214 protein-coding genes and 2 pseudogenes (1 of these 216 running past the window's edge) are annotated in these 227,306 nt (G+C 71.1%); 99 read left to right on the top strand and 117 right to left on the bottom strand.

From position 1 onward, the window contains the following. From fxsT to M1L60_RS02935, 16 genes are all read right to left on the bottom strand, one after another. On the bottom strand, positions 1-3,230 hold the 5' portion of the coding sequence (gene fxsT, locus M1L60_RS03010; RefSeq protein WP_253235696.1) for an FxSxx-COOH system tetratricopeptide repeat protein. The gene continues 640 nt to the left of window position 1, outside the view; the window shows 3,230 of its 3,870 coding nt (coding positions 1-3,230); the start codon lies at positions 3,228-3,230; its stop codon lies off the left edge, out of view. Continuing rightward, a complete protein-coding gene (gene fsxC / locus M1L60_RS03005; protein WP_253235695.1) occupies positions 3,227-4,405 on the bottom strand; it encodes an FxsC protein in 1,179 nt (392 codons plus the stop codon). The genes fxsT and fsxC overlap by 4 nt, the downstream gene beginning before the upstream one ends. Then, entirely contained in the window at positions 4,402-5,076 is a 675-nt protein-coding gene (locus M1L60_RS03000; RefSeq protein ID WP_253235694.1) for a TIR-like protein FxsC, read from the bottom strand. The genes fsxC and M1L60_RS03000 overlap by 4 nt, the downstream gene beginning before the upstream one ends. Before the next feature lie 64 nt (positions 5,077-5,140). Beyond that, the gene (locus tag M1L60_RS02995) at positions 5,141-7,366 is read right to left on the bottom strand and encodes an FxsB family cyclophane-forming radical SAM/SPASM peptide maturase (protein ID WP_253235693.1); all 2,226 of its coding nucleotides are present in this window, start codon (positions 7,364-7,366) and stop codon (positions 5,141-5,143) included. A gap of 252 nt (positions 7,367-7,618) precedes the next feature. Then, complete coding sequence (locus M1L60_RS02990) at positions 7,619-7,828, bottom strand: hypothetical protein (RefSeq protein WP_253235692.1); 210 nt, start codon at positions 7,826-7,828, stop codon at positions 7,619-7,621. Positions 7,829-7,839: 11 nt separating this feature from the next. Then, entirely contained in the window at positions 7,840-8,607 is a 768-nt protein-coding gene (locus M1L60_RS02985; protein WP_253235691.1) for a transglutaminase-like domain-containing protein, read from the bottom strand. 58 nt (positions 8,608-8,665) lie between these two features. Continuing rightward, positions 8,666-9,220, bottom strand: a complete 555-nt coding sequence (locus tag M1L60_RS02980) for a MerR family transcriptional regulator (protein ID WP_253235690.1) — start codon at positions 9,218-9,220, stop codon at positions 8,666-8,668. A gap of 165 nt (positions 9,221-9,385) precedes the next feature. Beyond that, positions 9,386-9,850 (bottom strand): bifunctional nuclease family protein, encoded by a 465-nt coding sequence (locus M1L60_RS02975; protein WP_221377409.1) that lies wholly within the window; start codon positions 9,848-9,850, stop codon positions 9,386-9,388. 105 nt (positions 9,851-9,955) lie between these two features. Beyond that, entirely contained in the window at positions 9,956-10,624 is a 669-nt protein-coding gene (gene ftsR, locus M1L60_RS02970) for a transcriptional regulator FtsR (RefSeq protein WP_253235689.1), read from the bottom strand. Between the two features lie 74 nt (positions 10,625-10,698). Then, complete coding sequence (gene odhI / locus M1L60_RS02965; protein ID WP_203813631.1) at positions 10,699-11,145, bottom strand: oxoglutarate dehydrogenase inhibitor Odhl; 447 nt, start codon at positions 11,143-11,145, stop codon at positions 10,699-10,701. A gap of 169 nt (positions 11,146-11,314) precedes the next feature. Beyond that, on the bottom strand, positions 11,315-11,695 hold the full coding sequence (gene gcvH, locus M1L60_RS02960; protein ID WP_253235688.1) for a glycine cleavage system protein GcvH: 381 nt from the start codon (positions 11,693-11,695) through the stop codon (positions 11,315-11,317). A 39-nt stretch (positions 11,696-11,734) separates the two neighbouring features. Then, positions 11,735-12,787: a DUF881 domain-containing protein gene (locus tag M1L60_RS02955; RefSeq protein ID WP_253235687.1), complete on the bottom strand. Its 1,053-nt coding sequence runs from the start codon at positions 12,785-12,787 to the stop codon at positions 11,735-11,737. 4 nt (positions 12,788-12,791) lie between these two features. Beyond that, complete coding sequence (locus M1L60_RS02950) at positions 12,792-13,124, bottom strand: small basic family protein (protein ID WP_221377406.1); 333 nt, start codon at positions 13,122-13,124, stop codon at positions 12,792-12,794. After that, positions 13,121-14,062, bottom strand: a complete 942-nt coding sequence (locus M1L60_RS02945; RefSeq protein WP_253235686.1) for a DUF881 domain-containing protein — start codon at positions 14,060-14,062, stop codon at positions 13,121-13,123. Before M1L60_RS02945 ends, M1L60_RS02950 begins: the two co-directional genes overlap by 4 nt. Then, positions 14,062-14,667, bottom strand: coding sequence for a cardiolipin synthase ClsA (gene clsA / locus M1L60_RS02940; protein WP_253235685.1), 606 nt, complete (start codon positions 14,665-14,667; stop codon positions 14,062-14,064). The genes M1L60_RS02945 and clsA overlap by 1 nt, the downstream gene beginning before the upstream one ends. A gap of 200 nt (positions 14,668-14,867) precedes the next feature. Next, positions 14,868-15,533 (bottom strand): nucleoside/nucleotide kinase family protein, encoded by a 666-nt coding sequence (locus M1L60_RS02935; RefSeq protein WP_253235684.1) that lies wholly within the window; start codon positions 15,531-15,533, stop codon positions 14,868-14,870. A 50-nt stretch (positions 15,534-15,583) separates the two neighbouring features. Between M1L60_RS02935 and M1L60_RS02930 the strand changes: the two genes are divergently transcribed. Next, positions 15,584-16,501: an SDR family oxidoreductase gene (locus M1L60_RS02930; RefSeq protein ID WP_253235683.1), complete on the top strand. Its 918-nt coding sequence runs from the start codon at positions 15,584-15,586 to the stop codon at positions 16,499-16,501. On the opposite strand, the gene M1L60_RS02925 is transcribed toward M1L60_RS02930, so the two are convergent. The 4 genes from M1L60_RS02925 to M1L60_RS02910 are packed head-to-tail and all read right to left on the bottom strand — an operon-like array spanning position 16,492 to position 21,420. Next, positions 16,492-17,421, bottom strand: coding sequence for a helix-turn-helix transcriptional regulator (locus M1L60_RS02925; RefSeq protein ID WP_498370521.1), 930 nt, complete (start codon positions 17,419-17,421; stop codon positions 16,492-16,494). The two genes, M1L60_RS02930 and M1L60_RS02925, sit on opposite strands and share 10 nt — an antisense overlap. Positions 17,422-17,454: 33 nt before the next feature. Further along, on the bottom strand, positions 17,455-19,410 hold the full coding sequence (locus M1L60_RS02920) for a vWA domain-containing protein (protein ID WP_253235682.1): 1,956 nt from the start codon (positions 19,408-19,410) through the stop codon (positions 17,455-17,457). Positions 19,411-19,412: 2 nt separating this feature from the next. After that, on the bottom strand, positions 19,413-20,831 hold the full coding sequence (locus tag M1L60_RS02915) for a sigma 54-interacting transcriptional regulator (RefSeq protein ID WP_253235681.1): 1,419 nt from the start codon (positions 20,829-20,831) through the stop codon (positions 19,413-19,415). Positions 20,832-20,841: 10 nt separating this feature from the next. Continuing rightward, positions 20,842-21,420, bottom strand: coding sequence for a TetR/AcrR family transcriptional regulator (locus tag M1L60_RS02910; protein ID WP_253235680.1), 579 nt, complete (start codon positions 21,418-21,420; stop codon positions 20,842-20,844). An 88-nt stretch (positions 21,421-21,508) separates the two neighbouring features. On the opposite strand from M1L60_RS02910, the gene M1L60_RS02905 reads away from it, so the two are divergent. Continuing rightward, on the top strand, positions 21,509-22,471 hold the full coding sequence (locus M1L60_RS02905; protein ID WP_253235679.1) for an aldo/keto reductase: 963 nt from the start codon (positions 21,509-21,511) through the stop codon (positions 22,469-22,471). Between the two features lie 10 nt (positions 22,472-22,481). Next, complete coding sequence (locus M1L60_RS02900) at positions 22,482-23,297, top strand: PhzF family phenazine biosynthesis protein (RefSeq protein WP_253235678.1); 816 nt, start codon at positions 22,482-22,484, stop codon at positions 23,295-23,297. Between the two features lie 1,670 nt (positions 23,298-24,967). On the opposite strand, the gene M1L60_RS02895 is transcribed toward M1L60_RS02900, so the two are convergent. Continuing rightward, a complete protein-coding gene (locus M1L60_RS02895; protein ID WP_253235677.1) occupies positions 24,968-25,219 on the bottom strand; it encodes a hypothetical protein in 252 nt (83 codons plus the stop codon). 233 nt (positions 25,220-25,452) lie between these two features. On the opposite strand from M1L60_RS02895, the gene M1L60_RS02890 reads away from it, so the two are divergent. Genes M1L60_RS02890 through M1L60_RS02880 form a run of 3 tightly spaced genes read left to right on the top strand, consistent with a single transcriptional unit; the run spans position 25,453 to position 28,859 of the window. Next, on the top strand, positions 25,453-27,069 hold the full coding sequence (locus M1L60_RS02890) for an ABC-F family ATP-binding cassette domain-containing protein (protein ID WP_253235676.1): 1,617 nt from the start codon (positions 25,453-25,455) through the stop codon (positions 27,067-27,069). A gap of 33 nt (positions 27,070-27,102) precedes the next feature. Then, positions 27,103-28,398: a neutral zinc metallopeptidase gene (locus tag M1L60_RS02885; protein WP_253235675.1), complete on the top strand. Its 1,296-nt coding sequence runs from the start codon at positions 27,103-27,105 to the stop codon at positions 28,396-28,398. Then, positions 28,398-28,859 (top strand): molybdenum cofactor biosysynthesis protein, encoded by a 462-nt coding sequence (locus tag M1L60_RS02880; RefSeq protein ID WP_253235950.1) that lies wholly within the window; start codon positions 28,398-28,400, stop codon positions 28,857-28,859. The genes M1L60_RS02885 and M1L60_RS02880 overlap by 1 nt, the downstream gene beginning before the upstream one ends. Here M1L60_RS02880 and M1L60_RS02875 read toward each other — a convergent pair. After that, complete coding sequence (locus M1L60_RS02875; protein ID WP_253235674.1) at positions 28,852-29,604, bottom strand: N-formylglutamate amidohydrolase; 753 nt, start codon at positions 29,602-29,604, stop codon at positions 28,852-28,854. The two genes, M1L60_RS02880 and M1L60_RS02875, sit on opposite strands and share 8 nt — an antisense overlap. Positions 29,605-29,664: 60 nt before the next feature. Between M1L60_RS02875 and M1L60_RS02870 the strand changes: the two genes are divergently transcribed. Genes M1L60_RS02870 through M1L60_RS02860 form a run of 3 tightly spaced genes read left to right on the top strand, consistent with a single transcriptional unit; the run spans position 29,665 to position 34,772 of the window. Further along, positions 29,665-31,299 (top strand): methyl-accepting chemotaxis protein, encoded by a 1,635-nt coding sequence (locus tag M1L60_RS02870; protein WP_253235673.1) that lies wholly within the window; start codon positions 29,665-29,667, stop codon positions 31,297-31,299. A 38-nt stretch (positions 31,300-31,337) separates the two neighbouring features. Next, entirely contained in the window at positions 31,338-32,357 is a 1,020-nt protein-coding gene (locus M1L60_RS02865) for an LLM class flavin-dependent oxidoreductase (protein WP_253235672.1), read from the top strand. A 45-nt stretch (positions 32,358-32,402) separates the two neighbouring features. After that, complete coding sequence (locus M1L60_RS02860; protein ID WP_253235671.1) at positions 32,403-34,772, top strand: Hsp70 family protein; 2,370 nt, start codon at positions 32,403-32,405, stop codon at positions 34,770-34,772. A gap of 11 nt (positions 34,773-34,783) precedes the next feature. On the opposite strand, the gene M1L60_RS02855 is transcribed toward M1L60_RS02860, so the two are convergent. Continuing rightward, entirely contained in the window at positions 34,784-35,518 is a 735-nt protein-coding gene (locus tag M1L60_RS02855; RefSeq protein ID WP_253235670.1) for an SMI1/KNR4 family protein, read from the bottom strand. A 48-nt stretch (positions 35,519-35,566) separates the two neighbouring features. Here M1L60_RS02855 and M1L60_RS02850 point away from each other — a divergent pair, with 48 nt between their 5' ends. Further along, on the top strand, positions 35,567-36,598 hold the full coding sequence (locus M1L60_RS02850; protein ID WP_253235669.1) for a sialidase family protein: 1,032 nt from the start codon (positions 35,567-35,569) through the stop codon (positions 36,596-36,598). Here the strand turns inward: M1L60_RS02850 and M1L60_RS02845 are convergent. The 6 genes from M1L60_RS02845 to M1L60_RS02820 all read right to left on the bottom strand — a co-directional run bounded on the left by M1L60_RS02845 (position 36,586) and on the right by M1L60_RS02820 (position 41,144). Continuing rightward, positions 36,586-37,107 carry a CHAT domain-containing protein gene (locus M1L60_RS02845; protein ID WP_308208421.1) on the bottom strand — a complete coding sequence of 174 codons (522 nt, stop codon included), beginning with the start codon at positions 37,105-37,107 and terminating at the stop codon, positions 36,586-36,588. The genes M1L60_RS02850 and M1L60_RS02845 overlap by 13 nt on opposite strands. A gap of 771 nt (positions 37,108-37,878) precedes the next feature. Further along, a complete protein-coding gene (locus M1L60_RS02840; protein WP_253235667.1) occupies positions 37,879-38,358 on the bottom strand; it encodes a tetratricopeptide repeat protein in 480 nt (159 codons plus the stop codon). Beyond that, entirely contained in the window at positions 38,355-38,792 is a 438-nt protein-coding gene (locus tag M1L60_RS02835) for a hypothetical protein (RefSeq protein ID WP_253235666.1), read from the bottom strand. Before M1L60_RS02835 ends, M1L60_RS02840 begins: the two co-directional genes overlap by 4 nt. Next, a complete protein-coding gene (locus M1L60_RS02830; RefSeq protein WP_253235665.1) occupies positions 38,792-39,352 on the bottom strand; it encodes an RNA polymerase sigma factor in 561 nt (186 codons plus the stop codon). The genes M1L60_RS02835 and M1L60_RS02830 overlap by 1 nt, the downstream gene beginning before the upstream one ends. Beyond that, entirely contained in the window at positions 39,345-40,424 is a 1,080-nt protein-coding gene (locus M1L60_RS02825) for a S8 family peptidase (RefSeq protein WP_253235664.1), read from the bottom strand. Before M1L60_RS02825 ends, M1L60_RS02830 begins: the two co-directional genes overlap by 8 nt. A 120-nt stretch (positions 40,425-40,544) precedes the next feature. Then, a complete protein-coding gene (locus M1L60_RS02820; RefSeq protein ID WP_253235663.1) occupies positions 40,545-41,144 on the bottom strand; it encodes a TetR/AcrR family transcriptional regulator in 600 nt (199 codons plus the stop codon). Positions 41,145-41,205: 61 nt separating this feature from the next. On the opposite strand from M1L60_RS02820, the gene M1L60_RS02815 reads away from it, so the two are divergent. Genes M1L60_RS02815 through M1L60_RS02800 form a run of 4 tightly spaced genes read left to right on the top strand, consistent with a single transcriptional unit; the run spans position 41,206 to position 46,649 of the window. Further along, positions 41,206-42,369, top strand: coding sequence for an acyl-CoA dehydrogenase family protein (locus M1L60_RS02815; protein ID WP_253235662.1), 1,164 nt, complete (start codon positions 41,206-41,208; stop codon positions 42,367-42,369). Next, positions 42,359-43,564, top strand: coding sequence for an acetyl-CoA C-acetyltransferase (locus M1L60_RS02810; RefSeq protein WP_253235661.1), 1,206 nt, complete (start codon positions 42,359-42,361; stop codon positions 43,562-43,564). The genes M1L60_RS02815 and M1L60_RS02810 overlap by 11 nt, the downstream gene beginning before the upstream one ends. Next, complete coding sequence (locus M1L60_RS02805) at positions 43,564-45,579, top strand: 3-hydroxyacyl-CoA dehydrogenase NAD-binding domain-containing protein (protein ID WP_253235660.1); 2,016 nt, start codon at positions 43,564-43,566, stop codon at positions 45,577-45,579. Before M1L60_RS02810 ends, M1L60_RS02805 begins: the two co-directional genes overlap by 1 nt. Continuing rightward, positions 45,576-46,649: a CaiB/BaiF CoA transferase family protein gene (locus tag M1L60_RS02800; RefSeq protein ID WP_253235659.1), complete on the top strand. Its 1,074-nt coding sequence runs from the start codon at positions 45,576-45,578 to the stop codon at positions 46,647-46,649. The genes M1L60_RS02805 and M1L60_RS02800 overlap by 4 nt, the downstream gene beginning before the upstream one ends. On the opposite strand, the gene M1L60_RS02795 is transcribed toward M1L60_RS02800, so the two are convergent. Further along, positions 46,646-47,347 carry an alpha/beta fold hydrolase gene (locus M1L60_RS02795; protein WP_253235658.1) on the bottom strand — a complete coding sequence of 234 codons (702 nt, stop codon included), beginning with the start codon at positions 47,345-47,347 and terminating at the stop codon, positions 46,646-46,648. The genes M1L60_RS02800 and M1L60_RS02795 overlap by 4 nt on opposite strands. Before the next feature lie 62 nt (positions 47,348-47,409). Here M1L60_RS02795 and M1L60_RS02790 point away from each other — a divergent pair, with 62 nt between their 5' ends. After that, positions 47,410-48,363, top strand: coding sequence for a helix-turn-helix transcriptional regulator (locus M1L60_RS02790; RefSeq protein ID WP_253235657.1), 954 nt, complete (start codon positions 47,410-47,412; stop codon positions 48,361-48,363). On the opposite strand, the gene M1L60_RS02785 is transcribed toward M1L60_RS02790, so the two are convergent. After that, a complete protein-coding gene (locus M1L60_RS02785) occupies positions 48,332-48,919 on the bottom strand; it encodes an NAD(P)H-dependent oxidoreductase (protein ID WP_253235656.1) in 588 nt (195 codons plus the stop codon). The two genes, M1L60_RS02790 and M1L60_RS02785, sit on opposite strands and share 32 nt — an antisense overlap. 27 nt (positions 48,920-48,946) lie before the next feature. Between M1L60_RS02785 and M1L60_RS02780 the strand changes: the two genes are divergently transcribed. Further along, a complete protein-coding gene (locus tag M1L60_RS02780; protein ID WP_253235655.1) occupies positions 48,947-49,705 on the top strand; it encodes a maleylpyruvate isomerase family mycothiol-dependent enzyme in 759 nt (252 codons plus the stop codon). Here M1L60_RS02780 and M1L60_RS02775 read toward each other — a convergent pair. The 3 genes and pseudogenes from M1L60_RS02775 to M1L60_RS02765 all read right to left on the bottom strand — a co-directional run bounded on the left by M1L60_RS02775 (position 49,702) and on the right by M1L60_RS02765 (position 51,160). Continuing rightward, positions 49,702-49,851, bottom strand: a complete 150-nt coding sequence (locus M1L60_RS02775; protein ID WP_253235654.1) for a hypothetical protein — start codon at positions 49,849-49,851, stop codon at positions 49,702-49,704. The genes M1L60_RS02780 and M1L60_RS02775 overlap by 4 nt on opposite strands. A gap of 256 nt (positions 49,852-50,107) precedes the next feature. After that, positions 50,108-50,317: pseudogene (locus tag M1L60_RS02770) on the bottom strand (SIP domain-containing protein); the annotation flags it as partial. A 102-nt stretch (positions 50,318-50,419) separates the two neighbouring features. Beyond that, positions 50,420-51,160 carry an aminoglycoside phosphotransferase family protein gene (locus M1L60_RS02765; RefSeq protein WP_308208415.1) on the bottom strand — a complete coding sequence of 247 codons (741 nt, stop codon included), beginning with the start codon at positions 51,158-51,160 and terminating at the stop codon, positions 50,420-50,422. Between the two features lie 15 nt (positions 51,161-51,175). Here M1L60_RS02765 and M1L60_RS02760 point away from each other — a divergent pair, with 15 nt between their 5' ends. Then, a complete protein-coding gene (locus M1L60_RS02760; protein WP_253235965.1) occupies positions 51,176-51,421 on the top strand; it encodes a hypothetical protein in 246 nt (81 codons plus the stop codon). On the opposite strand, the gene M1L60_RS02755 is transcribed toward M1L60_RS02760, so the two are convergent. The 4 genes from M1L60_RS02755 to M1L60_RS02740 are packed head-to-tail and all read right to left on the bottom strand — an operon-like array spanning position 51,415 to position 55,717. After that, positions 51,415-53,697 (bottom strand): LamG domain-containing protein, encoded by a 2,283-nt coding sequence (locus tag M1L60_RS02755; RefSeq protein WP_253235652.1) that lies wholly within the window; start codon positions 53,695-53,697, stop codon positions 51,415-51,417. The genes M1L60_RS02760 and M1L60_RS02755 overlap by 7 nt on opposite strands. 40 nt (positions 53,698-53,737) lie before the next feature. Next, complete coding sequence (locus M1L60_RS02750) at positions 53,738-54,268, bottom strand: hypothetical protein (protein WP_253235651.1); 531 nt, start codon at positions 54,266-54,268, stop codon at positions 53,738-53,740. An 11-nt stretch (positions 54,269-54,279) separates the two neighbouring features. Next, entirely contained in the window at positions 54,280-55,188 is a 909-nt protein-coding gene (locus M1L60_RS02745; RefSeq protein ID WP_253235650.1) for a hypothetical protein, read from the bottom strand. Then, a complete protein-coding gene (locus M1L60_RS02740; RefSeq protein ID WP_253235649.1) occupies positions 55,175-55,717 on the bottom strand; it encodes a hypothetical protein in 543 nt (180 codons plus the stop codon). The genes M1L60_RS02745 and M1L60_RS02740 overlap by 14 nt, the downstream gene beginning before the upstream one ends. 315 nt (positions 55,718-56,032) lie before the next feature. Here M1L60_RS02740 and M1L60_RS02735 point away from each other — a divergent pair, with 315 nt between their 5' ends. From M1L60_RS02735 to M1L60_RS02725, 3 genes are all read left to right on the top strand, one after another. Continuing rightward, positions 56,033-56,854, top strand: coding sequence for a signal peptidase I (locus M1L60_RS02735; protein ID WP_253235648.1), 822 nt, complete (start codon positions 56,033-56,035; stop codon positions 56,852-56,854). Positions 56,855-56,865: 11 nt separating this feature from the next. After that, positions 56,866-57,579 carry a hypothetical protein gene (locus tag M1L60_RS02730; protein ID WP_253235647.1) on the top strand — a complete coding sequence of 238 codons (714 nt, stop codon included), beginning with the start codon at positions 56,866-56,868 and terminating at the stop codon, positions 57,577-57,579. Positions 57,580-57,684: 105 nt separating this feature from the next. Beyond that, entirely contained in the window at positions 57,685-58,287 is a 603-nt protein-coding gene (locus M1L60_RS02725) for a hypothetical protein (RefSeq protein WP_253235646.1), read from the top strand. Between the two features lie 113 nt (positions 58,288-58,400). Here M1L60_RS02725 and M1L60_RS02720 read toward each other — a convergent pair whose 3' ends face one another. The 12 genes from M1L60_RS02720 to M1L60_RS02665 form a co-directional block, all read right to left on the bottom strand. Further along, positions 58,401-59,453: a PDDEXK family nuclease gene (locus M1L60_RS02720; RefSeq protein ID WP_253235645.1), complete on the bottom strand. Its 1,053-nt coding sequence runs from the start codon at positions 59,451-59,453 to the stop codon at positions 58,401-58,403. 87 nt (positions 59,454-59,540) lie between these two features. After that, complete coding sequence (locus M1L60_RS02715; RefSeq protein WP_253235644.1) at positions 59,541-60,350, bottom strand: M15 family metallopeptidase; 810 nt, start codon at positions 60,348-60,350, stop codon at positions 59,541-59,543. A gap of 261 nt (positions 60,351-60,611) precedes the next feature. Then, complete coding sequence (locus M1L60_RS02710) at positions 60,612-61,631, bottom strand: ABC transporter ATP-binding protein (RefSeq protein WP_253235643.1); 1,020 nt, start codon at positions 61,629-61,631, stop codon at positions 60,612-60,614. 127 nt (positions 61,632-61,758) lie between these two features. After that, positions 61,759-62,604 (bottom strand): ABC transporter permease, encoded by an 846-nt coding sequence (locus M1L60_RS02705; RefSeq protein WP_253235642.1) that lies wholly within the window; start codon positions 62,602-62,604, stop codon positions 61,759-61,761. A 73-nt stretch (positions 62,605-62,677) separates the two neighbouring features. After that, complete coding sequence (locus M1L60_RS02700) at positions 62,678-63,574, bottom strand: ABC transporter permease (protein WP_253235641.1); 897 nt, start codon at positions 63,572-63,574, stop codon at positions 62,678-62,680. Next, the gene (locus M1L60_RS02695) at positions 63,567-64,685 is read right to left on the bottom strand and encodes an ABC transporter substrate-binding protein (RefSeq protein ID WP_253235640.1); all 1,119 of its coding nucleotides are present in this window, start codon (positions 64,683-64,685) and stop codon (positions 63,567-63,569) included. The genes M1L60_RS02700 and M1L60_RS02695 overlap by 8 nt, the downstream gene beginning before the upstream one ends. Positions 64,686-64,863: 178 nt before the next feature. After that, positions 64,864-66,012, bottom strand: a complete 1,149-nt coding sequence (locus M1L60_RS02690) for an RNA polymerase sigma factor (protein ID WP_253235639.1) — start codon at positions 66,010-66,012, stop codon at positions 64,864-64,866. Beyond that, complete coding sequence (locus M1L60_RS02685) at positions 66,009-66,419, bottom strand: YciI family protein (protein WP_253235638.1); 411 nt, start codon at positions 66,417-66,419, stop codon at positions 66,009-66,011. The genes M1L60_RS02690 and M1L60_RS02685 overlap by 4 nt, the downstream gene beginning before the upstream one ends. 13 nt (positions 66,420-66,432) lie before the next feature. Next, complete coding sequence (locus M1L60_RS02680; RefSeq protein WP_253235637.1) at positions 66,433-66,930, bottom strand: pyridoxamine 5'-phosphate oxidase family protein; 498 nt, start codon at positions 66,928-66,930, stop codon at positions 66,433-66,435. A 19-nt stretch (positions 66,931-66,949) separates the two neighbouring features. Then, positions 66,950-67,414: a VOC family protein gene (locus M1L60_RS02675; RefSeq protein WP_253235636.1), complete on the bottom strand. Its 465-nt coding sequence runs from the start codon at positions 67,412-67,414 to the stop codon at positions 66,950-66,952. A gap of 57 nt (positions 67,415-67,471) precedes the next feature. After that, positions 67,472-67,660: a hypothetical protein gene (locus M1L60_RS02670; RefSeq protein ID WP_253235635.1), complete on the bottom strand. Its 189-nt coding sequence runs from the start codon at positions 67,658-67,660 to the stop codon at positions 67,472-67,474. Between the two features lie 9 nt (positions 67,661-67,669). Next, positions 67,670-68,482: an alpha/beta hydrolase family protein gene (locus M1L60_RS02665; protein ID WP_253235634.1), complete on the bottom strand. Its 813-nt coding sequence runs from the start codon at positions 68,480-68,482 to the stop codon at positions 67,670-67,672. A gap of 52 nt (positions 68,483-68,534) precedes the next feature. Between M1L60_RS02665 and M1L60_RS02660 the strand changes: the two genes are divergently transcribed. Next, a complete protein-coding gene (locus M1L60_RS02660) occupies positions 68,535-68,885 on the top strand; it encodes a winged helix-turn-helix transcriptional regulator (protein WP_253235633.1) in 351 nt (116 codons plus the stop codon). Here M1L60_RS02660 and M1L60_RS02655 read toward each other — a convergent pair. The 3 genes from M1L60_RS02655 to M1L60_RS02645 form a co-directional block, all read right to left on the bottom strand. Next, positions 68,873-69,178, bottom strand: coding sequence for a putative quinol monooxygenase (locus M1L60_RS02655; protein WP_253235632.1), 306 nt, complete (start codon positions 69,176-69,178; stop codon positions 68,873-68,875). The genes M1L60_RS02660 and M1L60_RS02655 overlap by 13 nt on opposite strands. Before the next feature lie 401 nt (positions 69,179-69,579). Continuing rightward, entirely contained in the window at positions 69,580-70,197 is a 618-nt protein-coding gene (locus M1L60_RS02650) for a hypothetical protein (RefSeq protein WP_253235631.1), read from the bottom strand. 241 nt (positions 70,198-70,438) lie between these two features. After that, positions 70,439-71,032, bottom strand: a complete 594-nt coding sequence (locus M1L60_RS02645) for a TetR/AcrR family transcriptional regulator (protein ID WP_253235630.1) — start codon at positions 71,030-71,032, stop codon at positions 70,439-70,441. 90 nt (positions 71,033-71,122) lie between these two features. Here M1L60_RS02645 and M1L60_RS02640 point away from each other — a divergent pair, with 90 nt between their 5' ends. Beyond that, complete coding sequence (locus tag M1L60_RS02640; RefSeq protein WP_253235629.1) at positions 71,123-71,872, top strand: SDR family NAD(P)-dependent oxidoreductase; 750 nt, start codon at positions 71,123-71,125, stop codon at positions 71,870-71,872. Here the strand turns inward: M1L60_RS02640 and M1L60_RS02635 are convergent. From M1L60_RS02635 to M1L60_RS02625, 3 genes are read right to left on the bottom strand one after another with little or no spacing between them, the layout of a single operon-like run. Then, on the bottom strand, positions 71,863-72,579 hold the full coding sequence (locus M1L60_RS02635) for a hypothetical protein (RefSeq protein WP_253235628.1): 717 nt from the start codon (positions 72,577-72,579) through the stop codon (positions 71,863-71,865). The genes M1L60_RS02640 and M1L60_RS02635 overlap by 10 nt on opposite strands. Positions 72,580-72,583: 4 nt before the next feature. Beyond that, a complete protein-coding gene (locus M1L60_RS02630) occupies positions 72,584-73,144 on the bottom strand; it encodes a DUF2087 domain-containing protein (RefSeq protein WP_253235627.1) in 561 nt (186 codons plus the stop codon). A 41-nt stretch (positions 73,145-73,185) separates the two neighbouring features. Further along, positions 73,186-75,405, bottom strand: a complete 2,220-nt coding sequence (locus tag M1L60_RS02625) for a glycoside hydrolase family 9 protein (RefSeq protein ID WP_253235626.1) — start codon at positions 75,403-75,405, stop codon at positions 73,186-73,188. Between the two features lie 131 nt (positions 75,406-75,536). Here M1L60_RS02625 and M1L60_RS02620 point away from each other — a divergent pair, with 131 nt between their 5' ends. Further along, positions 75,537-75,854 (top strand): SRPBCC domain-containing protein, encoded by a 318-nt coding sequence (locus M1L60_RS02620; RefSeq protein WP_253235625.1) that lies wholly within the window; start codon positions 75,537-75,539, stop codon positions 75,852-75,854. 477 nt (positions 75,855-76,331) lie between these two features. Further along, positions 76,332-78,734 carry a glycogen/starch/alpha-glucan phosphorylase gene (locus M1L60_RS02615; protein WP_253235624.1) on the top strand — a complete coding sequence of 801 codons (2,403 nt, stop codon included), beginning with the start codon at positions 76,332-76,334 and terminating at the stop codon, positions 78,732-78,734. A 1-nt stretch (position 78,735) separates the two neighbouring features. On the opposite strand, the gene M1L60_RS02610 is transcribed toward M1L60_RS02615, so the two are convergent. Then, positions 78,736-78,987, bottom strand: coding sequence for a three-helix bundle dimerization domain-containing protein (locus M1L60_RS02610; protein ID WP_253235623.1), 252 nt, complete (start codon positions 78,985-78,987; stop codon positions 78,736-78,738). On the opposite strand from M1L60_RS02610, the gene M1L60_RS02605 reads away from it, so the two are divergent. Further along, positions 78,976-80,151, top strand: coding sequence for an ROK family transcriptional regulator (locus M1L60_RS02605; protein WP_253235622.1), 1,176 nt, complete (start codon positions 78,976-78,978; stop codon positions 80,149-80,151). The two genes, M1L60_RS02610 and M1L60_RS02605, sit on opposite strands and share 12 nt — an antisense overlap. Here the strand turns inward: M1L60_RS02605 and M1L60_RS02600 are convergent. The 9 genes from M1L60_RS02600 to M1L60_RS02560 form a co-directional block, all read right to left on the bottom strand. Continuing rightward, complete coding sequence (locus tag M1L60_RS02600; protein WP_253235621.1) at positions 80,141-80,608, bottom strand: hypothetical protein; 468 nt, start codon at positions 80,606-80,608, stop codon at positions 80,141-80,143. The genes M1L60_RS02605 and M1L60_RS02600 overlap by 11 nt on opposite strands. A 56-nt stretch (positions 80,609-80,664) precedes the next feature. Then, positions 80,665-81,279 (bottom strand): alpha/beta fold hydrolase, encoded by a 615-nt coding sequence (locus M1L60_RS02595; RefSeq protein WP_253235620.1) that lies wholly within the window; start codon positions 81,277-81,279, stop codon positions 80,665-80,667. 204 nt (positions 81,280-81,483) lie between these two features. Continuing rightward, complete coding sequence (locus tag M1L60_RS02590) at positions 81,484-81,768, bottom strand: hypothetical protein (protein ID WP_253235619.1); 285 nt, start codon at positions 81,766-81,768, stop codon at positions 81,484-81,486. A 115-nt stretch (positions 81,769-81,883) separates the two neighbouring features. After that, complete coding sequence (locus M1L60_RS02585; protein ID WP_253235618.1) at positions 81,884-82,591, bottom strand: class I SAM-dependent methyltransferase; 708 nt, start codon at positions 82,589-82,591, stop codon at positions 81,884-81,886. After that, positions 82,584-82,925, bottom strand: coding sequence for a winged helix-turn-helix domain-containing protein (locus M1L60_RS02580; RefSeq protein ID WP_253235617.1), 342 nt, complete (start codon positions 82,923-82,925; stop codon positions 82,584-82,586). The genes M1L60_RS02585 and M1L60_RS02580 overlap by 8 nt, the downstream gene beginning before the upstream one ends. Then, complete coding sequence (locus M1L60_RS02575) at positions 82,907-83,311, bottom strand: hypothetical protein (protein ID WP_253235616.1); 405 nt, start codon at positions 83,309-83,311, stop codon at positions 82,907-82,909. The genes M1L60_RS02580 and M1L60_RS02575 overlap by 19 nt, the downstream gene beginning before the upstream one ends. Before the next feature lie 35 nt (positions 83,312-83,346). Continuing rightward, positions 83,347-84,783, bottom strand: coding sequence for an NB-ARC domain-containing protein (locus M1L60_RS02570; protein WP_253235615.1), 1,437 nt, complete (start codon positions 84,781-84,783; stop codon positions 83,347-83,349). A 197-nt stretch (positions 84,784-84,980) separates the two neighbouring features. Then, complete coding sequence (locus M1L60_RS02565; RefSeq protein WP_253235614.1) at positions 84,981-85,586, bottom strand: TetR/AcrR family transcriptional regulator; 606 nt, start codon at positions 85,584-85,586, stop codon at positions 84,981-84,983. A 22-nt stretch (positions 85,587-85,608) separates the two neighbouring features. After that, on the bottom strand, positions 85,609-87,198 hold the full coding sequence (locus M1L60_RS02560; protein ID WP_253235613.1) for an MFS transporter: 1,590 nt from the start codon (positions 87,196-87,198) through the stop codon (positions 85,609-85,611). 176 nt (positions 87,199-87,374) lie between these two features. Between M1L60_RS02560 and M1L60_RS02555 the strand changes: the two genes are divergently transcribed. Beyond that, a complete protein-coding gene (locus M1L60_RS02555) occupies positions 87,375-89,639 on the top strand; it encodes a putative bifunctional diguanylate cyclase/phosphodiesterase (RefSeq protein ID WP_253235612.1) in 2,265 nt (754 codons plus the stop codon). 41 nt (positions 89,640-89,680) lie between these two features. On the opposite strand, the gene M1L60_RS02550 is transcribed toward M1L60_RS02555, so the two are convergent. Next, entirely contained in the window at positions 89,681-90,949 is a 1,269-nt protein-coding gene (locus M1L60_RS02550) for an acetyl-CoA C-acetyltransferase (protein WP_253235611.1), read from the bottom strand. 69 nt (positions 90,950-91,018) lie between these two features. Here M1L60_RS02550 and M1L60_RS02545 point away from each other — a divergent pair, with 69 nt between their 5' ends. From M1L60_RS02545 to M1L60_RS02530, 5 genes are all read left to right on the top strand, one after another. Further along, positions 91,019-92,347, top strand: a complete 1,329-nt coding sequence (locus M1L60_RS02545; protein WP_253235610.1) for a 3-oxoacyl-ACP reductase — start codon at positions 91,019-91,021, stop codon at positions 92,345-92,347. 1 nt (position 92,348) lies between these two features. Beyond that, on the top strand, positions 92,349-93,152 hold the full coding sequence (locus M1L60_RS02540) for a MaoC/PaaZ C-terminal domain-containing protein (RefSeq protein WP_253235609.1): 804 nt from the start codon (positions 92,349-92,351) through the stop codon (positions 93,150-93,152). Between the two features lie 81 nt (positions 93,153-93,233). Then, complete coding sequence (locus M1L60_RS02535) at positions 93,234-94,445, top strand: acyl-CoA dehydrogenase family protein (RefSeq protein WP_253235608.1); 1,212 nt, start codon at positions 93,234-93,236, stop codon at positions 94,443-94,445. After that, positions 94,445-94,915, top strand: coding sequence for an AMP-binding protein (locus M1L60_RS47690; protein WP_308208414.1), 471 nt, complete (start codon positions 94,445-94,447; stop codon positions 94,913-94,915). Before M1L60_RS02535 ends, M1L60_RS47690 begins: the two co-directional genes overlap by 1 nt. Next, positions 94,882-95,976: an AMP-binding protein gene (locus tag M1L60_RS02530; RefSeq protein ID WP_308208413.1), complete on the top strand. Its 1,095-nt coding sequence runs from the start codon at positions 94,882-94,884 to the stop codon at positions 95,974-95,976. Before M1L60_RS47690 ends, M1L60_RS02530 begins: the two co-directional genes overlap by 34 nt. Positions 95,977-96,041: 65 nt before the next feature. Here M1L60_RS02530 and M1L60_RS02525 read toward each other — a convergent pair whose 3' ends face one another. Further along, complete coding sequence (locus tag M1L60_RS02525; protein ID WP_253235607.1) at positions 96,042-96,272, bottom strand: CDGSH iron-sulfur domain-containing protein; 231 nt, start codon at positions 96,270-96,272, stop codon at positions 96,042-96,044. Positions 96,273-96,346: 74 nt separating this feature from the next. Between M1L60_RS02525 and M1L60_RS02520 the strand changes: the two genes are divergently transcribed. Both M1L60_RS02520 and M1L60_RS02515 read left to right on the top strand, forming a co-directional pair. Then, positions 96,347-97,342 carry an iron-containing redox enzyme family protein gene (locus M1L60_RS02520; RefSeq protein ID WP_253235606.1) on the top strand — a complete coding sequence of 332 codons (996 nt, stop codon included), beginning with the start codon at positions 96,347-96,349 and terminating at the stop codon, positions 97,340-97,342. 32 nt (positions 97,343-97,374) lie between these two features. Continuing rightward, the gene (locus tag M1L60_RS02515; RefSeq protein WP_253235605.1) at positions 97,375-98,220 is read left to right on the top strand and encodes an MBL fold metallo-hydrolase; all 846 of its coding nucleotides are present in this window, start codon (positions 97,375-97,377) and stop codon (positions 98,218-98,220) included. Here the strand turns inward: M1L60_RS02515 and M1L60_RS02510 are convergent. Next, positions 98,194-99,561, bottom strand: a complete 1,368-nt coding sequence (locus tag M1L60_RS02510; protein WP_253235604.1) for a hypothetical protein — start codon at positions 99,559-99,561, stop codon at positions 98,194-98,196. The genes M1L60_RS02515 and M1L60_RS02510 overlap by 27 nt on opposite strands. A gap of 107 nt (positions 99,562-99,668) precedes the next feature. Here M1L60_RS02510 and M1L60_RS02505 point away from each other — a divergent pair, with 107 nt between their 5' ends. After that, the gene (locus M1L60_RS02505) at positions 99,669-100,124 is read left to right on the top strand and encodes a GNAT family N-acetyltransferase (protein ID WP_253235603.1); all 456 of its coding nucleotides are present in this window, start codon (positions 99,669-99,671) and stop codon (positions 100,122-100,124) included. 117 nt (positions 100,125-100,241) lie between these two features. On the opposite strand, the gene M1L60_RS02500 is transcribed toward M1L60_RS02505, so the two are convergent. Both M1L60_RS02500 and M1L60_RS02495 read right to left on the bottom strand, forming a co-directional pair. Continuing rightward, positions 100,242-101,798, bottom strand: coding sequence for an MDR family MFS transporter (locus M1L60_RS02500; RefSeq protein ID WP_253235602.1), 1,557 nt, complete (start codon positions 101,796-101,798; stop codon positions 100,242-100,244). Next, positions 101,795-102,292, bottom strand: coding sequence for a MarR family winged helix-turn-helix transcriptional regulator (locus M1L60_RS02495; RefSeq protein ID WP_253235601.1), 498 nt, complete (start codon positions 102,290-102,292; stop codon positions 101,795-101,797). Before M1L60_RS02495 ends, M1L60_RS02500 begins: the two co-directional genes overlap by 4 nt. Positions 102,293-102,361: 69 nt before the next feature. On the opposite strand from M1L60_RS02495, the gene M1L60_RS02490 reads away from it, so the two are divergent. From M1L60_RS02490 to M1L60_RS02470, 5 genes are all read left to right on the top strand, one after another. Beyond that, the gene (locus tag M1L60_RS02490) at positions 102,362-103,303 is read left to right on the top strand and encodes a DUF2332 domain-containing protein (protein ID WP_253235600.1); all 942 of its coding nucleotides are present in this window, start codon (positions 102,362-102,364) and stop codon (positions 103,301-103,303) included. Positions 103,304-103,491: 188 nt separating this feature from the next. Continuing rightward, the gene (locus tag M1L60_RS02485; RefSeq protein WP_253235599.1) at positions 103,492-103,911 is read left to right on the top strand and encodes an MmcQ/YjbR family DNA-binding protein; all 420 of its coding nucleotides are present in this window, start codon (positions 103,492-103,494) and stop codon (positions 103,909-103,911) included. Further along, positions 103,887-104,573, top strand: a complete 687-nt coding sequence (locus M1L60_RS02480; RefSeq protein WP_253235598.1) for a hypothetical protein — start codon at positions 103,887-103,889, stop codon at positions 104,571-104,573. Before M1L60_RS02485 ends, M1L60_RS02480 begins: the two co-directional genes overlap by 25 nt. 16 nt (positions 104,574-104,589) lie before the next feature. Beyond that, positions 104,590-105,057: a GvpU-like protein gene (locus M1L60_RS02475; protein WP_253235597.1), complete on the top strand. Its 468-nt coding sequence runs from the start codon at positions 104,590-104,592 to the stop codon at positions 105,055-105,057. A 285-nt stretch (positions 105,058-105,342) separates the two neighbouring features. After that, a complete protein-coding gene (locus M1L60_RS02470) occupies positions 105,343-106,554 on the top strand; it encodes a cytochrome P450 (protein WP_253235596.1) in 1,212 nt (403 codons plus the stop codon). Here the strand turns inward: M1L60_RS02470 and M1L60_RS02465 are convergent. Then, the gene (locus tag M1L60_RS02465; protein WP_253235595.1) at positions 106,541-107,596 is read right to left on the bottom strand and encodes a glycosyl hydrolase; all 1,056 of its coding nucleotides are present in this window, start codon (positions 107,594-107,596) and stop codon (positions 106,541-106,543) included. The two genes, M1L60_RS02470 and M1L60_RS02465, sit on opposite strands and share 14 nt — an antisense overlap. 624 nt (positions 107,597-108,220) lie before the next feature. Between M1L60_RS02465 and M1L60_RS02460 the strand changes: the two genes are divergently transcribed. Genes M1L60_RS02460 through M1L60_RS47685 form a run of 4 tightly spaced genes read left to right on the top strand, consistent with a single transcriptional unit; the run spans position 108,221 to position 111,500 of the window. Continuing rightward, complete coding sequence (locus M1L60_RS02460; protein ID WP_253235594.1) at positions 108,221-109,024, top strand: TetR/AcrR family transcriptional regulator; 804 nt, start codon at positions 108,221-108,223, stop codon at positions 109,022-109,024. After that, on the top strand, positions 109,021-110,064 hold the full coding sequence (locus tag M1L60_RS02455) for an aminoglycoside adenylyltransferase domain-containing protein (protein WP_253235593.1): 1,044 nt from the start codon (positions 109,021-109,023) through the stop codon (positions 110,062-110,064). Before M1L60_RS02460 ends, M1L60_RS02455 begins: the two co-directional genes overlap by 4 nt. A 9-nt stretch (positions 110,065-110,073) precedes the next feature. Further along, a complete protein-coding gene (locus tag M1L60_RS02450; RefSeq protein WP_253235592.1) occupies positions 110,074-110,646 on the top strand; it encodes a hypothetical protein in 573 nt (190 codons plus the stop codon). Then, entirely contained in the window at positions 110,643-111,500 is an 858-nt protein-coding gene (locus tag M1L60_RS47685; RefSeq protein WP_253235591.1) for a class I SAM-dependent methyltransferase, read from the top strand. Before M1L60_RS02450 ends, M1L60_RS47685 begins: the two co-directional genes overlap by 4 nt. Here M1L60_RS47685 and M1L60_RS02440 read toward each other — a convergent pair. From M1L60_RS02440 to M1L60_RS02425, 4 genes are all read right to left on the bottom strand, one after another. After that, the gene (locus tag M1L60_RS02440) at positions 111,443-112,441 is read right to left on the bottom strand and encodes a suppressor of fused domain protein (protein WP_253235590.1); all 999 of its coding nucleotides are present in this window, start codon (positions 112,439-112,441) and stop codon (positions 111,443-111,445) included. The genes M1L60_RS47685 and M1L60_RS02440 overlap by 58 nt on opposite strands. An 18-nt stretch (positions 112,442-112,459) precedes the next feature. Further along, positions 112,460-113,269 carry a vanadium-dependent haloperoxidase gene (locus tag M1L60_RS02435; protein WP_253235589.1) on the bottom strand — a complete coding sequence of 270 codons (810 nt, stop codon included), beginning with the start codon at positions 113,267-113,269 and terminating at the stop codon, positions 112,460-112,462. Between the two features lie 97 nt (positions 113,270-113,366). Next, positions 113,367-115,022: a sulfatase-like hydrolase/transferase gene (locus M1L60_RS02430; protein WP_253235588.1), complete on the bottom strand. Its 1,656-nt coding sequence runs from the start codon at positions 115,020-115,022 to the stop codon at positions 113,367-113,369. A 62-nt stretch (positions 115,023-115,084) separates the two neighbouring features. Next, the gene (locus M1L60_RS02425) at positions 115,085-116,197 is read right to left on the bottom strand and encodes a hypothetical protein (protein WP_253235587.1); all 1,113 of its coding nucleotides are present in this window, start codon (positions 116,195-116,197) and stop codon (positions 115,085-115,087) included. A 238-nt stretch (positions 116,198-116,435) separates the two neighbouring features. Between M1L60_RS02425 and M1L60_RS02420 the strand changes: the two genes are divergently transcribed. After that, complete coding sequence (locus tag M1L60_RS02420) at positions 116,436-116,978, top strand: RICIN domain-containing protein (RefSeq protein WP_253235586.1); 543 nt, start codon at positions 116,436-116,438, stop codon at positions 116,976-116,978. A gap of 118 nt (positions 116,979-117,096) precedes the next feature. Here the strand turns inward: M1L60_RS02420 and M1L60_RS02415 are convergent, their stop codons facing one another. The 7 genes from M1L60_RS02415 to M1L60_RS02385 form a co-directional block, all read right to left on the bottom strand. After that, positions 117,097-117,750, bottom strand: coding sequence for a hypothetical protein (locus M1L60_RS02415; RefSeq protein WP_253235585.1), 654 nt, complete (start codon positions 117,748-117,750; stop codon positions 117,097-117,099). Between the two features lie 1,975 nt (positions 117,751-119,725). Continuing rightward, positions 119,726-120,376, bottom strand: a complete 651-nt coding sequence (locus M1L60_RS02410) for an endonuclease V (protein WP_253235584.1) — start codon at positions 120,374-120,376, stop codon at positions 119,726-119,728. A 9-nt stretch (positions 120,377-120,385) separates the two neighbouring features. Next, entirely contained in the window at positions 120,386-125,104 is a 4,719-nt protein-coding gene (locus M1L60_RS02405) for a diguanylate cyclase (protein WP_253235583.1), read from the bottom strand. Positions 125,105-125,189: 85 nt separating this feature from the next. Then, positions 125,190-127,166 (bottom strand): beta-galactosidase, encoded by a 1,977-nt coding sequence (locus M1L60_RS02400; RefSeq protein ID WP_253235582.1) that lies wholly within the window; start codon positions 127,164-127,166, stop codon positions 125,190-125,192. A 29-nt stretch (positions 127,167-127,195) separates the two neighbouring features. After that, positions 127,196-128,536, bottom strand: coding sequence for an ABC transporter substrate-binding protein (locus tag M1L60_RS02395; protein ID WP_253235581.1), 1,341 nt, complete (start codon positions 128,534-128,536; stop codon positions 127,196-127,198). A gap of 24 nt (positions 128,537-128,560) precedes the next feature. Beyond that, a complete protein-coding gene (locus tag M1L60_RS02390) occupies positions 128,561-129,475 on the bottom strand; it encodes a carbohydrate ABC transporter permease (RefSeq protein WP_369077203.1) in 915 nt (304 codons plus the stop codon). Further along, positions 129,475-130,377 (bottom strand): carbohydrate ABC transporter permease, encoded by a 903-nt coding sequence (locus tag M1L60_RS02385; protein WP_253235580.1) that lies wholly within the window; start codon positions 130,375-130,377, stop codon positions 129,475-129,477. Before M1L60_RS02385 ends, M1L60_RS02390 begins: the two co-directional genes overlap by 1 nt. A gap of 171 nt (positions 130,378-130,548) precedes the next feature. On the opposite strand from M1L60_RS02385, the gene M1L60_RS02380 reads away from it, so the two are divergent. The 10 genes from M1L60_RS02380 (at position 130,549) to M1L60_RS47680 (ending at position 142,486) form a co-directional block, all read left to right on the top strand. Beyond that, complete coding sequence (locus tag M1L60_RS02380) at positions 130,549-131,535, top strand: LacI family DNA-binding transcriptional regulator (RefSeq protein ID WP_253235948.1); 987 nt, start codon at positions 130,549-130,551, stop codon at positions 131,533-131,535. A 9-nt stretch (positions 131,536-131,544) separates the two neighbouring features. Next, positions 131,545-132,231, top strand: a complete 687-nt coding sequence (locus tag M1L60_RS02375) for a hypothetical protein (protein WP_253235579.1) — start codon at positions 131,545-131,547, stop codon at positions 132,229-132,231. A 77-nt stretch (positions 132,232-132,308) separates the two neighbouring features. Next, a complete protein-coding gene (locus M1L60_RS02370) occupies positions 132,309-133,856 on the top strand; it encodes a long-chain-fatty-acid--CoA ligase (RefSeq protein ID WP_256515924.1) in 1,548 nt (515 codons plus the stop codon). Positions 133,857-133,949: 93 nt separating this feature from the next. Then, positions 133,950-135,251, top strand: coding sequence for a GlnX family signal transduction membrane protein (locus M1L60_RS02365; RefSeq protein WP_253235577.1), 1,302 nt, complete (start codon positions 133,950-133,952; stop codon positions 135,249-135,251). Further along, positions 135,251-136,219 (top strand): glutamate ABC transporter substrate-binding protein, encoded by a 969-nt coding sequence (locus tag M1L60_RS02360; protein WP_253235576.1) that lies wholly within the window; start codon positions 135,251-135,253, stop codon positions 136,217-136,219. Before M1L60_RS02365 ends, M1L60_RS02360 begins: the two co-directional genes overlap by 1 nt. Then, positions 136,216-137,394 carry a hypothetical protein gene (locus M1L60_RS02355; RefSeq protein ID WP_253235575.1) on the top strand — a complete coding sequence of 393 codons (1,179 nt, stop codon included), beginning with the start codon at positions 136,216-136,218 and terminating at the stop codon, positions 137,392-137,394. Before M1L60_RS02360 ends, M1L60_RS02355 begins: the two co-directional genes overlap by 4 nt. Next, a complete protein-coding gene (locus M1L60_RS02350) occupies positions 137,391-139,577 on the top strand; it encodes a serine/threonine-protein kinase (RefSeq protein WP_253235574.1) in 2,187 nt (728 codons plus the stop codon). The genes M1L60_RS02355 and M1L60_RS02350 overlap by 4 nt, the downstream gene beginning before the upstream one ends. A gap of 145 nt (positions 139,578-139,722) precedes the next feature. Then, positions 139,723-140,538, top strand: coding sequence for a PP2C family protein-serine/threonine phosphatase (locus M1L60_RS02345; protein ID WP_253235573.1), 816 nt, complete (start codon positions 139,723-139,725; stop codon positions 140,536-140,538). 2 nt (positions 140,539-140,540) lie between these two features. After that, complete coding sequence (locus M1L60_RS02340; protein ID WP_253235572.1) at positions 140,541-141,806, top strand: vWA domain-containing protein; 1,266 nt, start codon at positions 140,541-140,543, stop codon at positions 141,804-141,806. Further along, complete coding sequence (locus M1L60_RS47680; protein WP_253235571.1) at positions 141,803-142,486, top strand: double zinc ribbon and FHA domain-containing protein; 684 nt, start codon at positions 141,803-141,805, stop codon at positions 142,484-142,486. The genes M1L60_RS02340 and M1L60_RS47680 overlap by 4 nt, the downstream gene beginning before the upstream one ends. Before the next feature lie 496 nt (positions 142,487-142,982). Here the strand turns inward: M1L60_RS47680 and M1L60_RS02330 are convergent, their stop codons facing one another. Next, on the bottom strand, positions 142,983-144,590 hold the full coding sequence (locus tag M1L60_RS02330; RefSeq protein ID WP_253235570.1) for a serine/threonine-protein kinase: 1,608 nt from the start codon (positions 144,588-144,590) through the stop codon (positions 142,983-142,985). A 261-nt stretch (positions 144,591-144,851) separates the two neighbouring features. On the opposite strand from M1L60_RS02330, the gene M1L60_RS02325 reads away from it, so the two are divergent. Then, the gene (locus M1L60_RS02325) at positions 144,852-145,646 is read left to right on the top strand and encodes a universal stress protein (protein ID WP_253235569.1); all 795 of its coding nucleotides are present in this window, start codon (positions 144,852-144,854) and stop codon (positions 145,644-145,646) included. Between the two features lie 540 nt (positions 145,647-146,186). Here the strand turns inward: M1L60_RS02325 and M1L60_RS02320 are convergent. Continuing rightward, positions 146,187-147,023, bottom strand: coding sequence for an alpha/beta fold hydrolase (locus M1L60_RS02320; protein ID WP_253235568.1), 837 nt, complete (start codon positions 147,021-147,023; stop codon positions 146,187-146,189). 49 nt (positions 147,024-147,072) lie between these two features. Here M1L60_RS02320 and M1L60_RS02315 point away from each other — a divergent pair, with 49 nt between their 5' ends. Together M1L60_RS02315 and M1L60_RS02310 are read left to right on the top strand one after the other, a co-directional pair. Beyond that, positions 147,073-147,546 (top strand): MarR family winged helix-turn-helix transcriptional regulator, encoded by a 474-nt coding sequence (locus tag M1L60_RS02315; protein WP_253235567.1) that lies wholly within the window; start codon positions 147,073-147,075, stop codon positions 147,544-147,546. 355 nt (positions 147,547-147,901) lie between these two features. Next, positions 147,902-148,705, top strand: a complete 804-nt coding sequence (locus M1L60_RS02310) for an inositol monophosphatase family protein (protein ID WP_253235566.1) — start codon at positions 147,902-147,904, stop codon at positions 148,703-148,705. Between the two features lie 122 nt (positions 148,706-148,827). On the opposite strand, the gene M1L60_RS02305 is transcribed toward M1L60_RS02310, so the two are convergent. After that, entirely contained in the window at positions 148,828-149,520 is a 693-nt protein-coding gene (locus tag M1L60_RS02305; RefSeq protein ID WP_253235565.1) for a carbon-nitrogen hydrolase family protein, read from the bottom strand. 151 nt (positions 149,521-149,671) lie between these two features. Between M1L60_RS02305 and M1L60_RS02300 the strand changes: the two genes are divergently transcribed. Both M1L60_RS02300 and M1L60_RS02295 read left to right on the top strand, forming a co-directional pair. Continuing rightward, complete coding sequence (locus tag M1L60_RS02300) at positions 149,672-149,866, top strand: hypothetical protein (protein ID WP_253235564.1); 195 nt, start codon at positions 149,672-149,674, stop codon at positions 149,864-149,866. Positions 149,867-150,045: 179 nt separating this feature from the next. Continuing rightward, positions 150,046-151,287, top strand: coding sequence for a L,D-transpeptidase (locus M1L60_RS02295; RefSeq protein ID WP_253235563.1), 1,242 nt, complete (start codon positions 150,046-150,048; stop codon positions 151,285-151,287). A gap of 10 nt (positions 151,288-151,297) precedes the next feature. On the opposite strand, the gene M1L60_RS02290 is transcribed toward M1L60_RS02295, so the two are convergent. The 3 genes from M1L60_RS02290 to M1L60_RS02280 form a co-directional block, all read right to left on the bottom strand. Continuing rightward, positions 151,298-151,564, bottom strand: a complete 267-nt coding sequence (locus M1L60_RS02290) for a peptidase associated/transthyretin-like domain-containing protein (protein WP_253235562.1) — start codon at positions 151,562-151,564, stop codon at positions 151,298-151,300. Between the two features lie 288 nt (positions 151,565-151,852). Next, positions 151,853-152,698: an alpha/beta fold hydrolase gene (locus M1L60_RS02285; protein WP_253235561.1), complete on the bottom strand. Its 846-nt coding sequence runs from the start codon at positions 152,696-152,698 to the stop codon at positions 151,853-151,855. A 17-nt stretch (positions 152,699-152,715) separates the two neighbouring features. Further along, positions 152,716-154,434, bottom strand: coding sequence for a dihydroxy-acid dehydratase (locus M1L60_RS02280; protein ID WP_253235560.1), 1,719 nt, complete (start codon positions 154,432-154,434; stop codon positions 152,716-152,718). 77 nt (positions 154,435-154,511) lie between these two features. On the opposite strand from M1L60_RS02280, the gene M1L60_RS02275 reads away from it, so the two are divergent. The 6 genes from M1L60_RS02275 to M1L60_RS02250 all read left to right on the top strand — a co-directional run bounded on the left by M1L60_RS02275 (position 154,512) and on the right by M1L60_RS02250 (position 160,957). Next, positions 154,512-155,369, top strand: coding sequence for an SMP-30/gluconolactonase/LRE family protein (locus M1L60_RS02275; RefSeq protein WP_253235559.1), 858 nt, complete (start codon positions 154,512-154,514; stop codon positions 155,367-155,369). Positions 155,370-155,385: 16 nt separating this feature from the next. After that, positions 155,386-156,243, top strand: a complete 858-nt coding sequence (locus M1L60_RS02270; protein ID WP_253235558.1) for a fumarylacetoacetate hydrolase family protein — start codon at positions 155,386-155,388, stop codon at positions 156,241-156,243. Next, positions 156,240-156,974 carry an SDR family NAD(P)-dependent oxidoreductase gene (locus M1L60_RS02265; RefSeq protein WP_253235557.1) on the top strand — a complete coding sequence of 245 codons (735 nt, stop codon included), beginning with the start codon at positions 156,240-156,242 and terminating at the stop codon, positions 156,972-156,974. Before M1L60_RS02270 ends, M1L60_RS02265 begins: the two co-directional genes overlap by 4 nt. Positions 156,975-157,041: 67 nt before the next feature. Further along, positions 157,042-159,117 (top strand): molybdopterin oxidoreductase family protein, encoded by a 2,076-nt coding sequence (locus M1L60_RS47675; RefSeq protein ID WP_253235556.1) that lies wholly within the window; start codon positions 157,042-157,044, stop codon positions 159,115-159,117. Positions 159,118-159,239: 122 nt separating this feature from the next. After that, positions 159,240-160,277 carry an ATP-grasp domain-containing protein gene (locus tag M1L60_RS02255; RefSeq protein WP_253235555.1) on the top strand — a complete coding sequence of 346 codons (1,038 nt, stop codon included), beginning with the start codon at positions 159,240-159,242 and terminating at the stop codon, positions 160,275-160,277. Positions 160,278-160,399: 122 nt separating this feature from the next. Beyond that, positions 160,400-160,957 carry a hypothetical protein gene (locus tag M1L60_RS02250; protein ID WP_253235554.1) on the top strand — a complete coding sequence of 186 codons (558 nt, stop codon included), beginning with the start codon at positions 160,400-160,402 and terminating at the stop codon, positions 160,955-160,957. Positions 160,958-161,126: 169 nt separating this feature from the next. Here M1L60_RS02250 and M1L60_RS02245 read toward each other — a convergent pair whose 3' ends face one another. Further along, a complete protein-coding gene (locus M1L60_RS02245) occupies positions 161,127-162,284 on the bottom strand; it encodes a GAF domain-containing protein (RefSeq protein ID WP_253235553.1) in 1,158 nt (385 codons plus the stop codon). Between the two features lie 75 nt (positions 162,285-162,359). On the opposite strand from M1L60_RS02245, the gene M1L60_RS02240 reads away from it, so the two are divergent. The 7 genes from M1L60_RS02240 (at position 162,360) to M1L60_RS02210 (ending at position 170,181) form a co-directional block, all read left to right on the top strand. Then, complete coding sequence (locus tag M1L60_RS02240) at positions 162,360-164,162, top strand: NAD(P)/FAD-dependent oxidoreductase (RefSeq protein WP_253235552.1); 1,803 nt, start codon at positions 162,360-162,362, stop codon at positions 164,160-164,162. A 65-nt stretch (positions 164,163-164,227) separates the two neighbouring features. Then, positions 164,228-164,764, top strand: coding sequence for an RNA polymerase sigma factor (locus M1L60_RS02235; RefSeq protein ID WP_253235551.1), 537 nt, complete (start codon positions 164,228-164,230; stop codon positions 164,762-164,764). Beyond that, positions 164,761-165,552, top strand: a complete 792-nt coding sequence (locus M1L60_RS02230; protein WP_253235550.1) for a cupin domain-containing protein — start codon at positions 164,761-164,763, stop codon at positions 165,550-165,552. The genes M1L60_RS02235 and M1L60_RS02230 overlap by 4 nt, the downstream gene beginning before the upstream one ends. Positions 165,553-165,572: 20 nt before the next feature. After that, entirely contained in the window at positions 165,573-166,361 is a 789-nt protein-coding gene (locus M1L60_RS02225) for an ABC transporter ATP-binding protein (protein ID WP_438862067.1), read from the top strand. Then, on the top strand, positions 166,358-167,710 hold the full coding sequence (locus M1L60_RS02220; protein WP_253235548.1) for a hypothetical protein: 1,353 nt from the start codon (positions 166,358-166,360) through the stop codon (positions 167,708-167,710). The genes M1L60_RS02225 and M1L60_RS02220 overlap by 4 nt, the downstream gene beginning before the upstream one ends. Continuing rightward, entirely contained in the window at positions 167,710-168,324 is a 615-nt protein-coding gene (locus tag M1L60_RS02215; RefSeq protein WP_253235947.1) for a hypothetical protein, read from the top strand. Before M1L60_RS02220 ends, M1L60_RS02215 begins: the two co-directional genes overlap by 1 nt. 129 nt (positions 168,325-168,453) lie before the next feature. Further along, positions 168,454-170,181, top strand: coding sequence for a CocE/NonD family hydrolase (locus M1L60_RS02210; RefSeq protein WP_253235547.1), 1,728 nt, complete (start codon positions 168,454-168,456; stop codon positions 170,179-170,181). A 123-nt stretch (positions 170,182-170,304) separates the two neighbouring features. Here M1L60_RS02210 and M1L60_RS02205 read toward each other — a convergent pair whose 3' ends face one another. After that, complete coding sequence (locus M1L60_RS02205) at positions 170,305-170,880, bottom strand: NADPH-dependent F420 reductase (RefSeq protein WP_253235546.1); 576 nt, start codon at positions 170,878-170,880, stop codon at positions 170,305-170,307. A gap of 92 nt (positions 170,881-170,972) precedes the next feature. Between M1L60_RS02205 and M1L60_RS02200 the strand changes: the two genes are divergently transcribed. Both M1L60_RS02200 and M1L60_RS47670 read left to right on the top strand, forming a co-directional pair. Next, positions 170,973-171,461 carry a MarR family winged helix-turn-helix transcriptional regulator gene (locus tag M1L60_RS02200; protein ID WP_308208412.1) on the top strand — a complete coding sequence of 163 codons (489 nt, stop codon included), beginning with the start codon at positions 170,973-170,975 and terminating at the stop codon, positions 171,459-171,461. An 82-nt stretch (positions 171,462-171,543) separates the two neighbouring features. After that, complete coding sequence (locus M1L60_RS47670; RefSeq protein WP_253235544.1) at positions 171,544-172,623, top strand: diguanylate cyclase domain-containing protein; 1,080 nt, start codon at positions 171,544-171,546, stop codon at positions 172,621-172,623. Between the two features lie 82 nt (positions 172,624-172,705). Here M1L60_RS47670 and M1L60_RS02190 read toward each other — a convergent pair whose 3' ends face one another. Beyond that, positions 172,706-173,935 carry a cellulose-binding domain-containing protein gene (locus M1L60_RS02190; RefSeq protein WP_253235543.1) on the bottom strand — a complete coding sequence of 410 codons (1,230 nt, stop codon included), beginning with the start codon at positions 173,933-173,935 and terminating at the stop codon, positions 172,706-172,708. A 109-nt stretch (positions 173,936-174,044) separates the two neighbouring features. On the opposite strand from M1L60_RS02190, the gene M1L60_RS02185 reads away from it, so the two are divergent. Continuing rightward, the gene (locus M1L60_RS02185; RefSeq protein WP_253235542.1) at positions 174,045-174,962 is read left to right on the top strand and encodes a DMT family transporter; all 918 of its coding nucleotides are present in this window, start codon (positions 174,045-174,047) and stop codon (positions 174,960-174,962) included. Here M1L60_RS02185 and M1L60_RS02180 read toward each other — a convergent pair. From M1L60_RS02180 to M1L60_RS02165, 4 genes are all read right to left on the bottom strand, one after another. Continuing rightward, complete coding sequence (locus M1L60_RS02180) at positions 174,943-176,997, bottom strand: cellulase family glycosylhydrolase (protein ID WP_253235541.1); 2,055 nt, start codon at positions 176,995-176,997, stop codon at positions 174,943-174,945. The two genes, M1L60_RS02185 and M1L60_RS02180, sit on opposite strands and share 20 nt — an antisense overlap. A gap of 233 nt (positions 176,998-177,230) precedes the next feature. Then, positions 177,231-177,368, bottom strand: a complete 138-nt coding sequence (locus tag M1L60_RS02175) for a hypothetical protein (RefSeq protein ID WP_253235540.1) — start codon at positions 177,366-177,368, stop codon at positions 177,231-177,233. Positions 177,369-177,388: 20 nt separating this feature from the next. After that, positions 177,389-177,658 (bottom strand): hypothetical protein, encoded by a 270-nt coding sequence (locus tag M1L60_RS02170; protein ID WP_253235539.1) that lies wholly within the window; start codon positions 177,656-177,658, stop codon positions 177,389-177,391. A gap of 35 nt (positions 177,659-177,693) precedes the next feature. Further along, positions 177,694-178,095, bottom strand: coding sequence for a MarR family winged helix-turn-helix transcriptional regulator (locus M1L60_RS02165; protein WP_253235538.1), 402 nt, complete (start codon positions 178,093-178,095; stop codon positions 177,694-177,696). Positions 178,096-178,174: 79 nt separating this feature from the next. Here M1L60_RS02165 and M1L60_RS02160 point away from each other — a divergent pair, with 79 nt between their 5' ends. Then, positions 178,175-178,669, top strand: coding sequence for a MarR family winged helix-turn-helix transcriptional regulator (locus tag M1L60_RS02160; protein ID WP_253235537.1), 495 nt, complete (start codon positions 178,175-178,177; stop codon positions 178,667-178,669). 192 nt (positions 178,670-178,861) lie between these two features. Continuing rightward, the gene (locus M1L60_RS02155) at positions 178,862-179,803 is read left to right on the top strand and encodes a hypothetical protein (protein WP_253235536.1); all 942 of its coding nucleotides are present in this window, start codon (positions 178,862-178,864) and stop codon (positions 179,801-179,803) included. A gap of 80 nt (positions 179,804-179,883) precedes the next feature. Here M1L60_RS02155 and M1L60_RS02150 read toward each other — a convergent pair whose 3' ends face one another. The 3 genes from M1L60_RS02150 to M1L60_RS02140 are packed head-to-tail and all read right to left on the bottom strand — an operon-like array spanning position 179,884 to position 186,644. Next, positions 179,884-182,655 carry a glycoside hydrolase family 2 TIM barrel-domain containing protein gene (locus M1L60_RS02150; RefSeq protein ID WP_253235535.1) on the bottom strand — a complete coding sequence of 924 codons (2,772 nt, stop codon included), beginning with the start codon at positions 182,653-182,655 and terminating at the stop codon, positions 179,884-179,886. Beyond that, entirely contained in the window at positions 182,652-184,757 is a 2,106-nt protein-coding gene (locus M1L60_RS02145; RefSeq protein WP_253235534.1) for a glycoside hydrolase family 95 protein, read from the bottom strand. The genes M1L60_RS02150 and M1L60_RS02145 overlap by 4 nt, the downstream gene beginning before the upstream one ends. 9 nt (positions 184,758-184,766) lie before the next feature. Then, on the bottom strand, positions 184,767-186,644 hold the full coding sequence (locus tag M1L60_RS02140; RefSeq protein WP_253235533.1) for an ABC transporter ATP-binding protein: 1,878 nt from the start codon (positions 186,642-186,644) through the stop codon (positions 184,767-184,769). Positions 186,645-186,822: 178 nt separating this feature from the next. Between M1L60_RS02140 and M1L60_RS02135 the strand changes: the two genes are divergently transcribed. From M1L60_RS02135 to M1L60_RS02120, 4 genes are all read left to right on the top strand, one after another. Continuing rightward, positions 186,823-187,605, top strand: coding sequence for a GNAT family N-acetyltransferase (locus M1L60_RS02135; RefSeq protein ID WP_253235532.1), 783 nt, complete (start codon positions 186,823-186,825; stop codon positions 187,603-187,605). Between the two features lie 75 nt (positions 187,606-187,680). Beyond that, positions 187,681-187,941, top strand: coding sequence for a hypothetical protein (locus tag M1L60_RS02130; protein ID WP_253235531.1), 261 nt, complete (start codon positions 187,681-187,683; stop codon positions 187,939-187,941). 199 nt (positions 187,942-188,140) lie between these two features. Further along, positions 188,141-188,740 (top strand): RNA polymerase sigma factor, encoded by a 600-nt coding sequence (locus M1L60_RS02125; RefSeq protein ID WP_253235530.1) that lies wholly within the window; start codon positions 188,141-188,143, stop codon positions 188,738-188,740. Then, positions 188,737-190,254 (top strand): CHASE domain-containing protein, encoded by a 1,518-nt coding sequence (locus M1L60_RS02120; protein ID WP_253235529.1) that lies wholly within the window; start codon positions 188,737-188,739, stop codon positions 190,252-190,254. Before M1L60_RS02125 ends, M1L60_RS02120 begins: the two co-directional genes overlap by 4 nt. A 111-nt stretch (positions 190,255-190,365) precedes the next feature. On the opposite strand, the gene M1L60_RS02115 is transcribed toward M1L60_RS02120, so the two are convergent. The 4 genes from M1L60_RS02115 to M1L60_RS02100 all read right to left on the bottom strand — a co-directional run bounded on the left by M1L60_RS02115 (position 190,366) and on the right by M1L60_RS02100 (position 197,480). Further along, complete coding sequence (locus M1L60_RS02115) at positions 190,366-190,689, bottom strand: hypothetical protein (RefSeq protein WP_253235528.1); 324 nt, start codon at positions 190,687-190,689, stop codon at positions 190,366-190,368. Positions 190,690-190,793: 104 nt separating this feature from the next. Continuing rightward, positions 190,794-191,708, bottom strand: coding sequence for a DUF4277 domain-containing protein (locus tag M1L60_RS02110; RefSeq protein ID WP_253235527.1), 915 nt, complete (start codon positions 191,706-191,708; stop codon positions 190,794-190,796). A 126-nt stretch (positions 191,709-191,834) separates the two neighbouring features. Then, entirely contained in the window at positions 191,835-196,787 is a 4,953-nt protein-coding gene (locus M1L60_RS02105; protein ID WP_253235526.1) for a diguanylate cyclase, read from the bottom strand. Between the two features lie 90 nt (positions 196,788-196,877). Continuing rightward, the gene (locus M1L60_RS02100; protein WP_253235525.1) at positions 196,878-197,480 is read right to left on the bottom strand and encodes a GNAT family N-acetyltransferase; all 603 of its coding nucleotides are present in this window, start codon (positions 197,478-197,480) and stop codon (positions 196,878-196,880) included. Between the two features lie 190 nt (positions 197,481-197,670). Between M1L60_RS02100 and M1L60_RS02095 the strand changes: the two genes are divergently transcribed. Continuing rightward, on the top strand, positions 197,671-198,579 hold the full coding sequence (locus M1L60_RS02095) for an alpha/beta fold hydrolase (RefSeq protein ID WP_253235524.1): 909 nt from the start codon (positions 197,671-197,673) through the stop codon (positions 198,577-198,579). A gap of 1,848 nt (positions 198,580-200,427) precedes the next feature. Here M1L60_RS02095 and M1L60_RS02090 read toward each other — a convergent pair. Both M1L60_RS02090 and M1L60_RS02085 read right to left on the bottom strand, forming a co-directional pair. Next, positions 200,428-201,603, bottom strand: a complete 1,176-nt coding sequence (locus M1L60_RS02090; RefSeq protein WP_253235523.1) for a dienelactone hydrolase family protein — start codon at positions 201,601-201,603, stop codon at positions 200,428-200,430. Further along, a complete protein-coding gene (locus tag M1L60_RS02085) occupies positions 201,603-202,118 on the bottom strand; it encodes a GNAT family N-acetyltransferase (protein WP_253235522.1) in 516 nt (171 codons plus the stop codon). The genes M1L60_RS02090 and M1L60_RS02085 overlap by 1 nt, the downstream gene beginning before the upstream one ends. A 414-nt stretch (positions 202,119-202,532) precedes the next feature. Between M1L60_RS02085 and M1L60_RS02080 the strand changes: the two genes are divergently transcribed. After that, entirely contained in the window at positions 202,533-203,990 is a 1,458-nt protein-coding gene (locus M1L60_RS02080) for an ATP-binding cassette domain-containing protein (RefSeq protein WP_253235521.1), read from the top strand. A gap of 30 nt (positions 203,991-204,020) precedes the next feature. After that, complete coding sequence (locus tag M1L60_RS02075) at positions 204,021-204,782, top strand: DUF3152 domain-containing protein (RefSeq protein WP_253235520.1); 762 nt, start codon at positions 204,021-204,023, stop codon at positions 204,780-204,782. Here the strand turns inward: M1L60_RS02075 and M1L60_RS02070 are convergent. Continuing rightward, complete coding sequence (locus tag M1L60_RS02070; RefSeq protein ID WP_253235519.1) at positions 204,779-206,140, bottom strand: dihydrolipoyl dehydrogenase family protein; 1,362 nt, start codon at positions 206,138-206,140, stop codon at positions 204,779-204,781. The genes M1L60_RS02075 and M1L60_RS02070 overlap by 4 nt on opposite strands. A 664-nt stretch (positions 206,141-206,804) precedes the next feature. Between M1L60_RS02070 and M1L60_RS02065 the strand changes: the two genes are divergently transcribed. The 4 genes from M1L60_RS02065 (at position 206,805) to def (ending at position 209,676) form a co-directional block, all read left to right on the top strand. Beyond that, on the top strand, positions 206,805-206,987 hold the full coding sequence (locus tag M1L60_RS02065; RefSeq protein WP_253235518.1) for a hypothetical protein: 183 nt from the start codon (positions 206,805-206,807) through the stop codon (positions 206,985-206,987). A 263-nt stretch (positions 206,988-207,250) separates the two neighbouring features. Next, positions 207,251-207,991, top strand: coding sequence for a hypothetical protein (locus tag M1L60_RS02060; protein ID WP_253235517.1), 741 nt, complete (start codon positions 207,251-207,253; stop codon positions 207,989-207,991). Beyond that, on the top strand, positions 207,988-208,827 hold the full coding sequence (locus M1L60_RS02055; protein ID WP_253235516.1) for a DNA-3-methyladenine glycosylase family protein: 840 nt from the start codon (positions 207,988-207,990) through the stop codon (positions 208,825-208,827). The genes M1L60_RS02060 and M1L60_RS02055 overlap by 4 nt, the downstream gene beginning before the upstream one ends. Positions 208,828-209,142: 315 nt before the next feature. Next, the gene (gene def, locus M1L60_RS02050; protein ID WP_253235515.1) at positions 209,143-209,676 is read left to right on the top strand and encodes a peptide deformylase; all 534 of its coding nucleotides are present in this window, start codon (positions 209,143-209,145) and stop codon (positions 209,674-209,676) included. 22 nt (positions 209,677-209,698) lie between these two features. Here the strand turns inward: def and M1L60_RS02045 are convergent, their stop codons facing one another. Continuing rightward, on the bottom strand, positions 209,699-210,304 hold the full coding sequence (locus M1L60_RS02045) for a TetR/AcrR family transcriptional regulator (RefSeq protein WP_253235514.1): 606 nt from the start codon (positions 210,302-210,304) through the stop codon (positions 209,699-209,701). A 27-nt stretch (positions 210,305-210,331) separates the two neighbouring features. Next, positions 210,332-211,423 (bottom strand): aldo/keto reductase, encoded by a 1,092-nt coding sequence (locus tag M1L60_RS02040; protein ID WP_253235513.1) that lies wholly within the window; start codon positions 211,421-211,423, stop codon positions 210,332-210,334. Between the two features lie 128 nt (positions 211,424-211,551). Here M1L60_RS02040 and M1L60_RS02035 point away from each other — a divergent pair, with 128 nt between their 5' ends. Both M1L60_RS02035 and M1L60_RS02030 read left to right on the top strand, forming a co-directional pair. Continuing rightward, complete coding sequence (locus tag M1L60_RS02035; RefSeq protein WP_253235512.1) at positions 211,552-212,031, top strand: hypothetical protein; 480 nt, start codon at positions 211,552-211,554, stop codon at positions 212,029-212,031. Then, positions 212,028-212,342, top strand: a complete 315-nt coding sequence (locus M1L60_RS02030) for a winged helix-turn-helix domain-containing protein (protein WP_253235511.1) — start codon at positions 212,028-212,030, stop codon at positions 212,340-212,342. Before M1L60_RS02035 ends, M1L60_RS02030 begins: the two co-directional genes overlap by 4 nt. Here the strand turns inward: M1L60_RS02030 and M1L60_RS02025 are convergent. The 4 genes from M1L60_RS02025 to M1L60_RS02010 are packed head-to-tail and all read right to left on the bottom strand — an operon-like array spanning position 212,339 to position 215,803. Beyond that, positions 212,339-213,601: an alpha/beta fold hydrolase gene (locus M1L60_RS02025; RefSeq protein WP_253235510.1), complete on the bottom strand. Its 1,263-nt coding sequence runs from the start codon at positions 213,599-213,601 to the stop codon at positions 212,339-212,341. The genes M1L60_RS02030 and M1L60_RS02025 overlap by 4 nt on opposite strands. 9 nt (positions 213,602-213,610) lie before the next feature. Then, entirely contained in the window at positions 213,611-214,333 is a 723-nt protein-coding gene (locus tag M1L60_RS02020; RefSeq protein WP_253235509.1) for a GNAT family N-acetyltransferase, read from the bottom strand. Positions 214,334-214,370: 37 nt separating this feature from the next. Beyond that, positions 214,371-215,393 carry an alanine racemase gene (locus M1L60_RS02015; protein WP_438862064.1) on the bottom strand — a complete coding sequence of 341 codons (1,023 nt, stop codon included), beginning with the start codon at positions 215,391-215,393 and terminating at the stop codon, positions 214,371-214,373. A gap of 20 nt (positions 215,394-215,413) precedes the next feature. Further along, positions 215,414-215,803 carry a YbaB/EbfC family nucleoid-associated protein gene (locus M1L60_RS02010; RefSeq protein WP_253235507.1) on the bottom strand — a complete coding sequence of 130 codons (390 nt, stop codon included), beginning with the start codon at positions 215,801-215,803 and terminating at the stop codon, positions 215,414-215,416. Between the two features lie 34 nt (positions 215,804-215,837). Here M1L60_RS02010 and M1L60_RS02005 point away from each other — a divergent pair, with 34 nt between their 5' ends. Genes M1L60_RS02005 through M1L60_RS01995 form a run of 3 tightly spaced genes read left to right on the top strand, consistent with a single transcriptional unit; the run spans position 215,838 to position 217,517 of the window. After that, positions 215,838-216,413, top strand: a complete 576-nt coding sequence (locus tag M1L60_RS02005) for a hypothetical protein (protein ID WP_253235506.1) — start codon at positions 215,838-215,840, stop codon at positions 216,411-216,413. 4 nt (positions 216,414-216,417) lie between these two features. Next, the gene (locus M1L60_RS02000) at positions 216,418-216,729 is read left to right on the top strand and encodes a hypothetical protein (protein WP_253235505.1); all 312 of its coding nucleotides are present in this window, start codon (positions 216,418-216,420) and stop codon (positions 216,727-216,729) included. Further along, a complete protein-coding gene (locus M1L60_RS01995; RefSeq protein WP_253235504.1) occupies positions 216,726-217,517 on the top strand; it encodes a WXG100 family type VII secretion target in 792 nt (263 codons plus the stop codon). The genes M1L60_RS02000 and M1L60_RS01995 overlap by 4 nt, the downstream gene beginning before the upstream one ends. A gap of 2 nt (positions 217,518-217,519) precedes the next feature. Here M1L60_RS01995 and M1L60_RS01990 read toward each other — a convergent pair whose 3' ends face one another. The 3 genes from M1L60_RS01990 to M1L60_RS01980 form a co-directional block, all read right to left on the bottom strand. After that, positions 217,520-218,071, bottom strand: a complete 552-nt coding sequence (locus M1L60_RS01990; protein WP_253235503.1) for a PepSY domain-containing protein — start codon at positions 218,069-218,071, stop codon at positions 217,520-217,522. A gap of 87 nt (positions 218,072-218,158) precedes the next feature. Continuing rightward, positions 218,159-219,424 carry a HAMP domain-containing sensor histidine kinase gene (locus M1L60_RS01985; RefSeq protein ID WP_253235502.1) on the bottom strand — a complete coding sequence of 422 codons (1,266 nt, stop codon included), beginning with the start codon at positions 219,422-219,424 and terminating at the stop codon, positions 218,159-218,161. Beyond that, the gene (locus M1L60_RS01980; RefSeq protein ID WP_253235501.1) at positions 219,421-220,098 is read right to left on the bottom strand and encodes a response regulator transcription factor; all 678 of its coding nucleotides are present in this window, start codon (positions 220,096-220,098) and stop codon (positions 219,421-219,423) included. The genes M1L60_RS01985 and M1L60_RS01980 overlap by 4 nt, the downstream gene beginning before the upstream one ends. Before the next feature lie 103 nt (positions 220,099-220,201). On the opposite strand from M1L60_RS01980, the gene M1L60_RS01975 reads away from it, so the two are divergent. Further along, the gene (locus tag M1L60_RS01975; protein ID WP_253235500.1) at positions 220,202-220,672 is read left to right on the top strand and encodes a septum formation initiator; all 471 of its coding nucleotides are present in this window, start codon (positions 220,202-220,204) and stop codon (positions 220,670-220,672) included. Positions 220,673-220,785: 113 nt separating this feature from the next. Further along, positions 220,786-221,466, top strand: a pseudogene (locus tag M1L60_RS01970) (alkaline phosphatase PhoX); the annotation flags it as partial. A gap of 17 nt (positions 221,467-221,483) precedes the next feature. Here M1L60_RS01970 and M1L60_RS01965 read toward each other — a convergent pair. Next, positions 221,484-221,738, bottom strand: a complete 255-nt coding sequence (locus M1L60_RS01965) for a hypothetical protein (protein WP_253235499.1) — start codon at positions 221,736-221,738, stop codon at positions 221,484-221,486. 85 nt (positions 221,739-221,823) lie between these two features. Then, positions 221,824-222,609 (bottom strand): cyclase family protein, encoded by a 786-nt coding sequence (locus M1L60_RS01960; protein WP_253235498.1) that lies wholly within the window; start codon positions 222,607-222,609, stop codon positions 221,824-221,826. A 103-nt stretch (positions 222,610-222,712) separates the two neighbouring features. Between M1L60_RS01960 and M1L60_RS01955 the strand changes: the two genes are divergently transcribed. The 4 genes from M1L60_RS01955 (at position 222,713) to M1L60_RS01940 (ending at position 227,131) form a co-directional block, all read left to right on the top strand. Next, the gene (locus M1L60_RS01955) at positions 222,713-223,681 is read left to right on the top strand and encodes an ATP-binding cassette domain-containing protein (RefSeq protein WP_253235497.1); all 969 of its coding nucleotides are present in this window, start codon (positions 222,713-222,715) and stop codon (positions 223,679-223,681) included. Next, on the top strand, positions 223,678-224,523 hold the full coding sequence (locus M1L60_RS01950; protein ID WP_253235496.1) for an ABC transporter permease: 846 nt from the start codon (positions 223,678-223,680) through the stop codon (positions 224,521-224,523). The genes M1L60_RS01955 and M1L60_RS01950 overlap by 4 nt, the downstream gene beginning before the upstream one ends. A 450-nt stretch (positions 224,524-224,973) precedes the next feature. Continuing rightward, a complete protein-coding gene (locus M1L60_RS01945) occupies positions 224,974-225,564 on the top strand; it encodes a hypothetical protein (RefSeq protein WP_253235495.1) in 591 nt (196 codons plus the stop codon). A 112-nt stretch (positions 225,565-225,676) separates the two neighbouring features. Continuing rightward, positions 225,677-227,131: an FAD-binding protein gene (locus M1L60_RS01940; protein WP_253235494.1), complete on the top strand. Its 1,455-nt coding sequence runs from the start codon at positions 225,677-225,679 to the stop codon at positions 227,129-227,131. The last annotated feature ends 175 nt before the right edge of the window (positions 227,132-227,306 follow it).

The raw sequence follows: 227,306 nt of genomic DNA, 5'->3' as shown, positions 1-227,306 counted from the left end.
GCGCTGCGCTCCGACACCGCCAGGTTCGTCATGGTGCTGTACGTCTTCGGCGCGTTGTCACCGAACGCGCGGCGATGGCGGGCCAGCACGTCCTGCAGCAGGGTGATCGATTCGACGTACTCCCCGGCCTCGCGCAGGTCACGGCCGAAGTTGTTGCCGACCTGCAGGGTCAGGATGTGGTTCTCGCCCAGCACCAGGTTGCACCGCTCGTAGAGGTGCCGCTCGCGGTCCCGCGCCTCGCGCACCCGCCCCGACAACCGGAGCGAGCTGGCCAGGTTGTTCATGGCCATCATGGTGCGCAACTGGTCCTCGCCGAAGTTCTCGATCCAGGCCGCGGTGGTCCGCTCGTCCAGGCGCAGCGCGTCGGCGTACAGACCGAGAGCGCGCAGCGAGGCTCCCAGCCCGCCCGCCGTGGTCAGGGTGTGCGGGTGGTTCTCGCCCAGCAGGTCGCGCTGCTCGGTCAGCACCTGCTCGTCCAGGGCCCGGGCCTCGGCGAAGTCGGCCCGGTCGCGGACGATGTTGCTCAGGTTGAAGCGCAGATAGAGCAGCTGACGGCTCAGCGAGTCGCGCTCGGCCGGGTCGGTCAGCCGGTCGCGCAGCTCGGTCCAGCGGCGCACGTACTCCTCGGCCAGGCGGCGGCCGTCGTTGTACCCGCCGGACTGCCACACGTAGCGGACCCGGTCGATGATCAGCCGCCGGACCGGTTCCTCACGGGACAGGTGGGCCTGCGAGACCTCGAGGTGGGTCCACAGCTGGCGGAACCGGGGCCAGTTCTTGGGGTCGTCGACCTCGCCGGTGGGCCGGGCCGCGGCCAGCACGAGGTGCACCTGGCGGCGGGCCTCCTCGACCTGTTCGGGGGTCATCCGCTGGCGCACCACGTGCTGCACGATCCGGTGCACGTGGATCTGGCCGCCGCCGACGTCGACCTTGAGCAGGGCGAGCCGGTTGATCTGCTGGATCAGCGAGCCGCGGTACATGGCGTCGGTGACCATGGGGTCGAGCGGGCGCAGCAGTTCGGCCATCCGGTCGCTGTAGACCAGGTCGAGGGCGATCTGCGGGGCCAGCACCGAGCACAGGGTGAGCAGCCGGTAGGCCGCGGCCGAGCGCTCCTCGAGCCGTTTCAGCGACAGGTCCCACACCGATTCGAGGTTGGCCGGGCCGTACTGCTCGATGTGGCGCAGGTAGTCGGAGACCGGGGCGCCCGTGTCGGCCAGCCAGGCGCCGGCCGCGGCGACCGCGATGGGCAGGTCGCCGAGCAGCTCGGCCAGTCGGGAGGCGTCGTCGGCGCGCAGGCTGGGGACCCGCCGCCGCAGGTGGCTGATGCTCTCGCGGCGGTCGAACACGTCGACCTGGACGGTCTGGGCGTGCTCGCCCCAGGCCGCGTCGCGCGAGGTGACGATGACGTGGCCGCCGGGCCCGGCCGGCAGGAAGCGGCTGACCACGGCGATGTCCTCGGCGTTGTCGAAGACGACCAGCCAGCGGCCCAGGGCCCGGCCGCGGCGCAGCGCGCTCAGCACGGCCTGGGCCTGTTCGGCGATGCCGCCGTCGGAGGCCAGACCGAGCTCACGGGCCAGGTCGGACAGTTGCGTGTCGACGAAGGTGACCGGGTCGGCGTCGATCCACCAGACGAAGTCGTAGGCGTTGCGGAAGCGGTGGGCGTACTCCATGGCGACCTGGGTCTTGCCGATGCCGCCCATGCCCTGCAACGCGACCGGCGACGCCCCGGACAGCACGACCGGGCTGCTGCTGGTCTGCAGCTTGCCCCGCAGATCCTGCAGGTCTTTCTCGCGGCCGGTGAACTGCACGTTGCGGATGGGCGCGTTGAACAGCAGCGTCGACCGGCCGGGGTAGCGCAGGCCGATGCGGGTGCGGTCGAAGTCGTCGACCGGGTGCCCGACGAGTCGCAGCAGCCGGGTCACGGCCAGCTCCTCGGGCTGGCCGCTGAGGAAGGCCGAGTCGCTCTCGGACTGCCCGCGCAACGCGCTCACGTCGGTGACGTAGACGACCAGGGGCGTACGCGGGTCGGTCCGGTCGCGGGGCACCCGGGCCTGCTCGGCGAGCGCGTTGGCCGCCGAGACCACGGTCAGGATGCGCCCGGCCGGGGTGGGCACGTTGTCGGCGTCCGGGTCGACCGCGACCGGGTGGACGGTGACGCCCGCGGTCTCGAGCACCTTGCCGATCCACTCGGCCCAGACCCGGTCGTCGGGGGCGAAGCGCAGCGCGATCGTCGACTCGGGCCGGACCGTCGGGCGGACGAACCGGGCCGCGGTCCGCTCGCGCAGCGACTCCTCCATGGGCGGCAGCGCGGTGATCTCGCCGTCGGTGATGTATTTCGTCAGCGTCTCGTAGGCGGCCAGCATCGAACTGCGCGAGCCCGGCCGGTCGCCGAAGGTGGCCAGGGTCTCCTCGTACGCGTAGAAGGGAACGTAGGGCACCTCGACCGTCGACCAGTAGGCATCGCGCTCGGCCGTGGTCATGTTGCCGGGCAGCCCGCCGAACCGCTGGCGGGCGGCGATCCGCCCCGCGTCGGCCCGCTTGAGCTCGGCCAGGTCGACCCGCATGGGCACGGGCAGGATGCGGATCTGGCGGCGGCCCTGCTGCGACGACACGTTGGCGGCGACCGTGGCCGCGCCGTCGATGCCCTGCTCGCTGAACGTGAAGCAGTCGATCAGCACGTCGGGCATGTGCACCGTGCAGATGCCGGCCACGTCGCTCCACCCCGTCCGCGAGTCGATCAGGGCGTAGTCGTAGTGCTGCTTCATGTCCTCGCGCAGCGCGTCGAACAGTTGCCCGCCGCCCAGCCGCTCGTAGAACTCGTCCCAGTCGCGCTCGTAGACGCTGCGCGCGTAGTCCTGGTTCTGGCTGCCCGCGCCCAGGAAGTCGAGCGTGCCGCCGTTCGGGAACCGGTCCCAGTTGATCGTGAAGGCGTGCCGGCTGACCCGGGCGTAGTCGCGGTGCCAGTCGTCGTCGCGTTCCACGTCCTGCAGGGTGGCCTGCTCGTAGCCGCGGACCAGCTCGATCACGCCGCCCGAGTCGGCCAGCGCCTCGGGCTCGACGAACGGCCGGAAGAAGCGGTGCAGGCCGGGCGACTCGAGGTCCCAGTCGGCCACCAGCACCCGTTTGCCGTTGGCGGCCAGGATCCAGGCCACGTTGGCCAGCGCCATCGTGCGGCCGGTGCCTCCCTTGTACGAATAGAACGTGACGACCTTGCCGCCGCGGCCGTCGGTCATGCTGGTTCCCCCGTGATCCTGGGCAGGGTCGAGTCGGCGCCCTTGGGCAGGAACACCGGGGCGGTCTTGCGGTACGCGGTGCACGCCTGGTCGATGATGGACGGCATCCGTTCGGCCAGGCGGTCGGCGTCGCGCAGCAGCGTGATCCGGCTGCGCGCCACCCCGGCGGTGACGAGGGTATCGGCCACCGTGGCGTGCAGGGTGGCGCCGCGCGCGGCGTACTCCGGATCGGAGCGGTCGGCCACCAGCAGCACGGTCGCCCAGTCGGGGATCCGCCCGGCCAGCCCCGAGAGCCGCTCCAGGCCGTCGGGGGTGGCCGCCGCCCACGGGTCGATCAGCACCAGCGCCGCGCCCTGCCCGAGCGCGGCCAGGTCGTCCGGCCGGTCGACGATGCGGGTGGGCTGGCCCAGGCGTTCGGCCACATTGGCCACGTACTCGGCCAGCGGGAAGTGCTGCAGGTCCCGGTACGGAGTCCAGGCCCGGGCCGTCGTGCCGTACGACCCGGCCGTACGGCCCGGGGGCAGCTCGGATCGGGCCGGGGCCAGCACGGCCACGGTCAGCACGATCTCGCTGGCCGCGGTCGGTTCGGCGCTCACCTCGTCGATGGCCACGGCCAGCGGGGCCGGGCGCGGGGCGTCGGCGGCCAGCGTGACGATCTGGTAGGCCAGCCGGCGGACGACCGTGCGGTACTGGCGGCGGTAGAGGCTGAGCCTGGACATCGCCTGCAGGCCCTCCTCGGCGTACTCGGGAATGCCGGCGCCGAGCCGCAGCGCCGCACCCCGCTCGGCCTCGTGCTCCCAGGGTGACCAGGGCACCCACAGCACCGGCAGCAGGAAGCCCTCGGCCATGGCCGGGTCGGCGTAGCGGCTGATGAACGAGGCCCGTTCGCGCAGCGGCCACGACTTGTTGAAGTAGCCCGGCGAGTAGAGCGCGACGAACACGTCGGTGCTGCTCAGCACGTCGGCCAGCGCCGTCTTCCAGTCGGCCAGCGGCTGCACCAGATCGTCGTAGTAGCCGACCGGGGTGCGGCGGTCGGCCCCGACCAGCTTGGCCACCTCACCCGACAGCTCGGTGAACAGCTGCCCGGCCCAGTGATCGGTGTCGGGCCGGTCGTCGGCCCGCAGCCGCACCGAGTGCCCGTAGCTGAGGTAGAAGTAGTAGCGCGGCTGCGTCATCGGCCACCCCTCTCGAAGGTGGTGCGCAGGTCGCCGGGCCCGTCCAGGTGCAACGGCTCGACCCGGTAGTGCCGGCGGACCCGTTCCACGTGCTGCGCGATCCGCCACACGATGGCCTGGTAGATCGGCTCCTTGCCGGTGCGCAGCAGCCCCAGCAAACCCTCGGCCTGATAGTCGGCGCGGAAGTCGTCACGCAGCCGGGTCGGCATGAACAGGTTGACGTCGGCCACGGCCGGCGGCAGCGGGTCGCTCAGCGGCGTCCACAGCACCGGGACGACGGCACTCTCGTCGTGCGCCACGGGCCCCTGGCGGGCCACCACCGCCCGCCGCGAGAACAGGTCCCACTCCCGGGCGCACCACTCGCTGCCGGTCAGGTAGGGGCCGGACAGCAGGCAGATGAAGACCTGGCAGGTGCCGGCCGCGTGCAGCAGCCGCTTCTCCCACAACTCGCCGCCGCCGCGGGTGACGTCGAGGAAACCGGGGTCACGCCCGGGGACCGAGCCGATCAGGTTGTTGACGTCCTCGGTCAGGTCGTCGAAGAACCGCATGACGAACCGGTTGGCCTCGCGCGGCGGGCCGGCCCCGAACGCGGGCGGGTCGGGCCGCCAGTAGCTCAGGAAGAAGACCGGCGCCGCCGGATCCTCCCGCTCGGCCGCCGCTGCCACGCTCACGTCCTGTGCCACAAGACGCTCAGTCAACCATGGGATCGCAACCTCCACGAGGGACGGTGGTCGATCAGCCGGGCCAGCTGTGGACGGTGTCGGCCATCCGGCGCACGAAGCGGGCGCCGGCCGGGGTCAGCCGGTCGCCGGTGAGCAGCGCGTCGATGGCTTCGGCGGTCCAGTCGCGATACATCCGGAACAGCTCCGGGTTGTCGCGCCGCCGCCAGACGTCGGCCACGGCCAGGTGGGCGTACGCCCCCTGCAGGGCCGCCTCGACCGGGCGCGGGTCGGGTCGCCAGCCCACCCGCAGCCGCTCGGTCACCGCGTCGTCGGGCACGAGGTCGATCAGGTCGAGCACCGCGCCCAGCTTGGTGTGCTGGAACTCGTGCACGAGCAGCACGGCCAGCGCGGCCGGGTCGTCGGCCCGGGCCAGGCCGAGGGCGCCGAACGCGTGCCGGGAGGTGGCGCTGCGCAGGGTTCCGTCGGGCGCGGGGGCCAGCGGCACGATCGCCCGCAGACCCTGGCGCAGGCCGTCGAGCTGCTCGGGGGCGTCGGCCGCGAGGTGGTCCCAGGCCTGGGCCAGCACGGCCGACCAGCCCCCGGCGGCCGCGGCGTCGAGGTGCCCGGCCGCGGCGTGCTCGAGCCGGTCGCGGTAGGGGTCCGCGTCCTCGAGCAGGATGCGGACCCCGTCCACGGTGACCCAGCGGGCCTCGTGCCAGCCGTTGCGGGCCCCCGGCACCTGGGTGCGGCCGCCGGGCCAGCGCAGCGTGAAACCGCCCGGCTCGGGGATCACCGTGACCTCGGCCGCGGGCGCCGCGAAGAACCCGACCGTGGGCAGGTGGATGCGCCCGCCGTGGGCCCGCACCGGGATCTCGGCCTCGATCCCGGCCCGCACCGCGACCGCGGCCGCGATGGCCGCGGTCCAGTCCGGGTCGCAGTCCGAGCCGCCGCCGTCGAGGCAGCTGACCGCCCACGACCGCACGAACGGGTGCCGCAGCACCTCGTCGAACACCTCGGGCGCGCGCCGTTCCAGGTCGGCCAGCAGCCGCCCGCCGGCCGCGGTCTCCCCCACCACCTCGCCCACCAGGGCCCGGTTGACGGCCAGCTCGGCGTCGGCCAGCAGCGCGACCGCCGCCGCGTCGCCGTAGCCGTAGGCCAGCCCGTCGAAGGCGTCCGCCGGGAGTGCGCCGAGGTCGCCCGCGACCGGACCGGGGTGCTCGTTGATCGCGATGATGAGCTCCTTCAGGTCGTCGCAGTACACCGAGGGGTTGTCGAAGCCGCGGGCGGCGCTCCAGCGGTGCGCGGTCAGGCCGCCGCCGCACTGGCGCACGAGGTCGCAGGACCGGCACGTGTCCGACAGCGCTGACAACCCGGACCGCCGGCGGCGCATCGCGGGCAGGTCGGTCACGTCGTCGGCCGAGGCGTCGAACACGGTCAGACCGGTGGCGGCGCCGCCGTCCACGGTGGTCTTCATCGAGTCCGGCTCCTCCCACGCGCCGTCGGTCTCGATCACCACCACGTCGCCGTCGTCGAGGCCGACCGCCTCGGTCTGGCTCGGCCCGCCCAGCCCCAGCGAGCGGATCGAGTCGAACAGGCGGACCGGGACCGGGCAGCCGGCGGCCGCCCAGCGCTCGTGGAAGGCGCGCAGCCACGGACCGACCGGCGCCGGCGGCTCGTCCCAGGTGGCGTGGGGCAGCAGCAGGTCGATCCGCGGCGGGTCCTCGGCCAGCAACGCCTCGTAGACCGACTGCGGGTCGTTGGCCGGGTCGACCGTGCACAGCAGACCGGCATAGAGCGGGCGGTAGCGGGGGCGCCGCAGCAGCTCGAGGGCGGCCCGCACCTTCGCGTGGCTGGACGCGCCGTTGCGGTAGCGCCGGTGCCGGTCGTTGTCGGCCCGGCCGCCGTCGAGCGACACCCCGACCCGCACCCGATGGTCGAGCAGCAGCTCACAGGTCGGGGCGTCCAGGCGTACGGCATTGGTCTGCATCCGCAGGTCGAGCTCGCACACCGCGGTGATGGTGCCGCGCAACTCCTCGAGGACGGCGCGCAGCCGCCCGGCGCCGAGCAGCAGGGGCTCGCCGCCGTGCAGGATCACGCCCACCCGGGCCAGGCCGTGCCGCGCGGCGTGCTGGGCGATGCGCCCGGCCGCGGCCCGCACGGTCGCGGGGGCCATCGTGACGGGCCGCCCGCGCCAGGACTGGTCGGCGTGCTCGTAGATGTAGCAGTGGTCGCACGCGAGGTCGCAGCGGCTGTGGACCTTCAGCACGAAGTGGCGCAGCGGGCGCCACGGGCCGTCCACCTGAGGATCAGATCCCCGACGAGAAGGGGGTCACCTCGGAGCGGTCCCTGGTTCGCTCCAGCCGGACGATGCGCCGCACGATGCTCGCGGAGGCGGCGCGTCCGATCTGGTCGATGGGGCTCCGGCGGGCCTCGTCGAGCGGGCGCGGAGCGGGTGGTTTCGCAGCAGGCAGCGGCACGTCACGTCCCCCAGATCCCGGGTCTCAGGCACCTGGAAGCATAGACAACACCTGAGGTCATGTCACGGGCACGCTCAGTGGCGGCTGGGCCCCAGCACGCGATAGACGGTCGTCTTCTCCAGCACCCGCGGCTCCTCGACGTCGCCGTCGCACAGCAGGGCCACCGGCTGACGGGGCAGACCGGAGACGGTGTCGGGCATCCAGCCGACGACGAGCCAGACCTTGTCGTCGGCCGGAGCGGCGCCGAGTTCGCGCAGATAGAGCGGAAAATGCTGCGGGATCACGTCTACCGACGCTACAGCTTCTCCCGGGTCCCGCGGCGCGTGTTCAGCACTTCGGCCGGAACGACAACCGGTTCCTCACCAGCGGCGATGCGGTCGAACCGGGCCACGTCGACCTCCTCGCCGGGGCCGGGCATCGGGTCCCAGGCGTCCCACGGCAGCGCCTCGCCGCCGGCCCGGTCGAGGATCACCGAGCCCGCGACGAACCACTGCCCCCGGAAATCGGGGATGCCGCTGAAGCCGAACGTGTCCGCGTCGGCCTGCCCGGCCCGGATCCGGCGCCACGCCTCCGAGCCCGTCAGGAACCGGCCGTCCGGCAGATCCAGCGGGTCGAAGTCCATCTTGAGGGCCTCGCGCTGCAGGTCGTCGATCTGCGGGTCGGCCCGCCGCCACCGCTCGCCGTCGCGGAACTCGACGACCCAGTGGTCCTCCCAGAAATCGGGCAGGAAGTAGGACGCGAAACCGGCCCGGGCCCGGGCGTCCACGCCGTGGGCACGCAGCATCGCCGCCGTGACCACGGAGAAGCTGCGGCACATGGTCGACACCCGGTCGGCCGGCGGCCGGGCCTGTCCGAGCGGGCGGTCGCCGGCCGCGTCCAGCAGGTCCTCCGTGCGGCGCAGGTTCGCGGTCTCCGGGTCGGCCACCTTCACCCCGTACGCGTCGGCCCAGGCCTCATGGATGAACAGGCCCTGCACGGTGCGGACGATCGAGGCCAGGTCGCCCGGCAGCGCCGCCACCGCGTCGGCGTGACGTCCGAGATCGGTCATCGTTGATGTCGTCATGCCTTCAGCGTGACGGCTCACACAGTGTGAGGGTCAAGCCCGGCCTCGGGACAGCGGATCAGCCGGCGCGGCGGCGGGCCCGTCGTGCGGCCAGCTCGTCGCCGGCGGCGGGCTCCGGGTCGCCGACCAGCGGCACCGGGCCGCCCGCGGGCTCCGCGGGCAGGTGGGACAGCGAACCCTGGATCTCTTTGAAGGCGCCGCCGATGGCGATGCCGAACACGCCCTGACCGCCCTGCAGCAGATCGACGACCTCTTCCGGCGAGCGGCACTCGTACACCGTCGTGCCGTCGGAGATCAGCGTGATGCCGGCCAGATCCTCCACGCCGCGCGAGCGCAGCGCCTCGATCGCCCGGCGGATGTTCTGCAGCGACACCCCGGCGTCGAGCAGGCGCTTGACCACCTTGAGGACCACGAGGTCGCGGAACGAGTAGAGCCGCTGGGTGCCCGACCCCGACGCGTCCCGGATGCTCGGGACGACGAGCGTCGTGCGCGCCCAGTAGTCGAGCTGGCGGTAGCTGATGCCCACCGCCTGGCACGCCGTCACCCCGCGATAACCGACCGAGCCGTCCTCGCCGACGAGGGGACCATCTTGTTCAAGAGGCTGCTCGTGCACGCGACCACCTCCCCGCTGCGCGGTGCCGCCGCTTCACCTGGACTTCACGAGCGTATATCTCAGCGGTCGCGGAAACAGAGAAGTAACGCGGCGACACGCCGCGCGGGAGCGAGGCAGTTGTCGATCAACCAGCCCCGTGTGGCTGGTTTCGATCAGTGATGAGGATCAGCCCGCGAAGTCTTCGGGACGGACCTGGTCGAGGAACTCGCGGAACTTCTCGACCTCGTCCTCCTGCTCGTCCGGAATGACGATGCCGGCCTCGGTCAGCACCTGCTCGGCGCAGCGGATCGGCGCGCCCACCCGCAACGCCAGGGCGATCGAGTCGCTCGGCCGGGCCGAGACCCGCACGTCCTCACCGATCAGCAGGTCGGCGTAGAAGACGTTGTCCTTGAGCTCGGTGATCTCGACCGCGGTCAGCGGCGCCTCGAGCGCGGTCAGGATGTCGCGGAGCAGATCGTGGGTCAACGGCCGGGCCGGCTTGACCCCCTGCTGCTCGTACGCGATGGCGGTCGCCTCGACCGCACCGATCCAGATGGGCAGATAGCGATCGCCATCCACCTCTCGCAGCAGGACGATCGGCTGGTTGCTCGGCAGCTCCACCCGAACTCCGACCACGCTCAGCTCGCGCACAGCCCCGCCTCCGTGTCGTCCTCGCCCGCCTTGAACCCTCACCTGCACGTTACACGCACGGAGTGAGGTTCCCACCGCTGCGGCACACCCGGCGAAACAGGCCCGTCAACGCCCGAGTTCGCCGCGCAGCCCGGCCCGGACCAGAGCGGCGTGCAGACGCTGCGAGAGCGCCTGCAACTCACGGGCGGTCTCGTTGGCCCGGGCCCGCGCGGCCGGGTCGCTCTGGCGCACCAGGGGCGCCAGCAGCTGGGTGAACAGGCCGACCTCACGGTCCGAGGCGGCCCGGAAGCCGCGCAGATGGCGCAGCTCCAACCCGTACTTGGTCAGGCCGACCACGGCCTCCACGATGACCACGGCGTCGCCGTCGTACCACCCCGGAGGACGGGCCGTGACCAGGCCCATCCGCTCGAGCTCGTCGAGCAGCTCGCCCGTCGCGCCCGTGCGTTCCATCACATCCTCCCGGGGGACCCGGGTGTCGGACGGATCAGCCGCCTTCTCGGCGCCCACGGCGACCAAGGCCGGGCGGCTGGGCGCCACCGGCTCGGACTCCATCTGTTCCAACTGCTCGCGGATCACCCGCAGCGGAAGGTATTGATCGCGCTGCGCGGTCAGTACGAAACGCAGGCGCGCGATGTCGTTCCACGAGTACTTGCGGTACCCGGAGGCGGTGCGCTGGGGATCGACCAGCCCCTCCGCCTCCAGGAACCGCAACTTCGAGATCGTCGTGTCGGGGAACTCGGTGCGCAGATGGGCCAGCACCTCCCCGATGCTCATCAGGGCAGCCTCACGCTGACCCTGGGGACGCGAGGCCCCCGGGTCGCGTGCTGCCGCCCCCGACGAATTCACTGCTAGTTGCCCTCGCCCTCGGGCCGCGGGCCGGCGATGAAGACCAGCCGGAACTTGCCGATCTGGACCTCGTCGCCGTTGCTGAGCGTGGCCGCCTCGACCCGCTCGCGGTTGACGTACGTGCCGTTCAGCGAGCCCACGTCGCGCACCGTGAAGGTGCCGCCGTCGCGGTGGAACTCGGCGTGGCGGCGGGACACCGTCACGTCGTCGAGGAAGATGTCACTGTCGGGGTGCCGTCCACTGGTCGTCACGTCGTGGTCGAGCAGGAAGCGGGCGCCCGCGTTGGGACCCCGGCGCACCACCAGCAGCGCCATCCCGGGCGGGAGCGAGCCGGACATGCGGCTCGGCACCACGTCGGTGTCGGGACCCTCGAGCACCTCGTCGAGGGCTCCGAGGTTCAGCGTGGACGTGACGTCGAGTGGGGGGAACTCGTCGTCTGGGCGCGTCATGGACCACCTCGCGGATCAGTTGGTCGTCGCCTCGCGGCACGGGTCTCCCCCGCCGCAGCCGGAAGGCTTGGACGCACGACTATCGGTTTTTCTTCAGACATAACAATGTTGTGCCCCGCGAGCCTAGTCAGCGCCAATATCGCGGGGCAACCGGACACACTGACTTGCGTCAGCTCTCCGTCAAAGCTTTGTATGCGTTCGCGTCCAGCAGCTGCGCCACCGCGGCCGGATCGGCCGGCGCGATCTCGACCAGCCACCCGGCCGCATAGGGCTCGGCGTTGATCAGTTCCGGCTCGTCGCCCAGCGACGCGTTCTTGGCCACGATCGTGCCGGTGATCGGCGCGTACAGCTCGGAGACGCTCTTGGTCGACTCGACCTCGCCGAACGTCTCGCCCGCCGTCACCTCGGCGCCCTCGGAGGGCAGGTCGACGAAGACGATGTCGCCGAGCGCGTCCTGCGCGAAGTGGGTGATGCCCACGCGCACGGGACCGCTGCCGTCACCGGCCACCCACTCGTGTTCAGCCGTGTACCGCAGGTCCTCAGGAATCACGCGTTCTCTCCCGTTTAATGGCTATCACCGGCGCGCCTTTCAGGACGCCGGCCGTGCGTATTGCAATGTCGTGGCGTCGCGTACCGCGGTCACTTCGACCAAGGTCCGTTGTTCCAATGTCACGCTACCGCCGCCGGAGTTCACCGACGCCACCACCCCGCCCGGGATCTGCAACGCGGTCTGCATGACCTGAGGCACCCCGATCACGGTCAGCGTGTACGGTCCGGTCATCCGGTCGCCGTCGACGATGACGCCGCCGCCCTCGGCGTCCACGAAGTAGCTGGACGCCACGATCCGGACGGCCTTGCCCTCGGCCCCGGCGATCTGCATGACCTCGCCGCCGGCCCCGCGCAGCTCCTGCACGGTGTTGAGGATCGCCGAGGCCTTGACCCCGTCGATCACGATCCGCAGGCCCGGTCCCCGCCCCGGCACCGTGCCGGCCAGCAGACCCAGCTCGTCGGCCCGCTTCTCGGCCTCGGCCAGCGCCGCCTGCCGCCCCGCCACGCCGCTGGTGAGCTGGCGCTGGCTGGTCTCCAGGGCGCTGATCTCGCTCTGCAGCCGGCTGTCGCGCGCCTCGAGCTCGCTCAGGATCCGGACCAGGTCCTCCTGCCGCGCGGTGGCCAGCCCGTCGCCGCCGTCGTTGCTCCGCAGCTGCACCACCAGCGTGAACCCGAACAACGCGAGCAGAGCCAGGATCAGCAGGCCCGCCGGCGACGACGACGGCCGCTTCTTGAGCGTGCTGAAAAAACCAGGCTTATTTTGTACGACTTCCGGCCGCTCAGCCGGAGGCGGTGCGGCCGCCGCCACGTCGTCCCCCGCTGCCGCCTTCACCCGCTCTGTGTCATCGACAGGTTCGGGCGCCTCGGTCACCGGTTCGGGTGACGGCACGGACAGCCGCCTCGTCGGCCCGTCGAGATCAACAGTCTTCGGCTCGAGCAGCGCCTTCCGGGGCGTCTCCACCGTCGGTCCCTCACCGCTCAGCAGCTGCGTGACCTCGTCGGCCTCGTTCTCGACGGGCACGGGCGGACGGCCGGCCGTCGGCATGCCGGGCTCGGCGTCGTACTCGGGCCGGGGTTCGCTCTTGTCGGTCATCGCATCACGCCCGGAACAGGTGCCGGCGGATCGCCGCCACATTGCCGAAGATCCGCACGCCGAGCACCACGACCACGCCCGTGGACAGCTGCGTGCCCACCCCGAGCTGGTCGCCGAGATAGACGATCAGCGCCGCCACCAGCACGTTCGAGATGAACGAGACGACGAACTGCTTGTCGTCGAAGATGCCGTCGAGCTTGGCCCGCACCCCGCCGAACACCGCGTCCAGCGCCGCCACCACCGCGATCGGCAGGTACGGCGCCAGCTCCGGCGGCACGGTCGGATGGAACACGATGCCCAGGGCGACACCGGCGATCAGGGCGAGAACGGCGATCATCGGCCGCCTTCCGACGATGAGCGGGACGGCTCGGCCGGGGTCGACGGCGAGCCGGAGAGGAATGTGGAGGGCGCGGGCGGCGGCAGCGACGGTTCGGCCACCCGCAGCTTGAGCTCGGTCGCCGCCTCGAGCCGCAGGTCATCGGCCTTACGCGAGTCGAACGACATCCCGTACTTGGCCGCGAGCTGCTCGAAGAACCGGCCCGCGTACCCGTCGTGGAAGTCCCTCGCGAGGTCGTCGGGGCCGATCGCCGTCACCTCGTACGGCGTGGTGACCGGGCTGAGGTCGACCAGGATCGCCTCGCCGGCCTGCCGGATCGTCGACGTCGCGGTCAGCCGCTGCCCGTTGACCGCGATCGCCTCGGCCCCCAGCGACCACAACGCGTTGGCGGCCAGCTGCAGGTCGGAGTCCTTGACCCGGGCCGCCGTGTTGCGCTCACCGGTGACCGGGTTGATCGGGGTCGGCCCGTCGGCCACGGTGATCTTCGCGCCCGAGCCGCGGACGGGGGCCAGCCCGGTGGCCGCCTCGGTGTCCTGCAGCTTGCGCGCGGCCTCGCCGCCGAGTTCCCGGTCGCGCAGCGCGGACACCTCGTCGGCCAGCCGATCGGCCCGTTGCTGCAGCTCTTTGGTGGTCTCGCGCCGGTTCTGGACCTGATCGATCAGCTCGGCCCGGGCCGTCGTGCGGGCCGGCTCGTCCGCGATCGTCTGCTGATAGGCCACGACCAGCAGGAAGCCGAGCACGACCAGGGCGACCGCCAGCGACGCGCTGCGCAGCGCCTTGGGGGTGCCGGTGGGCTCCCCCTCGCGCTGCTTACGGGCGGCGGCGTCGGCGTAACCGGGTTCGAGCGGATTGCGGAACAGCTCGGTGAGGAAGTCCGGCGCGTACACCCGCTTCGCCGGCTGCGCCTCCTCGCCGGGCGGGTCGGGCGCGACAGTCATCAGGCCGCCGCCCGCGAGGCCCGCAACAGCCGGGCGGTCTGCAGCAGATAGAGCACGCCCGCGGCCCAGTACAGCCCGAGCGCCCACCACGCGAGCCCCCAGCCCAGCGGCCCGGCCCACGAGTCGATCGACGGCACGGCCGCGGCCAGCAGGATCACCGGGAACGCGGCCAGCAGCACGAACGTGCCGGTCTTGCCCACGTAGTGCACGGGCGGCGGACCGTAGCCGTGCCGGCGCAGCACCAGCAGCGCGATGCCCAGCACCAGCTCGCGCAGCAACAAGGCTCCGGTCAGCCAGTACGGGACCACGTCGCGCAGGGTGAAGCCGATCAGCGTGGCCAGGATGTAGAGGCGGTCGGCGAACGGGTCGAGCAGCTCCCCGAGCCGGCTGACCGAGTTCATCCGCCGCGCCACGTAGCCGTCGACCCAGTCGGTCGTACCGCCGACGGCCAGCACGATCACCGCAGCCACGTCGTGCTGCGGCCCGAGCAGCAGATAAAGAAAAAGAGGAACGCCGAGCAGCCGGATGAAGCTGATGACGTTCGGAATCGTCCAGATCCGGTTGGAGGGAGCGGAAACGGTGGACGACGCAGGCTGCTGCGACATCGACTTCCTCTCCCCCTCGAGCACCGGGCGTCCCGGCGACACCCCCGGCGAGAGGCACGGCACTGCCCGGATGCATGCGTCCCCCGACGCCCGGACCCCCGACCGGCCACTCGCCGAGCAACTATAACGAGCTTCAGAATCTCCGTCGCGGACCCGTCACGTGTCGCACAACGTGTCCGCCGTCCTAGGAACCTAGCTCATTACAACCGGACATCCCAGGAGGGTCGCGCGGGCGTGTCGTTGTGCACGACCACGTCAGCCCGCTCGGCGGGACGGACAGTGTCCGCGTAGTACTGCTGTGTGGGGCGGTAGCGCTGCTCGAACCGCCGCTCGACGATCTCCGCCGAGCCGTACTCGGCCTCGTCGCGGACCCGGGCCCGGTCGAGGGTGACCCCGAACGACGTCGCGACGAGCACGCGCAGGTCCCAGTGGTCGTCCAGCTCCGGGCGCATCAGGAACACGCCGTCGAACAGCAGGACGGCGTCAGGTCGGGCCGTTTCCCAGGGCGGGGTCAGCGCGACATCGGTGACCCGGTCGCGGACCGCCCCGCGATACCGCCGGTTCCCGCCGGGGCCGAGCGGGCCGAGCAACTGCTGGTGCAAGGCGTCGAAGTCGAACGAGTCGTGATAGTTGCTCTCGATCGAGAACTCGCCGCGCCGGTACCGGTCGGCCCGGGGCCGCAGGAAGTTGTCGATCGACGTCCGGATCACCTCGCGGCCGCGGGCGCGGAGCACCGCGCCCAGCTCGTCGGCCAGCGTGGTCTTGCCCGCCGCGGGCCGGCCGTCGATCGCGACCCGCACCGGGTGAGGCCGGGTCACCGAGCCGATCAGATCGGACAGGTCGCTGAGCATCTCGTCGCGGATCATGCCGGAAAGAGTGCCATCGGTTGTCAGGTTTTGCCGGGAGCATGACTCCCATGGCAGAACAACCACTGACAGGCAAGGTCGCGCTCGTGGCCGGAGCGACCCGGGGCGCCGGACGACAGATCGCCGTGCAGCTCGGCGCAGCCGGGGCCACCGTGTACGCGACCGGGCGCAGCACCCGGGGCCGGCGCTCCGAGATGGACCGGCCCGAGACGATCGAGGAGACGGCCGAGCTGATCACCGCGGCCGGCGGGCGGGGCATCGGGGTGGTCGTCGACCACCTGGTGCCCGAGCAGGTGGAGCAGCTCGTGCAGCGCATCGACGGCGAGCAGGGCCGGCTGGACGTGCTGGTCAACGACATCTGGGGCGGCGATCCGCTGGCCACCTGGCACAAACCGGTGTGGGAACAGCCGCTCGACAAGGGGTTCCGGTTGCTGCGGCTGGCCATCGACACGCACATCATTACTTCCCACTACGCGCTGCCGCTGCTCAACCGGGAGCCGGGCGGGCTCGTCGTCGAGATGGGCGACGGCACCACCGCGTACAACGAGAAGAACTACCGCCTCTCGGTCTTCTACGACCTGGCCAAGGTGAGCGTCAACCGGCTGGCGTTCGCGTGGTCGCAGGACGTGGCGGCAACCGGCGGCACCGCGGTCGCGCTGACACCGGGGTGGCTGCGGTCCGAGATGATGCTCGACGGGTTCGGGGTCACCGAGGACAACTGGCGCGACGCCTGCGCGAAGGAACCGCATTTCGCGATCTCCGAATCCCCGGCGTACGTCGGAAGGGCCGTGGCCGCCCTGGCCGGTGACCCCGACCGGGCCCGCTGGAACGGCCGGTCGGTCTCGAGCGGCGAACTGGCCCAGGTGTACGGCTTCACCGACCTCGACGGCAGCCGGCCCGACGCCTGGCGCTACCTGGTCGAGGTGCAGGACCCGGGTAAGCCGGCCGACGTGACCGGTTATCGGTAGAGAGCTCTCATGCTTTCGGCCGCTTTCCTGAGACGCTGCCGCAGCGCCGGCGGGGCCAGCACCTCGACCTCGGGCCCGAGGCGCAGCATGTACGTGTAACCGACGTCGAGCGACTCGACGGGAAGCCGGGTCCGGACCCAACCGTCCGGGTCCGGCTCGTCCGTCACCGCCTCGCGCAGAGCCACGTCCTCCACGACGAATCGCAGCAGGCGCTGCCCGTCGGGACTCAGCCGGATCTCGATGGTCTCGCGCAGCATCTGCCGGACGAACTCGACCGCCCGCTCGGCCCAGAACGACGGCAGGTCGAACCCGGGCCCGCGGTCGAAGGTGCGCCCGGTCGGCGCCACCTCGGTGATCCGGTCGACGCGGTAGGAGCGCAGCGACTCCCCCACCCGCCCGACCAGGTACCAGACCCCGTTCTTAAGCACGAGACCGTACGGCTCGACGACCCGTTCGACCTCGTCGGGGCGCCGGTACCGCATGGTCAGTTCCAGGTCTTGCCACACCGCCTGGGCCAGCTCGCCCAGCACCGGCGGCGTTTCCGGGTCGTGGAACCAGCCCGGCGCGTCCAGGTGGAACCGCTGCCCGGCGATCGACGACGCGTCCCGCAACCCCGGCGGCAGGGCCGCGAGCACTTTCAGCTGTGCAGTTCTCGCCGATTCGCCCAGGCCCAGCTCACGGGCCGGACCGGGCAACCCGGCCAGGAACAACGCCTCGGCCTCGGCCCGCGACAGCCCGGTCAGCCGGGTGCGGTAGCCGTCGACCAGCTGATAGCCGCCCGCCCGGCCCTGCAGGGCGTACACCGGCACCCCGGCCGCCGACAGCTCGACGACGTCGCGATAGACGGTGCGTTCGGAGACCTCGAGCTCTTTGCTCAGCTCGGCCGCCGTCATCGAGCCGCGCGACTGCAGCAGCAACACGAGATTGATCAGTCGCGCGGCCCGGATGACGGATCAGCGCCTTCCGCGCCGGGCCCGCACGTAGTCGTCGACCACGTACCGCCCCAGCTCGTCAGCGTCCGGGCTGAACACCCGGCCGCCGTTGCGTTCGGCCACCGCGGCCACGAACCGCTGCAGCCCGTCGTCCTCGCCCAGCATGAAGAAGTTGAGCGTGGCCCCGAACCGGGTCAGGTGGTCGACCTCGTGGATAGTGGCCCGGATCGTCTCGGGCAGCGGCGGCCACCAGAACATGGCCTCGCCGTCCGGCTCGAGGTGGGCCGTCGGCTCGCCGTCGGTCACCACCAGCACCACCGGCTCGGCCCCCGGGTGACGGCGCAGGTGGCGGCCGGCCAGTTTGAGCGCGTGCTGCAGGTTGGTGCCCTTCTCGGCCGTCGGGTCGATCGCGGCCAGCTGCCCCTGCGACAGCGCGCCGGCGTACTTGCCGAACCCGATGATCTGCAGCGAGTCCTGCGGGAACTGGGTCGCGACCAGGTGCGACAGGGCCAGCGCGGTCTGCTTCATCGGGCCCCAGCGCCCGTCGGCGTACATCGAGTAGGACAGGTCGACGCAGAGCGCGACCGCCGCCGAGGCCCGCCGCTCGGTCTCGGCCACCTCGAAGTCGTCCGGTTCCAGGCGTACGGGCAGAACCCCCACCCCACCGCGGGACGCCTGCCGCCGCACCGCGTTGCCGATCGTGCGCACCACGTCGAGCGGTTGCTCGTCGCCGAACTCCCAGCGCCGCGACGACCCGATCAGGTCGCCCGCCGCGCCGGCGTCGCGCAGGTCGTGCTGCCCCTGCTTGCGCCCCGACAGATCGTCGAAGACCTGGGCCAATGCCGTACGCCCGAGCCGCCGCAACGCCTTGGGCGAGAGCGTCAGCCCCTCGCTGTCGCGGGTGACCCACCCCTGCCGGCTGAGTTCCCGTTCGAGTTCCCGCAGGCGGCGGACGTCGTCGGCCGCGCCCCGGCCGAGCTGGCGTTCCACCATCTCGACGTCCACGTCGTCGAGCGTGGCTCCCGGATGCTCCTGGCCGAGCTGGTCGAGCAGCTCGTCGAGCTCCCCGATCTCGCCCAGGGCGGCCGCGGCGTCGCCGTAGCCCAGGTCTTGCGGCCCGCGCATCCGCTCGCCGCGCCCCCAGTTGAGGTTGGGCCGCAGCGCCCGCAGGTTGTCGGTGAGCTCGCCGAGCTGACCGCGCAGCGGCCCGTCGCCCAGCGCCTGGTCCATCAGCCGCGACAGCTCTTCCTGCTGCTGCGGCGACAGCGAGCGCATCAGCCGCTCGGCCGCCGCGGCCTGCCGGGCCAGCGAGTCGATCAGCTCGTCCACGTTCTTGGGGTTCTCGGGGAAGAACTGGCCGTGCTTGGCCATGAACTGCTGGAACGCGTCGTCGGTGTCCTCGCCGCGGGCGTGCTTGGCCAGCAGGTCGTTGAGGTCGGACACCATCTCGCTGACGCCCTGCATGTCGCCCGACTGCAGCGCCTGCTTCATGCCGGCGAACCGCTGCTCGACCACCTCGCGCCGCAGCCCGTCGAGGATCTGCTGGTAGAGCTGCTGGGCCTCGGACGACGCCCACTGGTAGTCGGACAGCTCCTCGACCGCGCGCGACGTCGAGCGCGGCAGGTTGTCGAGCACGGCCTCGCTGAACCGGGCCGCGTCGTCGTCGCGCCGGGTCAGCTCGTCGCGCTCGGTGGCGACGGCCTGGTCGAGCAGCTGCTGAGCCCGGGTCACCGCGCCGTCGAGGTTGCCCCGGCGCAACGCCTCGCGACGGAGCCGGCGGGCCCGGTCGCGCAGCGCGTCGAGCCCGCGGCCCTCCTGCGGGCCCCGCCGCACCAGGTCACGCAGCACGTCGCGCAGACTGTCGCCGGCCAGGACGCGCTCGCCGACCTCGTCGACGGCCGCCCGCACGTCGTACGGCGGGGCGAGCGGGTCGGGCCCGTCGCGCCACGCCCCATACCTGAACCTGCCGGAAGCCATGGTCAGCTCCCGTACAGGGTGCGGCCGTCGTCGGTGAGTTCCTTGGCCAGCCGTCTCGTCAGGTGGAGCCCCTCGAGCACGAACTCGATGGCCGACGCCGCCTGCCCCGGCGAGGGCGCGTCGCCCAGGCCGAGCCGGTCGAGCACCTTGGCCAGCCCTGGCACGGTGCCGATCTGGCCCAGCAGCTCGTCGGCGCTGACCAGGTCGCCCGTCTCGATGATGGCGCCCTCGGCCACCAGGTCGGTGAACCCGGACAGGTCGAGACCGGACAGCCGGTCGCGGAACGTCTCGGCCGTCGCCACCCGCAGCAAGTGGGCCAGGACCTCGGTCTCGCGCCCCTCCTCGCCGCTCTCGAACTCGACCTTGCCGCGCAGCGTCGACGTCACCGAGACGGTGTCGCAGACGCGGGCCACGGCCTCCCGCTCCTGCCGCAGACCGCTGCGCCGCAACGCCGAGGCCGCCGTGGTCTCGGCCGCGGCGATCGCGAACCGGGCCGAGATGCCCGACCGCGCGTCCACCGCCGGCGACTCGCGCACCGCGCGCGTGTAGCGGGCCAGCACGTCGATCAGGTGGTCGGGCACGGACGCGACCAGCGCCGCCTCTTGCCGGATGAGCTCGGTCTCGAGCGACAGGTCGACCGGGTAGTGCGTACGGATCTCGGCCCCGAACCGGTCTTTGAGCGGGGTGATGATGCGGCCGCGGTTGGTGTAGTCCTCGGGGTTGGCCGAGGCCACCAGCAGCAGGTCGAGCGGCAGCCGCAGCTGGTAGCCGCGGACCTGGATGTCGCGTTCCTCGAGCACGTTGAGCAGCGACACCTGGATGCGCTCGGCCAGGTCGGGCAGCTCGTTGACGGCGAAGATGCCCCGGTTGGTCCGCGGCACCAGCCCGAAGTGGATCGTGTCGGGGTCGCCCAGGGCCCGGCCCTCGGCCACCTTGATCGGGTCGACGTCGCCGATCAGGTCGCCGACGCTGGTGTCGGGGGTGGCCAGCTTCTCGCCGTACCGCTCGGAGCGGTGCAGCCAGCCGATCGGCAGCAGGTCGCCCGTCTCGGCGACCAGCCGCCGTGAGGCCGGAGTGAGCGGATGGTAGGGGTGTTCGTGCAGCTCGGAGCCGCCGATGACCGGGGTCCACTCGTCGAGCAGGTCGATCAGCCCGCGGATGAGCCGGGTCTTGCCCTGGCCGCGCTCGCCCAGCAGCACCATGTCGTGCCCGGCCAGCAGGGCCCGCTCGACCTCGGGCAGAACGGTGTCGTCGTAGCCGACGATGCCGGGGAAACGCGGCGCGCCCGAGCGCAGCCGGGACAGCAGGTTGTCGCGCAGTTCTTCCTTGACGGTGCGGAACTCGTGGCCGGAGGCCCGCAGCTCGCCCAGGGTGCGCGGAAGGTCGGACGGGGGTGTGATCGCGGTTGGTGCATCTGTCACCGCACGAACGCTACTCCGGCCCTGTGACAATCCGCCGCAGCTCGCTTTCCGGAAACAGCCGGCGCACCGCCGCCACCACCGCGGCGCGGCGGCGGGCCGGCTCGTCGTGGCCCGGTGTGACCACGGACTGACCGGCCCAGGCCATGGCGATCTGGTTGACGAACATCAGGATGTCGACCGCTTCCCAGGTTTTGTCGAGCTCGCCGTCGGCTTGCGCCTGCTTGAGCGTCTCGATCTTGCGGCCCATCGATGTCCGGAGCGGGTTGTCGGCCGGATCCTCGGGGGCCAGTTCGAGCTGGCCCCACATCATCAGGCGGTAGCGCTCCGGGTGCGTCGTGAAGTAGTCGTAGACGCGGCCGGCGTACTCGGGAAGGTTTTTCGGGTCGAGCCGGGTGGCCTCGGCGATGGCCGTGAGCTCCTGCGCGGCGACGTGGCGGTAGAGCGCCTCCTTGCCGCGGTAGTACGCGTAGATGCGCTCCTTGCTGGTGCGGGCCTCTTTGGCGATCCGCTCGATGCGCGCGCCGGCGATGCCGTACCGGGCGAACTCGGCCGTGGCGGCGGCGACGATGCGCTCCTCGGTCGAGTCCATGGTCACAAGATTACGGCCGGGTTGGCGTTCACCCGGTCTCGGGCTAGGGTCAAACCAAACAGTTTGGTTTGGCTTTTGGGAGATCAACATGCAGCAACGCACTCTCGGGATGCAGGGCCTGAGCGTCTCGGCCCTCGGCTACGGGGCGATGGGCATCAACCTGGCCTACGGTCCCGGCGACGAGCAGGAAGGGGTCGCCGCCATCCAGCGCGCCCACGACCTGGGCGTCACGTTCTTCGACACCGCCGAGCTGTACGGGTGGGGCGAGAACGAGAAGGTCGTCGGTCGGGCCGTGAAGGGCTTCCGCGACGAGATCGTCATCGCCACCAAGTTCGGCTTCACCCACGACTTCGGCTTCGACAGCCGCCCCGGCCACATCCGCGAGGTGGTCGAGAACAGCCTGCGCTACCTGGGCGTGGACACGATCGACGTGCTCTACCAGCACCGGGTCGACCCGACCGTCCCGATCGAGGACGTGGCGGGCACGGTCAAGGAGTTCATCGACGCCGGCAAGGTGAAGTATTTCGGACTCAGCGAAGCGGGCCCGGCGACGATCCGCAAGGCCCACGCCGTGCAGCCGGTGTCGGTGCTGCAGACGGAGTACTCGCTGTTCGAGCGGGACGTCGAGCAGCTGTTCCCGACCTTGCGCGAGCTGGGCATCGGCTTTGTGGCGTACTCGCCGCTGGGCCGTGGCTTCCTCACCGGCGCCGCCAAACCGGCCGCCGAGTACGACGAGAGCGACATGCGCCGCCACGACCCGCGGTGGCAACCCGGCAACTACGAGAAGAACCTTGAGGCCGTACGTCGTTTGGGCGCGCTGGCCTCCACGCGGGGCGCGACGGTTTCGCAGCTGGCCCTGGCCTGGCTGCTGGCCCAGGGCGAGGACATCGTCCCGATCCCCGGCACCCGCAGCGTGCAGCGCGTCGAGGAGAACTTCGCGGCCGCGTCGTTGCAGTTGTCGGCCGAAGACCTGGCTGCCATCGCCGAAATCCTGCCGTCGGGCGGCGTCGGCGCCCGATATGCGGGTGGCATGACGCCGACCTGGGTCTAGTTTTGGCGGCATGACTGTGGTGCAGCGATACGTGGCCTTCAGCACCGACCCCGCCGGCGGCAACCTCGCCGGCGTGGTCCTGGACGCGGCCGGCCTGGACGACGCGACCATGCTGAAGATGGCCGCGGACGTGGGCTACTCGGAGACGGCCTTCGTGACCCGGACGCTGGGCGAGGACCACTACGGCGTGCGGTATTTCAGCCCGCTGGCCGAGGTCCCGTTCTGCGGCCACGCCACGATCGCCACCGCGGTCGCCCTGGGCCCCGGCTCTTACATCTTCACCACGAGAGCTGGCGAGGTGCCGGTTACGGTCGAGGACGGCCAGGCCACCCTGACCAGCGTCGCCCCGACGATCGACGAACTGCCGCCGTCGACGCTGGCCGCACTGTTGACGGCGCTGCGCTGGTCTTTGTCGGACCTGGACCCGGAACTGCCACCCCAGATCGCGTACGCCGGGGCCTACCACCCGATCATCGCCGCGCGTTCTCGTGCCCGGCTGGCCGACCTCGACTACAACTTCGACGCCCTGAAAAGCCTGATGGAGGCTCGAGGCTGGACCACGATCCAGCTGGTCCACCGCACCGGCCCCACCACGTTCGACGTGCGCGACCCGTTCCCCGTCGGCGGCGTCGTGGAAGACCCCGCCACCGGCGCCGCGGCGGCCGCCCTGGGCGGCTACTTGCGGGCGCTGCGCCTGGTGAGCCCCGACGCCACCCTGCACCTCCGCCAAGGCGACGACCTCGGCCGCCCCAGCCGGCTCACCGTAAAACTGGAACCCGGAGACCCCGGAGTCCGAGTCAGCGGAGCCGCAGTGCCGCTCGTCTAGAACGAGGTTTGCCAGGCGTAGTTCACCGCGTGCCCTTATCGCTGGTCGATGGCCGATCGGCTGCCCCAGTCTTGGGCATCGCGGTCAGGCACGGCTGGCCAGGCATCGAGCGCCATACCCACCCTCGCTGATGCCCCCACGCGATATCGATTCTCGATCAGCCGCCTCCGCACCGCACGCCGTGGGCGAGGTGTTTGCGGCCTGTCGCGGGTTGTCGGGTCGCTTCCCAGGCACTCGGCGTCGTGGCCAAGGCAACTGCCGCCCCTCGCGGACGGCGGGTGGTCGAGCACTTCCCAGCACCCCGCGTCGTGGCCGAGGCAACTGCCGCCCCTCGCGGACGGCGGGTGGTCGAGCACTTCCCAGCACCCCGCGTCGTGGCCGAGGCAAGTGCCGCCCCTCGCGGGTAATCGGGCCGCCTCCCAGGCACTCGGCGTCGTGACCGAGGCAACTGCCGCCCCTCGCGGACAGCCAGTGGTCGAGCACTTCCCAGCCGCTCGGCGTCGTGGATGAGGTAAGTGCCGCCCGTCGCGGTCGGCGGGTGGTCGAGCGTTCTCCAGGCGCGGGACTCTGCGCTCGCCCTTGTTGCCGCCGGTTGCGGTAATCGATGGTCGATTGGCCGGCCAGGCCTCGGCCTTCTGAGCGAGGCGGCGGCCGTCGCCATCCGCGGCTGGTTGGTGGTCGCGGTGAATCCAGTCGGTTCGGTGCGCCGTCGACGGCGTAGTTGACGCGGCTGTGGCCGGGCATGGTCGCGGCCGGGCGGGTGAGCTTGAGGGTGGTGGGCCGCGGTCGTCTTGGAAGTTTCGGTTCGGGGGCTGCGGGGTGGTGGGAGTCTTCGAGGAAGGCGCGGCAACTGGTCGCCTGAGACGTCGCTGGGCTGGTCAAGTGGATCAGAACCAGGCTGGGCGCGCGGATCGGGCTCGGGGGCAGGGCGCCGCTCGGGCTCAGGGCGCGGCGTCACGGAGACAGGGCGCGACTCAGGGACAGGACGCGACTCAGGGACCAGGTGCGAATCGGGGTTACTGCGCGGCTCGGGAGCGGAGCGCGGCTCGGGAGCGGAGCGCGGCTCGGGAGCGGAGCGCGGCTCGGGAGCGGAGCGCGGCTCGGGATTAGAGGCGCGGGCGGCACGTTGCTCGGCCTTGAGAATGTTGCGGGCGTCGGCTTCCCACTGGGTGCGGGGGTCTGGGATGGGCCAGCTGGGCCAGTCAGGTGAGTCGGGTTGGGCGTTGCGTTGGCGGCGTATGTAAGCGAGCTTGGCGGCGTGCCTTTGTTGGAGGCCCCATGCGCGGCGACGTTCGTGTTCGCGGCGGAAGTCTTCGCCTGAGGGAGAATAGTTTCTGGCTTTGGTCCGGTCCCGCATTGTGGCTAGCTCGGACGAGGTGAAAAGCTGCAATTGCCGCATGCATATATTCTCTCGCTTCCGCTCACGACACGCCCGGTCGGATAACTAGTCGATCATGCCAACTTCTTATTCTGACAGCAGCAACCGGGGCAATTTCTTTGGGCTTTCGCTAGACTTGCTTCAGCCACACCGGCATCCCTTCTAGGCCTGATCAACAGGGGCAGGCGTTTGCATTGAGGCGAATCTGGACAGCCATGATGATCGAGCTTATCAACGGAACGGACATGGCAGCACAGGGTAAAGACTCCGCCACTCGCGATGTTTAAAGCGGCTAACAGTTCACCTGCAATAACGGGCCAAATGCTGGTTTGAGCCTGCAAGGATCCGATGAAGGAAAATCGAATAGCAACATACAGAAAATAGCATGAACCATCGCTTTATCAGCCGCCGATAAACCGACAAAAATGAAGCGGCAGCACCCAGCCCAAGCACGACGCCGATCGCCTGGGAAGCCAACAGCCACCCACAATGCGACACCGGCGGCAGCCACCCCGACCGCGACGCCGATCGCCTGGAAAGCCACCCGGCCACCCCACCAATGCAACAGGCGGCAGCCACCCCGACCACCACCCCGATCGCCTGGAAAGCCACCCAGCCACCCAGCCACCCCACCAACGCAACAGGCAGCAACCACCCCGACCACCGACAGGAAAGCCAACAGCCACCCACAAAGAGGCACAGGCGGCAGCCACAAGCTGCCCGACCGCTGAGCGGGAAAGCCGCCCCACCCCCGCCTCCCATAGGATGAGCAGCGCGATGAGTGCCACATTGATAGCCCGTGACCTGGCCGCAGGCCACGGCGACCGCGTCCTCTTCTCCGGCCTCGACCTGGTGATTGCCCCGGGCGACGTCATAGGCCTGGTCGGCGTGAACGGCGCCGGTAAGACCACCCTCCTGCGCACCCTGGCCGGCCTTCTGCCCCTCGAGAGCGGCTCAGTCACCCTGAGTCCGCCGACCGCGAACGTCGGCTACCTCCCCCAGGAGCGCGAGCGCCGCGACGGCGAGACAGTCCGCGACTTCCTGGCCCGCCGCACCGGTGTCGGCCCGGCCCAGCAGGCCCTCGACCGGGCCACCGAAGCCCTCACCGAGGGCCGCCCCGGCGCCGACGACGAGTACTCCGTCGCCCTGGAGCGCTGGCTCGACCTCGGTGGCGCCGACCTCGAGGAGCGGGCCGAGCAGGTGACCGAGAACCTGGATCGCCCCATGACTGCCCTCTCCGGTGGCCAGGCAGCCCGCGCGGGCATGGCGTCACTCCTACTCAGCCGGTACGACATCTTCCTGCTCGATGAGCCGACGAACGACCTTGATCTCGATGGCCTCCAAGCGCTGGAGAAGTTCGTCAGCAGTCAGACCAAAGGGACGCTGCTGGTCAGCCACGACCGGGAGTTCCTCACCCGTACGGTGACCAAGGTTCTGGAGCTTGATCTGGCCCAGCAGCAGGTCAACCTGTACGGCGGCGGCTACGCCAGCTACCTCGAGGAGCGGGAGCGGGGCCGCCGGCACGCGCGGGAGCAGTTCGAGGAGTACGCCGACAAGAAGGACGAACTCCTCGAGCGGGCTCGGACGCAGCGGGCCTGGATGGACAAAGGGGTGCGGAACGCGCGCCGGAAGGCCCCGGACAACGACAAGATCGCCAAGCATCAGCGGGGCGAGACCAGTGAGAAGCAGGCGGCCAAGGCTCGGCAGACCGAGAAGATGATCGAGCGGCTGGAAGTCGTCGAGGAGCCGCGCAAGGAGTGGGAGCTGCGGATGGAGATCGCCGCCGCGCCGCGCTCGGGGTCGGTGGTGGCCACGCTGCGCGACGCCGTGGTGCAGCTCGGCGATTTCCGGCTGGGGCCGGTGACCCTGCAGATCGACTGGGCCGACCGGGTGGCGATCACGGGGGCCAATGGGTCCGGAAAGTCCACTTTACTGGCAGCGCTCCTGCAAAGAAGAGAACTCACGGAGGGCAGCTCGCACCTCGGCTCCGGCGTCGTCGTCGGGGAGATCGATCAGGCGCGGGGGCTCTTCCTGGGCGAGAAGTCCCTGATGGTGGCGTTCGGGGAGGCCGTGCCCGAGCTCAGTGACGCCGACGTGCGCACGCTGCTGGCCAAGTTCGGGCTGCGGGCGGCGCACGTGCCCCGCCCGGCCTCGAGTCTGTCGCCGGGTGAGCGGACGCGGGCCGCGCTGGCGCTGCTGCAGGCGCGGGGGGTGAACCTGCTGGTGCTGGACGAGCCGACCAACCACCTCGATCTGGCCGCGATCGAGCAGCTCGAATCGGCCCTGGCGTCGTACTCGGGAACGCTTCTGCTCGTCACCCACGACCGGCGGATGTTGGAGGCGGTCACGATCACCCGGCACCTGGAAGTGATGAACGGCAAAGTTTCGAGTTGAGCGGCCATCGACGCCAGGAACTACCGTTGTCCCATGCGTCTCGTCCCCCTCGCGTTGCTGACGACATTGAGCCTGCTCGGCGGGTGCTCGATCGTGGACGTTCAGCAGGACCGGCAGCCGAGCCGGGCCGGTGGCGACGTCGTCACGCCGGCGTTGAAGGACGTCGAGCGGTTCTGGTTGGCGAACTTCGGGTCGGTGGCCGACGGCGCCAAGTTCGTGCCGGTGCAGGGGGGCAAGTTCCCGTACTCCGAGAGTGATCCGCCGCCGGCCTGTGGCGGGCAGCAGTCGTCGTACGAGCCGAACGCGTTCTACTGCCCGCCGGACGACTTCATCGCCTGGGACGCGCAGCAGCTCATCCCGGAACTGCAAGAGACGTACGGCGAACTGCTTGTCGGTTTTGTCATGGCGCACGAGTACGGGCACGCCATCCAGGCCCGGATCGGCCCCGAGAACCAGCCGACAGTGGTGCTGGAACAGCAGGCCGACTGTTATGCCGGTGCGTGGCTGGCCGACGTGCTGGCCGGGAAGTCGTCGGCGTTCAAGAACGTCACCCCGGCCCAGCTCGACGACACCGTGGCCGGCATGTTGTCGCTGCGGGACCAGCCGGGCACGTCGGCTCAGGCCGAGGGCGCGCACGGCAACGCGTTCGACCGCATCCGGGCCTTGCAGGACGGGGTGGACGAGGGCGTGACCACCTGCGCCGGCTACCGGGCGCGGAACCTGCCGGTGACCGAGGTGCCGTTCACGACCCGCGAGGACGCGGAGAGCGGCGGCAACCTCGCCTACGACGAGGCGGTCAGCGCGCTGGCCGACGACGCCCAGAAGTACTGGCAGCGGACGTTCCCGCGGCTGGCCGGCCAGGACTGGGCCGACCTGCCGATCCAGCCGTTCCGGTCCGGGGAGCCGCCGGACTGCCCGCAGCCGGACGCGTCGGCCGAGGGCGCCGCGTTCTACTGCCCCGACGGCGACTTCGTGGCCTTCGACACCACCCGGCTGGGCCCGGCGCTGCACGAACGGATCGGCGACTTCGCGATCGGCATGCTGCTGGGCGACCTGTTCGCGCGGGCCGCGCAGACCCGCCGGGGCGAGCCCACCCGCACCGAGCAGGGCCAGCTCGTGGTCGACTGCCTGGCCGGCTCGTGGACCAACGACCTGCTGACCCGCGACTCCAAGGAGGGCCTGACCCTCTCCCCCGGCGACCTCGACGAGGCCGTGCAGGCGCTGCTGGCGTTCGGCCGCAACGCCGACGGCGACGGGCCGACCGCGTTCGACCGGATCGGCGCGTTCCGCGAGGGCACCCTGAAGGGTCTGCGGGCTTGCACCAACTGATCGTGGAGTTGCTGGCGTCGCCGCTGCACCGGTTCGAGGGGCGCCCGTCCGACGGTCCGGTCCCGGCCCCGCCCGGTGAGCTGGTCGATCACGTGCGGGTGCGGGCCGGGCTGGGCATCGTCGGCGACCGCTACTTCGGAAAACCGGCTCATCGGGACGCCAGTGTGACGGTCATCAGCCAGGAGTCGCTGCCGCCGGGGGTCGGCCTGGTCGCCGTACGCCGGAACGTCCTGATCGCGGGTGTGCCGGTCGACGATCTGATCGGCTCGGTGCTGACCCTCGACACGGGTGACGGGCCGGTGCGGCTGCAGGTCAACCGCAAGGCCCACCCGTGCGCGTGGATGGACGTGACCGTCGGGCCGGGCGCGTGGAAGGCGCTGCGCGGTAAGGGCGGCATCCGCTGCACCCCGCTCGACGACGGCATCCTGCGGGTCGGCCCGGTGCGGGTGACGGTCAGCTGACCGCGTCGACCAGCGCGGTCAGGGCCTCGGCGACCGCGTCGAGGCCGTCGTGCGGCGGGCCAGCGGGTTCGATCATGTACGTGTCCCGCCGGATCTCGATCATCACCGCGCTCACGGCCCGCTCCCGCCCGTAATAGCGCAGCGGCACGTAACAGCCCGCGAACGGCGTATTGACCGCGGTGGCGAACGAACCGAACGGCGCCAGCAGCTCGGGCGGGGTATGGAAATCGTCGGCCCCGAGACAGATCGGCGGGCGCGGCCCGTCCCCGTGCAACTCGTACGGCAGGGCCACGGCCGGATACGAATGGACGTCGATGATCACCGCTCGGCCCGTGGCTTCGAGGCGCTCGGCCACCAGGTCGGTCATGGCCTCGGCGTACGGATGGAAATGCTCCTCGATCAGGCCGGGCTCGACGGCCTCGCGCAATCGGCGGCCCGCGTACCCGTGCGTGTAAACCGCCCCCATCCCGGCCGCGAGCATCTCTTCCCGCTCGTCCGGAAAGCGCTCGGGATCGACCACCAGCCGCGACAACCCATTGACGAAAATCCACGGCTCTATCGATGAAGCCACCCGGTAGGCGATCTGATCGGTATGGGCGTCGGTCAGATGGTCGAGCTCGTCGGCCAGTTCCCCGTCGTCGAGCACAATCGATCCGCGGGCCGCGGCCGTCAGCTCACGCGACGCGTGCGGCACGTGCAGGATCACCGGTGAACGGGCGTCCCCCGGCCGCACGTCAAAAACCACCCGGCCAGGATAGATCGCGAATCCCGCTCAAAATAAACGGCGAGACCTTAGCGTGAAGCGATGGCGACGCTCACGCGCTACATCAGCAACATCCGGATCGGTATGCGCCTGGGTGGCGCGTTCACCGGCGTCTGCCTGTGCATGATCGTCGCGCTCGGGATCGGGCTCTGGGGGCAGAACAAGGCGTCCGACGCCTCCTCCCGGCTCGCCGCCGCAGCCGACCTGCGCGCCGACTCGCAGAACGCGATGTACCGCACGGCCGACCTCAACGGCTGGCAGAACGGGTACGCGTTCGACGTGCTGCGCGGCGTGGCCGGGGCCGCCGACGACACCGTCGGGCAGCGCAAGAGCTTCCTGGCCGCGGCCGACACGTTCCGGCAGGCGCTGGCCACCCTGCGGGGCGACCAGCTGGACGCCGACGGAGTCACGTACGTCAACGCCGCCGAGAGCGCGTTCACCGAGTACATGACGATCGACCAGCAGGTCGTCGAGTCGTACCGGGCCGGCACGGACAGCGCACGCGCACGAGGCAACAACCTGGTCGCCACCGCGGCCAACGAGCAGATGTCCAAGATCATCGCGGCCATCGAGACGCTGCTGGAATCGGCCACCAAGCAGGCCACGGCGGCCGAGGCCGAGGCCCAGTCGGCCGCGTCCACAGCCGCCACCTTCATGATCGTGGCCGGTCTGCTCGCGCTCGGCCTGGCCGCGCTGCTGGCCGTGCTGGTCACCCGCAGCATCACCGGCCCGCTGAGCCGGACCGTGGCCACGCTGCGCGAGGTGGCCGACAAGAACCTGACCGTGCGGGCCCCGGACAGCAGCTCCGACGAGCTCGGCATGATGGGCCGGGCGGTCAACAGCACGCTCGAGGTGCTGCTGAACGCGTTCGGCCGGATCGCCGACAACAGCCGGACGCTGTCCGGCGCCTCGCGCGAGCTGAGCACCGCCTCGGCCCGGATCGCCGACGCCGCGGCCAGCGCGTCCGGCCAGTCCGACCAGGTCGCCTCGTCGGCCGAGGAGGTGTCGCGCAGCGTGCAGACCGTGGCCGCCGGCACCGAGGAGATGAACGCGGCCATCCGCGAGATCTCGGGCAGCGCCAGCCAGGCCGCCGCCGTGGCCGCCAGCGGGGTCGACAGCGCCCGCCGGGCCGGCGAGACCATCGGCCAGCTGGGCCGGTCCAGCGCCGAGATCGGCGAGGTGGTCAAGCTGATCACCGCCATCGCCGAGCAGACCAACCTGCTCGCGCTCAACGCGACGATCGAGGCGGCCCGGGCCGGGGAGGCCGGCAAGGGCTTCGCCGTCGTCGCGAGCGAGGTCAAGGACCTGGCCCAGGAGACGGCCAAGGCGACCGACGACATCGCGGCCCGGGTCCAGGCCATCCAGCACGACACGACCGAGGCCGTGGCGGCCATCGACCAGATCAGCCACATCATCGAGGCCGTCAACGAGCACTCGACGACGATCGCCGCCGCCGTCGAGGAGCAGACCGCGACGACGGCCGAGATGAGCCGCAACATCGTCGAGGCGGCCACCGGGTCCGGGGACATCGCCAACAGCGTGACCGGCGTGGCCACGGCCGCGCAGGTCACCTCGGCCGGGGTCGACGAGGCCCAGCAGACCGCCCAGCGCCTCGAGGACATGTCCCGCGAGCTGCACGAGATCGTCGACCAGTTCCAGATCAGCGCCCGCCGCTGACGGGGAATCGGCGGGCCGCGGCCGGGGTTGGGCCAGGCGTGAAGAAGAAGATCGGGTTCCTGTCGTTCGGGCACTGGCGCAACGCGGCCGGGTCGCAGACACGCACCGCCGGCGACTCGCTGCTGCAGACCATCGAGCTGGCCGAGGCGGCCGAGGAGCTCGGCGTCGACGGCGCGTTCGTGCGGGTGCACCACTTCGAGCGCCAGCTGGCGTCGCCGTTCCCGCTGCTGGCCGCGATCGGCGCCCGCACCTCGCGGATCGAGATCGGCACCGGCGTGATCGACATGCGCTACGAGAACCCGCTCTACATGGCCGAGGAGGCGGCCGCGGCCGACCTGATCAGCGGCGGGCGCCTGCAGCTGGGCGTGAGCCGGGGATCGCCCGAGTCGGCGCTGCGGGGGTCCGAGGTGTTCGGCTACGTGCCGCCCGAGGGCGTCAGCGCGGCCGACCTGGCCCGGTCCAAGACCGAGATCTTCCTGGACGCGATCTCGGGCGCCGCCGTAGCGCAGACCGACCCGGCCCGTACGGGGGTCAGCGGCGGGCTGGCCGTCCAGCCTCAGGCCCCCGGGCTGCGCGAGCGGATCTGGTGGGGCGCCGGCACCCGGGCCACCGCTCAGTGGGCGGCGGGCATCGGCGTCAACCTGCAGAGTTCGACGCTGCTGACCGAGGACACGGGTGTGCCGTTCGACGAGCTGCAGGCCGAGCAGATCGAGTTGTACCGGTCGGCGTGGGCCGAGGCCGGCCACGACCGCGAGCCGCGGGTGTCGGTCTCGCGCAGCGTCCTGCCGATCACCGAGGAGATCGACCGGATCTACTTCGGCGGCCAGGAGAACGAGGACCAGGTGGGCCTGCTCGAGGGGGTCCGGTCGCGCTTCGGGCGTACGTACGCCGGGGAGCCGGACCGGATCGCGGCCGAGCTCGCGGCCGACGCCGCCGTCCGGGCGTCCGACACGATCCTGTTCACCGTCCCCAATCAGCTCGGCGTGGCCTACAACGCCCGCATCCTCGAGACGATCACGAAGCACATCGCCCCGGCCATCGGCTGGTCCCCGGCATAGTTTCGACGCAGCGCCATCGCATGATCACATGGCACTATGCCTGGCATGACCATGTCGGCACGGGCATGGCGGGCCGGGATCAGCATCGGCACCGCGCACACGGTGGCGATGCTGCGCGCGCCGGGCACGCTCCCCCGGCCGATCCTGGCCGCCGGGTCGCCGCTCACGCCGTCCTCGGCCGACCCGGTCTATCCCGGACACCGCGACCCGCTGCGGTCCGGTTCCCTGCTGCCGCAACACCTCGCCCGCATCGCCGCCGAGGTGCGCCGCGCGGCCGGATCGGAGCCGGTCGAGACGACAGTGGCCTGCCCGCCCGAGTGGCCGGACGAGCGGCGCGCGGCCCTGGCCGAGGCGGCGACCCGGGCCGGGCTCGACGGGGTGCAGGTGGTCGGCGAGACGGTGGCCGCGGCCGCGTATCTCGGTGACCGGCTGCCCGTCGGCGGGACGCTGCTGGTGGTCGACGCGGGCGCCAGCAGCTGCGACGCCGGGCTGGTGCGGCGCACAGCGGGCGGCTACGAGCAGCTCGCCTTCACGACGCTCGACGGCACCGGCGGCATCCGCTTCGACACCGACCTGGTCACGCTGGCCGGGGCGTGGATCGCCGAGCACGACCGCACGGTCTGGCACCGCCTCGACGACCCGCTGACCCCGGTCGACCGGGCGGCCCGGCTGCTGCTGTGGCAAGAGGTGCGGGCCTTGAAGGAGCGGCTCTCGGCCGAGGAGTCGGCGACGCTGACCGTGCCCCTGGCCGACATCGAGTACACGGTGTCCCGTACCGAATTCGAGGCTCTGGCCCGGCCCGTGCTGACCCGGGTCGTCGCCGCGGCGACCGCGCTCGGCCCGGCCACGGCCCTGCTGCTCATCGGCGGTGGCAGCCGGATCCCGCTGCTGCGCGCGCTGCTCGCGGAGGCCACCGGGCTCGCACCGGTCACCGTCCGCGAGCCCGAACTGGCGGTGGCCGAGGGCTGCGCTCTGCTGGTCCGGCCCGAGCCGCCCCTGCTCGACCAGGACGTGCAGTTCACCGTCTACCGGCCCGAGCGCCTGCCGCTCGACCGGTGGCAGTCGCTGCTGGTCTTCGCGCACAAGACCGACCCGGTGGTCGATCCGGTGGCCGGTCCGATCGACCCGGTGGCCGAGGTGCGCGCACGGGCGGCCCGGCACTTCGACGAAGATCAAGTTCCTTCCCGTACGGTCGACGCGCGCCAACCGCTGGCCCGGGGCACCGAGATCCGGGTCGTGCCCGACCTGCCCGGGATCGACTGCAACCCGCGCGAGGCCGTCCTCGAGTGGCACGAGCCGGTGCACGAGCTCGCCTTCCGGGTGCGGGCCACCGTGGCCTCGCCCGACATCGTGCGGGGCGCGGTGCGGGTCTGGTGCGGGCCGCTGGTGATCGCCGAGGTGTCGCTCGCGCTGGCCGTCACCGCAGGCGAGGCGGCCGTCGAGCGGCGGCCCGAGCCGATCCGCCGCTACCGCAAGATCTTCCCGTCGTACTCGAGCCGCGACCGGGCCGTCGTCGACGAGTTCGCGACCGTGGCCCGGGCCCTGGGCGACGACTACCTGCAGGACGTGGTGACCCTGCGCTCGGGTGAGCAGTGGCACCCGCGGCTGCTCGAACTGATCGCCGAGGCCGACGTGTTCCAGCTGTTCTGGTCGAGCAACTCGATGGTCTCGCCGCACTGCCGGGCCGAGTGGGAGTGCGCGCTGGGGCTGGCCCGTCCGTCGTTCGTCCGCCCGCTGTACTGGGAGGATCCATTGCCCGCGGCCCCGCACCTGGGCCTGCCCCCGGACGCGCTGCGACGGTTGCACTTCGCCCGGGTGACGCCGGCCGCGGCCCCGGCGGCCGCCGCCCCTCCGCTGTCCGCGCCCCGGTCGCCGGTGCCGTTCCCGCCGGCCTCGTCGGCGGGAACGTCGAGGACCTGCCTGCTGGTGCCCGGCGCGGCCCCGTTCACCCTGTCCGGGGAGCGCGCGGTGCTGATCGGCACGGCCGTCAACGCGGATCTGCGGCTCACCGACTCGTACGCCAGCCGGCGGCACGCCGAGATCGTCCCGTCCGGCGGCCAGTTCCGGGTGAACGACCTGGGCAGCACGAACGGCACCACCCTCAACGGCCGCCGGGTCACCGGCCCCGGACTGCTGCGGCCCGGCGACGTCATCGGCGTCGGCAAGACCCGGCTGACCTTCACGACCTCCGGAACTTGGAATCCACCCGGGTACGGACATGTCGTCGGGGGCGACGATGTCACTTCCAGCGGGGCCGGAGCCACGGCCGTTCTCGCCGCCGGGGCCGGCCTGGCGGTGGGCGGCATCGGGTGGTGGCTCCTCTCGCCGTACGCCGCAATGGTGGTGGGTCTGAGCGCGCTCGTCCTGGGTCTGGTGATGCTGGCGGTCGGCGTGATCCGGCTCGGGAGGGGATGAGAGCCGTCCGGCTAGTCCTTGCCGAAGTCGAACTCGAACGTGCCCGCCTCGACGCGGGCGATCAGCTCGGTGACGTCGGCCGCCTGACCGAACGTGGTGTCCCAGCCCTCGCTGACCAGGCCGGCCAGGCGCACCGGGGCGGGATCGCGGCGCAGGTCGAGCACCAACTGCTCGCGCGAGCCGTCGCCGCCGATGATGGCGATGCCCGGGTGGGCGGCCACGGAATCCTGCCAGGCCTGGTGGATCTCGAGCATCTCGCGCGGGGTGTGCAGCCAGACGTAGGCGCCGCTCCGGGCCAGCCACCCGCGGCGGAACCAGGACGGCGACTGCAGGTGCTCGCGCCACGCGGCCGGCAGCGGCGTCCCCAGGGCGGCCTCGGCCTCGGCGAACTCGTCGTCGCCGACCGGGCCGCGGTAGTCCGCCTCTTCGACGATGGCCCCGGTGATGTGCTTGTTGAACTCGTCCATCTCGTCGGCGGCGATGCGCAGCTCGGGCCCGCGCCCGTCGACGAAGGCCCGGTCGACCTGGAACCGCGTCACGTAACCGCCGCCCTGGCCACGGGCGATCTGCGTGGCCCGCTGCCGGTCGGGGACCGCCACGATCTCGGCGCCGACCGGCCACGCGCGCCAGCCCGACCCGGCGACCGCGTCGAGTTCGGCCTGCCCGGTGGTGTGCCAGAGCGTGACTGTGTTGTCGATACCGCCGAGCTTACTCCCGGACCGGGGGCGGGGCCCGGCGCGAAGCACACGAACGGTTAGATGGGGTGCGGACTCGCCAACCTTGGAGGTTTGCACATGCCGACGCCGTTCACTGTGGCCCGGGCCCAAGACGGTCTGCTGGCGCATTTCCCCGACATCGTCAAGCTGGCCGACGGCCGCCTGCTGGCCGGTTACCGCGAGGGCACCGCCCACGTCCGGTCGGACGGGCGGCTCACCCTGGTCGAGAGCGCCGACGACGGTAAGACCTGGTCGGAGCCGCGAGTGGTGGTCGACGGGCAGTGGGACGACCGCGACCCGAAGCTGGGGGTGCTGGCCGACGGCACCGTCCTGCTCAGCTACTTCGTCATCAACTGGAGCACGAACCCGCCGCTGCACTCGACGTACGGCACCTTCGTGCACCGCAGCACCGACGGCGGCCGCACCTGGAGCGACGCCATCGAGGTCGGCACGAACATGATCCACGAGAACGGCCGCTACCACCCGGCCGTGCCGACGTTCGCCTGCTCGCACGGCGCGGCCACCCAGCTGCCCAACGGCGACGTGCTGCTGCCGCTCTACGGCCGCCTGCCCGGCCGAAAGTGGATGCAGGCCACGGTCGTCCGCAGCACCGACGGCGGCCTCACCTGGCCCGCCGAGAGCGAGGTGCTGCTGGCCGAGGACGAGGCCGGCGGCATCCACTACCAGGAGCCGACGCTGACCCTGCTCGACGACGGCGAGCTGGTCGCGCTGATCCGCACCACCGACAACCGGGCCTACATCACCCGCTCGTCCGACAACGGTCACACGTGGACCGAGAAGCAGCCGACCGACATGCCGGCCCAGTCGCATCACGCGCTGGCCCTGAGCACGGGCGAGGTGCTGGTGACCTACGGCGACCTGTCCTCGCGCTGGGTCGAGCACCGCGAGACGGTGGGCCGGCTCGTCCGCGACCCCCGCAAGACCTGGGACGGGTACGGCGACGTCCAGCTGTACGACTCGGGCCACCCCGACCAGGCCAACCCGTCCAGTGTGGAACTCTCCCCGGGCCGGTTCCTGACCCTGGGCTTCGACGTCACCGAGGCCACGGTGATCGGCTTCTACTCGACGCCGGACGACTACCCGGCCTGACCCGCCCCGAGACACACGAAGCCGGTGCCCGCGGCCACGCCCGCCAGGGCCGCCGCGGGCGACCGGCCCGCCACCAGCGCCCGATGGAAGCCGACCATGACGTCCCGGGCCGCGTCGTCGGCGACCCGGGCCACGCTGGCCACGACGGTCGCGGTGCCGGCCGCGAGCAGGGCCGAGGCCAGGCCGAAGGTCTCGTCACCGGGCCGCACCTCGGACAGGCCGAGCTCACAGCTCGACAGCACGACCAGGCCCGGCGGCCGGGTCAGCCGCTGCAGGTCGTAGCCGAGCAGCGGGCCGCCGGCCAGGTCGAGCTCGGAGAACAACGCGTTCTCGGCCTCGTGCCGCCCGTGCGCGGCGATGTGAGCCGTGGGTGCACCATCGAGCGCGGCCAGCGCAGCGGCCGGCCCCGCGCGCCGCCCGGTCAAAACAGTCGATGCGCCGTACATACCGGATATCTCGGCTAACTCCGCAGGAGGAGCGTCTGCGCGCGGGCCGTTCCGCCCACCGATGTACGGCGGCCGGTGAGCCGCTGGCGAGCGCCGCGGCCAGTCCCGCGGCAGCCAGATCGCGCCCGTGGGCAGACGCGCCGGTCTGCAGGTCGAGGCAGCCGAAGCGGGCCCGGTGCCGTTGGAGGGTCGCCATGCCCGCGGCCAGCTCCCGGTCGGCCTGAGCGGGTCGGCCGGCCGCGCGGGCCAGTTCGGCCCGGGTGAGCCGCCGTAGCAGCCGCGTGTCCAGCCGATCGAGTCGTCGGCCGGGCGCTACCACGGGGATCCGCTCGCGCGCGGTCGCGACAATCACATCGCCTCGCGCGGCGACCAGCTCCGCGACCCGGGCATCCTCGTCCAGACCGAGCCGCCGTAGCGAGGCCGCCAGCCGCCGAGCCACCCGGACATCCGGCACCCCGGCCCGCAACACCAGCAACGAAGCCAGCGCCGCCCGCCGCCGATTCCCCCGCCGCACGAACAGCTCCCGGCACTCCCCCGCCCACTCGCCCGCCGCCCGCAATCGCCCCGCCAGCAACGCCGCCTCGGCCCGCACCTGCAGCGCATCGGCCACCGTGTGCTCCTGCCCCTGCGCGCGGGCCTGCTCCACCGCCCCCGCCAGCGACCGGTCAGCCTCGCGGAACAGCCCGGCCGCCACCAACGCCCGCGCCCGCTCCACAGCCAGCGCCGGCAACCGCCCCGGCGCCGTCCGCTCGTACGTCGACCGCGCCGCCGCGAACGCCCCGAGCGCCGACGGCAGATCCCCCGCCACCACGTCCAGATAACCGAGGTTCACCGTCAGCAGGGCGACCGCGAACTCCATCTCGGACGAGCGGGCCAGCCGCACCGCCTGGCCGAGGTCGGCCGGGCGGCCGCGACCCGCCCCGCGTCCAGGTGAACCAGGCTCCGGTTGTTGAGGGCCTTGATCCGGTCGAGCGGCTCGAGCGGCCCCGCGATGGCCCGGTCGAACTCGGGCAGCGCGCGGGCCGCCCGTCCGTTGCGGTGCAGCAGCACCGCCCGCTGCGCGTGCAGCACCGCCCGGGCCGGCGCCGGCAGCAGCGGTTCGGCCTCGTCGAGCAGGCGGAAGCCGAGGTCGACCCGGCCCCGTTCGCTCTCGGCCCAGGCCAGGGTGACCAGCACCCGGCCCCGTACGGGATCGGCCGTGACCAGCCGCAGCGCCGCCCGCAGCCGGCGCACCGCGAGGGCGGGCCGGCCGTCCTCGCTGGCCTGCACCCCGGCCGCGTAGAGGCGCCCGGCCCGGCCGTCGAGCGGCGTCACAGCACCAGCGATGGCGTCACCACCCTCGGGTCGCCGTGCACGAGCAGCTGGGCCAGCCCGTGCGGGACCTCGTCGATGACGAACCGGCCGGTCGCGTCGGCCGTCGCCGTGCGTACGGGAGCCGGTTCGGGCTGCCGCAGGTCGACCCGCAGGGCGGCGCCGGGGGCGAGCCAACCGTCGATGCGGACCAGGTTGTCGGGGCGTTCGACCACGGTGATCATCACCGAGCGGCTGTCGGCGTCGAACGTGATCGTGCGGGTGCGCTCGCCGGTGGACCGGGCGCCCGAGCCGGCCATACTCTGTTCGGCCAAGTGAGCCACTTCGGCCTCCAGCGAGCCGAGGGCGAGGGCGAACAGCACGCGCTCGTCGAGGTCGGGCGGGGGCGGGTCGAAGCCGGCGATCCGCTCGAGGATCTCGGCGTCGAGGGGGTCCATCAGGCGCCCCAGGCCGGGTCGGCCAGCAGCATCTCGCGCAGCTTGGCCAGGCATCGGCCGCGGGTCGGCCCGATGCTGCCGTGGGGCATCCCGTACGCCTCGGCGATGGCCGAGTAGTCGGGCCGGGTCACCTGGGCCACGATGCCGAGCAGGTCGCGGCAGCGTTGGGAGAGCCGGGCGAAGTGGGTCCACAGCACCCGGTCCCGCTCGTCGGTGAGCAGCCGCTGGTCCACCGGCGGGCCGGGGTCGGCCACGCCGTCGAGCGCGAGGGCGCCCGCGGGCCCGTCGCGCCGGGTGCGGTGCCGGCGCTGCCACGCCTCGCGGCGGGTGGCGGTGATGAGCCAGCCGGTGACGGCCCGGGGCGTACGGATCTCGTGCAGCCGGCGCAGTAGTTCGAGCCAGGACGTCTGCACCACGTCGGCCGCGTCCTCGGCGTTGAGGCCCTGCCCGCGGGCGACCCGCCACAGCACCGGGTTCAGTTCGCGCACGAGTTCCTGAAGCGACTCGCGGTCGCCGTCGCGGGCCCGTTCGAGCAGCGTCCCCAGGCGTACGTCAGACATGGCCGTGGTCGACCTGGGGCCGGGCCAGGTCGGCGGCGAAGTTGGCCGCCGCGAACGACGTGCCGCTCCACTTGACCCAGCGCCCGTCGGAGCCGTCGGCGGCCGTCCCGGGCAGGATGCCGAGGATGTCGACCCCGTCGCGGTAGCGGTTGACCCACGGGCCGAAGTTGCTGAAGTCGGCGTGGTAGCGGCCGAACCCGGCGCCGACCGCGATGACCGACCGGGACGAGGCCGGTCGCACCTCGTCGGCCTGGTGGTCGTTGCCGGCCGAGGCGACCAGCGGGATGCCGGCCGCGACGAACGGCTTCATCGCCGCCTCGACCTCGTCGAACGGGTCGGGGTCGTCCGGTTCGCGGCCGAACGCCATGCACACGACGTCGACCGGGCGGCCCGCCCCGGCGTAGGGCCCGGTCAGCCCGGCGTAGTCGGAGAGCCAGGTCAGCGCCTCGAGCACCCGCGACTCCTGCACCTTGCCCTGGTCGTTCATGACCCGCAGGGACAGGATGCGGGCGCTGGGCGCGGCGCCGCGGATCAGCCCGGCGATGAAGGTGGCGTGCCCGGCGTCGCGGCCCGGCCCCTGGCCCGGGGCGAAGGGGGTGAAGATCGGCGGGAACGGCCGGGGCCAGTCGAGCTCCTCGGCGGGCAGGACGAACGGGTCGTCGTCGTTGCCGACCCGGATCCACGGGTGGTGTTCGACGCCGGTGTCGAGCAGGGCGATCACCGGGCGGCGCAGGCCGTCGGGCAGCTTCTCCCACGGCGGCTGGACCGGCTTGTCCTTCTCGAGCATGGTGACCTCGGACCAGGTGAAGCCGTGGCCCCAGTGTTTGCCCATGAATCCGGTGCCACCGACGTAGTCGTGGTCGATCCGCACGTCGATTCCGGACGCGGTCAGCAGGTCACAGGCCTCGAGGGCCTGGCCCTTGTCGACGGTGACGATCTGCCGGGTGCCGGTGCTGCGGTCGTGCGCCGCGAGGGAAAGGCCGGCGCTGTTCAGGTCCTCGGCCGTGACGCCGGGACCGGCCGTCAGGGTGTCCGCACTCAGGTGGTCAGGGTCGAGCTTCGTGGCAACCATGTCAGGCTCCGGGAACGAGAGGTTGGGGTACCTGTGACGGGTGTTGGCGGAGCACGCAGATACCCATCGTTCCCACCCCGGGTGTCCAGCACAGTCAGTCGATCGGCTGGACGAGACCGCCTAAGCGTCCGGGAACACTTGCTCCACCATGGTCAGCAGAGTGGCGGCAAGCAGCCGGTGCACCTGGACCCGGGTGAGCACGCCGCGCTGCAGCCATTCGCGGGCGGTCGAGACGGCCAGGCCCACATAGGACCGGGCCATCGCGTGCGGCGCCGGGCCCGGCGCCGGGTGGCCGACGGCGTGCAACACGGCGTCGGCCGCGTCGTCGATGGCCTCGGCGATCACCCGGTCCACATCGGTGTCGCCGGCCATGCCGCCGGCGGTGATCGCGGCCAGCCACGAGCGGCTGTGCCGGGAGACGACGTCGAGGAACCAGTCGACGATGGCGTCGACCCGGCGCGGCAGGTCGCCCTCGGGCAGCCCGGTGATGGCCACCTCGGGCACGGTCAGCATGACCCGGATGACCTCGAGGTAGAGGTCTTTCTTGGTGCCGAAGTAGTGGTTGACCAGCCCGCGAGCCACCCCGGCGCCGCGTGCGACGTCGGTCGTGGAGACATCCGCGTAGCCGCGCTCGCCGAACAGCCGCACGGCCACCGACAGGATCTGCGCCCGCCGCGCGTCGGGTTCCAGCCGCCGGCGCGGTCCCGCCTGCACACTCACGGCGATGACCTTACGGCAAGTCGTTGTTGACACTGTGCCAACAAGCCGAAAAGGTAGGACCATGCCCACCCCAGGACTGGACGGGTACGCCCCGGCGTGGCTCGAGCCCGAGCACGAGGACCTCGCCGAACTGGCCCGCGGCTTCTTCAGCAAAGAGGTGCTGCCCCACGCGGCGCGCCACGAGCAGCAGGGACACCCCGACCGTGAGCACTACCGGGCGGCGGGCGAGCTGGGCCTGCTCGGTCTCAGTGTGCCCGAGGAGTACGGCGGCGGGGGCGGCGACTTCACCCACGAGGCGGTGCTGCTGCACGAGCAGATGGCCGTCGGCGAGGGCAGCCTCGGCCTGGCGGTGCACAGCGGCATCGTGACCGGCTACCTGGTCGCGTACGGGAACGAGGAGCAGAAACGGCGGTGGCTGCCCGGCCTGTGCTCGGGCGAGCTGGTCGGCGCCATCGGCATGACCGAACCCGGTGGCGGCTCCGACCTGCAAGAGATCAAGACCCGGGCCGTACGGGATGGGGACGACTACCTGGTCAGCGGCTCCAAGACGTTCATCACCAACGGCGGGCTGGCCGATCTGCTGATCCTGGCCGTCAAGACCGACCCGGGGCAGCGCGCGGCCGGCATCAGCCTGCTGGTCTGCGAGCTCGGCGACGACGTTCCCGGGTTCCGCCGCGGCCGCCTGCTCGACAAGATCGGGCTGCACTCGAACGACACCGCCGAGCTGTTCTTCGACGACTTCCGGGTGCCCGCGGCCAACCTGCTCGAGTCCGAAGGATCGGGCTTCCTCCAGATGATGCGCCAGCTGCCCCAGGAGCGTCTGGTCATCGGCGTGGGCGCGGTGGCGGCGATGCAGCGCGCGGTCGAGCTGGCCACGGCGTACGCGAAAGAACGAACCGCCTTCGGCAAGCCGTTGATCGGCCATCAGAACACCCGGATGGTGCTGGCCGACTGCGCGACCCGCACGCGGGTGTCGCGCGTGTTCCTCGACGACTGCATCACCCGGCACACCCGGGGCGAGCTCGACGTCGCGACCGCCGCCATGGCCAAGGCCTGGCTCACCGAGGGCCAGTGCGAGGTGGTCGACCGCTGCCTGCAGATCTTCGGCGGCTACGGGTACACCACGGAGTACCCGATCGCCCGCATGTACGCCGACGCCCGCGTGCAGAAGATCTACGGCGGCACGAACGAGATCATGAAGGAGCTGATCGCCCGTGCCCTCTGAAGCCTTTGTGTACGACGCCTTGCGCACCCCGCGAGGCCGGGGCAAACCGGACGGCGCGCTGCACGGCGTGAAGCCGATCTCACTGGTCACCGGTCTGCTCGACGCGTTGCGGGCCCGCCAGCCCCAACTCGACCCGGCCCGCGTCGACGACCTGGTGCTCGGCATCGTGACCCCGGTCGGCGAGCAGGGCGGCGACCTCTCGCGCGCCGCCGCGCTGCTGGCCGGCCTGCCCGACACGGTGGCCGGCGTGCAGCTCGACCGGTTCTGCGGCTCCGGCCTCGAGGCGGTCAACCAGGCCGCGGCCCGCATCCGCTCGGGCTGGGAACACCTGATCGTGGCCGGCGGCGTCGAGTCGATGTCGCGCAACCCGATGGGCTCCGACGGCGGCGCCTGGTTCCTCGACCCCGAGACCGCGTTGGCCACCGACTTCGTCCCGCAGGGGATCAGCGCCGACCTGATCGCCACGCTCGAGGGCTTCACCCGCGAGGACGTCGACACGTACGCCGTGCAGTCGCAGGACAGGGCGGCCAAGGCCCAGGCCGGCGGTCACTTCGCCCGCTCGGTCGTGCCCGTGCGCGACGCCAACGGCCTCGACATCCTCGTGGCCGACGAGCATCCCCGGCCCGGCACCACGGTCGAGGGCCTGGGCCGGCTGCGGGCGTCGTTCGCGCGTACCGAGTTCTTCGACGCCGTCGCCCTGCGCAAGTTCCCGCAGCTGGAGAGGCTCGACCACGTCCACCACGCGGGCAACTCGTCGGGCATCGTCGACGGGGCCGGCCTGGTGCTGATCGGCAGCGCCGAGGCGGGCGAGCAGCTCGGCCTGACCCCGCGGGCCCGCATCGCCGGGGCCGCGGTCACCGGGGCCGACCCGACGCTGATGCTCACCGGGCCCGCCCCGGCCACCCTCAAGGCGCTGGCCGTAGCCGGTCTGACCCCGGCCGACATCGACCTGTACGAGATCAACGAGGCCTTCGCCGCGGTGGTCCTCAAATACGTCCGCGACCTCCATCTCGATCCGGAGCGGGTCAACGTCAACGGCGGCGCGATCGCCCTCGGGCACCCGCTCGGCGCGACCGGGGCCATGCTGCTCGGCACCGCGCTCGACGAACTGGAACGGCGCGACCAGCGCCGGGCCGTGGTCACCCTGTGCATCGGCGGCGGCATGGGCGTCGCGACCGTCCTCGAGAGGCTCTGATGATCAAGTACGAGCGCGACGGCGGCGGGGTCGTCACCCTCACCCTGGACGACCCCGGCCAGTCGGCCAACACGATGAACGCCACCTACGTGGCCGCCATGACCGCGGCCGTCGACCGTCTCGAGGCCGAGCGCGAGCAGGTCACCGGCGTGATCGTGACCAGCGCCAAGAAGACCTTCTTCGCCGGCGGCGACCTGCCCACGATGGCCCGCGCGACCAAAGAGGACGCTCCGGCGCTGTTCGAGCTGCTGAGCACGATCAAACGCGACTTCCGGCGGCTCGAGACGTACGGGCGGCCGGTCGTGGCCGCCATCAACGGGGCCGCGCTCGGTGGCGGGCTCGAGGTGGCGCTGGCCTGCCACCACCGCATCGCACTCGACGCGCCGGGCACCCGGCTCGGCTTCCCCGAGGTCACGCTGGGGCTGCTGCCGGGGGCGGGCGGCGTCACCCGGACGGTCCGGATGCTCGGCCTGGCCCCGGCCCTGACGGTGTGGCTGCTCAGCGGCCGGCGTCTGCGCCCGGCCGAGGCCCGCGACCACGGCCTGGTCGACGAGATCGTGTCCACCCCGGCCGCGCTGATCCAGCGGGCCCGGGCCTGGATCGTGGCCAACCCGTCGGCAGCCCAGCCGTGGGACCGCGAGGGCTACCGGATGCCCGGCGGCACCCCCTCCTCCCCCCAGCTGGCCGCGCAATTGCCCGCGTTCCCGGCCACCCTGCGCCAGCAGCTCAAGGGCGCCTCGCTGCCCGCGCCCGAGAAGATCCTGGCCACCGCGGTCGAGGGGGCCCAGGTCGACTTCGCGACGGCCCAGGTCATCGAGACCCGCAACCTGATCACGCTGCTCACCGGCCGGATCGCCAAGAACCTGATCGGCGCGCTGTTCTTCGACATGCGCGCGGTCAACGGCGGCCTGGCCCGGCCCGAGGCCGAGGTGGCCCCGGCCCGCAAGGTCGCGGTGCTGGGCGCGGGCATGATGGGCGCCGGCATCGCCCTGGCCTGCGCCAAGGCCGGTCTCGAGGTCGTCGTCAAGGACGTCACCGGTGAACTGGCAGCGCGGGCCGCCCAGCACGAGCGGATCACCACGACGGCCGACGTGGCCGATCTGGCCGGCTGCGACGTGGTGATCGAGGCCGTGTTCGAGGACCCGGCGCTCAAGCAGGCCGTGTTCGCCGAGGTCGCACCGGTGCTCGCGCCCGGCGCCCTGCTGGCCTCGAACACGTCGACCCTGCCCATCACCGGGCTGGCCACCGGCGTCGAGCGTCCGGAGTCGTTCGTCGGCATGCACTTCTTCTCGCCGGTGGGCAAGATGCCGCTGCTCGAGATCGTGGTCGGCGAGCGGACCGGCGACGAGGCGGTGGCCCGCGCGTTCGACCTGGGCCGGCGGATCGGCAAGACACCGATCGTGGTCAACGACGGCCGCGGCTTCTTCACCAGCCGGGTCATCGGCACGTTCATCGACGAGGCGATCGGCATGCTGGCCGAGGGCGTGCCGGCCGCGGCGATCGAGCACGCGGCGCTGCAGGCCGGCTATCCGACCGGGCCGCTGGCCCTGGCCGACGAGGTCAGCCTGTCGCTGGTGCAGCGGATCCGCCGCCAGACCGCGGCCGCCACCGGGCCGGCCTTCGTGGCGACACCCTCGCACGGACTGGTCGACGCGATGGTCGACGAGCACGACCGGCCGGGCCGGGCGGCCGGGCGCGGCTTCTATGTGTACGAGGACGGAAAGCGCACCACGCTCTGGCCGGAGCTGGCGGCGCTGGTGACCGCCGAGGGCCGGGCCGTCCCGTTCCCCGACCTCAAGGACAGGTTCCTGTTCGCCGAGGCGGTCGACGCGCGCCGCTGCCTCGACGAGGGGGTGTTGCGCACGGCCGAGGACGGCAACGTCGGCTCGATCCTCGGCATCGGCTACCCGGCCTGGACGGGCGGAGTGCTGCGCTTCGCCGAGCAGCACGCCGACTTCCGCGGGCGGGCCCTGGCCCTCGCGGCCCGCTACGGCTCCCGCTTCGAGCCCGCATGACGGCCCTGCACGGCGTACGGGTCGTCGAGCTGGCCGGTCTGGCCCCGGGCCCGTTCGGCTGCATGATCCTGGCCGACCTGGGGGCCGACGTCGTCCGCGTCGACCGGCCGGACGGGCCGCTGCTGCCCGAGGGCCCGCTCGACCGGGGCCGGCGCACGGTCGCGCTCGACCTGAAGACCGAGGCCGGCCGGACCGACCTGCTGCGGCTCGTCACCCGGGCCGACGTGCTGGTCGAGGGCTACCGCCCCGGCGTGGCCGAACGCCTCGGCTTCGGCCCGGCCGAGTGCGAGAAGCTCAACCCGGGGCTCGTGTACGCGCGGATGACCGGCTGGGGGCAGGCCGGGCCGCTGGCCGAGCGGGCCGGGCACGACATCGACTACATCGCCGTGGCCGGGGCCCTCGAGCCGCTGGGCCGGGCCGGTCAGCGGCCGCACGCCCCGATCAACCTGCTGGGCGACTTCGCCGGCGGCGGGATGCTGCTGGCCGTCGGGGTGCTGGCCGCGCTGGTGGAACGGTCCCGGTCCGGGCTGGGCCAGGTCGTCGACGCGGCCATGGTCGACGGGTCGGCCCTGCTGACCACGTTCCTGCACGGCATGATCGGTGGCGGCTCGTGGCCGGGCGGGCGTGGGGCCAACCTGCTCGACGGCGGGGCGCCGTTCTACGACACGTACGAGACGGCCGACGGCGCCTTCGTGGCCGTGGGCGCCATCGAGCCCCCGTTCTACCAGGCGTTACTGGCCGGCCTCGGCCTCGACGACGAAGTTCTTCCCGACCAGTACGACCGGTCGGGCTGGCCGGAGCTGCGCGCCCGCTTCACGTCACGCTTCGCCTCCCGCTCCCGCGACGAGTGGACGCGGGTGTTCGCCGAAGCGGACGCGTGTGTCGCCCCCGTGCTCACCCCGGCCGAGGCGCCGGCCCATCCGCACAACCGGGCCCGGCGTACGTTCGTCGACGTCGACGGGGTGACGCAGCCCGCCCCGGCCCCGCGCCTCAGCCGTACGCCGGCTTCCGAACCGCAACCACCTACGGCCGCGACCGTGGCCGAAGTCCTCGAAGACTGGGGTGCCTAGATCCCGGCCAGAATGTCGGCCAGCGTCTTGGGCTCGCTCAGCATCGGCCAGTGGCCGGTCACGAGCGGGATGATCTCGGCCTCGGACAGGGCGGCGAAGAACGGGTGGCCGGCCGCCATCATCTCGCGGATCCGGTCGAGCGGGAACGTGCTGGCGACGAGCACGGTCGGCAGGTCGGCCGAGGTGGCGCGGGCGCCGAGCGGCCGGCGGACGGACGCGAGCGGGTGACCTGTGCTCCGCGTACGCAAAAGGTCGAGAGCGGTCTCGTCCAGGCCGGCCAGCAGCACCGGGTCGGCGGCCGCGTCCCACGGCCGGGGCGGCACGGCGTCGCCTTCGTACTCCGTCGTGTCCTCGGCCAGGTCGAGCTGCGACATGCCCTCGGGCAGCGGGCCGCTGTCGACGTAGACGACGGCGCGGATCCGGTCGCGCAGCCGCAGCGCCGCCGCGCTGACCGGCATCCCGCCGTAGCTGTGCCCGACGAGCACGATGTCGCGCAGGTCCTCGGCCTCGGCCAGCTGCACGATGTCCTCGATGTGCGTGTCGAGGTCGACCTCCGGGCCGAGCAGGTGCGACCGGTCGGCGACGCCGGTGAGGGTCAGCGGGTACACGTCGTGGCCGCCCGCCCGCAGCTCCGAGGTGACCTGCCGCCACGCCCACGCGCCGATCCACATGCCAGGTACCAGGATGTATGTGCTCATGAGACGAGCCTAGGAGCAATACCGGACAGGTTCCGCCCGGTATTCATGGAAAACTTCGGCCCATGGCTCATCCCGCGTCCCGCGTGCTCGCGATGCTCGAACTGCTGCAGGCCCACCGCCGCCTGACCGTGGGCGACCTGGCCCGCCGGCTCGGCGTCGACGAGCGGACCGTCCGGCGCTACGCGACCACCCTGACCGACCTGGGCATCCCGGTCACCGCCGAGCGGGGCCGGTACGGCGGTTATCGCCTCTCCCCCGGCTTCCGGCTGCCGCCGCTGATGCTGACCGGCGACGAGGCAGTGGCCGTCGTCCTGGGCCTGATCGCAGCCCGCCAGATCGGGCTGTCGGCCGAGACCCCGGCGGCCGAGGCGGCCGAAGCGAAGATCAATCGCGTGCTCCCGGCGGATCTGGCCGACCGGCTGGCCGGGCTGCGGTCGGCGCTCGGCTTCACCCGGGCCGCGGCCGGCGGCCAGGACAACCCGGAGTCGCGGATCCTGCTCGCCCTGGGCGCGGCGACCCGGTCGCACCAACGCCTGACGATCACGTACGGCGACTCGGGCGACCGCGACCTCGACCCGTACGGCCTCGTCTTCCACTCGAGCCGGTGGTACGCCGTGGGCCTGGACCACCGCAGCGGCGAGATCCGCTCGTTCCGGGCCGACCGGATCACCGCCACCCGCCCGACGAGCGTGACTTTCGAACCGCCGCCCGGCTTCGACGCGGTGGCCCACCTCAACCAGCAGTGGGCCCGCCGCGACTACCGATGGCCGGTCGAAGTGCTGCTGCAGGCCTCGATCTCCGAGGTACGCCGGCGCGTGCCGGCCAGTGTGGCCGAGCTGACCGAGACCGACCGCGGCCTGCTGCTCACCTGCCGCGCCGAACGCCTCGAAGGCATGGCCCAGATGCTGGCCGGCCTCGGCCACCCGTTCACCGTCCTGACCCCACCCGAACTACGAACCGAGATCGAGCAGTACGCCGCCCGCCTCACCGACTGGGCCGGGAACCGCCCGGATTGAGGCCGGCCTCGAACGCCGTACGCAGATGGGTCTCCCGGATCTCCGGTGCCGTGCCGCCCAGCACCAGCAGCTCGGCCGTCTCGGCCCGGTCGCCGATACGGTCGGTGAGCATCGTCGTGCGCATGGCGGCCAGGACACCGCTGCGTTCGAGCTCGCCGGCCTCGTAGCCGGCGGTGCAGCAGACCAGCGCCCGGCGCACCCGGACCGGCGGGTCGGCCCGGTGGGCGAAACCGGCCGTCCACACCCGGTCGAACCATCCCTTGAGGATGGCCGGGCAGTCGGCCCACCACATCGGGTAGAAGAACGCCCAGACGTCGGCCGCGAGCAGCTTCTGCTGCTCGGCCCGCACGTCCGGGGCCACGGGCCGGTCGGCCGCATAGGCCGACTCGCGCTCGTACTCCTCGAGGCTCATCTCGGCCCGGAAGCCCATCGCGCAGAGGTCGGAGACGGTGGCGGTGTGCCCGGCCTCGCTCAGCCCGCGGCGGAAGGCGTCGAAGACGTCGCGGGTGAAGCTCAGCGGGGCCGGATGCGCGTAGACGATGTGTACGAGAGTCACCGGGCCCACTGTGCCAGGATGGCGATCATGACATCTCTGGCTGACCGCGGCATCGCGGCTCTGCGGGCCGAGCACGACGGCCTCGTCGCCTTCTCGTCCGACCGGCTGGGTTCGCCGTCGGGCGCATCGGACTGGACCGTGGCCCAGGTCTTCTCGCACCTGGGCAGCGGGGCCGAGATCGCCCGGGCCGGCCTGGGCGGCGAATCCGGACCGGACTTCAACCGGAGCGTCTGGGACCGCTGGGACGCCATGTCGCCCGAGGAGCAGGCGGCCGGCTGGCGCGAGTCGGACGAGAAGCTCGTGGCCGCGTTCGAGGCCCTGACCCCGGAGCAGCGCGAGACGCTCACACTCAACCCGGGTTTCCTGCCCGAGCCGATCCCGCTGGCCTCGATCGCCGGGCTGCGCCTCAACGAGGTGGCCTTCCACAGCTGGGACATCCGGGTCGGCACCGACCCGGCGGCCGGGCTCACCGACTCCTCGGCGCCGCTGCTGGCCGAGCACCTCAGCGGCGGGCTGGGCTTCCTGCTCGGGTTCATCGCCAAGCCCGACCTGGCCGGCGAGCCGGCCGTCATCGACCTCGCCGGCACCCCGTACCGGGTCGTGCTGGGCGACAACTCCCGGCTGACCACCGACGCCGTCCCGGCCACGGCCACCTTCGAGGGCCCGCTCGAGGCAGGCCTGCGCCTGCTGGTCGGCCGGCTCGGCCCCGAGCACACCCCGGCCACGGTGCGGGTGACCGGCAACGTCACCCTCGACCAGCTGCGGGCGGCCTTCCCGGGGTTCTAGTAGCGGAACGCTCCGACGAGGGCCGTCAGGTCGTCGGCCAGCTTCAGCAGGCCGGCTGCGGCCTGCTGGGTCGTGCCGGCGACGCCGGTGATCGTGGTGGCCACCTGGCCGCGTTTGGCGGCGGCCTCGGTCACCGTGCGGCTCATCCATCAGCACCTGACGCAGCAGGCCCACCGCGGCGGCGTCGGCGTGCAGGGCCAGCCTCTCGACGAGCAGCACGGCGTCGGCGTCCTCGCCGTCCCCGGCCACCGTGACCCGTTCGCGCCGGCCCGGATCCACGAGCGTCCGGGCCAGGTCGTCGGCCAGCCAGGCGGCCTGAGCCGGCCGCGCCACGATCGTCACGCACCCTCGGGTCGGCCTCGGTCAGGGCGCCGGCCACCGCCCCGGCCACGTCGCTGTGGATCACGACGTGGCAGCAGCCGTCGAAGGCGCCCCCGTCCACGAGTCCAGTGCCACTCTTTCGGTGTGCTTCCAGTAGCCGACGAAGTCGATGTGAGCCTTGGGGAAGCCACGCTCCTCGACGAGGTGACGCCGCAGGTCGCGGACCACCGACTGCTCCCCGGCGACCCAGGCGTAGGTCGTCGCGTCGCCCCAGTCCGCGGCCTGGACCGCCGCGGGCGGATGCGACGGGGCACGGCGGTCCTTCGGCTGGTCGGCTACGACGCCAGGCTAGGTGCGCCGCCGCGGCCGGGGTTGCTCCTGCGCGCCGTCTAGTTACGCCCGCAAGATCTCGGCCAGGACTGGCTCGTCCTCCGTGGCCAGCGCCTTCCAGAGAGCCCAGCCGCGGCCGCGCGCCCACATGGCGTCATCCACGGATAGCCGCTCACGGAAGGCTTCGCGCCCGTCCCCGGTCAGCAACGTCCAGGCGATCGCGAGATCGCAGGCCGGGTCGCCGACCCCGCAGGTGCCGAAGTCGATGACCGCGGTCAGGCGGCCGCCGGTCAGCAGCAGGTTGCCCTGGGCGATGTCGCCGTGGAACCAGCGGTCCGGGCCGTCCCAGCGGGCGTCGAGCGCAGCGGCCCAGATCTCGCGGATCGGCCCGGCATCGACGCGGCCCGGGAGCTCCTCCTCGAGCAGCTTCTCGTAGGTGCGCAGGGTGCCGCCCCGGAACCAGTTGTGCAGCCCGGGCCCCGGGCCGTCGGTGGCGTCGACACGCTGCAGAGCCAGCAGGAAATCGGCCAGGTCTTCCGCGAAACGCACCGGGTCGCCGACGCGCTCACGAGTGGCCGTCTCGCCGTCGAGCCACCGGTAGACGGACCACGGGTAGGGGTAGCCGGCGTCGGGCTCCCCTCTGCCCAGCGGAACCGGAATCGGCAGGGGCAGCTGGTCGGCGAGGATCGGGAGCCACCGGTGCTCCTTGTCGACGGCCAGCGCGTACTCGGCCGCGCTGGGCAGCCGCACCAGCATGTCGGGGCCGAGGTGAAAGGTCCGGTTGTCCCAGCCCCCTTGGGCCACCGGCTCAATCGGACGGTGAGCCCACTGCGGGAACTGCTCGCCGACAAGCCGCCGCACCAACTCCACATCGACCTCGATGCGCTGCGGCACGGGTCCCAGATCCGGAATCTCACTCACCGCGCCATCTTCCCCGACGAGGCCAACGCACGCCGCTATCACCGGGCCATGCTCGATCAGGGCGCGGTCGAGCGGCCCGGCGTGCGGTCGGTGGTGTGGGACGTGGCCGAGGTCGGCGCCGAATCAGCCACACCCGGTCAGTAGTTGCCGTAGACGCGCCAGAGGTCGTCCTGGTCGGTCAGTTGTTTGTCGTAGACGGCGAACTCGTCGATCGTGCCGGTCAGATACGGGTTCGAGGGGGCGGCCGTCCAGACGGTGGAGAGGGGCAGGAACGGGGCTCCGCCCCACCGCCAGACGCCGTTCGCGGCGGCGGCCCCGGTCACCGCGTTGTTCGAGCTGACGGTGCCGTCCAGGGAGAGCCGGAGGCCGCCGGCGGCGAGCGCGGTGCCGGCGCCGGTGACCGGGCCCAAGCCGGCCGTGATGTGGTGCCAGGCGCCGTCGTCGACGCTGGCAGTGCTCGCGACGGTGACGGCGTTGCCGGCCTGCAGCACGCCGAAACGTACTTTGCCCGCGGTGTCGACGTAGAGCAGCCGGTCGCTGCTGGTGCCGCCGAGACCGGTGGTGGCCGTGGAGGTGAAGCCCGCGATGACGCCGCTCTGGCCGGGGGCGACCTTGATCAGGCACTCGACGGTGAAGGCGGCCGTGGCCGACGTCCCCGCGTACTTGTTGTTGTAGCCGTTGCTGGTGCCGCCGAACGCCACCGCTGTTGTTCCGGCATGACCGGTCTTGGTGCTGCCCTGCAGCCCGCCCGGTGTCTGGGCCGAGAGGCTGGGATTCAGCTGGTTGACGAAGGTCTGCATCGCGCCGGCGGTGACAGCGGGCGTCCCGTTGAGCGGATAGCCGTTGTAGATGCGCAGGTCGTCGACCTGCCCCGGCCAGGGCTCGGTGATGATCCCCAACGCCCTCTTCCCGCCGACCACAACGACGTCGTCGGAATTCCAGGGCGAATAGATGCCGAGGGACACCGTGGATTGGGCAACCCCATCGACGAACAGACGGAGAAGGTTGTTGTTCTTGTCGTATGCGGCGACAAGATGCACCCATTGATTCAGCACAGCCGCAGTCACGTCGGCCGTCGCGGTCACGGTAGGCAGACCGGTCAGGACACCCATCACCCACCTTTTGCTGAATTGGCTGTAGCCGACGCTGAAGACGGTGCCTGCTCCATAGTTCGCCGAGAAGAAGGTCCGGTCGATCCCGCCGTCGGTGAGTTTCACCCACGCCGAGACGGTGAAACTGTTGGTGGAAACGAGCTGCGCGCCCGGGCCGGTCAGGTAACCCCCAGCAGAGACGGAGTTGAAGGCGTTCCCCTCGCGCCCGGCCGAAAGTACCGCGCCATTGCTGGTGGTGAGGGGCGCCGACCGGCTGACCGCGCCCGGAGCCCCGGTGCTGTTGACCGCCGTCGTATAGGTCGTGCTGGTGCCGGCGGCCTCGTTGAACGCGTACCGGGCGGTGGGTCGCACCGCGAGCTCGGTGACCTCGGTCGCGGACAGGTTCCGGCGCCAGGTCCGGGTCTCGCCGATCTGGGCCGTCCCGTTCGTCCCGCCCAGCCACGAGACGTCCCGGTAGCGGCCCACACTCAGAGCAGCATTGGTGGAGGCGCTCGCGGGAATCGTGTGCGCCTTGGTGCCGCCTTCCGGCGACCCGTTGACGTACAGGCTCATGACCGTCCCGTCGAAGACGGCCGTGAGGTGAACCCAGGTGCTGGCTGCCACCGGGGTGGTGCTGCGAACGCTGTCGAAGGCGACCGCCGTGTTCTGCGGGTTCCCGGCCATGACGAAAGCCCAGCAGGGACTCGCGGACCCGCAGTTGGCCGGCGTCTCGGCGATGATCATGGCGTCGCTGCGGTCGTTGGGCGTACTGATGGATCCCCCGGTCATGCTGACCACAGCCAGGCGGGTGCTCGTCGGCACCGCGGTTCCGATATTGACCCAGACCGACATCGTGAAGCTGCGGTCGGCCCGGAACGGTGACCCGGCCGACGTGAGGTAACTTCCGTTGCCCAAGGTGACGGCGCCGCCCATCGGTCCGGCGCCGCCCGTAGTCACCGTGCCGCCGGCCGAGGCGGTGTCGGCCGCCCCGGAGACATCGCTGAACGAGGTCGCCCCGGCCGCCTCGTCGAACCGCCACCACGTCGAGGGCCCGGTCGGCGCCGAACTGTAGGCGCCCGTGCTCGAGGACATCGCATCGACCACCGTCGTCGACGGCGGAGCTTGCGGCTCCTCCATCCGGTGATAGAACACCGGACCCTTGTCGCTGATCAGTTTGGGCCGGCCGGGAAAGGTGGCCGAGGCCGCGACCGTCGGCGACGCGTTCACCGCGGAGGTGAAGGTGGCCGACGACTCCGGCAACAGGAACACCGCGGCGATCAGGCTGACGACCGCCGCCGACAGGGCGATCCCCCATCGCTTCGCCCGCATAGTTCTCACTTCGGCGCAACCAGCATGAAACTGAGCGGCCTCAGCGGCTGCGGGCCTCCCACACGAAGTCGGCCGAGACCCGGTCGCCCTGCACGGCATTGTCGGCCGCAATGGCCGGCGTGAACCGATAAGGATGCGTCTCTTTCGCCGAACCATCGGGTGCCCACAGCCCCAGACCGGATGCCCAATCGCCCGGCATGGCCCGCAGAGTGGTGTTGAAAATCGGTGTCCACGTGCCGGGTGACGCGCACGACGAGCCCGACCCCAGCTCGACTTTCATCGTCAGCAACGTGTCCAATTCCTGGCCGTAGTCGTCGAGCCGGGCCAGATAGAGCCGGACGTCGGCCGTCACATCACCCCCGTACGTGACCTCGATGCATCTCGACGGCGCGGTCCCCGGCGGCAAATTCGTGCCGTAGCCGGCGAACAGCGCCGCGCCATTCGCATTGTCGGTCAGTGTCACCGCACCGGTTTCCCAACTGTTGCCCGGATTGGTGATGCTGTCGTCGAACGTCGCATAACTGGCCTGCCACACCATTCCGGCGCTCATCACCAGCCCGGCGGCGGCCACGATCTTGCGCCTCATCGCGCCGCTCCCACGGTTTGCGCGGCCCGCGTGACGTTCTCGACCGCGCGGCGCTCGACCCGGTCGCCGCCGACCTCGACGACCAGCGCACCCAGCATGCGTCCGGGGGCGAGCGGCACGACCACCACATTTCGTGCGCCCGGCAGGGCCGAGGCGAACCATTCGTCCGTACGGTCGTCAAGCTCTCGCAATAGCAGATAGCCCGACTCCCGGGCGCGACGGACGGCTGACTGCGGCCCCGGCTCGCTTTCCGGGCCCGTACGGTCGAAATGCCTTTTGCCGTTGGCGTCGATCAGCGCCGTCAGTCCGGATCCATTTCCGTACGCGAGAACCGCCGCCCGCCGGCCCGAGAGCTCGCCCATTCCGAATTCGGCCAGCGCCGCCACCGCCGCGGCCGGCTCATTCGGCATCACCGTTCCCGGCATGCGCATGGCCGCGCAACAGGCCGCACTGAGCACCGCGACCCAGAGCACCACGAAGAACGGCCAGGCACCCGACCACGTCCACGACCCGTTGTCCGCGAGCAGACCGAGCGTGACCGCGTTGATGAGCAGCATGGCGACGAGGCCGTGCCAGAACGCGAGGCGTACGCCGGTGCGGTACGACACGAACAGCGTGACCGCGACGGCGTGCAGAATGATCAGGAAGCCCGTCGCGCTCAGCAGGCCGCCCATGGCCCAGGCCGCCGCGCCGAGCAGCAGCCCGTCGCCGAGCAGCGCGAATGTTCCGGCGCGAGGGATGACGAGCGTCAGCGCGGTGATCACCGGCCAGGCCAGGGCCCAGCCGAGCCAGGTCGAGGTGCTGCCGTACGGCGGGTCGCTGTGCCACCACAGGCCGAGCACCACCAAGGTCAGGATCACCCGGCCGCCCAGCGCGCGCCGGATCGGGTCGTTAATCCAGGGCACGCTCGCCGTCCTCGTCGTCGGGGGGAAACCGCAGGTAGGGGCCGCGCTTCTTCTCAGACCGGTCCGCGGCGAACAGGAAGAGCCACATGAAGCCCACGGAGGCCACGAGGTACCCGGGGTGCTTGGCGGTCGCGCCGACCAGGTCGAGGGCGATGCCAACCACCTTCCGGGCCATCGCGGCCCAGCTGTCGGCCGGCATCGCTCCGCTCGAGCTTCCGCCGGGGCGCCCCGGGTTCAGCTCCGGCGAATCGCCCGACGACTGCGCGTCGAAAAAGCCAGGTGCTTGCGTACGCTGCCCGGCCGGCTGGTCCAGCCTCCGTCCGTCCGCGTCGAGGGGCGGCTCGGGCGTCACCGGGCCCGAGCCGCGCACCCAGGTGAGGGTGCCGCTGCCGCGGGTGTGCTGCAATGCGTTGTTGTCGGCGACCTCGACGGTGAGCCGGTAGGTGCGGGTCTCGCCCGCGGCCGGCGCCCAGCCGGTGGAGATCCCGGTGCCGCTCGCGGCCAGGCCGGTCAGGGGCCCGTCGAACACGCTGGTCGGCGGTGTTGCCGTTGACAATGGGAAGGCAGTTGCTGACGGCATGTCCCGGGACGAGTTGGCGCGCGGTGAAAAGCGCGGAACCGCTGTCAGCGCCGGCCAACGACATGCGGGCCAACTCGGGCGCGGAATCGTCGTCGCCCAGCGCCGTGAACAGAAGGACTCCGGATGCCGCGACGGTGGCCGAAAGGGCGGCCGGAAAGCGTCTGGCTCCCATGTCTCCCCTCCCCCGATCGGTGACCGCCGCCTAATCGGTTCCGCCGAGGGCGAGGATGAGAAGTCGCGCTCAGTCGTCTCAGCGGAAGGCCGATGGGACACGTGGAGGGCGCCGTGGGCAAGCATTCACAACCCGCCGACGACCGGCCGCTGACGCACCGCGCCCGGTCGCGGGCCCGCTGGCTCGTGCTCGACTTCCGCGACGCGTTCATCGTCTGCGTCCTGGGCCTGCTGGCGGTGTCGGTAGCACCGGTTCTGGTGGGGTGGAAATCCACTGTCGTGGTCTCCGGCTCGATGATGCCCAAGATCCATCCGGGCGACGTGGTCTCGGCCGCCCCACCCCCCGACAAGATCGCGCCCGGCACGGTGGTGCTGGTCAACGACCCCGCCCGCCCTGACGAACTCCTCATGCACCGCGTGCTCCGCCTCGACGACGCAGGCCGGATGATCACCAAGGGCGACGCCAACCAGACGGCCGACACGACCCCGGTCCCGATGGCGAACCTGGTCGGCGTTCCCCGCATGCGCATTCCGTGGATCGGGCTGCCCTATCTGTGGATCCGGCAGGGGCACTATCTGCCCGTGGGCGCGGCCGGCGTCCTCTTGATGGCTCTTCTGCTCTGGCGCCCCACGCCCGGCGATTCGGGCGACAAACCGATTCCACTTACGGATCCCGCGAAGGTGTTGAACCGCCCCGTGGACGCCGACGTCTACCGCGTCCGGCACGCGGCCCCGACCGACCCGGCCCGCATCCTGAACAGCCCCGTCGACGCCGATTGGTACCGATTCAGCCGCCTCCCGACCAGCGAACTTGTTAGCAACTCAAGTGCACTGCTCCGCTACTCGAACCCTTCAACCGTTCCGCCGAACTGGACCTGTGAAGCCGCCGCAGCGGTTTCCACGGGGGAACGATGAAGGGGAAACACATGCGGGGGATCATCAACAAGGCAGTGTCCACGGCCGGCACGAAGCGCCGCCTGGGCCGCGGAGTAGCCACGGCCGCGGGCCTGGTCGCCTGCGCCGGCATCGTGTGGTCGTCCTCGCACGCAGCCTTCACCGACACCACCACCAACAACGGCAACACCATCGGCGCCGGCACACTCGACATCACCGACAACCGCCTGAACGCCACCGCGATGTTCGACCCGGCGGTGAACACGGCGGTCGCCCCGGGCTTTGTCTCCACCCCGGTCTGCATCAGCATCTCGAACGTCGGAACGATGACGCCCACCACGACCAAGATGTACCTGCCGACCGCCGTGGCGCAGGAGCGCGAGGGCGCCGGCGGCAGCTACGTGCCCTGGGTCACCACGGTCGGCGCGTACCCGGCGATGGACGACAACAGCACGCTGTATGTCGAGGAGGGTCCCGAGCAGGGCACCGATCCCGGTAGCACCTGTTTGGGCGCCGGCTACACCGACAAGGTGGGCGTAGCGGCGGCGGGGCCGGTAGCGGCGGGCACCAACTTGAAGTCTCTGCTCGACTCCAACAACGCCTGGGGCAACGGAATCAGCGTGGCCAACATTCCGCCGGGCAAGTGGCGTTCCTACCGGTTCACCTACACGTTCCTGAGCTCGGCGCCCAACGCCGCTCAGGGTGACGGCATCAAGTTCGGCGTCACCTGGGAGGCGCAGCAGTAATCGACGACTAGCTAATCGGCTCCGGTGACTCACGTCGCCGGAGCCGATTGGCGTTCAGCGCATCCCGCCTGCCTGCCGAACAGAGCAGGGAGGAGGCCGGGAGCCGTGGGCAGACATTCCCGCCGGCCGCAGCACCGCCTCTGGCGACGCCTGCGCTGGTACGCCGCCGCTACGGCGCTTGCAGCAGCGGCGGCTCACCTGTACCCGGCGAACGCCCGCTTCACCGACACGACGTCGAACACCGGCAACACCGTGTCCAGCGGCACGGTCGTACTTTCCGGAACTGTGCCCTTGGGTGGCCAGTTGTTCACGGTGCCGAATGCGATTCCCGGGAGCACAGCCATCGCCTGCGTCATCACGACATACACAGGAACGCTTCCCGCAACCGTCCAGATGTATGTCCCGTCGGTGACCGGAACGCTGGGCTCGTACATGGTCTTCCGCCTCCAGATCGGCACCGGAAGCAACACCGACTGCAGCGACTTCAACCCCACCAGCACCCTCTACAACACCAGCGGCATGCGAGCAGCGTCGCAGACCTTGGACGCCTTCATCGGCGCCCACAACACCTGGGCCACCGGCGTAGGAAACTGGTCAGCCACCACCAATACAACCCGAACCTGGAAACTGGAGTGGATAGTCCAGAGCAACGACGCCGCCCAATCCCAATCCACCTCGTTCACAGCCCGCTGGGAAGCCCAACGCTGACCCGCTCAGACCTGATCTCGCTCCCTAACGTACCCGGAACCGCTCGGTGACGTCCGCCCCGCCCCTGCGTAGCCGGTGCTCATGACGTCGACACGTGTGCGGCGTGGCCCGAGTCAGTTGTCGGATACGGGTTCGTAGCCGTAGCCGTCCGCTGGGGCCAGGGTCAAGAGCCGTTCGAGTACGGGTTCGGTGTTGGTGCCCCACATCTTCGACACCACCCACGTCTTGTCGTTGTCGTGCAGGGGCGCGTCGATGAACCATCGACCGAGCCGTTTGCGGGATCCGGGGTAGGCGCTCATGAAGGCTTCCGCCAGTGCCTCGCCGGTCAGTGTCCCGTTGACGGGCAAGAACCGGGACCGTGGAATTGCTGTAGCCAGGTCTGCGGCCGGCACGCCTGCTTGGTGCAGGGCAGTGACCATGGCCAGCACCGCTCGGCGTTTGCGTAGAGGCTCGCTGCGTCCGGCCGGTGTGATGATCTCGTACGGAGTCCAGTCCCGGTTGTCGGAACCAGCTGCTCGTGCTTGGGTCTGGCGGCGCCGCAGCTGGACGGTGAGTTGACTCGCCTCCGGCAGGGGGATGACCTGTTGAACATCGAGCAAGAGCCGGCCGTCGACCTTGTACGGGGTCAGCCGAACGCATCGCACGTCGAGTCCGTAGACGTCGTCGAGCCATAGCACTGTCGTGGTGATTTCCCGATCGAAGCCGGCCGCGACGAGCACGACCCGAACCTCCCGGCTCAGGATCGCTTCCTCACCGCCGACGTCCTCGAGGAACTCGGCCAGGCGGATGCGCGCGTCTTCGACCGCGTCAGGCTCCACCCTCGCCAGGAACAGCTCGTAATGTTCGACCAAGTCGTCGAAGGTCATGACCGAGACCATCGCGGCGTACCGCAACGCTTGCAGTTCGAGGTGGCCGCCGTCGGTGGTGCGCTTCAACTCGATGACCACGATGTGTCCCGTGCGGTCCACCCCGAGCAGGTCGACACGGCGACGGGCGTCGGCGAAGGCCCCGAACTCCTCGGAAACGACCAAAACGTCATCAACGATCATGTCGAGCTTCGCCCGGAGCAGCCGTTGGAGATCAGCGCGCTCGAGGATCTGCTCGGCAGCGAACGTGGTCGACGGAACCTCGACCAACTGATCAGTAGTCATTTCGAACAACGGCATCCGTACATCCTGCCGACCCGGAAGCTCCGACGGAAGCCGGCCCCACTGCAGGCTGAGCGATGAAGCAAGAGCGCTGCCCGGGTCCCCTCAGCGGTTGGTCAGGCTGAAGTGCATGTAGTCCTTCAGGCTGGTCCAGCGGCCGCCCCAGTGGAAGCCGTTCCAGAGGAAGGCTCGGGCGGCGCCCTCTCGGTGGATCATGCCGATCAGGTACTGGCTGCGGTTCAGGTAGAAGGCGCTGTTGGCTGGGGAGAGGGAACTGCCGCGCAGCATCGGGTTTTGGAACGGGTTGATGTCTATGGCTGTGCCGGTGGCATGTTCGGACCAGGTTTTGGTTCCGCCTACTGGGCGGCACACGTAGCCGGCGGTCACCACGGCCATGTTGCGTTGTTGGGGCATGTTTACACGCATGGGGGCCATTGCCATGATGCGGAAGCGCCAGTTGTAGAGGATGCGGAAGATCTGCTGGGCTCGTCTTGCCACGTCGTAGCGGACGACCACGCTGCCCACGTGGTAGGTGCCGTTGAAGTCTATGTAGGACACCCAGAGTTTGCGCAGGTTGCCGGGGATGACCGGGCATCCTGGCTTCCAGTTCACCTCGCCCGCGGTCACCGGGAGGATCTTGGACTGGAACGGGGGTAGCAACGTGGGCGGCTCGTTCAGGCGTAGGACGGCGTCGGGCTGGATCGGGTTGTTCAGGGGGAGCTGGTTCCAGGCGGCCAGGTTGCGGGCGCTGATGCCGTAGCGGGCGCCGATGTAGCTCAGCGTCTCGTCGGGGCGGACCACGTGCCACACCGCCGCTGCCCGGCCTGCGGGTCGGGCCGACGCGGCCTGGGTGGGGACCAGGAACAGCGCGGTCAGCAGGGCGGACAGGGCGGCGGCAGGGAGTCTCTTCGGCACGGGTACAGACCGTACGAACCGTCCCGGGCGTGTCGCAGGAAAACGTGAAACTTGCCCGCAATTGCCCCGCGCGAGCCCGTCCGACGCCACGACGCCGGCCTGCGTCATGACGTGGGCCGGGAGTAAAGCGGTGGCCCCGGGCTCCACGTGCCTGGCGCCGGGCTCCAAGTCGCGGCGCCAGGCACCAAGTGGCGGCGCTGGGCTTCAAGCGGTGGTGCCGGGCTCAACGGCTGTGCCGGGCTCAAGCGGCGGCGCTGGGCTTCAAGCGATGGCGACGGGTACAGGTTGCAGGGTCACGCGGACGGCCGTGCCGGGGGCCAGGGATGCCAGCCGGTCGGTGGCGACCTGGGCCACCACCAGCACCTCGCCGACCGTGATGGTGACCTTGCTGATCGGGCCCAGGAAGCTGGTCGTCAGCACCTTGCCGTTGCCGTCCGTCTCCGGCGTGACCTGCACGGACTCCGGGCGTACGAGGGCCGTGACCGTGGTCGACGTGGCCGGTGCGAGCAGCGGCAGCCGCGTACCCAGTACTTCTACCTCTTGCCCTACTACTCGGCCGGGCAGGCGGTTGCTCAACCCGACGAACTCGGCCACGAACGGCGTGGCCGGCGTCAGGTAGATGTCGGCCGGGGCGGCCAGCTGCTCGAGCTTCCCGGCCCGCATGACCCCGACCCGGTCGGCCACCGCGAGCGCCTCCTCCTGGTCGTGCGTGACGAACAGCGTCGTCGTGCCGACCTCGGTCTGGATGCGGCGGATCTCGTCGCGCAGCTGCACGCGCACCTTGGCGTCGAGGGCCGACAGTGGCTCGTCCAGCAGCAGCACGCTCGGTTCGATGGCCAGGGCGCGGGCCAGTGCGACCCGCTGCTGCTGTCCGCCGCTCAGCTGATGTGGATAACGTTCGGCGAACTGAGCGATACCGACAAGTTCGAGCATCTCTTTTGCGCGGTTGAGCGACTTGGACCGGCCGCGCAGCGACAAACCGAACGTCACGTTGGCCAGGGCGGTCAGATGCGGGAACAAGCTGTACGCCTGGAAGACCATGCCCATGTCGCGCCGGTTCGCCGGCAGGGCGGTCACGTCCTGGCCGCCTACGAGCACCTGCCCGCTGTCGGCATCCTCGAGCCCGGCCAGCACCCGCAGCGCCGTCGTCTTGCCGCACCCGGATGGCCCGAGCAGCGCGACGAACTCGCCCGGCTCGATCGCGAGGTCCAGGTTGTCGAGGGCGTGCACGGTGCCGAACGTCCGGCGCAGCCCGTTGAGTTGTACGGCGACGCCGGTCATGCGACGAGCTCCTTCGAGGCGACGGGAAAAGCGACGCGTAAAGCGACAGGCAAAGAGACGTGTAAAGCGACAGGCAAAGAGACGCGTAAAGCAACGGAGAGAACGAACGAGAAAACGACGGCGCCGGTCATGCGGCCGGCTCCTTGGTGGCGACCGGTGCAGCAGTAGCGACTGTGTCGACGGTCGAGCCGGAACGGCGGCGGCCGCCCAGCAGGGACAGCAGAAGCAGCAGGACGAAGGCCAGCAGCAACGCCGTGAGCGACACCGCCACCGACATGGTGGCGCTGCTCTTGCCCAGGAAGTTGATCGCGACCTGCAGGTTCGTGCGGTTGAGGAGCGACGCGATGGTGAACTCGCCCAGCACCAGGGCCACGCTCAGGAACGCCGCCGACAGCACGGCCGAGCGGATGTTCGGCAGCACGACCCGCCACATCACCGTCGCCCAGCTCGCGCCGAGCGAACGCGCAGCTTCGGCCAGCGTCTTGACGTCGATGGCCGACAAGCCGGCGTCGATCGCGCGATAGGCATAGGGCAGAACCAGAATGGTGTACGCGAAGACGAGCGTCAGCGACGAGCCGCCCAGGAAGTACGTGACCCAGGCGTAGACCGGCGCCAGCCCCACCACCAGCACGATGGCCGGGATCGTCAACGGCAGCAGACACAGGAATTCGATCAGCCGACGCAACCGGGGCAGGCGCAAACGAACCCAAACGGCCGTCGGTACGAGCAGTACGAGCATCAGCAGGGCGGTCAGCGCCGCCTGCAACAACGACGCGGTGATGCCCTCGGCCAGCGCCGGATACCGCTCGCTCAGCTCCGGCCAGTTGAACAACGCCGGCCATGTCGTCGAGTCGCGCGTCGAGAACTCGATCATCGCGATGAACGGCAGCACGAAGAAAACGCCGAGAACGATCAGAACCGTCCAGCGGAACGCGCGTTGCCTGCGCGCGCGACGAGCGATCACTCCGGCCATGTGCGGGTCCATCTCGGCTGAACGATCGGAAACGTGCAGTTACATGCGCGCCGCGTGCATGTGCGGCGAGCGATCACCCCAGCCATTTGGACGTCCGTTTCTGCAGCAGGGTGTACAGCGCCATCACGACCGACACGACCACGACCATGCCGAGCGCCATGGCCTTGCCGACGTTCTGCTGGCCGAGCAGCACCTCACTGGTGAGCGCGCCCCGGATCTGCAACGGGATCAGCGGGGAACCCTGGCTGACCAGGGCGGCCGCGGTGGCGTACGCGGAAAAGCTGTTGGCGAACAACAGCAGGAACGAGCCGAGGAAAGCCGGCGCGAGCAGCGGCCCGGCCACGCGGGTCCAGTACTGCCAGGTCGTGCCGCCCAGGCTCTCGGTCGCCTCGCGCCACTGGGGACGGATGCCGTCCAGCGCGGGCAGGAACACGATCACCATGAGCGGGATCTGGAAGTACGTGTAGACGAGCGTGAGCCCCGGCAGCTCGAACAGCCAGACTCCGCCACTGAAAATGTCCACATCGAAGGTGTCGCGCAACCAAACGGTCAAGAAACCGGACAGGCCGATCGTCGCCAGGAAAGCGAACGCGAGCGTGACCCCGCCGAACTGAGCGAGCACGCCGGCCGCCGCGGTCACCACCCGGCGCAGGATGCCGTCGGGTTTCGCGGTCACCAAGGCGTACGCCAGCAGGGCTCCGAGCACCGCGCCGATCAGCGCGCTCAGGAGCGAGAGCGCGATGCTTCGGCCGAAAGCTTCCAAGATGTACGAGCTACCGAGTGCCTTGACGTTCTCCAGAGTCACCCCGCCCGAGCCCGCGAACGCGCCGATCACCACGACCAGCGTCGGGATGACCAGGAAGATCGTCACGTAGGCGAAGAACGGCACCGTGCCGAGCAGGGCGGTGACGCCCCGCAGGCGCGACCGGGTGGTCGCACGCTGCGGGACGTCCGCGACGATCTCAGCCAATGGCCTTGGCCCAGTCCGACGCCAGGATCTCCTTGGCCTTGGTGTTCTGGGCCTCGGTCGGGATCACCGGGCTGCCCTCGATCTTCGGCAGCGCGTCGAACGCGGTCTTGTCGATCGTGCCCGCCTTGGCCATGGCGTCGGCCCGCACCGGACGGGCGCCACCCTTCAGCCACAGGTTCTGGCCCTCGTCGGAGTACAGGAACTCCTGCCACAGCCGCGCGGCGGCCGGGTGCGGGGCGTCCTTGTTGATGGCCTGCACGTAGTACGAGCCGAGGACCGCGCCGTTGGGCACGAAGGTCTTCCAGGTCTTGAGCTTGGTCGCCTCGGCCGCGTTCAGGTAGTCCCAGTCGAACACGACCGGGGTCTGACCGGACTGGATGGTGGCCGAGTCGGGGTCGACCGGCAGCAGGTTGCCGGCCTTCTTGAGCTGGCCGAAGAAGTCGACGCCGGGCTTGATGTCCTCGACCGTGCCGCCCTTGGCCAGCGAGGCCGCCTGCACGGCGCCGAACGCGGAACCGGCCTGGGTCGGGTCGCCGTTGAGCGCGACCTTGCCCTTGTACTCGGGCTTGAGCAGGTCGTCGAGGCTGGTCGGGGCGGGCACCTTGGCGCTGTCGTAGCCGACCGACATGTAGCCGCCGTAGTCGTTCGTCCAGGCGCCGTTGGCGTCCTTGAGGTTGTCCGGGATCTCGCTGTGTTTCTCGACCTTGTACGGCGCGAACATGGCCACATTGGCCGTCGCGACCGTGGCGCCCAGGTCGAACACGTCGGGCGCGCCGTCCTGGCCCTTGAGCTGGTTGGCCGCGTTGATCTCGTCCTGGCTCGAGCCGTCGGGCTGAGCCGAGTTGACCTTGATCCCGTACTTGTCACCGAAGGTCTTGATGATCTCGCCGTAGTTCGCCCAGTTCGGCGGCAGGGCGATGACGTTGAGCTGGCCCTCGGCCTTGGCCGCCTCGACCAGCTTGTCGAGCCCGCCCAGGTCGGCCGCGCTGGTCGCACCGGCCGCGCTGGAACCCGAGGACTCGGACTCCTTCTCGGGCGGCGAGCAGGCCGTGATCGCGGCTATGGTGGTGGCCGCCACAGTGACGGCGATCGTGCGGGTGAATGGACGCACCGTTGTTCCTCCCTCTGCGCGCACCGGGCCGATACGCGCTGGGTGATCATGAAAGTGCTCCCTGGACAGCAGGCGTCGGCAAAGCAACCGCCCGGCAACACTTTTCCGCTGATCAGGCGGACTTTCCGGTCCCGCTCCCAGCCGTTGCCGTGATCGTAAACCCGATGCCGATCGATGCCTATAGCTCGTTGATCCGGACTCGTACCCGGGCCGCCTCGCGGGTGAGGTGGTCGCGTTCGGCCGCACTGGCCGCGGCGTGGGCGGCCTCGGCGTACAGGTCGGCCGCCCGGCCCAGGTCGCCGGCGCGTTCCAGCAGGTAGGCGTGGACGGCGGTGTGCCGGGGCAACCCGGGGTCCACCGTGCTCAGTGCGGCCAGGCCGGCCTGCGGACCGTCGGCCTCGCCCACCGCGACGGCCCGGTTCAGCCGTACGACGGGGCTGTCGTTGATTTTCAGCAGTTCGTCGTACCATTCGACAATCTGCACCCAGTCGGTCTCGCCCGTGCTCGGGGCGTCGGCGTGCAGGGCGGCGATGGCGGCCTGGGCCTGATACTCGCCGAGCCGATCGCGGGCCAGCGCGCCCTGCAGGATGCCGACGCCCTCGGCGATGAGCCCGGTGTCCCAGCGGGAACGGTCCTGTTCGGCCAGCGGCACGAGCCGGCCCGCCGCCCCCGTCCGCGAGGCCCGGCGCGCATGATGCAACAGCATCAGCGCCAGCAGCCCCGCGACCTCGGGATCGTCGGTGACCGCGGCCAGCTGACGGGTGAGCCGCAGCGCCTCGGCCGCCAGGTCGACGTCACCGCCGTACCCCTCGTTGAAGACCAGGTAGAGCACACGCAGCACGGTGGCGGGATCGCCCGGCCGGTCGAGCGGCAGCCCGGCCAGCTGCCGCTTGGCCCGGCTGATGCGCTGGGCCATGGTCGCCTCGGGAACCAGGTGGGCGGCCGCGATCTGGCGCGTGGTCAGGCCCCCGACCGCGCGCAACGTCAGCGCCACGGCCGACCCGGGCGGCAACGACGGATGCGCGCACAGGAAGTACAGCCACAACGAGTCGTCGGCGGTCGTGGCCGGACCGGGCGGCGGTTCCCGATCGACCGCCAGCTCACGCCCGCGCCGCGACGTCTCGGCCCGGGTGGCGTCCAGAAACTTGCGCCACGCCGCCGCGACCAGCCAACCCTTCGGATCGCGGGGCGGATCGTCGGGCCACGCGCCGAGAGCCCGGATCAGGGCCTCCTGCACGGCGTCCTCGGCCGCGGCGAAGTCGGCCCCGCGCCGGACGAGGACGCCGATCACCGCGGGCACCAGCTCCCGGAGCAGGGACTCGTTCACTCGGTCGTCGTCGGTGCGCGCTCGGCCAGCAACGGCCGCAGCTCGAGCCACTCCCGGATCGGCTTCCCGCCCGCGCCCGGCGCCTCGGAGAGCTCGGCCGCCAGGTCCAGAGCCCGCTCGTACGTCTCGACGTCGATGATCATCCAGCCGGCGATCAGGTCTTTGGTCTCGAGGAACGGGCCGTCGGTCACCGGCGGCCGGCCCACGCCGTCGGACCGCACGAAGGTGCCCTGCGGCGTGAGGCCCCGGCTGTCGACGAACTCCCCGGTGTCCCGCAGCCGGTCGGCGAAGTCGTCCATGTACTGGATGTGCGCGGTCAACTCGTCCGGCGTCCACCGGTCCATCGGCACGTCGTTCTGCGGGGCGGGGGCGCCTCGATAGTGCTTGAGCAGCAAATACTTGGCCATGTCGGTGATCCTCTCAGGCGTTCTGACGCTCGGCGCGCTGCCGCACGAGTTCCTCGACCGCGCTGGGCAGCGTGGTCTCGAAGTCGATCAGCTTGACCCAGGTCGGCGTGATCACGATGCGGACCATGCCGTCGTACAGCGACCGCACCTCGGCCTCCCACTCGACCCGCTGCTCGGCGCTCATCCGGTAGCTGCCGTTCATCTGCAGGTACTCCTCGGGAATGCCGTCGACGTCGTCGAGCTCGGCCCGCCCCCGGATCAGCAGGATCTTGGGCGGGTGCACCTCGGTGTCGATGGTCAGCGCGACCTGCGGATTCCGCCGCAGCGAGGGCAGCTTCGGCGAGTTCCGCGTGGTGCACAGGACGATCTGCGCCCCGTTCCACGTGAACGCGATCGGCACGGCGCGCGGCGTCCCGTCCGCGGCCACATAGGCCAGGCGCGTCAGGTCGCGGCCGAGCAGTTCCCGGGCGTACGGCCGGTTGAGGATCTCGGTGATCTCCGTCTGTTCCATGAACCGGGGACGGAGCCGCTCACCCGTTCTCGACAGCATCGGCGGAAATTTCCTGCGCGAGCCCGACGATGATCCCTTCCGGCCCGCGCAGGTAGCAGAGTCGGTACGTGTCCTCGAAGTTCACCAGCTCGCCGACCAGTTCGGCGCCGTGCCGGTCGCGCAGCCGGACGATCACGTCCTCGACGTCGTCGACCGCGAACATCACCCGCCGGATGCCCAGCGTGTTGGCCGGCGCGATCCGCGGCTCGGGCGCGACCGGCTTCGGCTGGTGGAACTGCGCCAGCTCCACACCTCCCGGCTGGCCCGGGATCCGCAACATCGCGATGTCCTGCTTGACGTCGTCGACCGCGATGACCCGCTCGACCCACCGCCCCTCGGCCGGGCCGCGCCCTTCCAGCTCCAGGCCGAGCTCGACGAAGAACGCGATGACGGCGTCCAGGTCCTCGACCACGATGAGGACGTTGTCCATCCGCTTGATCGCCATGTCAGATCTCCTCACTCTGTGACCCGGGGACGGAGCCGTCGTCCGCTTCTCGACAGCTCAGAAGCCCAAACCGTCGAGAATCCGCAGGACGACATTGCCCTTGCTCTCACCCGCCTGCGGCTGCGCCCCCGCCAGCAGCAGGATCACCTCGTCGACCTGGGCCACGACGTCGGTGCGCCCGGCGGCCGCCGCGGCCTCGCGCAGTTGCCGGGCCAGCAGCAGCAGCCGTTCCTGCTCGATGTCCATCGGGTCAGGCTAGCGGGATTCCAGACGCCCCAGGTCGTCGGTCACGAGCGGCTCGCCGCGCAAGTAGGCCGTGGTCACACGCTGGATCAGGGCGACCCGGGGCGGGCTCTCGTCGGTGGTCTCGCGCGCCTCGTAGCCGGGGATGCCGCCCAGCGAATGCTCGGCGCCGAACACGGTGAGCAGGGTCTTCGGGGGCGGGCTGAGGTGGTACGCGTCGGTCAGCCAGTCGGGGCCGCGCACCGACAACGGCGAGTCGTCCTGGTCGCCCGCGACGACCAGGGCCGGCGTGGTCAGGTCGGTGAAGTCCGGCTGCATCCAGGGGAACTGCGATTGCGCGTACGCAGTGAGGTCGTCCCCACCCAGGCCGGCGGTCGCCAGCAGGACGCCCCGGCTGATCCGCGGATCGGGCTGGCTCGCGCCCCCGAGCACCCGCAGGCCGAGCAGCACGCCGGCCGTCTGCCCGCCGAACGAGTGCCCGGCCACGGCGACCCGTCCCCGATCGAGGCTGCGCCCGAGGACTTCCTCGACCAGGTCGAGGTGATCGAGGATCCGGCGAAGGTCGTCGACCCGCGTACGCCATGTGTCCGGGGTCAGCGGCAGGCCGAGCGTGCGCGAGTCGAGGTGCGTCGGCTGCACGACGACGAAGCCATGATCGGACCAGTGGTCGGCCAGGGGACCGTAGCCGTCCAAGGACGAGCCGAAGCCGTGCGAGAAAAGGACAACCGGCAGGTCACGGCCTTCGGCGGGGCCGGAGATCCGTACGCGCAAAGGGGTGGCCCGGCCGGGAGCCGGAACCACCACGGGCTTGATCGAGATGAGCATGCCCGCACGCTACTATCGTGAAGTTAGTAGGTACCTAGAGGAAAGTATTGCCGTGGACGAGCGAGGCCCCGAGGCGTGCCCGATCGCCGACGTGATCGACGTGTTGTTCAGCCGCTGGACCACGCCGATCCTGTGGGCGCTGCACGAACGCGGCCGGCAACGCTTCGGCGACCTGGAACGGCACGTCCCCGGCATCAGTCCCAAGGTGCTCACCCAGCGCCTGCGCCAACTCGAACGCGACGGCCTGGTCGCCCGGACGTACCACGCCGAGGTGCCACCCCGCGTCGAATACGAGATCACCGCACTCGGCGCGAGCCTGGAACCGCTGTTCACGACGCTGTCGACGTGGGGCGCCACCAACATGCCGGCGGTCGAACAGTCCCGCCGCGCCTACGACGCCTGAAGCAACCCACCCACCACGGACGTCTCGTGGCTGCTGAACTCCCCGGTCAGCAGGGGCATGGCCCGCCCGATCGCAGCCCGCGTCTCCGGCAATTGCAGGGAGGCGTCGTGGTGCTCCTTCGACTCCCAGACCTCACTGACCCAGATCGTGACGTCGTCGGAGGCGTCCAGCCCCACCACGTACAGATGGCAGCCGGCCGCCCGCAGCCCGTCCGCCCCACCGGTCAGAATGGCGGCGACCTCGTCGCGGTGGCCGGGCTTGGTCTTCATCGCGTTGACATATCCATAAGGCACCGGATCATCCTGGCACGCCACTGACACATTGAACGCATGGCGCTGCGATGGGTGGTGGTGTGTCTGGCCGTAGTGGGTGCTGCGGCGTAAGTCTGGCTGATCGTCCGTTTCCTGCGAGCGACCCGCCTGCCGGGCAGCGACGCACTGCGGCGGACCCATTCCCTGCACTGGGCCGCTCCGTCAATCTTCGGGTTGGGCGGTCTACTCGTGGTCTCCTACGCCGGGCTGACCGCCTTCACCCAGAGCCCAGGTCCCACCCGAAGCCGACCGCACCCGGCTAGACAAAGCGACGACCGTCTTCGAACGCATTCGAGCCGTTCCACCCAGAGGCCCGTATGCCGGCGACGAAGCTCATCGACCACCCATCCAGCGACCCACCAGAGCGATCGGCAGGCAACCACTCATGAAAAAGGCACCCTTTTCCCAAGCCAATCAACTGTTCTCACTCCGGAAATCAGTTCAGCCGCATCGAGTTTCCATGGATGTGAACCCAGTAAGGTGACCACATCCTCCTGTTCGACATGCGGCTTGAACCGACTACTCATGACGACGTCGAGATCCAAGTCCATCGCAGCGGCGATTCCCAAGTCCTCAAGAAACAGGTCGCCGTCACCCGCGTTGCCCATACCGAAGTGCCCACCACCCCGAGAATGATTATCAAAAGCAAGCTCGAACGGCACAGCTTCGACGAGCCTAGCCACTTTCTCACCATAATTGTCCGCGGCCAGCAGGGCAGGCTCCTCATCCCTCGCCATCTCCCTGAACTGCTCTTGAGCCACCTGGGCCCTGTCACGTAGAACCAGATCATCGCTGATAAATTTCACATAGGGTAGATCATGCATGTCAAACGGGCAGAACTCTCGCTCCGGAAACCAAATCTCGTCATAGCAGAGAAGAAGTCCAGTGGTATTCTCGAGTACCGGGTTGGGAATATCGCGCCGAGTTTCCGACCTGGGCTGGATTGGATTTTGGTAGTCATATCCAAGCGGCGTCGAAAGCCCAACAAATGCTCTTTTCATACACCTGGCCCCTTCACACTCTTCGGGCCCACGAAATTACCACCGTTCCGGTGCTGCAGACATGCGGTTGGCGCCATGAGCTCAGATCTATGCGGCCCGCACAGCGGTGAAGGCGTGCGCCGACAGGCAGCCCTCAGCGCCAGGATAGGTACGCGAGCAGACCCACCGGACGCGGTCCCGAATGCCACTCTGACCACGGCGAGGACGTAGAGCACATGTGCCCATGGAGCGGTTGGCTGTGCTACGCGGGGGGCCAGTTTTGCAGGGCGGCGGCGGCTACTCGTTGGAGGTCTTTGCGGGTGGCGCCGCCGGAGGCCTGGACGGCCAGGCCGTTGGCGAGGGTCATGATGTAGCGGGCGATCAAATCCGGGTCGGCGTCGGCGGGCAGGTCGCCCTCGCGGACAGCGCGGCGGAAGCGGTCGCGCAAGTGCATCTGGCCCAGGGCACGCCACTCGGCCAGCACGTCGTGGGCAACCTGGCCGGTTTCGCCCACGGCCAGGGCGCCCTGCACGCCCAGGCAGCCCGCGGGCCAGCCCGGCGTGGTGTTGGCCCGCACCGAGCCGGCCAGGAAAGCCGTGGCCGCCTCGCGCGCCGTCGGGGCGTTCAGCGCGTCGACGACGTAGGAGGCCGGGCCGTCGGTGTAGCGCTGCAGCACCTTGCGGAAAAGGTCCTCTTTGTTGCCGTACGCCGCGTACATGCTCTTGCGGGAGATGCCCATGGCCTCGGTCAGGTCGGTCAGGCTGGCGCCCTCGTAGCCCTGCTGCCAGAAGACGGCCATCGCCTTGTCGAGCGCCTCGTCAGCATCGAAGGCGCGCGGCCGGCCCAGTTGAGTCACTTCTGCATCGTACCTGTTGTGCACCGATCGGTGCGGAAGTGCTACGGTCACATTCTGCACCGATCGGTGCGGAAGGCTGAGGAGGGAACCATGCGCAGGTTGGAAGGCAAGACGGCAGTCGTCACCGGGGGCGGCACGCGCGGGATCGGGCGGGCCACCGCGGCCCGGCTGGTGGCCGAGGGCGCGCACGTGTTCATCACCGGCCGGCGCGAGGCCGAGCTGAACGAGGCGGTCGCGGCGATCGGCGACGGGGTGACCGCGGTACCTGGCGATGTCACGAGCCCCGGCGACCTGGAGCGGCTCTATGCGACGGTCGAAGACCGCGGGCAGGGGCTGGACGTGCTGTTCGCCAACGCGGCCACGGCCTCGTTCGCGACCATCGAGACGATCACCGTGGACGACATCGACCAGGTGTTCGGGGTCAACGTCAAGGGCACCATGCTCACGATCCAGAAGGCGCTGCCGGTGCTGAATCAGGGCGCCTCGGTGATCATCAACGCGTCCACCGCCGCCGACCGGGGTACGCCGGGTTTCGGGGCCTACGCCGCGTCCAAGGCGGCCCTGCGCACCTTCACCCGGTCGTGGGCCAACGAGCTCAAGGGCCGCGACATCCGGGTCAATGCCATCTCCCCCGGCCCGACCGACACGTCCGGCATCACTGAACTCGTCGGCGAACAGAACGCGGCGCCGTTCAAGGCCGGCGAGGCCGCCCGCATCGCGATCGGCCGCATGGCCCACACCGACGAGATCGCGGCCGCGGTGGCCTTCCTGGCCTCACCCGACAGCAGCTTCATGCTCGGCGCCAACCTCTACGTCGACGGCGGCGAGAATCAGATCTGAGCCAGGATCCGCGTGACATCCGAATCGGAAAGCCGGCCTGTTGCCACCAGGCGCCTCGCGAAGGTGTGGGCCTGTTGCCGGCCCTGGTCGCGCAGGATCCCCTGGACAGCCTGGCGGTAACGGTCACGTTGCCAGCCGGCCGGGTCGGCATCGAATCGTGTTCCGTGGGTGAGCCACTGCTCGAACGCCGTTCGGGACTCCGTGGCGGTCAGGGCGAAGCCGTGCAGCTGCTGGAGTCCCATCAGGGTGATGGGATCGCCGACGGCATCGGGCTGGTCCTCGACCCACGGACGGACACGGTCGAAGATCTCCTCATGGCTGCACCGGTCGTCGAGCAGGTCGCGCCACCACGCCGTGACCTGCGCGCGGGAAGGTGCAGTCACCGGCTTGTGGGCCGTTCCGTCCTGCGGGTCCCAGAGGGTCAGGCCGTACTCGGCGGCCAACTCCGTGATGAGCGCCAGCGCGGGATCACTGCGTTCGCCGAAGCTCAGGCTCATGAACACGTGGTCGATGCCCACGTCCAACGGTATCGACATCCACGGATTGCCGTCCGGGAACCGGGCCCGCAACCGCTCGTAGAAGCCGGCGATCCGTTGGTCGAGCTCACCTTCGACATGGACCGAGGACTGGCACCGGCCGACCATCGCAACGACCTCGGAGACGTCGGTCCACCCGTCGATCGCCAGAACAGCAAGGTCGAAACTCAACGAATCACACCGTCGGGAGGGGGCGGCCGGCCCCGTACGTCGAGCCGGCCTGGTCGCGTTCGAGCCAGCCGGTCTCGACGAGCATGCGGCGTACCGCGGCCACGTCGTCGGCCACCTCGGACAGCCGCCGGTTGATCGAACCCTCGTCGTGCAGTCCTTCGAGGGCCAGGAAGCGGGCCAGCAGCTCCCCCAGCAACGCGTAACGCTCGCTCAGCGTAGGCGGCATAGTCGTCAGCCGACCGTGCGTGAAGTTGCCCCGCAGCTGGGGATAGTCGCCGAGATAGGCCGCGACCGGTTGCTCGCGGTCGAGCGCCAGCGAAGTCTCCCGCAGGATCCCCGGCGACGCTCGATAGATGCCATTGCCCGTCCCTGTGGCCAACCCCGCACCGACCAGCCGGGCCAACGTCTCGCCGGCCGTCTGCACCGGCACGTCGATCGTGTACGCCAGCTCGGCGATCGACGCGCCCTCGGCGCCCCGGTGCACGAGTTCGGCGAACGCCCGCAACCGCAGCGGCGTGGCGAGCTGGCTCAGGATCTCGGCGGCGCGGGCGGCTTCGGCGGACATGCCGCCCAACCTAGACTCGCCCGCGCCGACAAGCGACCCCTTTACAGCTCGGCCACGTACGCCGCGATCCGGGCCAGCGGCGCGTTCCAGTTGATGGTCAGCTCGTTCGTGGACCAGGACTGGATGTCGTCGATGTAGCAGAACTGGCCGACGCACCCGGTGAGCTTGCTCTGGGCGTACGGGTCCTGGATCGACGAATTGGCCCCGCCGGCCAGCGTGCCCTTCGGCGGGTTGGGCAGCGCCGGGTCGAGCTGCCTGGCGTACCAGCGGCTGTGCTGGTTCTGCGAGCTGACCGTGCCGTACCCGGTGACGTACGAGATGTTGAGCGCGTTGCGGCCGAAGATGTAGTCGAGCCCGGTCAGCACGCCGTCGCGGTACTTGTCGCGGCCGGTCAGCTCGTGCGCGGCGGCCAGCACGACCATGTTGTTGAGGATGATGCTGTTCGAGCCCCAGTCCCAGTTGTTGTTGGTGGGCGCGTAGGGCACGCCGTACGGGTGGTTGCGCTGGATGGCCAGGTACTTCTCAGCCCCGGCGATCACCGACGCCTTCACCGCGGCCAGTCCGGGCAGCCGGTTCGGCACCAGCGCCAGGTCCAGGCGACCCGCGGCCGCGGTGTTCCCCCAGTCGAAGGCGCCGGCGCCGAACACGTCGGCGGTGTGCTCGGGCGACGAGAGCACATCCGCCTGGTACTTCTTCTCCCCCGTGGTCAGGAACAACTCGGCCGCGGCCCAGTAGAAGTCGTCGCTCACCTTGGTGTCGTTGTAGGCGCCGCCGCCGATGCCGTCCGACTCGGGGGCGAGCCGGTCCGGGTTGGCCTTCGCAGCCGTGTATGCGGTCTTGGCCGCCGTCAGAGCTTTCAGAGCAAAGGCTTTGTCGTACGGCGCGTAGATGCGAGCGGCCTGGGCGGCGGTCGCGGCGAGGTTGAGCGTGGCCGCGGTCGACACCGGGTGCAGCTCGCGCGGCTGCGGGTCGAGGTGGGGCAGCAGCGGCAGCCCGGTCCACGCCTGGTCGTGGATCTTGTGATGGGCCATGCCCGCGAACGGCTGACCGGCCGGCACCTGCATGCGCAGCAGGAAGTCGAGCTCCCAGCGCACCTCGTCGAGCAGATCGGGCGTACGGGTCCGGCTCTCCGGGATGTTGAGGCCGACCTTCTTGAGGCCGGGGCTTCTCTCGTACGCGTTGAGCAGCTCCCACACCGAGATGCCGCCGTTGACGACGTACTTGCCGTGGTCGCCCGCGTCGTACCAGCCGCCGCGCACGTCGAGCCGGTAGTCGCACACGCCGGCCTGGCAGGGCACGTTCCCGTCACCCTGGTTGGGGGCGACGTCGACGTGCCCGGCCGGGCGTCCGTAGCCGGGCCGCAGGGCGTCGTCGATCGCGATGCCGCTGCGCTGCGTGTAATAGAACTTCAGGGAGTCGGACCGCAGTTTCTCGTACGCCTCGGCGCCGATAGCGAAGGGGCGGCTGGTCTCGCCGTCGGCCGTCAGCGTGTAGCCGCTGCCCTTCTTCACGTACCGCCCGAAGTCGATCGTGTGCACGTTCTGCCCCGACGACGCGTCGACGCCTCGCGGCTTGCTCTGGCCGCGCGCCACGATCTTGCCCGCCTTGTCGGCCAGTTGCCACGGCAGCGCGGTGGTCACGGTAGTCACCAGGGTCGCGGCCTTGGGCCCCTTCGGCAGGTACGCGACCTGGTTGACCCGCACGCGGGGCCCGGTGTCGGGCTCGTACACCTCGGGCGGCACGCCCCCGACCAGCGACACGTTGTCGACGCAGAACCGCCAGGGGTCCGGGCTGCCGCCGAGCTGGAACGCGACCTGGGCCTGGGCGGTGGTGGCGCTCGCGGTGAACGTCCACTCGTAGTGCTGGGTGTCCCCCAAAACCGGCGACTGCTCAAAGTACGTGTCGTAGGGGTCCACAGCGAGGCCGACCACCGCTCGCACGCTCTTCCCGGCAGGCGCGCCACTGGCATCGAACGAGAACCGGTAGTTCTCCCCCGCTACGAGATCGATGTCGTTCTGCCCGAGGATCGCATCCCACTTGTTGACCGTGCCGCCCGGTACGTCGACGCAGGCGCGCCCGTCCTCGACGGCCAGGGTCATCCCGGCGTTGGCCCAGAACGGGGCCGTTCCACTGTCGAACCCACCGTTGACCACCTGCTCGACCTCGGCGGCGTGGGCGGCCGGCGCGGCGGCCCCGGCCGCCAGCAATACAGCCGACCCGACCACGGCCACCGTTCGGGAGCGCTCCCAGATACGCGACATGTAGTCATCCTGATCGATTCCGTCACACCCTGTCAACGACTGCGTAACGCCGTCGCGGTAACCGGTCCTCGCCGCATCCAGGCGCCAGCGGCACGCGGGTCCTCCCGGCCACCGCCTGACGCCGGCGCCGAGTGCTCGTACTCGGCCGCCTCGAGACCGGCGCCCGGGTGCACTGGAAGTTCAAGATCGCCGGTGCCGAAACCGACGTCGAAGTAGTCGCCGCCGACCCGAACCGCCGCCTGGACCTGCGCTGGGACGACACCCGAACCCTGACGATCACCTTCGACGACCGCGGCGACACCACCCTGGTCGGAGTCCGGATCGCCGACTTCACCGGCGACGACGCGGCCGCCGAGGCCATCGGGACCATGTCCGGCTTCACCCTCGTCCTCGCCTCCCTGAAGATGCTGCTCGAACACAACATCGAAGGCGACCTCATGTACGACTAGTTCCCCGACGCCGAGTACGCCGACCGCCCCTGACCCCCCACCCCAGTCACGGGCGCCGTCAGCCTGGCGCCGCGCAACCACTCGTTTGCACCTCGCTGCCACCTTCACTCTGAGGGCAGTCGCCGGCGAAGCGCTCCGGGGTTGCTCTTGGGCGCAACCACTCACTCACGTCGCCCGGTCGCGCCGGGCGTCCTGGGCGCGCCGGCGCCCTGCCCGGCACGGCCGGGCCCTCGGCGCGAGCAGCGATCTGTACCCACCACCCCGCCACGACATCCTGCTCTTGACCTGGGGAACTGTGAACCTGCCTCTCGTGCACAAGCGGACACCGGACGACGAGCAGCAAAAGCCAAACCCGCCGCCCTATCACCTGCCGGACGCCGCTCAATTCGCGTTCTGGAGCGGGCGGCGCTGTGAGCTTCGTCGGGAAGTAGTGCCTACGACTGTTGCCGGACACCTCGGTGGGGCAGGGTGCGAAACATGGACCTTCGTAACGGGCTGCGGCCGCTCGGGAGCACGCCGGCAGAGTTCGAGCAGGACCTGCTGAGCAACCTGTACTACCGGCGCGGCACGACGGTGGAGTCGGCCAGCGCGCAGGACGCGTACGAGACGCTCGCCCTCACCGTGCGCGACCGGTTGGCGGCCCGGCGGGCCCGGACGGCGGCGGCGCACTACGAGAGCAACCCGCGCTGGGTCTACTACCTGTCCGCCGAATACCTGCTGGGGCCGCAGCTGGAGCAGAACCTGCTCTACAGCGGCACGACCGATTTCGCCCCGGCCGCGCTCAAGGCGCTCGGCTTCGACCCGGCCGAGGTGGCCGCGCTCGACGTCGAGCCGGGCCTGGGCAACGGCGGCCTGGGCCGGCTGGCCGCGTGCCTGCTCGACTCGCTGGCCACCCTGGACATTCCCGCCGTGGGTTATGGCATCCGGTACGACCTGGGCATCTTCAAGCAGTCGTTCGTGAACGGCGAGCAGGTCGAGGAGCCCGACGACTGGGCCTTCCAGGGTGACCCGTGGGAGTTCCCGGCCCCGGACGACCGGCACCGGGTCGGCTTCTACGGGCATGTCGGGCCGGACGGGTGGGTGCCGGGCGAGCAGATCGACGGGGAGCCCAGCCACCTGCTGGTGCCGGGCTACGGCACCGAGACCGTCAACATCGTGCGGCTGTGGCGGGCCCGGGCCTGCGAGGACTCGTTCGACTTGCGCCGCTTCTCGGCCGGGCAGTACGCCGAGGCGGTCGAGCAGGCCGTCAAGGCCGAGAACATCAGCAAGGTGCTCTACCCGGACGACAGCACCGAGTCGGGCCGCGAGCTACGGCTGAAGCAGCAGTACTTCCTGGTGTCGTGTTCCCTGCGCGACATCATCCGGCGGTTCCGATTCCGCAATCACGACTGGGCCGACTTCCCGGCCAAGACGGTCATCCAGCTCAACGACACGCATCCGACGCTGGCCATCCCGGAGCTGATGCGGCTGCTGGTCGACGAGGAGAAGCTGGACTGGGACCAGGCGTGGTCGATCGTCCGGCAAACGTTCGCGTACACGTGCCACACGCTGCTGCCGGAGGCGCTCGAGACCTGGCCGGTGGCCGTGCTGGGCCGCCTGCTCCCCCGGCACCTCGAGATCATCTACCGGATCAACGACGGACTGCTCGGCGAGGTCCGGTCCCGCTTCCCCGGCGACATCGATCGCGTACGCCGGATGTCGCTGATCCAGGAGGAGCCGGAGCGCCGCGTCCGCATGGCCAACCTGGCCGTCACCGGCACGTTCGCGGTCAACGGCGTGGCCGAACTGCACTCGCAGCTGCTCACGTCGACCACGTTCGACGACTTCGCGACGCTGTGGCCAGACCGGTTCCGCAACGTGACCAACGGCGTCTCCCCACGGCGGTTCGTGCGATTGGCCAACCCGGGCCTGTCCTCGCTGATCACCTCGGGGCTGGGTTCGGACGCCTGGCTGCGCGACCTGTCGCAACTGGAAGGTCTGGCCCCGCTGGCCGAGGACAGCTCGTTCCGCTCGCAGTGGCGATCGGAGAAGCGCCGGGCCAAGGCCGCACTGGGCCTGGGCGACCCGGGCGCGCTGCTCGACGTGATGGTCAAGCGGTTCCACGAGTACAAGCGTCAGCAGTTGAAGCTGTTGCACATCATCACGCTGTATCAACGGCTGCGAAACGAACCGGGTCGTTTCGGCGTGCCGCGCACGGTCCTGTTCGGGGGCAAGGCGGCGCCGGCCTACACCGCGGCCAAGTCGATCATCCGGCTGATCAACGCCGTGGCGGCGACCATCGCGGCCGACCCCAAGGCGTCCGGGCTGCTGCGCGTGGTCTTCCCGCCCAACTACAACGTGACGCTGGCCGAGAAGATCATCCCGGCCGCCGACCTGAGCGAGCAGATCTCGATGGCCGGCAAAGAGGCTTCCGGTACGGGCAACATGAAGCTCGCCCTGAACGGCGCGCTCACGATCGGCACGCTCGACGGCGCCAACGTCGAGATCCGCGACCGGGTCGGCGCCGAGAACTTCTTCCTGTTCGGGCTGGACGCCACCGAGGCCGCCGCGCTGCGCCGCTCGGACTACCAGCCGCGCAGCTACTACGACGGGGACGCCGAACTCAAGCACGCCCTGGACGCCATCCTGTCCGGCACGTTCGGCGGGGTCGGTCAGGAGGTCGCGCATTCGTTGCTCGACCGGGACGAGTACCTGACGCTGGCCGACTACCGGGCGTACGTCGACGCACAGGACGAGGTATCGGCGGCCTGGACGGATCAGGAGCGGTGGACGCGCATGTCGATCCTGAACGCGGCCAACAGCGGCTTCTTCTCCTCCGACCGTACGGTCGCCGACTACCTCGACCGCGTCTGGCGGGCCACCCCCGTGCGGCCCGCGTAGCTCAGTCATCGCTGCGCACGTGCACCGTCTCGCCGCGCCGGCGCAGCTCGTCGGTCACCTGGCCCTCGGTCATCGCGACCAGGTGACTCCCGACGGCGGCCTCGTCCTTGAGCCGGTCGTACGTGTCGTGGACGAGACGCTCGAGCTCGGCCCGGTCCACGTCCGGGAAGCGGAGGGTCAGGGCGTCGACCTGCGTGGGCCCTTGGCAACCGGGGTTCCGGCGCGTTTGATGACCGGTGAGATGCACCGACACAGTTCGAGCCTGAGCACCCTGCTGCACCACGTGCATGTGAGCGGGCCGCTCTCGCGCGCCGCCTTGGCCGAACGCATGGGCGTCAACCGCAGCACGATCCTCGCGCTCACGGCCGAACTGGTGGCAGCCGGCCTGGTCAGCGAGCAACCCCCTTCCGGTACGACCGGCGCCGGCCGCCCGTCGCTGGTCGTGCGCCCGTCCGAGCGCGTGTACGTGCTGGCTTTCGACGTCGCGGTCGACCGGCTCACCGCGGCCCGGGTCAGCCTGGGCGGCACGATCCTCGACCGGCGCTCGGCCCCCCGCAGCCGCATCGGCGTCGACCTCGACCAGGTCGTGCGCAAACTGGTGTCGCTGGGCCGCTCCCTGATCGACGCCGCGCCCGCTGCGACGGTCTGCGCCGGCGTGGGCGCCTCCTACTGCGGCATGGTCCGCCCCGGCGACGGCACGGTCCGCTACGGCCCCGAGATGGGCTGGGTCGACCAGGCCTTCGGCACCGAACTGGCCAAGGCCCTCGATCTGGGCCACCCGGTCGCCGTGGGCAACGAGGCCCACCTGGGCGCCATGGCCGAGTACGAACGGGGAGCCGGCGTAGGCGTCCCCGACCTCATCTACCTGCACGGCGACGTCGGCGTGGGCGGCGGCATCCTGGTCGGCGGCAAACTGCTGGGCGGCGACGCCGGCTACGGCGCCGAGGTCGGCCACATGCTGGTCAACCCGGTCGACGGCCGCCCCTGCCTGTGCGGCTCCCAGGGCTGCCTCGAGGCCGAGACCGGCGAATACGCCCTGCTCGCGGCGGCCGGCCGCACCCCCGCCCGCTCCGGCGCCGAAGCCGTCCGGGCCGTGACCCGAGACGCCCGGACCGGCGACCCCGCAGCCACCCGAGCCGTAGCCGAGATCGGCGACTGGCTCGGCATCGGCGTGGCCAACCTGATCAACCTCTTCAACCCTGGCCTGGTCATCTTCGGCGGCATGCTCCGCGACGTCTACGAGGCCGCCGCCCCGCAGGTAGCGGCCCGCATCGCCCGCCACGCCATGCCCGTCTCGCGCGAACGCGCCACCCTGCGCCTCTCCGCCCTGGCCGACGACGCCACGCTTCTCGGCGCAGCCGACCTGGGCTTCGCCGCGCTGCTGGCCGACCCCCTCGACGGCCGTTTCACGCCGTGAGGGTCCCCGCATGCGCGGCCGTCGCCAACGCGCCCGCTTGGTCTTCGGCCGTGCCACACGCCGCTGTCCACGCCTGCAGGTCCGCCGACCGCGACACGACCAGCTGATCCAGGAATCCATCCGGATTGGCCGACGCGCCGGCCCCGGCGGCCTCCAGATCCTGCAGCATGACTTTCTGGTTGCCCTGCAGGAAGCCGGTGTAACCCAGCTTGCGCAGGCTCGGAAGAAGAGCCTTGATCAACGTACCGACACATCCCTTGACCCTCGGGTCGGCGTCCCGGCACCAGATCCCGTAGAGCCGGACAGCCACGGATCGCAGCGCGTTCTCGTTGTGCGGGCTCGCCACCGCCATCCGGGTGAGTGCGTCGACGACAAGCAGCTTGGTCTTCGGCCCGAAACCCGGATCCCAGCAGCCGTCGACCGCGCTCGGCCAGTGCAGCGACTGACACGTGTTCAACCGCCCGGCGTTACGGCACTGATCGCGAGCCCCGGCAAAGACGGCGCTCAGCAGCCTCACAGACGGAAGGACAGCGTCCATTCGAGGACCGTCCGGTGGAACAGGTCGGGGTACTCCTTGTTCCACACATGCCCCGCATCGGGAACCATTCGCAGCACTGCCCCCGGAATCCCCTCGGCAGCGGCACGAGAAGCGGACAGGTTGAATCTGTCCTTGGACCCGCACAGCACCAACGTCCGGGCGCGAACATCAGTGAGATCCGCGCGCAGGTCGGCCCGCCGCAGTGCCGTCATCGCCTCCAGCACAGTTCTCTTGGCCACGCCGTCGAAGGAACGCGCCGGAACCAGCCGCAGCACCGCGCTCTGCAACCCCAGCAGCACCCGGGACGGATACACCTGAACCCCGGAGATGATCAGGCTGGCGACATCCTCCGGATGGCGGGCCGCCCACCGAAGCGCAACCATCGCGCCCGCCGACAGCCCGTACAGGTGAACGGGCCCACCCCGGTGCGATGCGTGCAAGGACTCAACCGCCGCATCGAGGCTGAACGGCCCCGGCGATCGCCCGTACCCGGGAAGGTCGGGCACGAGAAGCCGGAACCGCTCGCTCTCGACTTCACGCTGACCGTCCCACATCCGGCTGTCCTCGCCGACCCCATGCAGGAGCACCACTGTGGAGCCTCCGGCGACTGCTTCACCGACAACGCCTTCGCCCGCCGAGAACGCCGACCTCGCCGTCCCCAGAACCCCCGGGCCGATCCGTCAGGCCACCCCACGGCACTTCCCGCGCGGCCGCGCTCAGATCGAAAGGGCGTAACCCCCGCCCGGCCTCGCCGAGGGCGCGGATGCGTTCCTGGAACTCCTTCAGGTCACAGATCACCACGTCGAAGCTGTCGTCGCGGAACGGCCGAGCGGTGATGTTCGCCGTCCACGCTCGACCACTCCGGCCGCGGCGGCGTCGCACAAGGTGGCCTCGCTGCCGCTGCCGGACTGGTCGGCCCGCCACAGGCCGACGCCGGTCGCGCTACCTCCGGGCTCACGCATGGCGGCCGCCATAACCAGCGTCGCCAGCCGAAGCGCGGCGCCGAGAACAAGGATCTGGTCCCAGTCGAGATCAGCCAGCGAGTCCCGGCCCAAGCCCGGATCCCCCAGAACGACCATGCAAGGTTTCGGGGGATGGGATTGGCCAAAGTCGATATCAAGCCTGACGGTCGGCTTTGGTCAATCCCATCCCCCGAAACCGTCCACCGCAACCGACAGTCCGACCCGTGCAGCCTCAAAGACGGATGCCAGAGACGAGGTGGGTGGGCAGCCAGGGACCGGACCACCACTGGCGCCAGCCCAGGTCGCGGCGGGAGACCTCGGTCAGGCCACGGGCGGCGAGATGCCGCTGGTAGGCGTCGGTGTGGTTAAGGTCCGCCAGCAGCAGGCGGCCACCCGGGCGCAGAACGCGAACAGCCTCGTCGAGGGCTCGCGCGCGGTCGTCAAAGGACTTCAGGTTGTGAATCACCAGGTTGGAGATCACCAGGTCGAACGAATCGTCCGGGAACGGCAGGGCCGTGATGTTCGCGGTCTGCACCTCGACGCGGTCGGCCACTCCGGCCGCGGCCGCGTTGCGCCATGTGGCCGCAGGGCCGTTGCCGGACTGGTCGGCCCGCCACAGGTCGACCCCGGTCGCACGGCCGTGCGGGACGCGCAGCGCGGCGGTGATCAGCAGCGCGCCCCGGCCGCAGCCGAGGTCGAGAATTCGTTCGTCGCCCCGTAGACGAAGGTCGTCGAGCAGGCGGGCCCACACCACGAACTTGCCGCGGCGCGAGGCGTAGAGGCCGAGCCCGCAGCACACCGCGATCAGCACCACGCCGAGGATCGGCCACGGCCGCCCGGTGAGCACGGTCTGCACAAAGCCCGCCACCATCAGCACGGCCGGCACGATCAGAAGGCGCGGGGCATCGATCCCGTACGTGCCGGGCGGCCTGTCAGACATCGGCCTTTCCTTCTACCCGCGCGGGCGTGGCGGCGATTGCGGTCAGCGCGGCCAGATGCTTCGTATAAGCCTCTCGCCCCGCCGCCGTCAGCGAGAGCCAGGTGCGCGGGCGCTTGCCCACATAACCCTTGCGCGCCTGCACGTAGCCGGCCTCGGTCAGCAGCGTGACCTGCCGCGAGAGCACCGAGTCGCTGACTTCCACGGTGTCCCGTACGAAAGCGAACTCGGCCTTGTCGGCCGCCGCCAGACAAGCCACGATCGACAGCCGGATCGGCGAATGGATGACGGCGTCCAGCTGATGCCGCGGATGCGTGCTCACGACCGCGCCCGCCACGCCGCGACAGCCATCGGCCCCGCGACCACCACGCCCGCCACCAGCCAATAGCCGGCCTTCCCGGCGAACGCCGCGTGCCCCAGCACGGCCAGCCCGACCCACAGCACCGTCCACACCACAGCCGCCACGACGTACAGCCGCCGCACCCCCCGCCCCACAACCCGGCGCGGCCACACATGGGCCAGCACGCTCACCAGAAACAAGCCCCAGGCCACGCTCACCACCGGGCCCTCCAGCAGCCCACCGGCCGGGAAGAAGATCAAGGTCCCGATTGCGTACGCGGTGAGAGCGCGCACGGCCCACCGCGAGTGCCGCCGTACGGCCGCCGACGCCTGGTCGATGTCCGCGAGCGCCGCCGCCGCGAGCCCCGGGCTCAGATCCGTCATGGGGCCACCGTACGACTTACTTTCCGTTTTGGAAACTACTTAGCAGATTGACGACTCGGGAACGGCCAGCCCTCGGCCGCGGCGTAGTCGGCCGCCGCGGCCAAGTCGGCCTCGTCAGCACCGGTGGTCAGCAGGTGGTCGAACAGGCGGGTCAGAGCGGCCCGCCGGTCGCTGCGCCGATCCTCGTCGGCCGAGCGACCCGCCGCGTACACCCGCACCAGGTCGTGCATCGCCCACCGGGCGCCCCCGGCCGGCACCAGCAGATGATGGGCGGCCAGGTCGCGCAGCGCCTCGTCGGCCGCCGCGCCGGCCAGGGCCGCGGCCGCCGGCGCGTCGAAGCTGGCGCCGGGATGATGGGCCAGCAGGCGCAACAACTCACGACCCCGGCCCGGCAGGTTGCGGTACGAAACGTCCAGAGCCTGCCGTACGAGGGGATCGAGGCGCCCGGAGCGGCGGCGCTCGGCCAGCCAGTCCGCGTGGTCGGCCGGCGTCCAGCCCGGCCGCTCGCGCATGTGGGCGACCACGCGGGCCAGCGCCAGCGGCAGGTATCCACAGGTCTCGGCGATCCGGTCGGCCGCCGCCGGATCAGCCCCGGGCGGCACCGCGGCCAGCAGGAACTCGCGCGCCTCGGCCGGGCTCAGCACGTCGACCGTGTGGTGGTCGGCCTCGGTCAGGCCGCCCAGGTCGCGCCGGCTCGTGACCAGGGTGACGCTGCCCGCGCCGGGGGCGGTCAACGGTCGTACCTGGGAATCGTCGGCCGCGTCGTCGAGCAGCACCAGCGTCCGGGTGCCCGAGAGCCGGTTGCGGTAGGCCGTGGACTGGGCGGCCAGTCCGTGCGGCAGGTGCTGCCCGGCCACCCCGAGCAGGCGCAGGAAGCCGTCGAGGACCGCCTCGGGCCCGGCCGGCGGCTGGTCGGCGTGGCTGCCGCGCAGGTTGACCGCGAGCACCCGGTCGAACCGCTGGGTCGCCGCGAGCCGATGCGCCACGTGCAGGGCCAGCGTGGTCTTGCCGGCCCCGGCCATGCCGGAGAGCACGGTGAGGGGGGCCGGTTCGATCAGCGGCGTACGACCGACGAAGCCCACCGGCAGGCCGGGCAGGCTGCCGAGCACGCGCACCTGGTCCCCCGCGCCCCGGGTCTCGCCCGTGGCCACACGCAGGGCCTGGCGCCACTGGTTGGTGTAGCCGGCGTCGGCGTGCAACGCCTCGACCACGGCCACCACAAGGTCGGGGTCGATCCGGCGGCGCCCGGCCCGGAAGCAGTCGACGACGGTGGTCTTGCCGACCTGCTCCCCCGGCGGGCGACGCGTGTTGACCCGGGCCGTGATGGTCTCGTACGACGGATTGCCGGCCCAGGTCTTGAGCAGGCGCAGGCAGGCGGCGACCTCGTCGAGGGTCTGCGCCTGCCCGGGGTCGGGCAGCACGGCGAACTGCGACACGGCGTGCTCCGCGGGGGTCGTCCGGATCAGAAGCATCGACGGTAGTCGGCGACCGCCAGCGATCACATCCGGATTCGTTCGGATTCCGTATGCGGATGCCACAACAACGGCAGAGTGGTTGATGCCGACAGGATCCGAAACGGGGGGTCGTTCCCGCAACGGGGGTGGGAGCGACGCGGACCCGAAGGCGCGTGCCGGGCGTGGTGCCAGAGGGCCCACGCCCGGTTCGCTTCCTAAGCGGCCGCCCCGCGCAGCACCGCGTCGACCAGGGACTCGGCGAACCCCTCGCGGGGCACCCGGGGCTGGTTGGGGAACAGGTTGTTGAGCATGTTGGGGCCGACCAGCATGAGCAGCGTGAGCTCGACGTCGAGGTCGGCCCGCAGCTCGCCGGACTCGATGCCGCGCCGCAGCACCCCCCGCATGACTTCGCGCCGGGGCTCGATCACGGCCTGGTAGCCGATCATGATCTGCTCGTCGCGCAGCAGCTCGGGCATCAGGCACGCCGTGACCTTGGTGTAGCTGTGGTGGCGGCCGCTGCGGTTGGCCTTGATCAGCGTGACCAGGTCGTCGCGCACCGACTCACCGGCCGGCTCGGGCACCGGGCCCTTGAGCGCGGCCACGGCGTCGATGATCAGCGCCTCTTTGTTGGCCCAGCGACGGTAGATCGTCGCCTTGCCCACCCCGGCCTTGGCCGCGACCGCCTCGATCGAGATGGCGGCGACGGTCTGGCCCTCGCTCAGCAGGTCGAGCACCGCGTCCAGGATGGCCGAGTCGGCGTGGGCGTTGCGGGGCCGGCCAGGCGCCTTGCGGTCCTGGCCGGCCACTGGTGCGGTGGTCATGGGATTCATTGTTACCGACGAGTCACGCTTCGACCAGCTCGACGCCCTGCTCCTCGGCCAGCCCCTCGGAGTTCGTGGGCTCGGGGGCCGAGGCCGGGCGCTTGCCGGGCAGCCAGAGCAGCGCGACCAGGGCGCCGAGCAGCGCGAACACCATCGAGCCGATGGCCGCGTAGTGCATGGCGTCGAGGAAGGCCGCGTTGGCCTGCGAGATCAGCGCGGGCGCGGCGGCGCCGGCCTGCTCGGCCACCCCGTACGCCCCGGAGATCGACTCCCGGGCCGCGTCGGCCGCCGCGGGCGGCAGGCCGTCGGTGGCGGTGCCGAGGTTGCTGCGGTAGACCGACGAGAGCACGGCCCCGAGCACGGCCACGCCGAGCGCGCCGCCGAGCTGGCGGATCGTGTTGCTGACGGCCGACCCGACGCCCGCCTTCTCCCGCGGCAGCGCTGCCATGATCGACTCGGTGGCGGGCGGCATCACGTTGGCCATGCCGGTGCCCATCACGAAGAACGCGAGCCCGACGACCCAGATCGGGGTGTCCTGGCCGATGAACAGCCACACGCCGAGACCGGCCGCGACCAGCAGCAGGCCGACCGTGCTGACCGCCTTGGGCCCGAACCGCTTGACCATGGCCGCGCTGCGCGGGGCGAAGACCAGCTGACCGACCGCGAACGGGACGAACAGCGCACCCGAGGCGAGCGGGCCGTAGTCGCGGACCAGCTGCAGGTAGAACGCGCCGAAGAACATGGCGCCCATGGCCGCGAAGAACACCAGGCCGATCATGCCGGTCGAGGCCGAGAACTGACGGTTGCGGAACAGCCGGACGTCCAGGGACGGGAACGGGATGCGCAGCTGCCAGAAGACGAACGCGGCGAGCACGACCACGGCGCCGGCCAGCGTGCCCCACGACAGCGGGTCGCCGAACCCGGCCTCGCCGCCTTCGATCACACCGTACGTGAGCAGGCTGAGACCGATGATCGAGAGCACGACACCGAGGTAGTCGATGCGACCGGGCTTCGGATCGCGCGACTCCGGCACGAGCGCGAGCACCAGGATCACGCCGGCCACGGCGACCGGCACGTTGATCAGGAAGACCGAGCCCCACCAGAAGTGCTCGAGCAGCAGGCCGCCCAGGATCGGGCCGATGGCCACGGCCAGGCCGACGGCGCCGGCCCAGATGCCGATGGCGCGCGGGCGCTCCTGCGGCGAGAAGACGTTGGCGATGATCGACAAGGTGGCCGGCATGACCGCCGCCGCCCCCAGGCCCATCAGCGCGCGAGCGCCGATCAGCTGCCCCGGCGACGAGGCGTAGCTGGAGATCAGTGAGGCCAGCGCAAAGATGGCCAGACCCACGACGAGGGTGATCCGGCGACCGAGGCGGTCGGCCAGGATGCCCGCGGTGAACAGCAGGCCCGCGAAGACCAGGGTGTACGAGTTGATGGACCATTCCAGCTCGCTCTGGGTGGCGCCGAGCCCGTGCACCGGGTCGGCGATCGTCCGCAGGGCGACGTTGAGAATGGTGTTGTCGAGCACGACCACCAGCAAGCTGATGACCAGCACGCTCAGGATTGCCCACCGCCGGGGGTGCCCGGCCGGGGCGGCCACTGATGCGTCCATGAAGATCCCCCATTTTCGAAACGGAACCGTTCCGTATCAGTTAGGGACCATAGACCCTTCGCGCCGAGAAACGGAACGGGTCCGTATCGGAATGTGCCGACGGTCACTCGCCGGCGCAACCGGTTCGCTACCGGCACGCCCTCCACGCGGCAACCCGGCCCGCCGAAGTTGAGCGCATGGTGACTGGAAGCAACGCGCTGCACCGCTGGCTGCCCACGGGTGGCGGGCTGCGGGACGAGGACTGGGCCGGGCGGCACCGCCTCATGACCCGTCTGCTCGCGGCCATCCTGGTCGCTCTGGTCATCTTCGGTGCGCTCACGGACGAACTCGGCGGCGGGAAGCTGACCACCTGGCTCCTGCTGCTGATCCTGCCCTGCGTCGTGGCCGCCGCCACGCTGCCCGGACGCCGGCTGCCCTCGATCTTCGTCGCGCTCGGCTTCACCATGCTCTGCGCCGCCTTCGTGGCGATGACGCACGGCCAGACCGAGGCCCACTTCACCTTCTTCATCACCATCGGCGCGCTCGCCCTCTACCGGGACTGGGCGCCGTTCGGGGTGTTCCTGGTGGCCACCACCGCCCACCACTGGATCTTCGGGATCTTCGACGCCGAGCTCACCTACGGGCACCACTCGGCACAGACGCACCCGCTGTTCTGGGCCGTCATCCACGGCGTGGCCGTGCTGTGCGCGGCCGCCTTCCAGATCGTCCAGTGGCGCCTGACCGAGGCCGAGGAGGAGCGGGCCCAGGAGAACCTGGACGACCGCGAGGCCCAGCTCACCGTGGCCTTCGAGGAGACGCCCGTACCCATGGCGATCTTCTCGCCCGACGGGCGCGTGCAGCGCCTGAACAAGGCCTACAAGACGTGGCTGCACCTGCCGGACGACCTGCCCGCCGGCACCATGGTCACCGACCTGCCGATCGAGCTGGCCGACCCGGCCGCCCCGCGCGTGTTCGACCAGTTGGTCAGCCAGGAGGGCTCCTCGATCAACCTCAGGCAGTACCGCCGCAAGGACACCGGCGAGATGCTGTGGGTCGAGGTGCACGGCACCGCCCTGCGTGACCGCGACGGACAGGTCCGGGTCGTCTTCGTGCACTGCCTCGACGTCACCGAGAGCCGCCGTCACCAGGAGGAACTGCAGCAGCAGGTACGTCACGACGCGCTCACCGGCCTGCTCTCGCGCTCGGCCTTCGAGAACGACCTGGCCCAGCTGCTGGGCGGGATCGAGCCGGTCAACGTGATCTACCTCGACGTCGACCGCTTCAAGTCGATCAACGACGGCGCCGGCCACGCGGCCGGCGACGAGCTGCTGCGCGGCCTGTCGGCCCGGCTGGCGGCCACGGTACCGGCCGGCGCCCTGGTGGCCCGGCTCGGCGGCGACGAGTTCGTGGTCGCCCTGGCCGGATCGCCGCAGGCCGGCGCCCGCGTCGGTCACGCCGTCCTGAGCGCGTTCACCGAGCCGCTGGAGATCGGCGACGGCCACCTGCAGGTCTCGCTGAGCCTCGGCCTGGCCGCCGGCCACGGCGCCGACCGGGCCGACGACACCGTGCTGGCCGCCGACACCGCGATGTACGCGGCCAAGCGGGCCGGCGGCAACCGCATGCAGATCTTCAGCGACGACATGCGGGTCGAGGTGCGCGAGCGCATCGCGGCCGAGAACCGCCTGCGCGAGGCCCTGGCCGGCGACCTGACCGAGACCCTGCCGATCTGGTGGCAGCCGATCGTGGCCGCCGACACCGGCCTGGTCGTCGGGGCCGAGGCCCTGGTCCGCATGTGCACGCCGCAGGGCGACATCCTCGGCCCCGGCCACTTCGTTCCCGCGGCCGAGGAGACCGGCCTGATCGTCCCGCTGGGCGAGCACGTGCTGCGCCGGGCCGTCATCCGCCTGCTCGAGTGGACCGACCACCTCGACTACGTGTCGGTCAACGTCAGCCCGCGCCAGCTGGCCGAGCCCGACTTCGTGCCGATGCTGGCCAACCTGCTGGCCGCGCACCCCGCCCTGGACCCGTCCCGCCTGGTCCTCGAGATCACCGAGACGGCCCTGCTCAGCTCGTCGGTCGACGTCCGCGAACGCCTCGAGACCCTGAAAGGCCTGGGCGTACGCATCGCCCTGGACGACTTCGGCACCGGCTACAGCAGCCTGACCTGGCTGCAGTCGGTCCCCGCGGACGTGGTCAAGCTCGACCGCAGCTTCGTGGCCGGCCTGTCCGCCGACCCGCGCAAGGCCTCGATCATCCAGGCCGTGCTCTGGCTGGCCCGCAGCCTGGGCATGTCCGTGGTCGCGGAAGGCGTGGAGGACCCGGCCGACTGGCACGCCCTGCGCGAACTGGACTGCCCGTCCTGCCAGGGCTACCTGTTCGGCAAGCCGATGCCACCGGCCGCCTTCGCCGCCTTCCTGCAGCCGGCCGCCAACCGCCAGGAGCCCCTGCGACTGGTCTCCTGACCGCACGACGCCACGTCCGGCGGACAACCCCGGCGCGGCGGTCAGCGTTCCAGAATCGCTACCACGCCCTGGCCGCCGGCGGCGCAGATCGAGATCAGGCCTCGGCCGGAGCCTCGGTCGGCGAGCAACTTGGCCAGGGTGGCGATGATGCGGCCGCCGGTGGCGGCGAAGGGGTGGCCTGCGGCCAGGGAGGAGCCGTTGACGTTGAGCTTGGCTCGGTCGATCGGGCCGAGGGGGGCGTCGAGGCCCAGCTTGTCCTTGCAGAACTCCGGGGACTCCCAGGCGGCCAGCGTCGACAGCACCTGGGAGGCGAAGGCCTCGTGGATCTCGTAGTAGTCGAAGTCCTGCAGGGTGAGGTTGTTGCGGGCCAGCAAGCGCGGGACGGCGTAGGCGGGGGCCATCAGCAGGCCCTCGTCGCCGTGGACGTAGTCGACCGCGGCAGTCGCGCTGTCGACCAGGAAGGCCTGCGCCGGTAGGCCCTTCTCGGCGGCCCACTCCTCCGACGACAGCAGCACTGTCGACGCTCCGTCGGTGAGTGGGGAGGAGTTTCCTGCGGTCATGGTGGCGTCCGTCGTGCCGAAGACCGGGCGTAGTTTGGCCAGCTTCTCCAGGCTCGTGTCGGCGCGCAGGTTCTGGTCGCGGGTCAGGCCCAGGTACGGGGTGACCAGGTCGTCGAAGAAGCCGCGCTCGTAGGCCGCGGCCAGGCGCTGGTGCGAGGCCAGGGCCAGCTCGTCCTGGGCGTCACGGCCGATGTTCCAGCGCAGGGCGGTTATCGCGGCGTGCTCGCCCATCGACAGGCCGGTGCGCGGCTCGGCGTTGCGAGGCACGTCGGGCTTGAAGGCGAGCAGCGGGTTGAGCTTGGCCGCTGCTTTGAGACGTTCGGGCAGCGTACGGGCGCGGTTGAGGGCCAGCAGCGCGCGGCGCATGTCGTCGTTGAGCTGCAGCGGGGCGTCCGAGGTGGTGTCGACGCCGCCCGCGATGCCGGCCTCGATCTGGCCCAGGGCGATCTTGTTGCCGACCAAAATCGCCGTCTCGAGGCCGGTGCCGCAGGCCTGCTGGACGTCGTACGCGGGGGTGCGGGGGTCGAGCCTCGAGCCGAGCACCGTCTCGCGGGTCAGGTTGAAGTCGCGCGAATGTTTGAGCACGGCCCCGGCCGCCACCTCGCCCAGCCGCTGCCCGGCCAGCCCGTACCGCGCGACCAGGCCGTCGAGGGCGGCGGTCAGCATGTCCTGGTTCGAGGCCTGGGCGTACCGGCCGTTGGACCGGGCGAACGGGATCCTGTTCCCACCGAGAACGGCGACGCGGCGCATGTGAGCCTCCCAGCCACGAAAACACTACCGGTGAGTAGGTTACCAACACGCCTTAGTAGGCTGCGGCGCATGGGCGACAGGTACGCGAGCTTCGCGAACTCCGGTCCCGGGCGGACCATGATCAAGCGGCTCGGCCTGCCCGATCCGCCGCGGCTGCGGCGCTGGACGCCGGGTGACCCGCTGACCGAGGGGCCGGTGCTGATCGGCGCGGCGCCGGGCGGGCGGCTGGGTGACCAGGTGCGCAAGGTGCTGGCCGGCGCGGGCGTCGAGACCCTGGACGAGCCGCTGAGCGGGGGCGGGCACGGCGCGCTGATCTTCGACGCCACCGGCATCACCGACGTGGGCGAGCTCGGCGAGCTGTTCAACTTCTTTCACCCGTACGCCCGGTCGGTGCTGCGGTCGGGCCGGGTCCTCGTGCTCGGCACTCCGCCCGCGACCGTCGACGATCCGCACGAGGCGACCGCCCAGCGGGCCCTCGAGGGGCTCACACGCAGCATCGGTAAAGAGTTCGGGCGCGGCATCACCGCCCAGCTGGTGTATGTCGAGCGCGGCGGCGAGGGCGCGCTCGAGTCGACGCTGCGGTTCCTGCTCAGCGGCCGGTCGGCGTACGTGTCGGGCCAGGTCGTGACGATCGGAGCCGGGAACCCGCCCGCGCCGGCCGACTGGCAGCTGCCCCTGGCCGGGAAGTCGGCGCTGGTCACCGGGGCGGCCCGCGGGATCGGCGCGGCCATCGCCCGGGTGCTGGCCCGCGACGGCGCCGACGTGATCGCCCTCGACGTGCCGGCCGCGGGCGACGCCCTGGCCGGGGTGGCCAACGACGTCCGCGGAAGGGCCGTGCAACTCGATCTGACGGCTGAAGGCGCCGGCGCGCGCCTCGCCTCGCACCTGACCCGGCCGTTGGACATCATCGTCCACAACGCCGGCATCACCCGCGACCGCACGATCGCCAAGATGGACGAGGGCGGCTGGAACTCGGTGCTCGCGGTCAACCTGGTCGCGCCGTCCCGGATCAACGACGCGCTGCTGGAAAAAGACCTGATCGCGTCGGGCGGACGGATCGTCGGGGTGGCCTCGATCGCCGGGATAGCGGGTAACCGCGGCCAGACCAACTACGCGACGAGCAAGGCGGGCGTGATCGGGCTGGTGCAGTCGAGCGCGCCCGGCCTGCGGAAACAGGGCGTCACGATCAACGCGGTCGCGCCCGGCTTCATCGAGACCGCGATGACGGCCAAGATGCCGGTGACGCTGCGCGAGGCCGGGCGGCGGATGAACAGCCTGGCCCAGGGCGGGCTGCCGGTCGACGTGGCCGAGACGATCGCCTGGTTCGCGTCGCCGGGCTCGGGCACGATCACCGGCAACGTCGTGCGGGTGTGCGGCCAGAGCCTGCTGGGGGCGTGAGGTGGCGGCCGGGCGGGCGACGATGCTGCGGGCGGCCCTGGGACTGATCCCCCGGAACCGGCCGGAGACGCTGCCCGAGCTCACGCTCGACCAGGCGGGCGTCCGGGTCGACCGGGATCACCTGGCCGCGTACGACCGGGTCTGCGGTTTCCGGTTGAACGACCGCCTGCCGCCCACCTATCCGCACGTGCTCGCATTCCCGCTGACCATGCACCTGCTGACGGCGCCGGACTTCCCGTTCCCGGCGATCGGGCTCGTCCACATCACCAACCGCATCATCGTGCACCGGCCGGTCAGCGCGGACATGCAATTCGACCTGGCCGTGCGCGCCGCCGACCTGCGTCCGCACGACCGCGGCCGCCAGGTCGACATCGTGGCCGCCGCCTCGGTCGACGGCGAGACGGTGTGGACGAGCACGTCGACGTACCTCTCCCGCTCGTCCTCCTCCCCCACCGGCGCCAAGCCGTCCGATGCGGATCCCGCCCCGGAGCCACAGGCGACCTGGCGCGTGCCGACGCGGATCGGCCGTGACTACGCGGCGGTCAGCGGGGACCGCAACCCGATCCACACGTCGCGGATCGGGGCGCGGCTCTTCGGGTTCCCGAAGCCGATCGCCCACGGCATGTGGAGCCTGGCCCGCAGTCTGGCCGCCCTCGAGGGCCGCCTCCCCGACCGCTACACAGTGGACGCCCGCTTCCAGCGCCCGATCCTGCTGCCCGCGCGCGTCCAATTCGCTCATGAGGACGGCCGTTTCACACTCACCGGCGCGAAGCCTCACCTTGCGGGGCAAGTCACGCCTGCTTGACGGTATCTCGGCGCGAAAGAACCGGGAACTGCTGCGTTCCGGTAGCGTTACCGGCCAGTAGAAACGGCCGGAGGGCGTCGCATGGAGTTTTGGCTCGACCTGAACGAGGAACAGAACGAGCTGCGGGAGTGGGTGCACGGGTTCGCCGAGAGTGTGATCCGGCCCGCCGCGTCCGAATGGGACGAGCGCGAGGAGACCCCGTGGCCGGTCCTCCAGGAGGCCGCGAAGATCGGCCTGTACGGCTTCGAGTTCCTGATCAACACCTGGTCCGACTCCAGCGGGCTGTCGTTGCCGCTGGTCAACGAGGAACTCTTCTGGGGTGACGGCGGCATCGGGATGGCGCTGTCCGGCACCTCACTGGCGGTGGCGGCGATCTACGGCTCCGGCACCCCCGAGCAGATGGTCGAGTGGGTGCCGCAGTGCTTCGGCGACGAGGCCGACCCGAAGGTGGGCGCGTTCTGCTCGACCGAGCCCGAGGCCGGCTCCGACGTGGCCGCGATGCGCACCCGCGCGGTCTACGACGAGGCCGCCGACGAGTGGGTGCTGAACGGGCAGAAGGCTTACGCGACCAACGGCGGCATCGCCAACGTGCACGTCGTCACCGCCTCGGTCGACCCTGCGCTGGGCTCGCGCGGGCAGGCCGCGTTCGTCGTGCCGCCGGGCACGGCCGGGCTGGTCGGCTCGAAGAAGCTGCGCAAGCTGGGTCTGCGGGCCTCGCACACGGCCGACGTGTTCCTCGACGACGTCCGTGTGCCGGGCCGGTGCCTGCTCGGCGGCAAGGACAAGTTGGATGAGCGTCTCGCCCGCGCCCGCGAAGGCAAGCGCGCATCCGGGCAGGCGTCGATGCGTACGTTCGAGCTGTCCCGGCCGGCCGTCGGCGCGCAGGCGCTGGGCATCGCACGGGCAGCGTACGAGTACTCACTCGAGTACGCTCAGTCCCGCGTGCAGTTCGGCCGCCCGATCGTCGAGAACCAAGCGATCGCCTTCGCCCTGGCCGACATGCGCACCGAGATCGACGCCGCCCGCCTGCTGGTGTGGCGGGCAGCATGGATGGGCCGCAACGACCGGCCGTTCTCGGCCGGCGAGGGTTCGATGTCGAAGCTCAAGGCCGGAGAGGTGGCGGTGGCGGTGACCGAGAAGGCGGTGCAGATCCTGGGTGGGGCCGGTTATCTGCGGGACCACCCGGTCGAGCGGATGTTCCGGGACGCCAAGATCTACACGATTTTCGAGGGCACGTCCGAGATCCAGCGCCTGGTCATCTCGCGGGCGATCACCGGACGGCAGATCCGCTGATGTCCGGGGCGGCCTTCGTCCTGCGCACGATGGCCCGGCGGGGCCTGCTCACGCCGGGCCCGCCGCAACGGGTGCTGCGCCAGCTGTCGGCCCTGCACGCGTGGGGCTTCGGGCTGGCCGGCGAGCTGCGCCAGGCGACCGCCCGCAACCCCGATCGCGTAGCGATAATCGATGATCGAGGGTCGATGACGTACGCGGAGCTGGTCGACCGCTCGTCCCGGCTGGCGGCCGCGCTGCCCGTGCAGCCCCGCGACCGGGTCGGCCTGCTCTGCCGCAACTCGGCCGACATGGTCGTGGCCCTGATCGGCATCGCCACCCGCGGCGCCGACCCGGTGCTCATCAACACCGGCCTGTCCGGCCCGCAACTGGCCGACGTGGTGCGCGACCAGCAACTCGTCGCCCTGATCCACGACGACGAGTTCCCGCCCCGCCCGGCGTGCGCGCTTTCGTCACCACGTCCACCGACTTGATCGCCACGGCCGGGCCCACGGCATCGACCGGGTCGATCCGACCGCCCGCGCGACCCGGGCGCACGATCGTGCTCACTTCGGGCACGACAGGAACGCCGAAGGGTGCCCAGCGGCCCACGCCGAGCGGGTTCCGGCCGTTGTGTTCCATCATCGATCGGATCCCGTTGCACGCCGGTGTGCGCATGCACATCGCCGGCCCGCTGTTTCACACGTGGGCCTACGCGGGGCTGCAGATGGCCCTCGCGTTGCGGGCCACGCTGGTGCTGCGCCGCCGGTTCGACCCGGCCGATGTGCTCGAAACGGTCGCCACGCACAACTGTTCCGCGCTCATCGCCGTGCCGGTGATGATCCAGCAGATCATGGAGCAGCCCTACCGCCCGGTGCCGCTGAAAGTGGTCGCGGTGAGCGGGTCCGCGCTGCCCGGGGGCCTGGCCGACCGGTTCATGGACCGCTACGGCGACATCCTCTACAACCTGTACGGCTCGACCGAGGCGTCCTGGGCGTCCATCGCCACCCCGGCCGACATGCGCGCGGCCCCCGGCACGGCCGGCCGCCCACCGTACGGAACCAGGGTCGAAGCCTTCGGTGAGGACGGCCGCCCGGTGCCGCGCGGCACGACCGGCCGGCTCTTCGTGGGCAACGAGATGCTGTTCGAGGGTTATACGAACGGCGCCGAGCAGGAACTGCGCGACGGGCTGCTGGCCATCGGCGACGTCGGCCACCTCGACGAGGCCGGCCGCGTGTTCGTCGACGGCCGCCAGGACGACATGATCGTCTCGGGCGGCGAGAACGTCTTCCCGTCCGAGGTCGAGAACCTGCTGGCCGATCTGCCGCAAGTGCTCGAGGTGGCGGTCATCGGCGTACCCGACGACAAGTACGGCCAGCGGCTGGCCGCCTACGTCGTGCTGCGCGCGGACGCCACGCTGAGCGTCGACGACGTCCGCGACCACGTGCGCCGCCACCGCGCCCGGTTCAGCGTGCCCCGCGATGTCGTCTTCCTGCCCGAACTGCCGCGCAACCCGACCGGCAAAGTGCTCAAACGCTCACTTCCTGCACCCTGAACGAGCAACCCGAGCCGCCAAACGCTCACCTCCACCGTCAGCGCACAACCCGAGCGGCCGAGCGCTCACTCCCGCAAACCCGAGCGCGGGGCCGGGGTCTCCCGGCCGGCCTCGGCGTGGAACTTGATCGCCTTGTGGGTGCCGTCGCAGAACGGCTTGGTGGCCGATTTGCCGCAGCGGCAGAGGGCGATCGTGCCCCGTCCGGGGTCGATCGGCTCGCCCTCGGGAGTGAGCAGTTCGAAGTCGCCGCGGACGATCAGCGGGCCGTCCGGGTAGGGCACGATCGACGAGGTCATGACGGCCGGAATGCCCGCTGAGCTGCGGTTGAAACAGCCCGTTTACCCGTCCGCCAGGTGGGAAGTTTGCCGTCATGCAACTTCCTGCGGCCCGTGGCCGCGTCTCCGCGGCGCTCATCGACGCGCTCGCCGGGCGCACCACGAAACTTCCCGCCTTCGCGCACTTCGACGGTGACGAGGACCTGCACCTGACGCTGTTCGTCTGCTACGAGCTGGCCTACCGGGGATGGGACGGCGTCGACGACTGCTGGGAGTGGGATCCCGGCCTGCTGCGCCTGCGCACCGCGGCCGAGAACCGGTACCTCAGTTCCCTGTACGACCTGGTCGGCGCGCCCACCGAGGCCGTCGACCCGGCCACCGTGCCGGCCGCGCTGGCCCGCATCGTCGAGGAGGACGACGGGCCGGGCCTCTCCGGCTACCTGCGCGGACGCGCCACGTTCGAGCAGTTCCGGGAGTTCGTCACCCACCGCTCGGTCTACCACCTGCGCGAGGCCGACCCGCACTCGTGGGCCCTGCCCCGGATCGGCGGCCGGGCCAAGGCGGCGCTCGTCGAGATCCAGACCGATGAGTACGGCGGCGGGATCGAGCCGCGCATGCACCAGGAGCTGTTCAAGCGCACGATGCGCTGGTTCGACCTCGATCTCTCGTACGGCGGATACGTCGACTCGGTCGGCGCGCCGACGCTCGCGGTGAACAACCTGATGTCGCTGTTCGGCCTGCATCGCGCGCGCCGCGGCATGATCCTCGGGCACCTGGCGGCGTACGAGATGACGTCGTCACTGCCCAACCGCGCGTACGCCAATGGTCTGCGCCGGTTGGGCGGGGACGCCGACGCGACCGCCTTCTACGACGAGCACGTCGAGGCCGACGCCGTGCACGAGCAGATCGCCGCGCACGACCTGTGCGGATCGTTCGCCGCGGCCGAACCCGCTCGGGCCGCGGACGTGCTGTTCGGAGCCCGGTGCGCGCTGGCCGTCGACTCGCTGTGGGCGCAATCGGTTCTCGACACGTGGCAGCAGGGGCGTTCGTCGTTGCGGAACCGGACGGTTCAACCGGTGCTGGCCGGGTAGTCGAGCGCTTCCCGCACAGCTCGGAGACCACGATGCAAGCCACCGTCACCTTCATCGGCAACGCCACCACCCTGCTCCGGCTGGGCCACTTCACGCTGCTGACCGACCCGGCGTTCGGGCCGGCCGGGAGCCGGGTGTACCTCGGTTACGGCGCGTGGACCAAGCGCGTACGCGATCCGGTTCTGGACTCTTTGGACGGGACGGCGGTCGACGGGATCCTGCTGTCCCACCTGCACGGCGACCACTTCGACGCGGCCGCCCGCCGCTGGGTCGAGCCCACCCTGCCCATCGTGACCACCCCGGCCGCCTGCCGGAAGCTGCGCCGGCGGCGCTACCTGGCCGTGCGCGGGCTGCCGACGTGGGAGTGCTTCGAGTGGACCCGCGACCGCCAGCGACTGCGGATCACCGCGGCGCCCGGCCGGCACGGACCGGGCCTCGCCGACCGTCTTCTGCCCGACGTGATGGGCTCGGTGGTCGAGCTCGAGGTCGACGGCCGGTTGGCCCTGCGCCTCTACATCACCGGGGACACGCTGGTGCACGACGCGCTCGAGCAGGTGCCGCGGCGCTTCGGCGAGGTCGACGCGATGCTGATCCACCTGGGCGGCACGCGGCTGCTCGGCATGCTGCTCACCATGGATGGCCGGCAAGGGGCAGAGGTGGCCCAGCTGATCCGGCCGGGCATCACCGTGCCGATCCACTACGACGACTACCAGGTGATGAAGTCCCCGCTGAGCGACTTCGTGACGCGGGCCGAACGGCAGGGCCTGACCGGTATCCAGCCGATCACCCGGGGCGGCACGCTGCACCTGCCGCTGCGCGACGGCATCGGCGGTCACCACGCCGAATCGCGCTTAGGTGAACAGCATTCCCAGGGATGAGCCGGACTGCCGCAGGCGATCGATGGCGTACGCCATGGGCATGACCGGCGGCAGCGGCCGCAGCGGCGCCCCGGCCAGCATCCGGGTGGCGTGCCCGGTGGCCACCGGCAGCGTCGGGTAGCGGCCGGCCGCGAAGCGGTCGATCGGCTCGCGCCGCCGCCCGAACGAGGCCAGCGCCCGCCACTGGGCCAGCGTGGCCACGTGGGTCCCGGTGTGGCCGGGCGGTTCGGGCAGCACGGCCACCCCGTCGAACCGGTCGCTGCCGGCCAGCCACATCTCGGCCCCCTCGACCGTCGAGCGGGCGGCCGACTCGGCCCAGTACGGCACCAGCCCACCGGCCCGGGCCAGCCACGGATCGAGCAGCCGGCCGCACTCGATCACGCAGCGGTCGCCGGCGTCGGACCGCCACTGCCGCAGCAGGTCGGCCACGCAGGCGCTGAGCGTCCCGGGCCGGGCGTACAGCAGTTTGTGCGAGGACTCACCGAGCCGGGCCAGGTCGACCCCGAGTGACGGCTCGCCCGAACGTTCGGCGTACCGCTGCGGGGTTTCGGGGTCGATGTGCGACCACGAGGCGGCACCGAGCGTCTCGAGGACCCGGCGGAACTCGGGGTTGGCCAGCGCGTAGTCCTCGGGCTCGCTGCCGCCGACCGGGCTGCCGACCTGGAAGCTGTGCCGGGCGCTGACTGCCGTCACCGGCCAGGTGCGCAGGTCACGGGTCAGCAGGGTGCTGCCGTCGGGCGCGAGCCGCGTACGCAGAAAACGCTCGTAGGCGGCGGGCAGGGTCGCCCAGCGCAGATGGAACCGCACGGTGGCCCCGCACAGCGGCCCGCCCCGCAACGGATCGTGGACCTGCCGGACCGTGATGCCCGGGTTCCGAGCCGTGATCAGGCGGGCCAGGTCGGCGCCCCATTCGAGCGCGCCCGGCCAGTCCCCCACCGAGCCGCCGGGCCAGCTCACCGTCAGCGGCACGCTGGTCGGCAGCCAGGCCGCCCCGAGGGCCACGGCCAGGTGCGCGGCCGAACCGTGCGGCGACCCGAGCAGTACGGCCGGGTATTGATCCTCACGGTAGTGCCCGACGATCCACTCGGCGATCGCGTCGGCGTCGATCGAGCCCACCTGGTCGTGCGGAACGGCTTCGGCGTACGCGTCCCGCGCCAACTCGAAATGCCGGCGCCCCGGCGGCAGCTGTCCCCGGCGGCCGAGCAGCGGCGTCCGCGCCACCCACCCGCCGACCGTCCCCGACACGGTCGACAGCAGCGCCCGGCACAGGCTGTCCGCACAGACCAGGTTGTCGACCGGCAGCCCGCCCCGCGGCTCCGACATCGTCTCGTAGATCGTCACCCGACTCAGCTCCCCCCAGAGTTGATCCGGGGTTCCCGACGTTCCGCGGCACGAACCTCGATTCGCGTGTGACCTGCCTCAATGCGCCGAGCTGTCACACTTCGGCCATGCCCGACGTCGAGGTGAGCCTGCGCCCGGTCCGAATCAGCGACATCGACGACTTCCACGCCCACGAGCAGGATCCCGAGGCTCAGGCCCGAGCCAACTTCCAGGCCCGCGACCGTACGCAGTTCGTGGTCCACTGGATGACCCGCATCCTCGGCGACCCGGCCGTGGGCGCCCGCACGGTGCTGGTCGGCGGCGCGGTCGCGGGCAGCGTCGTGTCCTGGGACCAGGGCGGACGCCGCGAGGTCGGCTACTGGCTGGGCCGGAGGTTCTGGGGCCGGGGCGTGGGGACGCGCGCGCTGGCCCTCTACCTCGACGTCGAGACAGCCCGCCCACTCCACGCCACGGCGGACGTCGGCAACACCGCCTCTATCCGCCTGCTGGAGCGCTGCGGCTTCGAACAGATCGAGACCGTACGGGAATCGGATGTGGAGTACGTCGTCCTCGAACTGCCCTGACCGCTCGGTGTGTTCTTCCTCGCGATCGCCACGGATCGCGGGTTGGCCGGGCGGGACGGCACGCCGGCGGCCGGGCAGCGCACCGCTGCGCCGACGGGCCCGATGGCGCGTACTCAATCAGTTCTTGACCGGCTCTTGAGCGGGGAGGTCGAGGCTGGTGCGCAGGGTCGTGCGGGGCAGGAAGATCGTGGCCACGAGGCCGAGGACGGCGATGGCGGCCGAGATCAGGAAGATGTGGCCGGTGGCGTCGCCGTAGGCGGCCCGGACGATGTGCTGGACGGCGTCCGGCAGCGCGCCCACGTTGAGGCTGCCGCCGCCGTCGCCCGAGGCCGGGAAGCCGGCCGCGGCCAGGTCGTGGGTGATCTGATCGGTGACGCGGCGGGCCAGCACAGCGCCCAGCACCGAAACGCCGATCGCGCCACCCATCGAGCGGAAGAACGCGACCGTCGACGAGGCGGCGCCGATGTTGCGCAGCGGCACCGTGTTCTGGACGGCGAGCACCAGGTTCTGCATGCTCGCGCCGACACCCAGGCCGACCAGCAGCATGCCGAAGCCGACGAAGGCCAGGGACGTCTCGTGGTCGATCGTGCCCAGCAGCGCGAAGCCCGCGAACAACACGACCAGACCGGCGATGATGTACGGCTTGATCTGCCCGGTCCGGGTGATGATGCGCCCGACGATGATCGACGAAAGAAGCACGCCGGCCATCAACGGAATGGTCAGCAGACCGGCCTCGGTCGGGCTGTAGCCACGTCCGATCTGGAAGTACTGGCCCAGGAAGACCGCGCCGCCGAACATGGCCATGCCGACCGCGAGGCTGGCGATGATCGACAGGGCCGTGGTGCGCTCCCGGACGATCTCCAGCGGCACCACCGGCTCGGCCGCCCGCTTCTCGACGACGACGGCCAGCGCGAGCAGCGCGAGAGCGCCGCCGACCATCGTGTACGTCGGCCACGACAGCCAGGCGAACGTGCCGTCGACGAACGACACCCAGATGAGCAGGATGCTGACGCCTGCGGCGATCAGGCCCGCGCCCAGGTAGTCGATCTTCACGTTCTCCCGGCGGACGGTGTGCACATGCAGGGTCAGCTGCAACAGGATGAGAGCGATGACCGCGAACGGCACGCCGACGAAGAAGCACCACCGCCAGCCCAGCCACGACGTGTCGACGATCAGCCCGCCCAGCAGCGGCCCGCCCACCGTGGCCAGCGCCATCACGCCGCCCAGATAGCCGTTGTAACGGCCCCGCTCGCGCGGCGGGATCATCGCGGCGATCACCACCTGCACCAGCGCCTGCAGACCGCCGACCCCGATGCCCTGGAACGCGCGGGCCGCGATCAGCTGCCCCGCGGTCTGGCTGAAGCCGGCGATCACCGACCCGAGCACGAAGATGACGATGGCGATCTGGACGAGCAGCTTCTTGCTGAACAGGTCGGCCAGCTTGCCCCAGATCGGCGTGGTCGCGGTGGCCGTGAGCAGCGTCGCCGTGACCACCCACGTGTACTGGGTCTGGCTGCCCTCCAGCGCCCCGATGATCTTCGGGAGCGCGGTCGACACGACCGTACTGCTCAGCAGCGCGACGAACAGCACCAGCAGCAGGCCGCTGAGCGCCTCGAGGATCTGCCGGTGCGACATGTCCTCGGCCGGCGGCGAGGTGGTGGTGGGTGCGCTCATCGCGCGACCTCCCTTTCGAGTACGGCGGAGAGCGCGTTCGAGAATCGGCCGAGATCGGCGCTGACCCGCTCGGCGTCGCCGTCGGGCCAGTCGGCCAGCGCGCGCCCGATGAGCGCGCCGAACCAGTCGCCGGCCGCGCCGAGCAGTTCGTGCCCGGCCGGGGTGAGCGTCAGCGTCGACGCACGGCGATCCGCGCTGTCGACCCCGCGTTCGACCAGCCCCTGCGCGACCGCGGCGGCGACCGCCCGGCTGACCGTGGACGGGTCGAGCCCGGACCGCCCGGCCAGGTCCTTGGCGTGGCAGCCACCGTCGGCGGCCGGGCCGACCTCGTCGATCAGCTTGAGGATGCTGACGGTGCCGATCGGCACGTCGGGCCGCTCCCGCAGCCACTGCTGCCGCGCCTTGCGGATGAGCTGGGACAGCTCCAGCAACTGCGTGGCCAGCACGTCTTCCATCTCGACCCGCTCTCGTGGTCCCTTGCGTGGGCCAAGCATCCATCAATATTGCCCGCTGAGCAAGTTTGCCCGGCGAGCATCTATTTGGGCTCTGGCATCATGCGGGGTATGACCACGGCTGACTGGTACGTCGACTTCGCCGAGCGTCAGGCGCGCGACGTCTCCCCCACCTACGAGCGGCTGGCCCGCGCGGTCGCGGGCGACCCCGAACTGCTCACGCTGCTCGACACGGTGCCGGAGCCCAAGCGCCAGCCCAATCTGCTGTTCGGCGTCGTGCAATGGCTGGCCGGTCCGGTCGATGACTACGACCGGTTCCGCGCTTTCGTCACGTCGCAGTGGGCGCGGGTGGCCGCCCAATTGCGCGTACGGGCGACGCAGACCAACGAGATCGGCCGTTCCGCCCTGCTGCTGCCGGTGCTGGCCGCGCTCCCCCAGCCGCTGGCGCTGATCGAGGTGGGAGCCTCGGCCGGGCTCAACCTCTACCCCGACAAATACTCCTACCGGTACGGCGACGGGGTGCTCGGCCAGTCCGGCCCGCTGCTCGACTGCGCGGCCACCGGTCTCACCCCGCCGGCCGCGCTGCCGCAGGTCGTGTGGCGGGCCGGCATCGACCTGAACCCGCTCGACATCACCGCCCCGGCCGACCGCGACTGGCTCGAGGCCCTGATCTGGCCCGAGCACGACCACCGCCGCGACCGTCTGCGCCAGGCGGCGGCGATCGCGGCCGCCGACCCGCCCCGCCTGATCCGCGGCGACCTGGTCGACGAACTGCCGGCCCTGGTCGCCGAGGCCCCGGGCGACGCCACCCGGGTCGTCTTCCACACGTCGATGCTCTACCAGGTGCCGCTGCCGCGCCGGCGGGCGTTCCTGGCCCTGGTCGGCTCCCTGCCCGTGCACTGGGTGGCCGTCGAGGATCCCGAGGTCATCGAGTACGCCGACCTGCCCGCCCCGCCCGGCGACGGCCGCCACAAGAACGTCCTCGCCCTGGACGGCAAGCCCCTGGCCTGGACCGAGGGCCATGGCCGCTCCCTCTCCTGGTTCGGCGCCTGAACCCGGCCGAGCCCCCTCGCTGCAAGATCAACCTTCCGCCGGCCGGCCCCGGTCTCGCTCTACCCTTCTGGCCGGCGGGTCAGACCTACTCGTGGCCGCACGGGACGCTGCGAGAATCCGCTCACAGAGCCTGCCGCTCGTGCGTCCTGGGGACCATGCGTGAGCCGGAGCCCCATTAGGCTGTCGGCATGTCCGATCACGACGATCGGCCCGCGCGGGTCGAGGACATCCACGAGCTGGCCACCGCCATGCCCGAGGTCGAGGTGGGCGGCGACGCCGAGCGCCCGGGTTTCGCCGTCGGCGGCAAGACGTTCGTGTTCTTCCGCGGGCCGCGCAAGGACGCTTTCGACCCCGCGACGGGCGAGCCCTACACCGACGTGATCGTCTTCTACGTCGAGTCCGAGGCCGAGAAGCAGGCGCTCGTGCAGGACGAAGCGACCCCGTTCTTCACCACGCCGCACTGGAACGGCTATCTGGGCGTCCTGCTGCTGGCTCGCGACATCGGCCGTTTGAGCCGGGCCGAGCTGGCCGAGATCGTGCAGGACGCCTGGCTGGCCCGCGCCCCCAAACGCAAGGCCGCGGCGTGGCGCGCGGCCCGGCCCACGTGAACGCGCTCTTCGAGACCGCGATCCAGCGCCGGGTGCCGTTCCTGCTCGGCACTCTCGCCGTCGCGCTGCTGCTCGTGACCGGCATGGCCCTGGCCCCCGACCTGCTCAGCGGAATCCTGTTCGCCGTGGCCCTGCTGCTCTATCTGGGTTTGGTCGCCACCGCCACGGCCGCGTTGAACTACCACCCGCGCCGCCTGATCGAGCGGCCCGGCGAACTCGCCACGGTCGACAGCCCCGGCCCGGTGCTGATCGCCGCCGGCGTCACGTTCCTGGCCACCGGCCTGGTCGCCGACGACGTGGGCGACTGGCTCGGCGGCGACGAGGTCACCCCGTTCGACATCGTTTACACCTCGGCCTGGCCCCTGCTGCTGGCCCTCAGCTGGTACACGGCGCTGGGCAAGTTCGGCGTAGCCCTGAGGTCCGACGGCATCCACGAGCGCCGCCCCTTCGGCACGCTGTTCGTGCCGTGGGCCGCCCTCGACCCCGAACTGGCCGCCGAACCCGGCCGCCTCAACCTGGTCACCCTGCGAATCCGCCACCCCGAAACAGTGGTCCGCCGAGGAATCAGGGGCACCAACGCCACCGTACGCGGTGCCACCGACGCCGCCTATCTGGCCGGAGTGATCAACTCAGCCGTTACCACCCGGGCCGCCCACCACTGACCCTAGAGTCGGCTGCGTGGATCTCAACGGGACCGCCGACCGGATCGACTGGGCCGAGCCCGACAGCGTGCTCGGCACGTACGTGGCCCAGATGGACCGCCTGACCGAGCCGGTGAACCCCGGCGTGCCGCTGAGCCTGAGCGTGCACGGCCTGCTGGTGAGCGGCGAACTGATCCCCCAGTGGCAGTGGTTCGCCGAGGTGAGCGAACTCAACGACCACGAGGACGCCTTCTACGTAGGCACCGCCGAACACGTGAAAGAGCAGTCCGACCTGGCCCACGAGGCAGTCAAACTCCGTGACACCGGCGGCGAGATCACCCACCGCCAGCACACGGCCCTGATGACCCCCACCCGCTACATCCACCTGCGCAACACCCACATCCACACCCCCGCCCACCACAACGACGCCGGCTCCCTGTGGCGCGGCCGGCTGGCCGACATCTCCGGCTGGACCCCCGGAACAACCCTCCTCATCGAGGACTGAGCCTCCGCCCAGCACGCACGCCGGGCGTTCCTTGAGCCGGCGCAGCGGCACGAGGGTGAACACTCGGCCCGGCCTGTCGCGCCACGAACTGATGCCAGGCACCTCGCCGACCCAGCCTTCCCCCGAAACCGCCCGCCAGGCAGACACATCAGCGCGGCGTCCACAGGTTGCGCCGGTAGCAGGCGGTGCTGGGAATGTCGCTGAACTGGGGTTCTGGTCGACCGTCTGCGGGACGGAAACGGCGTTTGGCGTCGCTGGGCGGGTTCGAGCCTTGATCGTCGGGGGATGGGGATGACCTCGCTGGTGGCGGCGGTGCGTGCGCAGATGTTCGGGTTGCTGGCCCGGCGGCTGCCCGACAGCGTTCTCTGGCCGCTGCAGCGGGACGGGCTCGACCCCGTCCGAGCCGGCCGCGGACCGGTGGTCCGGCTGCCGGTGCCGTTCGGGCTGCGGGCGTGGCTGGTCAGCGGGTACGAGCCGGTGCGGCAGGTGCTGGGCAGCCTCGACGGGTTCAGCAACGACTTCGGGCGGTTCGCGGGGCGGGTCGGGATCAAGCTCGACCAGGACCCGGGCGGGCTCGGGTTCGCCGATCCGCCGGTCCACACCCGGTTGCGGAAGGTGCTCACGCCCGAGTTCACCGTGCGGCGCCTGGCCCGGCTGCGGCCGCGGATCGAGGCCATCGTGCGGGAACGACTCGACAGTCTGGCTGTCGAAGCGGATCTGTGGCACGACTTCGCGCTGCCCGTGCCGGCGCTGACCATCTGTGAGCTGCTGGGCGTGCCCTACGAGGACCGCGACCACTTCCAGAAGCTGAGCACCGCCCGCTTCGACCTCGTCGACGGAGCGGGGGCTTCGCTCGACGCAGTCGGCGGCTCCCTCGCCTACCTGGGCGACCTGATCGAACGACAACGCCGCGAGCCCGGCGAGGGGCTGCTCGGGTCCATCATCCGTACGCACGGTGATGCCATCGACGACCGCGAGCTGGCCGGCCTGGCCGACGGCGTGCTCACCGGTGGGCTGGAGACGTCGGCCAGCATGATCGCGCTGGGTTCGTACGCGCTGATGACCGACCGTCACCTGCGCGAACGTCTGGCCGAGCAGCCGGACCAGACCATCGAAGAACTGCTGCGCTATATGACCGTCGTACAAGTCGCCTTTCCCCGGGTCGCGACCGCAGCTCACACCATCGGTGGCGTCGACATCCGGCCCGGTGACGTAGTGGTCTGCTCGCTCAGCGGCGCCGACCGTGACCCACGCTTCGAGAACCCGGACCGCATCGACCCGGAGCGACCGCTGGGCCGGTCCCATCTCGCCTTCGGCTACGGAGTGCACCGCTGCATCGGCGCCGAACTGGCCCGCATGGAGCTGCGGTTGGCGTATCCACTTCTGTTCGACCGCTACAAAGAGATACGCCCGGCGGTGCAGCCACATGAGCTGCAACTCCGCCGGGCGTCCATCGTTTTCGGTCTGGATTCGTTGCCGGTGCTTACTTCAGCTTGAGCTGGACGTTGAACTTCGGGCTGGCCGCGAGCTTGCGGAACGCGGCCAGACTCGACGCCGCGCTGTCGATGCTGATGTCGCGGTCGCCGAACTTGTCAGCCTTGGTGTCGAAGTAGACGATCGCCTTCACCTTGGGCCGCTTGGCCAGCTCGGGCAGCACGCTGTTGAACTGCTTGGCCTTGTCCACAACCTTGCCGATGCGGTGGTAGGCGCCCCACTCGGCGACCATCAGCGGCTTCGAGGCGTGCTTGGTCGTCGCCCACGAGTAGAAGCCCTCGCCACCCTTGGCCTTGCGGTCGAGCAGGTCGGCGAAGACACCGGCGTGGTAGTAGTTCTGCTCGGCGCTGACGTACGAGTCCAGGCCGATCCAGTCGACGACGTCGTCACCCGGGTAGAGGTCCTTCCACCACGACTGCGCCATCCACTTCTCGTTGCCCATGTAGGCGACGACGTTGACCATGTTGCCGAGGCCCTTGGACTTCAGCCGCTTGATCACGTGCCGGTACGAGGCCGCGAAGTGCTTGGCCGTCATACCCGACGCGGCGTCGGTGCGCACGTCGTCCTCGGGCTCGTGGTTGAGCACCAGGAAGAACTTCTCGGGCAGGGTCGCCTTGACCCGGGCCGCGAACGCGTCGATCCGCGCGTCGAGCTTGCCCGCGGCCACGTTGGCCCACGTCGAGCCGTACTCGACCCGCCAGTTCAGCAGCAGCACGCGTGGCTTGCCCGGCTCGCGCACCATCGCGATCTCGGCGTCGGTCGGGAACTTCTCGTCACCCTTGTGGTAGGTGTGGAAGATCGTCGCGGTCCGCCCGCTCAGCTTCTCCCAGTTCTTGTGCTCGGTGTCGCGCGGCAGGTTGGTGAACCCGCCGGCCGCGGCCCCCCACAGCACGCCGCAGCTCGGAACCAGCTTCGCATCGGTCACACAGGGCGCGGGCTTGGCAGCGGGCGTCGTGGCGGCCTGGGCCGTGGCCGGGCCGGTCGCGACCACGGCGCCGAGCCCGGCGACGAGGGCGGCCAGCGAGTACACGGTCTTACGAAGCATTGAATCTCCTCCTGTTGTCCGGCCGTTGTCCGCCGGGCATGAGAAGAGATTCCAGGCCGCCGGGTGCACGCCACGTGCCCGTCCCGGTGCCGCTCGGTTGCGTGTTCCGCGCAGTCTCCGGCCTATCGGCCGCTGCGATCGGTCACGCTGCGCGTCGCTTGAGCGTTTCCCGCCGTACGCGATCAGAACGCGCAGCCAGCCGCCGGCCACCAAGTGAGCCGCCCTGCCCTCGCACACAGCACTGAAAGCCACCGGCCAGGAGTGCCACTGATGACCCCTATCTCAACCAAGCCGATCGGGGCGGGCCGGCGCGAGGCGGGACAGCGCGGGCGAAGCGGGGCGAGGCGAAGCGGCGCGGGGCGGGCCGGCGCGAGCGGGACAGCGCGGGGCAAGGCGGCGCGGGGCGAGGCGAAGCGGCGCGGGGCGAGGCGAAGCGGCGCGGGGCGAGGCGAGGCTGGGCGAGGCGGCGCGGGGCGGGACAGCGCAAGGCGAGGCGGCGCGGGGTAGCGCGAGGTGAGGTTGGGCGGGGCAAGACGAGGTGGGCGGGGCAATCAAGCGTTGTCATTGCAGGCTTCAACGGTTTTCCGTTGACGGAGTGAGTACTCACTCCTTAGCATCGAGCGCATGACGACACCCAAGGAGCGGCGCCGGGCGCCGGGGATGACCGCTGAGCAGAGGCGGGAGACGATTGTGCGGGCTGCGCTGCCGTTGGTGGCGGAGTTCGGGGCCGGGGTGACCACGGCGAAGATTGCCCGAGCGGCTGGGATCGGGGAGGCCACGATCTTCCGGGTCTTTGCCGACAAGAATGCTGTGTTGGAAGCATGTGTTCTGGCTGCGATGGATCCGGCGCAGACCTTGCAAGAGCTGGAATCCATCGCGCTCGACCAGCCGCTCGCGGCCCGCCTGACCGAGGCCGTCGACGCTCTCGATGCCTACTTGGGCCGCATGGGCGCCGTCATCGGCGCGCTCAACGCAAGCGGCGGCGTCGGTGGCGGTGGCGGCGAGGGGATCGGTGGCAGCGGTCGCGGCAGCGTCGGTGGCAGCAACATCGGTGGCAAGGGCGCCGGCAGCGAGGGGATCAGTGGCGGCGATCGCAGCGGTCACGGCGGCGAGGCCGCCGGTCGCGGCGAGGGAGTCGGCGGCGGCGTTTCGGGGGGCGCGGCCCGTTTTCAGCGGCCCGCGCCGCACAGCGCCGAGGCCCGCGAGATGTCGGCCGGCCGCAACGCCTCGCAGGCGGCTACCCGACGTGCCGTGCTCGAGCTGTTCGAACCGGAACGGCCGCACCTGCGTCAGAAACCCGAGGTCGCCGCCGATACGTTCCTGAGCCTGTTCTTCGGGCGCAGCCGGCTGCCTGGGGCGCAGACCTCGACCGTCACCACGGCTGACCTGGTCGAGATCTACCTTCACGGCGCCCTCGCCACCGCATGACGCCGCACCTCGCCATCGCCGAATCCCTGGCTGCGGTTCTCGGGGCTGACTGCCGGTCGGTCATCCTGCACGGGTCGCTCGCGGCGGGCGGCTTCCGGCCGGGCTCCAGCGACATCGACCTGCTCGCGATCGTCGACCGGCCGATCACCGATGAGCAGACGGAGCGGATCATCACCCTCGTCCGCCACGCCGACCTCGGCGACGCGGCCGGCCTCGACCTCGACGTCGTCACGGTCGACGCCACCCGCTCCCCCATACCGGCACCACCGCTGGAGCTCCACGTCGGGCGCTACCCGCCCGATCCCCAACCGAACGATGTCGCGACCGACGCCGACCCACAGACGCTTGCCGATGACCGCCGTCGCACCGAACCCGGCGTCGACACGATCAACGCCAACCAATCCCCCACCCCAGCACGACCACTGAAGGTTCATGCCGGGCGCTACCCAGCCGATCCCGAACCGAACGACGTCACGACCGACGCCACGCCAACGGCGCCTGATGACGAACGCCATCCCACCGAACCCGGCGCCGTCGTGGCCGGCGCCAATTCGACGGCATTTGACGTTGACCGCTATCCGGCCGAACCCGCGGCCGGCGGCGCCGTGCGGCCTCCGGCGGAACCCGAGCTGGAGGTGGAGCGGCGCCTGCCCGCCGCCACCGATCTGCTGGCTGAGTTGTCGATGGCTCGGCAGGACGGCCTCGCCCTGGTCGGCGCCGCGCCGGCCGGGCTGATCGGCCCGATCCCGCCCGAGTGGGTGGTCGCCCGCGGGCGGCACTGGCTCCGCACCTGGCAGGGCCTGACCGACGACGCGCCGAACGCGGCCTTCATGGTGCTGACCGCCTGCCGCATCTGGCACTTCGCCGCCGAGCACGTCCATTCCCCCAAGGTCGCCGCCGCCCGCTGGGCCCTGTCCCAGGAACCGTCCCTCACCGCGATCGGTCAGGCCCTGCGCCGGTACGGGGGCGACGCCACCGCCATCGTCGATGAGCCGGGCATTGCCGCCGTCCTCGCCGAGGCCCTTCGCCGCACCACATAGGATTTCCCGATGATCATGATCAGGTGGGTCGTGCTGGCAGCGATCCTATTGGCGGCCGGCTGCGCGAAACCCTCCACCGACCCGGTCGTCCCGGCCGGGTGCGATCCCACCGCGGATCACCTCACCTGGTCGCCGAGCACCACCCGGCCCGTGCTCACCAACGCCTCACTCCTCGCCGGCACCCGCGAGACGATGCTGCTCGACGAGCCGTTCCGGCCGACCGTCACCGGCGTCGACGCACCGCCCGAGTGGCTGGAGCGCCTGGCCACATCGCTGCAGTCCGAGACGGGCTCCCCCGTCCTGGCCCGGTCCCCGGAGCCGACCCCGGACCACCTGGGCATCTCGGCCGAGAGTGGGACCCAGATGGTCCTCTGGACCGGCGTCAACCGCGTCACCGCCGAGTTCGAGGTGCGCTGCGACCCGACGGTCCGCGGCACGTTCCACGGCTGGTCGACCGCCACCACCGGCGTCGTCTTCTGCAACAGCTACCAGCCCGGCCCGCCCGACGCGTTCGGCAGCCTCGCCCTCACGCTGTGCCCCGCCCCGACGCCGGCCCCGTCCACCGGCGGCGAGCACCCGTGACCTACCGCCTGATCGAGGGCGATCCCGACCCCTCGTCCGTCCGGCGCATCACCTTCGTGCCTTTTCTTCCGGACGGCCGATGCGCCGCCCGCCCCGGGCCCGAACTGCTCACCGCGACCGTCAACGAAGGCGACCACTACCTGCTCGACACCTGCCTGACCGTCCCGGTCGACGCGCTGGCTTACCGCCCGCAGCGGGTGCACCCCTTCGCCGCCGACGGCGACCACCTCTACGTCTGGCTCGACGGCGACCGGACCGGCGACGGCCCGACCGCGAGCGCCGACGACTTCCCGGTCGTCCGCGACGGCCTGGCCTCGTTTCGCGAGCAGTCGGACGACGGCTACTACGCCGACAACGTACGCCTGCTCGAGCCCGCCTACCTGCGGGGCGCCACGCCGCAGGCAGGCTCCGGCTTCGACGGCGACGCTGATCGCTGGCGCGCCCGCCGTGAGCAGATCGTCGACCACTTGCACCGCGACGGCACGTTCCTGGACGTCGGCTGCGCCAACGGCCTGCTCATGGAGTCGATCCACGCGTGGGCGGCCGAGCGGGGCCGCACCATCGAGCCGTACGGGATAGATCTGGCCCCACGCCTGGTCGGGCTCGCCCGCGCCCGGCTGCCGCACTGGTCCGACCGCATCGAGCACGCCAACGCCATCGACTACCGGCCGCAAAACGGTCGCCGCTTCACCTTCGTCCACGTGCTGCCCGAGGCCGTTCCCGCCCGCCGCCGCCCCGACCTGTTCCGCCACCTGCTGACACTGGTCGAGCCCGGCGGCCGCCTGCTGATCAGCCGTTACGGCGACTCCCCGACGACCTCGACCATCACGCCCGGAGCCTCCGGCAGCCCGTAGGAACCGATGGCGGTCGCCCCGATCAGGGCCGTGACCGCCGCCGGTGGCAGATCGATCTCGAGCGGCCCGTCCTCCGGGTGGCGGACGGCGGCGGTGCCGGCCTGGTTCAGCAGCACCCGGTGATCGCCGCCTTCCAGGAGCAGACTCCGGCCGTACGGAAGCCGGTCGCGCACGGCGTCGGCCACCATCCCGGCCGTGATCTCCTTGACGGTGAGCCGGACCGCCTCGCCGGCCGGCGCCCACGTGAAACCGCCGACCAGCAGCCACCCCGTCGAGGAGCCGTCCCGCGCCCGGCCCGCCTCGACGGCCGCCCGCACCTCGGGGTCGTCGGTCGCCGAGGGCCGGTCGAGATCGGTCACCAACAGCGGCTGCCGTTCGGCCAGCAGGGCGAGCACGCCGTTGGTGTTCCAGCGCCGCGCCGCCTCGTACTCGTCGCCGGTCAGACCCACCACCTGCAGGAAGAGCACCCGCCCGTTGGGGGTGCCGATCGCGCCGAGTTCCGGGTCCTCGGCGAAGGCGAGCGCCGTCACCGCCGTCTCGTACTCGTGCCGGATCGGGCCGTTGGCGTTCATGTGGTGGCCGGGCTCGAACCAGTTGCCGCTCGAGTAGACGTAGCGGGCCAGGTTCTGCAGCAGGTTGGCCGCCCACAGCGGCGGCTCGGTCTCGTCCTCGTCGCGGGCGACCCGGAACGTGAACTCGAAGCCCCATCCCGATTCGTCGGCGTTGTCGGTCTCTTTCTCGTAGAGCTCGCTCATCCCGTAGCCGACCAGATGCCAGTGCGGCACCGGCTCACTGCGGGCGTAGAAGCTCACTCCGTCCAGCGGATCGGGTCCGCCCATCGCGAACTTGATCAGGGTCCCGAAGTGCTGCGGCTCGACACCGGGATACAGCGCGCCGAGCCGCTCGTCGATGGCGTCCCAGCCGGGAGGGTCAGAAGTCACCGCGATACAGAACCACACTCACCGTCGGCGGAACTCATGGGCCAGCACATACTTGGCGACGCCGACGCCGACCTTCACACCCTGGACGTCGGCGCTGCGGTAGTGGACGCCGCCCCAGATGCGGGCCTCGACCACCTCTTCGAGGGCGGCTGAGAAGCTCCGGAACGAGCGGGTGGTGCCGGAGTCGGCGCTGTAGGCCGAGAACGGGATGTCGTCGCGGCCGAAGAAGGCCCGCATCGTGTACATGATGGTCGAGGTCGAGCACGTGTGGCCCGAGGTGTAGTCGGGGAAGGGCGGGGTCACCAGCAGCGGCATCCAGGTCGGGTCGGCGGTGGTGCGGGGGTTGCCGTCGGATGCGGCCTCTTGCACGGCGGTGACCGGGCGCCAGAAGTTCCAGTGCTTCTTCTCGTTGAAGCAGGCGATCAGCGAGTCCGCGTTGGCGATCTCGGCCAGCCCGAAGAACCGGGCCGCCTGCAGCGTGGTCAGGTGCTGGCGGTCCGACACCTGGCGCTTGATCTCCCACTCGGTCAGGCGCCGGTCGTGCCACCAGATCGCCGACGAGGTCTGGTCGGCCGTGCGGACCGTGCTGGTCACGCCGCCGATCGCCTTGACCTCGTTGAAGTCGCGCGTGTAGGCCGCGCTCCGCAACGGCGGCGGCCCGGCCGTGCGGAACTGGTCGCCGCTGCGGATGGCGAAGGGGCGAAGGGATCCGACCCAGGCGCCGTCGGAAGCCGGCGTGGGCGGAGTGGGCCGCCATTGGCCCGGCGCGGTCGAGACGTTCCAAGTGGCGGAACCGAAAGCGCCGTCGCCGACCCGAGCGGCGATCATCGCGTCTGCCGCCCGGGTGCCCACCGCGATGCCGCCGGATTTGGCGCGGCCGTCCGGGATGCCGGAGAGGAAACAGGAAAGGTCGGATCGATCCAGATCAGCGTGGGCCGAGCGCCACCCCGTCCGACCTGCCAAAGGCGGCGAAGAATTTGTCGCGGAACTCGTCCATCCGCCAGACCGGACCATTCGCCGCCGGGCGCAGGTCGTCGGTCCAGCCCCAGGCCGCGATCCGGTCGAGCACCGCCGGGTCCTTGGCGATGATCGACACCGGCACGTCGTGGCTGGCCCCGCGGCCGGTGATGATGGACATCGGCTGGTGGTCGCCGAACATGATGAGCACAGTGTCGTCGCCGGCGAAGTCAGCCGCCCACGTGGTGAAGGCGTCGACCGAATAGGCCAGGGTCTTCGCGTACGAGGCCTGTGTCCTGACCGGATCGCCCCAGAGCTCGCTGCGGGGCGGCGCCGACGCCACCTGCGACTCGAACACCTTGCCGTCGCCGATCGCCGACCACGGCACCATCGACGGCACGTGCGTCCACGGCTCGTGGCTCGAGGTCATCGTGATCTCGGCCATCACCGGCTTGGTCGCTTTCGCGAACACGTCCCGCTGGAACTTGTCGAGCACGAACTGGTCGGGCATCCGCGACCACCCGAAGCGCGGGCCCTCGTAGCCCATGTTCCGTGAGTCGAACACCTGGTCGTAGCCGTAGAAGCTGCCCTCGGGCCAGTCCTTGGTGTTGCCCGGCTCCATGCCCGCGGTCTGCCACCCGGCGTCCCGGAAAGCGCGGGTCAGCGTCAGCCGGTCGCCGCTGACCATCTCGTCGTAGCGGCGCTGCGAGGTGACCCACAGCCCGGACTGGAACGACCCGTGCGCGAGCCAGCTGCCGCCGCCGTAGGTCGACGAGGTCAGCCAGCCCGTCCGCGAGTGGAAGCCGGCCGCGCCCAGCTTGGCGTCCGCCGCGTCGAGGGCCGGGTTGACGATGGCCGACATGCCGGGGTCGGTCAGCGAGCTGTGGCCCAGGCTCTCGACCACGCCGATGATCACGTTCTTGCCCTTGAGCCCGGCCACCAGGTCGGGCGCGGGCACCGTGGCGTACGGGTCGTGCGCCACCGCCGCCACGAACTGGCGCTCGTCGCGGATCGTGGCCGGTATCTGCCGTACGGTCGACTTGGCCAGGGTGATCGCCGAGTCGGAGGCGGCGGGCGCGTTCGGGAACAGCGTCAGCCCGCTCAGCGCGAGCGCGATCCAGGCCGCGGCCAGCCCGCCCAGCACCCGTTTGGCCGGCAGCGTGTGCCGCGTCCCCAGCTTGACGAGGCGCACCGCCGACAGCACCAGCGCGACCGCCAACCCGATGACCGCGACGACGGCCAGAACGACAGCCAGATTGGCGTACGTACGTCCGTCGGTCTCGGTCAAAGCGTTGTACCCGTCGCGGAGCAGCGGCGGGTCGAGCACCGGGTCGAATTTGCGCCCGAGGACCGTACGGAAACCGGCGTTTGCGATCTTGAAGACGACCAGCACCGCGAGGCCGAGCCCGGCCAGCACGGCGAACGGCCGGCGCCAGCGTACGGGCAGGGCCAGCGCGACCGCCCCGCCCAGGATCAGCTCGATCGGCAGCCGCAGAAAAGCCCCGGGCAGGAACGTGCCCGCCTTGGCCCGGGTGACCGCGTCCGGCACGACCAGGGCGGCCACGATCAGCACGGCCGCGGCCACGGTCAACAGGCCGCCGAGAAGGCGACGGATCTTCGGCAAAGCGGAAACTCCCGGTTCGAGGGCGTGGCCTCCCTCGGATACGGCCCGGAGCCGTACAAGGTTCAGAATCTCTGCCGCGGAGCCGCCTTCACCATCCGCAGACTCTGCTTGACCTTGCCCGCGGCCCGGCGCCGCAGCCGCACGATCGGGCTGACCCGGGGCTCGGGCACCAGGCCGTGCAGCTCCTCGGCGTGGGTGATCATGCCGATGATGGTCTCGATCGCGGTCTCCAGCAGCTGGTCGTGGCGCACCTGGCCCGGGGTCGGCTGCGGTTGCGGGTCGACCGGCCGCAGCTCGGCCAGGTCGCCCACCACCTCGCACGGGTAGTCGTCGAGGTCCTTGATCTGCTGTTCGGCCAGGTCGAGCACCCATTCGGCCCGTTCCGGGCCGACCCCGAACCGCAATTCGTTCGTACGGTTCTTGAGCACGGCGTCGACCAGGTGCCGCTGCACCGCGCGCTGGTAGGGCGCCCGGTGCGGGTACCGGTCACCCAGCGCCTGGTTGACCCGGCGCAGCACCTCGACCTCGGCCGCGCCCAGCGACGTGTTGGCCCCCATCGGCACGGTCAGGTCGCAGACCCCGTCCGGGATGCCGATGACCTCGGCGAACCGCCGCCACAGGGTGTCCCGGGGCGCGCCCGGCCCCGGCACGGTGATCAGGTGCCGGTTCGCGGCCGGCACCAGGTCGCCCCAGCGGCGCAGCATCCGGTTGGCCGTGTGGTGCTCCCAGAAGTCCTCGAAGCGGCCGCGCTCGACGGCCTGGATGAAGTCCTCGAAGCTCCACACGCTGCGGGCCCGGATGCTCTGCTGCCACATCGACGGGAAGGTCCGCCACAGGTCGCGCGCGGCCACGATGATGTGCACCTCGGCCGGCTGCATGCTGCGCACGGCCCGGGCCGCCTGGGCGTCGGTGGCCGCGCCCAGCCCCTCGTTGGTGATCACCACGTCGCCCGGCCAGCCCGCCGCCTTGTCGGCGATCCGGTCCCACGACCAGGCCGGGGTGGCGTGCCAGTTCATGCCGCGGAGGTCGGCCATGGCCTCGTCGTGGGCCGAGAACTTACCGGGCAGCAGGATGCCCACGCCCTTCAACGTCTCGACGTTGCTCCAGAGCACGTTCTGGACGTACGTGCTGCCGGTCTTGGGCGCGCCGATATGAAGAAAAACGCGTCGTGCCATGCCGCCTCCTGGTGGCGCGGGGTTTACGTCAGCACAACGTGTCTCAACGGCCCAGGTGGCGGCTTTGAATGCATTGTGTACGAGCTGTGATCTTGCACCTCACCCACCACAGAGACGCCGAACAATGTCGGTCTCAGTAGTAATTCACCCGATTGTGGGACGTTCCCGGGGCGACATTGCGGCTCCTTTCTGCCGAGCGGCCCCGAAAATGGGACCACCAATACAAAGGAGCGAATCAATGCGTCAACGGAGGCTATTCGCAGTTTTCGCGTCGTTGTTGACAACCGCGGCGGCCGTGCTGGTGACACCGGCGGCGGCCCAGGCGGCGTCGATCACCACCTGGATCAGCGTGCTGACACCGTCGGGGGCGATCGGGCCCAAGGTGATCGACGTCGCCGGCTGGTCGACGGAGGACCGGGCCAAGGTCCAGATCAAGAGTTTGAGTACGAGTGGCAACGTCCAGAACCAGCGCTGGGTGATCACCCAGGAGGCCGGGAACATCTACAGCTTCCGCAACGTGCTCTCCGGCAAGTGCCTCGACAAGTCGCTGGACGCCCCGGACGCGAACGGCAACCTGGTCTACCAGTACACCTGCAACACCTCGAACCCGAACCAACTGTGGCTGTTCATGTCGAAGGTGCCAGGCAGCAAATGGGGCATGCTGCGCAGCTACTCCGGCGGGCGCTGCCTCGACGTGCGCGGCAAGAGCTTCACCAACGGCGCCCAACTGCAGGTGTGGGACTGCGTCGGCGACTGGAACCAACGCTTCAACATTTTCTGACCTCGCCGAGTGCGGTTCGGCACCGCGGCCACCTATGCCTGCGCTGTTCTGCTACGAGGCAACGTTGCGAGCCTGGGCCGATCAACAGGTGCCCAACCCGGCAGGATATGCGCCTTTCTCAGGGATCTGATGGCTGTTCAAGGTCGAGCAGATACCCCGACGTCCAACACTCATGGCCGTAACGGAGACTGTCGAAGTCCATCACTGGGACATCGACACGGTGCGTCCGAGCCACTGATCCCGGCCCGCCCTGCTCGCGATCCAGGCGGACGATCCGGCGAACAAGCCACCGTCGTTCGGCCCGACCCAACACCTCGTCCGCGGATCCGTACAGGTCTGTTTGGTACGCCTCAGCGACGCTGAAACCGCCGCGAACACGAACCCAGGCACCCGCCTCCGGCAGAGGCAGCGGCGGATCGGAACCGCGCTCCCGAATGCTGCTCAAAGTCCCCAGGCGCAGTCCGGACGAGTCACCCACCTCCTGGACGTAGACGGCGAGTCCATCGACCTCGATCACCCACCCGTCCGTCCAGACGACACCGTCGAGCTGGACGACCCGGCCCACCAGATCGTGAACCCATCCGCCCCTCGAATCGGCCTGAGCGTCCGACACTCGTGGCAGCGACGCGGACGGCTCATGCTGCCCCCACGAAGTGCGATACCGGCAATGAAGAAGCAGCGACATCTCCACCACGCTGCCCACCTCAGCAGTGAGTCCGTCGCTGGCCACGACGTGGTCAGGAACCAGCACGTCACGCCACAGCACACCCATCTACTGATGATCGCTGGTCGCGCTCGCCGCCGGGCAGCAACCACGCGCGCGAGGCGCGCCGAGCAATGGCGGATGGGAAAGTCCGCCACCAGCACTCCATGCCGACGACCGCAAGGCATGAGCCGGTCCGAGTCCGGTAGCCCATGCGCGCCTTGTACGCGGCGGATGTGCGCGCTCGATACGTCTTACACAGGCGTTTCGGTTTGGGCTGTGTTTTCCGGTTACCGGACTTCCTGCTCCGCTTTCCCGCACTTTCCAGAACTGGCATGGATTTTGTTTGGCGTGTCGCGGCCCGGGTTCGGGATAATAGTGCATGGCGCAATTGAGTTTGTTCTCCCGGTCGGAGATCACGGCCTGGCGGGATCGGACCCGGTCACGCCGTTATTCGCCGGACAAAGAAGAATTCCGCCGCGATCATGCACGCCGCCGGAACTGGGGGTTAAAAAGGCGGCACGCAACAAAGCTGTGCCGATTGCACGGTTGTTCGCGGGAATGCGGAGCGCTGGGACTGCATGATCCGGTAGATCCGATACCACCGCTGATCTGGGATCACCAAACCAGTGCCACCCGCCCGGCGCCCCGTGGCGGTGCACCGACCGGTCCGCCACACCCGCCCACCGCCACGGAACCAGCCGACCGGCCCCGGCCCGTTGATCACGCACTGCCCGCAGACCGCGCTGCTGTGGCAGAGCCTGCCCCGCACAGCAGCCACGCTCAGACCAAGACGCCACACCCGGCAGACACGAAAGCCATGGCCGACGAATCGGGCCAGGACACCGCCACGACACCGCCACCAGAGACGGAGACACCCGACACATCGAGCCTGTCCACCGCAGCAACGCCGGTGACGGCGCTGCGGACCGCGGGCACATCGGGCCTGGCCACCGCGGCAACGCCCGTGGCAGTGCTGCGGACCGCGGGCACATCGGGCCTGGCCACCGCGGCAACGCCCGTGGCAGTGCTGGGGACCGCGAGCAGATGGGGCCTGGCCGTCACGGCGACGCCGGTAGCAGTGCTGGGGGCTGCGGGGACATCGGGCCTGGCCACCGCGGCAACGCCCGTGGCGGTGCTGGAGGCGGCGGGCGCATCGGGCCTGGTCGCCGCGGCAACGCCGGTGACGGGGGCGAGACCGACGGCGCCCACCCCGGACCGGCCGCCACCGGTCGCCGCGCGGATACGGGTCGTCCGGCCGGCATCAGCCGATCCGCCGGCCGCGACCGGTCACGCATCACCTGCTCACCCACGGGAACGAGCCGGTCGACCACAACCGGCCAGGCCGCAACCGCATAACCCAGCAGCACCTGTCGATCGGCCCACGGCCGGCGCCACGCTGCCGCCGCAGGTGCGGGCCGCGCTGACGTTGCGGTACCTGGCCGACTCGCCCAGCAACAGCATCCCGGCCAAACACCCCACCAACCGACACCACCGACGGCGTCACAACACCACCGACGACCATCCCGCCGCCGCACCAAACCGACATCAGACTGCGCCAACAACAGGCCGCCTGCAGTCAACCAGCAGAACACTGCCCACGGGAACCGGCTGGATCAACAGCCTGCCCTATACGGGAATTCCACCACCCGGCCGGGAAACAGGCAACAATTCCAGCAACCGTTTCGCCATCTCCGATGACATAACGACGTGCACTCGTCCGCGCGAATCAGTACGCCTTTTTCAGGGCGCCAGGTCATCTGTGCACGGCTCGAGAATGCCGCCCTGATTGTTACCGGGCCGCGGCGCCCTGGTCGGAGTTTTCGCCTATCTTTAATCTACTTTACCCGGTAGTCGATTCACGGCAGGTTGCCTTATTCGTGAACGGTTCAGGGATGGCGCCGCTGATATTGTGGTGTCGTTGTGACGTGCACGGGCCCTTGATCGGGTGTCCGCTTCTCGGCAGATCCGCTCACCGGCATACGGGTCGCTTTGTGATCGCTTGCGCGCGGCGTGAAACGGGGCGTGGTGGCGGTCGCGGCTCTCAGCCGGCACGGAGGGCGCTGCGGGAGAGGATGTCGGCCTGGCGGGTCGGTTCGGGGATGCGGTAGTGGCCGCTGAGGCGGACCGTCAGGTCGGTGCAGTCGTCGAGGCCGATGCGGTGGCCGGGTGAGACGAAGACCGGCTTGACCCCCGTTTGCGTACGCACGACGCGCCCCACCACCTCGTCCGCGTCCACCAGGTCGGATGTCTGGCCGCGGGCCGGGCCGGGATCGGTCGATGTGCCCACGAAAGCCGTCTTGGCCACGCCGAACGACGGCACGTCGAGCAGCACCCCGAGGTGGCAGGCCAGCCCGAACCGCCGCGGGTGGGCCAGCCCGTAGCCGTCGCACATCAGCAGGGACGGCGGCGTGGACAGTCGCTCGATGGCGGCCAGCAGCAGGGGCACCTCGCGGAAGGCCAGCAGCCCGGGCACGTACGGGAAGGAAGCCTCACCCCCGTGGGTCGCCACCTCGACGACGGTCAGGGTGGCCACGTCGACCACGACGGCCGCCGCCACCGCCCGCTGCTCGCCGTAGGTGACGTCCAGCCCGACGACGGTCGGCGGGAGGTCGACCGGCGACGCCGGGATGATCAGGCGCGAGCGCAGTGAGTCCTGGATCGCCTCGGCCTCGGCGGCGGTGGTGGGCTGCACGCCCGCACGTTACGCGGCCGGTCGGGGCGCGGCCCGGCGGCCCACCCGCACCTGGTCGCGGCCGCCGCGTTTGGCCTCGTAGAGACCGTCGTCGGCGTCCGCCACCAGGTCGGCCACGGTCCGGCCAGGGCCCGGGACCTCGGCGCTCACGCCCACGCTGACCGTCACCACGCCCGCGGGCGCGCCGGGGTGGGCCGCGCCGAGCGCGCGCACCGCCCGCTGCACCCGTTCGGCCAGCTCGACCGCCGCGGCCGGGCCGGTGCCGGTCAGCACGACGGTGAACTCCTCGCCGCCGTACCGGGCGACCAGGCCCCTCTCCCCCACCGCGGCCGCAATGGCCCGGGCCACCTTGCGCAGGCAGTCGTCGCCGGCCGTGTGTCCCAGGCGGTCGTTGTAGAGCTTGAAGTGGTCGATGTCGACCATCAGGACGGCCAGCGGCTCGCTTCCGCCGGCCTGCCACGCGCGTTCGAGCGCCTGGTCGAGGTGGCGGCGGTTGGCCAGGCCGGTCAGCCCGTCGGTGCCGCTGAGGATCTGCAGCTGGGCGTTGGCCAGCCGCAGCTGTTCGGTGCGCTCGGCCACCTTGCGTTCGAGCGACGCGTAGAGGTCGGCGTTCTCGATCGAGACGACCAGCTGGCTGCCGATGATGCGGACCACGTCGAGCCGCTGGTCGGTGAACGTTCCGCGCCACAGCCGGTTCTCGAGCACCAGCATGGCCCGCGGCTCGCCGTGCGACACCACCGTCACCGCGAGCGCGGCGCACAGCTCGACCCCGTCCAGGTACGGGTCCTGGGCGAACCGGGGGTCGTCGACCGCGTTGTCGAGCACCAGCGGGGCCTGGGTGCGTTCGACGTAGCGGACGATGCTCACCGGCACCCGGCCCGGCGCGATCACCGAGCGGCCGTCGGTCCAGTCCCCGGCCTCGTCGTCGCGGGTCAGCAGGTGGACCTTGGTCGCGCCGGTGAGCGAGGCCAGGATCTCGACCACCCGGACGCGGAGCTGGTCGATCCGGGTCTCGGAGCTCAGCGCCCGGGACGCCTCGACCACCGCCATCAGGTCGACCGCCTCGGAGGCGAACGTGGTCGACGTGCCCGCGCTCGAAGCCGGGGCCCCGGCCCGCCGCTCGCGCAGGAAGGGGAATTCGCGTTCTTGCGCGGCCACCTTGGCCGTCGCGCCCCAGTCGAGCCAGCGGTCGTGCGAGTCCCGCAGCAGCCGCTGCCCCACGTAGGCGAGCCCGGCCGCGAGCTGGAAACGCCCGGCCCGCTCGGCCAGGAACGCGTGCTGCCAGGGGCGGCGGTGCCGGCCGGCCGCCCGCAACGCCTCGTCGAACAGGACACCGGCCGCCGGGTCGCCGACGGACCAGGCCCGCTCGGCGGCCAGCCACCGGGCGAGGTGCTCGAAGTTGGCCGGGGCGTCGGCCGCCCGTTCGTCGAGCCAGCGCAGCACCGGTTCGGCCTCGTCGATCCGGTGCTCGGCCAGCAGTGCGTAGGCGCGGACGAACTGGGCGGTGGCGGTGAAGTAGTTGCCCTCGATGTAGGGCAGCGAGCTCTCGATGCCCGCCGCGTGCGCGACCAGCGCCGGGACGTCGTCGAAGAAGGCCGCGGCCAGGGCCTGCAGGATGCTGCGATAGGCGGCCGCCATCGGGTTGTCACCGGTGCGGCCGGTGTCGCGCGAACCGCCGGTCAGCAGCTCGTGCAGGGCCTCGAACTCGGCCATGATGGCGGCGTTCTGCTCGTTGGCGACGCGCTTGGTGAAGGCGATCGACCGGACGAGCTCGGCCTGGAACGCGGGCAGCGCGGGCGCGCAGTCGAGCAGAGCAGGCACGGTCGTGTGCGAGGTGAAGCAGGCGAAGGCCAGGTCGCCACCGTGGACCAGCCGCTCGTAGGCCAGCCGGGCCAGGTCGACGCTGTGCTCGACCGGCTCGAACCAGTGGGTGGTGCTGACCGAGGCCAGGAACCGCACCGCCGCCGTCTCGGCGTCCCAGCCCCGGGCGTCGCCGACCTCCTCGAGGTGGCGCAGCACCCGGTAGCCGGTGCCGTAGTCGCGGCGGAACTCGACGGCGCCGATGCCGGAGTGGGCCAGCGGCACGACCAGGGCGGCCGACGGGCCGTGCTCGGACCAGATCCAGCGGGCGGTGGTGACCAGCGCGACCAGCGTGGCGTGGTCGCTGAAGAAGGCGGGCGGCATCATCCGGGCCAGCAGGCGGCAGGCCGCGACCATGGTGGGCTCGGCGACGTCGGCCCGGGCCAGATCGTCGGCCACCCGCAAGGTGGGCGCCCACTCCCGCATGTCGTCGAGCCCGGTGTCGCGCAGGGGGACGCCGAGCCGATCCAGCAGCGCCCGGCCCAGCGCCAGGGCGTCCGCGGCCCGGCCCCGGATGGTCAGGCTCTCGATCTGGACCACAGCCGGCTCGGCCCGGGCGATCGGGTCGAGTCGATCGGCCAGCCCGGACCACAGGGCGTCGGCCTCGGGCAGCCGGCCGAGGCTGTAGAGCGCGCGGTGGTGGTCGATCAGGATCCGGTCGAGCAGCGCCGGGTCGTCACCGGCGAGCGGCGTGGCGGCGGCCAGGTAGCGCTCGGCCACCGGATAGTTGATCATCCGGAGGCCGGTCGCGGTCGACCGGAACAGCTCGGCCACCCGGCGCCGGGTGGCGGGGTCGGTGACCAGGGCGGCCGCGGGCAGGTACTGCTGGGCAGCGACGGCGGCGTGCTCGGGGCGGTCGGCCAGGCGCTCGGCCAGCACCAGGTGCAGCAGGCGCCGGGCCCGGGGCGGGGTCAGGGCGTACGCGGCCTGCTGCACCCGGTCGTGCCGGAACGCGACGCCCTCGTCGAGCACGACCAGCCCGTCCTCCAGGGCCGGGGCCAGCCCGGCCTCGACCTCGTCGGGGGTGCTGTGCAGGGCGGCCGCCAGCAGGTCGAACCCGGTCTCGCCGCCCAGCGCGCCCATCACCGTGAGCACCCGGCGGCAGGCGCGCGGCAACCGGTCGAGCCGGGCCACCAGCAGGTCACCGATGTCGCTGTCGCCGACCCAGCTGCGAACGGCGTCGGCGTCCCAGTCCCATCCGTCGCCGGACGGGGCCAGCACCCCGCCCAGCCGCAGGCTGTTGATCAGCTCGACCGTGTCGAACGGGTTGCCCCCGGTGCGGGCCGCGATGGCGCCGGCCAGCCCGGCCGCCCGTTCGGCGGGCAGCCGCAGCACCTCGGCCAGCAGTTCGGTCACGTCGTCCGGGGGCAGGTTGCGCAGGCGCAGCTCGCGCGGCGGCGGCTCGAAGCGCTGCCAGCGGGCCAGCACGGCCGACAGCGGGTGCGAGGCGTCGACCTCCTCCTCGCGGTAGGCCCCGATCACCAGCAGGCCCGGCAGCCCCTCGGCGGTCAGCAGCGCCTCGAGGAACGCCATCGGGGTGGCTGCCGCCCACTGCACGTCGTCGACCACGAGGGCCAGGGGCCGGGCGGGCGAGACGACCGCGCCGATGAGGGTCAGCGCGGCCTGGAACAGCCGCCCCTGCACCTCGGCCTGGTCGCCGCGGGGCGGTTCGGGCTCGATCCGCAGCAGCGGCGACAGCTCGGGGATGAGACCGGCCAGCAGCCCCGCGTTGTCGCCCAGGGCCGGGACGAGCACGGCCCGCAGCCGGGCCAGGTCGGTCTCGTCCTCGCCCAGCAGCAGCCGGGCCAGCCCGCGGACGGCGGTGGCCATCGCGTCCGAGGCCGTGTCCTGGCGGTACTGGTCGAACTTGCCGGTGACGAACCAGCCGCCGGCCGCCGTGGCCAGGCCGCGCAGCTCGTTGATGAGCGCGGTCTTGCCGACCCCGGACGGCCCGCTGATCAGCAGGCCCCGGGCCCGCCCGGCCAGCGCGTCGTCGAAGGCGGCCCGCAGCACGGCGACCTCGGGGTCGCGCCCGATCAGGCGGGACGGCGCGGTCAACCGGGCCGGGAAGTCGCGGGCCCCCAGCTCGAATGGGCCGTCGGCCAGCCGGGCCAGGTCGTGGGCGCAGCCCTCGGCGCTCTGGTAGCGCCGGTCCGGCTCCTTCTCGAGCAGCCGGTCGATGATCTCGGCCAGCATCGGCGGCGCGGCCGGCACGAGCTGGGTGACCCGGGCCGGGCGCCGGGCCAGGTGGTCGTGCAGCAGTTCGAGGGGGTTGGTCGCGGTGAACGGCGGGCGCCCGGTGACCAGCTCGAACAGGGTGGCCCCGAGCGCGTAGAGGTCGGAGCGGCGGTCGACGGCCCGGCCGGTGCGCCCGGTCTGCTCCGGGGCCAGGTAGGCCAGCGTGCCCGCGACCTGGCTCTCGTGGGTGAAGCCGGGCCGCTCCTCGGCGGCCGTGGTGGCCAGCTCGAAGTCGATCAGCACGGGATCGAGCCCGTTGAGCACGACGTTGGCCGGGTTGATGTCCTTGTGCACGACGCCGGCCGCGTGCACGGCCGCGACGACCCGGGTCAGCCCGAGCGCGACGGCGCAGACGGCGCTCATCGGGCGGTGACCGGCCCGGATCCAGGACGCGAGGCTGTCGCCCTCGTCCACCAGCACCAGCTCGGTGTCGCGGCGGGCCCCTGGGGCCCGGCGGACCACGCCCGGCACGCCGGCCAGGCGTTTCAGCGTCTCGCGCTCACGCCGGCAGCGCTCGACCGCGTCCGGGCCGCGCAGCTCCTTACGAATGAGCCCGCGCGTTCGCACGACCCGGGTGCGCGCGCTCTCGTAGAGCACCTCGACCTGGGTGTCCGACACAAGAGAACCCATCGGCCGGACCCGGCTTTTCCTGAGCATGGATCGGCCCGGCCGCGGAGAAGATCCGCGGCCGGGCCGGGTCGCGCCGAGCTGGGACTCAGGCGCGGAGCACCGCCACTCCCCTGGCGGTGAGAGTGCGGCCGGGACCGCCGAGGGCGGTGATCTCGACCGGTTCCTCGGTGCGGTTGATGACGAACCGGGTACCGCCGCGGATGGCCAGCTCGACCTTTCCGCGCAGCTCCTCGGGCAGCTCACTGGTCACGCCGGCGTTCGCCAGCAGCTCGGCCAGCACCGGCGCGAGACCGTCGGGGCCGAGGCGGGTCGAGACGTACGCCGCCGAGCCGTCACCGGCCGGACGCCGGGTGATCGCCGGCCGACCGGCCTGGTCGCCGGTCTTGTACGAGGCCAGCACCGCGGTGTCGTCGCCGGTCACGTCGATCCGGTCGGTCCAGAGCGTGCCGGTGAGCCCGTTGTCGAGCTCGGCGGTGTCGCCCTCGAGCAGCGGCCCGAACTCCTCGATGCGCAGACCGAGCAGGTCGCGCAGCGCGCCCGGGTAGCCGCCGAGCCAGATGTGGTCGTTCTCGTCGACGATCCCCGAGGCGTAGGTGGTCACCAGATGACCGCCATTTTCCACGTACGCGGTGAGCTGGCCGGCCAGATCGGCCGGGATCACGTGCAGGATCGGAGCCACCACGACGTCGTACCCACCGAGGTCGGCCCCCACCGGAACCACGTCGGCCCGTACGCCCAGGTCGAGGAACGCCGTGTACCAGTCCAGCGCCTCCTGCCGGTAGCGCAGCTTCTCGGTCGGGTGCGAGTCCTGCTCGACGGCCCACCACGAGGTCCAGTCGAACAGGATGGCGGCCCGGGCCGGGGTCCGCGGCGTGCCGGCCAGCGGGGCCAGGTCGCGCAGCGTGGCGCCGAGCCCGGCGACGTCGCGGAACAGCTGCGAGTCGGTGCCCGCGTGCGGGTACATGGCCGAGTGGTACTTCTCGGCCCCGGCCCGCGACTGCCGCCACTGGAAGAAGCAGACCGCGTCGGCGCCGTGGGCCACGTGGGTCAGCGAGTCGCGCTCGAGCTCGCCCGGCTTCTTGGCCAGGTTGATCGGCTGCCAGTTCACGGCCGACGTCGAGTGCTCCATCAGGAACCACGGCTTGGCCCCGGCGATATTGCCGGTGAGGTTGGCCGAGAACGACAGCTCGTCCAGCGTCTGCGCGCCGGGCAGGCGGTAGTGGTCGTTCGACACGAAGTCGACCTCGGCCGCCCAGTCCGCGTAGTCCATGCCCTTGGTCTCGCCCATGACCATGAAGTTGGTCGTGACCGGGATGTCCGGGGTGATCTCGCGCAGGATCTCGCGCTCGGCGATCAGGTAGTCCTTGAGCGCGTCGGACGAGAACCGCTTGAAGTCGAGCTGCTGGGTCGGGTTGGGGTGGGTGGCGGCCTGCCGCGGGGGCAGGATCTGCTCGAAGTCGGTGTACCACTGCGACCAGAACGCCGTGCCCCAGGCCTCGTTGAGCTCGTCGATCGACGCGTAGCGGGCCCGCAGCCAGGTGCGGAACGCGGCCGCCGCGTCGTCCGAGTAGTCGTAGACGTTGTGGCAGCCCAGCTCGTTGCTGACGTGCCAGGCGACCACGGCCGGGTGGTTGCCGTAGCGCTCGGCGATCGCCCGGACCAGGCGCAGGGCGTACGTCCGGAAGATCGGCGAGGTCGGCCGCCACTGCTGGCGGCCGCCCGGCCAGATGGTGTTGCCCTGCTTGTCCACCGGCAGGATCTCCGGGTGCCGGGTCGTCAGCCACGGCGGCGGCGAGGCCGTCGCCGTGGCCAGGTCGACCGAGATCCCGTTGGCGTGCAACAGGTCGATCGCGTCGTCGAGCCAGCCGAAGTCGTACTCGCCCTCGGCCGTCTCGAGGCGCGCCCACGAGAAGATGGCGAGCGAGACGATGGTGACGCCGGCCTCGCGCATCGCGCGCACGTCGTCGTCCCAGACCTCGCGGGGCCACTGCTCGGGGTTGTAGTCCGCGCCGTACTCGAGACGGGGGTCTCCGGCCCGGCGCAACCAACGGGGGTTTGACACTGAATCTCCCAGGTGGAACTAGTGGAGCCTTACTTGACGGTGAAGCCCTGCTCGTTGCCGTACTTGGCGGACTGGTCCTGCCAGGCCTTCAGACCGTCGGCCAGCGTGGTGTTCGAGACGTACGCCTTGCCCGCGGTGTCGTTGAAGACGCTGTTCGAGTAGACCTGGAAGGGCAGGTACGTCCAGCCGGTGACGACCTGCTGGGCCGACTTGGCGAAGATCTCGTTGGCCTTCTGGCCGCCGAAGTACTCGAATTCGTCGGCCAGCCACTTCGGGTCGGCCAGGGTCTTGCTGGTGGCCGGGAAGGCGCCGCCGTCGACGCGGATCTGCACGCCGTCACCGTCGTTGGCGTACTTCAGGAAGCCGTAGGCCAGCTCCTTGTTGGCGCCCTTCTCCATGATCGAGAGCGCGCTGCCGCCGTTCTCGGCGCTGGCGTTGGCGCCCGCGGTCCACTGCGGCAGCTCGGCCGCGCGCCACTTGCCGGAACCGGCCGGGGCGCTGGAGACGAAGTTGGCCGGCATCCAGGCGCCGGTCGCGACCGTGGCGATCGAGCCGTTGCCGATGCCCTGGAACCAGCCGTCGCTCCAGGAGCTGACCGGCGCGAGCAGCTTCTCGCTGATCAGGGCCTGCCACACCTTCACGAACTCCTGCGAGCCGGCGTCGTTGAAGTTGATCGTGACGTTGGTCCCGTCGACCTGGTACGGCTTGCCGCCGGCCTGCCAGATGAGGCTGGTCGTGAGGCCCGCGTCGCCGGTGTCGTTGGTGATGTACGCCTTGGGGTCGGCCTTGTGCAGCTTGCGCGCCGCCTCGAGGTACTCGGCCCAGGTCTTGGGCACCTCGATCTTGTGCTTGTCGAAGACCTCTTTGTTGTAGTACAGCGCCATCGGGCCCGAGTCCATGGGCAGGCCGTAGACGCCGCCGCCGGAGTTGACCGAGTTCCACGGGCCGGGGTTGAAGTCGGCCTTGAGGGACTCGGCGCCGTACGAGCCGAGGTTCGTCAGCGCCTTGCCGATCGAGAACTGCGGCAGCGCGTAGTACTCGATCTGGCCGACGTCCGGCACACCCTTGCCGGCGGCGATCGCGTTCTGCAGGGCGGTGTACTGCTTGTCGCCGGTGCCGGCGTTGACCAGGTCGACCTTGACGTTCGGGTACTTGGCCTGGAACTTCGTGACGACGTCCTTGAGGGTGGGCTCCCAGGCCCACACGGTCAGGGTGCCGCCCTTCTGCAGCGCGGCCTCGACCTGGGCGTCGGTGACGGTCGCGCCGCCGCCGGAGGAACCGGAGGACGTGTCGTCGCCTCCGCCGCCGCAGGCGGCGAGGGCCAGGACGGCAGCCGACGCAGCGGCCGCCACCTTGAGGAATCGGGACATGGTGAGGCGGGTCCTTTCGGGAGGTTATTCCTTGACGGAGCCGGCGGCCAGGCCGGACTGCCAGAAGCGCTGCAGCGAGAGGAACGCTGCGAGCAGGAGGACGACGGTGATGAGCGAACCGGTGATGACGAGGTTGAAGACGGCCTCGCCGCCCGCCGTGGCGGCCTGGGCGTTCCACGAGTTCAGGCCGACGGTCAGTGGGTACCAGTCCGGGTTCTTGAGCATGATCAGCGGCAGGAAGTAGTTGTTGATCGTCGCGACCATCGTGAACAGCAGGGTCGTGATCAGGCCGGGCATGAGCAGCGGCACGCTGATCTTGAAGAGCGTGCGGAACTCGCCGGCCCCGTCGACCCGGGCCGCCTCGAGCATCTCGGTCGGGATGGCCTGGGCCGCGAAGGTCCACATCAGGTACAGGCCGAACGGCGAGATCAGGGACGGGATGATCACGGCCCACGGGGTGTTGGTCAGCCCCATCTTGCTGAACATGAGGAACGTCGGCACGGCCAGCGCGGTCGGCGGCACGGCCACCGCGCCGATGACGATGGCGAAGACCGCCTTCTTGCCGACGAAGTCGAACTTGGCCAGGCCGTACCCACCCAGCAGGGCCAGCAGCGTGGCCCCGCCCGCACCGAGCACCACGTACAGCAGGGTGTTGAGCAGCCAGCGGGTGTAGATGCCGTCGTTGTAGGTGAACGTGTCGGCGATGTTGCTGAACAGCGCGAACTTGCCGTCGTCGAACCAGAGCCCGAAGGACGAGAACAGTCCCTCCTGGGTCTTGGTCGAGTTGATCAGCAGCCAGGCCAGCGGGAACAGCGCGTACACGGCCATCAGCGAGGTCAGGACCGTGAGCAGGACGCTGCCCTTGCGGCGCTTCTTCGACGACAAGGTCACCGGCTTGGCCGTACGCGGGGCGGCCTTCGGGGCCGAGGTCGTGGTCATCAGAGGTCCTTCGTCCCGCGCAGCTGCACCACGTAGGCGACGATCATGGTGATCACGGCCATGACGACCGCGATCGCCGCGGAGTAGTTGATCTGCTGACCCGAGAAGGTCAGCGAGTAGGCGTAGAAGTTCGGCGTGAAGTACGTGGTGATCGCGTTCGGTGCCAGGTTGCGCAGGATGGCCGGCTCGTTGAAGAGCTGGAAGCTGCCGATGATCGAGAAGATCGTGGCGATCACGAGCGCGCCCCGGATGGCCGGCAGCTTGATCGAGCGGATGACCCGGAACTGGCCGGCCCCGTCGATCTCGGCCGATTCGTAGAGCGACTTCGGCACGACCTGCAGGGCCGAATAGAAGATCAGCATGTTGTAGCCGATGAACGTCCAGGTCGTGATGTTGCCGATCGAGGCCAGGATGAGGCTGGGCTTGAGCGGGTCGGGCAGCGAGATCCCGAGGGCGTCGTTGAGGTTGCCGATCAGCCCGAACTGGGAGCCGTAGATGAAGCCCCACATGAGCGCGGCGACGACGGCCGGCACCGCGTACGGCAGGAAGATCGAGACCCGGAAGAAGCTCTTGCCGTAGAGCCGGCCGCTGTCCAGGGCCAGCGCCACCAGCAGGGCCAGGAACAGCATCACCGGCACCTGGACGATCAGGAACAGGCCGACCCGGCCCACGCCCGACCAGAACTGCGCGTCCTGCAGGGCCTGGGTGTAGTTGTCCAGGCCGACGAACGCGTTGCCGCCGATGAGCCGGTTGCGATAGAGGCTCAGGTAGATCGCGTAGGCGATCGGGGCCAGGAAGACCAGCGTGAACACGACCATGAAGGGGCCGACGAACTGCCAGCCCCGGTAGGAGCGGCGCACCCGCCTGGTCTGCGGCGGCGGTGCCGCGAGTGGAACTGCCATCTGCCTCATCCTGTCTGGCCCGACTCAACCTGATGTTTACGCAAACATGACGCGCCGCGACGCGTTCGACAATGTTTCGTTCAGTTCACTGCTGTGATGTTTGCGTAAACATGCGGGTGATAGTTTCACCGAGTGCAGCGAACGTCAAGCAACCGCCGTCGTGGCGTCTCGATGGCCGACGTGGCCCGCCTAGCTGGGGTCTCGGCCCAGACGGTGAGCCGCGTCTCGACCGGTCACCCCGGCGTGCTCGAGTCGACGCGGCGCGAGGTTCTGAACGCGATGCAACAACTTGGCTATCGGCCCAATAGTGCCGCGCGTGCGTTGAAACGCGGAGAGTTTCGCACTATTGGTGTCATCTTGTTCACACTCGCGACCACCGGGAACAGTCGCACGGTCGAGGCGATCGCCGCCCACGCCGCCCGCGAGGGGTACGCGATCACGCTCATCCCGGTCGCCGTGCCGACCCAGGACGGGGTGCTGGGCGCCTTCACCCGCCTCGGCGAGCTGGCCGTCGACGGCATCGTCGTGATCATGGAAGTCCACCTGCTGGACGCGGTCGACCTCACCCTGCCGCCGGGCGTGCCGGTGGTCGTGGTCGACTCCGACGCCGGCGACCGCTACCCGGTGGTCGACGCCGACCAGGCCGAGGGCGCCCGCCAGGCCGTACGCCATCTGCTCGAACTCGGCCACGAGACGGTGTGGCACGTCACCGGCCCCGACGACTCGTTCTCGAGCGCTCGCCGGGCCGCCGCCTGGCGTGAGGTGCTCGACCAGGCCGGGCGCCCCGCTCCGGAGTGCGAGCACGGCGACTGGTCGGCCGAGTCGGGCTACCGGGCCGGTCGCAAGCTGGCCGCTCGCCCCGACTGCACGGCGATCTTCGTGGCCAACGACCAGATGGCCCTGGGCGTGCTGCGCGCCCTGCACGAGGCCGGCCGCCGGGTGCCCGAGGACGTCAGCGTGGTCGGCTTCGACGACATCCCGGACGCCGCGTCGTACATGCCGCCGCTGACCACGGTCCACCAGGACTGGCCCGAGGTCGGCCGGCGCTGCGTGCAGGCCCTGCTCGAGCAGATCAACCGGCACGCCGTGCCGCCGGGCACGGTGCTGGTGCCGACCCGCCTGATCGCCCGCGAGAGCACGGGCCCGGCCGCCTCGTAGGCTCGGCCCGTGGCGAAGAGCAAGATCGACGTACTCGTGGTGCGCTGGTACGAACGGCGGGCCGCGCCGGACATCGTGGACCGCTGGTTCGAGGCGGCGGACGCTCATCTGCCCGAGGCGACGCCGGTGCGGTTCGGCGAGAGCGAGCCCCTGCGCGGGCGCGGCGGCCGGGCCGAGGTCGAGGCGGCCTGGACCCGGGCCGGTTCGCTGCTGTTCCTGGCCGGTCGCCCGCCCGTCCATCACGCCTCGCTGGGCGCCGGGGGCGGGACCCGGCTCGGTCCCGCCGTCGCCCACTCGCTGCAGATCGCCGTCGATCCCGGTGACGCCCGGGTGCGGCAGTTCGCGCTGGCCGTGGCCGGTGCCGACACCCTCTACGTGTCGGCCTCGGTGGCGGGCGGGATGACGCTCGACCGCAAGACGCTGTGGGGTCCGGCGGAGCGACCGGAGGAGCCGTACCTGGCGCCGCTCGGGCAGTGGCTGGGGCTGCCACCGGAACCGCCGGTGTGGTGCTGGTTCGGGTCCGTGTACGCCAAGGAGGTCGGCACCGATTTCTACGAGGGAGGTCCGTGGGTGCCGCCGCGGTTGCGGGCCCAGCTCGACGAGGTGGATCCGGCCCGGCGGCGAGCGGCCTGGCTGCCGGGCGAGTCGCGCCCCTCGTGGTGGCGGTTGCTGCTCGAACGGCGAACAAGACCGTAACGGAGGGTTTCTCAGGTTGGTGAGTAATGGTGGGATGAGACGGCAGTCACATCAGCACCGTGAAGGGGACCGACCGCATGCTCAACCTCTCGATCCTGCTCGAGGACAGCGCCCGCAACTATCCGGAGCGGGCGGCGGTCGTCCTGGGTGACCGGCGCCTGACCTACGCCCAGGTCGACGCGGCCGCCAACCAGGTGGCCGCCCTGCTGGTCGAGCGGGGCATCCAGCCCGGCGACAAGGTCGCGCTGTCCTGCCCCAACCTGCCCTACTTCCCGGTCGTGTACTACGGCATCCTCAAGGCCGGCGCCGTCGTCGTGCCGCTGAACGTGCTGCTCAAGGGGCGCGAGATCGCGTACCACCTGAAGGACTCGGAGGCCAAGGCCTACCTGTGCTTCCAGGGCACGCCCGAGCTGCCGATGGGCGCCGAGGGCCACGCCGGCTTCCAGCAGGCCGAGGGGTGCGAGACGTTCTTCGTGATCACCGCCGACCCTGCCGCCGCCTCGCCGATCGAGGGCGCCGAGACGCTGGGGTCGGGGCTGGCCGGGAAGTCGCCGGTGTTCGAGGCCGTGCTGCGGTCCGAGACCGATCCGGCGGTCATCCTCTACACCAGCGGCACGACCGGCCAGGCCAAGGGGGCCGAGCTGTCGCACGCCAACCTGCTGTTCAACGCGCTCACCTGCAACCGGCTCTTCGGCGGCACCCCGGGCACCGACACCCACCTGCTCGTGCTGCCGCTGTTCCACTCGTTCGGCTCGACGGTCAACATGAACGCCGGCTTCGCCACCGCCGCGACGCTCGTGCTGCTCCCCCGCTTCGACGCCGCGGCCGCGGTCCAGCTGCTGCAGAGCGAGAACGTCACCTTCTTCGCGGGCGTGCCGACCATGTGGTGGGGCCTGCTCAACGCGCTCGGCGAGGGCGTCGACGTGGAGCGCATCGCGGCCAACATGCGGGTGGCCGTGTCCGGCGGTTCGAGCCTGCCCGTCGAGATCATCAAAGAGGTCAAGGAGCGCCTCGGGGTGACCATCCTCGAGGGGTACGGGTTGTCCGAGACCTCGCCGGTGGCCACGTTCAGCCGGCCGGGGGCCGAGCCGCGGCCGGGCTCGATCGGCGTGCCCATCTGGGGTGTCGAGGTCAAGCTGATCGACCCCGAGTGGAACACCGTCGACAGCATCGACGAGATCGGCGAGATCGCCATCCGCGGCCACAACATCATGCGCGGCTACTACAACCGGCCCGAGGCCACGGCCGAGGTCATGCGGGACGGCTGGTTCCGCAGCGGCGACCTCGGGCGGCGCGACAAGGACGGCTACTACTACATCGTCGACCGGGCCAAAGACATGATCATCCGCGGTGGGTTCAACGTGTACCCGCGCGAGATCGAGGAAGTGCTGATCACCCACGAGGCGGTCTCGCTGGCCGCGGTGATCGGTGTCCCCCACCCGAGTCACGGCGAGGAGGTCAAGGCGTTCGTGATCCTCAAGCCGGGCGCGACGGCCACGGCCGACGAACTGGTCGAATGGGGCAAAGAGCAGATGGCCGCCTACAAGTACCCGCGCGTCGTCAGCATCGTCGAGACCCTCCCCATGACCGCCACGGGCAAGCTGCTGAAACGCGAACTCAGCTAGTCGTCTTTAATGGAGCGCCCGGCGGCTTTCGTAGCGCCGGGCGCTTGCATTGATGGCGCACAGTTATGGGCCCAGAACATCGGGGGAGGAAGCTTGAGCACAGCGCTGGCGACCCGGCCCGGCGTGCTTCGGCGCGTCGGCGGTCTCAGACACCACTCACCGGGGCGCCTGCAGCTGCTGATCGCCTTGCTCGTCGGGCTCGGGCTGCTCAGCGGGCTGCTGGCCGGGGTCGCGGGCTCCGCGGCCCGGGCCGGCACCGACGACCTCGGCGACCGCGCCCAGCCGCTGCTGATCGAGGCCGAGACGATCTATTCGGCGCTGGCCGACGCCGACACCACCGCGGCCCAGGCCTTCCTGGCCGGTGGGCTCGAGCCGAGCGCGCTGACCCGTCGCTACGACGACGACCTGGCCCGGGCCACGACCGCACTGACGTCGGCCGCCCGGCGCACCCCCGAGGACGGGCGCGCGGCCACGGCCGTGCGCACCCTGTCGGCCGGGGTCGCCGAGTACTCGGCGTTGGTGGCCACGGCCCGGGCCAACAACCGGCAGGGGCTGCCGATCGGCGCGTCCTATCTGTCGGAGGCGTCCCGGCTCAACCGCGACACGCTGCAGCCGCAGGCCCGCGAGTTGTTCGAGGGCGCGCAGCGCGAGGTCGAGGACGGTTACGGCGCGGCCGGCGCCGTGGGCTGGATGTCGCTGCTGGTGCTGTCGCTGGGCGGGCTGCTCGTCGCGCTCGCGCTGACCCAGCGCTACCTGAGCCGCCGGACCCGCCGCACGTTCAACCTGCCCCTGCTGGCGGCCACGGCCGTGACACTCGTGCTCACCATCGGCACGATCTCGATCCTGCTCACCCAGCAGACCCGGCTCGACCGGGCGGCCAACCAGGGGTCGGGCCCGGTGGCCTCGATCGCCGAGAGCCGCCTGCTGGCCCTGCAGGCCCGCGGCGACGAGGCGCTCACCCTGGCCGCACGGTCCGGCTCCGGCCCGTACGAGAAGGACTTCGACGCGGTGGCCGAGCAACTCACCCGCCGCGGCGGGCCGATGGTCAACGAGTACGACTCGCTCGACCCGGCGCTGGGCCGCACCATGGACCGGGCCGCGGAGGGCTTCCGCCAGTACGTCTCCGCCCACAGCGACGTGCGCGCGCTCGACGACAGCGGCGACTACGAGGGCGCGGTCGAGCTGGCCGTCGGCAAACAGACCACCGACACGTTCGAGGGCGTGCGGCAGGAGCTCGACCGGGCCCTGGAGAACCGCAAGGAGTTCTTCACGCAAGAGATCAACGCCGCCGGGGACGGTCTCGGCCTGCTCACCGTGGGCGGCCCGCTGCTGGCCCTGGCCGTCTGTGCCTTCGCCTTCATCGGGCTCCGCACGCGTCTGGAGGAGTACCGCTGATGCGCATCCGAGCCGCCCTCACCGCCACCGTGCTCGCCGCCACCGCGGCCCTGGCCGGCTGTGCCGGTGACAGCTCTCCCCTGCCCGTGACGCCCGACCGGCCCCAGGCCGACGCGGTCACCCCGGCCCCGGCCCCGGACGGCACGAAGCCCGCCCCGCCCGCCTGCAACCCGCGGGCCAGCCTGCGCCCGACCGGCTCGCTGCCCGAGCCCGGCGACATGCCCGCCGGGAGCTACATGGCGACCATCCAGGAACGCGGCCGTCTGGTTCTGGGCACCAGCCAGGACACGCTGCTGTTCAGCTCGCGCAACCCCTTCACGGGCGAGATCGAGGGCTTCGACGTCGACATGGGCCGCCAGATCGCCGAGGCCATCTTCGGCGACCCCGACAAAATTCAGATCAAAGTCATCGGGTACGACAAGCGCGTCAGTTCCGCCGTCGACGGCAGTGTGGATATTGTCGCGGACACCATGACGGCTAACTGCGAACGCTGGGTGGACGTCAACTTCTCCAGCATCTATTACGAAGCCGGGCAGAAGGTGCTCGTCTCCAAGAGCTCGAAGGCGAAGAGCATCGCCGACCTCGGCGGCAAGAAGATCTGCTCGGCCGCCGGGTCGACCTCGTTCGACAACATCGGCAAGGAGAAGAGCAAACCGATCGCGGTGGCCCGGCCCGCGTTCGGCGACTGCCTGGTCGCCTTCCAGCGCAACGAGGTCGACGGCATCTCGACCGACGACACCATCCTGGCCGGGATGGCCGCGCAGGACCCGTACGCGAAGGTCATCGGCGACAAGTTCACCCAGGAGCCGTACGCCATCGCGATGAACAAGGAACACCCGGAGTTCGCCCGCTTCGTCAACGCGGTGCTCGAGCGCAACCGCGCGAACGGCACCTGGAAGAAGACGTACGAGAAGTGGCTCGGCGACTTCGGCCAGGCGCCGCCGCCGCCGAAGGCCCAGTACCGATGACGAGTCAGGCCGAGACCGAACTGCTGCGCCTCGAGACCGCGATGTCGGCGATCTCGGCCAACCTGGTCGACCTCGACGACAACCCGGCCCGCAAGGAGCTCGACCGGTCGGCCCTGACCGGGCGGACGGCGACCGCGTGGGCCGACGCGACCGAGGCCCTCGACGAGCTGTGGGAGGGCTACCGGCTGCTGAGCGAGGTGATCGCGCGGGCGGCCAAGATGCGCGAGAAGCGCCGGCCCAGCGACAGCGACCGCACGAAGTTCGCGCACGAGGTGCTGGGCGCGTCGATCACCCTGTCGACCAAGGTCGTGCCGCTGGCCCAGCGCGGCCTGCTCGGCCCGGGCCAGGTGCGCACCACGTGCAGCCCGGGGCAGCTGCTGGCGGCCATGGAGGCGGCGTTCGCGACCGCGGTCGGGGTCGCGACCCGGGCCGGCGAGGCGTGGGACCGGCTGCTGCCGGCCGCGGCCGAGGCCGCGAGCTCGCTCGAGACCGTACGCCGGTTGACCCGGGAGTCCGGGGGCAGCACCACCGCGGTCGACGAGGCCGACCGGCGGCTCGGCCGGTTCACCGCCGTGCTCGCGACCGATCCGCTCGGCGTCCAGGAGCGCGACCTGGCCGCCGTACGCACCCTGATCCAGCGGGCCGACGCCGAGCGCACCTCGGTCGGGGAGCTGCGCGAGGCCCTGACCCAGCGGCTGGCCGACGCCCACAAGCTGGCGGCCGAGGTCGACGCGGTCACCGCGGAGGCCCACGCGGCCGCCGAGAAAGCGGCCGGCCGTTTCCCGGCCCACGAGATCACCGCCGTACCCCTGGGAAACCTGCGGCCCGACCTGGTGGCCATCGACGCGCTGGCCGCGGCCGGGCACTGGCCGCTGATCAGCTCGCGGCTGGCCGAGTGGACCCGCCGGGCCCGGGACCGGATGGCCGGGCTGCGCGACGGCATCGCCCGCAACGCCGGACTGCTGGCCACCCGCAACGAACTGCGCGGGCGGCTCGACGCCTACCAGGCCAAGGCCCTGCGGCACGGGCTGGCCGAACACCCCGACCTGAGCCCGCGGGCGACGGCGGCCCGTGAGGCGCTGTATTCCGCGCCGTGCGAGCTGACCACGGCCCGCCGGGCCGTCAACGCCTATCAGGATGCGCTCACCGCCACGATCGCGAGGAACGGCCGATGAAGTGCGAACGCGACTGCCCGGGAACGATCGAGGACGGGTACTGCGACACCTGCGGACTGGCGCCCCGCGCCGGTACGCCGACGCCGAAGGTGCCGGCCCCGCGCGAGGCCACCGGCCCCTCGGTGCGGACCGCCGCGCTCTCCACCCGTACGTCGGGATCGGCCCGCACCGGCAGCGCCCGCACCGGATCGCGGCGCCGGTTCGGCGGCGGCCTGGTCGACATCGCGCCGATCAACCAGGCCGACCCGGCGACGGCCGTGATGGCCACGGCCGAGGTGCCGGAATCGAAGCGGTACTGCGCCAAATGCGGCAACGCGGTCGGCCGCACCCGCGGTGACCGCCCCGGTCGGACGTCCGGCTTCTGCCCGTCCTGCGGCGAACCGTTCAACTTCACGCCCAAGCTGGTCAAGGGCGACCTGATCGGCGGGCAGTACGAGGTCGTCGGGGCGCTCGCCCACGGCGGCCTGGGCTGGATCTATCTGGCCGTCGACAAGAACGTCTCGGACCGCTGGGTGGTGCTCAAGGGCCTGCTCAACTCGGGCGACGAGGACGCGCTGGCGGCGGCCGTGGCCGAGCGCCGGTTCCTGGCCGAGGTCGAGCACCCCAACATCGTCAAGATCTACAACTTCGTCGAGCACGACGGGGCCGGCTACATCGTCATGGAGTACGTCGGCGGCGAGTCGCTCAAGGGCATCCTCAAGGAGCGCCGCACGGCCAACGGCGGCAACCTCGACCCGCTGCCGGTCGACCAGGCCCTGGCCTACGTGCTCGAGATCATGCCCGCCTTCGGCTACCTGCACGACCGGGGCCTGATCTACTGCGACTTCAAGCCGGACAACGTGATCCAGGCCGGCGACCAGATGAAGCTGATCGACCTCGGTGGCGTCGTGCACATCGACGACCACGACGCCGCCCTCTACGGCACGGTCGGCTACCAGGCGCCCGAGATGGCCACGCTCGGCCCGTCCATCGCCTCGGATCTTTACACCATCGGCCGTACGCTGGCCACGCTGACCACGGACTTCCGGGGTTACCAGACGACGTTCGCCGACAGCCTGCCCGACCGCGGCGAGTTCGACGTCTACCGGCGGTTCGAGTCGTTCTACCGGCTGCTGCTGCGGGCCACGGCCAAGAACCCGGGCGAACGCTTCGTCGACAGCGCCGAGATGGCCGAGCAGATGATGGGCGTGCTGCGCCAGGTACTCGCGGCCGACGGCACCCCGCAACCCGCGGCTTCCCGGCTGTTCACGGGCGAGCTGCGTACCGATCTGCGTTCGGAGACGCCGCGCTGGCAAGACCTGCCGACCCCGCTGATCGACCTCACCGACCCGGCCGCGGCCTTCCTGGCCTCGGTCACCGTGACCGATCCGGCCGAGGTGCTGACGCTGCTGCGCTCGGCCCCGGCCGAGACGCTCGAGGTGGGCCTGCGGGGGCTGCGCGCACTCATCGATCTGGGCGTGCGCGACGGCTCGTTCGCCGGGGCCCGCCAGGAATGCGGGCGGCTGGCCCACACGTACGGCGACGACTGGCGCATCGCCTGGTACGACGGGCTGCTCGCGCTGGCCGAGGGCATGTACATGGAGGCGCGGCAGCGGTTCGAGGCCGTCTATTCGGCGCTGCCCGGTGAGCTCGCCCCGCAACTGGCCATCGGGCTCACCCTCGAGCTGGTCGGCGACAACACGGCGGCCGCCTACTACGACGTGGTGAGCCGGACCGACCCGTCGTACACGGCCGCCGCGGCCGGGCTGGCCCGCTGCCGCCTGGGCGCCGGCGACCGCAGCGGGGCCGTCGAGGCGTACAACCGGGTGCCCGGGACGTCCTCGGCCTATCGCAGTTCCCAGGTCGGCGCCGTCCGGGCCCTGGTCCGGGCGCACGCGTCGGCCGTGCCCGACGTCGACGCGCTCGCCACCGCGGCCGCGCTCATCGAACGGCTCGAGGTGGAGGCCGCACAACTGGCCGCCCTGCGCGCGGAGCTGCTCGAACAGGCGCTGCGAAACGTGGCCGGCAAGGCTACGCTGCCCGCGGCGGTGCTCGGGCCCGACCGCAACGGCAACATCCGCGAGCGCGACATCCGGTTCGCGCTCGAGGAGGCGTACCGCGAGATGGCCCGGGCCGCCCACGGCGACGAGAAGATCCGCCTGGTCGACCTGGCCAACGCGTCCCGCCCCCGGACGCGTACATGATGGTTTTCAAGAGCGAGGCCCGATGACGATGACCGACTGCGCTTCATGCGCCGATGAGCGCACGGCCGGAGCGACTTTCTGCGAGGTCTGCGGACGGTCGCTGGCCCCTGAACCGGCCTGTGAGCATTGCGGGACACCCGGCGGCGTGGGCGAGGACGGGTACTGCGAGCATTGCGGGATGCTGGCCGGGCGCGAACGTGATCATCTCGAGACCGACTGCGGCGCGGTGGCCGCCTCCGTGACCGACCGCGGGCTGCGGCATCATCGCAACGAGGACGCGATGTGGCTGGTCACCCGCGGTTCCGAGGTCGACGTGGTGATCAGCGACGGCGTCTCGTCGTCGTTCGACCCCGACGTCGCCTCGCTGACCGCGGTGCAGGCGGCCGGCGACCTGCTGCCCGCGGGCGACGTGGCCGCGGCCATCTCGGCCGCACAGGCCGCGGTGGCCGAACTGGCCGCGTCGGGCGACCCGCGGCGGCAGGCCTCCAACCCAGCGTGCACGATCGTCTCGGCCGCCGTGCGCGGGGACGCGGTGACGGTGGGCTGGATCGGCGACAGCCGTGCCTACTGGGTGCCCGAGGTCGGCCCGGCCGAGCAGCTCACCGAGGACGACTCGTGGGCCACCCACGTGATCGCTCTGGGCGCCGACCCGGAACAGGCGATGCGTGATCCCAAGGCCCACGCCATCACCGCCTGGCTCGGCGCGGACGCCGGCAAGGTCACCCCGCGTACGGGCGAATTCGTGGTCGGCGACGCCGGGCACCTGGTGCTGTGCAGCGACGGTTTGTGGAACTACCTGACCGACCCGGCCGCCTTCGCCGCGGCGGTGCGCGAGGGGTTGCGCGAACAAGGCACGCTGATCTCTGCCGCCCGGTGGCTCGCCGACTACGCGAACACCGCCGGTGGCGCCGACAACATCACCGTGGCTCTGATCCCCGTATCGCCTCTCGCAAAGGAATAGGGATGACGTACACCGCCGAGGCCTTCCAGAACGAGTTCCTCGCCCTCGGGGCGACCGAGGTCAACGCGATCGTCACGGTCACCTCGACCGGCAGCGCGGGCGGGCAGCGCACCGCCGGCGCCACCGAGATCATCATCGTCGACGCGTCGGGCTCGATGCAGGCCGAGGGACGGATCGCGGCGGCCCGGCAGGCGGCCAAGGCGGCCGTGGCGTGCCTCGACGACGGAGTCCATTTCGCCCTGATCGCCGGCGTGGGCACGGCCCAGCAGCTGTTCCCGGCGCCGGGTCAACTGGCCGTGGCGTCGGCCCAGACCCGGGCCGAGGCGACCTGGGCCATCGACCGGCTGCACGCCAGCGGCGGCACCGCGATGGGGGCCTGGCTGCTGCTCGCGGCCCAGCTCATCGCCCAGCGGCCGGGCGACATCGCGCACGCCATCATGCTCACCGACGGCGACAACGGCGAGCGCGAAGGCTACCTGCAGAGCGTGCTCGACAGCATCGCCGGCAAGTTCACGGTGGACTCCCGCGGCGTCGGCACCAACTGGAAGGTGTCCGAGCTCCGCAAGATCGCCGACGCGATGCTGGGCACGGTCGACATCGTGGCCAGCCCGTCCGACCTGACCGCCGCGTTCGAGCAGATGATGACCGCGGCCATGGGCAAGACCTCGGCCGACGTCCAGCTCAAGGTGTGGACGCCGGTCAACGCCACCGTCCGCTTCGTCAAGCAGGTCGAGCCGCAGGTGGCCGACCTGACCGGCAAGCGTACGGCCGACGGGCCGCGGGCCGCGCGCTACCCGCTCGGGTCGTGGGGCGCCGAGAGCCGCGACTACCACGTGTGCGTCGACGTGCCGCCGGGCGCGTCCGGCGACGAGATGCTGGCCGCCCGGATCTCGCTCGTCGAGGGCGACAACGTGCTGACCCAGGCCCTGGTGCGCGCGGTCTGGACCGACGACGCGGCGCTGTCGACCCGGATCAACCGGCAGGTCGCCCACTACACCGGGCAGGCCGAGCTGGCCGAGACCATCCAGGCCGGCATCGAGGCCCGCAAGGCCGGCGACGACCACACCGCCACGATGAAGTTCGGGCGGGCGGCCCAGCTGGCCCACGAGAGCGGTAACAAGGCGACCTCGGAACTGCTGGCCACGGTGGTCGACATCGAGGACGCGGCGACCGGCACCGTCCGGCTGCGGCGCAAGGTGGCGGCGGCCGACGAGATGGCGCTGGACACCCGCTCGACCAAGACCGTGCGGGTGGGGCGCGGCCAGTGACCACGTACGCCTGCCCCAAGGGCCACGTGTCGGAAGAGAGCGACTTCTGCGACACCTGCGGCGCCAAGATCGACGGTGCCGCAGCGGGCTCGCCGACCTCGCACGGCGGCGTCGCCGGCGCCGCGGCCACCGGTGCCCTTGATCCTCCTGCTGCCAGCCCGCCGTGCCCGAATTGCGGCACCCCGCGCTCGGGCACGGCCCGGTTCTGCGAGGACTGCGGCTTCGACCACGACACCGGCCGCGTGCCGGCCCTGGTCGCGCCGGTGGCGGCCCCCGCCGGCCCGGTGGCGGGCTGGACGGTCACGATCGCGCCCGACCCGGTGTATTTCGCCGAGAACGCGATCGACGGCATCGAGTTCCCGGCCACGCAGGCCGCGCGCACGGTCACGCTGCCCCCGCCGCAGGTGCGGATCGGCCGCAAGAGCAACTCGAAGGGCACCCACCCCGAGATCGACCTGTCCGAGGACGACCCCGGTGTGTCCCACTCGCACGCGCTGCTCACGCTCAGCGTCGACGGGGTGTGGCTGGTGTCCGACCTGGGCTCCACCAACGGCACCTACATCAACGACGACCAGTCACCGCTGACCGCGGGCGAATCCCGCTCCCTGACCACCGGCGACCGCGTGCACGTGGGCGCCTGGACCACCCTGACGCTGAACTCCCCCGACTCGGCCGGGTAGCGCTGCGTCATCGCTGGTCCGGCACCCGGTTCCGCCACCGGGTGCCGGTTCCACCGCACGCACCCAGAACTCCGGCCCGCCACGCTGTTCCCCGTGGCCCGCGACTCGCGCCACCCCGGCCACGCCCGCAGGGGCCGGTCTTGACCCGGCCCGCGCCTGACGCCCACCCCGAACAGGCCCGCCAGGGCCACACTCAATCCGACCCGCGCCTGGACAGGCCCGATCGGAGCCGTTCCCAACCCGACCCGCGCCCAACGCCCACCCCGACAGGCCCGCACCCAACCCGACCCTCGACAGGCCCGCTCGGGGCCGGTCTTGACCCGCCCCCGCCTGACACCCACCCCGAACAGAACCGCCAGGGCCGAACCCAACCCGACCCGCTCTGACGCCCACCCCGAACAGGCCCGCCAGGGCAGTAGCCAACCCGACCCGCGCCTGACGCCCCGGCCCTGACACCACTGTCAACCTGGCCCGTGCCTGGCGTCCGCCCGCGCCGCTACACCGAGGTGACGGAGACGGTCGGTTCGCCGGCCTCACACGTCACCGTCATGGTGGTGGTCCGGTTACCGTGCTTGAAGGTGACGATGGCCGCGGCCGACGGTCCCTCGTCGGCGGACTCGACCTTGTACGGCTTGCGCGGCACGTACGCGAGGATCTCGGCGGTCCGGCTCGAGGGGCAGGCCGCAGTCGCCGTGCCGGCGGCGGACGAGAACGACCGGACGCTTGGGTCTCCGGGTTCAGCGGTCGGGCGCTTCGGCGCTGGTGGGACCACGGTGGCCGGCGGCGGCGGGGCCGTGGCAGTGGTGGCCGGCGATGACGTCCGAGTGGCCGGTGCTGTTGTGGCGGCGGGCGGAGCAACCCTGGTCCTGCCCGGGACGGCGGCCACTTCACCCGAGGTGGGAGCTGACGGGCTCCCGGGGGCCGGAGCCGTGCTGAGGCCGGGACGCGGCGCGGAGGAGGCCGTAGCCGGCGCCGCCCCGCTCGGAAGCTCGTCGTCGCCCAGCAGCCACCATCCGGCAGCGCCCACGACCAGGACGGATGCCGCGGCCGCACCCACCAGCAGCGGCCGGCGGCGACGGCACTTCGACCCTTCCGACTCGGAGGCGGCCGGCCCGTATCCCGGCGGCCCGACGGCAGCCGGCCCGGACCTCGGCCGCTCGAGGGCTGACGGCCCGGACCCCGGCGGCTCGACGGCAGCCGGCCCAGACCCCGGCCACTCCACGGCGGCCAGGTCAGACCCAGGTGGCCTGGAAGCTTCCGGCGCGGCCGCGGCCTGACTCAGCAGGGTGGCGGCCTCGCGGGCGCTGGGGCGCCGGGCCGGGTCCTTGCGCAGGCAACGCTCGCCCAGGTCGGTGACATAACCCGGCACACCGGGTACGGGCGGCAGCGGAGCCGGCTTGACGTAGATGTGGTTGGTCAGCATCTGCGTGGTGTTCTCGATGGTCCACGGTGAATGACCGGTCAGCAGGCGATAGAGGACGACGCCGAGCGCATAGACGTCGGAGGCCGGTTCCACGGAGTCGTCGAGGAGGCGCTCCGGGGCCAGGTAAGCGGGGGTTCCGAGTACCTCGGGGTCGAGATCACCGGTCCCGGCAGGCGCGGTGGCGGCGGCGATACCGAAGTCGACGACCTTGGCGCCGGTGGGGCCGAGCATGACGTTGGCCGGTTTGATGTCGCGGTGCACCAGACCGGCAGCGTGGGCAGCGGCGAGCGCGGCCGCGATCTCGGCGCAGACCCGCACGGCCGACCGCGGCGTCAGCGGACCGGCGGCCAGCCGCTGGGAGAGGGTGCCGCCCTCGACGAGTTCCATCACGACATACGGGAAAAGGCGGCCCTCGGCGCGCAACTCGCCGTAGTCGTGGACCTGGGCGATGTTCGGATGGGACAGCCCAGCCGCGGCCTGGGCCTCCTGGCGGATGCGGTGGTCGCCCGCCTCCGTCGCCACGATCTTGACCGCGACGACCCGGGCCAGCACGTGGTCGCGGGCGCGCCAGACCACCGCCGTACCGCCGGCGCCGATCGGTGTCAGCAGCTCGTAGCGGTCGCCCAGCAGCCGGCCCGCGAGGTCGGCGCCGGGGCTCGCGGAGGCGGTGGATCCGTCCATTCGAGGCAGTCTGCCGACATCGACCGCCGTCCGCATCCGCAGGCCGGTCACCCGAATCGGCCGGACGGACATTTGCGCCCCGGCAATGGTTGATCAGGTCCATCGTGGGCTCTTTCAATAGTCGAGCTCCGCACACCTGCCGCCTCCTCGAATGACAGTGAGCGCACGATCGCCCTTCCTACTTGTCATCCGCGCCGCGGGAGGACGACTCTGGAAGCGAGCCGCCGGTTCTCGGCGACCGCCTGTTTCGAGGAGGCGGACATGATCAAATCGCGCATCGTGGTGGGTGTGGACGGCTCGGACCACGCCGTCGCGGCGGTCGGCTGGGCGGCCGCCGAGGCCGCCCGCCGCGGGACCGAGCTCCGGGTGCTGGCGGCCTACTACCGTGAGCGATCCACACCGGGCAGTTCCTCGACCCGCACGGCCGAGGGCCACGCCGCGGACAACTTGCGCCGAGCTGTGGCCCAGGCCCACGCGGCCGCGCCCGGCATCGAGGTGAAATGTCTGGCCTTGCCCGGGTACGCGGTGCCGATGCTGGTGCACGCGTCCGAGGAGGCGGCCATGGTGGTCGTCGGCAGCCGGCACGAGGGCGGCCTGCCGGTGCTGCCGTTCGGCTCGGTCAGCAGCCAGGTCGCCACCCAGGCCCGGTGCTGCGTGGTCGTGGTACGCGGCCACTACGACCCCGACGCCGGCCCGGTCGTGGCCGGGGTCGACGGCGGTGTCTCATCGGCCGTGCTGGGCCGAGCCTTCGAAGAGGCGTCCCTGCACCACACCGAGCTGGAGGCCGTGACGGTCGGCGACCGTCGCCGCCCCGACGACCCGCTCGGCGCCGACCTGGACGCCGACCTCGACCCGTGGCGCGAGAAGTACCCCGGCGTCCGAGCCCGCCGCGAGTACGTCGACGGCCGCGCCGACCGCGTGCTCGTGCAGCGTTCCCGCGCCGCCCGGATGGTCGTGGTCGGCCCCCGCACACACGGCTACGAGGGGCTGATGCTCGGCTCCATCGGCAGCCGTCTGCTCCGCCGCTCCGCCTGCCCGGTCGTGGTCGCCCGATAGCCCGACCCCACGCGTTCATTCAGATGGACTGGACGCCCCGGCGGCAACCCGTGCCCGGCCCTCGAACCAGGGCCGGTCGGACCGGACCGCGCCGGTCGGACCGGACGCTCGGACCCGACGCTCGGAGCGGGCCTCTCGAACCAGGCCGCCGGGACCGGGCCGGTCGGACCACGCCCCTCGAACCGGGCCACCCGAACCGCGCCACCCCTACCAGGCCAGCCGGACCACGCCCCTCGAACCGGGCCACCCGTACCAGGCCAGCCGGACCACGCTCCTCGAACCAGGCCAGGCCACCCGAAACTAACGGCACGAACGAGACTCGTCCCACCAAGCCGCCTGGACGGAGCCGCCGACGAGACCGTTTGAACGAGTCGCCTGAATTCGACCTCTGTAGTGGGGTCGACCGGATAGCGGCGGCGATTCGACGGACGGCGCGGCCGCGCCCGCGTAGATGCTGACCAGGAGGACGGTCCGTGGGGTGAGGAGGCCCAACAGTGTTCGGCCCTCCTTCCGACGCTGAACCGAGGATGTTCGGGGGTCTCAGGGGGCGATGAAGCTCAGGAGTGCGTCGGCTACCTGCTTCGGGGCTTCGAGGGCGGCGTAGTGGCCGACGCCGTCGAGCTGGACCGAACGTACTGGGGTGGTGGTGGCCTGGGTCATCGTTGCCGCGGTGAAGGGGCCGCCGCCGGCGCCGATGGCCAGGACGGGGGCCCGCAGGGGTGGGAGCTGCTTGATCTCGTCGCCCTCGCGGAGCATCGAGCGGTAGAGGCCGGCCGCGCCGCGCCAGCCGCCGGGGCGGGCGTAGGTGCGGGCGAACTCGTCGAGGTCGGCGTCGGTGATCGCGCCCGGCGTCGCCGTCATCGACGGGAAGGCGTACTCGGACAGGAATTGGCGTTCGCGGCCGGTCAGCAGCAGGTCGGGGATGCCGGGGGCGGCCAGCACGCCGATGTGCCAGGCGCCGCCGTGGGTGACGTCGGCCAGCGCCTCGAGGCCGTAGCCGGGCAGGCCCATCTCGATCGCGGTCAGGCTGCGGACGTCCTCGGGGTGGGTGGAGGCCAGGCGGAAGACCGTGGCGCCGGCGATGTCCTGGCCGGTCAGGTGGACGGGGCCGACGGCGAGGTGCGCGATCAGCTGGTGCAGGTCTTCGGCGGCAGCGGCGCTGTCGTGGTCGTCGGCGGCGGGTGCGGAGTCGCCGAAGCCGCGCAGGTCGACGGCGTAGACGCGGTGGCGGGCGGCCAGCAGCGGGATGAGCTTGTGGAAGGCGTACCAGGTCTCGGGGAATCCGTGGACGAGCAGGATCGGTTCACCCTCGGTGCCCGCCGAGACGTAGTGCAGTGTCGTGCCGTTGAGCTCAGCATGGTGATGTTCGACAGTCATGCTGTCGAAATTTAGACAGTCATGCTGTCGATTGTCTAGGCTTCGTGACATGAACCGTTCCGGGCCCGATCTGGCCCTGCTGCTGCTGGCCGGCTTTCGCGCGATGGTCGACGAGGCGATCACCGAGCTGGCCGAGCTGGGTCACCAAGACACGCGCCCGGTGCACGACTTCGCCATGCGCGCGATCGCCAACGGCGCCGAGAGCGCGTCCGAGCTCGGTCGCAGTCTCTCGATCACCAAGCAGTCGGCGGCGCGCACGATCGCCGTCCTGCAGGAGCGTGGTTATGTCGCGAGCGCACCCGACACCCGCGACGCCCGCCGCAAGCGCCTGCAGGTCACCACGCTCGGCTTCGACGTACTGCGCCAGGGCGAGGCCGTCCTGAACGCCCGCCGCCGGCGATGGGCCGAACAGATCGGCCCCGAACAGCTGGAAGCCCTGGAGGACCAGTTGGCCGCCCTCGTCGGCGACCAGCCCGTCCGCTTCGACACCCCCGGCTGGATGGCCCGTGACCTCGGCACCTGAGACAAGCAGCTTAAGAACGAGGCGCGGGCGGCGGTCACGAGCATTGGGCGCGCGCCGCAGCCACAGCCGCAAGGGCAGCGAAACGAAGACCGAGCGCGAGCGCCACCGGCGCGGTCGCGAGGGCCACCGCGGCAAGGGCCGTATTCGCGCGGGGCAAGGGCCGCAGGGCCAGGAACGTGGGCTACCCAACGTGGGGCAACGCGACATGGGTGACGGGTTGTGGGTACGGGGAGCGCGTGGCGGGCCGCTGGTGTCGGCTGTTGTCACCGGTGGTTGGTGCGATGTTCAACCCGGTGGAGTGAGGTGGGTGACACGGCCCGCGAGTCGGCTTGGACGGTGGGCGAACGGAGGCAGGATGGGGACCGTGGAGACTGATCTTCAGCTTGCGCAGCGGGCCGTGCTGACCGGGGCCGCGGTGGCGCTGCCGCACTTCGAGGCGCTGGCCGAACTGCCGCGGGAGGTCAAGGCGGACGGGTCGGTGGTGACCGCGGCCGACCGGGCCGTTGAAACCGCGATCCGGGCCGTGCTGACCGCGGCCCGGCCCGGGGACGCCATCCTGGGCGAGGAGGAGGGTCAGACCGGTACGGCCGGGCGACGCTGGATCATCGACCCGATCGACGGGACCGCGCTGTTCGTGGCCGGGGACAACCGCTGGCTCATCCTGATCGGGCTCGAGGAGGACGGCGAGATCGTCGCGGCCGTCGCGGCCCACCCCGCGCAGGGCAGCCTGTGGTGGGCGACCCGGGGCGGCGGCGCGTTCGAGGGCCGGGTGGTCGGCGGACGCGTGGTCGCCGAGACCCCCGTACGCGTGTCGGCCGGCGCCGATTCGGTGGCCGGAAGCCGACTCGGCGTCGTCCCCGAGGACTGGGGCCGTGAGCTGGTGGCGCCGCTCAAAGAGGTCACGCCCGCGCTCCCCTGGCCCATCCACCCGGGCCTGATGGTGGCGCGCGGCGACCTCGACCTGGCCGTCCAGACCGGCGGCCAGATCTGGGACTTCGCCGCCACCTCGCTGATCGTGCGGGAGGCGGGCGGCAGCTTCAGCAGCGTCGACGGCCGCCTGCAGCCGGGCCCGGGCGCTTCCGTGTACGCCCGCAGCGATGCCCTGCGCCAGGCCGCCCTCACCGTCGTCGGCGACCCCGCCGCCCGCGCCACGTCATAGCCGTCCGCAAATCGTCACGCCACACCGCAGGCGCCAGGAAAAGGTCGCGACAGGTCACGGGCCTCAGGAAAACGGCGCGCCACACCGCAGGCGCCAGGAAAGTCCGCGGCGGGTGATGGGCGTCAGGAAATCGTCGCGACGGCCATTCCCACGGTTCCGGGTGGTACCTCGGCCACGATTTCGCCGGCGGGGCTGATGATGCACGTCGGGCCCAGGCCGAGATGAGTGCCGCCACGCTCGCCGGCGACGTCGGCCGAGGCCAGCCACAGGCCGGTTTCGCGTACGCGCTCGCGGCGTAATTCATTGTGCCGGTGCTGCCAGACCAAAGCTTTCGCGCGCGGCATCATGTTCTGGGCGGGCAGGACGAGCAGTTCGGCGTTCTGCCGGCGCACAGCCGCCGCAGCATGCGGATATTGGGCGTCGAAACAGATGTTGATGCCGAACCGGACTCCCGCGCAGTCAAAGACCGGATACTCCCCGCCCGCCGTGAAGACGCTTTCACCCCGAGTCAAGAACGTTTTCCGGTACGCACCCACGGTGCGCCCGCCCCGCACCACCGCCGCCGTGTTGAAGTAGCGGCCGCCCCCTCGCTCGATCAGCCCGAGCACGACGGTGGGTCGCACGTCGAGCCGCATCTCGACCGGCAACCCGAACTCGCGCACGTGCGCCGGCGTCACCTTGTAGCCCTGCACGAAGCACTCCGGAAAGACCAGCAGATCCACCCCGTCGGCCTGCTCGGCGAACTCCCGGATCAGGTCGAGCGCCGCCTGTACATCCCCGACGATCTCCGGGGTCTGGCAAACACCGACGCGCATCACGACAACCGGGCGTCGAGGATTGCGGGAGCGCCGACAGCCGGGTGAAACCGCACAACTACCCCGTCAGCCATGGTCCGCAGTCTGCCGAAATCGCCCGCGGATCGCACGGGAAAAGTTCCTGACGTCCAGCATCGGGTAATTGCCCCACATGACCGACTCATCGAACGCCGGTGCCAGCACCGAGCAGCACGTCACCGGCTCTCCGGAAACTGACCCCTTCCCCACCGACCAGCCACCGACGGCTGACACCCCGGCCACCGGCAGCAGTAACAAGGGCATCAACGAGCACCGCGCCAACCTCAGCGAAGGCGAGCCGGAGGACGCTCCCGAACCGCCGGACTGACCGCCGCCGGGGTTAAGCCGGCGCCGTCGATCCCGACAAGTCGGACGGGGTATCGGCAGGCATGGAAATCTGTCAGGATGATCACCCTTTGAAGACGGGGGCAACGGATCCCGGCCCGCTCGCGTCTTTCTGACAGGGCCCTGAACGGCGCCGGTTGGCATCCCCCGAATGCGAGAGTCATGATTCAGCGACGCAAGGTGATCTTCGGTGCCATCGGCACGGCCGCGGCGGCCGTGGTGGCCGGGTGCTCCACCACCGGCAAGGGAGGCGGCGACAAGGCCGCCTCCTGGGTCGGCTCGGCCGCCGAGGCCGCCGAGGCCGCCGCCCCGCCGGTGCAGCTGACCGTGACGCCCGCCGCCGGGAACACCGGGGTCTCGCCGGTGAAGCCGGTCGTCGTCAGCGCCGAGGGCGGCAAGATCGAATCGGTCACCGTCAGCGCGGGCGCGACGAAGGTCGAAGGCGCTCTGCGGGACGACGGCACCTGGCAGTCGACGGGCGACCTCGCGTACGGGAAGAAGTACAAGGTCAGTGTCACGGCGACCGACGCTGCGGGCGTGCAGACCACCGAGGACACCACGTTCACCACGCTCAAGCCGGAGAAGACGGCCACCGTCACCTTCCAGGCCAACGCCATGCTCGCCCTCAAGGAGGGCCGCACGTACGGCGCCGGGCAGCCGGTGATCGTCCGGTTCAGCCGCGCCGTCAACAAGAACGCGGCCGAGAAGGCCATCGAGATCAAGACCTCGCCCGCCGTGCCCGGCAAGTTCTACTGGCGCGACGACCGGACGGTGCACTGGCGTCCGGCCAAGTACTGGGCGGCCGGCACGAAGATCGACGTCAGCGTCAACATGTTCGGCGTGAAGCTGGGCAAGACCACGTACGGCTCGAAGAACGTCTCGACGAACTTCAAGATCGGGCGGCAGTTGATCGCGATCAGCGACAACCGCACCCACATGACCAAGGTCTACATCGACGGCAAACTCGTTCGTACGATGAAGAGCAGCCTGGGCAAGGGCGGCGGCACCACCGGCGCGAACGGCGAGAAGATCAGCTACTGGACGGCCGGCGGCCCGCACGTCGTGCTGGGCAAGAAGCGCAAACACACGATGAGCTCGGCGAGCTACGGCGTCACCGACCCCAAGGACCCGAACTACTACGTGTCCGAGAACATCGAGTTCTGCACCCGGATCAGCTATTCCGGCGAATACCTGCACGGCGCGCCGTGGAACAAGTCGCTGGGCCGGGCCAACTTGTCCCACGGCTGCATCAACCTGAGCACCGCCGACGCCAAGTGGGTCTACAACAACTTCCTGGTCGGCGACATCGTCGACGTCCGCAACACCCCGCGCGAACTCCCGATCTGGAACGGCCTCGGCGACTGGACCGTCCCCTTCGACAAGTACGGCCGCGACACCGACTGACCGCGTCGCTCTATCGACGTACGCCCGAGTCGCACCATGGCCCGAACAGGAACAGGTCGAGACTGAGACCCTGACCGTCGACCAGGTACGGCCCCTGAGTATTCGAGCAGTCCTCGTGCGCGGTGATGATCGTGTATTCACCGGGCGGCACGTCAGCGGTCAGGAACTCGTACTCGCCCTCGGCATCGGTCGTGGTCTGATGTCCGCCCGGTTCCAAGCGGACTATCGCGTTCTCCACCGGCAGCCACGTCGTGTAGTCGAGCACTCGCCCGTCCAAAGCGACAAGATTCCGGACCTCAAAGCCGGCCGCTGCGATGAGGCTGTCCGTGCTCCCGTCGTTGGCCCTGGCATAGACGTTCCACGACCCGGGGCTGTTTCCGACCGGCACCTGCACCACGGCGAACCCACTTGGCTCGTTCGGAACGGCGGTCAGATCGAACAGCGCCGCGCGGACGCTGTAGCGGGGTCGGCCGGCACGGTAGCCCCCGTGCGCGCATGCGTCTCTCCACTTCGGACTGTCAGTCGTCCGATGAGTATCACAGCCACACGACGGAATTGGCTACGGTCAATGGGATTCGAGGGTGGTGAGCCACCGGTCGATAGGGGCGGCCACCTCGGCCGGCGCGCGCCGGGCCCACGAGAAATGGTTGACCTCATCGGTCATCCGCACCTGCAGGCGGGAAGCGTTGGCCGCTCGTTTCGCCAGCAGGGCCACCGCGCGCGGGTTGATCAGGTCGTCGCCGTCGATGCCGAGCATCAGGCGCGGCGTGTCCAGTTTCGCCAGGGCGGCCTCGTAGTCGAACGGGTCGCGGTGCAGCCGGAACTGCCCATGGCTGGCCTCGTAGGCCCAATCCCGCATCACCGTGCTCGGCTGCCGACCGGCGAACCCGAAGACATGGCCGGGCCAGTACCCGAGCGTACGGGTGATGGCCCGCACCGTCCGCGTGCCGACATACCGCTGCACCCGCCGCCGGGCCCCGAACTCGGCGCTGCACCAACTGGTCCCGGTGGCGATGGTGACGATGGCGTCCGGCGCCACCGTGCCCGCCGCCGCCGACAGCAGGGCCAGCGCCCCACCCATGCTGTGCCCGACCAGCACGACCTGGGCCGCGTCCCGCACCTCGGACAGCTCGAACACGACGGGCAGGTCGCGCCGGATCATGTCGCTGTAACCGAACCGCCCCCGCCGGATCCCGGTGATCGGGCTCATCGGCTGACCGCGGTGCTCCACCCCGACCACGCGCCGCCCGTCCCCCGCCCAGACGTCGAACAACCGGTCGTAGTACGACAGCGGCACCCCCAGCGCGGGCAGGAAGACGATCGCCGGCGGCCGCTCGGCCCCGGCCGGTTCCCGAACCTCGTACCCGATGCTGTGCCCGTCCCCGGCCAAGGCCACTGCCGTCCGTCTCACGCGGGCAGCGTAACGGGTCAGTGCGACTCCCGAGCCACCTTGTCGCCGCTGGCGCCGAGCAGGAAGTCCAGGTCGGCGCCGGTGTTGGCCTGGTTCACGGTGTCGACGTAGAGCTTCTCCCACCCCCGCGCGGGGGCCGCGTAGGCCCGGGCCGCCTCGGCCGACGGCTCGCGGGCGGCCCACTCCTCAGCCGGGACGTCGACGTCGAGACGACGGTTCTCCAGGTCGAGCACGATCGGGTCGCCGGTGCGGACCTTGGCCAGGGGGCCGCCCGCGGCCGCCTCGGGGGCGACGTGCAGCACCACCGTGCCGTACGCGGTGCCGCTCATCCGGCCGTCGCAGATGCGGACCATGTCGCGTACGCCCTCGGCCAGCAACTTCGCCGGCAGGGGCATGTTGGAGACCTCGGGCATGCCGGGGTAGCCCTTGGGGCCGCAACCGCGCAGCACCAGCACCGAGTCGGGCGTGACCTCGAGCGACGGGTCGTCCAGGCGGGCCTTGAGGTCTTCCACCGAGTCGAAGACGACCGCCGGGCCGCGGTGCTGCAGCAGCGCGGGCGTGGCGGCGGCCGGTTTGACCAGGGCGCCGTCGGGGGCGAGGTTGCCGTAGAGCACGGCGATGCCCGCCTCCATCTGCAGCGGGTCGGCCCGGGGGCGGATCACCTCACGGTCGTACACCTGGGCGACCCCCAGCGCCGAGACCAGGGGCTCGCCGATGACCGTGATGGCCGTGGGGTCGAGCAGGTCTTGCACCTCGGCCAGCACCGCGTGCAGACCACCGGCCCGGTAGAGGTCGTCCATCAGGAAGCGGCCCGCCGGTTGCAGGTCGACCAGCAGCGGCACGCCGGCCCCGATCCGGTCGAAGTCGTCCTGCGTGAGCGGAATGCCGAGGCGGCCCGCGATGGCCAGCAGGTGGACGACCGCGTTGGTCGAGCCGCCGAGCGCGGCCAGGGCCACGATCGCGTTGTGGAACGACTCCCGGGTCATCACCGCGCTCGGTCGCCGGTCCTGGTCGACCAGGTCGACCGCCAGCACCCCGGTCGCGTGGGCGGCCTCGAGCAGGCGGCTGTCGGGGGCCGGGGTGCCCGCGATGCCGGGCAGCGTCATGCCCAGCACCTCGGCCAGCAGGCCCATGGTGGAGGCGGTGCCCATGGTGTTGCAGTGACCCCGGCTGCGGATCATCGACGACTCGGAGCGCTGGAACTCGGCCGAGCTGAGCGTGCCCGCCCGCACCTCTTCCGACAGCTTCCACACGTCGGTGCCGCAGCCCAGCGGGGTGCCGCGGAACGTGCCGGTCAGCATCGGGCCGCCCGGCACCACCACGGCCGGCAGGTCGACCGAGGCCGCGGCCATGAGCAGGGCCGGGATCGTCTTGTCGCAGCCGCCCAGCAGCACCAGGCCGTCGATCGGGTTGGCCCGGAACATCTCTTCCATGGCCATCGCGGCCATGTTGCGCCACAGCATGGCCGTGGGCTTGACCTGGGTCTCCCCCAGCGAGACGACCGGCAGGTTGAGCGCGATGCCGCCGGCCCGGTGGATGCCGTCGGCCACGCTGCGGCCGACCTCGTTGAGGTGGGCGTTGCAAGGAGTGAGATCCGACGCGGTGTTGGCGATGGCGATGTGCGGGCGCTCGCCGTCGAACGCGTCGGCCGGGAAACCCCGCCTCATCCAGGCCCGATGGATGTAGCTGTTCCGGTCGTCGCCCCCGTACCACTGCGCGCTGCGCCGCTCAGACATGATCCGACCGTAGCGCCGCGCCGGTTGCCGCGGGAAGATCCTTCTACTGAGCGAAAGTTTTGCATACGCTTCGGAACATGACTGCGCGCTTCGTCGCCGGGCCGGCTGGCGCGGAGGCTTACACCCTCGGCGAGGGCCCCGTCTGGGACGCCGACCGCAACCGCCTGCTCTGGGTCGACATCCTGGGCGGCACGGTGCACGCCGGGACGGTCGAGCCGGGCCGGATCACGGTGACCGAGACCTGGGAGTTCGACGACCTGGCCTGCGTGGTCGCCGTGTCGGCCGCGGGCGACCTGCTGGTGGCCCAGCGCGGTGCGGTCGTCAGAATCGACCCCGAAGGCGCCCGTACGCCGGTGGCCGACCTCACCCGGGCCGGGAGCCGCCTCAACGACGGCGGCGTCGACCCCCAGGGCCGTTTCCTGGTCGGCGGCATGGCGCTGGACGACTCGTCCGGCACGCAGACCCTGGTCCGGCTCGACGACGGCGCGGTGACCGTGCTCGACGACGACCTCACCCTCTCGAACGGCCTGGCCTGGAGCCCCGACGGCGCCACCCTGTACAGCGTCGACTCGATCCCCGGCGTGATCTACGGCCGGGACTACCCGGACGGCGAGCGCCGGGAGCTGTTCCGGATCACCGACGGGCTGCCCGACGGCCTGTGCGTGGACGCGCTCGGCAACCTGTGGATCGCCAACCACGGCCTCGGCCGGGTCGAGTGCCGCACCCCCTCGGGCCTGCTGCTGGCCGTGGTCGAGGTCGACGCCGCCCACCCCACGAGCTGCGCCTTCGCCGGCCCGGAGCTCGACATCCTGGTCATCACGACCGCCACCGAGGGCATGACCCCGGCCGAACTGACCCGCCAGCCGGCCTCGGGCCGCCTGTTCACGGCCGCCGTCGGCGCCACCGGACTCCGTACGCCGTACTGGAACCCCTGAGAACGGAGCAACACCCTTGCAACTCCTGCGAATCGGCGCTGTCGGCGCCGAAAAGCCCGCCGTGCGCGCCGGCGACTCGTACGTCGACGTGTCCGACCTGGTCGGGGACTTCGACGAGGCCTTCTTCGGGGCGGGCGGGCTCGAGCGGATCGCCGGGCCGGTCGCCGAGCGGATCGCCGCCGGGCAGACGCACGCGCTGGGTGACCAGCGGATCGGCGCCCCGATCGCGCGGCCGCACCAGATCCTGTGCATCGGGCTGAACTACAGCGACCACGCCGCCGAGACCGGCGCCACCCCGCCGGACGAGCCGATCCTGTTCACCAAGTCGCCCAACACGCTCGTCGGGCCGTACGACGACGTGCGGATCCCGCGCGGTTCGACCAAGACCGACTGGGAGGTCGAGCTCGGCATCGTCATCGGCCGCCGTACGTCGTATCTCGACAACGTCGAGGCCGCGCGCGACGCCATCGCCGGCTATGTGCTGGTCAACGACGTGAGCGAGCGCGAGTTCCAGATCGAGCGTGGCGGGCAGTGGAGCAAGGGCAAGTCGGCCGAGACGTTCAACCCGGCCGGGCCGTGGCTGGTCACCGCGGACGAGATCCCGGACGTCAACAACCTCGACATGTGGCTCGACATCAACGGCGAGCGCCGCCAGACCGGCAACACCCGCACGATGATCTTCGACCCCTACTTCCTCGTGCACTACCTCAGCCAGTTCCTGGTGCTCGAACCGGGCGATCTGATCAACACCGGCACCCCGCCCGGCGTCGGCCTGGGCATGAAACCACCGGTCTACCTGAAGCCGGGCGACGTGATGACGCTCGGCATCGAGCACCTCGGCACCGCGCGCCAGACGGTGGTGGGGCCGCGATGACCGGGCTGCGCGCGATCGTCACCGGCGGCGCCTCGGGTATCGGCCTGGCCACCGCCAACCTGCTGGCGCAGCGTGGATACCAGGTGGCCGCGCTCGACCTCAACCCCGAGGTGCCCGCGCCCCTGCTGGGCATCCGCTGCGATGTCACCGAGGACGCTTCCGTACGGGCCGCGGTGGCCGAGGCGGCGGCCGCGTTCGGCGGTCTCGACGTGGTGGTCAACAACGCCGGCATCGGCGCCCAGGGCACGATCGAGGACAACGACGACGCCGAGTGGGCCCGCGTGTTCGACGTCAACGTGCAGGGCATGGTGCGGGTGAGCCGGGCCGCGCTCCCCTACCTGCGCGAGTCGCAGCACGCGGCGATCGTCAACACGTGCTCGATCGCCGCCACGGCCGGGCTGCCGCAACGGGCCCTCTACAGCGCGACCAAGGGCGCGGTGCAGTCGCTGACCCTGGCCATGGCGGCCGACCACCTGGGCGAGGGCATCCGGGTCAACTGCGTGAACCCGGGCACGGCGGACACACCGTGGGTGGGCCGGCTGCTGGGCAAGGCCGACGATCCGGAAGCTGAGCGGGCCGCGCTCGAGGCCCGGCAGCCTTCGGGCCGTCTGGTCTCGGCCGACGAGATCGCGGACGCGATCGCCTACCTGGCCGGGCCGGGCGCCTCGGCCACCACGGGTGTGGCGCTCGCCGTCGACGGCGGCATGCAGGGCCTGCGGCTGCGCAAGTAGCGGTTTCCCGAACGCGGTGGGCGTGGCAGGATACCCACGAGTAACCAACGGAGAGGTTGGTGGCGTCGTGGCTGACTCGCGCACCGCGTACCGGACGTGCCCGTTCTGCGAGGCCGCGTGCGGTCTCGAGCTGACGATCGTGGACGAGCGGGTGGTGGCGGCCCGGGGCGACCGCGACCACGTGTTCAGCCACGGGTTCGTCTGCCCCAAGGGCGCCACGTTCGGGCAGGTCACCGACGATCCGGATCGGCTCCGGCGGCCGCTCGTGCGGCGCGCCGGCACGCATGTCGAGGTCGACTGGGACGAGGCCTTCGACGTGGTCGCCGACGGTCTGCGGCCGGTCCTGGAGACGCACGGGCCGCACGCCGTCGCGATCTATCTCGGCAACCCGAACGTGCACACGATGGCCGGTGGGCTCTACCTGAGCCCGCTGGTCAAGGCCCTCGGCACCCGCAACGTGTTCTCGGCCAGCACGGTCGACCAGATGCCCAAGCACGTGTCCTGCGGTTACCTGTTCGGCAGCCCGCTCACCATCCCCGTGCCCGATCTCGACCGCACCGACCTGCTGCTCATGCTCGGCGCCAACCCGTGGGAGTCCAACGGCAGCCTGGCCACCGCGGCCGATTTCCCGGGCCGGCTCAAGGCCATCCAGGCGCGGGGCGGGCGCTTCATCGTCGTCGATCCGCGCCGCACGCGCACGGCCGAGCACGCCGACGAGCATTTGTTCATCCGCCCCGGGACAGACGCGTTCCTGCTGTTCGGCCTCGTCCACACGCTGTTCGCCGACAACCTTCTCAACCCTTCCCCGTACGTCGCGGGGGTGGCCGAAGTGGGCCGGCTGGCCGCCGCTTTCGCGCCGGAGGTCGTGAGCCCGGCCTGCGGCGTGCCCGCCGACCGGATCCGGTCGCTCGCCCACGAGTTGGCCGCGTCCCCGCGCGCCGCCGTCTACGGGCGGATCGGAACGTGCACGGTCGAGTTCGGGACGCTCACCAGCTGGCTGATCGACGTCGTCAACGCGCTCACCGGCAACCTCGACCGGCCCGGCGGCGTGATGTTCCCGCTGGCCCCGCACGTCCGGCGGGGCACGGGCAGCGGCCAGGGTTTCCGGGTCGGGCGCTGGCACAGCCGGGTCCGCGGGCTGCCCGAGGTCAAGGGCGAGCTGCCGGTGGCCACGCTGGCCGACGAGATCGAGACGCCGGGCGACGAGCAGGTGCGGGCCCTGGTCACCGTGGCCGGCAACCCGGTGCTGTCCACGCCGAACAGCGGGCGGCTCGACCGGGCCCTGGCCGGGCTGTCGTTCATGGTCAGCGTCGACCCCTACCTGAACGAGACGACCCGGCACGCCGACGTGGTGCTGCCGCCGCCCGACGCCGTCCGCAAGGGGCACTACGACTTCTCGTTCCTCGCGCTGGCCGTACGCAATTTCGCCGCCTACCACCCGCCGGTGCTCCCGCCGCTGCCGGGAGCGATGGACGAGTGCGACATCCTGGCCCGCCTCACGACAATCGTTTCCGGCCAGGAGGTCATCGCGGACCCGGAGCGCCTGCTCGCCGCAGCTCTGCGCGCCGGCCCGTACGACCTGACCCTGGAGCAGTTGATCGAGAGCCCGCACGGCGTCGACCTGGGGCCGCTCGAACCGCGCCTGCCCGAGGTGCTGCGGACACCCAGCGGCCGGGTCGAGCTGTGCCCGGCCCCGCTGGCGGCCGACGTCGAGCGGCTGCGCGCCGCGCTCACCCGCGAGCCGGCCGGCCTGGTGCTGATCGGCCGGCGGCACCTGCGCTCCAACAACAGCTGGATGCACAACGTGCCGGCCCTGGTCAAAGGCCGCGACCGCTGCACGCTGCAGCTGCACCCGGCCGACGCGGCCCGGCTCGACCTCACCGACGGCGACGACGCGCAGGTCACCTCGCGGGTCGGCACGATCACGGCCCGGGTCGAGGTCACCGCCGCCGTGATGCCGGGCGTGGTCAGCCTGCCCCACGGCTGGGGCCACGACGTGCCGGGCACCCGCCAGACGGTGGCCGCGGCCCACCCCGGCGTCAACTCCAACGTGCTCACCGACGAGTCGGTCATCGACCCGCTCTCGGGCAACAGCGTCCTCAACGGAATCCCGGTCGAGATCAAGCCGCTCGTGAGATCATGACGCTGTGCGCCAGGCCGGGCCCGAGTGCGATCACTTTCGGTCGCCGACGCTGATCGGGCGCTTTACCGCGTCTGCTCCTCGCCGGCGATGAAAGGTTGAGGCACCGGATCGCGGTGGTCGGCTTGTTCGATTCCGCCGAGCGGGACAAGCTCGCCCTGATCCTGCACGGCATCCGGCACGCCGGGCACTGCCCGATCCTGGTCGACGCCGAGCTCTACGCCGCGCGCGAGCCGATCAGCGCGGTGCTCGTCGACGGCGTCCGCGGCCACCACCGGACGCTGGACGGCTCCCCCGCCCACGTCATCGTCGACGATGTGATCGTGCTGACCGCCGCGGGCCGGGAACAGCTCGTCGGCCGGGCCAAGCCCGGCGCGGCCCGAACGCTCAGCGAGCCGCTCGCCGTCGAGGCTGTGTGGCCCGACGCTCTTGACATCACCCGCCGTCTGGAGTTCGCCGGGCTGTACCGCGAGATCGCCGAGCAGGGCCTCACGTCGCTGGCCGGGTCCTGGTCGTCCGTGCTCGACGCGACCTTCAAGCACCGCACCCGCCAGGTCCTGGCGGCGCTCCCCCAGCCGCGCCACGCGGTTGTCACCGCCGAACTTCCTGCCCGAACGCTGCCGGTCGACGTGTGGGTGAAGGCACCTGGCGACACCCACAGCCACGGTGTCTTCTGGGTGCCGCGCGGGCAGGACATCGCCCCGGCGGTGCACCAGGCGATGCGGCCGACCCCCGACGGGCGGCTGTGCCTGGTCGAGGAGGACGTGCGCAGTATCGTCGGCGGCGAGCGGACCGATGTCGCCGTCACCGTGCTCGACGGCCGGGCCGTGCACGCCACGGTTCGTACGCAATCGCAGGCCGGCCGGCCGACCAACAGCCGGCACGGCGGCCGCTCGGTCGCCGTCGACCCGGGGCTCCTGCCGACCCGGATCCAGCGGCTCGCGGTCGACGCGGTCACCGCCACCGGCAACCGCTACGGCAGCGCCGACATCTTCGGCGACTGGGCGGCACCGGTGGTCGGCGAGGTCAACGTGATGCCGGGCGGGCGCAGCCCGGGCTTCCTGGCCCGCGTCATCGACCCGCTGGTGGCCGCGTACGTGTCCGAGATAGAACGTCGCGTCACGAAGGCTTCCCCTGCCCGTTACCGCGTACCGCGACACTGAGGGCGTGGACTGGAAGGTCGGGCTGATCGTCGTCGCCGCCGTTCTCGTGCTCGCGGCGACCGGCTCGGCGCTGGGGTGGCTCCGCGACCGCCGCCGCGGCCGCCCCTGGCCGGCGGGCGGGTGTGGACTGGGTCCGGGACAACACGTGGATCTATGGGTTGATCGCTGTGGCGGTCGTCGCCGTGCTGGCCGCGGTCCTCTCCGCGGTCGACTGGGTCCACAACCGCCGGCGGGGCCGTCCCTGGCCGGTGGGCGCCAGGGGAATGTGCCGGGCCGGCCGGCACACCGTGGTGGAGCGTCCCGCGGGGACCGAGGCGGAGCCGTGCCGCCACGAGAACCGCTGCTCCACCTGCGACCGCGTGTTGTCCGCGGGCCCGATGCACGACTGGGGCCCGCCGTCCGTCAAGGACGAGCGATGCGTCCAGATCAGCCGCTGTCACCGCTGCCACGCCGAGGGCCGGGCCGCGGCCCACAGCGTCCGGCAAGTGGTCGTGGCCGAGCTGACACCCGAGGAGCTCCGCCACGTCACCCTGCCGCCCCGCAGCAGCCCCTGCGACGTGGTCGAGGTCTGCCGTGACTGCGGTTACCACCGCCCCGGGATGCTCCCCGATCACGACTTCTCCGGCCCGTCCCCGCAAAGGTGCAGCCGCTGCGGTGAGGTCGACGATATCGGCGAGTGACCGTGCTGAGGCGTGTTTCATAACTGGGGTCGGCCTGCGGCGAGGTCCAGATTTCGGCTGCGTGCGGCCCGCGGAAGGCAGGCTACCGGTGTTGTAACCGGCCTTTCGCGGGACGTGCGCAGCCGGAATCTGGGCCCGGCGCAGGTCGGGTCCAGTTATGAAACACGCCTTACGGCCGGACGACCCCCAGGGAGACGCCGGTGGCCAGGCGGTAGGGGTTGGTGGCGACCAGGGCGCCGATGGCGCGGCGCAGGCGGGAGATCTCGGCCCGGACGGTGACCACGTGGTCGGCGTCGCCGAAGAGGACGCGGCTCATCCGGCTCGCGGTCAGGCCGTCCGGACCGCACGTCGCGAGCAGGGTCAGGATCTCGGCGTGGCGGCGGGTCAGCGGGGTGCGCCACGGCGCGGCCTCACTGTGCACTTCCAGGACGGGTGCGGCCCGCAGGTCGAGCGTGGCGCGAATCGTCGTCGACGGGCCCGCGGGCCGGACCAGCCAGCCTTCGGCGAGGCGCTCGGGCAGGCACAGGCCGAGGCCGGGGACGCCCAGCGCCGTGCCCGCCCGGGGTGCGCCGATGCGGTCGCGGGTGGCGACGCCGCTGGCCGCGGCCACCCAGCCGTGTTCGTCGACGATCAGGTGGGGGCCGGGGACGTGGGCGGCCGAGCGGCGCAGGCGTTCCAGGCGGTCGGCGTGGTGGCGCCACAATTGGGCCTCGGCCAGGCGTACGCCCATCGATACCAGGACCTCGATGGCCGGGTGCAGGGTGAGGGCGGGCCCGCTGACGTTGACGATGCCCAGCATCTCCCCCGTTCTGGGGTCGTGGACCGGGTGGGCCGTGCAGTACCAGGCGTGCTGGGCCTGTTCGAAATGCTCGGCCGAGAACAGCTGCACCGGCGCCGCCTCGACCAGGGCGGTGCCGATGGCGTTGGTGCCGACGGCCGCCTCCGTCCAGTGGGCGCCCTCGGTGAAGCCCAGGCCGTCGGCCCGGTGGAGCAGGCCGTGGGGGCCCACCCGCCACAGGATCACGCCGTCGGCGTCGGTCACGACCAGCAGGAAGCCGTCGGCCAGGCGCAGCAGGTCGTCGATGATCAGGGCCAGCGGGCTGTCCCGGCGCAGCCGCTCGACCTCGTCGAACGGGACGGGGTCGCGGGCGTTGGCCCGGCCCGGGTCGAGCCCGAGGCCGATCACGCGGGACCAGGAGCGTTCGACCAGGGCGCGCGGGCGGTGGGCCGGGCGGCCGCCGGTCAGCACGGCGTCGTGCACGCGGCGCAGCTCACGGGCGTGCCGCGACAGGTCGGTGCCCGGCCGCACGGCGCTGAAATCGCCCATGGCTGAGCATGGCCCGCGCGTGCAATGTGTTGCAACCCTGTTGCGAACCGAAGTCGAGCCTGTCTGCTGGCGGGCATGACGCACACAACCGAGCTCACGGTGAGGCAGCGCGTGGACGACTGGCTCGCGTCCTTCGAGGCCGCGCTGCGGGCCCGGGACGTGCCGGCCGCGGCCGCCCTCTTCGCCACCGACTGCTACTGGCGCGACCTGGTCGCGTTCACCTGGAACATCACCACGGTCGAGGGCCGGGACGGCGTCGCCGACCTGCTCATCGCCACCCTGGACGGCACCGATCCGTCCGGGTTCGAGGTGACCGAGGAGCCGTCCGAGGCGGGCGGCGTGATCGAGGCCTGGATCCGGTTCGAGACAGCCGCCGGGCGCGGCAGCGGGTTGCTGCGGCTCAAGGCCGAGGGCGCGTGGACGCTGCTGACCACCCTGCGCGAGCTCAAGGGGCACGAGGAGGCGCAGGGCGACCGGCGGCCGCAGGGGGTCGAGCACGAGCTGACCGAGGGGCGGCAGTCGTGGAAGGAGCGGCGGGAGCAGGAGGCGGCCGCGCTCGGCCGCGAGGAACAGCCGTACGTCGTGGTGATCGGGGGTGGCCAGGGCGGGATCGCTCTCGGGGCCCGGCTGCGCCAGCTCGGCGTGCCGGCCGTGGTCATCGACCGGAACGCCCGGCCCGGTGACCAGTGGCGGGGCCGGTACAAGAGCCTCTGCCTGCACGACCCCGTCTGGTACGACCACCTGCCGTACCTGCCCTTCCCGGCCAACTGGCCCGTGTTCGCGCCCAAGGACAAGATCGGCGACTGGCTCGAGATGTACACGAAGGTAATGGAGGTGCCGTACTGGAGTTCTTCCTCCGTCCGTTCAGCCACCTTCGACAGAACGAGCAAGCGGTGGAGCGTCATCGTCGACCGCGACGGCGGCACGGTCGAGCTGACACCGGCCCACGTCGTGTTCGCGACCGGCATGTCGGGCAAACCCAACTACCCGCAGTTGCCCGGTCAGGACGTGTTCCGCGGCGACCAGCAGCACTCCAGCGGGCATCCGGGCCCCGAGGCGTACGCGGGCAAGCGGGTCGTCGTCGTGGGCTCGAACAACTCGGCCTTCGACATCAGCGGCGCGCTGTGGGAGCACGGCGCCGACGTGACGATGGTGCAGCGCTCGTCGACCCACATCGTGAAGTCGGCGACGCTCATGGACATCGGGCTGGGCGACCTCTATTCGGAGCGCGCGGTGGCCGGCGGCGTCACCACCGACAAGGCCGACATGATCTTCGCGTCGATCCCGTACCGGATCATGCACGAGTTCCAGATCCCGCTGTACGAGCAGATGGCCGAGCGCGACGCCGAGTTCTACGCCCGGCTCGAGAAGGCCGGCTTCCGGCACGACTGGGGCGCCGACGGATCCGGGCTGTTCATGAAGTACCTGCGACGCGGCTCCGGCTACTACATCGACGTGGGCGCGGCCGACCTGGTCGCCGACGGCCGGGTCAAGCTCGCGCACGGCCAGGTCGACCACCTGACCGAGGACGCCGTCGTGCTCGAGGACGGCACCGAGCTGCCGGCCGACCTGGTGGTCTACGCGACCGGCTACGGCTCGATGAACGGCTGGGTGGCCGACCTGGTCGATGCCCCGACGGCCGAGAAGGTGGGCAAGGTGTGGGGCCTGGGCTCGGACACGCCGAAGGACCCGGGCCCGTGGGAGGGCGAGCAGCGCAACATGTGGAAGCCCACGCAGCAGGAGAACCTCTGGTTCCACGGCGGCAACCTGCACCAGTCGCGGCACTACTCGCTCTATCTGGCCCTGCAACTGAAGGCCCGGTACGAAGGTCTGCCGACCCCTGTCTACCGGCTCCAGGAGTCGCACCACACGTCCTGACCAGATGTGACCGGCGTCACTCGCGAGGATGATCCGTCGCGGGTGGCGCCGTCGTCTGTCTGGATATGAAAGTGACCGAGCTGGACGACGAGCAGCTGCTGCGGCGCGTCGCGCGGGCCGATCGGGCCGCGTTCGACGAGCTGTACCGGCGAACCTCGCCGTGGCTGGCCGTCCGCCTGCGGCGCCGCTGCTCGGACGACGGCATGGTGGCCGAGATCCTGCAGGACACGTATCTCTCCGTGTGGCGGGCGGCCGGCACGTTCACCGCCGACGGCAGCGGGGCCGGCTGGCTCTGGACCATCGCGTCCCACCGGCTCGTCGACGCCATGCGCAAACGGGCCCGGCACCGCGAAACCCCGTCCGAGGAGCTTCCCGTACGCAGCACGCCCGCCGCCGAGGACGAGGCGCTCGCGGGCTCGATCGGCGACGAGGTCGGTGTCGCGCTGTCGCGGCTCGCCCCCGAGCTGCGCGAGGTCCTGCACGCGATGGTGCTGGACGGACTCACCGTACGGGAAACCTCGATCCTCCTCGGCCTGCCCGAGGGAACCGTCAAGAGCCGGGCGCGCCGCGCTCGCAGCGTGATGCGGGAGGCATTGTCGTGACCGATCACATTCCGGCCGCCTCGCTGGCCGCCTACACCGCCGGGGACCCGGGGCTCGACGACGCAGGAGTCTGGGCCGTCGAGGTCCACCTGGAGAACTGCGCCGAGTGCCGCGCGCGGCTGGCCGAGCTGGCCTCTCCCCCGCTGCTGACCTTGCTCGACGACGTGCAGGTGATGATCGACAGGGGGGTGCGTAACGGGCCCGAGCCGGTCCGGCGACGCACCTGGCGTCGCCTCGCGCACCGCTGGGCCGTGTGGTCGGTCGTCCCGTGGCTGGCCCTGGTGCTCAGCACGGTGCTGGCCGCCTTCCTGCTCGACCGGGAGTTCCCCCAGCGCCCGTCGCTGGTGCTGCTGCTGGCCCCGGTGGCGCCGCTGGCCGGCCTGGCCATCGCCTGGTCCCGGCGCAGCGACCCGGCGTGGGAGATCACCACCGGGACCGCGCGGGCCGGTCTCGAACTGCTTCTGCGCCGTACGGTCGTCGTCCTCGCCACCGTGCTGCCGCCCCTGGCCGCGGCCGGGTGGCTGCTCGACATGTCCCCGGCGCTCTGGCTGCTGCCCAGCCTCGCCTTCACCGCGGCCAGCCTGCTGCTCGGCGGCCTGATCGGGGTGGCCCGCGCGGCGACCCTGCTCAGCGCCGGCTGGCTGCTGGCCGTGGCCCTGCCCGCGATCCTCACCGCGAACCTGCCGGTTGTCGTCCGGCCCTCGAGCCTGCCCGTCTGGGCGGCCGCCACCCTGATCGGCGCCGTCCTCGCCGTCGCACGCGCCGGCGACCACCGGCGCTTCAACTAAGGAGACCCCCTTTGGTACGCATGGTCAGCGCCACCGAGCTGAAACCGACCACCTACGCGTGGCCGGTGGAGACGACGGAGCTGCGCGTCAAGGCCGGGCGGCACCTCGCCGTCAACGGTCTCGACCTGCAGCTCGGCACCGGCGTGCACGGCCTGCTGGGCCCCAACGGCGCCGGCAAGACGACCCTGATGCGGGCGTTGTCGACCGTCCACCGGCCCTCCGGCGGGCAGTTGCGGCTGCTCGGCGAGGACGCCACCAGCAGCCGCGTGCTGCGCCCGCTGCGCCGCCGCCTCGGCTACCTGCCGCAGCACTTCGGTTTCTACCCGCGGTTCACCGTGCGCGAGTACGTCGAGTACATGGCCTGGCTGCGCGAGATGCCCAAGGCCGCCATCCCCGGCGCCGTGCAGCGGGCGGTCGAACGGGTCGGGCTGACCGCCCGGGCCGACTCGCGGCTCAAGGCCCTCTCCGGCGGCATGCTGCGCCGGGTCGGCATCGCCCAGGCCATCGTCAACGACCCCGACCTGCTGCTGCTCGACGAGCCGACCGTCGGTCTCGACCCCGAGCAGCGCGTCGAGTTCCGCACGCTGCTGCGCGAGCTCGGCACCGACAGCTGCGTCGTCGTCTCGACCCACCTGGTCGAGGACGTGGTCGCCGCCTGCACCGACGTGGTGCTGGTGGACGAGGGCAAACTGGTCTGGCAGGGCCTGCCGGCCGCGCTGATCCAGATCGGCGAGCAGGGCGGCACCGGCGACAGCCCGGCCGAGCGCGGCTACACCTCGCTGCTGAGCTCGCACCGGAGCGCCTCGTGAGGCGCATCTTCGGCGTCGAACTACGCCGCTCCAATGCGCCCACGCTGTTGGCCCTGCTCATCGGAGCCGGCATCGCCGGTCTCGCCCTGGGCGGAAACCTCGGCCTCGGCACCTGGCACCTCTTCGCGTACATCCATTCGTCCTCGATGTTCCTGCTGTTGCCCCTGGCCCTGGCCGGTGGCGCGGTGCTGGGCCGGCGCGAGAAGCGCACCCGGGCCGCCGAGTTGTTCGCCAGCACCGGACGGCCCACCGCCCACCGGCTGCTGCCCGGCCTGCTCGCGCTCGGGGTGGCCGTCGCCGTCGGGCACCTGCTCGTCTACGCCGGCGGCGCGATCTGGATCCTGGCCAGCGGCACCTACACGACCGCGGTGACCGTGCTGTGGCCGCTGACCGGGGTGCTGGTGCTGGCCGGCGGGGCCTGGATGGGGCTGGCCGCGGGCCGGGCCTGGTCGTCGCCGCTGGTGCCGCCGATGGTCGCGGTGCTCGGCCTGCTGCTCCAGTTCGGGTTCGCCGAGATCGGCCCGCCCGGCGAGCCCTCGTACCTGGAAAACCTGTCGATGCTGGCCCAGCCGCCCATCTATGCGTGGGAGGCCGTCACCGGACGCGCCCTGCTCGGGTACGCGGTGTTCGGCGCGGGTCTGATCGGCGCCGGCTTCCTGCTCGCCGCGGGCCGGTCGTGGCTGCCCCGGGTGGCCGCGGTGGTGCTGCTGGGCGTGGCCGGGTCGATCGCGGCCATAGTGCCCGGCAAGACCGCCGACACCCACTACCGCGTCGACGCCGGCGCGCAGAAGCTGGTCTGCACCGACGGCGCCCCGCAGGTCTGCGTGATCGCCGCCCACCGGCAGCTGCTCGACGAGGCGGCGCCGCAGGTCCGCGAGGCTCTCACCCTCCTGGCCAAACTGCCCGGCGGTCAGACCCGGGCCGTCGAGTGGCGGGCCGACGAGGTCTACAAGCCCGGCGAATCGGACTGGCAGAGCACCGGCACCACCCGCCCCGAGCCCGGCACGGTCAACTTCGATCTCGGCGTGACCCGTGGGAAGATCGGCCCGGCGCTGACCGAGAACGTCCTGCTCGCCGCGGGCACGCTGTGGAACGGTTGCGAGGGCGGGCAGGACCTCGTGGCTGCCCACGCCGTCGCGGCCTGGCTGTTGGGTAAGGACGAGTTGACCGGCGTCGACGACGGCCTCAGCTACTTCCCCGACCTGCAGAAGCAGGTGCCCGAGACTGTGCGGGGCCTGCGCGCGCTGCCCGAGAAGGAGCAGATCCGCCGGGTGGCCGCCGTCCGCGACGCGTCCCTGGCCTGCCAGGAGGATCTGCTGCCGATCCTGACCGGTAAGGCGTCGTCGTGATGGGTTGGCTGCGGCTCTACGTCCGCTCGCGACGCGTACCGGTGGCGGTGGCGGTCGCCCTGTCCGCGGCCGCCCTGTGCTGGGCCGGCTGGTCGATGTTCACCGACACGCCCGAGATCAACCGGGGTCTGGCCATCTTCACGGTCCTGGCCGTGCTGGCCGCGATGATCTCGACCCTGGGCGGCGACGACGACTCGCTCGAGTCGGGCACGGCCCTGCTGTGGCCGCCTCGGCGCGCGCTGCACCTGCTGGCCCTGGGCGTCGTCGCGGCGGTCCCGCTGCTGGCCAGCCGGGCCACGGGCGCGTCGTTCGGTCCGGCCGACGAGATGCTGCGGGCGGTGGCCGGCTTGACCGGCCTCATCGGCCTCGGGGTGGCCCTGGCCGGCGTCCGGATGGCCTGGCAGGTGCCGCTGTGCTGGGCGGTCATCCAGCTGATCGTCGGCGGCGGCGAGTCCCCGCCGGGGTGGCGCGAGTCGGTGTTCTGGCTGGTCCAGCCGGGCGACAGCCGGGTCGCAGCCGTCACGGCGGCCGTGCTGCTCGGCGCGGGCGTGCTCACCTACGCCTGGCGCGTCGGCCCCCGCCGCGCCCCGGCCGAGGCCGCCCTCGGCCAGTAGCCCTCCGCGCAGCCGCCCCGGCCGTCACGTCGCCCGGGCGTTCCGACGGCGTTCACAGTGGAGGGACGCCACAACCGGGCCCCGAGCCGAGTCTTCCTCTACGGACGATTCCCCTTCCGTGGAGGACGCATGCTTCAACCAGTCATGGCCGCGGTGACGGCCGCCGTCGTCGGGCTGCTGCCCGGGGTGGCGGCCACCGGCGCTGGGCCGGCGACCGTCGTGATCCGGGACGGCGCGACCCAGCCCGTCTTCGACTACGACAAGGCGATCACCGAGGAGATCTTCGTCGAGGTGCCGCTGGACACCGACGGCGACGGGGTCCGGGACCGCGTCCGCCTGGAGGTCACCCGGCCCGGCGAGACCGAGACCGACGGCCTGAAAGTCGGCTCGCTCATGATCGCCTCGCCCTATCTGGGCGACAACTGGCCCGACGTGCCCTATCACGACGTGGATCCCGGTGAGCTGCCGCTGCGGAAGCAGGCCCGGGCCGGTGGGGACGAGGGCTATCCCGAGGAGGGGACCTGGGAGTTCTTCGTCCGCCGGGGCTACGCCATGATCTCGATGGAAAGCCTCGGCACCGCGGGGTCGACCGGCTGCCCGGACGCGGGCGGGCCGCACGAGGCGGCGGCGACGCGGGCGGTCATCGACTGGCTGGGCGGCTCGGGGCGGGCCTACGACTCGTCCGGAGCGGTGGTGGCGGCCGACTGGTCGGCTCGGAAGGTCGGCATGTACGGGGTCTCGTACAACGGCACGCTGCCGCTGGCCGCCGCCGTGACCGGCGCCTCGGCCCTGAAGACGATCATCCCGATGTCGGCCGTCTCGAGTTGGTACGACGAGTACCGGGCCAACGGCCTGGTCGTAGCGCCCTACGGCTGGCAGGGCGAGGACGCCGACATCCACGCCCGGATCATCCTGTCGCGGAAGAACCCCGAGGTCTGCGCGGCGGCGATGGACAAGCTGGAACGGGAGCAGGACCGGGCCACCGGGGACTACTCACCGTTCTGGGCCGCCCGTGACTACGCGGCCAAGGCGTCGAAGATCAAGGCCAGCGTGTTCATCGTGCAGGGCCTGCGGGACTGGAACGTCAAGACCAAGCAGGGCATCCAGCTCTGGGAGGCGCTGGGCCGGCACGGCGTGGACCGGAAGCTGTGGCTCTACGACGGCGACCACGGGTCGGCCAGTGCTCCGCAGTTCTTTCCGGCCATGCGGCGCTGGATCGACCACTACATCTACGGCGCGGACAGCGGCATCCAGGGCGAGGCGCCGGTCACCTTCGAGGACGCTTCCTATGCGGTGACCGGGACCTCGGCTGCGTGGCCGGTGCCCGGTTCGGTTCCGGTCACGCTGCCGCTGGCGGTCGGGCCGGCCCGCCGGGACACGTTCGTCGACAACGGGCGTACGACCCCGGCGGAGGAACTGCTCGAACCGGCCGGCCACTCCCTGGCGTACCGAAGCCCGGTCTTGACTGGTCCGGCCCGGCTCAGCGGAGCGCCGAAGGTGGCGGTCGACGTCAGCGTCGACAACCGGACAGCGGCCAACGTGACCGCGCTGCTGGTCGATTACGGGCCGGCCGGAGCGGACCCGGTCATCGTGACGCGCGGCTGGATCGACCCGCGCAATCGGGCGTCGCTCACCCGGTCGTTGCCGGTGGTCCAGGGAAAGACGTATCGGCTGCGCTGGGACATGCAGCCGATGGAGCACATCTTCGCGGCCGGGCACCGGATCGGCGTCGTGGTGCTGTCGACCGACTACGACTACACGCTGCGGCCGCTTCCCGGCACTCAGGTGTCGGTGCGTCCGACGAGCAGCACAATCCAGCTGCCGCTGGTCGGCGGTCGCGCCGCGCTGAAGTTCTGAGCGCCGAATTTCAGTGCGGCCTGTGGTAGCCACTGACACGCCAAAAGCAGTTCGGCTCGACGTGGGCCGCTGATACGCCGGGTGGTGACCGGGTCCCGGTCACCACCCGTTCGGCGTCCCGGATCAGGCGACGGCGGCGAAGCCACCGTTCCAGGACAGCTTCTCGCCGGCGGCCAGGCTGATCTGCAGGAAGGCGAGCGACTCGAGCTCGCGCGCCCGCTTGAGCGAGCCGGCGTCGACGGCGCGCAGGCCGGCCGCCGAGACGAACTCGGCCACAGCCGCCTTGGCGTCGGCATCGTCACCGGCGATCAGCACGGCCGTGGTCTCGGAGCCGACCGAGCCGGTGGCCAGGGTGCCCGCGAAGTTGGTGTTGAAGGCCTTGACGACCTTCGACTGCGGCAGCTCCTTGGCCAGCTCGGCCGCGGCCGAACCGTCGGCCGGCACCGTCAGGTTGTCGAAGGTGGCGAAGTCGACCGGGTTGGTGAGGTCGACGACGATCTTGTCGGCCAGCTCGGCGCCGCGGGTGGCCACGATGTCGGCCAGGGCGGCGTGCGGGACGGCCAGGATCACGATGTCGCCGGTGACCGCTTCGCCGGCGTTCGAGGTGTTGAGCTGCTGAACGGTGTTGCCGCCCTTGGCGACGAGACCGCCGATGGCCTGACCCATGTTGCCGGTGCCGAGGATGCTGATGTTCGCCATGGTGTCCTCCTGAACCCGTCTTGGTTGTTGCTACAACCATTGCATGGCGCATCCAGTTGTAGCAACAACCAATCTCGTGGAAACTGGTGACCGTGGACACGCGATGGCTCGACAAGGAGCAGAAGGCCGCCTGGGTACGCCTGGCCGCCGTGCTCGAACTGCTGCCCGCCGCGCTCGACTCGCAGCTGCGGCGCGACGCCCAGATCACCCACTTCGACTACTTCGTGCTGGCCATGCTGTCCGAGGCGCCGAACCGGACGCTGCGGATGACCGCCCTGGCCGAGCTCACCACGGCCACCCTGGCCCGCCTCTCCCACGTGGCACAGCGCCTGGAGACACGCGGTCTGATCGAGCGCTTCCCCTGCCCCGAGGACAAACGCGCAACTAATGCGCGCTTGACCGACGCCGGCTGGGCGAAAGTGCGCGAGGCGGCCCCCGGCCACGTCGCCACCGTGCGCGAGAACGTGATCGACGCGCTCACCCCCGACCAGGTCGCGCAACTGACCGACATCCTCGACGGAGTCCTGCACCGGCTCGACCCGTCGCGGGCCCGCACCGAGATCTACGAGCGATACGACTGAAACCCGGCCCTACCCCTCAGCCGGCCCCGGCTCTCCCGGCGCGATGCCCGGACCTCTCAACTCGGCGCGCCGGCGGCCGAATGTGGCGACCGTCGCGATGACCGGCGCCCAGCGCTATCGCGGCTTGCTCGACGTCGCGGCCGTGGCGGGCGCCATCTTTACCCTCTGCTGGGTCTACGTGCTCGCCCCGGCCCAGGTCAGTGGGCCGGCACTGGTCACCACCACGGCGCTGACGGCGTTCGAGGTGCTCGCGGCGGCGGTCGCGGTCGTCACGATGGCCCGCAACTTCCCCGGGCGTACGGGGCACAACCCGCGCGTGCTCGGGGCCGCCTCCGTCGTCCTGGCCGCCACGGCCATGCTCGCCGTGCACCACAGCACCGGCGGTCAGTCCTGGTACAGCGGCGTCGGCTCGGGCTACCTGTTCGCCGCCGGCTTGATCCTGACCGGCAGCCGCCTCGAGACACCCCGCATCGAGGTCGACCGGGCGGCCCGGCACTTCGGCGGCGGCTGGGCCCTTCTTCCGTACGTCCCGATCGTGCTCGCCGTCGCGGCCGTGGCCATCGAACAGGTGCAGCACGGCACGCTCGACCCCGTGCTCGTGTGGGTGCTGCTGGCGACGTTCACACTGGTGCTCGTACGCCAGTTCCTGACCATGTCGATCATTGGGGGCCTGGCCGTCAAGCTGGAACGCCAGCGCGCCGAGCTGGCCCATCAGGCCCACCACGACTCGCTGACCGGCCTCTGCAACCGGGCCGCCTTCCACGAGCGCGGCCGGTCGCTGCTGGCCCGCCACCCCGGCGCCACGGTGCTGCTGATCGACCTCGACGGCTTCAAGCCCGTGAACGACCGCCTCGGCCACGCCGCGGGCGACGAGGTGCTGGCCGTCGTCGCCCGTCGCCTGCGGGCCGAAGTGCGCCCGGGCGACCTGGTGGCCCGGCTCGGCGGGGACGAGTTCGCACTGGTCCTCAGCGGGCCGGGCGCTCCGGACGCGGTCTCCCGCATCCGGAGCGCCCTGACCGAGCCGATGGTCGTGCGCGGCGAGAACGTCACCGTCGGCGCCAGTGTCGGCGCCGCGTCGGGCGACAGTTCGCTTGACACTTTGCTGCACCGGGCGGACACGGCCATGTACGCGGCGAAATCCGCTCGACGTCTGTCCGTTTAGCAGCCGAAACGCGACCGCATCCGCTCAACGCCTGTTCGTTCAGCAGCCGAAACGCGACCGCATCCGCTCAACGCCCGTTCGTTCAGCGGCCGTAGCGGGACTTGAGGTGCCGCCACCAGTCGCGGAACATCCACTTGTCGAAGTCGGTGATCTGGGTGGCGCTACCAGCCTTCATGATGAAGCCCCGGCCCGGCGTCGGGTCCCAGTCGTAGAAGTCGTCCAGGCCGTACGTATGACCGAGCTCGTGCAGGAAGATGTGGATGTTCTCGGCGGTCAGGTTGCTCATGAAGTACTCCGAGCCCATCCGCTGACCCCAGTCACCGCCCGCGCCGCCGCCGAACCCGGCGGTCAGCCACAGTGAGTGGTCGTAGTGCCGGCCCGCGCCGCCCGGGCAGCCCGAATAGTTGTTGTCCTGGTGGAAGAACCGGCCGCAGGCCGGCGCGCACTGCGGCGCGTTCTCGTTGATGTTGTTGACGTAGATGTCGACCGAGCTGTCGGTCCATTCGAGCTGGGCCCGGTCGCGGACGGCCCAGCCGACGACCTTCACCGGCACCTGCTTGTACGGCCAGTTGTTCCAGCCCTGCCCGTTGTCGAGCATCTGGTCCATCCACTTCTGGTACTGCCGCTGCAGCGCAGCGTGGATGCTGTCGCGCTGGGCGGCGGTCACCCGGGCGCTGGAATCCCACCGTACGCAGTAGTTGATCGCGCCGTTGGCCGCGAACAACTGGTCCCAGCCGTAGTTGCGGAAGCCGTACAGGTTGCCGTTGCTGTAGGTCTGTTCCTGATGCGTCCAGACCGCGGCCAGCGGCTGCACGAGCGTCGAGGGCGGGTTCCAGGCGTCACCGGTGGGCGGCGGCGTCGTGGTCGGCGGAGTGGTGGGTGGCGTGGTCGGCGGTGTCGTCGGTGGCACCGAGCCCGTGCACGCCGTCCCGTTCACCGAGAAGCCGGTGGGCACCGGGTTGGCCGCCGTGAACGATCCGTTGAACCCGAGGCTGATCGTGCCACCACTGGCCACGGACGCGTTCCAGCCCGCGTTGGTCACGGTCACGGCGGTCCCGCTCTGGGCGAAGGTCCCGTTCCATCCCTGTACGACTTTCTGGCCGGTGTCGGAGAAGCCGAAGCGCAGCGTCCACCCGTTGAGCGGGTCCCCGAGATTGGCCACGGTGACCGAGGCGCCGAAGCCCCCGGACCACTGGTTGGTGACCGCATACGTCACCCGGCACCCCACCGCGGCGTACGCGGGTCGCAGCACCGCCACCACCGAGAACGCCGCCATGAGGCAGGCGGCCGACCAGACAACCAGACGTTTCATCACTCCTCCTCGAGAGGGCCGGGCGCGGAACGGAAGAGAAACTCGGGCGCCGAGGTGTGCGGTCCGTTTTTCGCTAGCCACCGAAACGTCGGCGCGGTTGGGTGGCGGTATGGAAGAAACCGAACGTGTGCCGTGGGCGGCTGTGGCTGCCGCTTCCGTCACGGTGGTGTTCTGGGCCTCGGCGTTCGTCGGGATCCGGGCCGCTGCCCCGCACTTCTCCCCCGGCTCGCTCGCGCTCGGGCGGCTGCTGTCGGGGGCTGTTGTCCTCGTGTTGTTCCTGCTCGTCCGGAGGCAGGGACTGCCACCACGCGCGGCCTGGCCGGGGATCGCCGTCTCGGGCGTGCTGTGGTTCGGGCTGTACATGGTCGCGCTGAACTGGGGTGAGGAACTGGTCGACGCGGGCACGGCCGCGATGATCGTCAACGTCGGGCCGGCCGTCATGGCGCTGCTGGCCGGCTGGCTGCTGCACGAGGGCTTCCCGCCGCGATTGCTGGCCGGGATCGGGGTGTCGTTCGCGGGGGCCGTGGTGGTCGGGTTGTCGATGTCCGGCGGCGGGCGGGCGTCCGTGCTCGGGGTGCTGTTGTGCCTGGTCGCCGCCGTCACCTACGCGGCCGGTGTCGTGGCGCAGAAACCCGCCCTTCGGTACGCCTCGGCGTTGCAGGCGACCACTTTCGGCTGTTTGATCGGCGCCGTTGCGTGTTTGCCGTTCGCGGGGCAGCTGATCGACGACATTCGCACAGCTCCGATGAGCGCCACGCTCAACGTCGTGTACCTCGGCGTGTTCCCGACCGCTGTCGCGTTCACCACCTGGGCCTACGCGCTGGCCCGCACGACCGCGGGCAAGATGGGCTCCACCACGTACGCCGTCCCGGTCGTGGTCATCCTGCTGTCCTGGCTGATCCTGGACGAGGTGCCGCGCGCGCTGGCCATCGCCGGCGGGGTGCTGTGCCTGGCCGGGGTGGCGGTGTCCCGGAGCCGGCCACGCGGGCCGGCTCCGGAACCAGCTGTCACGAGATCGCACCAGTGACCGTGCTTCCGGACTTCGTGACGTAGTAGGTGACCTTGGCCCCGCTCCAGAAGTGCAGGGTCAGCGTCACCTTCGCGCCGTCGGTGACGTCGGCGAAGAACTCCGGGGTGAGCGCGACCGTGCCGGCCGTGTAGTCGGGCAGGAACGTGTAGGCGAACTCCTTGAACGACGTCCAGTTCTGTGGGCCGGCGTTGCTGCCGTCGGCGTACTTGGCCTCCATGGTGGCGAGCCGGTCGCCCCGGAAGGTGACCGGGACGGTGAAGGCGGCGGTGGTCCCGCTGCGGGCGGCCACGGCCGGGGTGTCGTACGTGATGATGTTGATCCGCCACGGCACGCCGGCCGAGAAGACAGCGGTGACACGGGCATTGACGCCGTACGCGCGGTCGCCGGCCAGCCGGGTCAGCAGCGCGGAGCTCAGCGTGAGCTCGTTGCCGCTGATGGTGTAGTCGGTTCCGCGTACGAGATCGGTGTTGTTGAGACGCAACGCGCTGAACGTCGTGCCGTTCGGATTGAGCGTGACGGTCTTGGCGGTGATCGCGGTCGACTTGGACAGGAAAACCTGATCGGTGTCGGCCGTTCCTGAGCGAGTCGTCCACGCCGACTTGACGTGGGCGTAGAGCTCGGGGTCGCGCCAGGTCAAAGCCGTACGGTCGAGGTGCTGGCCGTTGTCCCACAGCATCGTGGTGATCTTCTTCTGCTTGGCGTAGTAGCCCAGATACTCGAAGAACTTCAGCTTCTCGCCCTGTTCGACCGCGTTCAGCGACCGGTCGAAGCCGAGCAGGCCCCACTCGCCCAGGATGACCGGGATGCCCTTGGCCGTGAACGTGGCGGCCGAGCGGTCGAGGTAACCGACGAGGTCGGCCTGGGTGGTGGCGTCGAACGTGGTGGTGCCGGCGATGTTCACGCTGAACGGCCAATAGCCGTAGTAGTGCACGGTAGCGGCGATGTTCCGGTCGTTGAGGGCGGCGATCGTGGTGGCCAGCGCGTCCAGGTGCACCTGGTCGGCCGACGTGTGCAGGGTGGGCAGCACGAGCAGGCGGGTCGCGTTGCCGCCGCCGGAACCGCGCACGATCTTGTGGAACGACGTGTTGAGCGCGTTGAGGTGGGTCGCGCTCTGGCCCTCGTCGGTGAACTGGGGCTCGTTGACGCTCTCGAACACCAGCTTGTCCGGGCTGTCGCGGAAGGCGGCGGCGATCTGGGTCCACGTGGCGTCGTACCGGGACTGGGCGCCGGGCATGCTGTTGAGCCACTGCCACGAGTCGTGGTGGACGTTGATCATCACGTAGAAGCCGTCGGCCAGGGCCCAGTCGACGACCTCCTTGACCCGGGCCAGGTAAGCCGCCTCGATGGTGTAGCTCGGGGAACCGCCCTGGTGCTGACCCCAGGTGACCGGGATGCGGATGCTCTTGAAGCCTTGCGCCCTGACCCCGTCGAGCAGGGCCTCGGTGATGCGCGGGTTGCCCCACGAGGTCTCGTCGGCGCCGGTGGCGTCGAGCGAGTTGCCCAGGTTCCAGCCCGGCTGCATGGCGGCGACGGTCGCCTCCGCGTTACCGGTCGGCGGTGGGGTCGTGGGTGGCGTGGTCGGCGGTGTGGTCGGGGGCGTGGTCGGCCCGGTGGTGCCGGTGCAGGTGACACCGTTGAGGGCGAACGTCGCCGGGACCGGGTTGCTGCCGGTCCAGCTGCCGTTGAAGCCGAAGTTCGCGGTGCCGTTGGTGGCGATCGAGCCGTTGTAGCTCGCGTTGGTGGCGGTGACGTCGGCGCCGGCGGCGGTGACGGAGGCGTTCCAGGCCTGGGTGACGGTCTGGCTGCCCGGGAAGGCCCAGGTCAGGCGCCAGCTCGAGATCGCGTCGCCGAGGTTGGTGATCGCGACGTTGGCCGTGAAGCCGCCGCTCCACTGCGAGCCGACCGTGTAGACGACCTTGCAGCCGGCCGCGGCGGCGCCGGCGGCAGTCGCGGTCCACAGGCCGAGGAGGGTGAGCAGGGCGACGACGCCGGCCAGGGCCGCTCGCCGCCGGGTGCCACGGGTGGAAGACATCTATCCGCCTTGGGGAACACGTGCGTAACAGGGGAAGCGCACGTTATCCGCCATATTTGATAGACGTCAATCAACGTTTCCTTAAATCTGGGAGCGCTCCCAACTTTGCGCTGCGCGTCTTGCTTCTCCCGAGGCGGGCTCGTACGATGTGCGGTTTGTTAGCGCTCACAGTCGCGCTGACCGACGCGTCGCGCTGGCCGAACGCGTCGCGCTGGCCGAACGCGTCGCGCTGGTCAGTCGAGGAGCCAGCCCGACAGGGACATCATGGGCGGGGTCAGACTGACTACGAGCAACAGGACCGTCGTGACGGTCGAGGCGATCAGCGCCACGGTCAGCCGGCGGCGGCCCTTGGCGTAACCGCTGAAGAACACGATGAGCGAGACGAAGAAGCTCAGCAGGGCAAGACGAAACCGCTGGACACCACGATCGTCACCAGGGCCGCCCACGGCCAGCCGCCGATGACGTCGAGCTCGTCGGTCAGGCCGTCACCCTGGGACGGGACGTACCACTGCCCGGTCAGCTCGGCGGCCCGCGCGGAGCCGAGACAGGCGCTGAAGGCGTACAGCGCGGTGAACCCGAACTGCGCCGCCACCAGGAACCATCCACCAGCACGATGGCGGCCCGCGGTCGGCACGTGGAGGCGAGTCGTCATCGTGGTCATCCGCGGATGGTAACGGACCTCGGCCACCGCCCACCTCAGGCCAGGACGGCGTCGGCGCGGGCGAGAACGGTGTTGAGGACACGAGCGGCCGTCAGGCGGTCGGCCTCGGGCAGGTCGCCCCACAGTTCATCGGTGGCGCGGCCGGTTTGCGTGCGCACCGCCTGCCACACCGCGCGACCGTGGGCGGTGGGCTCAGCGGCGCGGACCAAGCCCAGATCGGCCAGTTCGGTCAGGCGGCGGCCGGCAGCGGGCTCGCCGATCCGGAGGGAGTGGGCGATCCGAGGAGTGGGGTCGGCGCCCTCGGCGGTGACGGTCAGGGTCAGGGCCACCCACTGCGGCTCGGTCAGGCCGGTGCCGGCGAGGGCGCGCTCGAGGAGGGCGTTCAGGGCCTTCTCGGTGCGGCCGATGAGCTGGGCGCCGAACGGGATGGGGGTCATGGTGTGCTCCATTTCGTTAGTGGCACTAACGCCGACGCTAGGTCGTTAGTGTGACTAACGCAAGTGCTAGGCTGGCGACATGAGCGAGGGCGCCGAGCGGTTGCGGACTCTGCGGACCCGGCTGCTGTCGCTGGCCGCCATGCATTCCGACCGGCTGGTCAACGACGAGCTGGCCCGGGTCGACGCCAGGAAGTGGCATTACGCCGTGCTGGCCACGCTCGACGAGTTCGGCGCGGCCAGCCAGGCCCAGCTGAGCGACCGCACCCGGATCTACCGCAGCGACCTGGTCGCCGTCCTCAACGAGCTGGCCGAACGCGAGCAGGTCGAGCGGGCGCCCGACCCGGCCGACAAGCGCCGCAACTTGGTCCGGATCACCACCGCCGGCCGTCGCACCTTGCGCAAGCTCGACAAACTGCTGGCCGCCGTCGAGGACGAGGTGCTGGCCCCACTCGACCCCACCCAACGGGCCGACCTGACCAGCCTGCTGACGACCCTCGTCGACCACCACAGCAACCCGAAGAGTCACGACAGCGGGCAACAAGAACCACAACGTCAGCGGCCGGGCTCAACGTGATCATTCATGAGACCAGCGCGCGACAAAGAACCACCACGCGAGACGCGAGAACCAACCTGACGATCCGCCAGACCAACCCGCGACAAGTACTGCAACGCGAGCGACGGGGGTCGACGTGACCACTCGCGAGACCAGCACGCGAGCGGCAAGATCAAGGCAGCGACCGCAAGCACGTGAACGGGGAGGGCACTCATGACCGCACAGCTCGAACGCATGATTGCGGCGCAGCCGGAGGCGATCCGGGCCCTGGCCGATCCAGCCCTGACCGCCCCGGCCGCCGCCCGCCTGGCCGGCGCGCGACGGATCTGGCTGATCGGCACCGGCACGAGCCTGCACGCCGCCGAGCTGGGCGCGGCCGAACTGACCGGCGCCGGTCACGATGCCCGCTGGATCGCCGCCAACGCTTTCAGCGCCGACCTGATTCGCGACGGCGACGCGACGGTCGTCATCACCCACACCGGCAAGACGGCGTACGCCCGTCGCAGCCGCCGCATCGCGCTCGAAGCCGGACTTCCCCTGGTCTCGGTGACCGGGCCCGCCGTCGACTGGCCCGAGGCGGTGCGCACGCCGGTGGCCGAGACGTCCGAGACGTACACGGTCAGCTACACCACCGCTCTCACTGTGCTGGCGCAGATCGCCCATCACCTCGGAGCCCCGGGCGGCGACGTGAAGGCCGTAGCCGCCCAGCTCGGCGACGAGCCGGGCGACGTCCCCGTCCCGGCTCGCGCGATGGCGATCGTCGGCCCCGGTCCGTGGTCGGTCACCGCCCGCGAGGGCGCCCTGAAGATCCGCGAGGGCGCCCGCATCCTCTGCGAAGGCTTCGATCCGGACCGTCTGCTGCACGGCGCGGCCGTCCCCTACACGGCGGCCGACACCCTGCTCGTGCTGCAGCCCACCGCCGACCCCGGCGAGCTGACCACCGCCCTGCGCCACGCCGCCGTGCTCGAACGGATGCAGGTCGCCACCTTCACCACCGAGGCCTCGACCGGTTCGGCCCTGCTCGACCAGATCCCCATGACCGTGCTGCTGCAAAAGCTGGCGTTGCGCTTCGCCCGCCAACGAGGGCAGAACGCCGATCTGGCCATCACCGGCGCCTGGGCCGACCCCGACCTGTGGCCCGACCAGCCCGACTGACCAGCAATCAGCAGCCAAGCTCGGCCGGCGGACGGAGCGGGGTCAGCCGCAGCTGCCGGCCCTGACCGGCGGCACGAGGTTCAGCTGGTCGTGAAGACGAAGCCCAGCTGCGCCCGCGCCGCCCGGTACTGGCCCGAGGGACGTACCGCGGGCCCGCAACTGGCCGAGCCCAAACCGGTCACCCCGGCCGCGAGGTGGACCCAGAGCACGTCGTCCTCAACGAGTTCGTCGGCGTGACGGGCGCTCTCGAGGGCGGCGGTCGACCACGGCCGCACGGCGACGTCGAAGGGGCTGTCGCCCGCGATGTGCAGCGTTCCGGCGGGAGCGGCGAGGCTCATCCGGCTCACCTCGGAGCGGTTTCCGTTCTCTTGCGGCACCACGTACGGGGTCTGCGCCTCGCCGACGGTCATGCTGTGTTCGCCGAACCAGACGCCGGCGCGCGAATCCGGGTAGGACTCGCCCGGTCCGAGACCGAGCCACGAGAAGACGACCGACGACGGGTCCGGGGTGCGCAGGGCCAGCGCGATCCCCAGCCGGGGCAACGACAGCCGCCACTCCCCCAGCCGCTCGATGTCGACGTCAAGCCGGAGCCCGTCATCGCGTATCGACCATCGATAATCGATTTCGAAGCCGCTGTCGAGCCCGGCCGGCTGGTAGCGACCCCGAGCCGGCGCGGCGATCAGGCGGTCGAGCCCGGCCGCCCGCCACTGCTCCTCCATCGACACCTTGCCGTCCCAGCCCGGGAAGCGGTCGTTCTCGGTCGGCGCCCGCCAGGCGTCCAACGCCACCGAGGCCAGCGGGAACGGCCCGAGACGATCCGGGCGTGGAATGGACCGACCGGCGGCTGCTCCACCCCGGCCGCCCGCGTCGATCCCGGCGTCACCAAACGGCTCACGACCAGCATCGTCGACCCCGGCGTCACCATGTTGTTCACGGCTGGGCTGCGAAATCACGACGCCACCGAGTCGCTCACGGCCGCTCGCCCCAGAGCGTGCAGGCGCACCCAACGCCGGCGGTCGCTGCGCCCGGGCCAGCACCTTCCCGCCGAGGGTCGCCGTGACGCTCGGGGGTGCGTCCGACAGGCGGTATGACGTCAGTGGCTCGATCGGCGGCACGTCGAGCACCTCCCCCGCCGCCGAAGCGAAAACCACCTCCGCAGTAGTCGTGAAACTCCATCGATTCTCGATCAGCAGGTCGTCGCCGTCGAAGCGCAGCCGCACCGGCGTGATGATCGCGGCCAGCTCGGTCAGGCCCGGTGACGGCGTACGGTCGGGAAAGAGCAACCCGTCGACGACGAACGACCCGTCGTGCACAAGCTCGCCGAAATCGCCGCCGTAGCGGTAGGAACCGTCACTCAGCAGCGCATGATCGGCCCATTCCCAGATGAACCCGCCCGCCAACCGCGGATACGCGTCGATGATCGCCTCGTAGTCGGCCAGCCCGCCCGGCCCGTTCCCCATAGCGTGCCCGTACTCGCACATGATCATCGGCAGCCCGCGGCGGCGCCGATCGCGCTCCGGGTCGGCCAGCGCAGGCTCGGCCCCACGCCCGATCGCCTCGAGCTTGTCGTACGTCGGATACATCCGGCTGTAGACGGAGACGCTCTCGCACTCCTCGTCGGCTTCGTAGTGGATCGGCCGGGTCGCATCCCTGGATGAAGTCCAGGCCGCGTTGGTGGCCAGATTGCGGCCCCACCCCGCCTCGTTGCCGAGCGACCACATCACGACGCTGGGCGCGTTCTTGTCCCGCTCGACCATCCGCCGCATCCGGTCCAGATACACCGGACCCCAGGCCGGATCGTCCGACGGATTCCCCCGCCACCCTACCAGTCCGAACCCGTGCGTCTCGATGTCACATTCGTCGATCACGTACAGCCCGTACCGATCACACAACGACAGGAAGTACGGGTCAGGCGGATAGTGACTCGTCCGTACGGCATTGATGTTGTGCTCTTTCATCAGCGCGACATCGTGTTCCATCCGCGCCCGCGAGACGGCCCGCCCGGTCCGGGCATCGATGTCATGCCGATTGACCCCCCGGAACACGAGCGGCTTCCCGTTGAGCAGCAGCCGATCCCCGTCCACCGTGACCGTCCGGAACCCGACGTCGAGCGACACCGTCTCCGCGTCGGTGCTCACCAGCAGCCGGTACAGCGCCGGCTTCTCGGCCGACCACGGCTGCACGTCGTCCGGCCGCGTGAACCGCACGGGCACCGGCGCCGTGACCGACAGTGACCCGTCCCCGCCCGCCACCACGTACAGGTCGTCGATGCCGCCCTCGGGCCGGTGCAGCAGCGCCACCGACCGGAAGATCCCCGACAGCCACCACTGATCCTGATCCTCGACGTAGCTGCCGAAACTCCACTGGTGCACCCGCACCGCGAGCACATCGTCGCCCCCGGTCAGATGCGCGGTCACGTCGAACTCGACGGTGAGCCGGCTGCCCGAGGCCCGCCCCACCGGCGCCCCGTTGACCCACACCTGGAACCACGAGTCCACGCCGTCGAACCTCAGCAGCACCCGCCCGCCCCGCCAGTCCGCGGGCCGGCGCACGATCCGCCGGTACTCACCGGTCGGGTTGTCCTGCGGCACGTACGGCGGGTCGATCGGAAACGGGAAGCGGACATTGGTGTACGCCGGCGAGCCGTAGCCGTGCAGCTGCCAGTGCGACGGCACCGGCAGCGTGTCCCACGTCCGACCCGGGTCGGCCGGGTCCTTGCCCGTCTCGGCCGTCGGCGACCACGCGAACTGCCAGGTCCCGTCCAGCGACAGCACCCCGGCCGTCGAATTCAGCCGTGCGCGCGGAGGCAGCGCACCCACCGGCGGCTCGACGATCTCGAACTGTGCCGTCATCTGAGGTCCCTGTCTTCCCGGCGCCCGTTCACCAGGACGGTGACGGTGGTGCGGCCCCGCGGACGGCGAGCCCGCAGCGCGTAGTCGGTGACCCGCACGTGCCCGTCGACTGTCGTCCAGGCCACGTCGACCGCGATCCCGGGCCGGGCGATCAGGCCGGTCACCTTGCCCTCGGGCCACTGCGACGGGACCGCGGGCAACAGTTCGATCATGCCCGAGTGGCTCTGCACGAGCATCTCGGCGACCGCGGCGACGTACCCGAGGTTGCCGTCGATCTGGTACGGCGGATGGGCCGAGAACAGGTTGGGGTAGAGCCCGGCCCGGTCGGCCGTGGCCGGTCGCAGCACCAGGGGCAGCAGGCGCGACACGTGATCGGGCTGATGCAGCCGGGCCCGCAGCGCGAGCTTCCACGCGAGGGACCACCCGGTCGCCTCGTCGCCACGCGCGTCCAGGCTGCGCGAGACAGCCGTCCCCAACGAAGAGGTGTCCCCCGGGTAGGCGAACACCAAATGGCTGAGGTGCCGGTGGTGCGGCTCGGCCGGCGGCGGGTTCCCCGGCCATTCCTCGATCAACCCGTCCCGTACGACCGGATCCGGGATCCCCGGGCGGGCCGCACGCACCTCGGCCACGACGGGGTCGTCCGCGGGCCCCCGCGCCAGCACCGCGTCGAACAGCCGGGCGACCAGCGCGTGGTCCATCGTGGAGGCCGAGGCAACCGCGACCGGTTCACCGGACGGGGAAAGGTAGTGGTTCTCGGGCGAGGTCGCCAGCCCCTGCGGCAGCCAGTCGAGGCAGAACTCGGCCGCGCCGCGCAGAATCGGCCACACCCGCGGGTCATCGACGTCGAAGACGAGCCAGCACAGCCACACGCCGCCCATCGGCCAGAACGCCCACGCCGGGTCCGCCCGCCCGCGCCCGACCGGCGACGTGAAGGCCCAGGCGTCGGTGTTGTGATGGGCCACCCAGCCGCGCGCCCCATAGATCGTACGAGCCGTGGCCCGGCCCCTGTCGGCCAGCGCCTCGAGCAGGTCGAGCACCGGGTCGAGCGTCTCCTCGAGGTCGGCCGTGGTCGCCGCCCAGTAGTTCATCTCGGTGTTGACGTTGATCGTGTAGTTCGAGCTCCACGGCGGCCGCATCTGGTCGTTCCACAGCCCCTGCAACGTCGACGGCAGCCCGCCCGCGGCCGACGAACTCAGCGCCAGATACCGGCCGTAGTGGAACAGCAGCGCCGCCTCCGGGTGCGCCGGGAGCTCGAGCGTCGTCCGCGCGAACTTCTTCCCGTACGCCTCGACGTGCCGCCCGGTCAGCCCGGTGACCCCGATCGCGAAGGCCCGCTCGACGCGCTCCTCCGCCCGCCGGCGCGCGGTGTGCTCGTCGCCGACCGGATCCCGCCCGATGCCCGCGAACGTGGTCTCGGTCGCGAGAATCAGCTCGAACCGCCGCCCGTCGTGCCGCGCCCGCCCCACCACGGCCCCGCGCAGCGCGTCGCCACCCCAGACCGGCGCCAGATCCGGCTCGTGCGGTGGCGGCATGTCGCTGGGCAGCCGAACGGTCAGCCAGTCGTCCCCGCCGCCCAGCACCCGCAGCGGCGACGACAGCGACCAGGTGATGCCGACCGGTTCCCCGGCCTCGATGACGAGCACCAGCACACCGTCCGGCTGCGACACGAAACACCGGTGGACGAACGGATTGCCGTCGAGGCGGTAGCGGACGCGGTGGGTGGCGGTGCCCAGGTCGAGCTCGCGGTGGTAGTCGGTGACGACGCCGTCGCCGACCGAGACGTGCAGGTCGGCGAAGGGCAGGTAGGCCTGCGACCACCCGCCCTGCACCTCGAGCAGCCGCCGGTCGGCCTCGACCGGGTCACCCGCGGCCAGCGCGGCCCGGGCCGCCGTCAGAGCCGAGGCCGCGACCGCCGGATCGATGCGGCTGTTGGCGGCTTCGCCGGCCGGGCTGCCCGACCACGCCGTGCCGTCGTTGAGCTGCAGGTGCTCGCGCCCCGGCGTCCCGTACACCATCGCGCCCAGCCGTCCGTTGCCCAGCGGGTACGCCTCGAGCCACTCCCGGGCCGGTTCCGACGACCACAGGCGGCGCTCGAGAGTCATGATCCGAGATTACTGATATCCCGCCGCCTGCAGGGTGAACAGACCGGCGTAGCGGCCGGCCCGGGCCATCAGGTCGGCGTGCGTGCCCTGCTCGACCAGCAAACCCTCGTGCAGCACGAAGATCTGGTCGGCGTGTTTGACGTTGGCCAGGCGGTGGGTGATCAGGATCGTCGTGCGGTGCCCCTGGCGGCTGCGGATGGCCTGGAACAGCGCGTCCTCGGCCCGCGGGTCGAGCGCGGACGACGGCTCGTCCATGATGAGCAGGTCGGCGTCGCGATAGAAACCGCGGGCGGCGGTGATCCGCTGCCACTGCCCGCCCGACAGGTCGTGCCCCTCCTTGAACGTGCGGTCGAGCAGGGTCCGGTAGCCGTAGGGCAGCGACTGGATCGTCTCGTGGGCGGCCGCGCGCAGCGCCGCGGTCTCGATGCGGTCCTGCTCGGCGTCGACCGACAGGTCACCCATGGCGATGTTGGTGGCCGCGGTGTAGGGCCACTTGTGGTGCTCCTGCAGCACCACCGCGATCCGCGCGATCACGGCGTCGCGGTCCCAGTCGGCCACCGGGCGGCCGTTCCACTCGATGACGCCGTCGGTCGGGGCGCGCAGGGCGCCGATCATCGCGGCCAGCGTCGACTTGCCCGAGCCGTTCTCGCCGACGAAGGCCACGGTCTGCCCGGCCTCGATGGTGAGCGAGACCTGGTCGACGGCGCATGTGTCGCGGTCGGGATAGCGCAGGCTGACGGCCCGGATGTCGAGGCGGCGCAGGGCCGGCGGCTTCGGCCGGTCCCGCCGGTCGGCCCCGGGCATGTACTGCTTGGCCCGTTCGAGGAAGTTCACGTACTCCTTGAAGAACTGGCCGTCGGTGAACATGCCGTCGAGCTGGAACGTCACCGTCGACAGCGCCCGCTGGGCCGCCTGCACGGCGACGACGCAGGTCACCGCCGCGGCCAGCGGGATGTGCCCGCCGGCCAGCAGGAAACCGAGCAGCACCCACACCCCGCCCAGGCCGAGCCCGCTGATCACGGCGCCGACGCTGGTCGTCGTGGTGACCCGGCGGGCCAGGGTCAGATCCTCGGTGGTCTGCGCGCCCATCACCATGTCGTACTGGCCGAGCAGGAACTTCCGCAGGCCGTACGACCGGAGTTCGGGCGCGGACTCGCGGTCGGCCATCTGGCGTTCGAGCACGTTACGACGGCGGCGGCGGACCGAGCCGGCCAGGTAGCTGGAGTACCGCAGGTGGCCCGCGCGCAGGGCCGCGTACCCGTTGGGCACGGTGGCGACGACGAGCGCGAGCAGCAGCAACGGGTTGATCAGCACCACGGCCACGGCCACCGCGGCCAGCCCGACAAAACCGGCGAGCACGTTCGAGGTGTCGTGGACCAGGCCGTTGGCCGCGTCGCTGCCGCGGCTCGCCCGTTCCATGTCGTCGGCGAAGGCGTCGGCGTCGAAGGCGTCCAGACGGACGGCGGTGGTGGCCTCGAACAGGCGGCGCTCGGCGGCCTGATTGACCCGGGGCGTGAGCCCGTTCTGGGCGTACCCGATGGCGATGCCCAGCGCGCCCCGCAACGCGGTCGCCGCGGCCAGCGCGACCAGGGCGGGCAGGGCCGCGCGGACCCGGTCGGGCGTCGGTCCCCCGGCGAACAGGGCGACCAGCAGCTTCTGGGTCGACAGCAGCCCGAACGTGGCCATGGCGCCGCTGCCGAGCGTGGCCAGGCCGACCACCGTGGTCCGCATCTTGTCGGCCCGCCAGGCCAGGGCGATGGCTTGGCGTACGAACTGGGGCAGCTCGGCGAACACGCCGAGCACCCCGGTCTCGGCCCGTCGGCGCACGCCGTGCTCCCACCAGGCGTTGCGCAGTTCCGGCAGTACTGTCTCGTCGGTGACGCTCACAGACACCCCGCTCCTCGTGGGAACCGTCACCCTCCACACTCGTCGAGTCACGCGCTGCTGTCGCCTCCCCGAAAGAGTTAGGCACGTGTCCATCTGACGTGAATCAATTCACCGTGGCGACCGGCACATCGTGGCTGGACGGCCGCGCCGGCGGGTAGCCCCTGGAACAGAGCCGAAGGTGGAGGTAACCGTTGTGGGTGCTGTCGAGGCAAGGGACCGGTTCGCCGACGTGTGGGGGCGCCTGGCCGCGGGCCAGGGCCAGTGGGCGGGTAGCCCGTTCGTGTGGTGGAACGCGGCCACGCTGACCGGGTCCGACATCACGGCCGAGGATCTCAGCGAGCAACTCGTCCGGGAAGCCGAGTTCCTGCGGGGCCGGGACGAGGGCGGCTATCTGTGGGTCTTCGCCGACCTGCTCAGCCCGCGGGCCCGCCAGGAACTGGACGACCGGGCGGCCGACGCCGGGCTCGAGATCGCCTTCACCGGGCAGGCCCTGGACGGCGAGCCGGACCTGACCGGGCCCGCCTCCTCCGATCTGGAGTTCCGGCGGGTCACCGACGAGGACGACCTCGCGACGCTGGGCGAGATCAACGCCTTGGCGTACGACCTGCCACCGACCGTCGGCCACGAGGCGTTCGCCGGCTCCCGGCTGTGGCTCGACGAGGCGTACGCCTATGTCGGCTACCGCGACGGCCGGGCCGTGACCTGTGCCGCCGCCGTGCCCAGCGCCGACGCCCTGGTGGTGACGCTCGTCGCCACCCTGCCCGAGCAGTCCCGCCGTGGCTACGGCCAGGCCGTCACCCGCCACACGATCACCGAGGCCACCCGCGAGTCCGGCCGGCGCCGGGTCGTCCTGCACTCCACGGTGGAGGGGCAACCCGTCTTCGAGCGCCTCGGCCTGCGCCCCACCACCGCCATCCACTACCTGCAGCCAACCGGCACCTACGACGACCTCGGCGACTGAGGTTCCGCCTTCCGGCTCAGCGACATAGTGGGCAAGTCGGACTTCACAGGATGCTGGGCGCTGATCCTCTACCGGGTGAGGCAGCTGCTCCGCTGCCGGCAGATCGGCGAAAGGCGTGCACTGATGATCGGCGTTGAGGGCGACCGGGCCGGTTCGGGGAACCGGGCAGTCCGGCGGCGTGGGCGATGGACCGCGAACAGCCTGGTCGTAGTGATCAACGGGATGCTCGCTGGGATCGGCGGCGTCTTCATGGTGACCACCTCGGTGCCGGTCACAGTGGTCGCCGCGACGGCTGCGGTCCTGCTCGGCGGGGTGATCGTTTCGACCCACCGCTGACAGCGCAATCCAAGGCATGTGGGTCGGCGAGGCGGCCGGCCCCGCCGGCCTGTGTCAGAAAGGCGTCACTGCGCCGAACTGCCCCATCCGCCGGAGACGTGTCGGAAAAATAACGTTAAAGCACCTCACACCTGGGAAGGGTTGCCACCTCTTACCGGTGACAGCCGAGGTCGACGATGACGAGCGGAAGCAGGTGCCGATGGGCCCGCAGGAGATCAGCCCCTCAGCGGAGTTCCACCCGCCGCCGCCCGCCTCGGAGTTTGCTCCGTTCTACGACCGGATGTTCCCGTCGCTGGTGAAGTACGGCGCAGTGGTATGGGGCAGCGTCTCCGACGCCGAGGACGCGGCGAACGATGCGCTGACCTATCTGTATCGCCGCTGGTATTCGATCGCGAACAAGGAGGCCTACGCCAGGACGATGGTGACCCGCTCGATCGGCCGGCTGCGCAGGGATGCCGCCTGGCGCTCCGATCGGCTCGACCAGGCCGGGCCCGCCCGGCCCTACGCCGAGAACGACGACGGAACCACTGTCACCGCATGCGTGGACCGCCAATGGATCATCGAGCTGCTGGCGAAGTTGCCGCCCGCCCAGCGGGCTGTCATGGCCGGCTTCATCGATCAGGTGCCCACCGCCGACATCGCCGACGCGCTCGGGACGAACGAGGCCGCCGTCCGGAAGAACCTGCAGCTGGCTCGGCAGCGGCTGCGGCAGGAGGTCGAGCAGGACCGAGCGCGGGACCGCTCGAGACCGCTGCCGAAACGGGTCGCCACGACAACGCTCAGGGAGGAGACACGATGAGCCCCTTCGACGACGAGACGCCCCTCGACGAGTTGTTGGCGGAGGTCATCGACCTCGCCGACGACGTGGTGGACGCGCGGCTGGCCGGCGGCGAACCGGCTCGCCGCCGGGACCTGATCATGCGGGAGGACCCGCTGTCCACGCGCCGGGCACGCGCCGAGCAGTTCGAGGACATGGCCCTGTACCAGGCCGCGGAAAAGGTGGCCGCGGCCCGGCGGGAGGCCGAGGCGAAGGTGGCCGCGGCCCAGGAGGAAGCAGCCAAGAAGGTGGCCGCCGCCCAGCAGGAAGCCGTGAAGAAGGTGGCCGCCGCGCGGCAGGAGGCCGGGCGGATCCTCGCCGATGCTCGGCGCGAGTCGGCGAGCATCGTGCGGGAGGCCCACGTCCCGGCCGCTCGAACGAGGAACGTCCGTCACCGATCGCTGGTGCTCTTGGCCGCGGTTCTGGTGGGGTTGGCCAGTACCGGGCTGGCGGTAGCCACCGCGCGGCAGACAGGCGAGAGCCGGATGAGGCAGTCGCTGGCCCAGCGGACCGAGATGGTGGCGCAGGGAGTTGCCGCGGAAGTGAGCCGCTACAGCAGCGCGCTGACGGACATTGCCGCAGCAGTCGGTGCTCAGGCTGACCTCGAGGCCAAGGAGTTCACCGCCATCACGGCGCCGATCGGCTGGACCGGGTGGACTGCGGCGTCCGGTGTCTCTTTCGTCGTGGCCACCGACTCCGCGCAGATCTCGCAGGTCCAGGCCCGGTGGCGGGCCAACGGGGCGACTGATCTGGTCCTACGACCGGCGGCGCCGTCGGGTGAGCATCTGTTTGCGGTACTCAGCGTATCCGCGACCCACGGCCCGGCATCGGGCGGGCTCGACCTCACCGCCGCTTCGGAACCGGCCGAGGCACTCCGGCTGGCGCGGGACACGCACAGCGTGGTCGCGAGTCGCCCGTATCGATTGTTGAGAGACCGAGGCCTTCCGCCGGCGCAGCAACAGCTGTCAACCGTTCTCGCCGCACCCGTCTACACCAAGTCCACGCCGAGACCAGAGCTGGAACAGTTCCGCGGTTGGGTGACCCTGAGTCTGCGGTTCGGCGACCTTCTCACCGAAAGCACCAGCGAGACGGCTCGCGACGTGGTCGCCGTCAGCCTGCGGGACACCACTGCCGGCAATCAGGAGGTCTTGGCGGCCTGGCAGCCGCCCAGCGAGTTGGAGGAACCCACGGCGATGCTGGTGACCGTGGAGGCCGCACAGCGTCAGTGGCAGCTGCAAGTGGCCGCGACCGACCGGCTGCAGCCTTCCTCGCGATCTCTGGACTTGGCCGCCTGGCTGGTCGGCGTCGTCATCACCGCACTGCTCTCCGCCCTCGCCCTTGCCCTGACCGGCACCCGCCGTGCGGCGGTCCCCCGCGCCAAGTCGGACCCCGTCGCAGCCGAGCCCCGCCACCAGCACCGAGAAGACGCCCCCGACCTCGGGCCACCCCCCAGGTCCGGCAAGGCGCCTGCATTGACCACCCGCAAAACCAAGTAGAGGAGACCGACACCGCCGCCCGCGTATGGATTGTTGTTACCGGTCGGCCCCGCCTGAGCGGCGGCGGGTCACGTTCTAGACCCGGACTTCGCACATGGTTTTGGACTGCCGTTATTGCCAGCGTGGCCGGGTGGGGTCGACGTTGAGTAGGGCGAGGAGTTGGGCTTGTAGCCATCCTGGGCGTGGGAATTTGGGTGGTTGCCGGTGGTGGGCGGGGATGAGTCGGAGGTCGTGCAGGGCTTGCAGGATGAGCCGGGCGGTGGGTCTGACGGCCCGATTGTCGAAGGCGTAGAAGCCGACCATGTCGCTCTGCTCCTGCTCGGCGAGGCGGCGGCGGGCTTCGCGTTCGATGAGGCTGAAAATGAGCAGCGCCAGGCAGATCACGGTGATCAGGGCGGTGATCCTGCGGTTGGTTTGCAGGAACATCGGTGCCACGGCGAGGGGACCTTTGATGCTGCTGCAGCGCTGTTCCACGGCGGATTGGCCTTTGTAACGGCGTAGGACCTCGGCGGGATCGGCGTCGGCGGGATCAAGGTTGGTCAGTAGGGCATACCAGCCGTCGGTAGCGGCTTCGGCGTCGATCGCGGCTTGGTCGAAGTGCCAGGCAAAGCGCGGTTTACCGGTGTCGGTATCGAGGGTGATGGTGGTGCGCAGGTAGGCGCCGACCCGCCGTTGTTGCTGATCTGGGTGGCTTTCGCGGTCACGGCGGCGACATCGGGGTGATACCGGGTGCCGGCGGTCCGCACGAGGATGTCCAGGTCGGTGCGGGCCTTGCCGAGTTTGAGCTCCCGGGCGGTGGCGGCGGCGTTCTGGTTCGCGCTGGAGTGCACCAGGATCCGGCGGATCTGGTGCACCGGGTCGGCTTTGCGCGGCCCGGCAAGGTGCATGACATCTTCGGTGACCCGGTAGGCGCAGCGGTCAGCGGCCGGTTTGTTGATGTCGCGCTGGGCGAGGTAGTCCACTGGTGTGGTGCCGGCCGGGTCGATACCGGCGAACAGACCGGCCGGGACTCTGGCTGCTGCGAGAGGGGCGAGGAACCGGACTCCGGCGTCGTTCATCGCGGTGAGATTGCGGTAGGAGATCAGCTTCGAGTCACCGACCATCAGGAACCCGGGCGTGGAGGCCAGATCCTGCAGGGCGTGCATGGCCTCGACGACCTGGGCGATCTCACCGGCGCCGCCGTCATAGACGTGATGGAACACCGGGATCGCCCCATCTGCGGACACGGCGATCCCGTAAACCTCCGGGACCGCCCACGCCTTCGCCCAATCGCAGATCCCGGCCATCGCCGACGGCTGCGTCAACCGGTTCGCGATCAAGATCTCGATGACCTGACCATGCGTCGCCAGAGCGACATCACGGATCGGGCACAGCCCGTCGATGATCCCGGCAATGTCGATCCGCCGGCAGAAATCCGCGATCACCGGCAGCGATCCCAGACGTTTCTCCAGCACAACACCCTCGACCAGCTCAGCACGAGGACGCACAGCACTACGACGAGGCACACCCACACCCGACCAACACATCAATCTTGATCAGAGTGACGGACATTCACCCCAAAGCATGTGCGAAGTCCGGGTCTAGACCGGCACCAGGGGCTCGGCGATGCGGACGCCGTTGCGGCCGGCCGCCTTGGCCTCGTAGAGGGCGGCGTCGGCCCGGCGCATCAGGTCGCTCGTGGTTTCCGCGGGGACGGCGGCGACGGCCACGCCGATGCTGACCGTGACCACGCCGGCCGGGCCGTCCGGGTGGGGGATGCGCAGGGCCTGGATGCCGGCCCGGGTGCGTTCGGCCAGCAGGGCGGCCACGGCCGGGTCGCTGTCGCCGAGGATCAGCACGAACTCCTCGCCGCCGTAGCGGCAGGCCAGGTCGGTGCCGGCGGCCCGGATGGCGGCGGCCAGGGCCGCGCCCACCTTGCGCAGGCATTCGTCGCCGGCCTGGTGGCCGAACCGGTCGTTGTACTTCTTGAACAGGTCGACGTCGATCATCATGATCGCGTACGGCCGTCCGGAATGGTCCAGCCGGTCGTGGTGGGCGCTCAGCGCCTGCTCGAAGCGGCGCCGGTTGGCCAGCCCGGTCATCGCGTCGGTGCTGCTCAGCTCCTCGAGCTTGGTGTTGGCGGCGGCCAGTTCGCGGGTCCGCGCGGCGACCTGGGCGTCCAGGTCGGCGTAGTAGCGGGCGTTGTTCAGCGACACCACGAGCTGACCGGTGATCAGGGTGACCGCGTCCAGGCGCTCGGCCGTGAACAGGCCGCTGGTCTGCCGGTTGGCCAGCACCAGCACGGCCCGCAGGGTCTCGCCGTGCAGCACGGGCACGACCAGCAGCGAGCAGCGTTGCGCGTTGGCCAGGAACGGGTCGCGGGCGAACCGGTCGTCGCGGGTGGCGTCCTCCACGAGCAGCACGGAGCGGGTCCGCACGGCGTACTGGAACGCGCTGGCCGGCAGCAGGCCGTACATCTCGGCGCCCTCGAGGTCGAGCGCGTCGGCGCCGTCCGGGCCGCCGGGCAGGTACCAGGAGTCGTCGTCGGACCGGATCACCAGCACGACCTCGGACGCGCCGGTCAGCGCGGTCAGCTGCTCATTGATGGCCCGGCGCAGTTGCCCCAGGTCGGTGGCCTCGCTGAGGGCCTGGGACGCCCGCAGGATCGCCGTCGTGTCGACCGCGTCGGAGCGCAGGGGGCCGGTCCCGCGCGATCGGGCCGGGGCGCTGCGCGTGGCCGGGCGCAGGTCCGGATGTGCGTCCAGCAGCTGGGCGACCTTGCCGGTGGCGCCCCACTTGCCGTACCCGCGCAGGGCCTCGGCGATGTGCAGCCGGGCTCCGGCGCCGAGCCCGACCGAGGCGTACAGCTTGGCCGCCCGTTCCAGGATCAGCGCGGTGTGCCAGGGCCGTTGCCGCCGCTGGGCCTGCTGGACGGCATTGTCGAAGCCGAAGAACGCGGCCGGCAGGTCCTCGCGCAGCCACGCCTCCTCGGCCGCCAGCCAGTGGGCCAGGTGCTCGAAGTTGGCCGGGCAGTCCTCGGCGCGGGCCCGGATCCAGGCCAGCCCGTCGGTGATCTGCGCGTAGCCGGGATCGGCCGGGCGGTCGGCCGGGGCCACGTGGTGCAGCCGGGTGGCGTGGGCCAGCATCGCCAGCACCTGCGCCTGCGCTCCCAGATAGCCGGGCAGCACCCCGCTCGACCGCTGGGCCGCGCCGGCGTGGCGTTGCAGGGCCGCGTCGTCGCCGAAGATCGCCGCGGCCAGGGCCCGGGCCACGTGGTAGGCGTTGGTCGTCAGCGCCTCGGTCGGCAACCCGGCCAGGTGGCCGGCCTCGGTGAAGCCGTCGTCGTCGAGGCTGCCGGCCGGGGTCGTGCCGCCCTGCAGGGCCCGGGCCAGCTGCCGGTGCGCGACCGCCACCCCACCGAAGAAATCGTTTCCGGTACGGGCGTCGAAGTCCAGCGCCGCCTCGATGTCGACCACGTAGTCGGCCACCGTGGGCGCCGATTCGAGCCGGCCCAGGATCACCGCGTTCCACGCCCCGGCCGCCATCTCGAGCTCGCCGCCGCGGACCAGTCCGTCGTAGGCGCGGCGGGTCTCGGCGATCGTCAGCTCGAGCGGGTCGGTCCACACCTGCAGCTGCATCGCGTACCGGTAGCGGACCAGCGAGGTGAACGGCTCGTAGTCGCGCTGCTCGCTCACGGCCAGCATGTGCCGCCCGATCCGCACCCCGGCCCGGTAGTCGCCGATGACCTGCAGCAGCATCATGCCGACCGAGCTCAGCGTGGCCACCAGCTGCGGGGACGGGCCGTGCCGGTCCCACAACCGCCAGGCCTGCACCAGCACCCACGGGCCGAGCAGCCGCTCGCCCAGCAGGAAGCACATCGGCATGATCTTGCCGAGGACCCGGGTCACGGCCAGCACGCGCGGGTCGGTGATCTCGGGCCGGGCCAGGTCGGCGGTCAGGTCGAGGCGCGCCGCCCACGCCTGGATGTCGGCGCAGAGGGCGGGAATGTCGGCCCGGAACGCGGGCCCCGGCAGCTCGTAGCCGAGCCGGACCAGCAGGTCGAGGCCCAGGTCGAGCGCCTCCCGCTGGCGCGAGCGCTGGGCCAGGCTGCTGAACTGCACAAAGGCCACATCGGTCAGGCGTATGGCATCAGGTTCGGCCTGTTCCACGTCCGCGTACACGGTGTCGGCCTCGTCGAGCCGGCCGAGCTGGTACAGCGCCGCGTGCCGGCGGCCGAGGGCGTCGAGCCGGGCCGCGCCGTCGGCCCCCGGGCCCAGCGCCTCGACCGCGGCCCCCGCGAACGCCTCGGCCGCCTGATGGTTCCCGGCCGCGGCGGCCCGCCCGGCGGCCACCGTGAACAACCGGGCCATCGTCCGCCGCTCGCCGGCCTCGGTGACCAGCCCGGTCGCCTCCAGGTACTGCTCGGCCGCGAAGATCGCCGTGTCGGCCGCGCCGGCCAGGTGCCGGGCCATCTCGAGCCGGGTCCGGCGCCGCTGCTCGTCGGGCAGCCCGGCCAGCGCGGCCCGGCGCACCCGCTCGTGACGCAGCATCGGCAACAGCGGGGCGGCCGGATCACCGGGCACGGCCGAGACGACGACCAGTTCCTCGTCCAGCAGCGGGTACATCGGGGCCTGGAGCTGCAGCAGGCTCAATCCGGCCGCGCGGGCCAGCACCGGAGCTGTCACATCCTTGCCGCCGAGCAGCGCGAGCAGGCGCAGCAGACGACCCGACTCCGGTGGCAGGCTCTCGATGCGGTCGCGCAGCAGCCCGACGACGTCGCTGCGGGCCGCCTGCTGCCGGATCTGCTCGTCGTCCCAGCGCCACCCGTTGTCGCCCAGGGTCAGCGCGCCGCCCCGGCGCAGCGCGTTGACCAGTTCGAGGGTGTCCGACGGGTTGCCGCCGGTCCACCGGTGCAGCAGGGCCGCGAGGTCCCGGGCCGCCACCGCGGGCAGGCGTAACGCCTCGCGCAGCAGCTCGCACGAGCTTTCGAGGGGCAGGTCGCCCAACTCCAGCCGGCGGCCGAGGGTGCCGTCGGGCTGCCGCCGCTCCAGCAGCACGCTCAGCGGGTGCTCGGCGTCCAGTTCGTCCGGCCGGTAGGCGCCGACCACGAGCACCCCGCGCAGACCCGGTTCGGTCAGGATCGCGTCCAGCAGCGCGATCGAGGTGGGGTCGGCCCACTGCAGGTCGTCCAGGGCCAGCAGCACCGGGTGCCGGGGGTCGGCCACCGTGCCGAGCAACGCCACCACCGCCTGCCGGAGCCGGACGCCGGCGTCGGCCTCGCCGGGCGGCGCGTCGCCGTCCTCGGTCTGCAGCAGGGGGCCGAACTCGGGCACGGCCGCCGTGATCAGGCCGGTGTTGGGGCCGAGGGCGGTCAGCAGCGACAGGCGCAGGGCGGCCAGCGCCTCGGGCGGCTCGGCCAGCAGCAGGCTGCCCAGGCGGCGCAGCGCCTGCAGGACCGGGCCGGCCGTGGCGCCCGCCCGGGCCGGGTCGGCGCGACCGGTCGCGAACCAGCCGCCACGCGCCGCGACCGGGCGGCGCAGCGCGTTGACCAGCGCCGACTTGCCGGTGCCGGCCGCGCCGGCGACGAGGACGCCGCGGTCACCGCCGAGCACGGCCTCCTCCCAGGCGGCGCGGAGCACGGTCACCTCGGCGTCCCGGCCGATCAGCATCGAGGGGGCGGTCAGCCGCAGTGGGAAGTCGCGCTCGGCCAGGGGGAAGGTGGCGGCGGGGCGTTCCCGCAGCCGGGCCAGGTCATGGGCCAGACCCTCGGCGCTCTGGTAGCGGCGGCCGGGTTCCTTCTCGAGCAGTTTGGCCACGATCTCGGACAGCATCGGGGGCGTCTGGGCCCGTACGCCCGAAAGCGGGACCGGCACGCGCAGCAGCAGGTCCCGCAGGTGTTGCAGGTCGTCGTCGTGGGCCAGCGGCGGGTGCCCGGCCACCACCTCGTAGAGGGTGGCGCCCAGCGCGTACAGGTCGGCCCGGTGGTCGACGGGCAGGCCGGTGCGCCCGGTCTGTTCCGGCGGCAGGTACTGCAGCGTGCCCTCGATCTCGTGCAGGTTGCCGAAGGCGGCGTGGTCCTCGGTGAACAGGCTGGCCGCGTCGAAGTCGGTCAGCACGGGCCGGCCGGCGTCGTCGATGAGGATGTTCGACGGGTTGATGTCCTTGTGCACGACCCCGCGGGCGTGCATGCCGGCGATGATGCGGGCCAGCCGATGGGCCAGCCGGGGCACGGCGACCAGCTCGATCTCGTGCGCCGCCATCGCGTAGGCCAGGGTCCGCCCGCCCACGTCGACCAGCAGTTCGGCGTCCGGATGGGTCCACTCGGAGAGCCGCCCGATGCCGGGCGCCCCGGCCAGCCGCAGCAGCACGGCGTGCTCCCGGCGGCGGCGGGTGGGGCCGCCCGGGCCGAGGAACTGCTTCCAGATGACGGTGGTGTCGCCGTCCGGCAGGTAGAGCCGCTTGATCAGCGTGCGGTCGGTCGACGTGAGCACGACGTGGTGCAGGCCGGCCATGGGCAGCTCGCCCGGCTGCCCTGCCCTGCTCTCCGCACCCATCGTCACCGTCCGTCGCACCCGTCCCGCTCCGACGGCGGGCCTCGCCTCCTACCTGTTCGGCCCGGACCGGCGAAGCGTGAGGACAACGCGTCAAGCGGCGCTCAACATCGTCCACCCCGGCCGCGGGGTGAACCCGAGCCGCTCGAAGAAGGGGACGGTGTCGTCGCTCGCGTGCAGGTAGGCGGTGTGCGCCCCGGCGGCCCGGCCCCGGCGCAGGACGGCCTCGGTGAGCACCCGGCCGTAGCCCTGCCCGCGGAACTCGGGCAGCGCGCTCACGTTGGCCAGACCGAGGTGGCCCTGGGCCAGCAGCCCGGCCCCGGCCGCCACGGCCAGACCGGTGCCGGTCTCGGCGACGTACGCCCCGATCTGGGGGTTGGCCAGCACCTCGGCCGTGTAGACGCGGGCCACGACCTCGGCCGGCACACCGAAGGCGAGGCCGACGACGTGGGCGAAAGTGTCGTACTCGTCGCTGGCCAGCCGGCGGATCAGGGCCAGATCGGGCGGGACGGAGCCGGTCGAGGTGCGGCCCTCGAGCCCGGCCACCATGAAGTGCTGTTCACCGCCGCCGGTGAGGCCGAGCTGGGTGGTGGCCGGTCGCCGGCCGGGGCGCCCGCGGCGACGAGTGGCGGCGAGCATGTCGACGGCGGTCCGGAACGCGCGCGCGGACGATTCGGTGGAATTGCGGAGTTCCATGCTGACCTTCAGAAACGTTCCAGCGGGCGGCACATATGAATCCGCCTCTCGTTCAAGCCGGAACAATAGCTCGCCGGTCGGCCCGGGGGTCGGGCCCGGGGCCGGACCGGGGTGCAGCACGGGTCCCTGAGATCGGGATCGCCCCCAGGGTGGTCGTAGGGGAATCAACGACCGGTGGGGGGATCACGAGATGAGAGCGTTGCGGCGAGGATGGCATCTGGTCGACGTGTGCGGGATGGCGCTGCGCTACCACGTGCGCGGCACCGGCGGTCCGGTGTGTGTGGTGCTGCCGGGCGGGCCCGGACTGTCCTGGGAGTACATGCGGATGCCGGCCCTCGAACAGGGAATGACTGTGGTCTACGTCGAGCCGCTGGGCTCCGGGGCATCGGGGCGGCTGCCGACCCATCCGTACGGGTACGACCGGGCCTTCCACGCCCGGGCCGTCGACCGCCTGCTCGACCACCTCGGGCACCCGGCCGTGCACCTGCTCGGCCACGGCCACGGCGGGCGGGTCGCCCAGTACTACGCGCTGCGCCGGTCCGAGCGGCTGGCCGGCCTGATCCTGCACGGCAGCTCCCCGGTCGGCGGGCCCGAGCTCGAGGAGGAGAGCCGCCACCAGTTCGACCGCTTCGTGCGGCGCAACCAGTCCCACCCGGCACTGCAAACGGTGATCGACGCGGCCCGGCTGCTACCCACCCTCACCGACGAACGCCTGCTCACGGCGGCCGCCCGGCGGGTGTTCCCGGCCCTGGTCGCGCACTACTGGGGCCGCCGCGAGGAGCTCTCGCCCCTGCGGGCCAAGGTCAGGCTGGCGTACGTCTCGTCACGCCGGGCCGACGGCACGGCCGACCCGGTCGACGACCGCCAGGCATTGCGCAGCCTGCGCGTGCCGACCCTGATCACCGCGGGCAGCTACGACATCGTGGGCGGGTTGCGCTGGGGTCGCGAACTGCAGTCGCTGATCCCCCACGCGCGCCTGCTGGTGCTGGCCTGGAGCGGCCACCTGGGCCACGTCGAGGAACCGGAACGCTTCGCCGACGCCGTCCACGACTTCGTCGCCGCGACCCACCCGGCCCCGGCCCGGCTGCTCGCCGCCTAGCATCGCGCGTCCGACATGCGGTGACGGTTGGACTCTTGGGTTCGCCCGCGAGTTCGGGCGCCAAACGTTCGGCTCCACTTTGCCGGCACCACTCACCGCATTGTTCGCAAGAACAAGCACCACTCGCGGATCATGGCCACCGCTGGCGTCAACGCGCCCCCACAATCCTGGTCACCCTGTGCGCAAGCGATCATGAAGCCGCCGCGAGCGTGGATGCGCGGATCTGCCGAGAAGCGGTCACCCGATCAAGGGCCCGTGCATTTTGGCAACCACACCACAGTATCGGCGGAGCCGTCCCTGAACCGTCCATGAATGAGGCAACCTGTCGGAAGTGGCTACTGGGTAAAGTAGATTACAGGCAGCTCAACAATCATGGCGGTATTCTCGAGCATGCACAGGTGACCTGGCACCGCTGTAAACAGTGTGTGGATTCGCGCGGACGAGTATGCGTCGTTATGCCATCGAGGATGGCGAAACGGTTGCTGGAATTGTTGCCTGTTTCCCGGCCGGTGGCGGAATTCCCGTATATGACAGGCCGTTGATCAGTCGGTTCCCATGGGCAGTGTTCTGCTCATTGGCAGCGAGTGGCCTGTTGTTGACGCAGCCTGATGTCTGTTCGGTGCGCCGGTGGGACCGTTGTCGGTGGTGCTGTGGCGCTCTCGATGGTGTCGGTCGGTCGGCGGGTGTGGGTCGATCGGCAGGTGCCGCCGGTCTCGCCACCGTCACCGGCGTTGGCACGGTGACCAGGCCTGATGTGTCCGTGGTCCCTAGCACTGCCTCGGGCGTTGCCGCGGTGACCGAACCCGATGCGCCGGGCGTCGCCGTGTCCGGTGCCGCTGTCGTAGAGATGATCAGGCCCGATGCGCCCGCGGCCCCCAGCACCGCCACGGGCGTTGCCACGACGACCAGGCCCGACGCGCCGGGCGTCGCCGTCCCTGGTGCCGGTGTCGTGGCGGTGTCCTGGCCCGATTCGCCGGCTAGGGCTTTCGTGTCTGCCGGGCGTGGTGTCTTGGTCTGAGTGTGGCCGCTGTGCGGGGCAGGCCCCGCCACCGCGGCGCGGCCTGCGGGCAGTGCGTGATCAACGGGCCGGGGCCGGTCGGCGGGATCCGCAGCGGTGGGCGAGTGTTGCGGACAGGCCAGTGCACCACCGCGGGACACCGGACGGGTAGCACTGGTCTGCTCGTCCCAGATCAGCGGTGGCACCGGATCCACCTGATCATGCAACCCCAGCGCCCCGCACTCCCGCGAACAACCGTGCAACCGGCACAACTTTGCTGCATGCCGCCTTTTCAGCCCCCAGTTCCGGCGACGCGCGTGATCGCGCCGGAACTCTTCTTTGCCCGGCGAATAACGACGCGACCGGGTCTGATCCCGCCAGGCCGTGATCTCCGACCGGGAGAACAAACTCAATTGCGCCATGCACCATTATCCCAACCCCGGATCGCGACACGCCAAACAAATCCATGCCAATTCCGGAAAGAGCCGGAAAGCGGAGCCAGAAGTCCAGCAACCGGGAAACACGGCCTCTGAACCGAAGGCCTGCGTCATACGTATCGAGCGCGCACATCTGCCGCAGATAAGGTGTGTGCTGTCTCGGACGCCCGTCACCGTGTGTGAACGGCGAGGTCTGTCGGCGACGCATAAGCGGTATCACTGAGGGTTGGGCCCACACTCGCTAACAAGACCACGCTGTCGTACCCGGGTGGCGGGATGTGGACGTGATGACGCGTCGATTGTGCTGAGGCACGAGTTCGAGGCAGCGGAGAACGGCTTCAGGCTGAACCGTCGGGGCGCCGGCCTCGTTGGGGACCGGCCCCCAGCCAGCTGGAGTCGCTCCGGAACTCACCGCTAGGTGAGCGGCAGCGTGGTCGCTACGGGCCAGGCCACCAGCAGCGAACCGGTCAGGGCGACAGCCCAGCCCGGAGCCTGACGCGCGCGGAGCACGGCCGACAGACCGGCTGAAATCACCAGGAGCACGCCCAGCAGCGGCACCACGAGCAGGATGAAGCCGGGAGCCCAGCCCACCGCGGCGGCCAAAGTCAGCCCGACCACGGCCAGCACAGCGCCGATGAGGTCACCGCGCACCGAGCCGCCGAAGTGGGCCAGCACGGCGAAGCCGGCCCACAGGGCGAGCAGTACCCACCAGCGGGCCCCGACCGGCACGGCGTGGGTGAAGCCCAGGTGCAACGGCACCGCGATCGCGGCCCCCGCGTAGGCGACGGTCAGCGGCCACACCCGCAGCCGGGCCACAGTGGGAAAGCCCAGCAGCAGCCCGAACAGCAACAGCCCGGCCGCGACGAGGCGCCGCGCGGGGGACGGCAGCGGCTGGTCGCCGTCGCTGAGCCAGGCGGCGGTCAGGCGGTGGGTGGCCGGGGCGTACAGGACGGAGATGTGTTCGACGCCGGGGACGATTGTCAGCTCGCGGTCGGGGCGGGCGTTCGCGACCGCGTCCTCGGCGGCCGTTTTGAAGCCGGGGAACTCCAGGCCGCCGACCAGCAGGAGCAGGCGGGGTGGGCGGTCCTTCGGGACGGGTTGCGCGCCGGGCAGCGAGATCGCCACCGTGGCCTCGATCTCGGGGTGGGCGGCCGCGTACTCGGTCACCGCGCCGGCGCCCATCGAGTGGCCGATCAGCGCGAGCCGGGTGCCGTCGACGCCCGGCAGGCCGCGCAGGTGGGTCACCGCCACGTCGAGGTCGTACTGCAGGTCGCGCGGGGACCGGGTGTTCGCCCCGTGGCCGTCGAGATCGGGCAGCACCACCGTGAAGCCGCGCGCGGCCAAGGTGTCGCCGAACTGGGCCATCAGCCGGGCCGAGCCGGCGTAGCCGTGGGCCACCACCGCGCCTGGTCCTGGCGGCGACCCGGCCGGGCGCACCACATCCAGGGGAACGCCGCCGACCTCGACATGCTCGCGTTCCAAGTCACCGCCGGCGCGGGTCAGCAGCACCCCGCCGGTCGCCGCCAGCACGAGGGCGAGTAGCGGCAGCGCCCAGCGCCGGATCCGGTCCACACCGGACGATAGCGCCATCAGGCCAGGGTGATCCAGTAGCGGCGGACCGGGCCGTGGTCGGTCTCCACGATGTTCTCGAGGAGGCCGCCGTTGCGCTCGATCGTGCGGGCCGAGGCCACGTTGCCGGCCAGGCACGGGATGAGCACGCGGTCCAGGCCGAGGGCGGTGCGGGCCTCGACCAGCATCAGGCCCAGGGCCCAGCTCGCGAGCCCGCGCCGACGGGCCGACGCCCGCACCCCGTACCCGATGTGGCCGAGGTCGGACTCCCAATGCCGTAACGCGATGCCGCCCAGCACCCGCCCGTCCTCGACGATCCAGCGCGGGGTGCCGTGCCGTTGCGGCGGGCAGGGCGTGCCGGCCGGGTGGGTGAACCGCACCCGCTCCCCCACCCACGCCGCGAAGCCGTCCGGACTGCGGATGTCGTCGCCCGGGCCCAGCCCGAAACCGTCCTCGTGCAGGCCTGGCCCCCACTCGTCGTGGCAGTCGAGAAAGGCCGCGTGCAGGCGGGTCGTCGGAAGCATCAGCTCAGCCATGCCGGGGACGGTAATCACGCATCGGCCGCAGGTCGACCGTTGTTTCCAGGCCCTTAGACGCGCAGTGTGCCCATCGGCTGCCTTCCGTTCAGGGAAGTACGAGTGATGCCCGGCGTGGCGGCCTCGACCGTCTTGGATGCTTCGGCAAGCGCGCTGGATGTCGCTGGTGGGTGGCTGGGCGAGCATCCCGTCAGGGTGCCGTGTGATGCCGCGCACACCCAATAATCGGAGGCGGCATCGACGGGCGCCGGGTAGCCTTCCGGGCATGTTGATCGCCTCGATGAGGTTGCGCACCGGCCGCTGACGGCGGCCGGAGCTCACTCGAACCTCAGCTTCTGCACCGCCGTCCTGGTGTCCTTCACCGGGCGGTGCTCTTCTGCGCGGCCCGGCTCCCAGACGAGCCGAGAGCAGACCGTGAACATTCTCGAAAAGACCACCCCTTCCCATGTACGGGCCGAAGGCCTGCGTGTCGTGCGGGGCGACCGCGTCGTGCTCGACGGCGTCGACGTCACCGTGTCGGCCAAGTCCCGCCTGGCTGTCGTCGGTCAGAACGGCAGCGGTAAGACGACGCTGCTCCAGGTGCTGATCGGGCGGACGGAACCCGACCAGGGCCACGTGCACCGGGCCGGCACGATCGGCGTCGCCGAGCAGGAACTCGCAACCGGCCACGGCGAGACCGTCGGCACCCTGGTCGCGCAGGCGATCCGGCCCGCGCAGCAGGCGCTGGAACGGCTGGAGGCAGCGCTCGGCACGGTCGAGACCGACCCCACGGCGTACGCGGAAGCCCTGGACGAGGCGACCCGGCTCGACGCCTGGGATGCCGAGCGCCGCGTCGACGTCGCCCTGGAGGCGTTGGACGCGTGCACCGACCGGGACCGGCGGCTGGACACGTTGTCGGTCGGGCAGCGGTACCGCGTACGCCTGGCCTGTGTGCTCGGGGCCCGCACCGACCTGCTGATCCTGGACGAGCCGACCAACCACCTGGACGCGGGCGGGCTCGCGTTCCTCACCGAGCGGCTGCGGCAGCATCCGGGCGGCGTCCTGGTCGTCACCCACGACCGGGCGCTGCTGCGCGACGTGGCCGAGGAGTTCCTCGACCTCGACCCGACCCCCGACGGGCGGCCCCGCCTCTACGCGGGTGGCTACGACGGCTGGCAGACCGGGCGGGCCCGCGAGCGGGAACGCTGGCAGCAGGAGTACGACGCCCAGGTGGCCGAGCATCAGCGGCTGGCCGGCGCGGTCGACGAGGCCCGCGGGCGGCTCAGCACGGGCTGGCGGCCGGACAAAGGGGTCGGCAAGCACAAGCGGCAGAGCCGGGCGCCGGGCATCGTGCAAGCGTTGCGGCGCCGCCAGGAGGCCCTCGACGCGCATCGGATCACGGTGCCGTCGCCGCCGCGTCCGCTGCGGTTCCCGGCGAGCGACACCCGGGCCGGGGCGCCGCTGCTCGACGCCGTCGACGTCATGGTGCCCGGCCGGATGCGGGCGCCGGTCAGCGTACGGCTGCGGGGTGGGGACCGGTTGCTGGTGACCGGGCCCAACGGCTCGGGGAAGTCGACGCTGCTGGCCGCGCTGGCCGCCACTCCGGGCGTACGCGTGGGGTTCCTGGCCCAGGAGGTGCCCGACGCGACCGTGCGGATGTCGCCCGGCCAGTTGCGGCGGCGGCAGCTCGAGCAGATCCTGGCCGACGGGCCCGACCTGCTGATCCTCGACGAGCCGACCAACCACCTGTCGGCGTCGCTGGTCGACGACCTGACCGCGGCCCTGCGGACCACCGCGATGGCCGTCGTCGTGGCCACCCACGACCGGCAGATGCGGGCCGATCTGGCCGACTGGCCGGTGATCAATTCCTCAGAGGTGCAACGCAACCCGTAGGCCGCATCGTCATGGGGTGCGGAGGACTTGATGATGCGCATTCACCGCTGGGCCGTGGCGGTGCTCGTGACGGGCACCCTCGCCGCCTGCGACTCGGCCGCGGCCGAACCGCCACCGGTCGCACCGGAGCAGGCGCCGGCGGCGTCCGGCCCGGCGCGCACCGTCGCGCCCTCCCGGTCCGCGCCCCGGCCGAAGCCGATCGCCTACCCCGAGCAGGGCGGCGGCCGGTGGCGGTTCGCCCCGGCCGGCACGGCGACGGCCGGCCGGGGCGGGCGACTGCTGCGCTACCGCGTGGCCGTCGAGCAGGACATCACCGGGGTCCCGGCCGTGACTTTCGCCGCCGCGGCCGAGGCCACTTTGGCCGATCCGCGCGGCTGGATCCGCGGTCACAACTGGCGGTTCCGCCGCGTGGGCCCGGGCCAGGAGTACGACATGACGTTGTATCTGGCCACGCCGAGAACCCGCGACAAACTGTGCGCCGATATCCCCGAGGGGTACACGTCGTGCCGCAACGGCGCCAAGGTGGTGCTCAACGTGGCCCGCTGGGCGAAAGGCGTGCCGTTCTACAAGGGCAAACTGGCCACCTATCGCCAGTACATGGTCAACCACGAGGTCGGCCACCGGCTGGGCCACGGCCACGAGCGCTGCCCGGCCGAAGGAGAGCCCGCCCCCGTCATGCAGCAGCAGACCCTCGGCATGCACGGCTGCACCATCAATCCGTGGCCCTACCCGGACGGCACCCTCTATCAGGGACCGTCCGGGCAGTACGCCGACGAGCCGCCGACCGGTTAGATGCCGAGCTCGTTGAAGAAGTAGAGCCACAGCTCGCTGCGCGTCGGGAACGACGGGATGGCGTGCCGCAGCCGGGTCAGCGGCACCTCGCCGACGATGGCGATGGTGGCCGCCTGCAGGAACTCGGCCACCGCGGTGCCGGTGATGGTGACGCCGACCAGCGTGTCGCGCTGCTCGTCGACCAGGAACCGGGCCGTGCCGACCCCGCCGCCCGAATAGGACCCGCCCGCGTTGGCCTCGGTGCCCACCTCGACCACGCGCACCCGCAGCCCGGCCTGCTCGGCCGACGCGGTGGTGTGCCCGACGGCGGCGACCTGCGGCGAGGTGAAGATGACGCGGGGCGAGTTCGGGCCGTCGGCCAGGTGGTCGGCCACCATCGGCTTGCCCAGGATCTCGCCGGCCGCGATCGCCGCCTGATACTTCGCCATGTGCGTGAACAGGGCCCGCCCGTTCAGGTCGCCGATCACGTACAGCCAGTCCTGCCCCGGCACCCGCATGTGGTCGTCGACCTCGACGTAGCCGTCCGGCTTCCCACCGACCGCCTCGAGACCCAGGTCAACTGCTTGCGGCGTACGACCGGTAGCCACCAGAAGTTCGTCCGCGGTCACGGTGCTGCCGTCGCCCAGGGTCACCGTCACCCCGTCCGCGTCCCGCCGGGCCGAGGTCGGCCGGTGCCCGAGCCGCACGTCCACGCCCTGCTCGGTCAGGCGGGCCGCGACCTGCTCGCCCGCGAAGTCCTCCTCCTTGGGCAGCACCCGCCGGCCCGCCACCAGCGTGACCCGCGCCCCCAGGGACACGTAGGCCTGCGCCATCTCCGACCCGACGACCCCCGCCCCCACGATGATCAGCGAGCCCGGGACCTGCTGGGCCGTGGTCGCCTCCCGGTTCGTCCAGGGCGCGACGGCCTCGATCCCCTCGATGTCGGGCAGCGCGGCCCGGGTGCCCCCGGCCAGGATGACCGCGCGCCGAGCCTCGAGCACCTCGTCGCCCACGGCGACTTGGCGCTCCCCCACCAGCCGGCCCCACCCGCGCACCAGCGTGACCCCGCGGTCGGTCAGCCAGGGCACCTGGCCCGCGTCGTCCAGATTCCCGATCAGCTCGTCCCGCCGCCGGAGCACGGCCGCGACATCCAGCCCGCCCGAGACGGCCTCGGCCGCGCCTGGCACGTGCCGTACCTCTTCGAGCAGTTCGCCCGGCCGCAGGAGGGCCTTGGACGGGATGCAGGCGTAGAACGAGCACTCCCCGCCGACCTTGTCGCCCTCCACGATCGCCACGCTCAGGCCGGCTTCGGCCAGCTTGCCCGCCGCGACCTCACCACCGGGTCCGGCCCCGACCACCACCACGTCAAAACTCTGCATGCCCCCAATGATCGACCCCTCGCCCCCGCCGTGACACCCGGTCACCCACCCTGGTCCCTCACACCAGTCACCCCGCTCCCACCACACCCCCGCTGACCAGGCCCTCGACACCCGCCGCCGCTCCGGACGAACGACAGCGGCGTCGAACGTGCAGACTCGACGCACCGGCTCACAGCAGCGCGCCAACAAACAACGGCGGTGGCGAAGTGCACGTTTGATGCACACCCACTCAGATTCCTCGCCAGAACGAGCAATAGCATTCACAACATGCGCGCTTTACGCGCACCCGCTCAGCAGCCTCTGCACGAACGACCAACGGCAGCGACGAAATGCGCGCTGGACCCACACCCGCGTAGCGACTCCTGCACAAACGACCAACGCCAGCCACGACATGCGCGCTCGACGCGAACCCCCAACAGCGACCCCTGCACAAACGACCAACGCGAGCGACGACATGCGTGCAGGACGCACACCCTCGCAGTGACCTCTGCGCGAACGACCGACCGTGGTTATGGTCATTCGCGCTCGATGCGCACCCGCTCTTCAAGCCTCTGGCAAACGATAAACAGCGGTGACGAGCATGCGCACTCGATCAACCCCGCTCACCAAGCCCTGATCGAACGAACAGAGGCGGTGCCGAGCGTGCGCGCATTTCAATGGAGTGATGGACAACGACGAGAAGTCGGACGATCAAGAGCGGGCCGCCCGGCGGACGCGCTTCGGCCGCCTCCCGGAACGCGTACTTCCCACGGACCTCGACGAGACGGTCGACACGCGCACCGTCCAGGACCGCCCCGCCACCGCCATGAACCCTTCACAGGTCGCAGCACTCTTCGACGGAGCCTGACCGCCCGGACGAGGAGCCGGCGTCCGGGCGATGGCGCCTGGCCACCCAACGAAGCTGCCAGCGTCCAGGCGATGGCGCCTGGCCCACCGACGAAGCTGCCGACGTCCAGGCGATGGCACCTGGCCAACCGACGAGGGGGCCGGCGTCCGGGCGATGGCGAGGATTGTCGTCCGCGCCTGCGCCTGAGCGGCTGGATTATCGGTCGACTGGGGTGGGGCTGGGGACTAGCTTCTGTCGGCATGTCTGGTGGGCCGCCTGCTGCTGTGCTTCGTGACTTCGGGGTCGAGGGGGTGGGGCGGGCGCTGGACGGTGGGCAGGGGACCTCCTGGCTGGTGGGCGGGCTCGTGTTCAAGCCTGAGGTGCCGGCCGTCGTCGAGGGGCTCGACCGGATCCGCGAGGACGGCTTTCGGCTGGCGGCTCCGTGCCGTACGCGGGAAGGCTCTTTCGAGAGTCACGGGTGGTCGGCCACGCGGTGGGTGGCGGGCTGTTCGCCGGACGGCGCGTGGCGGGACGTGGTCGAGGCGGGGCGGGCGTTTCATCGGGCGGTGGCGGGTATCGCGCGGCCGGCGTTCGTTGATGAGCGGCAGGACTGGTGGGCTCGCGGTGATCGGGTGGCCTGGGGTGAGCGGGACGTGGTCTTCCGGGCGGAGTTCGCGGGTGTCGCCGATCGTCTGGCCGAGGGGCTCGAGCCGCTGGGCGCATCGCAGCTCGTGCACGCTGATCTGACGCAGAACGTGCTCCTCGCGCCGGTCCTGCCGCCGGCGATCATCGACATCTCGCCGTACTGGCGGCCGGTCGCGTACGCCGAAGGGGTCGTCGTCGCGGACGCGGTGTGCTGGCACGGGGCCGATGCGTCGCTGCTCGAGCTGGTCGGAGTGAGCGTGCCGGCCGTGGCCCGGGCGCTAATGTTCCGGATGGCCACCACCAACGAGCGGGACGACCTGCCCGATGTGTGGGACGAAGCGCGCCGGTACGAGCGGGCGGCCGCGGCAATAGGGCTGTGAGCGGGGGGATCGTGGGCGAGCACACCGTCGTACGCGAGGTGGCCGGGCCGTGGTCGCTGGCCACCAGCCGGACGTTCTGGGAGGGCTTCGCGCCGGCCGCCCTGCGGGGGCAGCGCCAGGACGACGTGCTGCGCACCGTGTTCCGCGTCGAGCGGGACTGGTCGGCCGCCACCGCGACGATCCGGCAGGACGGGACGGCGGCCCGCATCACGGTCAGCGGCGACGGCGATCTGGACGCGGCGGCCGAGCAGACGGCCCGTTTTCTCGCGCTCGATGTCGACGGGCGTGGGTGGCCCGCGGTCGGTGAGCGGGATCCGGTGATAGCCGCCGCGCAGGCCGAGTTGCCCGGGTTGCGGCCGTGCGGATTCCATTCACCGTACGAGGCGGCCGCGTGGGCCGTGTTGTCGCAGCGTCTCCGCATCGCCCAGGCCGCACGGCTGCGCGACGAGCTGGTCGGCGACGATGGCGCTTTCCCGGCGCCGGAGTGGTTGCGCACGTTCGACGCCGACCTGCCGGGCCGCAAGGTCGAGTACCTGCACGCGGTGGCCGAGGCCGCGCTCGACGGCACGTTCGCAGGGTTGCGTCAGCTTCCCGCCGAGGAGGCGATCGCACGGGTGCAGCGGGTGAAGGGGCTCGGCCCGTTCGCGGCCGAGCTTGTCGTGCTGCGCGGGGCCAACCACCCGGACGGCGTGCCCCGCCACGAGTCCCGCTTCGAGGCCGAAGTCGCTTTCCAGTACGGGCCACAGGCCATCACCGAGCACGTGTCCGCCGCGTGGCGCCCCTACCGGACGTGGGCTGTGCTTCACCTGCGCGCGATCGCCGCCGCCCGCGGCTAGCTCGGGATCCGGAGGAACAGGCGGCGGGCGGCGTCGCCGCAGCGGGGCGAGCGGCGGTCCGTCAGCCGGGTCGAGTGGCGTCGGCGCAAGGAGGTGGGACAGCGGGCGCCGAGGACCGGGCGCCGGGCGCCGCGGGCCGTCCACCCGTGAGGGTTCATGAAGTGCACCTGCTTTCGATCGGGTCAACGGCCCGGGGACGGGCAAGTTCATCGGCAATCGGCCCGGTCGTGGCGGCGGATCTCACAGGGTGAACACGCCGGGCCGAGAACCGGCTCAACGGCTGACTTCGCTACCGTCGTTAAGCGGAGGTACCAGATGACCGTTCTATCCATCCGCAAGGTCGGCGACCCGGTGCTGCGTCAGATCGCCGAGCCGGTCACCGTCTTCGACGCCGAGCTGCACCAGCTCGTCGACGACCTCAACGAAACCCTGGCCGGCTCGCGCGGGGCCGGGCTGGCCGCCCCGCAGATCGGCGTCGGCCTGCGGGTCTTCGCCATCAACCCCGACCTGCCGGGCAACGAGATACGGCTCGACCACCTGATCAACCCGGGCCTCGAGTTCCCCGACGACGACGAGCAGAACGGCCCCGAGGGCTGCCTGTCGATCCCGGGCATCTACCTCGACACCAAGCGCCGCATGAACGTCGTCGCCCGCGGCCTCACCAAGCACGGCGACCCGGTGCAGATCGTCGGGGCCGGCCTGCTGGCCCGCTGCATCCAGCACGAGACCGACCACCTCGACGGCGTCCTGTTCATCGACCGCCAGGACCCGGAGGGCCAGGAACGCATCCTGGCCACCCTGCGTGAGGCCGCCTGGGCCGACACCCGGATCCAGCTCAGCCCCCACTGACCCCGAACGCAGCGGGCCGAGGTCAGCTCGTGCTCGTCCGCCGGGCGGTGGCCGACTGGTCGAGGGCGGCCGTCAGGTGGTCGATGCGGCCGGTCGTGATCATCAGGAGGATGCCGCCCTGGATGCCGGCCAGCAGCGCGGCCGCGGCCCGCGGCACGTCGACGTCCGCGGCCAGGCAGCCGGCAGCCCGCAGGCGGCGCAGGCCCTCGGCCAGCACCGCCTGCCAGTTCGCCATGAACTCGACCATGACGGCCTGCGCCTCGGGCATCCGGCGGCCGGCGTCGGCGCTGAGCAACCCGAGCAGCGGGCACCGCAGACCACGGCCCTGGTACCAGACGACCATGGCGTCGCGCCACCGCTGCCAGTCGGCCCATGACTCGAATCCGAGCAGGGCCTCGGTCTGTTCCCGCAACGCCTGCGCGGTCTCGTGCCGGGTGACCGCGAGCACCAGTTCCTCCCGCCCGCCCGGGAAGTAGTGGAACAGCTGCCCTTTGCTGGTCGCCGTGCGGGCCATGATGTCCTCGAGCCGCACCTCTTCGACGCCGCTCTCGAGGATCTCGGCCGACGCCCCGAGGATGATCCGCTGCCGGGTCTGCTCCCCCTTGGGGGTCAACGTCCTGGCTGCCATGGCCGCTCCTTCGTCACTGTCGTCCCGTCAGCCCGCGCCGTTGAGGATCGGCGGGGCGTAGCCGGCCGGCTTGTCGCCGACGGTCAGGCCCGGGTTGACCACCATCGACTGGTAGCCGGGGGTGAACATCGAGTACAGCTGGGGTGTCCGGGGCGCGCTGGCCTCGTCGAGCCGGCGCCGGGCGTCGGCCGGGATCTCGAAGTCGAGCGCGGCCAGATTCCCCGCCAGTTGCTTCTCGCTGCTGGCCCCGGCCACCGCCGACGCTACCCCGGGCTGAGTGACCACCCAGTTCAAGGCGACCTGGGCCATGGGCCGCCCGAGCCCCTCGGCGACCTCCTGCAGCGCGCCGATGATCCGCCACGTGTCGTCGGTGATCGCCGGACCGGCGGCGCCGGGGTCGCCGAGGCGCCCGTCCCCGGTCACGCCGTGGTCGGTGCGCCGGTACTTGCCGGTGAGGATGCCGCCGCCGAGCGGGCTCCACGCGGTCAGACCGAGGCCCAGCGCCTGCGCCATGGGTGCGTACTCGTGCTCGATGTCCCGCATCGTCAGGGCGTACGGCAATTGGAGGGTGACCATCGGGGTCAGAGCGTGCGCCTCGGCGTAGCTCTGGGCGCGGGCGGCGTACCAGGCCGGCACGTCCGACAGCCCGGCGTAGCGGATCTTGCCGGAGCGCACGAGGTCGTCGAAGGTCCGCACCACCTCCTCGACCGGGGTGATGCGGTCCCAGGTGTGCAGCAGGTAGAGGTCGAGGTAGTCGGTGCCGAGCCGGGTCAGCGAGTCCTCGACGGCCCGGATCATGTGCTTGCGCCCGTTGCCACCGGCGTTGGGGTCGCTCGGGTCCACGCTGTTGGTGTACTTGCTGGTCAGCACGAGCCGTTCCCGGTTCCCGGCCCGGGCCATCAGCCGGCCGAGGATGCGCTCGCTCTCACCCGCCGTGTAGAAGTCGGCGGTGTCGATGAGGTTCCCGCCCGCCTCGACGTAGCGGCGGAAGATCGGCTCGGACTCGTCCTCGGTCTTTCCGTACGCCGCGTGCCAGCCGCCGGTGCCGAAGTTCATGGTGCCGAGGGCGAGGCGGCTGACCCGCAGGCCGGACCGGCCCAGTAGGTAGTAGTGGTTCATGCCGGCAACTGTGCCGCCGCAAAAATGGACCAGCCAGTCCAGAATCTACCGCGAGGAAACTACTTGCCTAGAAGGAAAGTGCAGGTGATACTTTCCTGGCTGGCAAGTAGATGCCTGAGGGGGAAGTGATGGACACACCACGCATACCGGCCGTCGATGCCGAGCTGGCGCTGGCCGAGGTGCAGGCCCGCCGGGACCAGGTCGTCGGGGCCAACCTGGTGCCGGGCTGGTTCTGGCCCTCGATCGGCGGTCTGATGCTGCTGTTCGTCGCCGCTGTCGAGAGTGGCCGCCCGGCCGTGGTCGCCACCGGAACGGTCGCCTACGTGCTGGGCCTGGGCGCGCTGATCATCGCGATGGTGCGCCGCTCCCGGGTGCAGGTGCGCACCGAACTGATCGGGGTTCGCGGCGGCCTGGCCATCGCCGGCTTCACACTCGTGCTGGTCGGGGTGGGCATCGGGCTCGGTCTCGCCCTCGATGCGGCGGGGGCGCCCGCCCCGGCGACGATCGCCTGTGTGCCGGTCGCGGCCGGGCTGGCCCTCGGCGGGCCCGCGCTCATGGCCCACCTGCGGCGGCTCATGCTCTCGCGTCCGCTGGGCAGCGTCCGGTGACGGTCGAGCCCCGCTTCGACGAGCTGATCCACGCGCCGACCCGGCTGTCGATCGTGAGCCTGCTGACCGCCTCGGAGTGGGCCGAGTTCAAATACCTGCGCGACCAGGTCGGGCTCACCGACTCGGCCCTCTCCAAACAGCTGACCACGCTCGAGGAGGCCGGCTACGTCGACATCCGCAAGGCGTTCATCGGCAAACGCCCGCGGACGTCGGTGCGGCTCAGCGCCCGCGGCCAGCATGCCTTCGCCGGCCACGTGGCCGCGCTACAAGAGATCGTGGCCCGGGCCGGGATGGCCGTGCTGCCCGATTAGGCCAGACCGGCCGCCATGTCCATGAGGCGGCCCAGCACCGCCTCGCCGCCGGTGCGCAGGCCGTCGTGCTCGTACTCGTTGGTGATCCAGGTGCGGACGTGGCCGACCCGGGACGCCGTCTCGAGCGAGAGCTTCATGTCGACGTACATGTCGTCGGCGTAGACCGCGGCCACCACCGGCACCTCGTTGGCCGCGAGGCGGTCGAGGTCGTAGAGCGGCGGCCAGTCGCCGGCCTCGGCCAGCAGGTCGGCGGCGCCGGCGAACGGGCGCAGGGCGGCGATCTGCTCGAACATCCAGGGGTACATCATCTCGCCGGTGAACAGCAGCGGATCGGCGTCGGCGGCGAACTCGGGCCGCTCGGCCAGCGCCTTGGCCGCGGCCCAGCGCGTCGGCGCGCCGCCGACCCCGCCGTAGCAATACTCCTGCAGGGCGAACAGCGGCTTGTCGACGAACCCGGTGAGCGCCATGACCTCGTGCAGGAAGGTCGCCGAGAGCCGGTCGCCGTGCCAGGCCTCGTCGAGCAGCCAGTGCAGCTGGGCGTAGCCGTAGCTCATGCCGAAGCCGTTGCCGATCAAACGGAAGCGCTCGGCGGTCAGCCGGTCGCCGTCGGGCAGGCGCACGTCCTCGGCCGCCAGGTGGTCGGCGATGCGGCGGACGGCGGCCACGTCCTCGGGGAAGTCGCGGTAGTACTCGGCGTTCTTGGCGGCCACTCGCGGATAGGTGTGCGCGTAGACCTCGTCGGCCGTGGCCGTGAGCCCCGGCAGCCCGCCGGTGACGTAACACGTACGCAAGGCCGAAGGCGCCTGGGACAGATAGGTCATCGTCACGAAGCCGCCGTAACTCTGGCCCAGCGTGTCCCACCGCTCGCCCCCGGCCACCCGCGCCCGCAGGATCTCGGCGTCGGCCACGATGCTGTCGGCCCGGAACAGCCGCAGATAGTCGGCCAGCTCCTTCGCCGACCGGTCGCCCACCGAGCCGGCCGTGAGCGGCGTGCTGCGCCCGGTGCCACGCTGATCGAGCAGCAGCACCCGGTGGCTGCGCACGGCTCGGGCCAGCCAGCCCTCGGCCCGCAGCGGCCGCGGCGACTTGCCACCCGGACCGCCCTGCAGGAACACCAGCCACGGCAGCCCGTCGGCCGGTTTGTCGGCCGCCACGACCTCGCGGGCGAAGACCTCGATCGTCTCGCCGCCCGGATCACGGTGGTCGAGCGGAACGGTCACGGTGTGGTCGGTGAAACGCAACCCCGGGTGAGCAATCATGACTTCACCCTAGAGGCGGCGTCTGACATAAAGCACGCTGTCGATCCGGCCGCCGCCGGGAGCAGGCAACATACCGATCTGGCGGGCCTCCACCTCGAATCCGGCCCGCTGCAGCGTCTTCTGCGACCCGATGTTGTCGGCCGCCGTGCCCGCGACCACGCGCCGTAGCCGCACCTCGTTGAACGCCCACCGGGTGACCAGTTCGACGGCTCGCCGTGCGTAACCCCGCCCCCGGAACGCCGGCAACACCCCGTAACCGAGCATCCCCTCCCGGTGGTGCGGCTGGAAGTAGTAGAGCGCGATCTGGCCCGCGAACGAGCCGCTGCGCGCGTCGACGATGCTCATGGCGGCGGCCTCGCCGGCCAGCCAACGACCCTCGGCGTACGCGAAGAGGCGTTCCACCTCGGCCCGGGGCGGTGCCTCCGGTGGCACCGAGGTCGCCACCACCTCGGGCAGGCTGCGCAGCTGGTACCAGCCCTCCAGGTCCTCGGGCCGCAGCGGCCGGACCCGGACCACCCCGTCGGTGAGCTCGCCACCGGGCAGGTCGGGCAGCACCCGCGGCGCCGGCCCCTCGGGGTCGTCGGCCAGCCGGGCCCACACCGACATGTCCTGCCGCTCGGGCCCCGCGCCCCGGGCTATGCCCTCGCGGCGGTAACCCAGAGCAATGACGTCCCGCTGCGCAGCGGGGTCGTCGAGCGGGAGGCGAATCTCGGAGCGGTACGGCGTGGTCACAGATTCAAATTACTGCGGCCCGGGAACGGCGACGCACTCAGGTGTTGGCCCCGCGGGCGGCCACGCGCCACTGGTCGACCTGGCCGCCGCCGGAGACGACGACCAGCTCATCGACCAGGTTGACGGTCGCGCAGACGTGGTTCGGGGCCACCCGCAACAGGTCGCCGCGGGCGGGCACGGCGTCCGGGAACTCGATCGTGGCGTGGTGCTCGGACAGGGCGGCCACCCGCGCCTCCGGGAAGTCCGGCAGCCGGCCGAACCCCGTGGCCCAGGCCAGCCGGTCGGCGCCCAGGATCTTGCTGCCGGCATCGACGATGGCCCGGTTTCCCGTACGGCTGACCACCGTCGCCGCCACGGTCAGGGCGACCGCGTCGAAGTCGCAGGTGCCCAACTCGACCTGCTGGGCGTCGTTGAACACGTACACCCCGGGCCGGATCTCCGTGAGCGGCCCGGCCCCGGCCAGCCCGGCCGTCGGCGTGGAGCCACCACTGCGTACGCCGGCGCCCGGATCTGCCCCGGCCAGCGCGCGAGCCTCGTCGAGCGCCGCCTGCGGCTGGGACCCGGGCCCGTACCCATGTCCCGGGAACGTGAAGATGCCGAGCACCCGATGCCCGGCCCGCGCGGCCGCCTCGGCCAGCCCTTTGGCCTCGTGCGGCTGCACGCCGCTGCGGTGGTGGCCGCTGTCCACCTCCACCAGCACGTCGAGCGGCCCGACGGCCCGGGCCAGGGCGTCCGCGCTCTCGGCGGAGTCGACGCCGAGGCGCAGCGCGACCCGCTCGGCCAGCGCGCGCAGCCGCCGGGCCCGCTCGGGCGAGGGCCAGACCGGGTACGCGATGAAGAGATCCCCGGCCCCGCCGTCCGCGAAGATCTCGGCCTCGCGCACGGTGGCCACGGTCAGCCCGGCCGCGCCCTGCTCGAGCTGCCGCCGCGCGATCTCGATCGTCTTGTGCGTCTTGGCGTGCGGCCGCAATGCCAGTCCACGGGCGGTCGCGCTCGCTGCCATGCTCCGGACGTTGCGATCCAGCACGTCCAAGTCGACAGCCACGTAAGGGGTCTCCACGGGGACCATGATCGCAGGACTCAGCGCAGGTCGGGGCGGCGCATCAGGCGGTCGAGGTCGTCGGTCAGGGCGTCCAGGCGGCGGATGCCGTCGTCGATCGTGTCGCCGGTCGGGCGGGACTCGAGGAGCGGGGCCATGATGTTCTCGGTCTGCGTCGCGTAGTCGGCCTGGGCGGCGCTGATCGCGGCCACGATCTCGGCCGTGAGGTCGTCGAGCGGCAGCGAGCGGGCGTCCGGGTCGAGGCGCAGTTCGAGCACGTTGCCGCCCGGCCCCGTGCGGGCCCGGGCGTAGCGCTGCGGGGAGACGCCCTCGCCGGCCGCCGTGGCCATGTCGGCCTGCATGCGGCCGACCCGGTCGAGCTGTTCCTGGGCGTACGCCGCGAGGTCGTGGAAATCGTGGAACTGCGGCATCGAGGGCCTCCCGTGGACGTGCCATCCTGGTGCGATGGCGGTGAAGGACTACACCACGAAGGTCGCGCCCGCGTTCGACGGCCTGCTGCCCGGCGGCGAACGGCTGCTGGCCGCCGCGCCGCTGGTGCAGGACCCCGGCACGACCGAGGACGTCTCGGCGCGCGACGAACTGATCGACCTGCTGGACCCGACCATCCTAGTGGGACTGGGCACGTTCGGAGGCAACGCGGTGCAGCAGGCCGTCTGGGGCCGCGCGGTGATCGGCCCGCCCGGCACGCAGGGGCAGCTGCTGCACGCGGCCATCGGCGGCGTGACCGCCCCCGCGGTGGCGGTGACCGACCGGCGACTGCTCATCGTCGAGATCGACGTGGTGCCCCGCGCGCAGAGCGGCCTGGGCAAGTGGTTCGGTCCGTCCGACCAGGTCGCACGGGAGAGATACGGGGTGGACAAGGTGGCTATCCTGGGTGCCGTCGCGGCCCCGGCCGGGGCTCTGCGCCGCGGACGGCTGCTGGCCGGCTTCCGTGACGGGTCGGGCTGCATGCTGGTCTGCGCCCCGCCGAGCCTGGCGCCGGCGGTGGTCGAGGCGATCGGGGCGCCTAGGGAGGGCTAGCAGCGTGGGACAACCGGTACAGGTCTATCTGGACTCGCTGTCCAGGTACGCCGCCGCGATGGACGAGCTGAACGCGTCCTTCGACACCACCCGCCGTCTGCTGGTCGAGGCCGACGTCACCGAGGACAGTTTCGGCCTGCTCCCCGACTCGCGCGACTGCGCCGAGGTCTACGAGCAGCGCACGACCGACGGCCTCGACACGCTGACCTGCGGGGCCGACGCGTTCTCGGACCTGAGCGACGCGTTCCGCGAGCTGCGCGAGGGCTACGAGCTCACCGACCAGGCCGCGGCCGACCGGCTCGGGGCGGGCAAGTGACCCGGGCGCCCAGCGGGGCCGACCGCATCGAGCAGTGGCTGGGCCCGGCCGGCGAGGCCTACTCGGTCATCAAGCCGATCGTGGCGTTCCTGAGCAACCCGCTCGACGCGGTGACCGGCGACCCCGACCAGTTGCGGGCCAAGGCCGAGGCCTGGCGGGCCGCCGCGACCCAGATCGAGCAGCACGCCGAGGCCGAGCTGGCCGCACGCACCGACCTGCTGTCCTACTGGGAGGGTGACGCGGCCGCCGCCTTCAATCAGGAGCTGACCGAGGTCAACCAGTCCTTCGGCGAGATCGCCGAGCACTTCCGGGTCACCGCCGAGCTGCTCGACGGTTCGGCCGAGGCCGCCGCCCAGGCCCAGGACCTGGTCGAGCAGATCGTCCGCGAGCTGATCGCGTGGCTGATCGTGACCATCATCGTGGCCCTGGCCTCGGCCTTCATCACGGCCGGGGCGTCGCTGGCGGCGGGCGCGGCGGCCGGTGGCATCGAGGCCGCGGTGGCGGGCACGCGTGCGGCCACGGTCGGCATGAAGCTGGCCGGTCTGCTGCGCAAGGTGGCCGCCTTCCTCAAAAAGATGAGCGAGTTCGCCAAGGCCTACAAGCTCACCAAGATCCGCAGCGTGGGCGCGAAGAACTGGGTCGGCGCCCGGTACGCGACCAAGGAGGGCTACCAGCTCCTCGCGACCAACTGGGTGATCAAGAAGGCCATCGTGGAGCCGACGCTCGGCCCCGGCATCGACAAGGTCACCGGGGCCGACGCGACCTGGAAGCTGCCGCAGGTGTTCTGACCTCAGTCGTCGTCGCCGTGACGGTCGTCGTCGTGGCGGTCGTCGCCGCCGTGGCGGCCGCTGTTGTCGTCGTCACGGTCGTCGTCGTCACGGCCACGGTCGTCGTCGCGGTCGCGGTCGTGGTCGGTCACGGCGCCGGTCTTGCGGTCGATGTCGAGGTCGTGCTCGACGCCCTTGTAGTGGACCTCGACCTCCCAGACGGCCCGGCCGTGCTCGGTGTCCCGCTCGACCTTGGTCACCCGGCCGCCGCCGACCGTGGCCAGCGCCTTGGCCCGGGCCTGCTCGGCCGAGAACGACGTCACCGCGCCGCCGGCCGCGCTGCCCAGCCCGGACGACGCCGAGCTGCTGCTGGTCCGCGGGCTCGGCGTGACCGACCCCGGCTCGGAGGTCTCGAACGGCGCCGGGGTGGGGTCGTCGCTGAAGGTCGGCGACGGCGTGGCGGCCAACGGCGACGGGGTCGAGCTGTCGTCGCCGCCGGCCGCGAGGGCCGTGCCGGTGATGCCGAGGACGGCGGCCGCTCCGACGGCTGCGGCGATGGCGTACGAGCGCTTCATGGTGGTTCCTCCCGGTTGTTTCGCTCTGACACCAAGAGGTTCGCGCGTTCTTGGATAGCGGCGCGCTGCATGATCGCTAAGGCCGGGTTAAGGACGGCCGAGCACCATTCTCACGACCGAGCCGTCATCACCGCCGATGATCTCGAACTGCCCGCCCGAGGCCTGAGCGGCCCGGCGGGCGATGTCGAGGCCGAGGCCGGTCGAGTCGCCCCCGCTGACGCCGCGCCGGATCAGACCGGCCGGCATCCCCGGCCCGCGGTCGGCGATCGTGAGCACGACCCCCTCGGGCGCGGACGCCAGCCGTACCGAGAAAGGGGTTTCGTCCGGGGTGTGGGCGAAGACGTTGCCGAGCAGGGCGTCGATGGCCGCGGCCAGCTCGTCGGCCGACACCGCGACCGGTTGCGGGCCCGGCACCAGGTCGACGGTCAGCTCGCGGCCGGTGTCCTCGGCCAGCACGGCCCAGAACGCGGCCCGGTCGGCCACCACCGCCGCCGCGTCGCACCGGGCCGGCTCGACGTCGCCGTCGGTGCGCCGCCGGGCCTGCTGGATCAGCCCGCTCACGGCCCGTTCCAAAGCATCGGCGGCCGCGCTCAGCCGGGCACTTTCGTCCTGGTCCCGCAGACCCTCGGCCTCCAGCCGCAGGGCGGTCAGCGGGGTGCGCAGCCGGTGAGAGAGGTCGGCGACCTGTTCCCGTTCGGCCCGCAGCAGCTCCTGGATGCGGCCGGCCAGGTGGTTGAGGGCGCCGGCCACCTCCCGTACTTCCTGGGGGCCCTCGGGGGACGCGCGGGCGGTGAGTTCGGCGTTGGCCAGCCGATGAGACACGTCCGAAAGGTCGGTGATGGGGCGGATGATGGACCGGGCGAGCCGGTCGGCCACGAACACGCCCAGCGCCACCAGCAGCGCGCCCAGCCCGAAGAGCACGATCCAGGAGCGGGTGACCCCGTCCCCGGCCTCGGCGGGCGAGACCAAAGTACGGATGACGGCCGGTCCGTCCGGGCGGCCCTGCACGCCGACGACGATCTCGCGCCCGCCGCCCGACTCGACCGTGAGGCTCTGGCCCCGCGCGGCCAGCTGCACGGCCGGCGTACGGGGGGAGGCAGTGCCCAGGGTCTCGCCCGGCAGGAAGACGGTGATCGGACGGCCGGTCGCGGCCACCAGCTGGTCGACCGTGAGCCGCAGATCGGCCGGGTCGGCCGTGCCGACCTGCGTGACGATGCTCTGGATGTCGGCCGTGGCCCGCACGGTCGCGCGGTCCTCGGCCACTTGTCGCACGAGCAGGGCCAAAGGGACCAGGAAGGCGATCATCATGAGGCTGGTGGTGGCCAGCACGAGGACGGTCAGGCGGCTCCTCACGGCGCGCCCAGGCGCACGCCGACGCCGCGTACGGTGTGCAGGTAACGCGGCTCGGTGGCGCTCTCCCCCAGCTTGCGACGCAGCCACGACAGATGCACGTCGACCGTCTTGTCGGCGCCGCCGTAGGGGATCTGCCACACCTCGGTCATCAGCTCACGCTTGGTGACCACCTGACCGGCCCGGGTGGCCAGGTGGTGCAACAGGTCGAACTCCCGCGGCGTGAGCTCGATGGTCGTGCCGTCGAGGCGCACCTGCCGCCCGGCCGGATCGATGACGAGATCACCCACGGTGATGGTCGGGTCGGCGTTCGGGGTGGCGCCGCGCCGCAGCACGGCCCGGATCCGCGACTCGAGCTGGGCCGCCGTGAATGGCTTGACCAGGTAGTCGTCGGCCCCGGCGTCGAGCACCCGGACGATCTCGGTCTCGTCGTCACGCGCGGTCGCCACGATCACCGGCACCTGACTGACCGCACGCAGCATTCTTAGCACCTCGCGGCCGTCGAGGTCGGGCAGACCGAGGTCGAGGACGACCAGGTCGGGCCGGTCGGTGAGGGCCGCCTGCACGCCCTCCATGGCGGTGGCGACGGAGGCGACGGCGTGGCCGCGCTCCTTCAACGCCCGCATCAGGGGCGTACGGATGGTCGCGTCATCCTCGATCAGCAGCAGCCGGGCCATTGGCCCGAGAGTAGTCGGCCCCACCGCGCCCACCTGCGCTCTTAACCTTCCTTTAGCGTGCGCGGGAGACAGTCTTAGGCGTGCGTACGGCATAGTTCGGATCATGCCGTCCGTGAAGCCGCCCCGTCCCGTCGTCGTCGCCGCCGGGTGGCTGGCGGCCGCCCTCGTGGCCACAGCGGCCGGGCTGGGCGGCATCCAACTGGTGAGCGACAGCCTCACTGGCACGCGGGGCGGAGTCGTCACCGAGGAGGAGGTCGCGCGCGCACTGGCCGCGGCCACCCCGACAACCGCCCCGGCTTCCTCAGCGCCGTCGCCCACGCCGTCGAAGCGCCCTCCGCGGGGCGTCTTCTCCAGCGCCGGCAACACCGTCACCGTGCACTGCGAGCCCGGCGACCAGGCGTATCTCGACAGTTGGGCTCCGGCCCCGGGCTATCAGGTGCACGATTACGACCGGGGCCCGGACGACGACGTCGAGGTCCGCTTCGAAGGTTCCGGCGGCCGGGTGGAGTTCAAGTTCCACTGCGTCGGCGGGGTGCCCCAGCGCGAGCAGCAGCACGGGGATGACGACGATTGACGGTCGTCAATCGGTAGCCGTGCGTTAACGCTGTGGCCTCGGTCGGCCGACAGTCTTCCCGGGGACAACCCTCGAGGAGGATTCATGGACCGTCGAACCCTGTTGCGCGCCACGGCGGTACGGCCGTCGTGCGGCCCGCGATGGGCCGGTTCAAGCACGAGGCGGCCGCGGCCGATCCCGTGCGCCAGGTCGTCTATCTCACCGAGGACGAGACCGACGGCAAGTTCTACCGCTACATCCCGGCCGGCTGGGGGAACCTGTCGACCGGCACGCTCCAGGTGTTCCGGGCCGGCAGCGCCACCTCGGGCTCGTTCACGTGGGCCGACGTGCCCGACCCGGACGGCTCGCCGACCCAGACGCGCTACCAGGTCTCGGGGGCCAAGTCGTTCAACGGCGGCGAGGGCTGCCACTACGCCGAGAACACGGTGTGGTTCACCACCAAGGGCGACAACCGCGTCTGGCAGGTCAACCTCACCAGCAACACCTACGAACTGGCGTACGACGACAACCTGGTCAGCCCGGGCAGTGCGCCCCTGACCGGGGTCGACAACGTCACCGGTACGGCGTCGGGCGATCTCTACGTGGCCGAGGACGGCGGCAGCATGGACATCTGCCTGATCACGCCGGACGACAAGATCTCGGTCTTCCTGCGGGTGACCGGGCAGGGGTCATCGGAGATCACCGGCCCGGCGTTCACCCCGGCCGGCAACCGGCTCTATTTCTCGTCACAGCGCGGCACCTCCGGAGCGTCCTCCGGGGGCATCACGTACTGCGTGACGGGGCCGTTCCGTTAGAATCGCTCTGGTTTTGGCTAACTCCGTCTTGCGTCCATCACGGCGGCGACCGCGGCGGTTGTGACGACTGCTGCGGTCAACGCCACACCACGCAGACCCCAGGCGACCATCGCCACCGACAGCAGGCCCCACACGACGGCCGCGGTGACCGCCACGGTGATCAGCACCGGACGGGGCCACCGGGGCCAGGGCGCGCGGCTCAGCGCGGGGTAATCCGTGGTCAGGCGGGCGACGATGTCGTCGAACTCCCTGCGCTTGTCCTCGGTGCTCATCCCGACCTCCTTGTCGAAGCACGCATGCTCCTGACCGCACTGTACGTCGGAGACACGACATTCGGTTCGAGAGATCTTCACTTTTCTACCAACTACCGAAGACTCGGGCCTGTCCGCCCGAGCCGTCCTGGTAAGGAATCAGGCCCACGGTCAGGGTCGCGCCGTGGGCCGGGAGCCGGTCGAGGTGGGCCAGATTCTCGACCCCGTAGCGGTCGGCGCCGGTCAGCGCCAGGTGGGTCTCGAAGCCGGTCGAGACGCCGGGATCGATGCTCAGGGTGTCGACGCCCAGGCAGCGGATGCGACGCTTGGTCAGCAGCCACTCGCAGGCCTCGACGCTGAAGCCCGGGAAGTGCAGGCCGCCTTGCGTATCGGTGCCGCGGTAGGCGTCGGCGTCGGGGGCCTTGGCGGCCCAGCCGCTGTGCATCAGGACGGCGGCGTTGCGCGGGATCCGGTCGTACCGGCGCTCGTAGGCCACCAGATCGGCCACCGAGACCGTCGTGTCGGGCTCCCGGACGGCCCGGCGGGCGATGTCGATGACCACGGCCGGGCTGATGAGCTCGGCCAGAGACAGTTCCTCGGACGTACGCCCACCGGCCGTGAAATGGGCCGGCGCGTCGACGTGGGTGCCGAAGTGCTCGAGAATCGTCCATTCCTGCATGTAGTAGCCGTCGGCCGGAATGGAAGTGACCGTGCGGCGCGACGGCTCCTCCCCCGGCACGAACGCGGGGAACGACGGGGTCACCAGGTGGGTCAGGTCTTGCAAGCCGGACTTTCGGGCACCGGCCTGCGCCGGATCGGGCACAGCTACCGCGGCGGTCGTGGCCGCCGCGCCGAGGAGCAGTGAACGACGAGTGACTTTGTCGACGCACATGGTCGCAATCTAGCCCCGCTCTCACCCTTTCGGGCCCCTCGGGCTCAGGAAAATGTCATACCCTCCCGCGAAGATGTGGCCACGCCCAACGGAGGGACAAGCCATGACCGCACCGGCCATCGAGACCGCCGGTCTGATCAAGAGATTCGGGGACAACACCGCCGTCGCCGGCGTCGACCTCACGGTCCCGCCCGGCACGGTCTACGGGCTGCTCGGCCCCAACGGCGCGGGCAAGACCACCGTGGTCCGCATGCTCGCCACCCTGCTGCGCCCCGACGGCGGCACGGCCCAGGTGTTCGGCCGCGACGTGGTGCGCGAGGCCGACGCGGTGCGCAGCCGGGTCAGCCTGACCGGGCAGTACGCGTCGGTCGACGAAGACCTCACCGGCACCGAGAATCTGATCCTGCTGGCCCGCCTGCTCGGCCACTCCAAACCGCAGGCGCGCGACCGGGCGGCCCAGTTGCTGGCCGCGTTCGGCCTGACCGAGGCGGCCGGTCGCCAGGTCAAGAAATACTCGGGCGGCATGCGGCGGCGCATCGACATCGCCGCGAGCATCCTCAACACGCCCGACCTGCTGTTCCTCGACGAGCCGACCACGGGTCTCGACCCGCGCAGCCGCAACCAGGTGTGGGACATCGTCCGCATCGTCGTCGCCGCGGGCACGACGGTCCTGCTCACCACGCAATATCTCGACGAGGCCGACCAGTTGGCCGGCCGCATCGCCGTGATCGACCACGGCAAGGTGATCGCCGAGGGCACGCCGGGCGAGCTCAAGTCGTCGATCGGCGCCGGCACCATCCACGTGCGACTGCGCGAGGCGGCCCAGCGCCCCTCGGCTGAACGGGTGCTGGCCGCCGTGCTGGGCACGACCGTCCAGCAGGGCTCCGACCCGGTGGCGCTGACCGCGCGGGCCGAGGCCGGTGGCTCCGAGCGCGGGGCGGCCGAGCTGGCGTCGCAGGCTCTGGCCCGGCTGGCCGAGGCCGGCATCGTGGTCGACGACTTCTCACTCGGGCAGCCCTCGCTCGACGAGGTGTTCCTGGCCCTGACCGACCGCCCGGGGGTGCCGGCATGAGTACAGACACCGCGGAAACCGTCTCTGCTTACGCGCCGTCGAGCGAAACGCTGGGGGCCGTGCTGGCCCGGGCCGACCGCCCGAAACGCCCGAGCGCGTGGGCCGCGTCGCTGACGTTCGGCTGGCGGGCCATCCTGAAGATCAAGCACGTCCCCGAGCAGCTGTTCGACGTAACCGCGTTCCCGATCATCATGACGCTGATGTTCACGTACCTGTTCGGCGGCGCGCTGGCCGGCTCGACGGGCGAATACCTGCAGTTCTTCCTGCCCGGCATCATGGTCACCAGCGTCGTCATGATCACGATGTACACCGGCGTCGGCCTCAACACCGACATCGAGAAGGGCGTCTTCGACCGCTTCCGCACCCTGCCCGTGTGGCGGCCCGCGGCCCTGGTCGGCATGATCTTCGGCGACGTCCTGCGCTACATCCTGGCCGCCACCACCATCATGGTCGTCGGCCTGATCCTGGGCTTCCGGCCCGAGGGCGGCTTCCTGGGCGTGGTCGGCGGCATGGCCCTGCTGGTGGTCTTCTCGTTCGCGTTCTCCTGGATCTGGACCATGTTCGGGCTGTTCCTGCGCTCCGAGAAGTCGGTCATGGGCGCCAGCATGCTGGTGCTGTTCCCCCTGACGTTCCTCAGCAACGTCTTCGTCGACCCGGGCACGATGCCGGGCTGGCTGCAGGCCTTCGTCAAAATCAACCCGGTCACCCACCTGGTCTCGGCGATCCGCTCCATCATGGCCGGCTCCCCGGACATGGCCGAGATCATGTGGACCTTCGTCGCCAGTGCCGTGCTGATCGCCGTCTTCGGCACCCTGACCATGCGCCTCTACAACCGCAAATAAGGCCGCCGTTCCCACCGTCGGCTTGCGGTCCGCGTGCCTTAGAGGGCTCTGGACTATCGGGCGCCACTGGGTTCTCGGGGGCTCTGGGCTTTCGGGGCCGAAGACCGCGTTGTTCTTGCGCTTGGACGGCTGGGGACGAGGGTGTCCATGCCTGGCTGAAAAGCAACTACGCCTGGCATGGACACCCTCGTCCCCAGCCTCGCGTGGGGTCCACCTTGCTCTGGCGTCTGGGTCATTGCTTCTCTGGGTGCCTGGCTGAGCTGGGGAAACCCGTGCGGATTCGGGGGATGGCTTCCGCGCTGGGGTCGAAGCCAGGCGTTTCTCTCACTCAGGCCGGCCTGAGCGGTGGGTTTCGCGTTCGAACCGTGCCGGCCGCGCGGCAGATCGCCCGGCGCCTTTAGCCGTTGGAGGACGACTACCGCGTCACCGTCGGCAGCTACGATGCCCGCTGTGACTGGCGCGTTGCGGATCCCTTTTCGTCATCACGACCGCGGCGGCGTTGTCAACGTGCGGGTTACGCAGGTCGTGGACGGGATCGACGCTGGATTCGACATTCTCCCCGGTCTTCCGTTCGGGCCCGAGGCAGCAGCAGGGTATCCGAGCATGTCGGCGACAGTGGCCTACGACGGAACCGGATACCGAACTTCGGCGGGCTGGATCCAGGTCGTTCACACCACACGCACCTGGCCCGACGCGACGATCATGGTCGCCGGCGAGGTCGATCTGGGGCAGGTCTGGGCAGAGACGGCATCACCATTTTTCGCCCATGGCTACCCGCCGGCTATCTACGACGCGCCTTCCAACAACCTCAACGGCGCGGACCACCTCGAGTGGCGTGCCGACACCTTCCTCACCACCGTTCCGATTCGATCCAGAGCCGAGCCGATCATGCTCTTGGCCTCGTTCTCGTGGGGTTACAGCGAATCTGCCGAACCGGAGACGACACCGACGATCTTGGCACCCGTAGCTACCTCGAGTCAGTGCTGGAACGACTGCTCCGAGCTCTTCCAACGAGACTTTCCTGGTTGGCGTTGGGCTTGACGGCAAGGTTCGCGGGAGACGCGAGCGGCCGTCCGGAGCCGGGCCGTCAGCGCGCCGGCTCAGTGATCGATCACTTATCGCGGGACAGAGCCCGCTGCTGCGCGAGGCGGGCGTGGCCGACAACACCGAGCGGGCCGGCGAATACCTGCGGAACGTGACCGCCGGGGAGACGCCCGAGTCGCGGTGGCGTACGCACCTCGAGCACGGCCCGGCCGCCGTCGACGTGCTGCGGCGGCGCACTCCGCTGAGGTTCCAGTGGATGGAGGGCTACGCCGACTACTTCCCCGAGCTGCCCGGCGGCTCGGCGACCGGCCGCGCCATGGAGCCCAAACCTTTCGACGTACGCCGTTTGGGCGCCGACCGCGCCCGCCTGCGCCCACCCGCGCTGGCCGCGCCTTTCCCGATGCCGGTCTCCGGTCGTACGTACAAATGGTTGAACTTGGTCGCCCGCCACCCGCGCGGCATCGTCACCGGCGCCCGGCCGCTGGGCCTCGGCCTGGGCGGATTGGCCGTGCGCCGCGAGTACGCCGCCGGGGGCAGCGCCCTTGCCGCCGGCCTCTTCGCCGGTGTGCGGGCCGCCGGCATCCCGGTCTGGTTCGAGTCTCCGATCAAGGAACTCCTGGTCGAGGACGGCCGGGTCACCGGTGTCGTGGTCACGAAGCAAGGCCAGGAAGTACCGGTACGAGCGTCACGCGGCGTACTCCTTTCGGCCGGTGGTTTCGACCGCAATCAGGCCCTGCGCCACGAACACCAGTCCGACCAGCTCGACACCGAGTGGTGCCTGGGCAACCCGGAGAACACCGGCGACATCCTGCCCATCGCCCAGGCGGCCGGAGCCGACCTGGCTTTCATGAACGAGGCGTGGTGGTTCCCGGCCGTGCCCGCACCCGGCCCGATGCCCGCGCCGCTGCTGGCCGAGCGGTCGCTGCCCGGCCAGATCATCGTGAACCAGCAGGGCCGCCGCTTCATGAACGAGGCGGTGAACTACATGACCGCCGGCCAGATCCTCATCCAGCAACAGCTTCCGGTGTGGATGGTCTTCGACCAGCGCTACCGCAACCGCTACATCTTCGGCGGCAGCGTCTTCCCCCGACAGCCACTACCTGCCGCCTGGTACGACGCGGGCATCGCAGCCAAGGCCGACACCCTGCCCGACCTGGCCGAACAGCTAGGCCTGACCGACCTCGCGGCCACCGTCGACCGCTTCAACACCCAGGCCGCGGCCGCCCGCGACGACGACTTCCACCGCGGCGACAGCGCCTACGACCGCTACTACGGCGACCCGACGATCAAGCCCAACCCGTGCCTGGGCCCGATCGACAAGGCCCCGTACTACGCGGTGAAGGTAGTCCCCGGCGACCTCGGCACCTGCGGCGGCATCCGAGCCGACGGCCTGGGCCGCGCCCTCCGCGCCGACGGCACCGTCATCGACGGCCTGTACGCCACCGGCAACGCAGCAGGCAACGCCTTCGGCCGCGTCTACCCCGGCCCCGGCGCCACGATCGGCCAGGGCCTGACCTTCGGCTACGCCGCAGCCCGCCACGCCGCCGGCCAACTGGCCGCCTGACACCCGGCTCGCAACTCCCGGCCCACGCTCACCGCTCACCGCTCACCGCTCACCGTCGCCGTTGGCGCGTTACCGTTCGCGGGTTACCGTTCACGGCCCACGGCCCACGGCCCACGGCCCACGGCCCACGGCCCACGGCCCACGGCCCACGGCCCACGGCCCACGGCCCACGGCC

The sequence above is a fragment of the Paractinoplanes aksuensis genome, from assembly GCF_024137025.1.
GTDB classification, from domain to species: domain Bacteria; phylum Actinomycetota; class Actinomycetes; order Mycobacteriales; family Micromonosporaceae; genus Actinoplanes; species Actinoplanes aksuensis.
Note: the sequence above shows the minus strand (reverse complement) of the source record. Positions and strands in the feature narration are given on the sequence as shown.

Bases quoted from the DNA above. Each gene is read 5' to 3' on its own strand.
- M1L60_RS02450 (WP_253235592.1), top strand. From the start codon at position 110,074: ATGATCATGATCAGGTGGGTCGTGCTGGCAGCGATCCTATTGGCGGCC.
- M1L60_RS02205 (WP_253235546.1), bottom strand. From the start codon at position 170,880: ATGGCGAACATCAGCATCCTCGGCACCGGCAACATGGGTCAGGCCATC.
- M1L60_RS02720 (WP_253235645.1), bottom strand. From the start codon at position 59,453: ATGCCGTTGTTCGAAATGACTACTGATCAGTTGGTCGAGGTTCCGTCG.
- M1L60_RS02435 (WP_253235589.1), bottom strand. From the start codon at position 113,269: ATGATCGCCGCTCGGGTCGGCGACGGCGCTTTCGGTTCCGCCACTTGG.
- M1L60_RS02380 (WP_253235948.1), top strand. From the start codon at position 130,549: ATGGCCGACGTGGCCCGCCTAGCTGGGGTCTCGGCCCAGACGGTGAGC.
- M1L60_RS02155 (WP_253235536.1), top strand. From the start codon at position 178,862: ATGACCGCACAGCTCGAACGCATGATTGCGGCGCAGCCGGAGGCGATC.
- M1L60_RS02825 (WP_253235664.1), bottom strand. From the start codon at position 40,424: ATGGTTGCCACGAAGCTCGACCCTGACCACCTGAGTGCGGACACCCTG.
- M1L60_RS02585 (WP_253235618.1), bottom strand. From the start codon at position 82,591: ATGTCTGACAGGCCGCCCGGCACGTACGGGATCGATGCCCCGCGCCTT.
- M1L60_RS02555 (WP_253235612.1), top strand. From the start codon at position 87,375: ATGGTGACTGGAAGCAACGCGCTGCACCGCTGGCTGCCCACGGGTGGC.
- M1L60_RS01965 (WP_253235499.1), bottom strand. From the start codon at position 221,738: ATGAGCACCGAGGACAAGCGCAGGGAGTTCGACGACATCGTCGCCCGC.
- M1L60_RS02535 (WP_253235608.1), top strand. From the start codon at position 93,234: ATGGAGTTTTGGCTCGACCTGAACGAGGAACAGAACGAGCTGCGGGAG.
- M1L60_RS02780 (WP_253235655.1), top strand. From the start codon at position 48,947: ATGACATCTCTGGCTGACCGCGGCATCGCGGCTCTGCGGGCCGAGCAC.
- M1L60_RS02385 (WP_253235580.1), bottom strand. From the start codon at position 130,377: ATGGCAGTTCCACTCGCGGCACCGCCGCCGCAGACCAGGCGGGTGCGC.
- M1L60_RS02210 (WP_253235547.1), top strand. From the start codon at position 168,454: ATGCTTCAACCAGTCATGGCCGCGGTGACGGCCGCCGTCGTCGGGCTG.
- M1L60_RS02665 (WP_253235634.1), bottom strand. From the start codon at position 68,482: ATGCTCATCTCGATCAAGCCCGTGGTGGTTCCGGCTCCCGGCCGGGCC.
- M1L60_RS02125 (WP_253235530.1), top strand. From the start codon at position 188,141: ATGGGCCCGCAGGAGATCAGCCCCTCAGCGGAGTTCCACCCGCCGCCG.
- M1L60_RS02930 (WP_253235683.1), top strand. From the start codon at position 15,584: ATGGCAGAACAACCACTGACAGGCAAGGTCGCGCTCGTGGCCGGAGCG.
- M1L60_RS02065 (WP_253235518.1), top strand. From the start codon at position 206,805: ATGGACAACGACGAGAAGTCGGACGATCAAGAGCGGGCCGCCCGGCGG.
- M1L60_RS02515 (WP_253235605.1), top strand. From the start codon at position 97,375: ATGCAAGCCACCGTCACCTTCATCGGCAACGCCACCACCCTGCTCCGG.
- M1L60_RS02830 (WP_253235665.1), bottom strand. From the start codon at position 39,352: ATGTCTGACGTACGCCTGGGGACGCTGCTCGAACGGGCCCGCGACGGC.
- M1L60_RS02605 (WP_253235622.1), top strand. From the start codon at position 78,976: ATGCACCGACACAGTTCGAGCCTGAGCACCCTGCTGCACCACGTGCAT.
- M1L60_RS02850 (WP_253235669.1), top strand. From the start codon at position 35,567: ATGCCGACGCCGTTCACTGTGGCCCGGGCCCAAGACGGTCTGCTGGCG.
- M1L60_RS02775 (WP_253235654.1), bottom strand. From the start codon at position 49,851: ATGAGCCGCACGGTGACCGAGGCCGCCGCCAAACGCGGCCAGGTGGCC.
- M1L60_RS02355 (WP_253235575.1), top strand. From the start codon at position 136,216: ATGACGAGTCAGGCCGAGACCGAACTGCTGCGCCTCGAGACCGCGATG.
- M1L60_RS02950 (WP_221377406.1), bottom strand. From the start codon at position 13,124: ATGATCGCCGTTCTCGCCCTGATCGCCGGTGTCGCCCTGGGCATCGTG.
- def (WP_253235515.1), top strand. From the start codon at position 209,143: ATGACCGTTCTATCCATCCGCAAGGTCGGCGACCCGGTGCTGCGTCAG.
- M1L60_RS02275 (WP_253235559.1), top strand. From the start codon at position 154,512: ATGACTGCGCGCTTCGTCGCCGGGCCGGCTGGCGCGGAGGCTTACACC.
- M1L60_RS02495 (WP_253235601.1), bottom strand. From the start codon at position 102,292: ATGCTTGGCCCACGCAAGGGACCACGAGAGCGGGTCGAGATGGAAGAC.
- M1L60_RS02675 (WP_253235636.1), bottom strand. From the start codon at position 67,414: ATGGCGATCAAGCGGATGGACAACGTCCTCATCGTGGTCGAGGACCTG.
- M1L60_RS02040 (WP_253235513.1), bottom strand. From the start codon at position 211,423: ATGAACCACTACTACCTACTGGGCCGGTCCGGCCTGCGGGTCAGCCGC.
- M1L60_RS02685 (WP_253235638.1), bottom strand. From the start codon at position 66,419: ATGGCCAAGTATTTGCTGCTCAAGCACTATCGAGGCGCCCCCGCCCCG.
- M1L60_RS02500 (WP_253235602.1), bottom strand. From the start codon at position 101,798: ATGAGCGCACCCACCACCACCTCGCCGCCGGCCGAGGACATGTCGCAC.
- M1L60_RS02505 (WP_253235603.1), top strand. From the start codon at position 99,669: ATGCCCGACGTCGAGGTGAGCCTGCGCCCGGTCCGAATCAGCGACATC.
- M1L60_RS02520 (WP_253235606.1), top strand. From the start codon at position 96,347: ATGCAACTTCCTGCGGCCCGTGGCCGCGTCTCCGCGGCGCTCATCGAC.
- M1L60_RS02370 (WP_256515924.1), top strand. From the start codon at position 132,309: ATGCTCAACCTCTCGATCCTGCTCGAGGACAGCGCCCGCAACTATCCG.
- M1L60_RS02395 (WP_253235581.1), bottom strand. From the start codon at position 128,536: ATGTCCCGATTCCTCAAGGTGGCGGCCGCTGCGTCGGCTGCCGTCCTG.
- M1L60_RS02390 (WP_369077203.1), bottom strand. From the start codon at position 129,475: ATGACCACGACCTCGGCCCCGAAGGCCGCCCCGCGTACGGCCAAGCCG.
- M1L60_RS02150 (WP_253235535.1), bottom strand. From the start codon at position 182,655: ATGACGGCACAGTTCGAGATCGTCGAGCCGCCGGTGGGTGCGCTGCCT.
- M1L60_RS02005 (WP_253235506.1), top strand. From the start codon at position 215,838: ATGGCGGTGAAGGACTACACCACGAAGGTCGCGCCCGCGTTCGACGGC.
- M1L60_RS02295 (WP_253235563.1), top strand. From the start codon at position 150,046: ATGATTCAGCGACGCAAGGTGATCTTCGGTGCCATCGGCACGGCCGCG.
- M1L60_RS02120 (WP_253235529.1), top strand. From the start codon at position 188,737: ATGAGCCCCTTCGACGACGAGACGCCCCTCGACGAGTTGTTGGCGGAG.
- M1L60_RS02085 (WP_253235522.1), bottom strand. From the start codon at position 202,118: ATGGCTGAGCTGATGCTTCCGACGACCCGCCTGCACGCGGCCTTTCTC.
- M1L60_RS02280 (WP_253235560.1), bottom strand. From the start codon at position 154,434: ATGTCTGAGCGGCGCAGCGCGCAGTGGTACGGGGGCGACGACCGGAAC.
- M1L60_RS02755 (WP_253235652.1), bottom strand. From the start codon at position 53,697: ATGCGGGCGAAGCGATGGGGGATCGCCCTGTCGGCGGCGGTCGTCAGC.
- M1L60_RS02900 (WP_253235678.1), top strand. From the start codon at position 22,482: ATGACTGTGGTGCAGCGATACGTGGCCTTCAGCACCGACCCCGCCGGC.
- M1L60_RS02190 (WP_253235543.1), bottom strand. From the start codon at position 173,935: ATGAAACGTCTGGTTGTCTGGTCGGCCGCCTGCCTCATGGCGGCGTTC.
- M1L60_RS02910 (WP_253235680.1), bottom strand. From the start codon at position 21,420: ATGGACTCGACCGAGGAGCGCATCGTCGCCGCCGCCACGGCCGAGTTC.
- M1L60_RS02800 (WP_253235659.1), top strand. From the start codon at position 45,576: ATGACGGCCCTGCACGGCGTACGGGTCGTCGAGCTGGCCGGTCTGGCC.
- M1L60_RS02955 (WP_253235687.1), bottom strand. From the start codon at position 12,787: ATGACCGACAAGAGCGAACCCCGGCCCGAGTACGACGCCGAGCCCGGC.
- M1L60_RS02525 (WP_253235607.1), bottom strand. From the start codon at position 96,272: ATGACCTCGTCGATCGTGCCCTACCCGGACGGCCCGCTGATCGTCCGC.
- M1L60_RS02425 (WP_253235587.1), bottom strand. From the start codon at position 116,197: ATGGCACGACGCGTTTTTCTTCATATCGGCGCGCCCAAGACCGGCAGC.
- M1L60_RS02710 (WP_253235643.1), bottom strand. From the start codon at position 61,631: ATGACCGGCGTCGCCGTACAACTCAACGGGCTGCGCCGGACGTTCGGC.
- M1L60_RS02090 (WP_253235523.1), bottom strand. From the start codon at position 201,603: ATGGCGCTATCGTCCGGTGTGGACCGGATCCGGCGCTGGGCGCTGCCG.
- M1L60_RS02545 (WP_253235610.1), top strand. From the start codon at position 91,019: ATGGGCGACAGGTACGCGAGCTTCGCGAACTCCGGTCCCGGGCGGACC.
- M1L60_RS47690 (WP_308208414.1), top strand. From the start codon at position 94,445: ATGTCCGGGGCGGCCTTCGTCCTGCGCACGATGGCCCGGCGGGGCCTG.
- M1L60_RS02570 (WP_253235615.1), bottom strand. From the start codon at position 84,783: ATGCTTCTGATCCGGACGACCCCCGCGGAGCACGCCGTGTCGCAGTTC.
- clsA (WP_253235685.1), bottom strand. From the start codon at position 14,667: ATGTCGCAGCAGCCTGCGTCGTCCACCGTTTCCGCTCCCTCCAACCGG.
- M1L60_RS02575 (WP_253235616.1), bottom strand. From the start codon at position 83,311: ATGACGGATCTGAGCCCGGGGCTCGCGGCGGCGGCGCTCGCGGACATC.
- M1L60_RS02490 (WP_253235600.1), top strand. From the start codon at position 102,362: ATGACCACGGCTGACTGGTACGTCGACTTCGCCGAGCGTCAGGCGCGC.
- M1L60_RS02890 (WP_253235676.1), top strand. From the start codon at position 25,453: ATGAGTGCCACATTGATAGCCCGTGACCTGGCCGCAGGCCACGGCGAC.
- M1L60_RS02265 (WP_253235557.1), top strand. From the start codon at position 156,240: ATGACCGGGCTGCGCGCGATCGTCACCGGCGGCGCCTCGGGTATCGGC.
- M1L60_RS02315 (WP_253235567.1), top strand. From the start codon at position 147,073: ATGAACCGTTCCGGGCCCGATCTGGCCCTGCTGCTGCTGGCCGGCTTT.
- M1L60_RS02945 (WP_253235686.1), bottom strand. From the start codon at position 14,062: ATGACTGTCGCGCCCGACCCGCCCGGCGAGGAGGCGCAGCCGGCGAAG.
- M1L60_RS02640 (WP_253235629.1), top strand. From the start codon at position 71,123: ATGCGCAGGTTGGAAGGCAAGACGGCAGTCGTCACCGGGGGCGGCACG.
- M1L60_RS02860 (WP_253235671.1), top strand. From the start codon at position 32,403: ATGACCATGTCGGCACGGGCATGGCGGGCCGGGATCAGCATCGGCACC.
- M1L60_RS02630 (WP_253235627.1), bottom strand. From the start codon at position 73,144: ATGTCCGCCGAAGCCGCCCGCGCCGCCGAGATCCTGAGCCAGCTCGCC.
- M1L60_RS02215 (WP_253235947.1), top strand. From the start codon at position 167,710: ATGGGTTGGCTGCGGCTCTACGTCCGCTCGCGACGCGTACCGGTGGCG.
- M1L60_RS02615 (WP_253235624.1), top strand. From the start codon at position 76,332: ATGGACCTTCGTAACGGGCTGCGGCCGCTCGGGAGCACGCCGGCAGAG.
- M1L60_RS02835 (WP_253235666.1), bottom strand. From the start codon at position 38,792: ATGGACCCCCTCGACGCCGAGATCCTCGAGCGGATCGCCGGCTTCGAC.
- M1L60_RS02670 (WP_253235635.1), bottom strand. From the start codon at position 67,660: ATGGACATCGAGCAGGAACGGCTGCTGCTGCTGGCCCGGCAACTGCGC.
- M1L60_RS02705 (WP_253235642.1), bottom strand. From the start codon at position 62,604: ATGGCCGGAGTGATCGCTCGTCGCGCGCGCAGGCAACGCGCGTTCCGC.
- M1L60_RS02420 (WP_253235586.1), top strand. From the start codon at position 116,436: ATGCGTCAACGGAGGCTATTCGCAGTTTTCGCGTCGTTGTTGACAACC.
- M1L60_RS01955 (WP_253235497.1), top strand. From the start codon at position 222,713: ATGACCGCACCGGCCATCGAGACCGCCGGTCTGATCAAGAGATTCGGG.
- M1L60_RS02560 (WP_253235613.1), bottom strand. From the start codon at position 87,198: ATGGACGCATCAGTGGCCGCCCCGGCCGGGCACCCCCGGCGGTGGGCA.
- M1L60_RS02360 (WP_253235576.1), top strand. From the start codon at position 135,251: ATGCGCATCCGAGCCGCCCTCACCGCCACCGTGCTCGCCGCCACCGCG.
- M1L60_RS02590 (WP_253235619.1), bottom strand. From the start codon at position 81,768: ATGGTCGTTCTGGGGGATCCGGGCTTGGGCCGGGACTCGCTGGCTGAT.
- M1L60_RS02330 (WP_253235570.1), bottom strand. From the start codon at position 144,590: ATGGACGGATCCACCGCCTCCGCGAGCCCCGGCGCCGACCTCGCGGGC.
- M1L60_RS02245 (WP_253235553.1), bottom strand. From the start codon at position 162,284: ATGGGCGATTTCAGCGCCGTGCGGCCGGGCACCGACCTGTCGCGGCAC.
- M1L60_RS01990 (WP_253235503.1), bottom strand. From the start codon at position 218,071: ATGAAGCGCTCGTACGCCATCGCCGCAGCCGTCGGAGCGGCCGCCGTC.
- M1L60_RS02465 (WP_253235595.1), bottom strand. From the start codon at position 107,596: ATGCTTCGTAAGACCGTGTACTCGCTGGCCGCCCTCGTCGCCGGGCTC.
- M1L60_RS02025 (WP_253235510.1), bottom strand. From the start codon at position 213,601: ATGATTGCTCACCCGGGGTTGCGTTTCACCGACCACACCGTGACCGTT.
- M1L60_RS02240 (WP_253235552.1), top strand. From the start codon at position 162,360: ATGACGCACACAACCGAGCTCACGGTGAGGCAGCGCGTGGACGACTGG.
- M1L60_RS02625 (WP_253235626.1), bottom strand. From the start codon at position 75,405: ATGTCGCGTATCTGGGAGCGCTCCCGAACGGTGGCCGTGGTCGGGTCG.
- M1L60_RS02310 (WP_253235566.1), top strand. From the start codon at position 147,902: ATGGGGACCGTGGAGACTGATCTTCAGCTTGCGCAGCGGGCCGTGCTG.
- M1L60_RS02920 (WP_253235682.1), bottom strand. From the start codon at position 19,410: ATGGCTTCCGGCAGGTTCAGGTATGGGGCGTGGCGCGACGGGCCCGAC.
- M1L60_RS01980 (WP_253235501.1), bottom strand. From the start codon at position 220,098: ATGGCCCGGCTGCTGCTGATCGAGGATGACGCGACCATCCGTACGCCC.
- M1L60_RS02160 (WP_253235537.1), top strand. From the start codon at position 178,175: ATGAGCGAGGGCGCCGAGCGGTTGCGGACTCTGCGGACCCGGCTGCTG.
- M1L60_RS02170 (WP_253235539.1), bottom strand. From the start codon at position 177,658: ATGACCACGATGACGACTCGCCTCCACGTGCCGACCGCGGGCCGCCAT.
- M1L60_RS02100 (WP_253235525.1), bottom strand. From the start codon at position 197,480: ATGGAACTCCGCAATTCCACCGAATCGTCCGCGCGCGCGTTCCGGACC.
- M1L60_RS02180 (WP_253235541.1), bottom strand. From the start codon at position 176,997: ATGTCTTCCACCCGTGGCACCCGGCGGCGAGCGGCCCTGGCCGGCGTC.
- M1L60_RS02035 (WP_253235512.1), top strand. From the start codon at position 211,552: ATGGACACACCACGCATACCGGCCGTCGATGCCGAGCTGGCGCTGGCC.
- M1L60_RS02325 (WP_253235569.1), top strand. From the start codon at position 144,852: ATGATCAAATCGCGCATCGTGGTGGGTGTGGACGGCTCGGACCACGCC.
- M1L60_RS02985 (WP_253235691.1), bottom strand. From the start codon at position 8,607: ATGACGACATCAACGATGACCGATCTCGGACGTCACGCCGACGCGGTG.
- M1L60_RS02565 (WP_253235614.1), bottom strand. From the start codon at position 85,586: ATGACCACCGCACCAGTGGCCGGCCAGGACCGCAAGGCGCCTGGCCGG.
- M1L60_RS02010 (WP_253235507.1), bottom strand. From the start codon at position 215,803: ATGCCGCAGTTCCACGATTTCCACGACCTCGCGGCGTACGCCCAGGAA.
- M1L60_RS02885 (WP_253235675.1), top strand. From the start codon at position 27,103: ATGCGTCTCGTCCCCCTCGCGTTGCTGACGACATTGAGCCTGCTCGGC.
- M1L60_RS02795 (WP_253235658.1), bottom strand. From the start codon at position 47,347: ATGAGCACATACATCCTGGTACCTGGCATGTGGATCGGCGCGTGGGCG.
- M1L60_RS02485 (WP_253235599.1), top strand. From the start codon at position 103,492: ATGTCCGATCACGACGATCGGCCCGCGCGGGTCGAGGACATCCACGAG.
- M1L60_RS01960 (WP_253235498.1), bottom strand. From the start codon at position 222,609: ATGTGCGTCGACAAAGTCACTCGTCGTTCACTGCTCCTCGGCGCGGCG.
- M1L60_RS02145 (WP_253235534.1), bottom strand. From the start codon at position 184,757: ATGACTCTCGAGCGCCGCCTGTGGTCGTCGGAACCGGCCCGGGAGTGG.
- M1L60_RS02225 (WP_438862067.1), top strand. From the start codon at position 165,573: ATGGTCAGCGCCACCGAGCTGAAACCGACCACCTACGCGTGGCCGGTG.
- fsxC (WP_253235695.1), bottom strand. From the start codon at position 4,405: ATGACGCAGCCGCGCTACTACTTCTACCTCAGCTACGGGCACTCGGTG.
- M1L60_RS02305 (WP_253235565.1), bottom strand. From the start codon at position 149,520: ATGCGCGTCGGTGTTTGCCAGACCCCGGAGATCGTCGGGGATGTACAG.
- M1L60_RS02815 (WP_253235662.1), top strand. From the start codon at position 41,206: ATGCCCACCCCAGGACTGGACGGGTACGCCCCGGCGTGGCTCGAGCCC.
- odhI (WP_203813631.1), bottom strand. From the start codon at position 11,145: ATGACGCGCCCAGACGACGAGTTCCCCCCACTCGACGTCACGTCCACG.
- M1L60_RS02905 (WP_253235679.1), top strand. From the start codon at position 21,509: ATGCAGCAACGCACTCTCGGGATGCAGGGCCTGAGCGTCTCGGCCCTC.
- M1L60_RS01950 (WP_253235496.1), top strand. From the start codon at position 223,678: ATGAGTACAGACACCGCGGAAACCGTCTCTGCTTACGCGCCGTCGAGC.
- M1L60_RS02650 (WP_253235631.1), bottom strand. From the start codon at position 70,197: ATGAAAAGAGCATTTGTTGGGCTTTCGACGCCGCTTGGATATGACTAC.
- M1L60_RS02095 (WP_253235524.1), top strand. From the start codon at position 197,671: ATGAGAGCGTTGCGGCGAGGATGGCATCTGGTCGACGTGTGCGGGATG.
- M1L60_RS02075 (WP_253235520.1), top strand. From the start codon at position 204,021: ATGATGCGCATTCACCGCTGGGCCGTGGCGGTGCTCGTGACGGGCACC.
- M1L60_RS02415 (WP_253235585.1), bottom strand. From the start codon at position 117,750: ATGGGTGTGCTGTGGCGTGACGTGCTGGTTCCTGACCACGTCGTGGCC.
- ftsR (WP_253235689.1), bottom strand. From the start codon at position 10,624: ATGAGCATCGGGGAGGTGCTGGCCCATCTGCGCACCGAGTTCCCCGAC.
- M1L60_RS02300 (WP_253235564.1), top strand. From the start codon at position 149,672: ATGACCGACTCATCGAACGCCGGTGCCAGCACCGAGCAGCACGTCACC.
- M1L60_RS02680 (WP_253235637.1), bottom strand. From the start codon at position 66,930: ATGGAACAGACGGAGATCACCGAGATCCTCAACCGGCCGTACGCCCGG.
- M1L60_RS02045 (WP_253235514.1), bottom strand. From the start codon at position 210,304: ATGGCAGCCAGGACGTTGACCCCCAAGGGGGAGCAGACCCGGCAGCGG.
- M1L60_RS02105 (WP_253235526.1), bottom strand. From the start codon at position 196,787: ATGGGTGCGGAGAGCAGGGCAGGGCAGCCGGGCGAGCTGCCCATGGCC.
- M1L60_RS02070 (WP_253235519.1), bottom strand. From the start codon at position 206,140: ATGCAGAGTTTTGACGTGGTGGTGGTCGGGGCCGGACCCGGTGGTGAG.
- M1L60_RS01975 (WP_253235500.1), top strand. From the start codon at position 220,202: ATGCCGTCCGTGAAGCCGCCCCGTCCCGTCGTCGTCGCCGCCGGGTGG.
- M1L60_RS02405 (WP_253235583.1), bottom strand. From the start codon at position 125,104: ATGGGTTCTCTTGTGTCGGACACCCAGGTCGAGGTGCTCTACGAGAGC.
- M1L60_RS02320 (WP_253235568.1), bottom strand. From the start codon at position 147,023: ATGACTGTCGAACATCACCATGCTGAGCTCAACGGCACGACACTGCAC.
- M1L60_RS02730 (WP_253235647.1), top strand. From the start codon at position 56,866: ATGCGGGGGATCATCAACAAGGCAGTGTCCACGGCCGGCACGAAGCGC.
- M1L60_RS02455 (WP_253235593.1), top strand. From the start codon at position 109,021: ATGACGCCGCACCTCGCCATCGCCGAATCCCTGGCTGCGGTTCTCGGG.
- M1L60_RS02235 (WP_253235551.1), top strand. From the start codon at position 164,228: ATGAAAGTGACCGAGCTGGACGACGAGCAGCTGCTGCGGCGCGTCGCG.
- M1L60_RS02550 (WP_253235611.1), bottom strand. From the start codon at position 90,949: ATGCGCCGCGTCGCCGTTCTCGGTGGGAACAGGATCCCGTTCGCCCGG.
- M1L60_RS02735 (WP_253235648.1), top strand. From the start codon at position 56,033: ATGGGACACGTGGAGGGCGCCGTGGGCAAGCATTCACAACCCGCCGAC.
- M1L60_RS02935 (WP_253235684.1), bottom strand. From the start codon at position 15,533: ATGATCCGCGACGAGATGCTCAGCGACCTGTCCGATCTGATCGGCTCG.
- M1L60_RS02805 (WP_253235660.1), top strand. From the start codon at position 43,564: ATGATCAAGTACGAGCGCGACGGCGGCGGGGTCGTCACCCTCACCCTG.
- M1L60_RS02340 (WP_253235572.1), top strand. From the start codon at position 140,541: ATGACGTACACCGCCGAGGCCTTCCAGAACGAGTTCCTCGCCCTCGGG.
- M1L60_RS02470 (WP_253235596.1), top strand. From the start codon at position 105,343: ATGGGGATGACCTCGCTGGTGGCGGCGGTGCGTGCGCAGATGTTCGGG.
- M1L60_RS02870 (WP_253235673.1), top strand. From the start codon at position 29,665: ATGGCGACGCTCACGCGCTACATCAGCAACATCCGGATCGGTATGCGC.
- M1L60_RS02165 (WP_253235538.1), bottom strand. From the start codon at position 178,095: ATGACCCCCATCCCGTTCGGCGCCCAGCTCATCGGCCGCACCGAGAAG.
- M1L60_RS02460 (WP_253235594.1), top strand. From the start codon at position 108,221: ATGACGACACCCAAGGAGCGGCGCCGGGCGCCGGGGATGACCGCTGAG.
- M1L60_RS02790 (WP_253235657.1), top strand. From the start codon at position 47,410: ATGGCTCATCCCGCGTCCCGCGTGCTCGCGATGCTCGAACTGCTGCAG.
- M1L60_RS02185 (WP_253235542.1), top strand. From the start codon at position 174,045: ATGGAAGAAACCGAACGTGTGCCGTGGGCGGCTGTGGCTGCCGCTTCC.
- M1L60_RS02350 (WP_253235574.1), top strand. From the start codon at position 137,391: ATGAAGTGCGAACGCGACTGCCCGGGAACGATCGAGGACGGGTACTGC.